We start from the raw sequence: 230,686 nt of genomic DNA, 5'->3' as shown, positions 1-230,686 counted from the left end.
AATCTTGCTGATAGCGGTGTATAAAAACAGTATAATATATAAAACTGTCACGGTTTCAATAATGGTGCTTCGTCTCATATTGATGAATTAATTTCATTTTCAAATTATGCGATAGTGGTTGGAGAAACAACAACGACTTTATTTTCATTTGAAGCCTCTTTAATTTTTGATTCTGTCTTCATGGCCATTTTCCACAACCAATCTATTAATAGGGCCACTGTGACGGTGGTAAGCAAAATTGGAAAGGATTGAAAGCGTAAGGCGGCTGATGACGCAAATATTGTAAACCCAGCATTTAGAAGCCAAACCATTGCTCCTAAAAATATTCCTTTACTTAAATCTGAATTGCTACGCCATCCCTTCAAGATCAGGTAAAAGATTAGACCAAATAACATTAATACGTTTACTATTCCCGAGAGTATTGGGTAATGGTCGAGGACTGTAACCCAGTTGTTTTTTGTTCGTGTGTGTACTTTGGTACTTTTATAATTAAACCACTCTTTTGCCTGGGTTGTGACATCCTCATTTCCAGAATTATATTGCTCTAAGAATTCAACTGGTGGAGCATAATATTTTCCGGCATTCGGTATTATAAAATGCTGTAGGAACTTGAAGGGATATTGCGTGATAATATATGAACCATAAGATCTATATAGAGGACCCATGCTTGCCCACTTTTTTAGCTCGGTAGCATTGCTATCATTTTTGAATAGGCCGTTGCGATATTCAAATAGCGGTAGTTTCAGTGACCACATATAAACTGTGCTGGCAACAAGTGCTTCTTGTGGATGCTTTGAAATATCACGTGTGCTGTCAAAATATTCGTTGATCATTTTATGCAGTTGGTGAAATTTTTTCGGCACTTGTTTGCGTTCAGCATTGTTCACGTACCTGTATGTATACATGGCGTTGTTGGCCATTTGCCATCCGCTGAAGGGTGAATACTGCCAATGTCCAGTTAGTTTATGGTACTCATACATGGTTAGAATTACAAATGATCCACACAATATTCCACACAAACCTAGAGCCATCATCTTCTTCTTAAGTTCCAGTTTTGAAATATAAAACGCGAATACTGCTATAATCGGATATATCAAGGCATTGTATCGTACTGTGAAGGCGATAAAAAGTATTAACGCATGCGTAACTATTATGGCGTTTGAGGGCCTGTGTATTGTCCACAACAATAACGAAACCCAGCTAAGACTGAGAGCTGTAAATATACAGTCGCTACTTACAAGGTTTGCCAGATGCAAATACAAGGGATTAACAACAATAAAGGACAACATTATGTATTGAGTTATCTTATATGGCTTATAGAAATAAAATAGTGTAAATAATAGTAGTAAGGATGCCCCTTGAATCATTAAATACTGAAGGACTGTCAATCCCATGTCGGACCTTGTAAATACGCTGATTAGTCGAAGGAACTTGGAATAGCCTATCATATAGGTGTTAATTGGGGAATTCCGATCTGCTGCATTTAAATATGCAAATGAATCACCATGTATGTAGCTAGCAAAAGGGTAGAAATACTTAAAAATTACGAATTGAATAGCAATTGCTGTTACTGCAATTATCAATAAGACTCTATTATGCCGATCAGCCCAAATAAATTCTCTAAAGGAAATTGTGGCTGACGAAATGCTGATTGATCTATTCATACAATGCGTTGAAATAGGTCTAGAAAATCTTTATTTTAATATCCATTCAACAGTTTCAGTACTGTCACTTATTATTGGCTGTTCGCACCTTGTCTGACTCAACACTTCTATTATGAAACAATGAATATTTCAAAATGCAGTAAATCGCTTTAAATCCATCTTTCCAACCAATTTTCTTTCCTTCTGCAAACGTTCTTCCGTAATAAGAAATACCAACTTCATAAATCCTTATCCCTGGCACCATTGCAATCTTTGCCGTAATCTCCGGTTCAAATCCAAACCGCTTCTCTGCAAGGTCGATCCGTTGAATTATGGAAGTCTTGAACATCTTATAACCCGTCTCCATATCCGTCAAATTTAAATTGGTGAACATGTTGCTCAGGAACGTTAAAAATTTGTTCCCGATCGAATGCCAGAAGAACAGGATGCGGTGAGGATTGCCACCCATAAAACGAGAGCCGTATACCACATCTGCCGAGCCAAGTACAATGGGTTTCAAGAGTGTGTTGTACTCACCCGGATCATATTCGAGATCGGCATCCTGTACCAACAAGTAATCGCCGGTTGCCTGGGCTATACCTGTATGGATCGCCGCACCCTTCCCCTGGTTTACCTCGTGTTTGATATATTTGAAATAGTTGATCGTAAGGTCTGGCGTATTGGAAATATAATTCTGTACTACCGCTTCTGTATTATCACTGGAACAGTCATTTACAATGATCACTTCCTTTTCTATATTCCGCAGCAACTTTACTTCATTGATGCGGTCAAGGATCTTCGCTATCGTCTTCTCTTCGTTATACGCTGGTATAATGATGGAAAGCCGGCTGATAATTACTGCTTGTTCACCATTTACTTTCGCTGTATCTGAAGAGCTGCTTTCTGCATTAGCCACTTCGGGTTGGTTAACTACAGTAGTTTGTGTAGTAACCTCGTTGTTTTGATTGATAATGCCTGCCATACGCTACGTTTTATCAGTTATGCATTGAGTATGTTCATATCGGCTTTGATAGCTCGCCGGTTCTGTCTTTCTAACCGTACGCCGATAAATGCCAGAAGAATAAATGCGCTGTTGAATACCAGGTGGCCTTCCCAGGAAAGCAAAGAGATGATGCCTCCGCAGCTGCAGGGCAGCTCTTTATTGAAGGTCATAATCGCAATAATGTATATCGTGAATGCGATCATCAGCGACAGGGAAGCATATAATCCCTTCAGCCGCCAGCGCGGTATTATTAATAATAAGGAAACTAGGAACTCGGTCAGAGGTAATGCCCAGGCAATAAAAGGGGCCATAGGTTTTAATATAGGTGAATCGGCTATTTGTTCTTTAAAAACTGAATACTCCATCAGTTTGCTGATGCCGGTGTATAAGAATAAAATAATAAACAGTACTGAAGTAATTTCAACGATCGTTGCTTTCGATAACCACGCAAAGGAGAATATTCTTCGATTTTGAATTGCAGGGCCTTCCATTGTTATTAGGTTGATAATGTTTAATGGTTATATGGTTGAACTACCCGGAAACAAAGCCGGCGATGGATGGGGCGACATCCTGCCATTATAGCTTGACAATTTGGAAAACAGCAACAATGGTCCCTCGTTAAAGTCAATAAATTGCCTCACCGGACTTTGAACCGGGTTATATGCCAGCACCTTTGTTCCGCTATTCGGCGGAATGGTGTAGGAATTGTTTCAATATCAAAAATGATTTACAGGTGAGGGGCGCCGTATTAGCTGCATCTGGAAAGACGCGGCGTACCGGCCGAAACCTTATCCAGTTAGGATAGAATTTTTAATGCTACCTTTCGGTAGGATTTATAATTATGGTTTACCATGGTGATTCTAATATTATGGTAATCACTAATGAGTCACAGCTAATAAAAATGGTTGCGAAACACTGTATTGCCTTCGTAGAAGCACTTTGAATTTTGGCCTTAACCGTCTTACTATTTTCTTCCGGTGGCAATAACCGGAGCCTCATTCATTCTGTATGCAAGTTAGGATGAAGATAACGGGAATGCAAATTTATTGTTTGTCAAATTGCTTAACATTTTTGTCCGATTAATAAGTTTCTTTGTCCGATAAGTTAACTTTTATTTTCCCGGGTTGATCTCCATCTACTATCCCCCATTTACCAGGCGAAACGCCCTTCACTCTTTTGAAAGCCTTATTGAAACTACTTTGGCTGCTGTATCCGCACAGTGCGGCTATTTCTTTTGTGCTCAATGTATCATCGGTAAGCAAAATACAGGAGATTGTTATCCGGATTATCTCACAGTATTCACTTATTGTTCTTCCGGTTTTGTACAGGAAAATCGCCTGCAATGTTGATTGATTAATCCCACTATAACGAGAAAGCTCGTCCGGACTTGTCCATTCAAGCGGGTGTTTATTTATATATTGAATGGCTTTGTCGAATGCTTTCAGCGTTTTGCGGCTAAAATGATTTTCATTAGTGGCACCGGGACTCTTCCATTCCGGCGGATGCTGATTGATATATTCGATGGCTTTTGCAAGTGCTCTCAGCTCTCTCTGGCTGTATTGACTTTGATTGAGCATGGTAGGTAAGGTTGTGTGTACAATAAGGTTTTATAAAATTCTCAAGCAAAATACATTCGCAGAATTTATTTTCTTTCCTTCTTCCGGTAGCAATCGAATCAGAGTACCAATCCTTCGTTTATTAATTTATCATTCGATTCACCCACTAGAAAGTATACCCGATCATTCCCATTTAATGAAATGTAGGCTGCATCCTTCTATTACCTGTTGCGCGGAAAGTTAATTGCCAGTGGTGTTTTGAGAAGCATTGAGCTACAAATGGCCTTTGTTTGATCTTATTATTTCTTCCGGTGGCAATCAATCCGGAGCATTATTTCTATGTGTAAGTTACATTTACAGATTTACATTTTTGCCCCACTATATTACATTTTTGCAAAAAGCAGTTACATTTTTGCAAGGAGTTTACTGCTTCGTTAAAAATTCTTTTACTTGCCATTCAGTAGGAGTGACATTAAACTCACTTTTAAAAGCTCGGCAATAAGCTGTTTGACTGCTATAAAAGCATTTGGATGCTATTTTATCTTTTTCCATTCCCTCACGGAGAAATGTCTTGGAAGCTTCCAATCGTTTCTTTACCTGGTATTCTTTAACACCCGTTCCATATACTTCTTTAAATACCTTTTCGACCGAATTACGATGTGCTTTACTTACATGCCTGATCAAATCGGCTGTGGTTTTGAATTGAAATGGATCGTCGTCAATGTGTTTTTTAATTGATTCTACTGATAACAATACATTCACTGAACAGCGTTTGAATTCATTATTAAGCATGGGATAAGATTTTACTTATTAAATCAATTTTACAATACAAATAGTAATTCTGATAAATTAAGTAAGGTTTATCGTTACTGGTAGGGCTTGGATATTTAACGGTTAAATAGTAATCAACGGGACAGAACTGTGAGGTGTTCTTGTTTGCCTTTGAATTGGGAGGTAACTATATCACATTGAATTTGGTTGTGCTGACTGATCTGCTTCAAATCATTTAACTAATCCTTTTTGAATTTCTTTAATTTTTTGAGCTAATTCATTAACTACTACCTTTCCTGCTCCTTTTAATATTCTAATGTTATCCCAATTAGATGCTCGATTTATTAATGATCCAATGGTGTGTATATTATTATTCTTAAGCACTTTTTCTGCACGGGGTGATAAATTTAACTCTTGAATGCTCTTATGAGATATCTCATAATAATCGATCTCTTGCATCTTGATATATTCAGAAAGCCAATTCGCAATTAACTTACATTTTGGAAGATCTAATGACTTAAGTGCATCTAAGATGTATTGCAATTCATATTTATCGTATTGGATAACTTGCATAAAGTAAAAGCATTTCTATTGAGTTAATTAGTTATGTTGAGTTTTCATATTGGTCATTTAAATAAGTAATAATTCTTGATTTCAGGAAAGTTCGCTTCATTCATTCTGTAAGCAAGTTACAATCATAAAATATTCAATTCAGCACAAAAGATATTCATTTGCGCACTATTTTATTAAAATACACGGTTTATGTTAACCGTTAGATAGTGCCCATAAGGTTGGGTTATGCAATTCCATTTTGCTTCTGCCATTCTTTAGGAGTTATTTTCCAAATCTTCATAAACCTTCTTGAAAAATTGCTGGGAGTCCCTGACAGATATACATTAAAGTTACATTACTGCTTAAAACTGGCAAAGAACTATCGATTCATGTTTTGCCCAAAGTTGGTCATTGGTCATACTTTGCACGCTTTTTTCGCCCTTTTGGCAAAAAGTGAGATATCTCTATTTTTTTAATCAAACAATACAAAACAAATGAACATCAAAAACAGAATCTGGAGAGCAACTGCCGGTTAACTATGACCTAAAGCATTATGACTGCACTGCCGTGGAAGGCATACCTGTCAATCGCCTTGAACAGCTTAAAGAATTAACCCGGGCTTGATCAGAACTTTAGCCTGGTTATCAAGGGACCTAATGGAATCGGAAAAACAATGCTCACAGCAGGATTATGTTATTACGCTATTAAAACAGGATATAGGGCCTATTTTGGATTCTTCCAATTTAATATTATTTCTATGCCTGTTTGACATTGCTACAAAGGTCGCAGTAATTACTTTTTTTCTTTGATTTCATTCAAGATTATTCACTTGGTCCGGGTAGACGCTATAAGATCCTTTAGGTCACAGTCTAAAAGCAGAGATACTTGATAGAGTGTTTCCAAGGCAGGCTGCTGATAATTTTGCGACCACCTGGAAACTGTATTTTCATTATAGCCTAATTGATCGGCAAGCCATCTGTTAGTGCGCTTCTTTTCTGCCAATACAATTTTTAGTCTATTTAATTCCACTTTTTCCATTCTTACCTTCTACTTAAAGGCTCAAATATATATACTTCCTGTTCGAAAATGAGGTAAGTGATTAATAAAGAATGAGTTATACTTTTTAAGTATATTTATCTACTTTTAAAGTATAATTTGTACATTAGAGGTATAAACTATGACTAAAAAAATGTATTTCGACGATAGTTAAATAAGGATTTAATAGTTTTGCGAACACATAAAAGGATTTAAGCGTTCGCTTTATTTCTGGTCCTGAATTCTTCGACCATAGGCACTTTGTGTCTGTGTTATTCAATGATCCCAGAGTAATAAAGAGAAACGCTCACGTTACGGCGTGGGCGTCTTTATTGGGATCAGGTGTCGAAGCCTTCAGACCATAAGGACTAACCCGCGCCATTTTTTTTTAGGGATAGTCTCATAGAACTTCATTTTTCCCACCTCAAATCATGTTTTATGAGCTCAAAAGATTTCCCCACCTATCACAAGCAGCCATTTCTATTGTCAATCGGTGAAATTGAGAATCCTTTTGCTGTACTTCAGGATTTTTTTAAACAGTACCATTTGACAGACATTCGAACCGACTTACTGAATATGTATCGAGACGCTATGAATTACAAAGCAACAGATGCTTATAATCACTTGGGAACATATGAATTTGTATCCAAATTAATTGAGGCGTGTTCGGTGATCTTGAATAATCATAAAAAAGAGCAAAACGCACAGCCTGTTGAATCACCCGTGTTGGATGATGAAGAAATTGATGAAGAACCAGAGGAAGATGTTTTGTTAGGTAAGCCTGCTTCAATATATGAAAGTGCGCATAGTGATTCTATGTATGTCATATCTAAAATCTTCAAAAATAACACGGCGCAATCACTTATAGAAAAACTTAACAATTGGAAGTTTGTTAGTTTATCTGCAGAATTCAGTGTATATAATAATAGTGATCATCGTTGCCAATTCATGCAGTTTTATGAAGACCTAATTTTATTCATTGAAATAATGGCAGTAATATTCATTTATAATCTTACAGACGATAATGTTAAGAATAAATTTAAAATTAGAAACAAAACCACCTTACTAACTAAAGAACAGATTGGCCATCCTAAAAATGTAGTTACTGAATTTTTTGGATCTTACCCTATGAAGTATATTAAAAGGGAGCTGGAAGATATGCTAGATGCCGGGATTGCCTTCGTTCACCCGTGGCCAGATAATTTTAAAGAGGTTCAAGTCCTAAACATTTATAGGACTACTTTGTGTCTCATCGAATGTGCCGACTGCTTGCTTAAAAAATATGATAATACATTATGGTATGATTCCAAAATGACCGAACCAATATCATGATGGACTATCAAATCGGACACAGACTTAAGGCATTCAGACAAAGATCAAATATTAAAATGCCTGCCATTGCTGCCGCTACCGGACTTGCAAAGGAAACTTTATACAAATGGGAGAAGGGCACCAGGCCCAGCAACCTCAATGATTATTTTAAACTGAAGGCGTACCTCGATAAAATGGAACATCAACTGGAGATTAACCGGTTGGATATGGAAGACCAAAAGCCTGCTACCATGCGTCTTCCTTTCAGCCGCGATAAACTGGCTGTTCCACAAACCGATGGTAAGGCGGCAGCCGGAACAGTAACCGTGCATAATAATGAACCTGAGCTTATTGTAGACCGTATAACAGCTCCATTCCTGGGAGCGGTTGAAGGTGTGGTTGAAGTAACCGGTGAAAGCATGGAGCCGACATTTCGAAACGGATGCCGAATTGCAGTTTCTCGTTTGTACGATAATAGAATTATCGAGCCTGGAAAATATTATTACATTATCGATTATAATTATCATGGCCTTGTACGGAGGGTATATGTAGGCGAAGATGAAAACAGTATAAAGCTGATTTCGGATAATGCTGATCAAATTAGGTATCCACCCATTGAAAGAAACTGGCAGCAGATAGCGGGCATATTTAAGGTAATTGCTTCAATAACGAAGCATCAATGAAAAGTGTGGCCGTGTTTTAATCAACGCAGCTTTTTTGAACTTAGCTCACCAGTTTCCACTGGTGGTATTTATTCAACCACTCAAAACAATTATTATGGACGATAATAAAAATGCCCAAAAAATTTTAAATAGAGAAATATTAAACCTCATAGTGCAGTATTTGAATGAAAAAAGTATAGGACTGGAATTTGAGGAAGAAATCGCAACTGAAGTCTATTATTTATTTGGAGAAGATGCATTTAAAGATTGTATTGAGTATTATCCGTTTGCTTGTTCATCAGCATTAAGAGCTTTCGCTTTGACAGATGTCGCCAAAAAATTAGAACAAGAAATTGGCCATACTCATTACTTCTACTTATGCAAAATGCTGGATAGAATGGTAAAATTTTGTTGGGGTATAAGAGGGAATGAAATGTATTTGGCACAATTGGATCGATTAAAGTGGCACACTGGCAAGACCTATGATTTAGAATTTATGAGTTGGGTTAAACATAAGTATGAGTGCCTATTGAAAAATGTTGTAATCGGTAATTACAACTACAGAGTTTTTGGTAATCAGGAATACACAACAATTGGCAACAAGAGTACATAACTTTTGGTAACAAGGGTGCAAAGAAATTGGCAACAAAGAGTGCAGAGCTTTTCCCTTTGCGGGGCATGCCCCGCAAAGGGAAAAAGTCACTTTTGCCGCCTAAATTTTTGCGGCGATGTCAATGACCCCTTATTTATCGAAGCTTATGATCTATCACCAGGTACATCAACTATCCAGAGATGGCTTTTCCATCAGCTATATCAGTAAGTTTCTTGGCCTAAACTGGCGGACCGTTAAAAGGTTATTATCCATCGAAGATGACCGCGACTATGAGCAATACCTCCAAACCTGCTCAACTAAAAATAAAGTGCTCGAGCCCTACGAGAGCTTCATAAAATCCAAGCTGGAACTATATCGAGACACTTCCTCGGCTCAGATGCACGATTGGCTCAAAGAACATTTTACCAGCTTCCCTTGCGTATCTCCCAAAACAGTATTCAATTTTGTTGCCTGGGTGCGACAGCAGTATCATCTGCCAAAGACAGATGAAGTCCGCATTTACGGAATGGTAGAAGAAACGCCTTACGGCCTTCAGGGGCAGGTAGATTTTGGAGTTTACAATATGCGTAACAGCCAGGGCAAAAGGATCAGGGTCTATTTTTTCATGATGGTGCTCTCCCGGTCTCGCTACAAATATGTTCTTTTCTCTACCGAGCCATTTACGTCCCAAACGGCGATAGATGCCCACGAAAAAGCCTTTGCCTTTTTGGAAGGGATACCAGATACGTTGGTATACGATCAGGACAGGGTATTTATGGTCGATGAAAACAATGGCGATCTGATTTTAACTGATGCTTTCAAAAGCTATCAACACCAACGCGGCTTCCGGCTTCACTTTTGTCGTAAATCAGATCCGCAAAGCAAAGGCAAAGTCGAAAACGTGGTCAAGTATGTTAAACAGAACTTTTTGTATAACAGAACCTATATCGATATCGATTTGCTGAACTCCGAAGCGTTGGCATGGCTGGCAAGGACCGCCAATGAGCTTCCTCACAGTTTTACCAGAAAACGTCCTGTAGCGGAATGGGAAATAGAAAAACCATTCCTGCGTCCTGTTAGCCTAGCGGTCACCTGCCGGCCCAACGCTGTTGAATATACCGTCCGTAAGGACAACAGCTTCTCTTACAAAGGGAATTTTTACTCGCTGCCAGGGGGAACCTATAAGGGCCGGGGAAGCAAGGTATTGCTCGAAAGACAAGGCTCCTGTATTGTGTTGTATGATCTGGGGCACCGGGAGCTTTGCCGGCACCTAATTAGTGCCGGCAGAGGAGAAAAGATTATCAATAATGACCACAGAAGGGAAAAGAGCCAGGCTATCATAGAATTGGAGGATAGGTTCTATTCTATGCTTGCCGATCCTCAAAAAGGACGCAAACTGGTATCAGCCATCCGGCAGGATAAACCACGCTACGTCCGCGACCAGTTGATGATACTGGTGCAGGTAGCCAGCACCACAACACCACAGATAGTTGACGAAGCGCTGGCCTACTGTCAGCAGCATGGTATCAACGGAGCCGGTGACTTTAAAGCCATTGTGAACCACTACCTCTACGAACAAACGGACGATCCCCAGCAGGGTACCAGCTTACAACTAACACTAAATCCCTTAAACAATCAACCGCCAGACCAGGCGCTGATACAGCCGGCAACCAGCTCTATCAACGACTATGACATGTTTTAATCTTTTTTAATAAACAATCAACAAATGGAACAAAAGCAATTAATCAGGCAGTATTGCCAACAGTTTAACATGAGTGGCATAAACAAGGTCATTGATGAACTTATTACCGAAGCAGAAGCTAAAGCACAGGGGTATATGGATTATACCCTTAGCTTCCTGCGCGCGGAGGCAGATTACCGGCAGCAAAAAGACATTAAAAAGCGAATGAAGCTGGCTTGCTTACCGAAACACTGTGACCTCAGCACGTACGATCACAGCGTCAATAACGGGTTCACGATCGCTAAACTACACCAGTTGCAGGAACTGCACTGGATGGACCAGATTTTTAACATTATCTGTATGGGGCCATCGGGTACCGGAAAAACGTTCCTCTCGGGAGGACTTTGTTTTGAAGCTATCAAAAAGGGCTATAAGGCTTACTTCAGAACTATGGACGGCCTGATCAGTACCCTGAAGATGAAAGAGATCACCCGGACTGCTAAAGCTGAATACAAACGGTTACTACAGGCACACCTGATCGTAATCGATGACATCATGCTGTTCCCTGTGGAAAAAAAGGAAGCAGTGAGCCTGTTTAATTTTATCAATCAGATTTATGAAAGAACATCCTTTATCATCACCACCAATAAGAAACCAGCGGAGTGGGTGCAAATGCTCGGAGATGAAGTACTGGCAACGGCATTACTAGACCGCTTACTGTTCCAATGTGAAGTGATTAACCTGTCCGGCAAGAGCTACCGGCTGGAAAACAGGAAAACAATTTTTGAAGACTAAATCAATGCTCTTATTTTTGACACCGCTCTGCACTCTTGTTGCCAATTTTTGTGTACTGGTTGTTGCCAAAAGTTCTGCACTTCTTATTGCCAAAAACTCTGCATTGTTGCTTACCGACTACAAATGTCAGAGAAGATGCCCTCCATAAATCAAAAAGCGTCTAACTGTCTACTCAATATTCTACACCTATTATCTTTTCCTTTTATGAAACTCAGCCCAAAAGCATTAAATGCAATAAATAATCCGATTACACGCCGCCGATTAATGGATGTTCTTGGTTGTACAGAGTTTACAATAGCTAGATATATCCAAAAAAACAGTGATAATCTTACTAAAGCAGCAGCTTTACGGATAATTCGTGAAGTAACAGGGTTACCGGATGAAGAAATTCTTGAATGTAGCGATTGTAAATTCTCGTGATGTTGACCCAGGGTTACTGGATGTTGACCCACCCCTGTGGGTCAGTAAGAGTAAGAGCTTGATGTAGGTTTGATAAAAATACAACGTCTTATTGATTCGTCTTCGACTTTTTCCTTCTTAAGGACTCACCTTTAAGATCTAAACGCATTGCATTTGCTGTCATTCTGTCCATTATTGCATCGGCAAGAGTTGGGTCATTTATATATTCATACCATTTAGCAACAGGTAGCTGAGAGGTTACTATTATGCTTTTCCTTCCATAACGGTCTTCCAGTAGTTGTAATAAAGTAAGTCTTATTTCCTGAGTCATTGGCGCCAGTCCAAAATCATCCAGGATAATAAGTGTTTGGCGTTCCAGGTGATTAAGGAACTTGATGTATGAACCATCCAGTTTGGATAGGGTTATTTTTTCAATAAGCCTATTGAGGTTGAGGTAAATGGTTTTATATCCCTGCAGGCAGGCCTGGTGGCCGAGAGCGCAGGCCAGGAAACTTTTGCCGCAGCCTGTAGCACCTGTGATCAGGATGTTTTCTCCTTGATTAAGGTAACGACCTTCTGCCAGTAAAGATAGTTGTGCTTTGGTCAGGTTGCGTGCTGCACTGCATTCTATCTGGTCCAGGGTAGCTGGCAATCTCAGTTTCGCCAGTTTCAGGTAATAGGCGGTTTTCTCGTTGGCCCTGTTGAGCATCTCTGCCTGTAGTAAGCTGCCTATCAGTTCGTGACTGTCGAGTTGCTTATCAAGGGGCAATTCCAATTGAGCATGATAAGACTGATGCATACCCAGCAACCTAAGTTGCTTCATTTGTTCAAGTGTTTGTGTGGTGTTCATTTTACTTATTGATTTATTGTTAGTAATAATTTATTGATAGTGATCTTTACCCCTGATATTATCATGTGAGGGTGTGGACGGCGCATCTGGGAAGGATAGCTGTTTATCGAGTCCACGCTCCAGGATATTCTTAATCATGGTATAATTGACCCGAGTGCCCTGTAAAGCACGGGTACAGGCTGCTTCAAGTCGGGCCGCACTATATTTCTTTTGTAGCATCAGCATACCGAAGCAGGCTTTATAATTCTGCTCCACATAAATGCTGTTTTCGAGCATCAGCGTAGCTGCCCGCAGGGTAGCTGTGCCGATCCGAGCTGCCTGTTCAAGCAGGTCTTCCCGGTTAAAGCCTTTGATCTGCTGCATACGTTGATGATGAGGGGGCATATGTTCCCCCAAGGTAGTGTACGCCTTTTGATGTGCATTGCGGATATGCAAGGCTATCCGGTCATGATCCAGGTAAACTTCCACTACGCGGCTGTTATAGCACACTTTTACTTTTTTGCCTACATATTGGTAAGGGACACTGTAATAGCGGTGATCTTCGGAGAGTTGCACATGGTAGTTGCGTTGAACTGTAAGCTGTACTACTTTCTTGGGTGTAAACGGTTCGCAAGGCAGTTCTTTAAGTAACGCTTGTTCTTGTTGCTCAAAAAAATACCGCCGACTATACGGCGTATTTTTATAAGGTTTATTGTTAAGAAGGATTAATTGCTCCTGTATAGACGCGTTGAGTTGTTTAAGGCTGGAAAAATGATGATTGCGTAATGGGGCGTATACGTGAGTGTAGACAATGCGAACAGCACGTTCTACCATGGCTTTATCCCGGCGGCTGTAAGGCCGGGTAGCGCTGAAGGTGGTTGTGTAGTGTTCGCTCAACTGCTGGCATAGTTCTGTAAATACTGGTTCGTAGCGGTCTGGCCGGACTACCGCCGTTTTGAGGTTATCACATAAGATGGTGGCAGGTATGCCCCCATAATATGTCAGCATAGCGTTAATGCAGATGGTAAAATCCTCGCTACGTTGGGAGTGAACAGCATAACAAAAAATCAGCCCGCTAAAAGGGAGTATAGCAATAAACACCTGACATTCGATACATTCTCCGGTATGGACATCTACATAGTGTAATGGCTTACCAGCAAAGTCAATCATGATCATATCTGCCGCCTGATAATCCAGGTGCATGGATAAATCCCGGTTATTGAGATATTCTTTTAAATGATAACAGTACCGGCTATAACTGTATCCATCAGGATAATTATTGATGTACTCCTGCCAAAGTAATTGCCGGGTTACACCAGTTTTAGATAACTCGGTACCAGCCGTCTTAAAGTGAATGGTAAGTTGCTTAAGTCGCTCTGCATCACGCTGAAGCATATCGTTGCAGTAAGCTTTATCGACCAACTCTCTGTCTGAAAGCTCTTTCTCGCGGCCAAGCAACGAGAGATATTTACGTACGCTATTGCGGCTGATTCCTAATCGGCGGGCCATCTCCCGGATGCCGATCCCGTCTTTTTGAAGCTGAAGAAGCTGTTTCAATTGTTCCATTGCTATAGGTTTTTGTGCCATGCTCCTGTCGTCGTTTTTAGGAGCAAAAAACATCAAACCTTCGAACTCTTACTGATCTCAGCGGTGGGTCAACATGCAGGAATGTCAGCGTTCTTAAAAAATAAGACGGCCTGTCCTGAGGTGGGTCAACATGCAAGAATTATTACTTATTATGACAAAACCGTTCCTTTAAGGGAGTGGGTCAGCATGCAGGAATGGTGGGTCAACATAAAAAATATCGGTGGGTCAACATGCGCAGGAATCTACAGCGATAATTAAATTTTGTGATACACCTTGGCCAAATAATTCAATCTGAGGTAGAAAGTCAGCGCCTCACTCATAAAGAATTTGGTGCTCTGATAAATAAACACGAGAAAACGGTACCAGACATATATGTGAGGGCAAGTGTTTCAACAGAATTACTCGTTTCAATTTCTATTGCCCTTAAAAGGGACTTTGTATCCCTTTTATATAATGAAGGTCCAATGAATGATTTGCGAAATGATGAAGTTGCAAGATTGAATCTATCTATAAGAGATAAGGTAGAAGAAATAAATCTACTGAAAAAAGAATTGGAGTTAATGAGAGATTTAAATGAGGCTCAAAAAACGACCATTTCATTTGCAAAAGACAATGCAGTGCAAATGAAGATCCTACTGAAGCGGTATGATTTAAACATTAAAAGCGAAGAATAGCAGTATCTTTTAGTAAGTAGTCCGTTCCCCATAATCATAAACCGCCACATTAAATATGTGGCGGTTTTATAATCAAGTTTTATGGAAATTATTATTCTTATCCTTCATATCCCGGTAATAGGATATGCTTTCTATTTAGCATTTAGAACAGATAAAGGTAAATTCGATTAACATGCCTTTGCAAATGAATTAGTTGCTGTTTTTACCTTGTCTTTGATCACAGACGCCTGTTCCAGAAAGATTATGGGCTTCCACCCGCGAAGTCCCGTGATTTTAGGACGAGACAGGATATAAAACCCCATATGAGACAAAATCAAATCATTTCAACAGCTTATCCGCAATAATTATCCTGTTTTCTAATTAATCCGCAATTATTCCCCAATTAATAATTTACGGTAAATTATACTGCTCTCAATCCTTTTGGCGACTTGGAATAAAACGACAACATATTCAATAACTCTGTTTCCTTGACGCAAAGCATTGAAGATAATTCTTCAACAGTGTAATTAAAATGCTGAAGATGTAATTTCAATAATTGATCTATTATCATTGGACGCTCATACACCACATCCATTTCTGGTTCCTTCTTTTTAAATCCAGCGCTGCTCAATTGTACATTCAATGACGTGTATCTCGACTTATCTATAACTCCTAAATCATACGCCTTTCTAACCAGTGAAGCCATTGACACTTTCCAATGACGTTTTAAATCAGCCAAAGCCAAAAAAGAAATGTCGGATAATTGATATCTGATTTCATCAGATGGCATTAAAAATTCAGAAGCGAAAGCATTCGCTTCGTTTTCAGCTTCATCAACCGTGGGAATATAAGATGATTGATGCATGACCAAATGCCCAAGTTCATGAGCCAATGTAAAGCGTTGTCTGTCTCCGCTTACGTTTTTATTTATATAAATGACTGGCAGGTTGTTTTCATCAGGAATCATTTCGCCATCCAGCTTTTCATCATTTACTTCAATCTCTAAAACAATGATACCATTGCGCTCTAATAATGAAACTATGTTTGAAATCGGCCCACGCGGTATATTCCATTTTTGCCTTACAATTCTTGCAATTGTCTCAGGCTCATGCTCCTCTGGGCTTACCTGAATTAGATTATTAGGAATGTTAGCTGACGCTAACAATTTCTTTATGAAATGTTTCCTTATATAAAGGTTGTACTCTATACAGTCAATCTTAGTTTTAGTAAGAGCTTTCCGCTTCCTATAATGAGTAACTAAAGGAGATAGAACTTTTATTTCTTCTTCGAAAAAAGTTATAGGATAATCCAACGCCTCGCAAAGCTTTGTCATATATTCTTCTTTGGGACGTAAAAGACCCTTCTCCAACTTGGATAATGTCCCCTGTTCTATCCCCATTTTTTCGGCCAATTCTGCCTGGCTATAACCTCTTGCTATTCTTGCTACTTCAATTGTTTTATGATTAACCGGTTTTCTTTCTGTTTCCACTTTCTTTTCCATGTTTAGGAGTTACAATTTGAATAATCTCATCTTCCGGCACAGGAAAAAACACTGCCTGGCTTTTTTGTGCCGCTAAATCAGTCAATGGTATTCTCCAGAGATTGCCTACTCCATCGGGACAAACAAAATGAACGTCGCTTATTTCATTGTACAGCTGGTCAACTCTCCAACCTGCATCCACAGGTAAAGCCTTTTGACCATTAAATGTTATTGTTCTATTCCTAAATTCCTTTGCTTGTTTAGTTCTGACATTCTGCGATCGGTACTTTTTATCTAATTTTTTAAACCTAACTCTTAACTTGTCTCCAATTGCTACAACAAGCATTCTTTGCTTCTCGATCAACCTTAAGTTTGGATTTTCAATTACGATCTTCTTTAGCCTGTCTATTACATATGACCTAACAAGATTTGATTTTACAGTCTTGTTGTGGATGTGCCCACGAGGCGAATCATTTATTTTATAATCCTGAAAACCGCCTGTGATTGCCTCATAGAATGATTGAGCAAACGGAATTAAGAGCTCTCTGGCCTCCTCTTTTGAAATTGTGTAACTGTCACGCATGGATTAGTAATTTGATGTAGGACGAAATTAATAATTCTATTTAAAATATTCCAAATTATATTCCAATATTGCTTTAAGCCATAATTGGCTCAGATAATCAATGTTTTATCAATGGCAATATTTTCATCTACTTTGCATCCGCCTGTAATGAAGGAGGTTGGGTCAATTGCAGCTCAAACCTCATATCCTTTCGTTTGGTGCTGATTGAACGTTTTTCGACACTTAAGAGTAGTAAAATCCAGTTAAGGAGGAAAAATTATGATTTCCTAAACTCTTAAAGAAGCGGTTCTGTATATTGTGACACCTTAGCAAACACTTTTATGGCAGTCACACGAACTATTTGGAAAAATTGGTTTACCGAAAACAATATACCTTCCTGGCCTTGTCCGTCTTGTAATAAGGGAACCTTAATTGGAGATAAGAAAGACATTAAATCTTATGAAGCGATCTCCTCTCAAAAGTTGCATCGAGAAGAAGATTGGGACCCTGAACAGATTTGGGGACAATTTACAGGAAATCTAAAGTGCGATGTTTGCGAGGAAACTGTTGTAATTGCAGGAAAAATGGCCGTAGAAGCAGAACATGTATATGATGAACAATATGAAGGTTATAATTTTGAATATATAGAAATTCTTCAACCTAACATTTTCGTTCCTACTTTAAACATCTTTGAACTTCACAAGGATGTTCCAGAAGAAGTTTGTAATGCGATTAAAGAATCTTTTAAACTATTTTGGATTGACTCGTCATCATGTGCAAATAAAATCAGGACGGTAGTAGAATTGATAATGGATGAGCAAAAGGTTCCAAAGACTTATAAAGATCGAGGGAAGCGCAAAGGGTACAGTTTGCATAAAAGGATTGAATTGTTCAAAGCTGCAAAGTCTGAAGAAGCTGATTTACTAATGGCAATAAAATGGATCGGTAATAGCGGTAGCCATGTTAACGATGAATTGAAAAAGGATGACACCCTAGACGCATATGAGATATTGGATCTTGTAACGACAAGACTTTATGAGAAAGATAGCCACAGGATAAAAGCTTTAAGTAAAACCATTAACAAACGGAAAAAACCTATTAGGACAAAACGTGCAGGAAAGAAGTAAAACAGTTATTATTGCCGTTTAATACGCTGGCGTAATTAATACTCTAATTGTTCGATAAAAGCCGTTATTGCCTTTAAATCATTTAAAAATTGGTTCGCCAATTGTCCAGTGCTCCCGACAAAAATAAACAAGGCAGCAGAAATGCTGCCTTGTTTGTTTTTATCACTATGTGAATGCAGTCAGGCTGGATTGGCTCAAACACTAAAGAAACTTTTGTAAAGCGAGGGAAAAGCCAATTTCCCTTCCGTATATGTGTTATGTGAGATCTCAACAACAGCTTTCTTGCCTTTTTTATTAAATGAATGTTCTAGCCGCGAAATTTGTCACATGTTTAAATCGTTGAATCTCCATCACGTCATTTAGATACGAGTTCGACAATTGTCCAGTCACCCGGACCCAAACTGGATAACTCTAACTTATTGGTTTGTCCAGTCTATTTATAGAGGTATGTCAGCTTGATCCCCCTTTGTCCTATTACTATGGTATTAATTGTTGATGTCATCGGGTGATAGTGCATCAAAATCACACCATTTTATTTTCTCTGATAATGCCCTGAAAGCTATATTCGGGGTTTCTCCTTGTATAGTTTGGCAATGGCGCATCTCCCGGTAAACGTATATTTTGATTCGTTTGGAAAAATACATTATGGTAAAAAGTATGATTTTAATTGCGGGCGCCTGCAAGATTCTATTGAAGATCCGCTTCAAAAAGAATGAAAGGCTACATTCTTTTGATCGCACTCAGCAACTGCTCTTTATAACTAAGGCCAATGGGTAGACTGATCGCCGCTAATTCTACCATGTTGCCTTTAATGGCTTTGATAGCAGGAAGATACACTATATACGACCGGTGGATCCGCATGAATAGTTGCGCCGGTAACATTTCTTCAAACAATTTCATCGTGTATCCGGCAATGATGGTTTGCTGTACCAGGTGTATTCGAACATAGTTCTGCAGTCCTTCTACATACAGGATCTCGTTAAACGATAACTTCAGCAGTTTTTGATCCTGTTTGATAAAGATATGATCGTCAGCAGAGGCAACTGCTTTTTGCTCGCTCAACCTGCTTCTGATCTTTTCAACGGCCTGCAACAGCCTTGGAAGGGCAATGGGCTTCAGCAGGTAATCAACGACATTTAATTCATACCCCTCCAAAGCATATTTATCATAAGCGGTAGTAAATACCACAAGCGGTGGATTTTTAAGCGAACGCAGGAAATCTGTGCCTGTTAACATGGGCATTTTGATATCCAGGAAGAGTGCATCGATTGATGCTGTTTGTAAAACCTCGTAAGCTTCTACCGCATTTCTGCATACTTTAACCACCGTGCAGCCAGGTATAGCGTCCAGGTACGTATTCAATAATTTTCTTGCCTGGGGTTCATCATCAACAATAATACAATTCATTTTTTAGCGGGATAGATTGTTAGGTTCACGGTATAATTGTCGCCTTTGTCGGTACAGGTAAAATTATGGCGGCCGGGGAAATAGTACTCCAGCCGTTTTTTAACATTCGCCAGACCTATTCCTCCTGATGCACTTCTCTGTGTGGTACAGGTATTAAATATTTCCAACTGCAGTTGGTCGTTAACGGTCCGGAGGCAGATGCGAACGTAAGATCTTTCCAGCGTATAACTGTATTTAAAAGCATTTTCAACCAGGGGCATGAATAACAAGGCAGGCAGCTGGTAAGATAAGTTAGTTTCCGCTATATCCAATTCAATCTGTGAATATTCGTCATGCCGCACACTTTCCACCGCAATATAATTGCGCAGTAATTTGATCTCCTGCGAAAGGGTAACATATTCATCCCTGTATTCATACAGCGACAATCGAAGCAGATTCGCCAGTCCGGTCAGTAAACCCACCGATCTTTCTTTCTCCCCATGTATAATGAACGATTGCAGGTTGTTGAGCGTATTGAACAGGAGATGCGGATTGATCTGTGCTTTCAGGAAATTCAGCTCAAGTTGGGTTTTTTCTTTTTCAAGCTGGTTTTGCCGTGCGTTCTTTTTATAAGCATAACGAAGGAATTTCAGGGTTAACGGAATGTATATGATACTTATAAGCCCTGTAATACTGCTGATAAAGCCTTCCAAAAGCTTGAAGGGGCGCACATGGTTCCTGTACACAAATGTCCAGAAATCCTGCCCTTCCACCCATACATTGGGCCCGCTTACATTACGCACAATGTGATATGAGCGGAGATAGACAGCCGCTATATAATAGATTATAAACAGACATACTACTGTTACCCATTTCCTTTTTTGAAATAATGGCACAATACAATATACCAATGGATAGAACAAATAAAGCGTAAGAAGAATGCCTGAAAAAGCGACTGCAAAGGGGTCCCTGACAGTAATATGCACAATTACACTTTCCCTTAGTCCAAAGAACAATAGCACCAGCCAGAAACCGGTATGCAGTGCGATGCGGTACCATTTATTTATAAACGAAAGCTCCCAGGTGCTAATAAGCCATTGGGTAAAACGGCGCCCGATACCTTGTTTTTTTGCGGCGATAGCATTCATAAGCAATTAGCCCTGTAAAGTTCTTCTTTTTTCAGTAAACTATTTTTTTCAGGGACGAACTCCATTAAAACGATGACGAATCTGTTATTCCGGGTGACCATTATCAAATACCGGATGGCTTTAGTATTCCGGGTTGCCTGATCAGGCAGTTCAACACAACGAATAGTTAATTCGTCAATACTTTTTTTCTCCGTCCGGTACCCATGATTATTTTGAGCTAAAATTACTACTTGTGACAAAACAATTGCATGTTGCTATAAGCGCACTTTTACTGCTGCCTGCCGCAAGCGCATTTGCCCAGCCAGTGACTGTACAACCGCAATATCCCTGTGCCGGAGACAGCCTGCTGATCACGTACCGGCCCGATCATCCTCAAGCCACATTAAGTGGGTCTGTACCCTTGTATGCAAAGATCTCCATTTTCACGCGGCATGGAGGGTTTCAATGGTATACCCGCAGCCTGTCGGGTGATTCTGTATTGCATGCGTCGCTGCTGGTGCCTGCCGATGCAGCTTCGCTTAGTATCCGGTTTTATTCGCTCAACAAAGATGATGAAAAGGCGATGCAGCAGATGCATGTGTATGAATCCGACAGGAAAACACCGGTGGCAGGCGCTTTTTTTGAAAGCTTTTTAACAGGAAAACTGAGTGCCGCATTTGAGAAGGAGATTGGCTATCATCCCGATAATTACCTGGCTTATGGCAAATATTTTAATGTGTTGTCCTTGAAGAAGTCACCCGAGGAATGCCAGTCCGTCATCGATAGATTACTCCCCCGTTTGGTAGCAGCCCGTAAACGTCAGCGATTGCCGGAGGCGGGACTGCTGGCTGCCATCTGTATCGGCTATGCAAAGACGAATAAATTGAACGAGGCACGTACCTGTCTCTTTGAAATGTTTCATCGTTATCCTGCAGCCGAGGAAACGGATTTTGCATTCACCATCTACGACTATGAGTATTATAAAGCATCCGGCAAGCCGATACAGGATACTGTTAAGCGGCAATTGGCCGCGATCTATAAAAAATGGCCCGGTTCGGCGTTGGCTTCAGATCTGGTTGTAAACTGGTACCTGTATGATGACCGCACAATGACCGTAGGCGATTTTGAGCAGACGTTATTACCGCTTTACCGGCAGGGAAAGATGTCTTACCTCGGCCTGAGCATACTGCCCGGCATTTACATTGATCGCCGCGAGCACCTGGATTCGGCTGAAGCGATGCTCTTGCGGGCCCTTCGTCAATGGCAGGACGGCAGCATCAATCATGAGTACCGGCTATCTAACCATAACAGATACATGAGTTCATTATTACAAATGCTGTCGCAGTTATACCTGTTGCAGCAAAACTACCAGCAAGCGATCGTGTATGCTTCGGCTGGCTTGTATCACATCAAAGGAACTAACCATGAAGATAATTTCACACCGGAGCTGTTGCAGGTACGGGCCAGGGCCTACCGGGCGGTGGGCAACTGGAATTGTGCACTGGATGACTATACAGCGCTGTATAGATCGGGAAAAGCCGAATGGCTGGATAGCATGCGGGTTATATTTCCCTATTGCAGTACCCCGCATAAAAACTGGGATGAATTTACAAATAAAGTCAGGAGCAGGCCCAACCCGGTTGACCAACTTGTGGCACCCGATTTGAGCGGCTCCGATCTGGCCGGCAATAAGGTGCAGCTGTCAAGCCTGAAGGGAAAAGTGGTAGTACTGAACTTTTGGGGAACAGGCTGCGGCCCCTGTATTAGAGAAATGCCTCAACTCAACAAGCTGGTAGAAAAGTTCAGATCAAATGACAAGGTCGTTTTTCTGGCCATCACATCAGATAAAACAGAAAAGCTGCGTTCCTTTTTCAGGAACAGGCAATTCAACTATACGGTTGTGAACAATGTGGCAGGTGTTATTGAACGGTATAATATTGACGCTTTACCGGTACATATCGTAATTGATAAGAACGGCCGCATCATTAACAGATCCGTTGGCGCCAGCGAAGACATCGTGCCTTACCTCGAGCGGCAAATTGAGATAGGTCTGCAATAAAAGCTTGTGTTTGCCTAACGCAGGCTTTTATGAACGATCCTGACCTTACTGCCATCTGCTTTTTCGGAATTGTAAATGCTGACGTTTCCATCATTAAAAATGGCGGTTATAATATTAGCATTTTGAGGAATGAGTTGCATAGATTTGGTACGATTCGGCAAATTTTGAACAGTAAATTTGGGTACGGTTTATTTATTTTGACGTGGTAAGCGTCTGGTTATTACAATAAAGTAATGTTATGCGATTGTTCTTATCATTGATAATCTTCCTGTTTATCTTTAGCGGTAATGCGCAGCAGCTGGTATTGCCTGGTGATCATCCTGATCCTTCAGTGGTCAGGATCGGCGATGCCTACTGGGCGGTAGGTACAACCTCCAACTGGTTTCCCGCTTTCCCTTTATACCGCTCGGCCGACCTGGTGAACTGGAAACCGGCTGGTCATGTGTTTACAACCGTGCCCGCCTGGGCCGACTATTACATGTGGGCGCCCGAGATCACTTACGATAATGGCAAGGTGTATTTGTATTATACCGCCCACAAAAAAGATGGGAACCTCTGTATTGCAGCAGCGGTTGCAGACAAACCCGAAGGGCCTTATCGGGACCTTGGACCGCTTATGTGCCAGGAAGTGGGTTCCATAGACGCTTTTCCCATGCGGGATGAAGATGGAAAGCTGTATGTGATCTGGAAGGAAGATGGTAACAGTGTAGGCAAACCCACCCCTATCTGGGCCGCAGAAATAAAGGAAGACAGAACAGCTTTGGTAGGGGAAAAAAAGGAACTGTTCCGTGCAGATGTGGCATGGGAAAAAGGCCTGGTGGAAGGTGTTTCTATAATAAAAAAGAACGATTACTATTATGCGTTTTATGCGGCAGCTGCCTGCTGCGGTAAAACCTGCACTTATGGAACCGGCATTGCAAGAGCTAAGAACCTGCTTGGTCCCTGGGAAAAATATCCGGGCAACCCGGTGTTGGCAGACGATACTGATTGGAAATGTCCGGGCCATGGAACACCAGTTGAAAAGGATGGTAAGTATTATTTTCTTTACCATGCTTATAGCACAAATACGGGAGCATACGGCGGAAGGCAGGGTTTGCTGAATGAGTTTCAATTTACCCCCGATGGATGGCTGCGGTTTTTAAATGGTACTAATTATGGCAAGACGACGAAGCCGGAAAAAATTGTTGATGACTTTTCAGACCAGCAACTTTCCGGTAACTGGCATTGGAGCATCTTTCAAAAGGTGCAATACCAAATTGAAAAGAATACTCTTAAACTGGCTGCACTTTCTTCAAATTCCGGCGCTTACATTGGCCAGTCTGTTTTAGCCGCCAATTATTCAGCAGAAGTTACCGTGCAAAAAAGATCTACATCACAGGCAGGACTTGCTTTGATAGGGGATGATAAGAATATTTTATATGCAGTGATCGACAGCAATAGCATTCGTTTGGTAGAAGTGAAGAAAGATGAAGCGCACATTATTGTTGAACACCGAATTAAGAAAGCCTCAAATGTAAAATTAAGGGTACAGGTAAAGAATAATACGCAGGCCACCTTTACGTACAGGGCAGGTGGTAGAAAGTTTAATGTGCTTAACAGGAAAGCTGCCGACATCTCGTATCTGCCCCCGTGGGACAGGGCCGTACGGGTAGGCCTGGTGTCAAAAGGATCGGTTGAACAAGCAGCGTTCTTCAAAGACTTTATGATGGTGAATCAATAAAGCGACAAACAAAACCTTATATAGAAACGCGAATCCACGCAATACAACGGTTTACATGGAATGCAGCTGCGCCGTATCGCCGGGGTTTTACATTTTTTCATGACAATGATTAGGCACTTGCCAAAACGGTTGACGAAAGTCAACGCTTTTGTATCCGGTTCCATTGTAAATTTGGGTAACAGAAACATATCGAAAATGCCACACATCCGCCATGAATTGATTATAGGAGCACCAGTGGAAAAAGTTTATAATGCCATTGCAGGTCAGGAAGGATTATCGGCCTGGTGGACACCCGACGCACAGGCAAAGCCCGAACCTGAAAGCGTGGCGCGGTTCCCGTTTGGACCGGAATATTTTAAGGAAATGGAGATCATGGAACTGAAACCCAACGAAGCGGTTAAATGGGTTTGCATTGCAGGGGCAAACGAATGGTTAGATACTACCATCAGCTTTAAACTACTACCGGGAGATAAAGATGCCCTGCTGAATGCCCATCCGGAATTAGCAGATCAGCTACAACAACTTACAAATACTGACAATATAACCCTGCTGATCTTCCAGCACGATAACTGGCAGGAATACACGCCCATGTTTTCGGAATGCAATTACACGTGGGGCAGGTTTCTGCGAAGCCTGAAACGCTTCTGCGAAACAGGCAAGGGCCGGCCTTGGCCTAATCAACATCGGGTAGAGTAATTATAAGCGTAACCGCTGTTTCAGCCAAGCGTGGCCGCTGGTCACATTATAATTTGGCCAGCCTCTTATAAGTACCTATGATGGTTCCACTGGCAAGGATGTGCGCCTCCATGGCCTCCTGCAATTTTTCTTTGGGTCCTCCCGGTATCAGGTCAAGATGATGGTCCAGGGCGAATACATGAAAATAATATCGATGCGTGCCGGTTGGCGGACAGGGGGGATGGTAGCCGGTTTTACCGGCAGAGTTATTACCGGAAATACCGGGGTTGGAATTTTCAGGGATGATGTTGGTAGGTTTTATATTCCATACAACCCAATGATCGTATATTCCGTTTGGTGCATCCGGGTCTTCAACAATGATGGCAAGTGTTTGCGTACCCTCAGGTATGTTTTTGATCTCCAACGGAGGGTTTATTCCATCGCCATTGCAGGTATATTTCGACGGAATATTTTCCTCGTTACCGAATGCAGGGCTTGAAATGGTAAGCTGCGCAATTGCCGTTGTTTTCATGATCCTTTAATTTAATATGGTATCAAAACCTCAATTCGCCTGCCATCTGAAAGATTGCATTTAACGCTCATTTAGTCAGTTTCGTTCCACACTTCTATGGCAAAATTTCATCAAATGGCTTCTGTTAATAAAACAAAAGGCTTCCGCCGTTCTGCGGAAGCCCCTTGCCTTCAGGTCGGTTCGATGCTAATTATTCATCAAAGGTCACTTTACCTGTTTCTACATCGTACATAGCACCAATGATCTTTATTTTACCTTCTTTCTCCAGTTCAGCCACTACAGGGCTTTCTTTTCTTATTCTTTCTATCGTGAGTTTTACGTTCAGGCTGGTTACATTTTTTACGAATTCAGGGTTGCTGCCTGTGCGGTTCTCTTTGATAGTGGTTTCCTGCTCAATAGCGGGTTGAATTTTACTTAACAATGTGGTCAGGTTGCCCAGCTCAACATGGTTACAGGCTCCCACGATAGCGCCGCATTTCGTATGGCCAAGCACCACAATGATCTTCGAGCCTGCCACTTTGGTGGCGAATTCCATACTGCCCAGGATATCTTCATTTAATATATTACCGGCTATGCGGATACTGAAAATGTCGCCCAGGCCCTGGTCGAAAATAAGCTCGGCGGAGGTGCGGCTGTCTATGCAGCTTAAGATCGTAGCAAACGGGAATTGTCCGGTAGACGTTTCATTTACCTGTTGCAGCAGGTTCCTGTTGGCTTTTAAATTATGGATAAATCTTTCGTTGCCCTCCTTTAATATGGTCAAAGCTTTTTCGGGTGTTAAACTCATTTGAGTTTCTTTGGTTTGTGTGCGCATGCTTCTTTAGGTTTTAAAATAACAAATGGGACTTGTCTGTTCCAATAGGTTACATTCGGGGCGCAAAATATAATTACTTTATCGAATAATAGTAATACTATTGTTAAATATAGGATTAATTTTATCGCTTGAAATATTAAATATCTTTACGGCAAATTGTAATGAATGGACTTCCTGGTAAATTTTAAGGTGAACGGGAAAATCTATTTAAAGGACCCGGAAAGCAGCGCGATCGGAAAAGAGATCGTAAAAAAGTCGATTGACCTGATCTACAAATTAGGATTTGAGCAGTTCACTATTAAAAAACTGGCCACAGAAATAAACACCACGGAAGCTACCATTTACAGGTATTTTGAAAGCAAGCACCGCATCCTGCTCTATATTCTCAACTGGTACTGGAGTTATATGGAGTTCCTGCTGCTGTTCAAGCTGCAAAATGTTAAACAGCCCAAAGATAAATTAAAGATCATAGTCGACCTGCTGACCAATGAATTGCCGGCAAGTTCCGGATTATATGATTATGACAAAAGCGCGTTAAACCAGGTGGTAATTGCGGAAAGCAGCAAGGTCTATTTGATCAAGGAGGTGGCTGAGATCAACAGAGATGAGGCTTTTAAACCGTATAAGGATCTGTGCGGCAAGATCTCCGAGGTTATAAAAGAATACAATCCGCATTACAAATATCCCAAATCATTAAGCACTACTTTAATTGAAGCGTCGCACCAGCAGCAGTTCTTCAGCATCAATTTGCCGCGGTTAACGGATAATAAGAGTAAAAATAATGCGGAGTTTACCAGCCAGTTTATCCTTGATATGCTCTTCAGGGTGTTGGGCTAGGGGTGTCGGTAACCATCACGCAGGGCATGATGAACATGTACACCCGGGAAAATGACCCTGACCGAATGGACACATTGATAAGATAGCTGATGCTTAAGACAGTACGCAAACGTTAGCGTAATCGTTTTATATGTACAAGCCGGCTGTAGTTATATTTGTTGGCTACACAAGCTATTATGAAAAGAAATGTTTACCGGCTTTTTGCCTGGATGGTCCTGATCAGTATGGTCTCATTCAAACCGCTCACCTCTATATACAAGGATGGCTGGATTGACCTGAATAAAAATGGTAAAAAAGACATTTATGAAGATCCCACCAGATCAGTTGACGCCCGCACCGCTGACCTGTTGTCGCAAATGACGCTCGAAGAAAAGACCTGCCAGATGGCTACCTTATATGGCTGGCGGCGGGTATTGAAAGATTCGTTGCCTACTGAGGCCTGGAAAAAGGCGATCTGGAAAGATGGTATTGCCAACATCGATGAACACCTGAATGGTTTTACCGGTTTTGACAAGCCGGCCTTAACAACCGACCTGGTAGCAGATATCGAAAAACATGTCTGGGGAATGAACGAAACCCAGCGTTTCTTTATAGAACAGACCCGCCTCGGCATCCCGGTTGATTTTACCGATGAAGGTATCCGCGGTATAGAAGCCTATGAAGCTACCGGTTTTCCCACAGCGCTCAATATGGGCATGACCTGGAATAAAGAGCTGGTGTACCAGGAAGGGCTTATCACCGGACGCGAAGCCCGCGCTTTGGGGTATACCAATGTATATGCACCTATTCTCGATGTAGCCCGCGACCAGCGCTGGGGACGGCTGGAAGAAACCTTTGGTGAAGATCCGTATCTGGTGGCCAGCATGGGCGTTGCTATGGCGAAAGGCATTCAGCATAACGGGCAGGCCGCAGCCACCGCGAAACATTTTGCCGTGTACAGTGCCAACAAAGGCGCACGTGAAGGCCAGGCCCGCACAGACCCGCAGGTGGCGCCCCGCGAGGTAGAGAACATCCTGTTGTATCCATTCAAAAAGGTGATCAAAGAAGCCGGCATCATGGGCGTTATGAGCTCTTACAATGATTATGATGGCATTCCTGTTTCCGGCAGCAATTACTGGCTGATCCAGCGGCTGCGCATTGAAATGGGTTTTACCGGTTACGTGGTTAGCGACAGCGATGCGCTGGAATACCTGAGCTCCAAACACCAGGTAGCTGCTAATTTAAAAGAAGCCGTTTACCAGGCATTTATGGCGGGTATGAACGTGCGCACTACTTTCCGTCCGCCCGATAGCATCATCATTTACCTGCGCGAGCTTGTAAAAGAGAAACGTATTCCCATGGATACCATCAACCGCCGGGTGGCGGATGTGCTGCGGGTGAAATTCCGCCTGGGATTGTTCGATCATCCCTATGTTCAGGACGCGGCTGAAAGCAGGAAGATCGTGAATAACGAAGCCAGTCAGCAGGTAGCATTACAGGCATCGCGCGAAAGCATCGTGCTGCTGAAGAATAAAAACAACATCCTGCCTTTGTCCAGGGATCTAGCGAAAATAGCCGTGATAGGTCCCAATGCTGCCAATGCCGCGTATGCGCATACGCATTATGGTCCGCTGGAATCAAAAAGTGTAAACGTGCTGCAGGGGTTGCAGGCAAAACTGGGCGCTGATAAGGTATTATATGCTAAAGGAGTGGAGCTGGTTGACAGACACTGGCCTGAAAGCGAGATCCTGCCCGAACCAATGGATGCCGATGAACAGGCCCGGCTTGATTCTGCAGTGCAGCTTGCCAGGCAGGCGGAATTGGCGGTTGTCGTTTTAGGCGGCAATACCAGAACGGCCGGAGAAAATAAAAGCCGCACGAGTCTTGACCTGCCGGGTCATCAGCTGGAGCTGATCAAAGCCATAAAAGCAACCGGGAAACCGGTAGTGGTGGTACTGATCGGTTCACAACCCATGACGATTAACTGGATCGATAAAAATATTGATGGTATTATCTATGCCGGTTACCCGGGCGTGAAAGGGGGAATTGCCGTGGCCGATGTGTTGTTTGGCGATTACAATCCCGGAGGCAAGCTCACGCTCACCTTTCCGAAGTCGGTAGGGCAGTTGCCATTGAATTTTCCTTCCAAACCCAATGCGCAAAGCGATGATGGCGAGGGCGCAAAGGTCAAAGGGTTGTTGTATCCTTTTGGCCATGGCTTAAGTTATACCAGCTTTGGCTATAACCACCTGAAGATCGATGCCGGCAAAACCGCCAAAGACGCTATTGCCGTAAAGGTCGACGTTACCAATACCGGTAAGGTGGCAGGCGATGAAGTGGTGCAACTGTACATCCGCGATGTATTGAGCTCGGTGACTACCTATGAGAAACTGTTGAAAGGGTTTGAGCGCGTGCATTTAAAGGCTGGTGAAACGAAAACAGTTTCTTTTACCATTCCGCGCGATGAGTTGAAACTGTATAACCGCGATATGAAATTTGTGCTGGAGCCGGGTGAGTTCAGTGTAATGATCGGCGCATCGTCTGAGGACATCAGGCAAAGAGCAAGCTTTTTTATAAAATAGTTTTAACCTGAAATTTTAGTGTCTGATAAAAGGCCGTTCCGCCTGGCGGAATGGCTTTTTTTATGGAATCCAGATCCTTGTGGGCCGCTTTCTTTCATTTTACGATCTTTTTCTTTTTAGGTCTAAACGGTAAAAGGCAGAAAATAACCGTTTCTATAGTTTATTATGAAAATCAAGTAGATATGTTTTAGTTTTGGAATAATGGATGCCGCTGATGTACCCGGTTTCATCTTTCTTTTCTTTTGTTTATTTTTGGTTCTTTTCGATCGTTTACTTATTTTTGGTCAACGCCCGGGGTTTGCATGGTAGTTCGAAAATATTTTCTTTTCGTTCTGCCGTTCGTCATAGATTCGCAAAGGCGCGGGTCGAAAACGATAAAATGCGCGCCTCAAAACAAACTGTATGCTACCCAATCAAAGGAGAGAAAAAATACTGGAATTGCTCCGTGAAGATGGTTCGGCAAAAGTGGGTGACCTGGCGAGGATCTTTAAAGTGACGGAAGTGACCATCCGGCAGGACCTTGAAAAGCTGGAAAAAGAGGAAATGGTGATCCGCGAACACGGCGGCGCTTATTTGAAAAATATTGAAGACCAGGTGAAAGGCTTTTATGTGGCCCACCAGGAAGACAATACGCTGAAGAAAGAGAAGATCGCCGCCAAATGCCTTGAGTTCATTGAAAGCGGCGATACCATCATTCTCGATTCGGGTTCTACCGTAACCGAGATCGCCAAAAAGTTAAAAGGGTTCAGGAACCTGACCGTGATCACCAACGCGCTCAACATTGCCATGATGCTGGGTACCGAACCGGGCATTGAAGTAGTAATGACCGGCGGCGAATTTAAACCGCCTACCTTATCACTGACCGGTCAAAAAGCGGCTGATTTCTTTAAAGGCATCAACGTATCAAAACTGTTCCTGGCTACCGCAGGGATCTCCTTAAAATCAGGATTGACCTATCCCAGCCTGAGCGATATCGTTGTAAAGAAAGCCATGATAGAAGCGGCAGAAACGACTTACCTGGTGGCCGATTCCTCCAAAATAGGAAAGAACGCTTTTGCCAGTCTGGGCGCATTGTCATTGATCAATTATATTATTACCGACGACGGAATAACCGATAAAGACAAGAAATTATTTGAAGAACAGGAAGTTGAATTGATCATTGCTACATAAATAAGTGAGGCGCACCTTGGAGTTGTGCCACAGTTTGAACAAATCACAAAACGGAAACAAGTATATAAGATGAATCGTCCATGGCAAAATTTTCATTATAAAAATTAACAATGAAAATTTTGCAATGGAAAGATCCATCTGGCAAAAAGAAAAATTTTAATTACCAGATGAAAAATGCAAAAACAACGCTCGGTGTGATTATCGGGAACAGAGATTTCTTCCCCGATAAATTAGTGGCCGAAGCACGCACCGAAATTGTTGCGCTATTTGAGAAGCTGAACATTACGCCCATCTTGCTCACCGATGCCGATACCAAACTCGGCGGCGTTGAAACGTTTAAAGAAGCGCAGCGTTGTGCCGATCTGTTTAAGAAACATGCAGACGCCATACAGGGTATCCTGGTCGTATTGCCCAACTTCGGTGATGAAAAAGGCGTTGCTGAAACCATCAAGCTCGCTAACCTCAATGTGCCGGTATTGGTGCAGGGTTATCCCGATGATCTGAATAAAATGGATGTCGTGAACAGAAGGGACGCCTGGTGCGGAAAGATCTCTGTTTGCAACAACCTGTATCAATATGGTATCAAATATTCCCTTACTACAAAACATGTGGTAAGTCCGAACGATGAATCCTTCATCACCGACCTCAAAAACTTTATCGCCGTTTGCCGCGTGGTAAAAGGTATGCGTAACGTGCGCATTGGTGCAGTGGGTGCAAGACCCGGCGCTTTCAATACCGTTCGTTACAGTGAAAAGATCCTGCAACGCAATGGCATTTCTGTAACTACGGTCGACCTGTCGGAGATCCTCGGCAATGCCAGCAAACTGACCGCCGACCATGCCCGCGTAAAAGAGAAGCTGGAAGGTATTAAAGCATATACTTCAACCGGCAAAACGCCTAATGAAAAGCTGATCCAGATCGCAAAGCTCGATGTGGTGCTGGCCGATTTCATGGCCGAAAATGCACTCGATGCCACTGCCATTCAATGTTGGACCTCGCTGCAACAGAACTATGGCTGCAACGTGTGCACCAACATGAGTATGATGAGTGAGAACATGCTGCCCAGCGCCTGCGAGGTAGATGTAACCGGAACGCTGAGCATGTATGCCATGCAACTGGCATCCGGCACGCCCAGCGCCCTGGTTGACTGGAATAACAACTATGCCAATGATGATACCAAATGCGTATTGTTCCATTGTGGTAACTGGGCCAAATCCTTTTTACCCGACATCCAGATCAGCACGGCACCGATCCTGGGAACAACCGTAGGCGTTGAAAATACCTACGGTGCATTGGAAGGCCGTACGCCTGCTTCTCCGCTTACCTATGGCCGCATAAGCACCGACGATAGCCTCGGCATCATCAAAGCGTATGTAGGCGAAGGCGAGCTTACCAACGATGCCCTGAATACGTTCGGTAACAGGGCCGTTGCTCAGATCAACAACCTGCAGGGCCTGATGCAGTACGTTTGCCGCAATGGCTTCGAGCACCATGTGGTGATGAATGCCAGCAAAACGGCAGGCATTCTTACTGAAGCGTTTGATAATTACCTGGGTTGGAAAGTTTATCAGCACGCCTAACGCTTAATGCCAATTAAAAGAATCTATGATGAAAAGGAGTGATTTGGAAATAAAGTCGGTCGAATACAGGAAGAAGATCCTGAAGTACATATTGGGTGCGAATGCCGGGCATACCGGTGGCAGCTTATCCTGTATCGATATCCTGAACGTATTGTACAACCACGTTTTGAACGTGTCGCCACAGAATTTCACCTCACCCACCAGGGACAGGTATATTCAAAGTAAGGGCCATTGTGTGGAAGCCCTGTTCGTTGTACTGGCCGATAAAGGATTTTTTCCGGAAGAACACCTGGAAACGCTTTGTAAGTATAAGTCGCATTATATTGGACACCCCACCCGAAAAGTAAAAGGTGTTGAGCAGAACACCGGCGCTTTAGGTCACGGACTACCCATTGCCGTTGGTAATGCCATTGCCGCGAAACTTGATAAAAAGGATTACAAGGTGTACACGCTGATGGGCGACGGTGAATTGCCCGAAGGCTCCAACTGGGAGGCCGCATTAACAGCAGCGCATTACAAGCTCGATAACCTCTGTGCTATCGTAGATAAAAATACATTGCAGATCACGGCGCCTACGGCAGAAGTGTGTAATACAGATCCGCTCGACGAAAAGTGGAAAGCTTTTGGCTGGGCCGTAAAAGAAGTGGATGGCCACGATATAGAAGCGCTTAAAGCGGCATTCGACAGCCTGCCTTTTGAACCTGGCAAACCCAGCGTGATCATCGCCCACACGGTAAAAGGAAAAGGCGTGAGCTTTATGGAGAACAATCTCAAGTGGCACCATGGCGTGCCAAGTAAGGAAGAATATGCATTGGCGATAAGTGAACTGGATAACAGTATGCAAAAAGCAGCCGTGTAAAAGAAGTAGGAAGTAAGGAATAAAAAGTAGGAAGATCCCGGTAACTTTTACTGTGCTGCCTGAAAGCTGTATTTTCCCGGCAACCGGAACCGGTGACCGGTAACAGCTTCCCAATAAAACAAAAGCTCGTCTTAAAGGGCCGTGTAACCTGTAACATGTAACCTGTAATTAGAAAGAATGGCGCATATAGAAAATACAGATCCGAACGGATTTAAACCCAACCAGGAGATCTTTTCAGAAGTGCTGCAGCAACTGGCGGCCAATGATCGCGACATTATTGCAGTGACCAGCGATTCGCGGGGCTCTGGTAAGCTCGTTCCCTTTGGTAAGAAATTTCCTGAGCAGATCGTAGAAGTAGGCATTGCCGAACAAAACCTCGTAGGGGTTGCTGCGGGACTGGCTGCTGCCGGCAAAAAAGTGTTTGCCGTATCACCGGCCTGTTTTTTAACAGCACGGGCGCTGGAACAGATCAAGAACGATGTGGCGTATAGCGACAATCCCGTCACCGTTGTGGGCATTAGTGCCGGTGTAAGTTATGGCGCGTTGGGTTCTACCCACCACAGCCTGCACGACTTTGCAGCACTCAGGGCCATTAATAATATTACTGTAGTTGTTCCGGCCGATAATTTTGAAACAGCCCAGGCTACGGCATTGGCAGCAAAAACCAACAGTCCGGTGTACCTGCGGTTTGGCAAAAAGGTGATGAACAACCTGAAGGAAGTAAACGACGATGCGTTTGTATTTGGTAAAGGCCGCGTGATCACCGAAGGTACCGACGCTGCATTGATCGCCTGTGGCGAAACTGTGTACCCCGCCTTGCAGGCTGCTCAATTGCTGGCGCAAGAGGGCATTCATGTAACCGTGGTGAGTATGCATACCATCAAACCATTGGATACCGGCCTGCTGGCAAAACTGGCTGCTACCTGCAAAGCCATTGTGACCGTGGAAGAGCACAGTGTATATGGTGGATTGGGCGAAGCCTGCGCCGCTTACCTCATGCAGCATGGTTTGCATAAGCCGTTCCGTATTGTAGGTATTCCGGATGAATACACCGTCACCGGTTCACAACAGGATATCTTTAATCACTATCATATTACCAAAGATGGAATTGCTGAAGTGGTGAAGAGCTTGTTATAATGAAAAGGTGTGCACACTTTGAAAGTGTGCACACCGAAAAAACTTTACGCCGATGAAACGAGTCTTGCCATTATATGTAAAAATAGTATTGCTTGGCCTGCTGGTAGTGTTTACCCAGTGTAAGCAAAAAAAGACTGCATCAGGAAAAAAGAAGATGGCTGTTGTTGTATCAACACTTAACAATCCCTGGTTTGTTTTCCTGGCCGAAACCGCCGCTGCCCGGGCTACAGCACTGGGCTACGATGCCAAGATCTTCGATTCACAAAATAACACCGCTACAGAAGGGGACCATTTCGAGAACATCATTGTGGCCGGTTTTGATGCGATCCTCTTCAACTCTACCGACGCCAATGGCTCTGTGGCCAATGTGCTGAAGGCAAAAGCCGCGGGCATCCCGGTATTTTGTATGGACCGTGAGATCAATGCCACCAATGCCGCTACCTCCCAAATATTATCCGACAGTTATTCCGGCGCAGTGGCCATCGGCATGAGCTTTACGCAACAGCTGAACAAGAAAGGCAATTATGTTGAATTGCTGGGGCTGGTAGGAGATAACAATACCTGGGCCCGCTCAAAAGGTTTTCACAGTGTTACCGATAATTACCCCGGGCTGAAGATGGTTGCCCGGCAAAGCGCCGACTTCGACCGCAATAAAGCCATGGAAGTAATGGAAAGCATTCTGCAGGCACATCCTGATATAGACGCCGTTTTTTGCGGCAATGACGGTATGGCCATGGGCGCTTACCAGGCACTGGTCGCCGCCGGAAAAGCTTCGAAAGTAAAAGTGTATGGTTTTGACGGCGCCGAAGATGTGATCACCGCCATAAAAGAGAACAAGGTGGCCGGCACCGGTATGCAGTTCCCCAAAGTAATGGCAGAAACGGCGGCGAAATTTGCTGATGAATACATCAAAGGCAGAAGGAATTTCCCGCAGAAGATCCCGGTTGCCGTGGAACTGGTAACACCCAAGAACATTAACGAATACATCGCCTACGGAAAAAAATAATGCATGACCAGGAAAATAGTCAAATATCTATTGCTGGTGCTGGTTATAGGATTGCTTGCCTATAATTCAGTCTACATAAAAAAACTGAGTGAAGTACAAACAAAAGAACAAACCGCTTTTGATGCGGCTTCCTTTGCGGAAAAACTCTGGGTTACGAAACTGCCGGCAACCCTCGATAGCGCTGTCACGCTCGATGTATTACGATCAACCATAAAAACAAACCCCGGCTATGCCTTCGATACCTGGTTCAATTCCATGAGCATTGGTAATGTTCGGTATGGACTGGTGAAACTCACCGGCAAGGTGCTGGCCGTAAATGAAGACGATATTACCGTGCTGGCAGGCAGCGCAGCTGATCCACTCACTGTAAAGATCACAACTGAATACGTGTATGGCAACGCCATCCGCGATGCATCGCGCCTGCTGGATATCAGGGATTTTGTAAACACCACCGACCTGAACAATGTATCGGAGGAATTAAATAAGCTGGTTCGCAAACGCGTGTTGCCCGCTTTTAAAGAGCAGGTCAGGAAATCAGACAGCATTACCTGTACCGGCGCCATTGAGCTTAACAGGGCGCATATCGAGCGCAGCCGGATGAATGGCCTCAGCGATCTGGAAATTATACCTGTTCAATGTAAAATCATTCAACAATAAATGTTGATCGCCCGTAACATAACGAAAAAGTTTGCCGGGGTGGTTGCCCTGAATAATGTCAACCTGGAACTGCATCCTGGTAAGGTGAATGCTATCATCGGGGAGAACGGCGCCGGTAAATCAACACTCATGAAAGTGTTGTCAGGCGTACATGTGGATTACGAAGGGGACATTATCTTCAACAACGAGGTGCTGCAGCTTACGGGAACAAAAGATGCGGAGGCCAAAGGCATAGTGATCATTCACCAGGAGCTGAACCTGGTGCCTGGCTTAAGTATTACTGAGAATATTTTCCTGGGCAGGGAAAAATGCAATGCCATTGGCATACTGGATAAAAAAGAAATGACGCGGCAAACCCAAAAGCTGCTCGCCAAAGTAAAGCTCGACGCAGATCCTGCTGCGCTGGTGGGTTCTTTAAAAGTAGGACAACAACAGCTGGTTGAAATTGCCAAGGCGTTATATACGAATGCCAGTGTCATCATCATGGATGAACCTACATCAGCCATCAGCGATAAAGAAGTAGATAACCTGTTTGTGATCATCGATGAGCTCAGGAGTGAAGGCAAAACGATCGTTTACATTTCCCATAAGCTGAAAGAGCTGTTCACCATTGCCGACCGCTTTGTCGTTATGCGCGATGGATGCACGGTGGAGAGTGGTGTTATGGCGGAAATGACGCAGGATGCATTGATCCGGAAAATGACCGGCCGTGCCGTGAACGGACCAGCCGGAAATACCAAGCAAACGTTCACCGAACCGGTTCTGCGCGTGCAAAACATCAATTTGAAAAGCACGTCGCGGCATGGCGCCAACGTGCTCACCGATATTTCATTCACGCTGCACAAAGGCGAGATCGTAGGTTTATACGGACTGATGGGCGCCGGCAGAACAGAATTGATGGAAACCCTTTTCGGGCTCCATCCGAAAAGAGCCACGGGTAATATATTTGTGCATGAACAACAGGTGCACATACAAACGCCCATTCAGGCTATCAAACACGGCATTGCACTGGTGCCGGAAGACCGCAAAGCGCATGGGCTCATCCTCGATCAAAAAATAAAGACCAATATCAGCATTACGGTGTTGAACCAGTTGGAAAAATGGGGCATCGTACTGCATAATAAAAAAGAGACCCGGCTTTCAAAAGATTATATCCAACGGCTGGGCATTAAAACTTATTCAGAAAACAACATTGCCGGTAACCTGAGCGGTGGCAATCAGCAAAAGATCGTGCTGGCCAAATGGCTTGCCACCAATCCGCGCATCCTGCTGCTCGATGAACCAACGCGGGGGATCGATATCAATGCACGTTTCGAGATCTACAACCTCATGAAGAAGCTGGCGGAAGCCGGTATGGCCATTCTGCTGGTATCCTCCGAATTGCCGGAGATCCTTACGGCATCTGACCGGGTGCTTGTGATGGCAGAGGGACGGTTGACTGCGGATATGCCGGTGACGGAAGCTACCGAGAGCAATGTGCTTAAATATGCCATACAACATAATATTACTGCCTGATGATTGCGATTCAAAAAAATAATACAATAAACCTTGCCCGGCTGCAATCCCTGATCGCGCTGGTTACTCTGTGTGCCATCATTGCCATTTTGAGCGACAAATTCCTAACCATGGACAATGGCTGGAATGTATTGCGGCAGATCGCAGTGAACGTATGCATATCCGTGGGTATGACGCTTATCGTGCTTACCGCAGGCATCGATCTGTCTGTAGGATCGGTGCTCGCCCTGTGTGGCGCCATCACCGCCGGTTTATTAAAGAATGGGATCAAAATGCCTTCCGCCGATCTGTTCATTGGCTTTACGATACTGGGCGCTTTGCTGGCTGGCATCATTGCAGGTGCGCTGCTTGGCTGGTTTAACGGATTTGTAATAACGAAATTCAAAGTACCTCCTTTTGTAGCCACGCTGGCCATGCTTACCATTGCCCGCGGGCTCACCATGTTGTGGACACAAGGCCATCCGATCAGCAATCTGGGGCCGGCGTTTTCGGTGATCGGTACCGGTTGGTTCCTGGGTATTCCCGTACCTGTGTGGATTGCCGGTATGGTCGTGCTGATCGCATCCTTTATTACCCGGCAAACGAGGCTGGGCCGGTACATTTATGCCATTGGCGGCAATGAAAATGCGGCCATTTTATCAGGCATCAGCATTAATAAAGTAAAACTCATTGTATATAGTATAGCCGGTGCGCTGGCGGCAGTAGGGGGTATTATGGTTACATCCCGGCTCGATTCTGCACAACCCAATGCCGGTACCGGTTATGAGCTGGATGCCATTGCTGCGGTGGTGATCGGTGGTACTTCTTTATCGGGCGGTAAAGGCAGTATCGGTGGAACGGTAATGGGCGCTGTGATCATCGGCGTGTTGAACAACGGCCTGGTCCTGTTGAACGTTTCTCCCTTCTGGCAACAGGTAGTAAAAGGAGCGGTGATCCTGATAGCCGTGATCATTGATAAAGGTGGGAAAAAGAAATAGCCATTTAATTGCTGATTTTGAGATGTAGAGATTTTTAGATTTACTTAAGAGCCTTATTACAAATCTCAAAATCCCAAAATCGAGAAATTTTTTATACGGAGTCAGCATGAACAATAAGCAACAATATGTATTAGCAATAGACCAGGGAACCAGCAGTACCAAAACCATTATCTTCAACGAATATGGGAAAGTGGTGGCGCGCGGGCATGAGCCGTTGCAAACCAATTATGGGGCGGATGGATTTGTTGAGCAGGACCCGGAAGGAATTGTGCAGAACGTGCTTACGTCCGTACGGCATTGTCTGGAAGAATTCAAACGGCAGGATAGAGATGTACGCGCCATAAAAGCAATTGGAATCTCGAACCAGCGCGAAACATTCGTGGTATGGGATAAAAGCGGCCGGCCATTATACAATGCCGTCGTGTGGCAATGCAAACGCTCGGTGAACATTTGCGAACGCCTGGCAGCCGATCCCATTGCCGATGCTATCAAAACAAAGACGGGCCTGCTGGTGGATCCTTATTTCTCCGGTACCAAACTGGTTTGGTTGTACGAAAACGTACCCGCTGTGCGTCAGGCCATCGATAATGGCGAGGCTTATTTTGGCACCATCGACAGCTGGCTGCTGTATAAATTCACGAAAGGAAAAAGCTATTATACTGATTATACCAATGCTTCCCGCACCTTGTTCTTCAATATAACTACCCTCAACTGGGATGCAGAACTCTTGCAATCGTTTAACCTGCGATCGCTGAACCTGCCCCGTTGTGTCCCTTCTTCTTATCATTTTGGTGAAACCGACCTGCTGGGTTTGTTTGAAACGCCCATTCCTGTCACCGGTTTGATCGGCGATTCGCATGCGGCGGCTTTTGGCCAGAACTGTTTTGCGCCTGGCTCGGCCAAAGCAACCCTGGGAACCGGATGCTCGGTAATGATGAACATTGGCGGCCAGCCAATCTTGTCATCGACCGGCATGGTGACCACTATTTGCTGGAGCACGGAACAACAGGTGTGTTATGCACTGGAAGGCGTGATCGTTACCTGTGGCGCTACAATTGAATGGCTGAAACAGGAATGGCAGTTGTTCCATGACAGCCGGGAAACGGAAGCCATGGCCACCGCAGTGGAAGATAACCAGGGCGTATACCTGATCCCTGCTTTTAGCGGGCTCGGCGCTCCTTACTGGGAAATGAACAGGAAAGCCAGTATTCATGGGTTAACCTTCGCTACCAGCAAAAATCATTTGGTACGCGCAGCCCTGGAATCGATTCCCTACCAGATTAAAGATGTAATAGGCGCAATGGAAGCCGATGCCGGCCTGTTGTTAGATCAGCTGATGGTCGATGGCGGCATTACCGGTAATCGCTTTGTGGTGCAATTCCTGGCCAATCAGTTGAACCGCAAAGTAGCCATCAGTGGTTTCCCGGAGGTGTCTGCATTAGGCGCGGCCTATATGGCCGGATTGAAAGCAGGCGTATATACCGGGCTGGATCAACTGCAGGAGCTGAAACTCGTGAAAGATAACTTGTCTCCCAGGGATGTAGATACACATAAACAATGGTATCTTGGATGGAAGAAGGCCATCGGTTCATAGTTAATAGTTTAAAGTTCAAAGTTTATAGTTGTTCAGTTATTGAGTTATTCAGTTGTTCAACCTCGCGACTACTTACAACCTCAAGGACTTATGAACTTATGAACTGAATAACTCAATAACTCATTAACTTTGGACTTTAAAACTTGCTTACCTGGCAAAATAATTTCTCAATTGCCCGCTATGCTCGCCATAATTCCACCGGATCTGATCAGCCTTTCCATCTCCATTAATATCAGCAAAATAGAAGCAGGTGTTCTCGCTTTGTGAGGTGCCTCTTAAGGTATGGATGGGGCCGCTAAAAGCACCGGCGTCAGAATAATACACTTTCAAATAACCAACATAGTTGTCGGGGTTCCAGTATACTTTATCGGCCCGGCCGTCACCGTTCATGTCGGCAAAATAAAAGCGTGTATTGCTCAACCCACTGGTGGCAGCATTGCTGAAGGAAGCGTTCTCGGTAAATGTGCCATCGCCATCAGATAAATAGACCATGGTTTTGCCGGCGTTAAGATCAGGATGCCATAATATTTTATCGGCTTTCCCATCGCCATTCACATCGGCATACCAGAACTGCGTACCGGCAGTAGTGCTGGCGCCTTCACTTCCGTTGACTACAGTGCCGCTGAAGCTGCCGCCTGAAGTAGCCAGGTACACGCGGGTACGGCCGTTGTCGAAAGTAGCATTCCAGTAAATTTTATCTGCCCTGCCATCGCCATTCACATCGGCAAAATTATAAATGGTGGTAGTGCCTGCGCTAGTGCCTTCCGGATTGTCAATAGCAGTAGTGCTGAAATTACCGCCTGATGTAGCCAGGTATACCAATGTATGTCCCGCATTCAGCGAAGGGTTCCAGCGGATCTGATCGGCTTTGCCATCTCCATTGATATCGGCATAATGATAGCGCGTTGTTGAGGACGTAGAAGCCCCTGCCGCATGGGTAACAGCTGTTGCTGCAAAAGTACCATTGCCATTCGACAGGAATACCCGGGGTTTACCGCTGTCGAACGTATAGTTCCAGTAAATTTTATCGGCATCACCATCACCGTCTACATCGGCAAAATAGTATTTGGTAGCAGCGCTGGCGCTGATGCCATTGACGTCGTTGTGTCCGCTGCCGAAGATATAAGGAACAAAAGATGCCATGATAGGATAATGGTCGGAAGGCCACAGCGTTTGTCCGTTTACGGTAAAGCTTTTAGTGATCACGCTTGAAGTAGTGAAGGCGAGGTTGCGGGTGCTCAGGATATAATCGATCTTGGAATCGCCCACTGCATCCCAGCCATGGAAAGTAGGAGCGCCATCGGCTTCAAACAACGCATCCACCATATTGTAACCGCTGGCGTCCTTAATGATCGACATTTCCGCAGTACCTGGCCGTGCATTGAAATCGCCGAGGCAGATGACCGGCAGGTTGGCGGTATTGTTTTGCCGGATACTTAATAGTACCGTATCGGCATTGAGCTGGCGGTCGGCAGAGCCAGCGGTAGTCCAGTGACTGTTCACTACGAAGTAGCTGTTGGCAGTGTTGAGCTTGTCCTGCAGCACCACCCATTTGCCGGTGCGGATATCGGACGTTATCATAGTGAACCAGCCTGCAGCCGTACGGGTAAAGCGCGCGTTCTTGTAATAGATCGTTTTTGGGGAACCGTTAGAGGTGCCGCTTTTGTAATAGCCATAGCCGGCTGCTGCGAGCTGGGTATTGAACCATTCTTCGATCTCGGTAACCGCAATTTCCTGCAGACCTACAATATCCACATTGTTCTCGAGGATGATCTGCAGGCAATAATCCTTCCGCACATCCTGCGAAAAGGGGTCGCCAGCAGCGTCGTTCCTGACGTTAAACGACATTACTTTAATAGGGTTCATGTCTGAAATATAGCTTTCGGTACTGGCGGTTCTTGCGGTTGGTTGGCCGTCGGCATCTTCTTTTGTTGCATCCCGGAACTGTTTTGTACAGGCGGCCAGGCATAAGGCCAGCGCCAGGAACCAGGTGGTTGTTATGTAGGCTGCATTTTTCCAGGGCATGCGGGGATTGCACGCCTGCTGGCGGATAGAATTTCCTTTTTTCATGTTGACAAAGTTTTAGTTGGTACTTTTTTGTGTTGTTAGATCAGTTTGGTGAAATAGATAAACCATTATTGTTTCACAATAATTAAACTGTAAGGGGATGAATTAAAAGGGCGGTTCGAACCGATGTGTTGCCGGCTATTTACAAATAGGCCTGTTCATTGATTTCTTTGCCAAAGTAACTGCTATTTAAGTTTAATAAACTTAAAAGCTTTATATATTTAAGATAAATAAAGTTCTGGAAACAATGAATTAAACATTATTTAATTTTTAGCGCCTGGTGGTAGCCAGCGTTTTTTTCGTTGGAAGGCGCAAGGCTTAAGGCACAAGGCTAAAGGCTCAAGGCTTAAAGCAAAAGGCGCAAGGCGGAAGGCGCATGGCAAAAAGGCAACGAGGCAAAAGGCTGTAGCCAGTAAAAACGGTGTCACGGTTGTCGCATGTGCAAAACCGTGGCACCGTTGTAAACGTAGTTACGAGTTTATCAATTTAGCTCCTGAAGGAACAGTTAAAGACCTGAAAGATCTTGCTTCTATTAAAGGATCGACGGCGCTTCGCCCCCTTCAGAGGGTTGGGGGGTATTTGGTAGCGGGGTAGTTGCCTGCGGGTACCAACTCAACGCCCCCGTTGGGCATTTGTCAACCTGCGCTTTAATCGTCTCCGTATCGGCGCCGCTCATGGTTACCCACGGTTTTGTTTTTAAGTTGAACACTTTCGGTAATTGCGTAACGCAGCGGCCGGAATGTTTGCACAGTTCAGGCTTCCACACCACGGTTATATCATCATTGCTATACTTCAGTTTTTTGTCAACATCTTCTTCGTGATAAACATAACTTCTTACTTTGATATTGCCTTCAAGTAATTTGGAGACGGGACATTGTTGTGCAATTTCCAGCAGCCTGTCCTTTTGTTCCGGTGTTACCCCGGCAGGGAATGAAATATCGCGATCTATATAGGTAGTCAGGTTTTCACTGTCTTTTGTCTGGAACAAATTGGCGTTCACTTTTATCTCGGGAATATTCCAGCCTTTCCGGTCGATATACATACGCAGGGTGATAAGCGTGCAGGAAGCCAGCGAGGATAATAATAAAGTAAAAGGATCGGGACCGGCGTCTTTTCCACCATGTTTCACCGGTTCATCTGCTATGAATTGTCCGTTTCGCCATTCAATAACACAGGTATACTTTTCCATACCTATAGTGCCATGAACCGGGTTTTGTAATTTATATTCCATTTGGTTGTTTTTGCGTGTTGTGGAAACAAATGTAATCAATAGGCAGTTCACAATAAACAATTGGCAAATTGCTCCCGAAATGGCAGTCCATCTTCCCCGGTGTCAAGCAATTCAGTAGGCAAGCTATTTATCGGTAGTTGTGAATTTCGAGCCCTGCAACCTGGAACCCGGTAACACCTTAAAAATCCTTCCCATCCACATTATATAAATTGTAGTCCGTCATAGGCGCATCGGTAAAACCAAGCTGGCGGCCGATGGTTATTATCTGTCCGCGGTGATAAGTACTGTGATTGGCAACATGCATGATGTATTCGAAGTTCGGGAAATCGCTCTGGAACCAGGGGCTCACGATCAGGGTGCGGTCCTCGATCATTTCGTCTGTCATGCTATTGGTATAAGCGGCCAGCTCGCCAGCTGTTTTCAACAAAGCAGCAAATAGTTCCTGCACGGTTCCGGTAAATTCATCAAAAGTTTGGGGCGGATCTTTTCTGATAATAGTCAGCCAGTAGCGTTCGGTTTGCCAGATATGTTGCAATGTAAGGCGGATGCTCGGAAAGCTGGAAGCCACTTCCTGCTCCAGCGTTGCTGCTGGTTTGGTCTTTAACCAGCTAACCAGTGTGCTGTTTGCCCAATAATTGTAATTCGCATAGTTTTTCATTAAGTAACCAATAGCGGTTGCTGTTGCTGCTGCAGTGATGTTGTTAGTAGCCATGATCGTTGTTTTTAATTGTTATTACAAAGAAAAGCATGGCCAGTGACAACAGTATGTCAGCAGGAGATCGGCAAACCGCAAACGGCAAAACCGCCCCTTTTATATTCAAAATATCCTTATTATCTTGGGGCCTTATACATTAATCTGATATCGATGAAATCCATCGCATTGGCGTTTATTGCCTTAGCTGTGTTTTCCGGGAAAAGCTTTTGTCAGTCTGCCCAGGCGCAGCAATTTGGAGAAGACATTAAATCATGGCTCAGCCAGGGCGAACACAAGGTAGACGTTATGAGTATTAAAAATAGCGTAACGGCCCGACAGACAGAGCTCTCCAACAAAGTAAGGAAGGCCATGCAGGAAAACGCAGCCTGGATCCGCGACTCACTGGCACATGTTACCGACTCTACCGTCATTTACGCAAAATTTGGCTTAACAAAGGAAGAATTTAATGAATACCTGCTCGGCGGGGAAACCAAACCTGCGCATGAGCTGGTAAAAACAGGCGATGAAACGCTGGTCATCAAACGGAAAAGAAATTCCCTCACCTTCAAAGGCACCGGCCGGTTAAGTGCACTCGATTCGCTCACTTATAACCTGGTCCTGAATGAGCCACTCTATAATGGAAAGGAACTCGATTTCAGTAATGAATCCGGCGCAGCGGACAGCAACAATCCATTTAAAACACCCTGGAAAGGTTATCATTACACGTATGAGGACTATGGCGACATCCTGAATGATGATGCCAAAAACCTGACAGCAACCACGATCAGTTTTGATATCGGCCGGCTGGAGACCGGTAAAACAATTATTATGTTCATGCTCATGAAATTCGTCAATGGAAAAATGATCCAGAATGCCATTGCCATCGGCATGTTTGAGTAACTATTAACCATAACATAACGATCGTTAATAATATCGGTCTTTCTGCAAACTTCACGCTATTTTAGATCAACTGATGGAAAATAACATGAGGTTTGAGTATTTTATTACCCAATCTTGATGATTTTGGTCAGTAAACTGCATGAATTTTTGCTAAATGCATATTAGCAATAATGTTGATAACTTCTTTTTATCCACCGGTAATGCCCGCCAAATGCAGTCCTGTACTGCATAGATCATCATCTGAATGAATCGATACCATTTTTTGAGGCATGTGGAATTGATCCCAAGTGAGTCCACATTTTTATTTAAGGCCTTGTATTTGCATAAGGCAATGGGGTTCCAAACAAATGATAATGTCCCATTTACAATTAATAGCCATGCAAGGAGGATTGAGTACTAAACTCTATTAGACGTGGGTGCGATGCATGGGTTGCTTCAGAGCGTATTCAGGCTATTTCCGATTTAATAAAACAACGATTGCTACTAACAGCACAAGCAGGATCTGTTTGTTAGTGCAACTTTTTGCTGAAACAAAATAAAACGTATGCAACGATCAACTTATGTGGTAATTATGGCTGGCGGTATTGGTTCAAGATTTTGGCCGGTAAGCAGAACGGATTATCCCAAACAATTCCTTGATATATTGGGTACTGGAGAAACACTGATCCAGCAAACTTTCAAGCGCTTCGACAAATTAGCGCCCATTGAAAATATTTATGTAGTTACTTCTACAGATTATGCAGGCATAGTAGAAAAGCAACTGCCTTTGTTGCCAAAGGAAAATATCTTAACCGAACCCGACAGAAAGAATACAGGTCCCTGCATCGCTTATGCATCCTTCAAGATCCTGCAAAAGGATTTCAATGCATCGATCATAGTAGCGCCTGCCGATCATCTCATTCTCGATCAACAGGAGTTTGAGAACGTGTGTACCAGGGCCCTGCAATTTGTAGAAAAGCATGATGCATTGCTTACATTAGGCATCAAGCCTACTTATCCCAATACGGGGTATGGATATATACAATTCGACAAAAGCGCAATTAACGACGGCGTTCATAAAGTGATCACTTTCACCGAGAAGCCAAATGCAGAGCGTGCTGCCCAGTTTCTAAGCAGTGGGGAATACCTGTGGAACTCGGGAATTTTTGTGTGGAAGGCCAGATCGATCATAAGTTCAATTGAAAAATATCTTACCGATCTGTATCAATTGTTTAAAGAGAAAGAAACTTGGCTTGGAACAAGTTTTGAGAGATTAATGATCGCCGATATATATGCGGTGTGTGAAAATGTATCAATTGATGTGGGGGTAATGGAAAAAGCCACGAATGTTTTTATAATACCTGCTACATTCCGGTGGAGCGATCTTGGAACATGGAACAGCGCCTGGGAGAATATGGGAAAAGATGTGCGCGATAATGCAGTGGCCGGTAACAGTGTAATGGTTATTGACACAACACAATGCGTGGTACATGCTTCAGATGAAAAGCTGGTCGTATTGCAGGGGCTTCAGAATTACATAGTCGTGGATACTTCAGACGTACTGTTGATCTGTCAGAAAGAAAAAGAACAGGATATAAAGAATTATGTAAGTGAAGTGAAAAAAACAAAGGGCGAGCGGTATTTATATTCTGTTAATAACAAATTAAAAACAAGTCCTGTAGGTGTTGAACGTGTTTATTAAATAGCCTTTGCTTGTAAGCTGAAAATCATTTCAAAATGGACAATAATTTAAAACTGGCACATAAAATGTATAAAGTGAGCCCGATAAATGTGCAAGCTTTTTGATATAGGACCCCCGAAATCCTGAACGATCTATTGCTTGCTTATCAAAAACACCTCTTTCCCTGGTTTGTACCTGATTTGACAGGATATGATTATCCGTAGTGTAGCGTAATTAAAAAATAGCTTATCAAGCAAATTTAAAATTCAATTATGGGTTATAGGATAAACATGGCATTGCCACGTATATGGCAGGCCCTGAAAACTTATTGTGTTTTACTGATTTTGTTAGCTGGTGTATCCTGTGTTAATACGAAGAAGGCAGTTTATTTTTCAGACCAGAAGAATGGATCTTTTGCAGCGCCGGTCGTTCCGAAACTGGTGATACAGCCTAACGACCTCCTGAGTATTTCAGTGAGCAGTTTGAATCCCGAAGCTTCGGCTGTTTTCAATCAGGCAAATAACAACAATGCGCCCGGCGGTGCAGGCACATCAACCACAACTACAACCGCAGCCACCGGTTTTCTCGTGGATGGCAATGGCAATATTCAATTTCCCTTTTTAGGCCAGGTAAAAGCGGCCGGATTGACCAAGGAAGAACTAAAAGATCATCTGACCAAGACATTGCTCGATAAAAAACTGTTGGTAGACCCGATTATAACAGTTCGCTTCCTGAATTTTAAAGTAACTGTATTAGGCGAGGTGGCGCACCCCACGGTAGTGACGGTGCCCAGCGAAAGGATCTCTTTACTTGAGGCCATTGGACTCGCAGGAGACCTTACCATTTACGCCAAACGCGATAATGTGCTGGTGATCCGCGATGAGGATGGCCAGAAGGTTACGCACCGGTTAAATCTGAATTCCACAGAGTTGTTCAAATCCCCATACTTCTATTTAAAATCAAATGATGTAGTGTATGTGGAGCCAAATAAATCGAAGGTAGCCAGTACAGGGCGTGCGCAGCTTTGGTTACCGATTGTTTTCAGCGCTTTATCACTGGGTGTAATTGTAGTCGATCGTTTAACTAGATAAAATATATTTTATGCAGGTAACACACAAAAACGGACTGGAAATGGAGAGTAAGGAAACCAGTTTTAGCCAACTATGGAACCGGTATGCTTCAAATTGGCCGTGGTTTGTATTGCTGTTGTTGCTCGCAATAGGAGCGGCATGCGTGTACATGCGATATGCCATTCCAAAGTACGAATCCACAGCGCGGTTATTAATTAAAGATGAGAAAAAAGGAGTGGAGGACTCCAAAGGACTGGAATCCCTGAACCTGATATCGACGAAAAAGATCTTGGAAAATGAAATGGAAGTATTGCAATCCCGTACACTGGTAAAGGAAGTCGTAAATAACCTGAAGTTATACGCTCCCGTATATGAAGAACGGAAGATCAATACATGGTTGGAGCACAATAAATGGTTATCCGCTAACGCCGTTTCCAACTGGTTTAGCAAAAAAGGTTTTACGCCCGGCGGACTGCCAGCTTATACCACTTCACCGGTTGTTGTGAAAGTGCAAAGTCCCGACAGCTTGCGCGAAGTAAAAAAAGTACCTTTTACCTATGCCAGGTATGAAAAGAAAGTGATCATTGGCATAGATAGTTTTCCCATTAACGAATGGGTAGCTACCCCCTACGGTACCCTGCAATTTGTACCGAACGACCGGTTGAAAGATACCGCTTATGTGCCCGGCGGACAGTTCTATTTTTCCCTGATGGAACCCAAAAAAGCCATTGCAGACATTCAGAACCGCCTGGTCATTGCATCGGCCAGTAAATTGTCTTCAATCCTGAATCTTTCCATTCGCGATGAAGTGCCTGAAAGGGGCGAAGATATCCTGAATGAATTGTTATCCGCTTACAATATCGCGATGCTGAAAGACAAGAATACCCTGGCCGCCAATACGCTGCGGTTTGTGGAAGACAGGTTGAACCACGTATCGCGCGATCTGAGCAACATAGAGAACAGGATCGAAAGATATAAATCAGAACAGGAAGCGGTTAATGTGAGTGAGCAGGGTAAATTGTTCCTGGAAAATGTAAGCGCCAATGACCAGAAGCTGAGCGAAATTGATATGAAGATCGCTGTGCTGAACCAGGTAGAGAATTACGTAAAGCAAAAAGACAATAAGAGCAGCATTGCTCCTTCTACCTTAGGCGTTACTGATCCCGTATTATCGAACCTGCTCGATAAATTATATGAGCTGGAGCTGGAGTACGAGAAGAAGAAAGCCACAACGGCCGAGAACAACCCATTGCTGGCGTCTGTGGCCGATCAGATAAACCGGATAAAACCGGGTATCCTGGAGAATATCCAGAACCAGCGGCAGAGCCTGGAAGCCAGTAAATCGAACCTGGCCAGCACCAACAGCTCTTATACCTCCGTATTACAAACGATTCCCAAAAAAGAGCGTGACCTGATAGAGATAAGCCGTCAGCAAAGCACCATGCAAAGCATTTATGAGTTTTTGCTGCAAAAGAAGGAAGAGACCGCACTTTCCTATGCAGCCAATGTGTCTGACAGCCGCGTGGTTGATAAAGCATCCTCTACCGTAGCACCCGTAACGCCAAAAACGCCGATTGTATTCGCCATTGCTGTTATTACAGCCCTGGCTGCAGGCATCGTTTGGATAACACTGAAAGAACTGTTCAATAAGAGAATAATGTATCGCCACGATATCGAGCGGCTGACCGCACATCCTGTGATCGCAGAAATTTCCCAGGACAAAACAAAGAACCCGATCGTGATCGGTGGTGCCAACAGCCGCACGTTTGTGGCAGAGCAGTTCCGCAAACTGCGGGTGGCCTTGAATTACCTGGGCATCAATACCACGCATAAAAAAGTGCTGGTTACCTCTGGGATCTCCGGGGAAGGTAAGAGCTTTATCGCTACCAACCTGGCATTGAGTATGGCCATGACCGGTAAAAAAGTTGTGTTGCTCGAAATGGACCTGCACAGCCCGGCCATCAGCGAATACCTGAATCTGCGGTCAGATGTTGGTATCTCCAGTTACTTGTTAGGTACCCGTGAGCCGGAAGAGATCATTAAACGCAGTGAGGTAAACGATAATTTATTCTTTGTACCGGCAGGGCCATTGTCGGGCAATCCAACAGAACTCTTAACCAGCAACCGCCTGCCCGAACTGCTGAATTACCTAGATGGCATCTTTGATTATATCGTCATCGATACAGCACCGGTTGGTCCGGTAACAGATGGTTACATCATATCGCCATTATGCGATGCCACCTTATATGTTATCAGGCACCGGCATACGCCAAAAGTGCTGGTAGAGCAGCTTGATAAGAACAGCAAGGTGAATATCCTGAAGAATATGGGCATTGTATTCAATGGTATTCGTCCGCGTGGATTTGGTAAACATCATTACGGGTATGGATACGGTTATGGCGATGGTTATGCCTATAAAGAGAACAGAAAGAAAAAGACATCATTCAAACCGGTTTAGATAGGATAGGGTCTTCCGCCCAACGGCGGAGGACCACTCTGAAACCGCACGTAATATCGAGGTGCGTTGCCCGCTGACAGCGGGCGGCCACCTTCCCTAAAAACCCAAAGTACATATTGAAAATGAATTGCCAGTTACAGGGTCTGTAACTGAGTTGGGCGGAGCCTGTTTAATTCAAACTTAAAAGAAGCATATGGATACGAATAAGAAATGGTATGCCGTGTATACGCGGCCGCGCTGGGAAAAGAAGGTAGCCGATCTGCTGACAAGAAAGCACATTGAGAACTATTGTCCTTTGAATAAAGTGGTTCGTCAATGGGCCGATAGAAAGAAACTTGTATTAGAGCCTTTATTTACATCCTATGTTTTTGTGCATGCGACCCCGCAGGAGCACCTGGCCATCAGGCAAACCGATGGTATTTTGAATTTTGTTTACTGGCTGGGTCAGCCTGCCGTTATTCGCGATGAAGAGATCGAGGCGGTGAAACAATTTCTGGATGAATATCAAAATGTTTCGCTGGAAAAGATAAATGTAAACATGAAAGACCGGGTTAGAATATCGAGCGGTCCGTTGATAGCACAGGAGGGAGATGTGATAGAAGTGAGAAGTAAAACGGTGAAAGTACAGCTTCCGTCCCTGGGTTACGCAATGATAGCCGAAGTAGAAAAGACCAACGTAGAGGTAATCCCTATCGCTTCTTACACCAATAACTATTTTTATAATGCACTTTTCAGATAAGATCTATGTAGCTGGCCACCGGGGGATGGTTGGCAGTGCCATCATCAGAAAATTGACTGCAGCCGGTTATACGAACCTGGTCACCCGCAGCTCCCGGGAGCTGGATCTGCGCGATCAGCAAGCCGTGGCCGATTTCTTTGAAACGGAACAACCGGATTATGTATTCCTGGCAGCCGCTAAAGTAGGCGGCATTGTAGCCAATAATACCTGGCGCGCCGATTTTCTGTACGACAACCTGATGATCGAAGCCAACATCATTCACCAGGCTTATGTAGCCAATGTGAAGAAGCTGCTGTTCCTCGGTTCCTCCTGCATCTATCCTAAAATGGCGCCGCAGCCATTGAAAGAAGAATATTTATTGTCGGGGTATCTCGAGCAGACCAATGAACCGTATGCGATCGCAAAGATTGCCGGGATCAAATTGTGCGAAGCGTACCGCGACCAGCATGGCTGCAATTTTATTTCGGCCATGCCTACCAACCTGTATGGCTACAATGACAACTATGATCTGCAAAGCAGTCACGTGCTGCCCGCATTGATCAGAAAATTTCATGAAGCCAAAGAACGGAATGAACCTCAGGTAGTGATCTGGGGCACCGGATCGCCTTTACGTGAGTTTATGCATGCCGACGATCTGGCCGATGCCTCTATATTCCTGATGAAAAATTATAATGATAAAGCGACGATAAATGTGGGTGTGGGCGAAGATATCAGCATTATACAGCTCGCTGAAATGATCAGAGAAATGGTGGGTTTTGAAGGCCGCATTGTGCTGGATGCAACCCGGCCCGACGGTACACCCCGCAAGATCCTTGATGTAAGCAAACTGCATAGGCTCGGATGGCGGCATAAGATCTCGTTACGCGAAGGCTTGCGCCAGGTATATGCAGATTTTGTAGAAAAGCGGGCTAATGAAATGCAGGAGTCCATTCACCATTGACCATTCACCATTGACCATTCACCATTCACCATTGACCATTCACCATTCACCAAAAAACAAAACATGAAAACAGCACTTATAACCGGTGTTAACGGCCAGGACGGCGCCTACCTTGCAGAGCTCTTATTAGAGAAAGGATATATGGTACATGGTATTAAAAGGCGTTCATCGTTGATCAATACCCATCGTATCGATCACCTGTACCAGGATCCGCATGAAAAAGACGTACGCTTTCGCCTGCATTATGGCGATATGACCGACAGCACCAATCTTATTCGGATCATCCAGGAAACACAGCCTGATGAAATATATAATCTGGCGGCTATGAGCCACGTAAAAGTGAGCTTTGATACGCCTGAATATACGGCCAACGCCGATGGCATTGGCACCCTGCGCCTGCTCGAAGCGATCAGGATCCTGGGGCTTGAGAAAAAGACCCGCATTTACCAGGCTTCCACTTCTGAATTGTATGGACTGGTGCAGGAAGTACCGCAAAAAGAAACAACGCCCTTCTATCCGCGCAGTCCATACGCCGTAGCGAAATTATACGCTTACTGGATCACGGTCAACTACCGCGAAGCGTATGGCATGTACGCCTGCAACGGCATTCTGTTCAACCATGAAAGTCCCCTGCGTGGTGAAACTTTTGTGACCCGTAAAATAACCCGCGCCGTGGCTGCCATTGCCCTGGGCCTTCAGGATTGTTTATACCTGGGTAACCTCAATGCACAGCGCGACTGGGGCCATGCCAGGGATTATGTAGAAGCAATGTGGCGGATCCTGCAACAGGAAACACCTGAAGATTTTGTTATTGCCACCGGCATTACAACCGAAGTACGTGAGTTTGTAAGAATGGCCTTTGCCGAGCTGGGCGTCGTGATCGAATTCCGCGGCGAAGGCGTAAATGAGCGTGGTTATGTTTCTGCCTGCAACAATCCCGCTTATCAACTGGAGCTGGGCAGGCAGGTAGTGTCTGTTGACCCTGAATATTTCCGGCCTACGGAAGTGGAGTTATTGATTGGCGATGCAACGAAAGCAAAAACAAAACTGGCATGGGAGCCGAAATACGATCTGCCTATGCTGGTGAAGGAAATGGTAGAAAGCGATGTAAAAGAATTTGAAAAGGCCGGTAAAGTGCAATTTGAACATTTGATCAGCTGATAGGGAGAACCGTGTCACGGTTTTATTCCGTGGCACGCTTTCCCGGTTCAAAATAAAATATATGAAATCACTGATGGTGGTTTTAACCGCCGCAGCTCTTGTAATATTCATTGTATTATTACTATCAAGCAGGCATCCCCGGCGTACATACCTGTTATTCATGTTGTACGCCATGCCTGTGATAGATCTGAAGGTTACGCCCTGGCAGTTTGGTAGCTTAAGTTTGTTCGACGCATGCTCCTATGCCATGCTTTTCTTACGGTATAAAGACTTCCTCAGCGTGTATAAACCCAACCGTTATTATTTTGGTGGGTTTTGTACGTTGATCTTCCTGTTATTACTGGGCAGCCTCACCTCATCGTTCATCACCAATTCGCTGTTGACCATTCTATCGGTCTTTCCGGTGTTCATTTATGCCAGGCTGTTGATGGTGGAATGTATGCAGAACAATAACTTCTTACCTAAAATGGTGAAGGGGCTGCAGCTGGCGTGTTTGATCTCTATGGCCTTCCTGGCTGTACAGCTGGTGGTAGGGCTTGAATTCCGGTTTTATCCGGAGTTGAATCAGAATACGCTTGACAGCAACGGTATCCGGTACCCCAGTTATTTCCACGATTCACAGAAGTATGCACAGTTCCTGGCCATGCTGAGCTTTTTGTTCCTGATCAACTATAAGAACATTCAGCGGCCAAACCTCAGGAACCTGGTACTGTTTTTGTCAGTGGCGGTAGCCATGTTCTTAACCGGTGGCCGGTCGGCCTTCCTGGGATTGAGCGCCGGTGTTTTCTTCCTGTTGTTATTTGCCGGCGCGCAATATAAAAAATACATTATCGCAGGCTGTCTGGCCGGCGGTTTGGTGATCGCGTTCTTTTCACAATCGCTGATCATGTTTAACCGCAAAGACGATTTCAATAATTCCTTTGATTTCAGGGCGGCCATCTGGCAGGAGGCCTACGACATTTATAAAGCCCATCCGTTCTTAGGCATAGGCATTGGCAATTACAAGGATTATGTATCCAAATTTTCGCAGGACCAATACCTGATCCTTGAAGATGAGATCGTATTCCTGGACCAGCCCGAGAATGGGTATTTGAAAATACTGACCGAGTTTGGCGCCCCCGGTTTCATCGTGGTGTTTGCCCTGATCCTTGGCGCTGTTGTGGGCGCTGTGCGCGCCTGGATAAAAAAACAGGCCAACGGACTTGTGCTATTGTTTATAGCACCCATCATCAGCTGGCTGGTGTCCTTTGTATCGCTGTATTCCATTACCGATAGAAGGAACCTGATCGTGCTGGTATGCTTTTGTTCACTCCTGATCTATTTATCGAATCGCTCAAAAATTGTTGATGAAGAACCTGTTTCAGCATACGGTGAACCTGTTTAAGTCGCGGTTAATAAAAAACAGTTTCTGGGGCATTGCAGCCAATGGTCTGCAAAGTGTTCTGGTAAGTTTGTTTTTTGTGATCGTAGCACGTAAATACGCCACCAGTGAATTTGCTTTTTTCTTAATTGCCAATACCATTTATCAGTTCCTGGCTGCTTTTTCAACCCTGGGGCTGGGCCAATGGTTCACGCGTGAACTTGTTGATGCCACAGACAAACAGGAACTGGTGAGCCGCTTCATTAAGATACAATTGTACAGTGGCCTTTTCTTTTATGTGTGCAGCATAGGCGTTGCTTTTCTCCTGTACCAGGATGCCACTTTGCAATACCTGATCATATTGCTGGGCGTTAATATCATTTTCGACAATATCATTTATGCCATCAAGGCGTTGAATGTAGCAGAGTTCAATCAGAACAAGACATTCATCATATTGATCATCGATTCCATACTGAAATTTGCAATCGGTTGCCTGCTATTCCTTTTTCCTTTTTCGATCATGACCATGGCCATACTGCTGATCGCGGTACGGTTTGTCACGCTGAACTTTTTCCTGGCCTTTGGTTCCTCCCGCACAATGAGCATGCGAACTTTATGGAACTATCCGCTGGCCTGGAGTGAAGTGAAAAAGATCGTCTTTGCCAACTGGCCGTTTATCATCATCGGCAGTGTTTCCATTGCTTACTGGCGCATTTCAAACATCATCATTTCAAAAACACTGCCTTTAACCGATGTGGCGCATTTCGAGATCTCCTTCCGCGTGTTCGCCATTGCACAGATCCTGCCACTGATCGTTTCCATGTCGGTTTTCCCGGCGCTGGTGCAACAGTTCAAAACGGGCAGTATACAGGATTTCCGGAACTACTTCAGTAAAGTGTTCAATTACTATTTACTGTTTGGTTTATTTACCTACACCTTTATTTACTCTTTTGCCGACACCCTGATCCCCTGGGCGTTCGGAAGCACCTATATCGAAACAGGTACTTACACCAAACAGATGTTCCTGACGATCCTGATCTTCCCCACAGCCCTGTTGCAGGCTAATGTACTCGTGGCAATGAATATGGAACGGGCCGATATGTGGTTCAACGTAGCCAGTTTGATCCTGAACGTGGTCTTCTGTTTCGTTGGATTCTTGTTCGCGAAAGATCTTACGACCGTTAACCTGGCCATATTTTTCTCTTTCCTTGTATTTCATATTTGCCAGGATGTGCTGTTGATCCGGAAGGGAATGGCGTCTGTGGGGCATGTGATAAAGTTCTATGTACTGACCGCTTTTCTGGCCGGAACCTATGTTCTGTTATCATACAAATTCCCTCCTGTAGCCCTGTTTACAGGCTACTGGTTATTGCTGGCATTGGCATTTATAAAACTGCCCATGGCTAATTTCCAGTTATCTGCCAATCGCAAACCCGAAAATAGTTTACCATGACAGTCGTGTATTACATGCAGGTTGCCTTTTTGGATATTTCTATTGAATTGATCAATGTATTGAAGAAGCATGTGCAGTTACATGTGTTGATTGAATTGACCCCTCATGGCAAGAATATGACCATCCTGGAGATCGATCGTTTTCCCGAAGGAAAAGCGCTGGTGAAACCGGAGGAGATCCTGACCAAACAAAGCTATGAGAACCTGAAATCTTATTTCAACGGAACCGAAAGTGTACATTTTGTGATCCATCCGCACCGCACCGGTTTTTCGTATAGCACTTTGCAGATCTCATTCGACGTATGGAAATTCATCAGGCGGTTTAAACCTGATATTATTCATTTTGAGACCGTCAGTTTACGGGCGATCGGCATGTTGCTCTTCCTGAAGGCGTTTAAGAATGTATGTATCACGATACATGATCCGGTGCCACATACCGGCGAAAACAGCTGGAAGATCAGTTTGCCCCGCACTTTCTTCTTCAATATGCCGGTAAAAAAGAAATACCTGTTTTACTCGCGTTTTGCCAGGAAGCAGTTTGAAGATCATTATAAGAAACACAATAAGCAAACGGCCTTATTGCAAATGAGCCCCTATTCGTATTTGAAGAAGGTGGTGAAAACAGCAGAGGCCGAGAAGAAACATATTCTATTCTTTGGCCGGTTATCGCCTTACAAAGGGATCGATGATCTGTTACAGGCCATGCCGGAAGTGTTCAGGGAATTCCCCAATGAAAGATTGATCATTGCCGGCAAACGATATCCGGGCTTTGATATTAACGAGCGTATCATACAGGCGTATAAGAACAATATAACGCTGATGGAAAAACATATTCCCAATGATGAGCTGGCTACATTGATACAGGAGGCAAAGTTTATTGTATGTCCGTATAAAGACGCCACGCAAAGCGGGGTATTAATGACGGCCTTTGGACTGAACACGCCGGTAATTGCCACCAGTGTAGGCTCTTTTCCTGAGTTTATCAGCCATAACGTTAACGGACTGCTGGTTCCACCCAATGATCCGGTAAATCTGGCCGAAGGCATGCGATTTGCATTGCGCAATGAGCATTACAAAACGTTGGCGCAAAACATCAATAGCAACAAGGTTGAGGAGATGTGGGACAGGAATACGGAGATCTTGTTGCATGCGTATGCTTCTTAAACGTTGAACGCTTGCCCGTCCATAGCTTCAGCGAAGGCGGGCTAAACGCAAAACGCTAAACGCGATCACCCTTCACCATAACCATCATAAAATGAATTTCTTTTCATTTATCCTTCAGGACTGGAACGCCAATCACGACAGTGCAAAAGGGCGTGTGATCATGCTGTTGTTCAGGATCGCCAATTTCTGCACTACGCGTAAAATGTATTATTACCTCGGCTTTCCCTACCGCATCTTTTACAAGATCCTGGTAGAATGGATATTCTGCATCGAGATTCCCTGGAATGCCCGCATCGGCAAGGGCCTGCGCATCTATCACGGCCAGGGCCTGGTGCTGAACAGCCAGGTAGTGATTGGCAATAACTGCACCCTTCGCCATTGCACTACTATCGGTAATAAACAACGGCCGAACGGCGTACTCACGGGCTCACCGGTCATCGGTGATTATGTGGAAGTAGGAAGTAATACCTGTATCATCGGCGATATCACCATTGGCGATCACGTTACTATTGGTTGTGGTTCCGTGGTCACCAAGAGCATGCCTGCCAATGCAGTGGTGGTGGGCAACCCCGCTGCACCGATAAAACCCCGCCTCCAGGCGGTGGAAGTGGCATAAAGAGGTACGAAGTACGAAGTAGGAGGTTTTGAGTGCTTCCCAATCTCAGGTATGCAAAACTTTGCCTTTACCCGTAAGCAACAATATATCTAATGAAGAAAGTCTTATTAAGTGCATATGCCTGCTCACCCATCAGAGGAAGTGAGCCAGGTAACGGATGGAGCTGGGCGCTTAACCTGGCCCTGCAGGGATATGAAGTGTGGTGCCTCACCAATGTAGAAGACAAAGAGGCAACGGAAAAAGAGCTTGAGCGGTTAGCGATACCTAATCTGCACATTGTTTGTGTTGAACTGGCCTTCAACCTCGACAAAATGTTGTTGAACACTTCTTCGAAGACCATTTACCTGCATTATTACTTATGGCGTAAGAAAGCAGCCCGTGTTGCTATGCAAATGCATAAGGAAAAACGTTTCGACGTAGCCCATCACGTTACCTTTGGCAGCTTTCAGCAGGGGACATTCTTATGGAAGTTAAAAGACACCAGGATCATTTTCGGTCCGGTAGGGGGCGGGCAGGAAGCATTGCCTGCTTTTAAAGAATATTTTGGACCGGCCTGGAAAATTGAACGGATCCGAAGTTTGATCTCGAACCTGAGCATCAGGTTCAGCGCTAACCTGAAGAATACGGTTTCCCGTTCAGATCATATCCTGGTAACCAACCAGGACACTGCCGATATTGTACAAAGGCTCCGCAGAGCGCCCCGCAACAATATACACCTGGTGCTCGACAATGCGATACCATTATCCATGCAGAACCTGCAGTACATTGAACGTAAGCCCGGCAAAACGTTAAACCTGTTATGGGTAGGCCGCATGTTGCCACGCAAGGGGTTGAACCTCATTCTGCATGCATTATCATTAGTACCCAAAGAAGTTGATTACACCTTCACGATAGTTGGCGGCGGCGAATTATATCCTCATTTACAGGGCTGGATAGATCAATATGGCCTTGACCCCAAGCGCCTGCGCATCCTGGGACAAATTCCCTTTAATGAAGTGGTGCATCACTATGAACAGGCTGATGTGTTTATTTTCTGCTCACTGCGTGATTCCTGTCCGGCCCAGTTGAACGAGGCCATGGCCTTTGGCCTGCCGGTGATCACGCTGGATATTCACGGTTCTGCCCTTGCCGTAAGCAATGAATGCGGCATTAAGATAAAACCCACAACGAAAGAAAAGACAGCGCAGGATATTGCGCGGGCAGTGACCACGATGTATAAAGATCCTGAATTAAGAAAACAATATTCCCGGAATGCATACAACTATGCCAAGGGAAATACCTGGGAACGGAAAGTGAATTTAATAACCTCTCAATTCTACAATTAATGGCGCATCGGATTTTGGTGGGCGTGCCACCCAAACACCATGTTCTTTTATCGCGTGACGAGATCGACGGGTTTACCGATCTGGGGTACACCTGTAAACCGGTTTCGTATGGCCGAAATGATTCATCTGCCGGCAAGCTGAATAAATTATGGGGCGTTGTGGCAAAGGCATTTAATATCGTAAAAGAGCTGTATGCCTTTGCGCCGGATATTTTGTACCTGAATTCGCGGTTTGAACCGGTAGGAACTACCAGGGATTTCATTACCGTATTGATCATTAAATTATTTTACTTCCGTAGGGTAAAAATTGTGATCAAGACCCATGGATCAGATATATCGATCCTCGAAAGCCGGTCCTTCTTTTACCGTAACGTAGTGATCCCCTTCTTGAGAAAGCATGTAGATGCCTGGTTCTTTTTGTCGAGCGAAGAGAAAGAGCTGGTGCGCCAGTATGATCCCGGGCTGGCACGAAAAATATTTATCACTGCTAATATCGTTGACCCCGGCCGTTCTGTGGCTTCCGTTGAGTTCCGGGAAAAATATGCGCTCGATGAGAACAAGTTCAAAATATTGTTCGTGGGCCGCATCGTAAAAGAGAAAGGCGTATTCAGTTTGTTGCGAAGCATACCGATGCTTTCCTGCAGGGAAGACTGCCAGGTGGTGTTTGTAGGTGATGGTCCGGATATGGAAAAATTAAGGAAAGAGGCAGAAGCATTAAAGGTCATGAAGTATGTTCGGTTTGCGGGATTTATTCCCGATCACGAATGCGATCATTTTTATGCCAATGCCGACATTCTGGCATTCCCCACTTTTTTCAACGAAGGCTTTCCGATGGCGCTGTTCAAATCGGTAGCCGCGGGTTTACCGGTGATCACTACCCGCATCAGGGCCGCCAAGGATCATTTAACATCGCCCGACAATGCCTTATGGGTAGAAGGCGAGTCACCGGAAAGTGTTGCCTCAGCCATAGAGACATTATACAATGATCATACATTAAGAAAGACCATGTCGGCTAATAACCGGCAGATAGCCATGAAATTCACCCGCCGGCAGGTATGTGCCGGCATGCATGAGGTCATGATGGCCATTTAATTATTCCTGGCCAACCGCCGTCAACTGCTTACATACTATAACCCCTGAAAATAATCAATATGTTCATCCTAAATGCAATCAGGCAAATAAGAGATCTTTTGCTGGTCAAAGTTCTGTACAGACGTTACAGCATAGCGGAAGGATTTCATGCCGGTTTACGTGTACGCATTTGGGGCAGAGACAAAGTAGTGATAGGGCGTAATTTTTATATTGGCAGGGATTCCTTTATAGAAGCGGATGTGGTCATTGGTGATAATGTGATGTTTGGTAACCGTGTAGCCATTGTAGGGCGGTACGATCATCACTACCAGCTGCCCGGAGTGCCTATCCGGTTGGCGCCGCAGATCCGTGATCCTAAATACAACTGGAAGGGTGTGGGGTTGATCACCATTATTGAAGACGATGTGTGGATCGGTTATGGATCAACTGTCATGGGTGGCATTACAATTGGTGAGGGAAGTATTATTGGCGCAGGATCACTGGTAACAAAAGATGTAGAACCTTATTCCATTTATGCAGGCGTGCCTGCCCGCAAAATAAGAGGCCGCTTCGATAATGACGTAGACCTGCAAACGCACCTAAAACTGGTTAAGTCCAAATATTACGGCAAACTCTAAAATTCATTCCCTAAAATACTTCAGGTATGGAACGGAAAAGTATTATCAACTTCGGTATTACAACAGGCAATTATTCATCTTTCGTCAATAACATTCTTACGATGGCGCACCAGAAGGAATCGGCTAATGTATGTGTTGCCAACGTACATATGTTCATTGAAGCATACAAGGATCAGTCGTTTAACAATATCATTAACAATGCCACCATGGTAACGCCGGATGGCAAACCGTTGACCTGGGTACTGCAGTATGTGTATGGTATTAAACAGGACAGAGTAGCCGGTATGGACCTGTTACCCGACCTGTTGCAGCAAATGATGCTGAGGCGGCTGCCGGCTTTCTTCTATGGCGGTACGCCGGCTTTACTGGAAAAAACCGAGAATTACCTGAAGTATGCATTTCCCGATCTACCCATTGCAGGTATGTACAGTCCGCCGTTCAGGCCGGCCACCAAAGAAGAAGAAGAACAGCTGGTTGAAAAGATCAATAACTCAGGAGCAGCGGTAGTGCTGGTGATACTTGGTTGTCCCAAACAGGAGAAATGGATGGCTTCCATGAAGGGAAGGATCAAAGCGGTAATGATCGGAGTAGGCGGGGCGCTGCCCGTTATGGTGGGTATGCAGAAACGAGCCCCGGCCTGGCTGCAGCACATGGGGCTGGAGTGGCTGTACCGCCTGATGCAGGAGCCACGGCGTTTGTTCCGCAGGTATGTTATCACCAATTCATTGTTTATTTACCTGTTCTTCAAGAAGATCTTCATGGTGAAGAAGGTGGGTAAGTTGACGAGCTAATCAGTTGACTAGCTGATAAAGTTGATATAGGTAACAAGTTATTAATTGAATGAGTTAATGTGAGCGAGCAGGAGCGGTCCGTTTGATTGACCATTGACCATTCACCATTGACCATTGACCATTGCCCATTGACCATTCACCATTGACTACAAAATGAGAGTGTATGAATAGCAGATTTTTGCGCCATTTGCAGCTGACTTTGCTGGCTATGGACCTGATGGCAATTAACCTGGTGTTCTTTACAGCCCGGTTCTTTTTTCAACGGGAAATGCTGATAGAAGCCTACATTGAATACACTTACTTCGGTATTTATTTGACAGTTGCCTGGCTGGTAGTTGCTTTCTCAGGCAATGTGTACCATGAGCGGAATATTTTTTCATTTGAATTGTTTGCAGGGCGCTCAACGCGTGCATTCCTGTATTTTCTGCTCATGATTTGCGGCTTTCTGTTCTTCTCCCATTTCTTTATTATCTCGCGTTTATTTATTGCCACCATCATTTGTGGCATTCCGTTACTGCTGGCCTGTAACCGGTTTTTATACCTGGCCGTATATCATTATTTTAAAAAGAAAGATTTCTTTTCGCATAAAGTAGTTGTGCTGGGATATAACGATCTGTCGCGCAAGCTGGTCGATTACCTCGAAGAAGACGGCGTAAATAAAGAGGTGATCGGTTATTGCGAAGAAGTCGAAAATATTCATGAGCTGTCACGGTATCCTATCCTGGGCAATATCAACGGTGCACTGGATGTTTGTAAACGCTATGGGGCTACAGAGATCTACTCTACCATAGTGCCCGAACAGAACCCGGGTATTTACCGGCTGATCCAGAAAGCTGATCAGAATTGCATTCGGTTCAGGATAGTGCCTGATATCGGCGCGCTCGTGAAACGCCAGGTGTTTATCGATTACCTGAACGAGATACCTGTGCTTTCGCTGCGTAAAGAACCGCTGGATGACCTCGGCAACAAGATCAAGAAACGCCTGTTCGATATTATAGTGAGCTCGCTGGTGACGGTGTTCATTCTTTCCTGGCTGATCCCGTTGATCGGACTGCTCATCAAGCTGGAATCAAAAGGTCCCATCTTTTTCCGGCAGCAACGCAGCGGGCAGGATAATAAAAGCTTCTGGTGCCTGAAGTTCAGAAGCATGAAGGTGAACGATAATGCAAACACCTTACAGGCTACCCGCAATGACGCCCGTATCACAAAACTGGGACAGTTCCTCCGGCGCACCAGTCTCGATGAGTTTCCGCAATTCCTGAATGTACTGATGGGCGATATGAGTATCGTGGGACCGCGTCCGCATATGCTGAAACATACCGATGATTATTCAAAGATCATCGATGAATATATGATCCGCCAGTTTTTAAAACCTGGCATTACCGGTTGGGCGCAGGTGAATGGGTTCAGGGGTGAAACAAAAACCCTCGACCAGATGAAGAAGCGTGTTGAATATGACCTGTGGTATATGGAGAACTGGAATATGTGGCTGGACATTAAAATTATTTTCCTGACGGTATTTAACACATTAAAAGGCGAAGAAAATGCATTCTAAGACAAACGTGACCAAAGTGAGTAAGTACAGAGTGGAAGGGGTTGGTAAAATAGTATTGTTTGTCGCCCTGCTGCTTGTTACCGGTATATTTTGTGGATGGCCAAATTTTCACCCGGCAAGTTTTTTCAGCAACGGTTATCACTGGTGGCTTGATATGATCTTTCATGGCGGTTATTATTTCGTGATCACCATCTTCCTTTATATATTGTTCTGCAAAGGCCGCTATAAAGGTGTTTTCTGGATTGCCGTTTTATTATCATCGTACCTTTTTGAAATCCTTCAATCCTTTGTACCCGGCAGATCTGTTTCCGTGCTTGACATGACCAGTAATTTCCTGGGCATATCCCTGGCTACATTGATCTGCGCCCTGGTTTACAGATAATTTGTTTTTGTTGACGATACCCGTATTTCATTTCTACGATTGCTGCCGAACCAAAACTGACTTTTTCCTTTCCTAACCGACCACCTACACAGTTTTTGTTTCATTAATTCCCTGATAATTTCATGTAACCTGATTAATGGACAAGTACTTTAATGAAAAAAACAATTATCTGAATGATGAAACCACGGATCCTGTTCATAGTGCAGCTTCCGCCGCCCATTCACGGAGTAACTGTTATGAACCAGTATACGGTTGATAACCCGGGTTGGAAAGCAAAGTATGACGTAAAGACCTTACCACTACATTTTGGCCAGACACTGGATGACATTGGAAAAATTACACCGTCGAAGATGGTTCATCTGGTGGGTTTTATTTTCAGGTTATGCCGTACTCTCATCACTTTTAAGCCATCCATGGTATATTTTACGATCGTACCAACCGGAAAGATATTTTACCGGGATGCGCTGTTCACTGCCCTGATCAAATTGTTTTGCCGCCGCATCATTTTTCATTTGCACAAGAAAGGTATTGAGGAAATGGCAGCCGGCTCAAGGTACAAGCGATGGTTATTGCGCAAAACCTTTAAGGGCATAAGAGTGATCTGCCTGTCTGAAAAGCTCACAGCGGATATCCGTACGATATACGAGCCGAAGCCATTTGTTCTTCCCAATGGCATTGAGATCATGAATAAACGCATTGTTGAGCACAACGATGCCGCGCCCAGGATCCTGTATCTCTCCAATCTGGTAATAGGCAAAGGAATAGAGGTTTTTTTACAAAGCCTCGTAGAACTGCATAAGCAGGGTTGCCACTTTCACGCAAGGGTAGTTGGGGCGCCGGTTGATTATAGTATCGAGCAGGCCAAAGCATTTTGTGCCGCAGGCGGCATTGCGCATCTCGTTGATGTGGTAGGTCCGCGATTTGGCGCCGATAAATTCGCAGAACTCGAAATGGCCGACATTTTTGTGCTGCCTTCCTTTTCAGAATGCGTTCCATTATCCATACTGGAAGCCATGCAGTTCGGGGTACCGGTAGTGGCTACCTGTGTAGGCGGTATCCCCGATATTCTGCAGGATGGCGTAAACGGCCTGCTGGTTCCGCCAGGCAGTGTAAAGGACCTCACTGCCCGCCTGAAACAGTTATTGTCAGATAAAAGAACCCGGTTACAAATGGGGTATAGCGCCCGGGAACGGTTTATGCAGAAATATACCCTGTCGAAGTTCTATGATGGGTTGACCGGTATCTTTGAACAGGTATTATATGATAAGAAAGGGAAATAAGAAAGCTATGCTTCATCGGTGAGATTCATTATTTTAGTGTCGGGGAATAAAATACCTGACATTACCATGAAGCTATACAAAACAGGCAAAGGAATATTGTTACAGTTCAAAGAAGAGTATTACGTGTTACAGCACGATTGGGATCAACTGATCAACCGGGATAACCTGTACGCTTTTTTGCTGGAAGAATATTTGAATGGAAAAAAAATTACCACTGAGCAGGCCGAAGAATGGCACCGTGAATATTTACTGCCGCCTATTGGTTCGCAGGAAGTGTGGGCTGCAGGTGTTACTTATCTGCGAAGCCGGGACGCCCGCATGGAAGAGTCGAAAGACACAGGCGGCGCCGACTGTTATTCGCGGGTGTATGAAGCAGAGCGTCCCGAATTATTTTTTAAGGCATTGCCCCACCGCGTATCGGGCCACCAGCAAACCGTTTACATTCGAAAAGACTCCAGTTGGAATGTGCCCGAGCCGGAACTGGCATTGTACATTAACGCCGCCGGTGTTATTCAGGGATATACCATTGGGAACGATATGAGCTCGAGAAGTATCGAGGGTGAAAATCCGCTGTATCTTCCGCAGGCTAAAGTATACGAAAAAAGCGCCGGGCTGGGACCTTGCCTGTTTGTTCCTGAACGGCCCATCGATGCCGAGACCGGTATATACATGACCATCCATCGCAATGAAGCAAAAATGTATGAGGGCAGTACGACCATCAGCCGCATGAAGCGCAAACTGCCGGAGCTGGTATCTTACCTCTATCGCGAATGTGATTTTGCCACTGGTTGTTTCCTGATGACCGGTACCTGCCTGGTGCCCCCGGCAGATTTTACTTTACAACCGCGCGACCGCGTTACGATCAGCATTGATGGCATTGGTACGCTCGTGAATTTTATAGATGTGAAGGGAGGCTATTAACGCAAACAGAAATACCAGATCCACGCCATATATACGGGTTGAAAGAATAACCGGGATATATTGTAAAAATCAGGTTTTACGGTGGATACATATATATTGGCAGGGAATACGGCTACCAGTAATAACAGCAACCCGTAAGCTGCCAGGGTACGTGTACTGTTGAAAAGCAGAAGAATGCCTAACACGATCTCCGCAGCGCCGCTGATATAGTTCATGGCGTTGCGGTACGGCCATTGCGGCGGTATCATGGCTACCAGCTTCTCGGGTTTTACAAAATGACTGATGCCTACCAGCACAAACATAGCCGTAAGGGCAAACGCGCCTTTGTCGCTTAATGTGGGTAACCAGGCGCCACCAGAAATCAGGCTGATCAGAAAAGCGATGCCAAAAAAAGCTATAAGTCCGGTCATGAATGCCATACAACAAAAGTTTATGCATACAAAATTGGCAACAGCTGTTGACAATACCATTAACCAGCGGCAACAAGCATCGCTGTTTAATTAACCTGGGTTAACGTTTTTGCGCCAGTTTATTTCGTATGCGGCTGAGGCTGGGTGCCCGAATGCCCAGGTAAGAAGCAATATAATGTTGCGGCAGGCGTTCGAGGATGTGGGGCTGGGTCTCCAACAATTCAAGATATCTTTCTTCGGCCGTTTTCAATAACAGTGATTTGTACGAGTTCATGGCCACCAGGTACACATATTCTGCAATGAGGCGGCCGAAACGTTCGTACTGCGCGCCCATCTTATACAATTGCTGCATGTTGTTATAGGATAAACAAAACACCTCACTATCTTCCAGCGCTTCTACAGTATTGGCGGCCGGTTTTTGGGTAAGAAAACTTTCATAATCGCCGATCCACTGACCTTCAAACATAAAATGACCGGTCTGTTCCCGCTCCCGGTAAGTAAAATACAATCTGAACGCTCCTTTGTACACCACAGCCATATCGCGGGCCACCTGGCCTTCTTTTACAAACAGATCATGTTTGGCAAGGGTGCGGTGTTCGAGTTTGCTCATAAAAAATGCCATTCCCTCCTCGGTGATCGAGGGCATGATTTTTAACAGTGATTGTTTAATGATGGAAAACATGTTGCAATTTACCAAGTTTCATGCGACCAGGACCTGTAAGGTCAGCCACGGGGAGCGCTTGCCGGTTCAAAGGAGTAGCCTGGATGAACAAAATAGCGAGGATTAAACGTTGAGGCTTTGCCATCTGCCGTTTCCCGTTCCCGTTTCCCGTCTGCCGTTTCCCAAATCCTCCTTATCTTGGTGAATGCAAAAATTCATCACCGCCTTCCTGCTGATCCTGAGCGGTACAACGATTGCCCAAACGAAAGTACGCATCACAACAGCCGGCAAAGGCTGGGCCGCCAATTCGGTCAATGCCGTTATTTTCCGCCATAATTCCCTCACCAGTTTTAACAATACCCAATACATAGCCTATTACGATTCCGCCCGGCGGCTGGTGATCGGAAAACGTTTGATCGGTTCTAACCGATGGACCCTGCAAACCACACCCTATACCGGCAATGCCACCGATGCGCACAATACCATCAGCATTATTACTGACGGCGAGGGTTATTTGCATATCTCGTGGGATCACCATAACAATGAATTGCGGTATGCGCGCAGCATAAGCCCCGGGTCTTTGGAACTGACCGGTAAGCTGCCGATGACCGGCAGCCGGGAGAATAAAGTCACGTATCCGGAGTTTTACCGCCTGCCCAATGGCAACCTGTTGTTCCTGTACCGCGATGGCGGCAGCGGCAATGGCAACCTGATGCTGAACCATTATGACATCAAAACGAAACAATGGAGCCAACTGCAGAACGGCTGGATCAATGGCGAAGGCCAGCGCAGCCCCTACTGGCAGATGGCAATCGATAAAGCAGGCACAATTCATATCTCATGGGTATGGCGCGAAAGTCCTGATGTAGCATCCAATCACGACCTGATGTATGCCCGTTCAAAAGATGGAGGCCGCACCTGGGAGAAAAGTACCGGAGCGCAATATACCTTGCCCATTACAGCAGCTACGGCAGAATATGCCTGGCGGATCCCGCAGAACAGCGAACTGATCAATTCCACTTCTATGAGCACCGACGATGCCGGTAATCCATATATCGCAACTTACTGGCGGGATCCGGCCAGTACCGTTCCGCAGTACCGGCTGGTGTATCATGACGGACAGCAATGGCGCACCCGGCAAATATCGCAACGTACCACGCCTTTTTCATTATCGGGCGGCGGCACCAAACGTATTCCTATATCGCGCCCCCAGATACTTATAGCAAATAAAAAGGGCAGGGTGTTGGGCGTGCTGGTATACCGGGATATCGAGCGCAACGAAAAAGCGAGTGTGGCCTATTGTAATGATCTCAGGCAGGGAAAATGGCAGGTGAAAGACCTCAGTGCAGCAACGGTTGGATTATGGGAGCCCAGTTATGATAAAGAGATCTGGCGGAAACATAACGTATTGCATTTATTCCTGGAACGCGTGGAGCAGGGCGATGGAGAAACCACCAGGGCCATCCCGCCCCAGCCGGTGCAGGTACTGGAATGGAAGATCAATTAGCTAATTAGCTAATTTGATAATGTGATAATCCCGCAGAGCGGGACAAGTTGTGATAATTTGATAATGTGATAATCCATTAACAGTACCGTTGCTTCAGGGTATCTATGTAGTTTTCGCGGGAAGGATACCGCCAGCGCAATGTAGCCGCCAGCAGCTTCGTTTTTAAAATATGATCAACTGCATTACCACCTTATTTAAAAACCACGCCTGGGAATTTCATTGCTGGTCAACAGCCATAGCCGGCAATAAAAACGTTGAGGAGGTTAAAAGCCAGTTGCCTGATTATGTGAACGTAGACTGGCAAAACCCCGTACAGTTTGGAACAGGGATCTTATACCCGGTGACCTGGATAAAAGGCCACAAGATGAAGCGCAAGCAGTATGTAGGTTTTGTAGACGGCGTATTTTGTGGCTGCACATTACTGTGCTGATGCCTTAACTGCCGAACGCCCATACGCTTACACCTGCAGCAATAAATGCTAAAACTTTTATGTAACTTAACATAGCTATAGATAATCAAAGCTCCCCAATGAAACCGGGGAGCTTTTTCATTTAGAACCATTTCTATGGCAGGCCTGTTAACAACCACAGTAACAGATAAACATCATTAAAAATTATTGTAACATGATAGTACTGGAGGCGGATGCACAAAAGACGATTGTTGAAGATGCCGTCAATGCCTATCCTGATGAATGTTGCGGATTTTTATATGGGCATGAAGACAGCAATGGCCGGCGGATCATTACCCTGGCGCACAAAGTAAAAAATGTAAAGGAAGGGGACAAAAGCCGGCGTTTCGAGATCTCACCGCATGATTATCTTGAAGCAGAAAAATATGCCGAGGAACAACAACTTGAATTGCTGGGCGTGTATCATTCCCATCCTAATTATCCGGCTATACCCTCGGAATTTGACCGCGCTGCTGCACAACCTTTCTTTTCATACCTCATCATTTCAGTGAATGAAAAAGAACCGGGGCCTATCCGATCCTGGCGCCTGAACGACGACTGGCACTTCGAGGAAGAGAATAATCACCTGATCGCTTACTGATAAATTCACAGGTTGATAAAGTTTAACAGGTTGATAGCGTTGACAGGTTGATAGTGTTCTCAGGTTGATAGAGTTGAGAGGTTGATTTTGATTGGAATTGACGACATTCGCAGAGGGGCAACAGAGGCCATTGAGCACTACAATAAGCCGGGTGAACCGGCAACTGGTAACCGGCAACCGGCAACCGGTAACTAGTAACCGGCAACCGGAACCCTGCAACTTTAACAGAACAAACATGAGTACGCAAATAAGTTTTTCCAAAGAAGAGCTCGCCCGGTATAACCGGCACATCATAATACCCGAATTCGGACTGGCCGCTCAGCAAAAATTGAAAGCAGCCAAAGTGCTGGTGGTTGGTTCCGGCGGATTGGGCAGTCCGGTCCTGTTGTACCTGGCTGCTGCCGGTATTGGCACCATTGGCATTGTTGACTTTGATGTAGTAGACGATAGCAACCTGCAACGCCAGGTATTGTTTGGTGTAAGTGATATTGGCAAACCGAAAGTGGAGGCCGCGAAAGCCCGCCTGCAGGCCCTGAACCCGCACATCAACTTCATCCTGCACAACACCCAGCTTACTTCTCAAAACGCACTCGACGTTATAAAAGATTATGATGTAGTGGCCGATGGTACCGATAATTTTCCTACCCGGTACCTCGTAAATGATGCCTGCGTATTGCTGGGCAAAACAAATGTCTACGCATCTATTTTCCAATTCGAAGGCCAGGTAAGCGTATTCAATTACCGGTACCCGAACGGTGATTTCGGACCTAATTACCGCGACCTGTATCCCACCCCGCCGCCGCCGGGATTAGTGCCCAGTTGTGCCGAAGGAGGCGTATTAGGCGTACTGCCGGGCATCATTGGCAGTTTGCAGGCGCTCGAAGTGATCAAAGTGATCACCGGAGTAGGAGAGCCCCTGGCAGGCCGCTTTTATATCTTCGATGCATCGGGCTTCGAAAGCCGCACGTTTACAATTTCCCGCCGCGATGATAATCCATTGAATGGAAAAAATCCCACGATTACCCAGCTGATCGATTATGAACAGTTCTGCGGTGTTAAAGCAGTTGAAAAACCGGTGAAAGAGATCACGCCCCGCGAGCTGACCGAATTGCAGGAGAAAGGAGTTACCTACCAGCTGATCGATGTACGCGAGCCGTACGAGTACGAGATTGTGAACATCGGCGCCGAACTCATCCCGCTGGCCACTGTGGCGGAACAGGCTGAGAGGATCAACAAGAACATTCCCGTTATCGTGCATTGTAAAATGGGCGGCCGCAGCGCCAAAGCCATCCGCGAGCTGGAAGACAAATTCGGGTTCAACAATCTTTTCAATCTAAAAGGCGGCATTCTGGCTTACATCGATGACGTGCAGCCGTCCCTGACAAAATATTGAAACTGCCGGGCGTTAATCACCCCCTTTCCGGCACAAACGAGTTGCTAAAATTTATAAATGCACCACTAATAGTTTTAAATGACCCGATAAAAACTATTAACAACCCATTTCCAGCTATAAACCATACGCTAAAAACTTTCAGAGCACCTTTTCCAGCTACAAACCATACGCTAAAAACTTTCAGAGCACCTTTTCCAGCTATAAACCATCTGCTAAAAACTATTAACGACCCGTTTCAAACTCTTAATCATACGCCACCGGCTTTTGGAGGGCCATTTCCAGCTCTAAACCATTATGCCAAAAACTCCAGGAGCACCCTTTCCAGCTATGGATGAGGCGGTAAAAATTCTTTTTGCCCCATTTCCGGCTGGCAACCATAAGCTGCCGACTCGCACCCGGTTCTTGCTTCGGCTTTAGGGGGCCGGGGGAATTACCTTTCCTTTCATTCTGTTCAAAAACTTCTTCCTGATAACAATCTCCGTAGCGGGAATATTTTCCATTTTACTTTCCAGCCAGCTGATGATGTCGAGGTAGGCAAAAGCGCGCGTTTCAAAGCGGTTGGCCTGTAACTGTTTCAGCTGTTCCAGCAGTTTGGCAAATTCGGGCTTCAATTGCCGGGGCGACAAATGGAAGGTTCTGCGCAAAAAGCGAAAGATCTCTTCTTCCACCACGCTTAGGTTACCCATTTTGGCCATAAAGCGATATACCGATTTGAACAGATATTCCAGCAACTGGGAATTCCCCAGTTCATAATGAGCTATCAGGTGCAGCAGCCGGCTGTAACATTGCAGGTCATTCCGCAGGTCAACCTTCCAGTTGATGATCTTGTTGAGGTAGTCGATCGCCTTCTCGTAATGGCCGCTGCCGAAATACAGGGAAGCAATTTTATAATAGAACACCAGGATGCGGTGCCGGTCGAGGTAGATCTCGTATTCCTTGAGCTTCTCTTCAATATAAGGCACCAGTTTCAGCCCCTCGGTGAAAGTGCCCTCCATAAAATGCTGGTTGATCTTACTCAGCTGCAGGTACACAAAGGTTTGAATGCGGTTGTTATGGTTGTTCACCACCAGCTCACTGTTCGAGAAGGCTTCAAATTTGTGAAGCGACTCTTTCAGCTTTGTATAATTGTGCAGGTCGAAGTGGGCGCCCATGAGGTTATGCATGCCTTTGATGTAATGGGCCGTCTCCACCTCAATCATAAAGGGTTCTTTTTCAAATAATTCGACCCATTTTTGGGTATACCGGTAATACATCAGGAAGTCCTGGCGAATGAAGGCATACCAGCAGTGGCATTGGTACCGGTACAGGCGCTCGTAAAAGCCCTTGGCTTCATCCGCACCGGGGGGGTAATGCTGGTTGAAGAACTGCTGCACCTCCTTTTCATCGTTCTCATCGCGGGCATGGCCGTGTTTAATATACCAGCTGTAGAGCAGGAGCGACAGGTTGCTCAGTTTGCTTACCATCACCAGGCGGCGGTTGGTTTCATCCACATCGCAGGTAAGCTGCTCGGCGCGGTCGGTCATACTGCGTGTAATATGCAGGGCCTCAATCTTTTTCTCAAAGAACAGCACCTGCAATAAATAAGTGATCTGGTTATTGGTGCGGGCCAGCTCCTTCATGCGGTCGAGCATTTTGAGGCTTTGCAGGTACAGGCCCTTGTTGTACAGGATCCGCGCATGGTCCATCATCTCATGTAATTGAATATCAATGTTGTTCTCGTTCTTAATGAGGCGTAAACTGCTGAGGATCTGTTTATATAAATGGGCTTTGATGTTCGAAAGCTGCTGCTTTTTCAGGTCTTTGTACCTGCTTAATAGCAGATTCTCGTCGTAAGAATCCATCTTATCGAGAGCGTCAAATAGCTGCACGATCTTCAGGTTTTCACTGGAAGAATTGCGTTGAACGTACAGTTTAAAATTGCGTTTTTCTGACTTTTCCAGGGACTTGACCAACTGGAACAAGGCATCTGTAGAACGGTTGGGCATCGTAATCGAAAATCATTAAAGTCCTTGACCAACAAGGGTTTTAGCCGGGTTGGTACATGTTAAGTAATGTAAATTAGGTACAAATTTGGTTTTTGCGCTTAAATAATCAGGAATAATTTCGGATCAGCAGGTTGTTTTTCTCTTTATAGCAAGCAACACAAAATCGAACAGCCTGCTTTTTTTAAATAAAATCCTACTTTATAGAGATACCTATGCCAAAGAACAAAGTCTATATTTTCGACACAACATTGCGCGACGGCGAACAAGTGCCAGGCTGTAAATTAAACACTAAAGAGAAGATAGAGATTGCTTTGGCCCTGGAAGAGCTGGGTGTAGACATTATTGAAGCTGGTTTTCCCATTTCCTCACCCGGTGATTTTAAAAGCGTGAGTGAAATAGGAGCAGTGATCAAAAATGCAGTGATCTGCGGTTTAAGCCGGGCTGTGCAGAAAGATATTGAGGTGGCTGCCGAAGCACTGAAAACTGCCAAAAGATCCCGTATCCACACCGGTATCGGAACTTCCGATTACCACATTAAATCGAAGTTCAATTCAACCCGGGAAGAAATTATTCAACGGGCTACCCAGGCGGTTAAATGGGCGAGGAACTTCACCGATGATGTTGAGTTTTATGCCGAAGATGCCGGCCGTACAGACAACGATTATCTGGCCCGTGTAGTGGAGGCAGTGATCGCTGCCGGCGCTACCACGGTGAATATACCTGATACGACAGGTTATTGCCTGCCGCATCAATATGGCGAAAAGATCGCTTACCTCGTCAACAACGTACCCAATATCGACAAAGCAGTGATCAGCTGCCATTGTCATAACGACCTGGGCCTGGCAACTGCCAACTCAATTGCCGGTGCCATGAACGGCGCCCGCCAGATCGAATGTACAATTAACGGATTGGGTGAAAGAGCGGGTAATACTTCGCTCGAAGAAGTGGTGATGGTCATTCAGCAGCACCATACGCTCGGTTTTTATACCGACATCAAAACAAAACAACTGAACCCGTTGAGCAGACTGGTTTCCGATACCATGCGGATGCCGGTGCAACCAAATAAAGCTATCGTAGGCGCCAATGCCTTCTCGCATTCATCCGGTATTCACCAGGATGGATTCCTGAAAGATGCACAAACCTACGAGATCATTAACCCCGAACAGGTTGGGGCTGATGGAAGTAAAATTGTACTAACAGCGCGCAGCGGCCGTAGCGCTTTAGCCCATCGCTTTCAGAAACTCGGTTTCCAGTTCAACCGTAACGACATCGACGTGTTGTACGAACAGTTCCTGAAAGTAGCTGATAGAAAGAAAGAAGTTGAGGATGAAGATCTGAAGGTTCTGGCTAATCAGTATCAGGCCGCCACAGTGTAGTGAGCAGTATTTTCTCATAATCATGTAGTTTTTGTTACGCGTGGTGCGTCTGCACCACGCTTTTTTCCCCTTAGCCCCTGACGGGGGAAAAAGAAAAGAGAAAAGAACGAAGGAGAAAAGAAAGCATGAAAAAGTATAACAAGACCGATATAAACGGTAAGTTTCAAAGCTTTCCGCCAGCTGGCGGACCAGGGGGAAATATCTTCACGCATAATCAACAATTACCAATAAACGCTATTTTATCGCGCCTGCAGGTGCAACCATTGATTGAAAAAGGCAGCCAGCACCATGAACTACATGCGCCGGTTATTATTTTTCAACAAAACGGTTTGCGCTATTGCAGCAATAGTATATGCATGATGAGCGGGACTGGATAGTCTGTGTTTTGAAACTACATTTATGGAAAAGAATATTGTTGTTATAGAAGGTGATGGCATTGGGCCTGAAGTAACCCGGCAGGCAGTTAAAGTATTGAATGCCGTTGCAGACCAGTTCGGGCATGAATTTAACTATCGCTATTGCCTGATGGGTGCCGATGCCATTGATAAAACCGGCAGCCCTTTGCCCGACGAAACGATTGAAGCCTGCCTTAACAGCGATGCAATATTATTTGGCGCTATCGGCCATCCCAAATACGATAACGATCCTTCCGCCAAAGTACGCCCCGAGCAGGGCCTGCTCAAACTGCGGAAAAGCTTACAATTGTTTGCCAACATTCGTCCTGTGATCACGTACCCCTCTTTGCAACATTTATCTCCTTTGAAAGCGCAGCAGCTGGAAGGAGTTGATTTCATAATTTTCAGGGAACTTACCGGAGGTATTTATTTCGGGAAGAAAGAATTGAGTGAAGACGGAACCCGTGCTGCTGACGACTGCGTATATACGCGTGAAGAAATAGAACGCATCGCTCACCTGGCATTTGACTATGCCCGGAAGCGCCGGAAGAAACTGACATTGGTTGATAAGGCCAATGTACTGGAAACATCACGCCTGTGGCGTAAGGTCGTACAGGAAATAGCTTCACAATATGCCGACGTGAAAGTCGATTTCCTGTTCGTAGATAATGCCGCTATGCAGATCATCCTGAATCCCAAACAATTTGATGTGATCCTCACAGAGAATATGTTCGGCGATATCATCAGCGATGAAGCCAGTGTGATCAGCGGATCGCTGGGACTGCTGCCATCGGCATCTGTCGGGGCCGGAGTAGCGCTGTTTGAACCTATCCATGGTTCATATCCACAGGCAGCCGGTAAAGACATCGCCAACCCGCTGGGATGTATTCTATCAGCAGCCATGTTACTCGACCATTTCGGACTGGCCAAAGAAGCGGAAGCGGTGCGGCTGGGTGTTGAGTGGACGCTGGTAAATGGTTTTGTAACTAAAGATATTGATCCGATCAATTTTTATTTCACGTCAACCATCGGTGAGCTGGTAAGCGACTATGTAGCGAACCGCATACCGGGCGGCGTGAATAAGGCGAACATAGAATTGAGAAAAAGCACGATCATTTAGATTTTTGATTTGGGGATTTGTGATTTTGAGATTTACAATTACACGATTTTGGGATTTTGAGATTTGGGGATTTTGAGATTTTTTGAAATACAGGATTTCGGGATTTATTGGGTTGTTGCCTATAGAGAAATCTCGAAATCCCGCAATCAGAAATCAGAAATCAGAAATAAGGAGCCGATTTAGGGATTTTGAGTTTTATTCGGTTGTTGCTGATAAAGAGATCTCGAAATCCCGCAATCCCGAAATCAGAAATCAGAAATATGGAGCCGATTTAGGGATTTTGAGATTTTTTGAAATACAGGATTTCGGGATTTATTGGGTTGTTGCCTATAGAGAAATCTCGAAATCCCGCAATCAGAAATCAGAATCAGAAATATGGAGCCGATTTAGGGATTTTGAGTTTTATTCGGTTGTTGCTGATAAAGAGATCTCGAAATCCCGCAATCCCAAAATCAGAAATTTTTTTAAGAAAGCTCTTTAATATTGAACCGGCGGGTGTATATTTGTGACAACACGAAGTCCTCTTATGCCAAAAAGCAGCTTTAATAACATCATCTCTGTGGTTTCTGCAATAATTATTATTGTGGTGGTGGTGATTATTCCTGCAACGCATGGAGGTGGTGCTTAACGTATAATAATAATCAGCATAAAGACCCGCCTCCAACGAGGCGGGTCTTTTTTTTCTGTGCCCGCCGTAGCCTTGGCGTAGGCGGGTTCGGGCTAGAACCGAAGTAACATTCAAACAACCTTGTTCTAAAAATATAAAATGGCTTACTATCATAACAATACGATCATTTACCTCAACGGCGCTTTTGTAAAAGCCGCCGAAGCTACTACTGACTATTACAGTCAGTCGCTGCATTACGGCTATGCCGTATTTGAAGGCATCAGATCGTACAGAACAGCCACTGGCGAAACAAAGATCTTCAAGGCCACCGAACACTACGACCGGCTCCGTAACTCAGCCCGGGCATTGAACATGCCTTATAGCTGGGATACTGACGAACTGATTAAAGCCACTTACGAAGTGCTCCAGCGTAATAACCTGCAGAACGCTTATATCAGACCGGTAGTATACGCCCCTGCCAATATGAGCTTCAATCCAAATAACGAATCATACATCCTCATAGCTGCCTGGGAAATGGGTTTGTTCCTGGGAGAGAAATTACTGCGCGTAATGACCTCTTCCTTTCAACGCCCCAATCCCAAAGGGTTTCGTATTGAAGCCAAGGCCAGCGGCCATTATGTGAACTCCATTCTGGCCAGCCAGGAAGCCAAGGCAAAAGGTTTTGATGAAGCGCTGCTTACCGATATGAACGGTTATGTGGCAGAAGGCCCCGGCGCCAATGTATTTTTTGAAAAGAACGGCAAACTGGTTACACCACCTGCCGGCAACATTTTGCCAGGCATTACCCGCGCAACGGTAATAGAGATTTGTGAAGTCCTGAACATCCCGGTTGAACAGCGTTTGTTCACCACCGATGAATTGAAACAGGCCGATGCCGCTTTCTTTTGTGGCACCGCTGCAGAGGTGATCGGCTGGCAATCTTTCGATGAAGTAACATTCCCGGCAAAGTGGGAAAATACAATTGGCCGCAAGATACAGCAGGCGTACAAGGACCGGGTTACGGAGGCTATTAAAGGAGAATTGGTTGATTAAAGTAGAACGTTTATAGTTTAGAGTTTGTAGTTTGTAGTTTGTTGTTTGTGGTTGGCCCTTCGACATTCGCGAGGTATAAAAATAAACAGGGAGTTGGAAACTGGGGTTAACAACAAACCACAAACCCATAAACCAAACCGAATAATAGGTTGTAGAAAATATAAAAGCTGAACGCATAAAGTAAAGAAATGGCTGAATTAAACAAATATTCAAAGACACTTACGCAGGATGAAACCCAGCCTGCCGCACAGGCCATGTTGTATGGCATTGGCTTAACTGAAGAAGATCTGAAAAAAGCACAGGTAGGCATTGCCAGTATGGGTTATGATGGCAACACCTGTAACATGCACCTGAACGACCTGGCCAAAATTGTTAAGGACGGTGTTTGGAGTAACGACCTGGTAGGTTTGATCTTTAATACCATTGGTGTAAGCGACGGTATGTCGAACGGAACAGATGGTATGCGCTATTCACTCGTGAGCCGCGACATCATCGCAGATTCTATTGAAGCGGTTTGCGGCGCTCAGTATTACGATTCATTGATCGCTATTCCCGGTTGCGATAAGAACATGCCGGGCTCTGTAATGGCTATGGGCCGGTTGAACCGCCCATCCATCATGGTATACGGTGGAACCATTGCACCCGGTCATTATAAAGGGCAGGACCTCAATATCGTTTCTTCCTTTGAAGCGTTGGGACAAAAAATTGCCGGCCAGTTAAGTGATGCCGATTTTAAAGGCATTGTAATGAATAGCTGTCCGGGCGCCGGCGCCTGCGGTGGTATGTATACCGCCAATACCATGGCCTCGGCCATTGAAGCATTGGGAATGAGCCTTCCTTATTCCTCTTCGAACCCGGCCCTGAGTGAAGAAAAGAAGAAAGAATGCTTGGAGGCAGGCAAAGCGATCCGCCTGTTGATGGAAAAAGATATCAAGCCTCGTGATATCATGACCCGCAAAGCCTTCGAGAACGCCATCACCACCATCATGATCCTGGGAGGAAGCACCAACGCAGTACTTCACCTGATCGCCATCGCTAAGAGCGTGGACGTTCCCCTCACACAGGACGATTTCCAGCAGATAAGCAATAAGGTCCCCATGCTGGCCGATTTCAAACCCAGCGGAAAATACCTGATGCAGGACCTGCACGAACATGGTGGATTACCCTCAGTAATGAAATACCTGTTACAAAAAGGACTGCTGCATGGCGATTGCCTCACCGTAACAGGAAAAACACTGGCCGAAAACCTGGCCAACGTTCCCGACCTCGATTTCAACAAACAAAAAATTATTCTTCCCCTCGAAACACCGATCAAAGCTACCGGTCACTTACAGATCCTGTATGGTAACCTGGCTGAGAAAGGCAGTGTGGCCAAGATCACCGGTAAAGAAGGTGAACGCTTTGAAGGCCCTGCCCGTGTATTCGACGGTGAATTTGAACTGATAGCCGGCATCCAGAGCAAAAGAGTACAACCCGGTGATGTAGTGGTGATCCGCTACGTAGGCCCCAAAGGCGCACCCGGTATGCCTGAAATGCTGAAACCCACTTCTGCACTTATTGGTGCCGGTTTGGGCAAGAGCGTAGCCCTCATTACCGACGGCCGGTTCAGCGGCGGCACCCATGGATTTGTGGTAGGCCACGTTACACCGGAAGCGTTTGATGGCGGTGGCATTGCGCTGGTAAAAGACGGTGACATCATCGAACTGGATGCGGTTAAGAATACGATCAATTTGAAGGTGAGTCCCGATGAGCTGGCGAAACGTAAAGCGGCCTGGAAACAACCGGCCCTGAAAGTAAAAAGAGGAATATTATATAAATACGCGAAGCAGGTAAAAGATGCTAGCGAAGGATGTGTAACTGACGAGATGTAAGCCCCCTAAATCCCCCTGAAGGGGGACTTATTTAAAACCTAATCACAAAAAAATTATTTTATGAGTCATACAACGGCAATAAAATCGAAGAGTGTAGACGAAAAGACTATTTCCAACACTACCTCCCCAACCGGGGGAGGCCAGCAGGGGGCCAGGGGTCGGGGGGAGGCCATCAGCGGCTCGGTCGCAGTGTTGGAAGCATTCCTGGCAGAAGGTGTCAGTACCATCTTTGGGTATCCGGGGGGCGCTATCATGCCTATCTATGATGCGCTGTATGATTACCAGGAAAAGCTACGTCATATACTTGTGCGTCATGAACAGGGCGGCATACACGCTGCCCAGGGGTATGCGCGTACATCAGGCGATGTCGGTGTCGTGTTTGCAACCAGTGGTCCCGGCGCCACCAACCTCGTAACAGGTTTGGCAGATGCCATGATCGATAGTACGCCGCTGGTGTGTGTAACCGGCCAGGTGTTTGCTCACCTGCTGGGTACAGATGCTTTCCAGGAAACAGATGTGATCAATATAACTACACCGGTTACCAAATGGAATTACCAGGTAACAGATGCTACCGAAATACCGGCTGTGATGGCAAAAGCTTTTTACATTGCCCGCAGCGGCCGTCCTGGTCCTGTGTTGATCGATATTACCAAAAATGCCCAGCTGCAGAAGTTCGATTACGAAGGATATACCAAATGTGATCATGTACGCAGCTACCGGCCTGCCCCAATCGTACGCAAAGAGTACATTGCCGAAGCAGCCAGGCTGATCAATGAAGCAGAAAAGCCATTCGTGATCTTCGGCCAGGGCGTCATTCTCGGAAAAGCAGAGAAAGAATTTAAGAATTTCATAGAAAAAGCAGGCATTCCTGCTGCATGGACCATCATGGGATTGAGTGCATTGCCTTCAGATCATCCGCTGAACGTGGGTATGCTGGGCATGCATGGAAACTATGGCCCGAATGTACTTACCAATGAATGTGATGTGTTGATCGCTGTGGGTATGCGTTTCGATGACCGCGTTACCGGCCGTTTGGATAAATACGCCAAACAGGCAAAAGTGATCCATCTCGATATAGATCCGGCAGAAGTTGACAAGAACGTAAAAACAACCGTACCGGTTTGGGGCGACTGTAAAGAAACCCTGCCGCTGCTAACGGCGCTGGTAGAACAAAAAGTATATCCCAGCTGGCTGCAGAAGTTCAAGGATATGATGAAGCAGGAAGAAGACGCCTGTATCACCCCTGAGCTGAACCCCACTACCGAGCAAATGACCATGGGCGAAGTGATAAAAGTGCTGAATGAATTGACCGGCGGCGATGCCGTGATCGTAACAGACGTAGGCCAGCACCAGATGGTAGCCTGCCGTTATGCGAAGTTCACCCAGTCAAAAAGCAATGTTACTTCAGGTGGATTGGGCACAATGGGCTTTGCCTTACCGGCAGCCATAGGCGCTAAAGTAGGCGCTCCCAACAGGCCGGTAGTCGCTATCATTGGCGACGGTGGTTTTCAAATGACCATTCAGGAACTGGGAACCATAATGCAATCGGAGATCGATGTAAAGATCCTGATCCTGAATAACCAGTTCCTGGGCATGGTACGCCAGTGGCAGCAGCTTTTCCACGACAAGCGCTATTCGTTCGTGGATATTGCCAGTCCCGATTTTGTACAGGTAGCCAAAGGTTATAACATTCCAGGCAATAGCATTTCAAAGCGGGAAGAGCTGAAGAAAGCATTGACCGAAATGTTAAACGCAAAAGGCGCTTACCTGCTGGAAGTAATGGTTGGAAAAGAGAACAACGTTTTCCCGATGGTACCGCAGGGTTGCAGTGTAGCAGAAATACGTTTAAAATAATAAAAGGTAACAGCGAATGGCTTTCACAGAAAATAACACCTGGAATACTTCTCTGTACGACAAAAAACATGATTTTGTTTTTAAGTACGGTGAATACCTGGTGCAGCTGCTTACCCCCCAGGAAGGCGAGCGCATTTTGGATGTGGGCTGTGGTACCGGTTATTTGACCAATTTGATAGCGGCTTCGGGCGCTATGGTCACCGGTATGGATAATTCGATAGATATGATCGCGAAAGCGAGGAACGAATATCCGCACCTGCCTTTCAGGCTGGCCTCAGTAACCGATTTCCAATTCGAAGAGCTGTTCGATGCATTGTTCTCCAATGCCGTACTGCACTGGGTAACCGAAAAAGAACAGGCCATTCAATGCATGTACAATAACCTGAAGCCAGGCGGCCGGCTGGTGTTGGAAATGGGTGGAAAGGGAAATGTGGAACTGATCATCAATGCATTGAAGAAAGCCCTGATAAATCATGGGTACAGGCAGAATGCGGCCCGCGAAATATGGTATTTCCCTTCCGTGAGCGAATACACCGGCTTGCTGGAAAAACAGGGATTCAGGGTTACCTATGCGGCCCATTATAATCGCGAAACAGAGTTGAAAGATACCCAGCAGGGGATCAAGGACTGGGTGGATATGTTCGGCAGTGCTTTCCTGGAAGGTGTTGAAGCAGCGGCGAAAGATAATATTCTCGAAGAAGTACAGGAAACATTGCGGCAAACCCAGTTCAGGAACCGTAAATGGTATGCAGATTATAAAAGGTTACGCGTAGTGGCCATCAAAGAAAACTAAAATTGTTATTCATCTAAAACCCACCGGGTTCAATTATGAAACAGGAATTCACCGTTACGGTATATACAGAAAATCAGATCGGGTTGCTGAACCGGATCGCGATCATGTTCTCACGCCGTAAGATCAATATTGAAAGTTTGAATACTTCTCCTTCCGAGATCGAAGGCATTCACCGGTTCACCATTGTAATCAATGAGCTGGAGGAAGTGGTGAAAAAGCTGGCGCGCCAGATAGAAAAACAGGTGGAAGTACTGAAAGCCTATTACAATACAAACGACGAGATCGTTTGGCAGGAACTGGCTTTGTACAAAGTGCCTACCGATGAAATTGCAGAGAAAGTAAAAGTGGAACGCCTGTTGCGCGAGTACGGCGCCCGTGCCGTAGTGATCAGAAAAGATTATACGGTGTTTGAAACGACCGGTCAGCGGGAAGAGATCAACAAGCTGATTGCTGTTCTGGAGCCATACGGATTGATCGAATTCGTACGCAGTGCCCGGGTTGCTATCATCAAAGCCAGCAGTGGTTTTCATAATAAGCTGAAAGAATTCGAAAAACGCGAGCCCAGTGAGGAAGTGATAGAAAATGAATATTTAGGTAAAGGCGACGAAGTGTTTACCATGTAAACGCTCAATGCAAAAGGCAAAAACTGAAAGCAAAAGACAGTTGGCAGCGTAAGCAGGCCCGAAGATGGGCAGGCAGCGCTCAGCCTAAAGCGTTAAGCATAAAGAAACAAAAAACCAATAACAATAAACATTCTCAACAATGGCAAAATTAAATTTCGGCGGGGTGGAAGAAAATGTAGTAACTCGTGAAGAGTTCCCACTTGCCAAAGCGCAACAGGTATTGAAAAATGAAACAGTAGCTGTTATCGGTTACGGTGTTCAGGGACCTGGCCAGGCGCTGAACCAGAAAGACAACGGTATCAATGTTATAGTTGGTCAACGGAAAAATTCAAAGACCTGGGATAAAGCGGTGAAAGATGGATTTGTACCCGGCGAAACATTGTTCGAAATTGAAGAAGCATTACAACGCGGTACCATCATTTGCTACCTGTTGAGCGATGCTGCACAAATTCAATTGTGGCCTACAGTTAAAAAACACCTGACTCCCGGTAAAGCATTATATTTCTCTCACGGCTTTGGTATCACCTTCAATGAGCAAACCGGTATCGTTCCTCCCAAGGATGTAGACGTATTCCTGGTTGCCCCTAAAGGTTCCGGTACTTCTCTGCGCCGGATGTTCCTGCAAGGCCGTGGTTTGAACAGCAGCTATGCTATTTACCAGGATGCTACCGGTAAAGCAAAAGAAAGAGTAGTTGCTTTGGGTATTGCAGTAGGCAGCGGTTACCTGTTCGAAACTGATTTTAAGAAAGAAGTATACAGCGATCTGACCGGCGAAAGAGGTACCCTCATGGGTGCTATTCAGGGTATCTTCGCTGCTCAATACCAGGTATTGCGCAGTAAAGGTCACACCCCTTCTGAAGCTTTCAACGAAACAGTAGAAGAGCTTACCCAGTCGCTGATGCCACTGGTTGCGGAAAACGGTATGGATTGGATGTATGCCAACTGTAGCACAACTGCACAACGCGGTGCATTGGATTGGTGGAAGAAATTCCGCGATGCAACATTACCTGTATTTAACGAACTGTATGAAAGCGTTGCTACCGGTAAAGAATCCCAACGTTCTATCGACAGCAACAGCCAGGCTGACTACCGTGAGAAACTGGAAGCTGAGCTGAAAGAACTGCGTGAAAGCGAAATGTGGCAAGCCGGTAAAGTAGTACGCAGCCTTCGTCCTGAGAATCAAAAACCAGCCGAAGTAGTAGCTTAAATCAATAGGCAAAAAGGTTTGCCACACTTCCCGGCGATGTTTTGGTAAGTATGGCACACCTCAATTGCCAGTAAAAAAATTAGCCACCGGTTCACAGTAAAGCATTAAGCGTTTGAGTTCAGGCGTTCACCGTTTGGTGCCTGCCTGCCGGCAGGCAGGTTCAGCGTTTAGCGTTTTTTGATAACTAAAACAACGGTGGCTAATTTTTTTTTAACCTCAAACAAAATATGAGCACATTCACACATACCAAAGGTCATGAGCTGGAGTTTCACAAGGCAGCTTTGCGGTTAAAAAAAGTGGTGAACAAAACACCACTGATGTACAACCACAACCTGTCGAAGAAATATCAGTGCAGTGTGTATTTGAAGCGGGAAGACCTGCAGGTGGTACGGTCGTACAAACTGCGGGGCGCGTATAACATGATGAGCAGTTTACCGGCCGGGCAATTGCAGCAGGGCGTGGTATGTGCCAGTGCAGGTAACCATGCACAGGGTTTTGCCTACAGCTGTAAAAAGCTCAATGTAAAAGGCGTGGTGTTCATGCCCATCATTACACCACGGCAAAAGGTGAATCAAACCAGCATGTTTGGCGAGGATAATATCGAGATCAGGCTGGTAGGCGATACTTTTGATGACTGTGCCGTAGCTGCTAAACAGTATACAGAAGAGAATGGTATGACATTCATTCCACCGTTTGATGATTACCGGATTATAGAAGGGCAGGGCACGGTAGCAGTAGAAATTCTTGAAGAACAAACCGATATTGATTATCTGTTTGTGCCTGTTGGCGGCGGCGGATTAAGCGCCGGCATAGGAGCGTATTTAAAAACATATTCGCCCAAAACAAAGATCATTGGACTGGAGCCGGAAGGCGCTCCCAGTATGTTTGAGGCATTGAAAGCAGGTAAGCCGGTAACACTTGGCGACATCGATCGCTTTGTTGATGGCGCTGCGGTGAAGAGAGTAGGGGATATTACATTTCCTATTTGTAAGGAGGTGTTGGATGATATGCACCTGGTTCCGGAAGGGAAAGCATGTTCTACTATTTTAAAGTTGTACAATGAAGATGCGATCGTGGTAGAGCCAGCGGGTGCATTATCAATTGCAGCGTTGGATGATTATGCCGCAGCGATAAAAGGAAAGACCGTTGTTTGCATTATCAGCGGCAGCAACAATGATATCGATCGCATGCAGGAGATCAAGGAAAGAAGCCTGCAGTATGAAGGATTGAAACATTATTTCCTGGTACGGTTTGCGCAACGGCCAGGCGCATTGAAAGAATTTGTGAACCATGTATTGGGACCGAATGATGACATTACGCGGTTCGAATATATGCAGAAGCACAACAAAGAAACCGGTCCGGCTTTGGTTGGCATCGAGTTAAAGAAAAAAGAAGATTACGATATACTGTTGCAGAATATGCAACGTTATAACATAGACTATACAGCGTTGAATAAGAACGATACGCTGTTTGGGTATTTGGTATAAACACATCTGTTTCTGTTTTTAAGTGGTGGCCATCCTGATGAAACGGGATGGCTTTTTTGTGCACGGAGGAAAGGCTCAAAGCTAAAGGCTCAAAGCTGAAGGCTAAATGCAAATGCGAAATGCTGGCGCTGAACCTGCCTGCCGGCAGGCAGGCGCAGAACGTTGAACGCTTGCCGTCCGTAGCTTCAGCGAAGGGGGGCTGAACTCGATTGCCGATTGACGATTGTTGATTGTCGATTGCCGATTGTCGATTGCCTTTAATTATCACATTAGCTAATTATCAGATCATCACATTAATAAAAAAGCCTCCCAATACATGGGAGGCTTCGTAAATAAATCCGACGGACGGTTTTCGATTCAAGGATACTGGATTACGGAAGAGTTGCTACTGTTGCATGATATGGTCTTTTCATCGATATTGGATACCGTCAATGTTTGCCAGGGAACGGATCAAACATTTATGGATCTATCTGGACAAATAATAAAATTGATTGTCCTCATAGATATCGGATCGGTTTTTCCCGGATATTGGAACTAACAGGTTAAAACAGTGCACAGGCCTTGCGATATCGGATTTTGTACATGCATTGGCTTTTCCCCGGATATTGAAATTGATCGTGTTTAACAATGTACACGGGACGTGGATATTGGATCGTTGCATGTAACGGCTTTTCCCGGATACCTGTCTGCCGGCAGGCAGGTTGAGATACAGGGATTGGTCTTTCTTGGATTTTAAAATCTAACAGGCATATACAGTGCACCTGGGCTGATATTGGATTATACGAACTGGTTTTCCATGGATAATGGAATGCCGACCCCGGCTGCCCGGGATTCTGATAACAATATTTTTAGCTGATAAAATTTAATGGCTGAGCATTGTTAGGAGCGCGCGTAACCGATCTATGGACATGAAAAACTAAATACGAAAAAAGAAATGAACTGTCTATGGCTGCTATGACAATGGTTAGAATATTTCGAAGAGTATTTGTTGTATTGCTAGCTAGAAATATTGGATTTTGCGCTGCAAAGTTACGCCGTTACAGCGCAGCCAACAAATGTCTTTCGTAAAACTTATTAACATTTATAACCCTCAATAACAAACGAATAACGAACGTTATTTAGAACATTGATGAGCGTTAGTGGCTGTATGATAATCATTTAGCAAGTGTATTGGCATACAGCGCAACCAGCTATTCCCACTAACTGCGTTTAGCATACAGGTTTAGTAACCGCTCTGTAGCCGGCCAAATAAACAGGTCTGCCGCTCGTTTAGGAAATGTTAAAATCGATGGGAGCGTTCCCAATCCATCAGCCGCAATAGAAATTGTCTAAAACACCTTTTTGGAGTGTATTCAGCATCTTAAGTCAAGCGCCTGCCTGCTGCGCCTTCACGAAGCTTAGGCGAAGCCAGGCCGGCACACGTTGAGCATTTTATCTTTGGAGTGTTTGGCTGTTTTGCGATTGGCCTTGCGCCTTCAGCCTTGCGCCTTCAGCCTTCAGCCTTGCGCCTTCTTTGAGCCTTCAGCCCTTTGGCTGTTTGCGCGTTGAGCGTTTTATCTTTGGAGTGTTTGGCTGTTTTGCGATTGGCCTTGCGCCTTCAGCCTTCAGCTTTGAGCCTTCAGCCTTCAGCGGCTATTCCGCCGCGTAAACAATACTAATAGTTGTTTGTCATACATTTTAAAAGTTCTTTGCACGGAACGGAGCGATTGACATTGCACAGATCATAAAAAGCGGGTAAATAGTTATCGCTATTTTGTCAAAAAAATTGCATGAAACACTGGTAAATACACGTTTTTTTTCGTAATTTCAATCGCTTGCTTGCTATGTAATTAAACGATTTTAAGAGAAACTGTCTTTTTATTGAATATTTTTCAAAAAACTATGCATTTCCATGGCAAGTAACCAGGGTTTATACCATCCTTCCTTTGAGCGTGATGCCTGCGGCATTGGATTCGTAGCCAACATTAAGGGGCATAAGAGCCACCAAAACATCAGCGATGCGTTGACCATATTGGAAAATATGGAACATCGCGGCGCCTGCGGTTGTGAAAATAATACGGGCGACGGCGCCGGTATTATGATCCAAACTCCCCACGAGTTTTTCTTCGACGAGTGCATCAAGCTCGGCGTTCACCTGCCGGCTTTCGGCCGCTACGGCGTAGGGGTAATTTTCTTCCCCCGCGAGATCCGTTTGCGTGAAGAGTGCCGCGATATCTTCAATCGCGCCGCTGAAAAATTAGGACTGGAAATTCTCGTTTACCGAAAGGTGCCTGTGAATCCGGATGGCATCGGCCCCTCAGCCTTGAGTGTTGAGCCTGAAATGGAACAGGTTTTTATTGCCTGCCCCGACCACATCAATAACCCCGATGACTTTGAACGCAAATTATTTGTGTTGCGTAACTACGCCAGCCATACTATCAATAACACCGTAAAGAAAGACGCGATCGGTTTTTACATTGCATCGCTTTCTTACAAAACAGTTGTTTATAAAGGGCAGTTGACCAGTAACCAGGTTCGTAATTACTTCAACGACCTTACCAACAAAAGGATGGTCTCTGCATTCGGCTTGGTGCACTCCCGCTTCGCCACCAACACGTTCCCCAGTTGGAAGCTGGCGCAACCATTCCGCTTCATCGCCCACAATGGTGAGATCAATACCCTGCAGGGTAACCTCAACTGGTTAAAGACCAGCGAGCATGGTTTTACCTCACCTTACTTCACCAACCAGGAAATGGAAATGCTGCTGCCGATCGTAACGGCCAACCAGAGCGACTCTGCCTGTTTGGATAACATGATCGAGCTGCTGGCATTGACCGGCCGTTCACTGCCCCACGTAATGATGATGCTGATCCCCGAAGCATGGGATGGTAACGAGCACATGGATCCGCTGAAGAAAGCGTTCTACGAATACCACGCTTCTATCATGGAACCCTGGGATGGCCCGGCTTCTATCTCTTTCACCGATGGAAAAATAATCGGCGCTACCCTCGACAGGAACGGTCTGCGTCCGTCAAGATACTGTGTTACCAATGACGATCGCGTGATCATGGCCTCCGAGACCGGCGCTTTACCGGTTGATCCTGCCATCATCATTGAGAAAGGCCGTCTGCAGCCCGGTAAAATGTTCGTGGTTGATATGGAACAGGGCCGCATCATCAGTGATGAGGAACTGAAGAACGATATCTGCTCACGCAAACCTTATGGCGACTGGCTGAATCAATACAAGATCCGGTTGGAAGAACTGGATGAGCCGCGTGTGGCGTTCACTCATCTCTCAGATTCTTCGATTCTGAAATACCAGAAAGCTTTCGGTTATTCCACTGAAGATATCGATGACATTATATCGCCCATGGCCCTTGATGGCAAAGAGCCCATCGGTTCAATGGGTACCGATACGCCGCTGGCTGTATTGAGCGATCAGCCGCAGCACATCTCTTCTTACTTTAAACAATTATTCGCACAGGTTACCAACCCGCCCATCGATCCCATTCGCGAACGTATGGTGATGAGTTTGGCAACCTTTGTTGGAAATAACGACAACTTATTACTTGAAGATCCCAAACATTGCCATACCGTGGCATTGAAACACCCGATACTCACCAGCACCGAACTCGAAAAGCTGCGCAGTATCGATACCGGTATCTTCCAGGCAAAAACACTGCAAACCTATTTCAGGGCCGATGGTAAACCCGGTTCATTGAAAAAAGGGCTCGACAGGCTTTGCCGTTATGCGGAGGACGCCGTACACGACGGGTTTGAAGTGCTGATCCTCTGCGACCGCGCAGTAGATTCTGATCACGCTGCCATTCCTTCTTTGCTGGCCACTGCTGCCGTGCATCACTATCTTATCCGCAAAGGCTTGCGTGGTAAAGTAGGTATCGTGGTAGAAGCCGGCGACGTTTGGGAAGTACATCACTTTGCCTGTTTGTTAGGCTTTGGCGCCACTGCCATCAACCCATACCTGGCACTGGCTACCATCCGCAACATGAAAGTGAACAACAGTCTGCAAACAGAACTTACCTGGGATCAACTGCGTAAGAACTATATCAAAGCAGTTTGCGACGGTTTGCTGAAAGTGTTCTCTAAAATGGGTATCTCTACCCTGCAATCATACCAGGGCGCCCAGATCTTCGAAATACTTGGTCTGAATAAAGACCTCGTTGATAAATGTTTCACCGGCGCCGTTAGCCGTATAGAAGGTATCGGCCTGGATGAACTGGCTAAAGAAGCGCTGGCCAAACATTGGTTTGCCTTCAGCCGCAAGGATATTCCTGTTGAGCGTTTACCGGTTGGTGGTGTTTACCAATGGAAACGGAAAGGGGAGTATCACCTGTTCAATCCAACAACCATTCATCTGTTGCAGTATGCAACCCGGATGAATGATTACAATACGTACAAGAAATACGCTAAAGCTGTAAACGAGCAGGCTGAAAAAGCCGCCACGCTGCGTGGTATGTTCCAGTTCAAGGTGAACAGGCCTGCCATCTCGATCGACGAGGTTGAGTCAGCCGAAAGCATTTTGAAACGCTTTGCTACCGGAGCCATGAGCTTTGGTTCTATTTCATGGGAAGCACATACTACACTGGCTATTGCCATGAACCGCATAGGCGCAAAGAGCAATACCGGTGAAGGCGGTGAAGATGAAATTCGTTACACGCCATTGCCTAACGGCGACAGTATGCGCAGCGCCATTAAACAGGTGGCCAGCGCCCGCTTTGGGGTAACCAGCTACTATTTGACGGAAGCCGATGAGCTGCAGATCAAAATGGCACAGGGTGCAAAACCCGGTGAAGGTGGTCAGTTACCTGGCCATAAGGTAGATGATTGGATCGGTAAAACCCGTCACTCCACGCCAGGTGTAGGTCTGATCTCTCCGCCACCACACCACGATATTTATTCTATCGAAGACCTCGCGCAGCTGATCTTCGACCTGAAGAACTCGAACCGCGCAGCCCGCATCAACGTGAAGCTGGTGTCTAAAGCCGGTGTGGGTACGATCGCAGCCGGTGTGGCCAAAGCCAAAGCCGATGTGATCCTGATCTCAGGTCATGATGGTGGTACAGGTGCTTCGCCCATCAGTTCAATTAAACACGCCGGTTTGCCATGGGAGTTAGGTTTGGCCGAATCTCATCAAACCCTGGTGAAAAATAAATTACGCAGCCGCGTGGTCGTACAGGCCGACGGTCAAATGAAAACAGGCCGTGATATTGCCATCGCTACCCTGTTAGGTGCCGAAGAGTGGGGTGTTGCTACTGCAGCGCTCGTTGTGGAAGGTTGTATCATGATGCGTAAATGTCATTTGAATACCTGCCCTGTTGGGGTCGCTACCCAGGATCCTGAACTGCGCAAACGCTTCTCAGGTAATGCCGATCACGTTGTGAACTTCTTCCGGTTCCTGGTTCAGGACCTCCGTGAGATCATGGCTGAGCTGGGCTTCCGCACCATTAATGAAATGGTTGGACAAGCCGATTGCCTGACCGTGCGGGAAGGCATTACACACTGGAAGACGAGCAAGCTCGATCTGTCGCCTATCTTATATAAAGAACCTGCTGGTGCCTACACCGGTTTATACAAACAGGAAGAGCAGGATCATGGCATTGCAGACGTGCTTGACTGGAAACTGCTGGCCGCTGCAAAACCGGCGCTGGAAAAACAGGAACGCATTTCTGCTTCCTTCCCGGTTAAGAATACTGACAGGACCATCGGTACGATCCTGTCGAACGAGATCTCGAAAAAATACAAAGCCGAGGGTTTACCCGATGATACCATTCACTTCAACTTCAATGGTACGGCCGGACAAAGCTTTGGCGCTTTCAATACGAAAGGGGTGACCCTTGAGCTGGAAGGTGATGCCAATGACTACTTTGGTAAAGGATTGAGCGGCGCCAAACTGATCGTTTATCCGCCAAAACAGTCAAGCTATGTGCCTGAAGAGAACATCATCATCGGGAACGTGGCCTTCTATGGCGCCACATCGGGTGAAGCATACATCAGGGGTAAAGCGGGTGAACGTTTCGGCGTTCGTAACTCAGGTGCCCACGTGGTTGTAGAAGGTGTGGGCGATCACGGTTGTGAATACATGACCGGTGGCCGCGTGGTGATACTGGGAGCTACAGGCCGCAACTTTGCCGCCGGTATGAGTGGTGGTATTGCTTATATCTATGATGTGAAAGGACAATTCAGTTCACTGTGCAATAAAGAAATGGTTGACCTGGATCCTTTGGATGCTGAGGATGCACAGGCGCTGAATGATATGATCACCCGCCATTACGCATATACCGGCAGTACCGTTGCCCGTTTTGTGTTGGATGATTTCGAGAACCAATTGAAGAACTTCATTAAAGTGTTCCCGAAAGATTACAAAAAAGCTTTGCAGGATAAAGCAAAAGTTAAACAAAGCGCCAAGAAAAAATAAAGACTCAGGCACAAGCAATGGGAATGCGCCACACTTACATCAGCGTCCCAGGAAGTGTGGCACACCTGAATAAACAGCTGATAGCGAAACAGGCCCTGAAGTGAGTGACACAAGTAAAGCTGATAGTAGCACAGCAGCTGGTAACAAACAACATTAACAAACACAAAACGATAAACTGTTAATAGAAAATGGGTAAGCCAACGGGTTTTTTAGAATTTACCAGGGAATTGCCCGGTAAAAAACCAGTAGAGGAAAGGTTGAAGAATTACAATGAGTTCATTGAGCGGTACAGCGATGAAAAGTTGAACCAGCAATCGGCTCGTTGTATGAATTGCGGCGTTCCTTTTTGTCATAGCGGATGCCCGCTGGGTAATATAATACCTGAGTTCAACGATGCGGTGTACCGCAAGAGCTGGCAGGAAGCGTATGAAATACTCGCTTCTACCAATAACTTTCCGGAATTCACCGGCCGTATTTGCCCTGCACCATGCGAAAGCGCCTGCGTACTGGGCATTAACCAACCGGCGATAACCATCGAGGAAATTGAAAAGCATATTATAGAAATAGCTTTTGAAAAAGGATTTGTGAAACCACGGAAACCACATGTGCGTACCGGTAAGAAAGTAGCGGTGGTTGGTTCTGGTCCGGCCGGTTTGGCTGCCGCTGCGCAGTTGAACTATGCAGGTCACTCCGTTACCGTGTTTGAGCGCGATGACAAGCCAGGTGGTCTGTTACGTTACGGTATACCCGATTTCAAGCTGGAAAAATGGGTGATAGACAGAAGGATCAAACTGATGGAAGAGGAAGGGGTTATTTTCCGCTGCCATGCCAATGTGGGTGAAAATGTGCGCATCAACGACCTGTTGCGCGAATACCACGCCATTGTACTGGCTGGTGGTTCAACTGTTCCGCGCGATCTGAAGATCCCTGGCCGCGAGTTGAAAGGGGTATATTTTGCAATGCAGTTCCTGAAACAGCAGAACAAGCGCAATGCCGGCATCGATCCGCTGGCCCATGCGAATATCGAAAGCAATATTTTCAGTGAGCACTTATTAGCCACCAATAAGAATGTAGTGGTAATTGGTGGTGGTGATACCGGCAGTGACTGCGTAGGTACCAGCAACCGGCATAAAGCCAAATCGGTAACACAGTTTGAGCTGTTGCCCAAACCGCCAGACGGCCGCAATGAGTTCATGCCCTGGCCAACTTTCCCCATGATCCTGAAAACATCCACTTCACACGAAGAGGGTGCTAACCGCCACTGGGCCATTGCCACCAAGGAATTTATCGGTGATAAAAAGGGCAACCTGAAAGCACTGAAAGTGGTCGATTTGGAATGGCAGGTGACCGAAGATGGCAGACCTTCGCAGTTTGTGGAAAAACCTGGTTCAGAACGCGAGATCCCCTGCGAGCTGGCATTACTGGCTATGGGTTTTGTACATCCGCAACAGGAGGGACTGTTGAATGAACTGGGCGTTGACCTGGATAGCCGGGGCAACGTTCGGGCAACTGAAAAAGAATACAAAACAAGCATTAATAAAGTGTTTGTTGCCGGTGATATGCGCCGGGGTCAAAGCCTGGTGGTTTGGGCCATCAGCGAAGGCCGCGAGTGCGCCCGCAAAGTGGATGAGTTTTTGAACGAAGGCGTATCTTATTTAGAGAGCAAGGATCAGAATATAGTATTAGCGATATAAGTTAAACTGAAGCTATTTAATGAGCCACTTCGCATTTGCGGAGTGGCTTTTTTGTTGAACATACAAACGCATGAGTATTTATTTAATATATATTATGGTCCGGTGGTTGGTTCAATTTTTATGATAATTGACCTGAATTGTTATGGTCTGGCTGTTAGTTGATGTAGAAATCGCCTCAAATTGGTTAAAAAAGTGCCCGCAATGAGCTGTGGCACGAAAATAACGTAAGAATGTTCTGAAAAAATGCAGTTTTAGCAATTCGATGCAAAACGAACCCGATTTTTTGAAGCTATCCAAAAAGGATGGCTTTTTTAATTTCAAAACAATGCTTTATTTAAAGATAGGGCCCACAAGCAGTTACAGCTGTTTACCAGGATAAATGAGATATATATAGTGATTTATAAAATCTAAGTTATTTATGATGTGTTATCTTAAAAAAATGATATTTTCGAGATGATATTATTAGATATTAATATTTAGTAATATAAAATTATATCTAAACTAAAACAACGGAAAAAATGAAACTGTCATTCAAATCGGTTATGCCGTTCCTGGTATTGGTAGTTCTGGCCCTGGCTGCCATGTTTGTTACACCTGAAGCGGATTATGTTCCAGGCGCCTCAGAAACCCAGTATAGCGCTGCTGACATAGCCTGGGTTCTTGTTTCAACGGCATTGGTCTTTTTAATGACACCTGGTCTGGCCTTCTTCTATGGCGGTATGGTGCATCGTAAAAACGTGATCTCGACAATGATCAAGAGTGTGGTTGCTGCCGGTGTGGTAGGCGTATTATGGGTTGTTGTTGGGTTTAGTATGAGTTTTGGTGAGTCTATCGGTGGTTTTATTGGTAATCCCGGCACCTTTCTTTTCTTTAAAGGGGTAAAATCAGGCGCCGCCTGGCCCGCCGCCACCACTATTCCGCTCGGATTGTTTGCCATCTTCCAGATGATGTTCGCTATCATTACGCCCGGCCTCGTGGTGGGTGCTGTAGCTGAACGTATCCGGTTCACTTCTTATATCTTATTCATCGTATTGTTCAGCCTGTTGGTATATGCTCCTGTAGCACACTGGTCCTGGCATCCGAACGGCTTCCTGGCTAAAATGGGCGTTTGGGACTTTGCCGGTGGTACTGTTGTGCACATTACAGCTGGTTGTGCTGCCCTTGCAGGCGCCCTGGTGCTGAAACGCAGAAAGGTGCATATTGCCCAAAAAGAAACACCTGCCGCCAACGTACCCTATGTATTGATCGGTACGGGTTTACTGTGGTTCGGCTGGTTTGGTTTTAACGCAGGTTCTGCAGTAGGTGCTACAGGCCTGGCTGTTAATGCCTTCGGAACTACCAACACCGCTGCTGCTGCCGCTGGTTTGGCCTGGATGTTCTTCGATGTGGTAAAAGGTAAAAAACCGTCGGTATTAGGTTTTTGTATCGGTGCGGTAGTTGGTCTGGTTGCCATTACACCTGCTGCCGGTTTCGTTGGAATTCCTCAAAGTATTATTATCGGTGTTGTTGGTGCTATCATTTCCAACATCGCTGTTAGTGTTAAACAAAGATCAACCCTCGACGATACGCTCGATGTATTCCCCTGTCACGGTTTAGGCGGTATTGTGGGTATGTTGCTGACCGGTGTATTTGCCAATGAACTGGCGCATGGTATCAAAGGCGGTCCGCAAGGTTTGTTCTACGGTAACCCTTCTTTCTTCTTTACCCAATTTAAAGCAATGGCTATCGTAGTGTTATACAGCTTCACTGTTTCTTTCCTCATATTCAAATTCATCAACTTCATTCTTCCACTGCGTGTAACTGAAGAAGAAGAAGAGCTTGGTCTGGATGAAACCCAACACAATGAAAAGTATTTACAAGGGACTTTGCTGGTAAATGGAGAGAATGGTAAACTGGTTGAAAAACCTGTAGAGTTCTAAAGAAAGTTAAGCTTTAATTAAAGGATCGGCACTTCTGACACAAGTCCGGTCCTTTAATAAAGGTTCTGCAGGATCGGCACTTCTGACACAAGCCCGGTCCCTTAAGGAAGTTCTGCAAGGCAATTGGCTGGTAAACGGTGATGATGCCAGGCTGGTTGAGAAACCAGTAAAGATCTAAAAAGAAAAAGGTACAGCTTTAATAAAAGATCGAAACTTCTGACACAAGCTCGATCCTTATCACCGTACCCTTTTCATTAACACTTAAAATCTAACTGCAATGTTAAGAAAAATTTCTTCATTGGCCATGTTTAGCGTGGCCCTGGGATCCTATGTACAGGCGCAAGATTCTACTAAAAAAAGTGCTCTGAATATTACTGGTTCTGTTGACGCATATTATCGCTACAATTTTCATAATGCCAAAGATTCAGGGTATCTGAACAATAACACCAGTTTTACTAACTCACACAACTCGTTCGAACTGGGGATGGCATCCGTAAAAGCCGAATATACCACTGGTAAAGTTACTGGTGTGGTTGATCTCGGTTTTGGCAGAAGGGCAGAGGAATTTTCCTATAATGAAAAAAGAGACGGTCTGGGCACCGCTATCAAGCAGGCCTATGTATCAGTAGCCGCTACTGACAAGCTGAAGTTTACCATGGGTAAATGGGCTACACATGTGGGTTACGAACTCGTAGACGCTTACCTGAACCGAAACTACAGTATGTCATACATGTTCTCGTTCGGTCCTTTCTTTCATACCGGTTTAAAAGCAGAATATACTGCCGGTAATTTCGGTTTCATGCTTGGTGTGGCCAATCCTACTGACAATGTAACGGCCAGTTTTGCCAAGAAAATGGTGCTGGGACAGGTGAGCGCCACCGGCAGCGATGGTAAAATAAAAGCTTACCTCAATTACGTAGGTGGTAAAGACATGGGTGATAACACTATTAACCAGGTTGATCTGACCGTTACCGGAACGGTGAGCGATAAATTCAGCCTTGGTTATAATGGCACGATGCAGGCAGTTAAAACCGTTGGCAAAAGCAGTGGTGATTCCTGGTGGGGATCGGCTGTGTACGTGAACGTTGATCCTTCAAAAGTATTCGGACTTACATTGCGTGGAGAATATTTCGATGATAAAAATGCAGTTTCGGGATTATCTGGTGTTACCGGTACAGGCACCAGCGTAATGGCTGCTACCTTATCAGGTAATATTCGCATCGATAACCTCACGATCATCCCTGAGTTCAGGCTGGATAATTCGAAAGAGGCCATTTTTGCAAAGAACCCGAATGAAGGTGTTAAAAGCACAGGTACTTTCCTGCTGGCCGCTACCTGGCATTTTTAAGTCCTGATTGCAGCATATATTCTTTTTACAACCCTACGGGGCCGTAACCAAACCAATTAGCCCTGCCCGCAGGCAGGTAATTCACCAGATCAGAAAAAGGGTATTTCCTTGACTGGAAATATCCTTTTTTAGTGCCCGTAAAGCCGGACAAATGCAGCAATACAGTTATATTATATATAATATTATATATTTATTAATTGCAATGATGCCAGCAAAAAATGGTACTTTTGACAATAGTTATCATTATTTTGCTCACTTGCGGCGCTATCTGATTCAATAATTGAATATTTTGATACATTGAATTATTTAAAATGTGAATCAGCGGTAGTATGGGGAAGTAGCCAGAAGATGTCAAAAACAGGAGGGGAATATAAAAAAGATCAGACGGTTAATACTTTGATATACCAATCACGATTGTTTGCCGAACGCCGTTTTCAAACGATGGTGTTTATATTCAAGCATGACCAAAACTAACTAAGCACTGTGCGGTAATATATGAAAATAGTATGTATGCTTTTTTTCATTACCGTTGTTTTAGTTATCAGAAAACGCATCCGTTTCGCCGGGTGCGTTTGTTTTTGGTGAATGGTCAATGGTCAATGGTCAATAGTCAATGGTGAATGGTGAATGGCTCGTGATTCGGCAGCTGCCGAATAAAAGGGAACCTTGAAATTAGGCTCCATTGACCATTCACCATTGACCACTCAGGCGTGTCGCTCTTGTCGAGAGGCTTAAAAGAAGTTGACCCACTCACCATTCACCATTGACTACTAGGCTGAATTTCTTCCAGCATTGATAATTCCAAACGAACTGCGGATTACCAGCTTCTCGAAAGTCTCTTTATGCTGTGGCGGTGCATTTTGTTCTTCCATCTGGCGGATACGCGCCATAGCGAATTGCTGAATGGTGGTAAGCGGTAATACGATGCGTTCGCGCATTTGTATTGACAGCTGATCAACGGGGTAATCGGCCATCAGTTCGCTTTTGCCGGAGATGAGAAAAATATATCGTTGTGTTAGTTCATATTCTTTGTAGATCATGTTCCAGATCTCGCCGTAGCGCGGATCCTGTGCCAGGTACTCCGTTAACGGGAAGAAACATTTCTTCATAGCCATTTCGCAGTTATCGATCAGCGTTTTGAAAAACAGCGAATGGCGGTACACCTTCTTTATTTCGTTCAGTTTGCCTTTTTTCTCCATGGCCTGCAACGCAGTACCCACGCCATAATAACCGGTAACGTTTTGCTTTAACTGGCTCCAGGCGCCTACAAATGGAATGGCGCGCAGGTCTTTCAACGACAGCTTCGATGAAGAACCTCGCTTGGCAGGCCGGCTGCCGATATTGGTTTGGCTGTAGAACTTCAATGGGCTCACATGCGCCAGGTAATTCAAAAAGTCGGGATTGTTCTTTAATTCATTATAGGCTTTCAGTCCTTCTGCGGCCAGTTCGCCAATTACTTCCTCTTCTTCTTTGGTAAGTGTTTTGTCCTTATCGGCAAACACATCATTCGATATACCGGCATTTAATAACTGCTCAATATTATACTGGGCAGAATCAATGGTGCCGAAGTTGGAGCTTACGGTTTGACCCTGGATGGTCAATTGAATTTCTTTATTGGAAATGTTCTTGCCCATGGACGCATAGAACTTATGGGTTTTGCCACCACCGCGGGCAGGAGGACCACCACGGCCATCGAAGAACACCACATCGATGCCGTATTTGGCAGAGATGCTGGTGAGCTTTTCCTTGGCTTTGTAAATGCTCCAGTTGGCCATCAGGTAACCACCGTCTTTGGTACCATCAGAAAAACCAAGCATGATCGTTTGACGGTCTTTGCGTTTTTGTAGGTGCTTGCGGTAAGTCTCATTCTCATACAATTCCTGCATGATGTCAGCTGCTTCCTGCAGGTCGTCGATGGTTTCGAACAGGGGCACTATGTCAATGGTCAACTCTTCATTTTTCCAGCCGCACAGTTTAAACAGTCCGTATACTTCCAGCAGGTTCAATGCACTGTTGCACTGGCTGATGATATAGCGGCTGCAGCCTTCAACGCCATTGTATTGTTGAATTTCCTTGATGGCTTTAATGGAAAGCAGGGTATCTTTTTCAAGACCCTCTTCAAATACATGTCCGCCAATATCGCCGCTGGCTTTGGAAAGCAGTTTTTTCTTTTCTTCGTCAGAGAGCCCGGCGTAGTTACGGGGAAGGATATCTGTTTTTTCCGCAATAGCTTCCAGTACTTTGTTGTGAACGCTGCTGTCCTGGCGAACATCGAGTGAAGCGAAGTGCAGTCCAAATACATGCACTTTATTAATCAGGCTGTCTACCAGGTGCTGGAACAGTCCATTGTGCTGGTAGATCAGTATTTCTCTTATTTTTTGTAAAGCATCCAGGATACCCTGTTTGCTTAAGAAGGTGCGCTGGCCGGGGATGAAGATGTTTTCGTATAACTGTTTTTCCAGGTCGGCCAGAATGGTGTCAATGCCTTTAAAAGTGAGCCTTCTTTTCAGGCGGCGCACTTCGAGGTAATAACATTTTATGATGCTGCCGCGCAGCGCATCGGCTACTTTAAGGGTAGTATCGGCTGTAACGTTCGGGTTGCCATCGCGGTCGCCACCAGGCCAGAAACCCATAGTGATCACCGGGTTGGTGTCGGGGATCATTTGCGGGAACTGGTTATTCAGGAAAGTGATGATGCGGCCTGCCGCATTGTAGAACACATTTTCCAGGTACCAGATAAGGCTGATGGCCTCATCGTATGGCGTAGGTTTTTGTTTCTTGAAGAAAGGTGTTTTACCCAGCTGTTGCAGGTACATATTGATCTGGTTGGCATTGTTTTCTGCCAGCGCCTTCGACAGGTCATTGATAATACCTAAAACCGGACCGGGGTAGAACTGTGTAGGGTGGGCGGTTAACACCAGCCGAATGGAGAAGTCTTCCAGCTTCCTGGCCAGTTCTTCCTGTTTGCCTTCCTGTATTACATCAGTGGCCAGGTATTTCAGCGTACCAATGCCATTGAGGTCGTTGATCTCTTTGAAAGAAGCATCTTCAAGGGCATCGAATAAAACTACCTGCCGCTCAACGTATTGAATAAAGCGGAACAACAGGTCGAGCTTATCCTGCTCATTGGTGTAGGATGTATGTTTCTCAAAAAATTCCTCAATGATCTGGGTTGGGCTCTGCTTCTTTTTGTACCCTTCTTCACAATTATTCAATAACAACGACAGAAGGATGCCGGTTTTTTCAATCCGGTGAAATGGGAGCGAGGTAAACAGGCTGTTGTAGAGCTGAAATTTTATGCCTACGTAGTTTTTAAATTGCTGCAGTCCTCTTGATGACTGGTGATCCATGTAATTTCGAGTTTATGGCATTAATGCAAAAATATAGCAAGCAGCAACAGAAATCGGGGAATGAAAGTACGTTGAAAAAATTAAATAGGAACACGTTACATTGATTTGTTTTTGATAATGCCACAAAACCCTTGAATTTACTGGGTTATACGAAGCGCTGTAGTCCGGGCGGGGCCAAAAAAAACTAAAAACTAACAAATGTTATAGACTTTTGGTCTTATCTTTGGTTATATCAAAATACAAAGTGGTACAATTTCAACATATTATTCTTTCATCCAGCACAGTAGCTTCCACAGCTACAACTACCACTATTACAACAACCCGTTAAGGGTTGTACATATCCATATTACCAACTGGGGTTTTACCTACCTTCATCCCGCGGAGCGGGAAATAAGATCGAGAAAGCATCGCGTTATTCAACTAATTTCAAATCAATTTAATTTCAGGTTATGCAGGTTTTAAAGTTCGGCGGTACTTCAGTAGCAAATGCCGAGAACATGAATAAGGTCAGCAGCATTGTTCAACAGGCTTTGGTACGTTTGCCACAAGGTAAAACGATTGTTGTAGTATCAGCGTTAGGTGGAGTGACGGATGTATTATTGCAAAGTGGTGGTATGGCTGCTGCAGGCGATGAAAGTTATAAAGAGCTGTTACAAAAAGTGGAACAACGCCACCTGGAAGCGGTAAAAGCGCTGATACCAGTAACCCAGCAAAGCAGTGTATTAAGCTGGGTAAAGCAACGCTGTAATGAAATTGAAGATATTTGTAATGGCGTGTTCTTACTGGGCGAATTAAGCGCCCGCACCAAAGACCGCATTGTAAGTTTTGGCGAATTGCTTTCCTCTAAAATAATTGCCGCCCGTTTAAATGCCCAGGGTGTTGAGAACAGCTGGGTCGACTCCCGCGAGATCATTCGCACCGATTCCAATTACGGAAGTGCGTCAGTAGACTTCTCCATTACCAATTCGCTTTGCAGTGATTTCTTTTCAGCCGCTGTTGCCCGTTTATTTATCGTACCAGGCTTCGTAGCTGCCGATGCCAAAGGCAATACTACTACTTTGGGCCGCGGCGGCAGCGATTATACGGCCGCCATTATTGCCGGTGCAGTGAATGCACAAACCCTCGAAATATGGACTGATGTGAGCGGTATGATGACTGCCGATCCACGGCTCGTGCCCAATGCCCGCATCTTACCCAATATATCTTACCAGGAAGCCATGGAGCTGTCGCATTTCGGCGCCAAAGTAATTTATCCGCCTACCATCCAGCCTGTAATGAGTAAAAACATTCCGGTATGGATCAAGAACACTTTTGCTCCGGAAGATCATGGCACACTGATAGAAAACGATGTACATAAGAACGGCAATAATATCCGCGGTATTTCCAGCATCAATAAAATTGCTTTGCTGAGCCTGGAAGGAAGCGGCATGGTAGGCATTCCAGGTTTCTCCCGCCGGTTATTTGAATCCCTGGCGAACGACTTCATCAATGTGATCCTCATTACGCAGGGATCGTCTGAGCATTCTATTTGTGTAGGTATCGACGAAGCCCTTGCTGATAAAGCAAAGCTGGCTGTAGACAAAACATTTGCTTATGAAATAGAAATGGGCCGCGTTGAACCTTTACGGGTTGAAAAAGGCCTGGCCATTGTTGCCCTGGTAGGGGATAACATGAAAAGCCACCCGGGTATCAGCGGAAAAATGTTTGGCGCCATTGGCCGCAACGGGGTGAATGTACGCGCTATTGCACAAGGTTCATCAGAAAGAAATATCTCAGCCGTGATCGCAGCTACTGACGTAAAAAAAGCCATCAACGTATTACACGAAGATTTTTTTGAAACTACCTATAAACAAATTAACCTGTTTGTGGCCGGTACGGGCAATGTGGGCGGTAAACTGCTGGCCCAGTTGAAACAGCAGCAGCAGTACTTGCAGCAAAATATGCGCTTGCAGGTGCGCATCGTAGGTATGGCCAACAGCAAGAAAATGGTATTCAGTGATGAAGGTATTGAACTGGATAACTGGCGCGAGCAGTTGCAGCATGGCGAAACCAGCGACCTGGGCAAATTTGTAGAAACAGTACGTTCGAAGAACCTGCGTAACTCGGTGTTTGTAGATGTTACTGCCAATGAAATGGTGGCGCAGGTATACGATCAGCTGCTGGCAAAAAGTATTTCGGTGGTCGCCTGTAATAAAGTAGCCTGCTCTTCGGCCTATGTGTATTATAAGAAGCTGAAGGACCTGGCCCGTGAATACAATGCTTTCTTTTTGTTTGAAACAAATGTGGGAGCAGGATTACCGGTGATAGGCACCCTGAATGATCTCATGCGCAGCGGCGATGTGGTTACCCGCATCGAAGCAGTGCTTAGCGGCACCCTGAACTTTGTGTTCAATAATTATGATGGCACCAGGAGTTTTGCCCAGGTGGTAAAACAGGCGCAGGATGAAGGCTACACCGAGCCGGATCCGCGTTTAGACCTGAGCGGAACCGATGTTATGCGAAAGATCATGATCCTGGCCAGGGAAGCCGGCGAGCACCTGGAAATGGAAGACATTACCAATAACAGCTTTATGCCCGCTTCGTGTATGGTTGGCAGTGTGGATGATTTTTATAAGGAAATGGAGAAGCAGGAAAAACATTTTAAGGAAATATACCAGCAGGCAGCTGCGGCAGGAAAGAAACTGAAGTTTGTTGCAAAATATGAGGGTGGTAAAGCCTCCGTTGGTTTGCAGCATGTAGATTCGCAGTCAGACTTCTACCACTTGTATGGCAAGGATAATGTGGTGTTGTTCTATACCAACCGTTATCCCGATCAGCCGTTGGTGGTAAAAGGAGCCGGTGCTGGCGCCGAAGTAACTGCATCGGGTGTGTTTGCCGATATTATTCGGGCAGCACACTAATGCCAATGTAATAATCAGACAGCCAAATGATTCAAACATGTCAAAAGATATTAAATGACAAATAAAATAGTCGAACCCGTAGGAAACAACTCCTCTTCGGCGGTCCGCGAGGTACAGGTCTTTGCACCGGCAACCGTGGCCAATCTGGTTTGTGGATTTGATGTGTTGGGAATGGCGTTGCAACAACCGCAGGATGTAATGACCGTACGGTTGCAGGAACAACCGGGTATTGTTATACAGCATGCAGACGGTTATGACTTACCGGTAGAACCGGAGAAGAACGTAGCCGGCGCTTCCTTACTGGCGCTAATGGAAGAATGGAAAGAGAAAGTTGGTTTTGAAGTGATCATTGATAAACGCATCAAACCCGGCAGTGGCCTGGGGTCCAGTGCCGCCAGTTCGGCCGGCGCGGTAGTTGCTGCCAATCATCTGCTGGGAAATCCTTTCAGCCGGGAAGATCTGGTACGATTTGCCATGAACGGGGAAAAAGTGGCATCGGGAGTAAAACATGCCGATAACATTGCACCCTGTATCTATGGCGGCATTACGCTTATCCGCTCTATTTTTCCTTTGGATATCGTACAGCTCACAGCGCCGCCCATGTATGTGACCGTGGTGCATCCGCAGATCGAAGTGCGTACGTCCGATGCCCGGCAGATATTGCGGAAAGAAGTACAGTTAAAAGCGGCGATCAAACAATGGGGCAATATTGCGGGGTTGGTAGCCGGATTTATGAAGAACGATTATGCCCTGATCGGCCGTTCACTGGAAGATGTGATCATTGAACCGGTACGCAGCATACTCATTCCCGGTTTTGATGATGTGAAAAAGCGCAGCAAAGAAGCCGGTGCTTTAGGCGGTGGAATTTCCGGTTCGGGTCCTTCTGTTTTTATGTTGAGCAAAGAGGAAGCTGTGGCAAAAGGTGTTGAAAATATTATGATCGATGTATATACCCGGCTGGGCATAGAATTTAAAACGTACGTGACCAATATTAATTATAACGGAGCGAAAGTAATTAGCTAATTAGCTAATGTGCTGATGTGATAATGGAAGGGCAACACCCAAAACCGGATATCAGCACAGTGATATCAGTTTGTATTTTCATTAGCATATTAGCAAATTATCACATTATCAAATTGACCAATGAGGTATTACAGTCTAAATAAACAATCTCCCGATGTAGATTTCAAGGAAGCGACCATCAAAGGACAGGCACCTGATAAGGGGTTGTATTTCCCTGAAAACATTCCGGTACATGAGTCGTCTTTTTTTGAGAAGATCTGGGAGTATAGCAATGAAGAGATCGCATTCCGGCTTATACAGCCATATGTTGGCGGCACCATACCCGATGGTGCATTACACGGCATCGTAAAAGAGACCATCAACTTTCCCATACCATTGGTGCCGGTAAATGACCGCATATTTTCCCTGGAGCTTTTTCATGGACCCACCCTGGCCTTTAAGGACGTGGGAGCCCGCTTTATGAGCCGGTGCCTGGGTTATTTTGCGCACGAGCGCAGTGAAAAAGTAGTGGTGCTGGTGGCTACTTCCGGCGATACCGGCGGCGCAGTTGCCCACGGGTTTTACGATGTGCCGGGTGTTGAAGTGGTGATCCTGTATCCTTCAGGTAAAGTGAGCTCAGTTCAGGAAAAACAGTTGACCACATTAGGTAAGAACATTCATGCGCTGGAAGTGACCGGTACTTTCGATGACTGCCAGCAAATGGTGAAACAGGCATTTGCCGACGAAGCGCTGAACAAAAAGATTTTCCTCACATCGGCCAATTCCATAAATGTAGCCCGTTGGTTGCCCCAGCAGTTCTATTATGTATTTGCCTGGAAGCAATGGGCCGATAAGGCAAATGCGCCGGTGATATCGGTGCCCAGCGGAAACTTTGGAAATATCTGTGCGGGCTTGTTGGCACATGTTGCTGGTTTGCCGGTTAAACATTTTATTGCTGCCTGCAATGCCAATGCGGTAGTGCCTTCCTTTCTGGCTAATGGCGAATATCAGCCGAAAAAAGCCATTGCTACCATTTCCAATGCCATGGATGTTGGCAACCCCAGCAATTTTGTACGGATCCTGGAGCTGTTCCATAACCAATTGGGTGATCTGCGTAAAGTATTGACCGGCTACAGCATTTCTGATGATGAAACGAGAAAGGTGATGAAAGAAGTGTATCAGCAATACAAGTACCTGCCGGATCCGCACGGCGCGGTTGGTTACCTGGCGCTGGAACGTTATTTACAACAGCATGCAGGTGCAAAAGGCATGTTCCTCGAAACAGCACATCCTGTAAAGTTTTATGATGTGGTAGAGCCTGTTATAGGCGAACAGGTGTCGGTACCTGCAGCCATCGAGGAGCAGCTTAAACTTACGAAGCAAAGTACATTGATAGCACCGGATTATAATGCATTGAAAGAAACGTTGCTGAAGAAATATTAGTTGTCATAGAAGTACGAAGCACGAAGTAGGAAGCTCGCGAATTTCATATCTCGTGCTTCTTTTTTTACTACACAAAGTAAATATACTGATGAAAACAAAAGAGGATGCCTCAATGAAAACATCCTCTTGGTTTTTACTTAATTAAATGATGCCGGCCAGTTCGAGGCTTTTCTTTTTCAGTTTACGCACTTCCACATCTTCGATAACGGCTTCAGGAGAAAGGATCAGTGAAGTTTTGTTCTCACGCCACCAGCTGTTTTGAGCCAGCTCATTAAAGTGAAGCACACCAACCAGGTATTTACGATCGCTTTCGGCATGCCACTCTTCGATCCATTCGAATTTCTCTTTTGGAATGTATTTCCAGTCGTCGAAGCTCACGTACACCCGCACATAAAAATCATTGGTGAGCTCGTTGGGAGTGTGGTGGTACAATTTCTTGTACTCATATTTATATTGGTAACGCAGGGCAGAAAGGTCGCTTAAAACGGCAGAAGCGGTAGGGAAGCTGCCGGCGCCTTTGCCATAAAAGAATTGTTTATCGGCGAAACCACTTTCAATCACAACACCATTGTATTCATTCTTTACAAAAGCCAGGTGATCATCGTGTTTAACGAACTGCGGCAGTACAAAAGCAGCTACTTTTCCATTCTCGAGTTTCTTTGCCTGGGCAACCAGTTTAATATCGTAATGCTTTTCAGTAGCAACCAGGGCGTCGTTTTGATGAATGTTTTGAATGCCGTTAAATACCACGGCATCTGGCGCCACTACAATACCATAAGCATGGGTGAGCAGGAAATTCCATTTATTGGCAGCATCAAAGCCTTCCACATCGAGTGTGGGGTCGCTTTCAGCAAAACCCAGCTGCTGCGCCAGTAACAGCGCCTGTTGAAAATCCAGCTTGTCTTCAAACATTTTGGTAAGAATGAAGTTGGTGGAGCCGTTAACAATGGCTTTGATGGAATGTAAAAGATCGTTGTCGTAGTATTCTTCCAGATTGCGGATAACCGGGATGGAGGCGCAGGCAGCAGACTCATACAGGAAGGAGCGCTCGGTGAGTTTTTGTAAACCCAGTAATTCGGGTAAATGCTCGGCAATCATTTTTTTGCTGGCGCTCACCACGTCTTTACCATTCTTTAATGCGGTAGAAACGATCTCGAAGGCAGGTTCTGATTCGTTGATCACTTCTACGATCACATTGATCTCAGGATCATTGAGCAACTCATCTTTATTGGTCGTAAACAATGCATCTGGCGCATTGCGTTTTTTCCCGGGGTTCTTTATACAGACCTTTTTTATAGTGGCTTTCAGTGAAGGCGTTTGTTGTAATACTTTGTACAAACCTTCACCTACTACACCAAAACCAAATAAACCGATTGTTAATGACTTGTGTGCGTCCATATGATAATTTGCTAATTTAATAATTCGATAATGTGATAATTGAAAGCTAAGTCTTACTGACATGCCTGGTGCTGTGTTTCGCATTTAGCGTTCAGCGTTCAGCGTTTCGCGTTGGGCGTTCAGCGTTCTTACATTTCTACCGACCATTCGTCTTCCACGATCTGCCAGTCGTTGAACTGTTCTTTACCACCACGGATCTTCCAGTCAGAATCGATGGTAAGTTTAGAACTGATGCCACCGCGCGGATTGCAGACCATGACCAACCGTAAACGGGCAGGTTCATATACAGCCACCAGGTCATCATAAATGATGTTGATCAGTCTTTCGTAGGAGACTACGATATTGCGCAGCTGGAAGACATAATGTTTCAATGATTTCAATTCTATTATTTTCTTACCGGGATAGAAAGTGCAGTAAATAACTGCAAAATCAGGTTGTTCCTTAACGCCCAGAAAAGTGAACTCAGGTATTTTGATCTTGATCTCATAGGCCTGGTCAGTGGGGTTAGGAATAGGTTTCAGGATACTGCGGTCAATATCCTTGTATGTTTTAACAGGTTCCCGGGTTATTTGTTCAGACATTGTTTATTGTTTAGAAATACTATAAATGGCTATACTTTCCCTTTTATTAACAGGGTACTGCCCTGTTGGCGGCTGTTGTAACAACCGCGTTGGTCTTTTCCAGCGCCTGTTGCAGGTCCTGCAATAAGTCGCCGGCATCTTCAAGGCCTATACTTAAGCGAATAAGGCTGTCTGTAACGCCGGCAGCGCGGCGTTTTTCGGCCGGAATGGTTTTATGCGTCATGCTGGCCGGGTGGCTTACCAGGCTTTTAATTCCGCCCAGGCTTTCGGCCAGCTTGAATAACCGGGTGCTGGTAACAAATGCGGTAGCTGCAGCAGCCGTATCTTCTTTCAACGTGAAAGAAACGATACCGCCAAAACCCCTGCTTTGTTTTTTGGCAATGGCATGATTGGGATGATCTTTCAATCCTGGATAATATACTTTATCAACGGCAGGGTGTTGCTGCAGGAACCCGGCTACTTCCTGGGCGCTGCGGCAATGTTGCTGAACGCGCAGGTGCAGGGTTTCGATACCCCGAATTACCAGCCAGCTATCGAAAGGGGCCAGAATGGCGCCGCAGGCATTTTGATAGAATTTAAGAGTATCGCCAAGGGCTTTATCTTTTGTTACTACCAAACCGGCGATGAGGTCGCTATGGCCGCCGAGGTATTTGGTGGCGGAATGCACTACAATATCAGCTCCCAGCGAAATAGGTTGTTGTAATGCCGGTGAAGCAAAAGTGTTATCCACGCAAAGTAAACACCCGTTGGCTTTGGCGATCTGTGCGATGGCCTCGATATCAGAGATCTTTAACGTTGGATTGGTAGGTGTTTCGAGCCAGATGAGTTTGGTGTTGGGGGTAACGGCGTTAAATACTTTTTCGGGATCGGATGTATCAACAAAATTAATGGTGACCCCGAATTGCTGATACACCTGGGTGAATAACCGGTAAGCACCACCGTAGATATCATCTACAGCTACAATTTCATCACCGGGCCGTAACAGCTTGGCGATGGCGTCAATAGCGGCGAGTCCGCTCGAAAAAGCAAGGCCAACCTGGCCGCCTTCCAGTTGAGCGATCAGTTTTTCGAGTGTTGCCCTGGTGGGATTGTTTGTTCTTGCGTAATCAAAACCTTTATTAACGCCAGGGGCTTCCTGAACGAAAGTAGAGGTTTGGTAAATAGGCACAGATACAGCGCCGGTCAGTGCATCTACAGGGATGCTGTGAATGAGTTGTGTTGTCGCTTGCATGATAAACATTTTTGCTCCCATCCCTTTAAACAGGGTAAGGGAATTAAAAAAAATTGATTAGACAGTGTACGTTGGCCAGTCTTATGGTATTGACTATGCGATGTACATGTTCGCGACAGCACTTATCAAGAGAGTTCTTACTGGAAGAGTGTTGTTTATTGCCGGCAGATCCTGGTGTGCTTGATCTGTCTTCTTTTTATCCGCTTTAGCCGGAGCCCCGGCGGATGCAATAAAAAAAGCTCTTCCGTAAGTCAGAAGAGCTTTCAATATGTTGCAGTTCAGTATTGTAGAAGCTTATATCTGACTTATCTGTCCCGCCTTCCGCGGGATGGAGTTGGCACCTTACAGCGGTTCTGTTAAAACCAGCGTGCAGGTTGTCAAGGCTTCATCGGGCCATTTCCCTCAGCCTTTCTTGATAAGCGATGTGTAAAGAACTGGTGCAAAGATAATGACGGGATTTAAATTGTCAAATTTCTTTTTAACCTGACTTCAGGTGCTTAGTACCAACAAAAAAAATCCTCCCGACAGGTCATGCGGGAGGATCTTTTTAATGTATCCATCTAAGAATTTGCAAGGGCTATAGGCGATGCAGTTGGGTAGAGTTCATTAGAAGCGGTAACCAACTGAAATACCAAAACCGGTATTTTTTATTTTGTCTTCAGGTTTTTCACCTTCGAATTTAGGATTCAGGTTGCTCATACCTAATTGAGCGTTCAGTTGGAATGACAACTTGCTGCTCAGTTCATAACCAACCAACAGGTTTCCACCGAAATCCAATCCTTTCATGAAGATCTTAGGATCGGTCATGCTTTGGTCTCCGGCTTTAACATCATTTTTGAACTTAACATCCATTTCGTCATCACCTTCTTTGTATTTACCGCCAATTCCAAAACCAACGTAGGGACCGAAACCTAATAACAGTTTACCATCACCTAATGTAGGTTTGTACAGGAAGTTAATAGGAACTTCAAGGTAAGAAAGGTTTACTTTGCCATCACCTTCGTCAGCTTTTGCACCTTTTGTGGTGAATAATAAGCCGGGTTGCAGATAAAAGTCAGTAGCAACAGGAACTTCAGCATTAACGCCAATGTTAAATCCTGGTTTGATTTTGCTATCCTGATCGTCACCGGTAATGTTAGTGAAGTTAACACCAGCGCGTACGCCAAAGGTTGTTTTAGCAGCGTCCTGGGCTTTAGAGGTCAAAGCAAGTGCGGTGGTTGCCAAAGCAAGCAACAAAACTTTTGATTTCATAACTAAATTGATAGGGTTTTTTAATTGTTAATTAGGAACATGGATTTTTAACGGGATACATTTCGCTTTAAGCTTGCAATTAAACGTAGTATTCATATTTAAATTGCGTAAGTGTTTACACCTAACTAAAATATTTCATATATAATACAATAAAAGCCGCCCCGCATTAACGGAACGGCTTTATTGTGTATTTTATACAATTGTTTGTCTTACTGCTCAGGAAACTTTCCGTTCCCTGAATTGCATCCACTAAAAGCGATAACCTAATGAAATGCCGAAGCCAGTGTTCTTGTACTTTGTTTCATCATTAGATACGCCTTCAATTTCAGGATTGATCTTTAACATTCCTAATTGCGCATTCAACTGAGCTGAGAATTTATTGCTAAATTCATAACCAACCAGAAAATTACCACCTGCATCTATACGTCTTGCATAAGGATCCTGAAGGTATTCTGCTGCGGAGACCTCATTCTTGAATTTGAAATCAGATTCTTCGCCATCTTCATCGGATGCTTTTCCGCCTACTGCAAAAGCTATGTAGGGTCCGATGCCCAATAACAGTTTACCGGTGCCTAAAGCAGGCTTGTACAGGAAGTTGATGGGCACTTCAATGTAGGAAAGGTTGACCTTGATATCATCATCATCCTTGCTCTTTGCTCCTTTGGTTGTGAACAGTACACCAGGTTGCAGATAGAACTCCGAAGCGATGGGTATTTCGGCATTGACACCTACATGAAAACCTGTTTTCAATTTGTTTTCTGTGTCATCGCCGTTAAACTCTTTTCCATTGATGTTCTGGAAGTTAACACCTGCCCGTAAGCCAAACGTAGTTGTTTCCTGCGCTTTGGCGCCAAAGGCAAATGCAGTAGTTGTGAGTGCGAGCAACAGGGCTTTTGTTTTCATAACTAATAGTGTTGAAGGTGAAAAATTGATTAATGGTGCTGTATATAAGAAAGCGTTTTTTACTGATTAGCTGCTTCCTTCTTGGCGTCTGCTTTCATTTTTTCGTTGGCAGTGATCAGGAAGTCTACCCGACGGTTTTGAGAACGGCCATCTTCGGTATCGTTGCTGGCAACCGGCGCAGTTTCACCAAAGCCTTTAATTCTGATACGGCTGTTGGCTACCCCTTTGCTGCGTAAAAAGTTGGCTACGGCTGAAGCTCTTCTTTCTGACAATTTCAGGTTATAATCGTCAGCGCCTTTGTTATCAGTGTGCCCCTGGATTTCGATATCGGTATCAGGATAAGCTTTTAACACTTCAACCAGTTTGTTGAGGTTCGTAGAAGCACCAGCAGAAAGGTCTGCGCGGTCAAAGCCGAATAAGATCTTATCGCTGAATTCAACAACGATACCTTCACCTACGCGCTCAACTTTAGCACCAGGTACTTTGTTTTCGATCTCTTTCGCTTGTTTATCCATTTTCTTACCAATTACAGCACCGGTAACACCACCCACAGTTGCACCGATGATGGCGCCTAAAGCTGTATTACCAGCTGCTTTGCCTATTACTGCACCAACGGCGCCACCGCCTGCTGTTCCGATAATAGCTCCTTTGGTCGTTTTGTTCATGCTTTTACAGCCGCCCAGAATAATGGCTACGGCGGCGATACTTGTCAGGGTTTTTTGGATTGATCTCATATTATATTGTTTTAGTAAAGACGACGTTATGAATAGTCCAACAGCTTTCAAATTATATACCACAATCCTAATTCAAAGCTATTGGGTTGATTATGAGGCGCAAATATCTTAAAGGATATTCAACATTCCTACTGTTTTTTTGTTCTTATCTTTGACAAATTATTTAGTAAAATCAGCGGGGTTGGTGTAATTTCCCACAAAAATAAAAAGGCGAACGTTTTTTATGGCAGATGTGAAAGCTAAAAAACCGGCTATACCAAAAAGCGAACAGGTTGCCGGTGCCGAATCTGATGAGGCTATTCATGTTTTTGGAGCGCGGGTTCACAATCTTAAGAATATCGATATCAGTATCCCTAAAAATAAACTGGTTGTAATAACGGGTATCAGTGGCAGTGGAAAATCGTCACTCGCTTTTGATACCATATATGCGGAGGGGCAACGCCGTTATATGGAAAGTTTCGGCGCATATGCCCGCCAGTTCATTGGTGATATGGAACGTCCTGATGTAGATAAGATCACTGGCCTGTCACCTGTGATTTCCATTGAGCAAAAGACCACTAACAAGAACCCCCGTTCAACTGTAGGAACCATTACAGAAGTGTATGATTTTCTGCGCTTATTGTTTGCCCGCGTTGGGGAGGCTTACAGTTACAATACGGGGAAAAAAATGGTCAAGTTCAGTGAAGAAGAGATCGTTGATAATATCTATAAAAAGTTCAAAGGAAAGAAAATAACATTGCTTGCTCCCCTGGTACGTGGGCGCAAAGGACATTATCGCGAACTGTTTGAAGATATTCGTAAAAAAGGTTATCTCAAAGTGCGCGTTGATGGTGAAGTAAAGGATCTTGTTCCTAAAATGCAGGTTGATCGTTACAAGATACATGACATTGAAGTGGTGATCGATCGCATGGCAGTTACAGATGACATGAAACTGCGCTTAAGCCAGAGCGTTCAGAAGACCTTGCAAATGGGGAAGGAGCTGATGTTCCTGTTAGTACATGATGCAGGCAATGGAAATGACAAGCAAAGCAAAACGAAAAACGGCAATTCCTCCTCCAATGGTGCCGGCCGGGGAGAGGTCCTGGTTCAATATTCGCGTCAGTTAATGTGTGAAGACACGGGGATCAGTTACGAAGAACCATCTCCCAACAGCTTTTCATTTAACAGTCCATACGGCGCCTGTCCGGTTTGTAAAGGCCTTGGTAATGTTTACCAGATCAGTATGGAGGCCGTTATTCCTGATCATTCATTAAGCATAAATGAAGGCGGCATTGCCCCACTGGGTGAAGAAAGAGATAACTACGTGTTCAGCCAGGTACAACGGCTCGCCAAGAAACACAGGTTCAGCCTCGATGTGCCTTTGAACGAAATGCCAAAGAAAGCCCTTAATCTGGTACTGTATGGTAATGAGGCCGGCGATCATGAAGAAGTGTTGGATTTTGATGCTATTAATCCGGAAGCGAATATATACACAGAAGAATTTGAAGGCGTCGTACCTCAGTTAAAGCGGTGGTTCGCTGCCAGTTCCAGTGATTCGATTCGTCAGTGGACAGAACAGTTCATGGAATTAAAGACCTGTACAGCCTGCGGTGGCGCCCGGTTGAAAAAGGAGAGTTTATGGTTTAAGGTTGACGAAAAAAATATTGCAGAGCTTAGTGAGCTCAATCTCGATAAACTGATGCAATGGTTCAAAGGCATCGAGAAAAGATTATCTACGAAGCAGAATACCATTGCAAAAGATGTGCTGAAGGAGATCAGGGAAAGGTTACAGTTCCTGCTCGACGTTGGTTTAAACTATCTCACACTTAACCGGTCTTCGCGCACACTCAGCGGTGGAGAATCCCAGCGCATCAGACTGGCTACACAGATCGGTTCCCAATTACAGGGCATCACTTATATTCTCGATGAACCCAGCATCGGTTTACATCAGCGCGACAACCACCGGTTAATTGAAGCATTAAAGAACCTGCGTAACATTGGTAACAGCGTGCTGGTGGTAGAACATGATAAAGATATTATGCTGGCGGCCGACCACCTGGTTGATATTGGGCCTAAAGCCGGCTTTCATGGCGGCAGGGTAGTAGCCCAGGGAGAGCCCGCAGCTTTATTGAAGCTGGATACCCTTACCTCTGCTTATCTGAATGGTATTCGCGAAATTGCGGTGCCTAAAGAAAGAAGAAAAGGCAGTGGAAAGGTGCTGGAGCTAATTGGCGCCAATGGCAATAACCTGCAAAAAGTAACTGCAAAGTTTCCCCTGGGTAAATTGATCGTGGCAACGGGGGTTAGCGGCAGTGGAAAATCAACGCTCATCATTGAGACCCTGTATCCCATTTTAAGCAAACATGCTTATAACTCGCGTATGACGCCACTTGAATATAAAAATATCAAGGGCCTCGAACATATTGATAAAGTAATTGAAATTGATCAGTCGCCTATCGGCCGTACACCCCGAAGCAATCCGGCCACCTATTGCGGCTTTTTTACCGACATAAGAACACTGTATGCATCCGTTCCTGAAGCCAAGATCAGGGGGTATAATGCAGGCCGGTTCTCCTTTAATGTTAAAAGCGGTCGTTGCGATGTGTGTGAAGGCGGTGGTATGCGGGTGATTGAAATGAACTTCCTGCCAGATGTATATGTACACTGCGAGAAATGCCAGGGCAAGCGATACAACCGCGAAACCCTCGAGATCAGGTATAAAGGAAAAAGCATCAGTGATGTGCTCGATATGACGGTTGATGATGCCGTTGAGTTCTTCCAGAATGTACCTTATTTGTACCGGAAGATAAAAGTGTTACAGGAAGTAGGACTGGGTTATATCACCCTTGGACAAAGCGCTGTTACGTTGAGCGGCGGCGAAGCCCAACGGGTGAAACTGGCTACCGAGCTGTCGAAAAAAGATACCGGTAAAACTTTTTACATCCTGGATGAGCCTACGACCGGGTTGCATTTTGAAGATATTCAGCATTTGCTCGATGTGCTTAACAAGCTGGTTGACCGCGGCAATACTGTTTTGGTGATCGAACACAATATGGACGTAATTAAAGTGGCCGATCATATCATTGACCTGGGACCTGAAGGCGGCGATGGGGGCGGACAGATCCTTTTTGAAGGAACGCCTGAAGATTTGCTGAAAGTAAAGGCCAGTCACACCGCGAAATTTTTAAAAGAAGAGTTGAAATAGTTAGTTAACAAAGGTGTGCCTCACTTTCTCTAATGTAGCGATCGAAATGTGGCACACCTAAATAATACTACCAATGGAAAGAGTAATAATCGATATGGATGAAGTGATTGCCGATCCTATGGGGGCAATGATCGAGTGGTACAAAAAAGAATATGGATTACCGGTTGATTTTAGTAAGATGAGTGGATCGTGGTTATTCGGTTTTCCCGAACAGCACCAGGCGCTTGTTCGTTCACGTTTATCCGAACCTGGTTTTTTTCGCGACCTGCCGGTCATGAAAGACAGTGTTGATGTGCTTAAGGAAATGAATAAACGATATGAGATCTTTATCGTATCCGCTGCCACGGAGTTTCCGAACTCATTAAAAGATAAGTTTGACTGGTTGATGGAGCATTTTCCGTTCTTCACCTGGAAACAACTCGTGTTATGCGGTGAAAAGCGCATGGTGTATGGTGATCACATGATCGATGATCATGTACGGCACCTGCAGCATTTCAACGGAAAAAAGCACCTTTTTACGGCTATTCATAACAAAGACGTGACCGGTTACGACCGCATCAACAACTGGGAAGAGGCTGCCGGTATCTTCTTAAAATAACCTGCAATGCGATATTAAATAAACCGGGTGGCTGAAAGGCCGCCCTTTTTTATGCAGAACGCAGAACGCTAAACGCAAAACGCTGAACCTGCCTGCCGGCAGGCGCTAAACGCTATAATGTTAATTGATAACACCAGGCGCGAAGCGCCTCTGCAGAACAAGCCTTAGGCGTTTAGCATTCGGCCTAAAATACAAGTAGCCGGCAATTATTCATCGCCGGCTACTGAGGATACTGGTATTAACCAGAAGAAGTTTGTGGTTCCAATAAGCAGGTGCAGGGAGTGATTAATAAAATCTTTGTGTTTCAGGGTACTTAAAAATAGGGAACGGATCAGGTTTTGACTCAACCGGATATATGGATTTTACTAATTTCCCTGCAGCTTATTGGATTATAAGTTGTGGTAACAAAGAGCTTTATGATTGCCTTAATGGCAACCGAAAATAATTTATCGTATGATCACCTGTCCATTTTCAATGCGCACATCATCAGAGAATACTTCGAACAGGTAATTGCCTTTTTCAATGTTGTCAATAACAGTCGTTTGCCTGCCTTTGATGTTAGCCTGCTTAACCAGGTTGCCGTTAACATCAAATAAAAAGAACTGGTATACTTTATCTTCTGATCCTCGCACACTAAAAAAAAGAACATCCTGCTCAGCGTTTGGATACAACTTTATTTTATGCTTTTTACTGGTAACCTGTTTTTGTACCAGTATGGTATCATTTGAATAAGTAGGTACTGATAACGGACAACCGATAGAAGGATGTATGCCTGTGCACAATAGAACTATTGTAAACAGCGCGGGGATAATACGGATACTAATATACCTTCCTACGGTTTCGCTTGTGTTCATGGGTTCGGGTTCGCTGCCTCATCAGAGGCGAAAAATTTTCAAAAGGGTACGGATCAACAACGATATCTTGAATACGGAAATTGTAACATTAGAATCTGACAGGGCAACGGGTAGAGCTATAGTTGCTGCTTCCCTGGCCTAATCTGAAACCTAATTTCAGGTTGAGCGAGAAATAGGCGTCATTGTTAGTTGACGTTCCTCTTTTCATACCTGCGGTATAAGGTGCTGCAATACTACCACTCTTGTTTGCCATTCTTGCAGCGAGTTGCGCCTGCGGCAGCGGCATACTTGCAAAAAAAGCAGAATTATCAATATAAGTAGTGCTTACGTCGTCTATATAGTCGGTATTGGTAGTTCTGTGTAATAGTTCGAGGCTGATATTTACTTTTTCACTGAGGAAATATTTAGCGCCTGCACCCAAAGAATAATTAAAGGCTGTTAATTTATATTCCTTGCGGCCAGGATATCCTGGTAAACCTTGTCCTTCAGTACGTAAAGGTTTCAGATCAACCCATTCTCCAGTCAGGGGATCGGTACCCTGCGGATTAAATTTGAAGAAACCGATACCACCCATTACATACGGTCTGATCCTTCCTATTACATCAGATGGGTCGCCTTCCAGGAAAACAGTGGGATAAACTTCTGCCAGCAACAATCCTTCCGTTATCCGCGTGCGAACGTCCGAATTACGGTTTTTGCGGGCTTCTTCCAGGCCACCTTTGCCTTTGATAAGGGCATCATCACCAGACAGTGTACCTCTGTTCACTGCTAACCGGAAACCCAGCCATTCATTGGGCTGATAGGTAAGATAAGCACCAAAAATGAGTTTGGTTGATGGGAAGTTGTTGTCTTTGATAAACTTGGTACCCTTTCCGGCATTACCTCCAAGGTCACTCAGAAGGTTGGTAGGTCCCAGGCTAATACCCGCTTCAAAAAAGGAGGAACTTTCGGTGTACTGGCCGTAGGAAGTAATGCAACTACCTGCACTAACCAGTAATAACATGCTACACCTCCATACAGAGTGTAAAAACTGTTTCATGAGAATATCAGATTTAGTTTTCAGACGGTCAGAGAAAATCTGGTGCTAAAATAACAAACACCAGTCACACATACTATAAACGCAGAATTGTCCTTTTTTTGTGTGCAGCTTTTAAAAAAATATGCAAATAAGTGTTTTGTTTTACTGTTTTCAACCGTTAATCGGTAGAAACATCTTAATGTGTTGAATACCATCTTCAAGATAGATGTCACTACACTGTTGAAACCCTAGTGAATTATAGAAATTACGGAGGTAGAATTGCGCACCGATGGTAATCGTAGTTTTCCCCCACAATGCGTAGGTTGTACGAATGGAATATTGCATTAGTAGTTTTCCTATACCCGCATGCCTAACTTTCGGCGAAGTAACAACACGGCCAATAGAAGGTTCATCATAGGATATACCGGCGGGGACTAACCGTGTATAACCTGCCAGCAGATCATTTTGCCAGCCCATGACATGATACGAAGCCTGGTCTTTATTATCTGCATCCTGAAACACACAATTTTGTTCAACAACAAATACTTCACTGCGCAACTGCAAAATAGCATACAATTCGTGCGGTGTTAGTTCATTGAACGGCTTGTGTATAAACGTTAGGTTGCTCAAGCGATAATAAATTGTTTGTATTTCCTGATAAAATGATATGCTATCAATAATGCGTTACTGGTAGTAAATGGTAACTGAAATTTGGTATCTCTTGCTAGTAGCCATATTTTTCCTTCCATAGGTTTTTAAGGTACCTTCTTAGTTCCTCTTCACGGGCATTTTGCCCCGGATCATAAAATTTCCGGCCGGTAAGCGGTGGTGGCAGATATTCCTGGCTGGAAAAATTGCCCTCGTAATCGTGGGAATATTTATAGCCTTTGCCGTAATCGAGTTTTTTCATCAGGTGGGTAGGGGCATTGCGAATGTGCAGTGGCACCGGCAGATCGCCATGTTCACGAACCGCTGCCAGCGCATCATTGATGGCCACATAAGAAGCATTGCTTTTAGGCGAAGTAGCCAGGTAAACGGCGCATTGCGATAAAATGATCCGGGCTTCAGGATATCCGATCTTGTTTACCGCTTCAAAGGTAGCATTGGCCAGCACCAGCGCGGTGGGATTGGCATTCCCAATGTCTTCACTGGCCAGTATAAGCATGCGGCGCGCGATGAATTTTACATCTTCGCCGCCTTCTATCATCCGCGCCAGCCAGTACACGGCACCGTTGGGATCACTGCCACGCATACTTTTAATGAAGGCTGAAATGATATCATAATGTTGTTCGCCGCTTTTGTCATACAGGGCAATCCGCTGCTGGGCAATATCCATAACGGCCTGGTCGGTGATAATGGCGGTCTCTCCCAGCGTATTTACCACCAGCTCAAGCAGGTTCAATAATTTACGTGCGTCACCACCGGAAATAGTGATCAGCGCAGCGGTTTCCTGCAGTTCAATATGTTTTTTCTGCAACAGCACATCTTTGGTAATGGCCTGCTGTAACAAAGTGATAAGGTTTTCTTCCTGCAGCGGCCTTAGCACATATACCTGGCAACGGCTAAGTAAGGCGCTGTTCACTTCAAAAGAAGGATTTTCGGTGGTAGCGCCAATGAGGGTAACAATGCCTTTTTCTACGGCGCCCAGCAGGGCGTCCTGTTGTCCTTTATTGAAACGGTGTATTTCGTCGATGAATAAGATCGCCCGCTCTTTTTCTTTAGCTTCTGTAATTACTTCGCGTACTTCTTTTACGCCGGAACTGATAGCGCTGAGCGTGTAAAAGGGAACCTGTAATGTATGGGCTATTATATTGGCAATAGTGGTTTTTCCCGTACCGGGCGGCCCCCACAGGATCATGGAGGGCACTTTCCCCTGCTCAATAGCTGTACGCAAAATGCTGCCTTTACCGGTAAGGTGCTCCTGACCTGCCAGTTCATCTAATGTATTCGGACGTAACCTTTCTGCAAGTGGTGTTGCTTCCATATTATGGGAAGAAAAATAGCTCCTCAAGGTAGTAAAATTTTGCCTCATGGGTATTCGATCAGGCACCTGTGGTATTACGGTTTCTGATCAAACTGTTCGTACCAGGTATTGACCGTGTTCTCATGAATGAGTCTCCGTAAGCGGAACATACCCGTAAGAAAAACAAAATGTATCAAAAAAATACCCCAAGGAAATAGCAGATGTATAGTAAAATTTAACCAGTTGATTTTGAACTCGCGGTAAATACCCGGATCAAACAGCACCTTCCACATTCCCCAGGTATTCACTACCTGGGCAAATAGAAAAGCGATGAGGATAAAATTCAGGATGTATAAAATGTTGAACGAACGTTTCTGCTTTTGAGACAGGGGAACATCGGGGTAATTATAATTCAGCATGGATAAGCCATGGTACACAAATACAAACACCAGCGCATAGGCGATAATATTGATCAGGCCTAAGAAAGCGCTCCCCCGGAACAACACTTCGCCAAATGACATCATGGCTTTGAATGCTACCAGGATCAACTGTACGATGCAAACCGATCTGAATATTTTCCAGGAGGTAGTGAACCCTTTCATCATGGTGTATTTACCCTTGCTAAATTAAAACATAAAGGCCGCTGGTCATTGCAGCCCATATAAAAAAAGCCCCATGTCGTTATTGGCGGCATGGGGAAATAGTTAGCAGTGTAAAGCCAGTGGCAACTTGCTACCTGCCACTGGCTTATTAGCTATCAATCTATTGCAAATTCAGTTTAATTTGTAATTCGTCGAATTGCTTTTGATCGATGGCGCTGGGAGCATCGAGCATAACGTCGCGGCCGCTGTTGTTTTTAGGGAAGGCAATAAAATCGCGGATGCTTTCGCTGCCACCCAGAATAGCGCACAGGCGGTCGAACCCATAAGCAATGCCACCATGCGGCGGAGCGCCGTATTCAAAAGCGCCCAGCAGGAAGCCGAATTTGTGCATGGCTTCTTCCTGGCTCATACCCAGGGCTGCAAACATTTTTTCCTGCAGGTCGCGCTGGAAGATCCGGATAGAACCCCCGCCTATTTCATTTCCGTTCAGCACCATATCGTACGCATTGGCTTTAATGTTAGCATACGGGTGTTTCAGGTACTCAGCCGCGTTGTCGATAACGGGGCTGTTTTTGATCATAATGTCAATATGATCGGGCTTTGGTGACGTGAACGGATGGTGGCGCGCTACCCAGCGGTTATCTTCTTCACTGTATTCGAACAGCGGGAAATCGAGCACCCAAAGTAATTTAAATTCGTCTTTTTTGCGCAGTCCCAGTCGTTCGCCCATTTCGAGGCGCAATTCGCTCATGGCTTTGCGGGTGCGTTCTTCAGCGCCTGCCAGTATCAGCACCAGGTCGCCGGCTTTGGCGCCTGCTGCATCGGCAATGGCTTTCAGTTTATCTTCTGTAAAGAATTTGTCTACGCTGCTTTTGTAGGTGCCATCGGCATTACACTTGATGAACACCAGCCCCTGCATGCCTATTTGCGGGCGTTTTACCCACTCCGTCAGTTCATCGGTTTGTTTGCGGGTATATTCGGCACAGCCGGGCACCGCAATGGCCACTACGGTTTCAGCGTCATTAAACACTTTAAATTCAGTGCCGGCGATCAGTTCACCGGTGGCAGGCAGTTTACCATCCTTGGTAAAAGCTGATTTTATGTTCAGCAGCTGCATGCCAAAACGAATGTCGGGTTTGTCGTTTCCGTACTGCCACATAGCGTCTTCCCAGGTCATGCGCTGTACCTTCTCGGTAATTTCCAGTCCCTTCACCGCCTTGAAAATATGTTTGATCATTCCTTCAAACATGTTCAGGATATCTTCCTGTTCAACAAAGCTCATTTCACAATCTATCTGGGTGAACTCGGGCTGGCGGTCGGCACGCAGGTCCTCATCGCGGAAACATTTTACTACCTGGTAATACCGGTCATAACCGCTCACCATCAACAACTGTTTAAAGGTTTGCGGCGATTGCGGTAAGGCGTAAAACTGCCCGGGATTCATCCGCGATGGCACCACGAAGTCGCGGGCCCCCTCCGGTGTTGATTTAATGAGGAAGGGGGTTTCTATATCCATAAAATGGTTATCGTGCAGGTAATTGCGGGCAGCCCTGTTAACGGCATAGCGCAATTCGAGGTTCTTCTTTACCAGGTTCCGGCGCAGATCGAGGTAGCGGAATTTCATGCGCAGGTCATCGCCGCCATCGGTATCATCCTGGATAGTAAAAGGTGGGGTTACGGATTTATTAAGAATTACAAATGAAGAGATTTTGATCTCAATGTCGCCGGTTGGCAGGTTGGGGTTTTTATTGCTCCGTTCGCTTACCACACCTGTGGCCTGCAGCACAAATTCACGGCCCAGCGGCTGCTGATCGAGTTGAGCATTCAGTTCTTCCCCTAATAATAACTGGGTAATGCCATAGCGGTCCCTAAGGTCAATAAAGGTGATACTACCAAACTTTCTGATGGTTTGCACCCAGCCGGCAAGCGTTACCTGTTGCCCGGTTTGTGCCATCCTTAATTCTCCACAGGTATGAGTTCTGTACATTCTTAATATTTTAAATCTTTAAAATCTCAAAATCCTATTCCGTTAATTACGGGAACAAACACCAAAAACAATAAGAAAGATCAAATTCCAGAAGCCGGTATTTGAGATCTGTTATTTGTTATTTGGAATTTGCGGCCAAAGGTAATTCAAAACGATATGCTTTCATTGGGTCAGGCAGCGCGAGCGATCATTTTCGGCGGGGCCGGGGTAGCGATTTTCATAAAAATATGCTGTTTTTTTGCAATTTAAGGGGGGAGCGCCTTTTTGGGTTGTCTAAAGAAGCAATTTCCGGTTGTTGCTTAATTTTTATTATTTTTCGCCCCGTATGCTATTGTTTTGCAACGCCAGAAAGGAATTACAGCGGGAAAATTGAACAGACCGGTAACAAAAACAACAGCTCAATTACCAATATCATATAATGGAATCCGGAATCATTTTTATACTCTTAATTGTGGTTATAGGCGGGTTTGCTTTTGCCCGGTATTTACGTATTCAGTATCTGGCGCAACGGGTAAAAGAGCAGTATGACAATAAACACAAAGCATACGACGCCATCCTTCAGCAATATATTCCCTATTATCGCAAACTGGATGCTTCATTGCGCGACCGCTTTCTGAAACGGACCCTCATTTTCAGGGCTACCAAACATTTTGAATTTGTAGAAATGGAAGAAGAGGAGCATATGTCGCTCCTCATCAGCGCCGCTGCCATACAGCTGACTTTTGGTTTGGAGCATTACCTGATGGACCATTTCAACAAGATCTACATCATGAAACGCGATTACCATTACGGTTTATTCAATATCCCTTTCCAGGGACATGTAAGCGAGGACGGGATCTATCTTTCGTGGAATAATTTTTTAAAGTCTTACGCCAATTACACCGATGGCGATAATGTGGGATTACATGAAATGGCGCATGCCCTGGCCTATGTAAATTTTCCGGAGCATGAACATGAGGGCGAAGATGAAGGATTTCAGTACCGGTGGTTTAAGACATTCACCGCAACCGGCAGAGAGGTCTTTGAGCGCATGCAGGCGGGAGAGAGGAATTTTCTGGGAAGTTATGCGGCCACGAACTACCAGGAATTCTGGGCGGTTTGTGTGGAGAACTTTTTTGAACGTCCTGAATCTTTTAAAATGCAACTGCCTGAATTATATGATGCTATATGTAAATTGCTAAATCAGGATATGTTAAAACCCGGCCTCTTGTTGCATCCTGTTTTTGAAGAACAATACTAGTTAATAAAGTTCTAATCACACTATACTAACAGATATCTTAAATTTGCAGTGGGGTACTTTCTTTTTTAGATTTTTCTTTATACTTTGTACCCTGATAGAACCCTCTAATGATCACCACCCTTTAATTTGCCATATCTCCCCAAGAATCCCTGAAAACCGTTAGTTGATCCATCTTCTCTATTTGAAAACCACGTCGTTGATCTGATCCCCGAGTCATTTACGAAAAATAGAGCATTATGGAGATTTTGATCATTTTTCTGGTGGTCTTCGGTATCATTCTGCTACAGGGTCCAGTGATAAAGTGTTACAATTACCTGTATGAAAAAAGGCAGTATAAACTATTTCTTACCCAGGAAACCTTTTATCACGCCATCGTTTCACAAAACCTGAAGTATTACAACCGGCTGAACACCGCCAACCAGCACAAATTCCTGTTCAGGACTTACCTGTTCAAAAAAGCCAAAAAATTCCATTACATAGAAGTGGAAGAATGCGCCGAAATGCCCATCTTAATCAGTGCAACGGCCGTGCAGCTGACTTTTGGATTAGATAAGTACCAGTTCAACTTTTTCCGGGATATCTACGTGCTGAAGCACGATTATCATTACGGTTTTTATTCCCGGCCTTTTGAAGGGCACGTAGATCACAGTGGCATTTATCTGTCATGGGATAAATTCATAAAGGGTTTGAAGGGACTTACTCCCAACTGCAATATGGGGTTGCACGAAATGGGGCATGCACTGGCATATGTAAACTTCATTTCCCAAACGGAGGAAGACAAGCATTTTAAAAAGGAATGGATGAATTTTTCAAAAGTGGCCCGTCCCATTTTTGAAAGCATGCGGCAGGGCGCCAAAAATTTGCTCGATGACTATGCCGGCACCAATTACCAGGAATTTTGGGCCGTAAGTGTGGAGGTCTTCTTCGAGAACCCGGTTCGTATGCGGCACGATATGCCCGAACTGTACAATGCCATGATCGCTCTATTGCGGCAGGACCCGATTGGAATGTTAAGTTTAAATAAACTGGCTGCCTAGCGCACTATTTTACTTTTAGCCTACCATTGAGGATTGTGTTTTCTATGTCGGATATGTCCGGATTTGTCGGGACGTGTTCGACATTTTTTTTTTTCAATTATTCCTGCCCGGTATTGTTATACTTCTTCTACCGGTATGGCCTTTGGGGCGGCAATGGCAGCAGCCGTTTCCTTTTTTCTTTTTAAAGGAGAATAGATGAGATAGTAATAAAACAGCACCACCAACCCAAGGCAAAAAGGAATGAGACAATAAGGCTTTACCTGCTCGTCTACTTCTAAAAACTCGGCGACCATCCATAAGGAGTTAGCGCTTATCCATAAGGTGATGGCGATGTTATGCGTTAGTTCGGCCATAATATGGCGGGTACGCCAGGCAATATAAATGGCAATAAGTAAGGTCGGAAAGATCATCGCAATACCCAGCGGTTTAAGGATCACACACCAGCAAATATCTTTTACCAGCCAGAACAGGATATGCAGATTTTCGAGTTTGCGATATTTGGCTGGTATAACATACAGATCTTTTGATTCCTGCCCCACAGTTGGTGATTTAGTTTTAAGTTAAATGAATGCCTGCTGCTCTTCGGTGCAGTGCCCGCCTGCGCCAAGACTTTAGCGAGGCAGTGCAAAAATATAATTATTTCGATAATACACGTTTGAATCGCTGAATATCGGCTTCAGGTTGCAGTGGCGACTGATGCTGAAGATGTTGCACCAGCTGTGGTGCAAAAAAAGGTGCCAGCGAGCAGCCCTTGGTGCCCATACCATTGAAAATGCCAATGGCCGGCTGCGTGGGGTGGAACCCGATGAATGGCCGCCGTTCGATGGTGGCCGGGCGTACCGCCGCCGTATGTTCAAGCACACGCACCGGCGCTTTAACCCACTGCTTTAGTATGGCCAGGGTCTTTTCCCGGAACTGTTCCGTAGGATGGTCACTGGTAAAATCCCATTCGTAGGAGGAACCGACCCAGAAAATATTATCCTGCCAGGGCACCCAGTTTATACCTTTTTTGAAGATATGGTCCGTGGGCATGTCCTTCGCTTCTACCAATAATACTTCGCCTTTATTGGGTGCAAAAGGCAGGTTGGCAAACCACGGATTGTTAAAGGAGGTGATGCCATCGCAAAAAATGATCCGTTGGGCAGTTATGCCTTTGTAGTGTACAGTATCGGCAAGTATCTGCAATTGACTGAGATCGAAATTTTCTTCCAGCAGGTTATTCCCGGTTTTCAGTAACTGGCGGTACGCCGGTAACAATTCATGCAGGTTCACCAGGTAACAGGGGCTAATGGTGCCGAAACCGAAATCGGCGTTGAAGTAATTGCTCCAGGCGGCGGGATCATTATTTATTGAGATATATTGGGTATCTTCTGCATACCGTTTTTCATAGGCCAGCTTCATTTGCGGAGTTGGAAAAAAATCAATGATGTCTTTTTGTTCGATGGCATTTACCTGTAACTGACTGCCGATTTCAGTGTATTGGTGCCAGGCGAAAGGCATCACTTCATCTATCATCCACGTTTTTACAATACGCCTTCCGGTAACGGGGTTAATGATGCCGGCTGCTACTTTTGAAGCCGTTCCCGGACGGTTATTGTCGATCACGAGGAACGAGTAACCCGCTTTCTGTAATTCCCAGCTCAGGAAAGTGCCGCAAATACCCTGTCCGATTATTATAAAATCAACATGCATGTCACAAATGTAAGGGAGAACTTCAAGAATAGCAGGGTTACAGGTTTCAGGTTACAGGCTACAGGGTTTACGGTATAGGTTTCAGTTTCATGGTAACTTACAAAAGCCGCAAGGCCGATGTAAAAGCCCTGCAATCTGTACCTTGTAACCTGTAACGCATTAATAAAAATTGGGCTACCCATTTCTGGATAGCCCATTTTTATGATGTAAACCGAAATCGTTACTCCACCTTCACGGTAACGCCTTCACTATGGCTGGTAAATTCAGGGGCATACATACATTGAATGGTAGTGATGCCATTGCTGAAGGTACCCGTATGGGTGACAAATAACGGATACTCGAATACGTACGTGCCTTTGGGCAGCTGGCCAAAGAAGAAGTTAGTGCTGGCGTCTTTGGTTGATTCATAGTAACCCAGTCGGCCCTGCCATTTATACTGGCTGATCACATTTACCGGTTCCAGGCAGGCAGCCCGCATATCTTTCATGTGCACATATTCCATCGTACGGTCAACGCGCAGCTCGATACGCACTTTTACTTTGTCGCCCGGTTTCATTACATCACCTTCGTTCACCGGTTGTAATACGGGACCACGCTCCGTATTCTTTTCTACAAACAACTTTTTCGTTAGTTGTAATGGCGTTGCAGCAGGCGTGATCTTGTTGAGATCTTCAAAATACTGCCAGTATACGGCGCCCCACGCGGCTGCGGCTTTGTTATCATTGTTCATTGAAGAAACAGTGACTTTAATATTCCCCATCTCCGGTTTTACCTGTTTTTCATCAAGCACTTTTTTGAAATAACCGGTGCCGGCTTCCTGTTGCTGGTCCTGGCTGCGTACGGCCGTATTTCCAAGTTCTATGGTAACATCCGGCGTGTTGCTCAGTAGATCGGCGCCCTGCAACAGCAAGGCATAACAGGCATCGGCAGTGGCTTTTGTAGTTCTCCAGTCCCGCGTTTGCTTTTGTTTCAGCAGCCATAATTTCATTTCGTTTACAGCGGCGATATCCTGTGTTACTTCTGTAAATGTTTCAATCATTAATGCCTGGCTTTCGACCGGTGATTGATACCAGTAGTAACCACCGGAAAAATCTTTCCAGTACAGGCCCATCTCTTCACTGGTAAGGGCGTTCTCTTTTAACGATCTTACAATGTTGCGGGCTGTTTGTACATCACCGGTGCGGAACAGCGAAAGCGCGATCATCCCCTGCATGTATTTGCTTTGTTTAACCCAGGCTTTCTGTGACTGTGAGCGATAATAGTTATACGCTTTGAACACATTGCCCGGCACCCCATTTTCGGGGAAGAAGCTGCGCATGTATAAATATTGAATGTGCAGTGGACTGATATAGTCAGCTTCAGGCAGTTTTTTGCTATGCTTCAGCATATTCTCATAATCTTCCTGCAGTCGTGCATCCAGGTAAGGGATGGCCTTTTTAATGATGTCATTCAGGATATCATTCGAAGGTAAAGCCTTCAGCTTTTTCAGGTGGCCGATGCCGGTAAGTATATATTGGGTCATATAACGATCGTCGGGGCCGCCTTTGAACCATACAAAACCACCATTGGAGCTTTGCAGTTCCTGCAGTTTGGTTATGTTCTTTGTAAGTTCACCGCTCATGCGCACCAGATCGAACAGTAAGGCTATATTCTTCTTCTGTTGCGCTTCATTCTTTGCCTGCAGCACCCACGGCGTTTCCTGCAACAGCACTGATTTCAGTTCTTCGTTCTTTTGCAGATTGCTCAGCAACGCAGAAGAGTCGGCTGTTTTCCACCGTTCGAATATTTGTTTGATCTTCGGCGAAGCATTGGCTATGGTGCTGGCCAGTGCATTGGCATAGTAACGATTGAACACCTGTTCCGAGCAATCATAGGGATATTCCATCAAATAAGGCAGTGCCTGTACTGCATACCAGGCGGGATTGGTGGTGAATTCAACCGTTAATGCATGGTGGTTTAGCGTTTCGCTGCTGCTGCTTTTGGCGAGTTTTTCAAAGCTGAAGTTTTTGGTTCCATTGCCTCTGACAGGCAGCGGTAAACTTTCTGTAACCAACATGCGATTGCTTACCACCGGCAGGATGGCTTCTTCACCATCGCTGATATTACCAGCCTGCGCAACCAGGCGGTAGGTGACCGGTTTATTATATTGGTATGGGATCTCGATGCTGAAGCTGACGGGTACACTTTGTTTGGCCGGAACGGTAAAGAACTGGCTGGGGATCACATTGCGGAACCAGCCATCTACAGCCTGGTTCGTAGCGGCATCGATCAGTTGCAGCTGCACCTGACCCGTAATTTCCTTGTCGGTCAGGTTGGCGATCTTGCCACTGAAGTTCATCCGATCGCCTTCCCGTAAAAACCGGGGCGCATTAGGTTGCACCATCAGGTCTTTCTGGGTAACAATGGTTTTCTCATCGTAACCAAACGACAGGTCTTTGGAATGCACCAGGCTCATCCATTTCCATTGGGTAACAGCTTCGGGCATCGTGAATGCGAATTCAATATTTCCATCGGCATCGGTATGCAGGTCGGGCAGGAAGAAAGCGGTTTCGTTGAAATTCTTACGTACCTGCACAGCTGCCTGGGGTGCAGCTGGCGTTTCCTGTACGTCAGGCATTTCCTCTTCTTTTTCATTTGAATCTGCCGCTACTGATTTTCGTTTTTGTGTTCCGTAACCTACCACTACAACCTCTGATAGATCAGCATTGGCTGCCTGCGGTACTGCAGCAGGTGCTGCGGCTTCTATGCCTGGCACGCGGCGTCTTAATATTGTGAAATGTCCACCTCCCGGGGCAATATTCAATTGATCGTACTCCTTATAAATGGGTTTATATTCCTGGATGATATTATACTTCTCCAGTGACTGTACAGCAGTAAAGCCATTGCCGCCGGCCCATTTTTGCCGGGGGTAATAAAGGTCCCACAGGAATGGTTTGTTCCATTTTTGCGGTTTAAACTGATCCAGGGAGGCGTCGTACAGGGCGGTAAGCATTTCTGCCGCCACTTTATCGCCTTTATGGCCGCTGATCCTTACCTTCCACTTTTCTTCACTGCCAGGCAGGGTTTTGTCGCGGAATGTTTCATAGGCAATGGTGAGCTCTTTATTGGTGTAAGGAACCACGAATGTCTGTTCGTCGGTATACACCCGGTTATGTTTTACGAATGCTATTTGTATACCGAAACCGCCGCGGTCTTTTTCTGTAACAGGAATTTCAAATGAGCGGCTGTTCCTGTTCAACGTGAAAAAGCTTCTCTCGGTCGTGGTATCCTTTCTATTCAACTCATGAACCACAAAAGCATCTTCTACAGTAGTGCTTACCTGGTAAACGGCTTTTTCACCGGGTTCAACCGTAGTTTTACCGCTTTCTATACCGCCCATTGCCAATGGGCTTACTAAACCCTGGTTGTACAGTTGTACGTATTTTACGTCTTTTACTTCTTCGCCATATTTATCTTTTGTAATCGCTTCTATGACATACCAGCCGGGTGTTAAAGGTGAGTGATCAATGGTAAAGGGCTTGTTGCCGGAGGTGGTATCCGTTCTTTCAGCCACTTTTTGCGCTTTCGTCCATTTCGCGGGCGCATCTTCGTCTTTGTATGCATCATACGGGAATGCCGCATAGAATTCCTGCTGCGATAGAACGAAGGTGTCTGGTTGTGGCCAGTAGCGCGGTCTGAACAGGCGTTCGGGTGTTTGCAATTTATGAACAGTAAGCGTAACGGTTGATCGTTCAAACACCTCGTTCAGGTTAGTGCTCTGGAGCATAATATGTTTGAGACTATCTGTATGCAGTTTCTCGGGCACCATCAGCTTAAGCTGCAAGGCCTGGTAGGCTACAGCCACCTGGGTATTGCCGCTTCTTGTTTCACCGGCTATATCGGTAACATCGGCGGAAACTTCGTAATAGAAAGTGGGCTGACCTTTTTTCGCGATGGTGTTGTCGGGTAATGCTTTAAAGCTGATCCTGAATTCACCTTTTGCATCGGTAGTCAGTTCGCCATGGGCGATTTCCGTTTCTTCACGGCCATACGGTGGCCAGATCATCTTGCGGTAACCGCCTCCATAAAACCATAAAGGCATTATGGTTTTACGCACAACGCGGTACTTTACCCTGGCGCCATCGATGGTATTACCGGCATATGCTTTGGCAATACCGTTTACCGTAATGTTCTCATTTAACCGGTAAGTGCCGGTAGGTTTATTGATCTCTACAAGGAATTTTGGCCGTTTGTATTCTTCTACTGAAAAGCGAATGTCGCTGCCATTTTCATCAGCGATCCTGAATTCTCCATTCAACAAATTGGTGGGCAGAGTGAACTTTCCTGAATAGGCGCCATACTCGTTGGTAGTGATTTCCATGTCATCTACCATTTCCCCATTGGCATCGAGTAGTTCCACACTTGTTTCATAGTTAGGCAAAATGGTGGTTTCACGGGTTTTGGTATTTCTGTTCACAACTATGCCTTTAAAGTATACAGTTTGTCCAGGGCGGTAAATTGACCGGTCAGTGAACAGGAAAGTCGTTTTTGTGTCCTTGTTGGATGATTGATTTGCAGCGCCTGAATACACATAATTGTATTGATAATCGTCCAGCATCAAATGATCATTGCCGCTGGTTATCTCCAGTTTGAAATTGTTTTCATTATTATTCTTAGGCGGGTTGATCTTTACATAACCGTTTCCATTGGCAACCGTGCTTTGCCCTTTTGTATCGGTATACCTGCGTTTGTTGTAATCGTACGACCGGTACCATACCTGTACATTGGCATTTGCCAGGGGTTTGCCGGTCTCGCGATGTACAATGAAATATTCACTGTCTTTATTGATGTAAGCAATGTTGGATACGTAAAAAAATTGTACAGCCAGCTGGTTATCGCTCAGCGAAAATTGATCGTTACCGCTGGCCACCAACGCATATTCGCCAATCGGTAAGGCCTCTATTTTTATTTCGGTTGAATGCTTTTGATAGTCTTTGGCAGCTGGTAACGGCTGGTTAATTGATTTGAGCACCGGTAACGCAACAAGGTTTTGCCAATAGCTGTCTTCCCAGTTGCTGGTTCCGAGCGATTCCCGGGTTTTAGCATCCATCTTAACAATGCGAAGATGCAGCCGGGTAAAATTGCGGTAAGAGATCAAAGTGCGGAAGGCCTGGCCCGGCACATTTACTTTCTCTGATTGCAGGTTCATTTCACTGCGCGTGATCTCCTTCATCAGGTTGGCGCAGTTCAATTTTCCTTCGCTGCTGTCTTTCTGCACTAATACTTTATCGATAATGTTCACTGCTTTCTGGTATTCATCGCGATAGGTTTCACCTTTTAACGGGTCGTATAAACGCGCGCGTTCAGCGTGCCACTGAGCTAGTAAATACCAGGCCTGCGTAGCGGCTGGTATCAAACCGTAATTATTACCAATTTGTTCCAGGGCCTTTGTATACAACACCTCTTTATTTTCCATCGTGGCATGGTTGTACACATACTGTAACCTGTCGAGATCTGCATCCAGCAGGGCATCGGGTTTGGCATCGCCGGCATGGAACTGCAACAGGCGTTGATACAATTGCAGGGCTTTAAACTGTAAGGAAAGGCTGTCGCCGGTAATGAACCTGTGCTGCATGAATGTCCTGGCTGTTGCAAAAGCAGCGGTATCATCTATCTCAAATGCATTTTCTGGTTGGGTGATGGTGCGTTCACTGTTCTTACAATAATCCAGCGCCCGGTGCGCCAACAAATCGAACAGGGTAGGGCGTAAATGACGCACATTGCCTTTTATAATGACCGGATCAAATGGTTCAAGCTTTGTTTGCTGTAACTGCTTCTCATTGCTGATGGAAGCCAGGTACAGTTCACCGATCTTTTTATGAAAATCATCTGCGCCCCAGGTGGCCAGATCGTCTTTTTTGAAGTTAACGGTTTTCGTACGGTTGTATATCTGGTAGCGGTGTAACTGAAACCAGTTCCAGTATTTTTGTGCTGTTACACTTTGCAATACCGCACGTACCTGGTCCTTCGATGCGGCGATCTCTGTTTCGAGCTGTTGTATATTTTTCTTAAAAGCATCTTCTTCTCTCACCTGTTGTAATTCTGACCGGTATAACAGGGCCTTTATCACCTGCGCATCATTGCCTTCCTGTTTAGCCAGCGAATAAATCTGATTCACTTCGGCAAGGGCCGATTGGGTGAGCCCGCTTTTTTGAATAAGGCTGTCGATCTTTTTCCATTCTCTTTCGTAGGTTTTCATTCTTTGTTGCGCATTGGTGACCAGTACAAGCAGGGCTGCACAGATCAATAATAAACTTCTCTTAAAAATCATTTAGGCCAGTTTTTTATACAAGTTATTGAATACCGGGGTCAGAAGTCAGAAGTCTGAGGTCAGAAGTCTGAAGTCAGAAGTCTGACGTCTGAGGTCTGAAGTCTGAGGTCTGAAATCTGATGCGGAATCTCCGGCTTCGAACCCCCCGCTTCCGGTCTCTGACGTCCGGCTTCTGTAAAACGATGCAAGTTGCGAATAAAATACATACTGCTATTTGTTAAAGTCTCTTAACGGGGCGCCGGTTGGTTTTTCTTCGTTATTGCATGGGGGTTACTCCGTTACACCCGTTATATATAGTAATATTAAATATAAGTCATTGATCCATATGATTGTGCAACGTAAACACCGCAAATTTCGTTCTACAAATCTGAAGCCCTTTAAACACCCAGTATGAGAAAGACCTGTTTCCAATTCCTGCTTACACTGCTGGCCTTCTCGGCAATGGCACGGGATGGCGCCAATGACGGCATGATCAGCATTACCAATCTAAGCCCCACAGATGTGCTTGTTGAAGTTGATGGCCGGCGATACCCTGTAAATAACACGACGCTGGTACTGCGTAATATTACGTCCGGTTACCACCAGTTAAAAGTGTATGCGAGAAAACCAAAAACACTTCCTGGTCCGCGCACCATGATTTACAACAAGAACGTATATGTGAAGCCGAAATATTACGTTGATATTATCATTAACCGGTTCAGCAGGGCATTGATCGATGAGCAGTTGATCACAGATAACCGGTATGATGTGGATGACCGCAATGATGAAAACAACGCTGCTGTAAATGACCATCCCCGTAATGACTATCCCGCACCAAATACCGCGCCGCGCCTGATAGACGATGCTACCTTCACTGCATTTGTTGAAACTATTAAACATGAAAGTTTCGACGATTCGCGTATGGCCATTGCCAAATCAGGTGTCGATCAGCATTATTTTACGTCGGCACAGGCAAAACAGATCATATCCCTGTTCTCTTTCGAGAGTAGCAAACTTCAGATCGCTAAATATATGTATGGCAAAATAACCGACACTAAAAATTACTTCATTGTGTATAGTGCTTTTACATTCAGTAAAAGCAAAGAAGAGTTGGGGGAGTATATACGGAACTACAAATAACGAGTTGTGCCACGTTTTACCTGCGCTTATAAAGCAAATGTGGCACACCTTCATGAAAATAAAAAACCTTGCAAATCTAACCGGCTATGCCAGCACGGCAGTTCTGCAAGGTTCTTTTATTTAATAGCGAATACGCTTATTTCTTAATGATCTTGGCCATGGTTACGCCAATATCTGCAGGGCTTGATACTACGGTGATGCCGCATTCCTGCATGATCTTCATTTTGGCAGCTGCTGTATCTTCTGCACCACCAACGATAGCACCCGCGTGACCCATACGACGTCCGGGAGGAGCTGTTTGGCCGGCAATGAAACCAACTACAGGTTTTTTACCGTTTTCTTTATACCAGCGGGCTGCTTCCGCTTCCATACCGCCACCGATCTCACCGATCATTACCACGCCTTCCGTTTCAGGATCGTTCATGAACATTTCCAGTGCTTCGCGGGTAGTGGTGCCAATGATGGGGTCGCCACCGATACCTACAGCTGTAGAAACACCCAACCCGGCTTTAGCCACCTGGTCAGAAGCTTCATAGGTAAGTGTACCTGATTTAGATACAATACCAATTTTACCTTTTTTGAACACGAAGCCGGGCATGATACCCACTTTGCATTCACCGGCAGTGATAACACCAGGACAGTTAGGCCCAATGAGGCGGGTTTTAGTGCCCTGCAGGTATAATTTGGCTTTCACCATATCCTGCACGGGAATACCTTCCGTTATACATACTACCAGTTCAATGCCGGCATTCGCAGCCTCCATAATAGCGTCGGATGCAAAAGCCGGTGGTACAAATATGATAGACACATTGGCCCCGGTTTCCTTAACTGCTTCCGCTACGGTATTAAATACCGGCCTGTCCAAATGCAATGTGCCTCCTTTGTTTGGTGTAACGCCACCTACTACATTGGTACCATATTCTATCATTTGTGTAGCATGAAAGGTTCCTTCTGTACCGGTAAAGCCCTGCACCAGGATCTTTGATTGTTTGTTTACTAAAATACTCATCAGCGGAAATTTTGTTCCCCGACATTTATCGGGTGTGCAAAAATAGGGGATAATGGTCAATGTGCCAATGTGATAATGTGCTGATGTGCTAATGGGGCAATTAAAGTTACGGTAACGTTGCCGGAAGGCGGGTGACTAGTGTTGAATGGCTAAGGGAAGCTCTTGTGCGTAGCAATCGTGAATGGTGCTGTTACCTCTTACCAGATCCCAGACGAAAAATTCGGAGATCCCGTCTACATGAAGAAGGATGGAAATTCAAGTCCCGGTAACTGGCAACCGGTAACTGGTACCCCTGTAACCTGGAACCCGAAACATCCCCTATGGCGGTATTATTCTTTCGTTAATTTGTCCATATCCCGGTCGTTAGAAATCTTGCCCGTTTGTTCCAGCATCCGCATATCCTTGGCGTCTTTTAAGAATTCAGAGGCAAAAATGAATTCGTTCAGGCGTTCATTCTTGTTAAAAATGATCTCCTTATTACTGCCTTCCCATTCTTTTTTACCCTGGTACATGAAAATGATGTGGTCACCAATCTCCATCACCGAGTTCATATCATGGGTGTTCACCACCGTGGTAATGTTATATTCTGTAGTGATCTCTTTCACCAGCTTATCAATAACCAGCGAAGTCTGCGGGTCGAGGCCTGAGTTAGGCTCATCCACAAAAAGATACTTAGGATTTAATACAATGGCGCGGGCAATACCCACCCTTTTTTTCATCCCGCCGCTCAGTTCGGCCGGGTACTTTTTATTCACGTCCTTCAGATTAACCCGTTCCAGCACTTCATTCACCCTTTTTAATTTCTGACCATAAGTGTCCTGGGTGAACATGTTCAACGGGAACATAATGTTTTGTTCAACCGTTAAGCTGTCGAATAATGCGGAACCCTGGAACAGCATGCCGATCTGCTGGCGGATCTCTTTCTTTTCTTCTGCACCCAGCTTATTGAAATCTTTATCATCGTAGCAGATCTCGCCCTGGTCGGGGATCAGCAAGCCTACCATGCATTTCATAAAAACCGTTTTGCCGCTACCGCTGGCGCCGATAATGAGATTACATTTACCTGGCTGCATAGTAACAGTTACACCGTTCAATACGGTTTTCTCACCAAATCCTTTTCTTATATTTTTTACTTCGATCATGGCTTATGAATTCATGCTACGGATCCGTTTTCATGGGCGATTGCCGGGCCCGGGAGTAATAACAGCTATAACTTATTAAAGTTGTTTTAGTTCTACTTATTGACCGTTTTGCCGGTGTTTTCGCTGCCGGTTCATTGCCGGTTAGCCATTATTGCAACAATAATGCGGCCAGCACATAGTCGGCAAACAGGATGCTCACACAGCTTACCACCACTGATTTGGTGCTCGACCGGCCTATCTCCAGGGCGCCGCCCTGCACGTGATAACCGTAATAAGCTGGTATACTTGAAATTAAGAATGAAAAAGTATATGCTTTTACCAGGGCGAAAAATACGTTGTACTGTTGAAAATTCGACAGCAAACCTGTTTCATACTGGTTTGCCGAGAGGATGCCCGCCGAAGTAGCAGCTAATTGTCCGCCCACGATGCCCAACGCCGCCGAAATAACAACCAGCAGCGGGATCATGATAAGCGATGCCAGAATCTTGGGTAATACCAGGTAAGCTTTGGTGTTGATGCCCATGATTTCAAGGGCATCTATTTGTTCGCTTACCCGCATGTTACCCAGTTCACTGGCAATTTTGCTGCCTACCACACCGGCGAGTACGATGCATACCAGCGTAGGGGCAAATTCCAGAATAACCGTATCCCGCACAATTTGGGCAACGGTGCTCATGGGAATGACCGGGCTAACGAGCTGATAGGCTGTTTGCAGGGCAGAAACCGCACCCATAAAGAAGGAAATGATGACTACTATGCCTAAGGAGCCGATACCGATCTCGTTGCATTGGTGCATCAGCTCTTTCCAATACATTTTCCAGTTTTCCGGTTTCGAAAACATTCCTTTAATCATCAACAGGTAACGGCCAAACTCTTTAAATAAAGTCATGATTGATAAGCAATAGTGTAAAAGTACGGCTAAACCTTTAAAACGCAAAGTAGCGGTTACCGGTTACCAGTTACCTGTTACCTGTTGCTTGTTGCCGTTACCAGTCGCCGGTTTTTCCCGGACTAAATAAAGCGTTACAGGTTACAAGTTGCAGGTTGCACGGGAATCCGGAGTCAATGTACCCTGTACCCTGTAACTTGAAACCTGTACCCTGTAACTTGAAACCTGTAACCTCAAACCTGAAACTATATTTCCTGGTGACCGGCCAACCGGCAACTGGTAACTATTTCTTCTTCCACCAGGGCTTTTTCGCAGCTTCCTGGTTTACATTATTACATTTTAACTGAGCGTCAATAACGGCGATCAGCGCCATATTGTAAATGCTGCGCACCGAACTGCCCAATTGCAATACGTGCACCGGTTTTTTCAATCCTAACAAGATTGGACCAATTGCATCGGCGCCGCCAATTTCCTTCATCAGGTTATAGGCAATATTACCTGCAGCCAGGTTCGGGAAAATGAGCGTGTTCACTTCCTGACCCACCAGCTCGCTGAACGGATAGTTATCGCGCAGGATCTCCTGGTTAAAGGCGATATTCGGTTGCATTTCGCCATCGATTATGATCGTTGGGTCTTTTTGTTTAACGATGTCTTTTGCCTGGGCAACCAGCCGGGCTTCGGGTGAATCGCTGCTGCCGAAATTCGAATAACTCAGCATGGCAATGCGAGGCACCAGGTTGAAGCTGCGCACTTCTTTGGCAGCCAGTAATGTGATATCGGCCAGCTCTTCGGCGGTGGGATTGAAGTTCACGGTGGTATCGGCCAGGAACAGAGGCCCCTTTTTGGTCAGCAGCATGTACATCCCGGCGATCTTCTTCACGCCGTCTTCCATCCCAATTACCTGCAGGGCGGGGCGGATGGCTTCGGCATAGTTGCGGGTTAAACCAGAGATCAAAGCATCGGCATCTCCCATTTCTACCATCATACAACCAAAATGGTTCCGGTCTTTCATCATTTTACATGCCTCATACTTGTTCACGCCTTTACGCTGGCGTTTTTTGAAGAAGATCTCTCCGTATTGTGCGCGCTTCTCTTCATACTCATCATTGCGCGGGTCAATGATGGGCATATCGTCGATATCGATATTATTATCAGCAGCGATCTGCCTGATCGTTTTCTCATCACCTAACAAAATGGGATAAGCGATCCTTTCTTCCGAAGCGATCTGTGCTGTTTTTAATATTTTAATGTTGTCGGCTTCAGCAAATACCAGGCGTTTGGGATTACGGCGCGCTTTGGCTCCTAAAACGCGCATCAGTTGGTTGTCGAGGCCAAGGCGTTTATCCAGTTCAATGGAATAGGTTTCCCAATCGGTGATCTCGGTTTGCGCCACACCGCTTTCGATGGCTGCTTTGGCAACGGCCGGAGCAACGGTGCTCAATAACCGGGGATCGAGTGGTTTGGGAATGATATAAGCTGGTCCGAACGACAGGTTCTTTTCGTTGTAGGCAATGTTCACGATATCGGGCACGGGACTTTTAGCCAGTTCGGCCAGGGCTTTAACGGCAGCCAGCTTCATGGCTTCATTGATCTGCGTAGCGCGAACATCCAGGGCGCCGCGGAAAATGAAGGGGAAACCCAATACATTGTTCACCTGATTAGGATAGTCGCTGCGGCCTGTACCCATAATAATGTCTTTGCGGGCGGCCAGGGCATTTTCGTAAGTGATCTCAGGATCGGGATTGGCCATGGCCAGTACAATAGGGTTTTTGGCCATGCTTTTTACCATTTCCTGGGATAAAACATTTCCTTTACTGAGACCGATAAATACATCGGCGCCTTCGAGCGATTGCTCAAGCGTAACGTTCCTGCCTTTTGAAATGAATTCTTTTTTCAGTTCGTCAAGATCGGTACGACTTTCGTGGATCAGGCCTTTACTGTCGAATACAAGGATGTTTTCGCGTACAGCGCCGAGTGCCTCGTACAATTTAATACAGGCAATAGCGGCGGCGCCGGCGCCATTTACGACAAACTTTGCTTTCTCGATCTTTTTCTTTTGTAATTCCAGGGCGTTCAGCAGGGCGGCTGCGCTGATGATGGCAGTACCGTGCTGATCGTCGTGCATCACCGGAATTTTCATTTGCTTTTTCAGCTCCTGTTCTATGTAGAAGCATTCAGGCGCTTTGATATCTTCGAGGTTAATGCCACCGAAAGTAGGTTCCAGGGCTTTAACGATCTGAACGAATTTCTCGGGGTCTTTTTCATTGATCTCGATATCGAATACATCGATGTCGGCAAATATTTTGAACAGTACGCCTTTCCCCTCCATAACGGGTTTGCCGGCTTCCGGGCCAATGTCGCCCAAACCCAATACGGCAGTACCGTTACTGATCACAGCAACGAGGTTCCCTTTGGCGGTATATTTATAAACAGCTTCCGGATTGGTGTGAATTTCTTTACAGGGTTCTGCCACTCCAGGTGAGTAAGCAAGGGAAAGATCGCGTTGGGTTTTTGCTTCCTTTGTTGGGATCACTTCAATTTTGCCAGGACGGCCCTTGGCATGGTACTCTAATGCGGATTCCTTGCGCAGTTCTTTTTTCATCTGATATTTATATTTCTTTTGGCCAGATGGAACCTGCCTGCCGCCAGGCAGGCTGACCATAGCAGAATTTTCATTTCATTACAATTCAAAATGAAAATTGCACTATTGACGTTTCATCGGTTATTTTTTAATAATGCCACCAGGTACATCGGTACATTGGGGACTTGGTTTGTTTACCATGCTTCACATTTTCAATCAATTAGTTATGAAGAAAAATCGGATGCATGGACGGTTAATTCACAGAACCAGTTAAAACCTGATTAGAACATTTGGCGCGCAATTTACGGGAAAAGCGTTTACATGGTAAAGGGGAGAAGTGTATATGTTAGATAATTGTTATGTAAAAAGCTGGAACTGAGTTATTTTTTTCAATATCGGGATCTAGCTGCGCTGATCATTTCCGCTCATTAAACACAAGCTTTCTATTTTTCATAGCTGTCTGCCAGCCGGCGGGAAAAATAGCCACGTTATTTTTTGTCATTAGTTCCATCTTCTTCTGAACAGCCGATTGCAGCGATAAGGGTAAATTATAAAATGCCTGGTCTACCTGCGTTTCCCTTTCAAAGTCAAGCACCCCGTTCTGATGCCTGATAGCAACTTTCTGTCCTTTGTAATAGATCAGGATCTTAATGCGGCCATTGCTGGTGCCATCATAGCCTGAAGTGCCATAAATGAGGAAGGGGTCAATCAAACTGTCTTCGTTATAGTCCCTGAATTCCATGTATTTTGTCCAGAACCAGATAGAGTTCTCTTCCTGTTCCGATTTGATAATATTGTCATTCATCTCCCAGGCCTTACTCAGATTCCCATCTTTTTGTACCAGGTTTACCGCCTTTATTGTCTGATGCAGGGTGTCATTATCTTTTATTACATCTGAGCTTTCTGTTAGTATACAATAATGTGTGCCGGATTTGTCGACATAACGGTAGACCCTATAGACAGGCAAATTGATCTTCATTTCTTTTTTTATACTGTCAGTAAGCAGGGTGGCCAGTTCTTTTGGTGAAACGATATCACTGGTAATAGCGGAAGTTTGAGCAAAGGCGTTATTAATAAATATTATAAGAAAGCCAAAAACTAAATGTTGTTTCACTCGAATGTTTGTTTTATTAATGCTGCTACAAAATAAATATTCTATAGAATTAATCCAATATGTTTAGAAACTTAAATAAATAATCGGCTGAATGGCAGCACTTAGGTGTGTAAGACTTGATTAACGCTGTGTTCGGCTGACCCTGATCGCCTTCCGCTCATCACATTTATTTACCAAACGTATGGCTAAATCCAAAAAAAGCGCTTATGTTTGCGTGTACTATTAAACTAGTACACTAAAACGCTAATCATGATACAGATCCAAAACCTGCATTTTGGGTATCGTCGAAAAAAGATCTTTACCGGCCTCAACCTTACATTGGAAGCCGGCCATATTTACGGATTGCTTGGTAAGAATGGTACCGGCAAATCGACCCTGCTGAAAAATATGGCCGGCCTATTGTTCCCGCAACAGGGCTCTGTAAATGTGCTCGGTTTTACACCTGGCAAACGGCAGCCCGCTTTTCTGCAAGACATCTTTCTGGTTCCGGAAGAGTTTTTTTTACCCGATGTACCTATTGAGTACCTGGTGAAATACCATGCCCCTTTTTATCCCAAATTCAGTGCAGACCAGTTTAACCGGTATATCACGGAATTCGATATTCCCCGCTCAAATACCCTGCAAAAAATGAGTTATGGCCAGAAGAAGAAAGTGCTGATCAGTCTTGGACTGGCCTGCAATACATCGGTGTTGCTCATGGATGAGCCTACCAACGGGTTAGACATCATGAGCAAAAGCCAGTTTCGCAAAGTGATTGCCGGTTGCCTCGATGAAAGCAAATGTATTGTCATCAGCACCCACCAGGTAAAAGACCTGGAAAGCCTTATCGACCGCGTTACCATCATTGATGAAGGCCGCATCTTGTTCGATCAAACCGTCGACGCCATCACCCGTAAACTGTCGTTTCATATTTCTTTTGACAGCGACGAAATTAAACAGGCATTGTTCCGCGAACCTTCCTTACGCGGCAGCGCTGTCATTACCCGCAACATGCAGGGTGATGAAAGCAAACTTGATCTTGAATTACTGTACAAAGCCATTGTGCTGAATGGCAATGCTATTGAATCTGTCTTTAACGCTTAAACTAATGCTATGAATGATGTTTTTAATCTAAACCGTTGGTTGCTGTATATCGGCAAACACTGGAATGAAAATAAAAGAAAGTACGGATTGTCTTTGTCTGCTATCGGTGGCTTACTGGTATTGTGGTTTTCATTTCTGATGCTTACTAACAAAAGGCATCCGCTGAATGAAGAAATTCAGGCAATCACCTATTATGTTGGCCTGTACCTGACCGGTACCTTATATGCCAGCCTTATATTCAGTGAACTGGGCGAGGGACCAAAGGCAATTCACTATTTAATGATGCCGGCCTCTATACTCGAAAAATTATTGAGTGCCATCCTTTACGGTGTTGTACTGTTTTTCGTTTGTTATACCATCGTATTTTATGCGGTTGATTTTATTATGATAAAAGTGGCAAATGGTTTTATTAGCGGCGAGATGGAACGGCAGCATCTTCCTTTCAGGCCAATGGAACTTGTGAATGTATTTGTTGGACGCAATGGTAATCCGGTGATTTTTTACATGCTGCTAATGTACTTTGCGGCACAATCTGTATTTCTGCTTGGCTCCGTCTATTTTGTAAAATTTCATTTTATTAAAACGCTGGTGGCCGGTTTGATCGTGTTCCTGATACTGGTATTTTTCGTACATAAAGTATTGGATTCATTCATGCCAAATGGCGGTTTTTTTGAACCCTTTACAGTTTACCGCGCGTACGATCCGGTACATGGCGAGGTGATGGTTCAACTGCCCGAATGGCTCAGTTCAATAATGCTTTTTCTCATGAAATATTCGCTGGCGCCCTGTCTTTGGGTGGTGGCTTATTTCCGGTTGAAAGAAAAAGAAGTTTAACGCCTAAATCAAAAATGATATGCAATTCCGTGAATCGCAAGCTATATACTTACAAATTGCAGACTATGTGTGCGAAAAGATCCTGCTAAAAGAGTGGAAGGTGGAAGAGCGTATTCCATCCGTACGGGAACTGGCAGTGCAGCTGGAGGTAAATCCGAATACCGTTATGCGCACTTATGAGTTCCTTCAACAACAGGAGATCATTTACAACCAGCGGGGCATAGGCTTTTTCGTATCGACCACGGCTTTAAAGAATGCCCTGGCTTATCGTAAGAATGATTTTGTTGAAAAGGACCTGCCCCAGGTTTTCCGCACCATGTACCTGCTGGGCATGGATCCCGAAGAACTCAAACCGCGGTTTGAGAAATACAAGAAGCAGCACTTTGCATAAACAAACGCAGGCGCAAGCGCCTGATGCAAATCGCCAATTAAAAATGTAAAAAGTAGAGTAATCATGAAAACAAGCAATAAAATATTATTAGGTATTTTTCTTGCCATCATACTATTCACCACGCTGATACAGGTGATGGTATTTGCCAAATACAAGCGCGGCGAATATGTAAAATTCAACCGGGAAGCGTTCACAGAAATGACCGTTGTTGAGATACCCGATATCCGGTTTGTTTCTCTAAAAGGGTTGGGCAGTTGTGCAGTAATGCCTGGCGAAAAGTTTAAACTGGAGATGCAGAAAGAAAAAACTGCCCGCATAAGTTACCGGGTAGTGAATGACACATTGATCGTTATTGGTGATCCTGCATATATGAGTGATCAGTTGGAGCAAGGGACCCGTAATCGTACGCCGGTAAATATATACCTCCCAACTATTGTACCCATCAAAGGAGCGTATTGTGATATCAGGCTCGGCGGGAGTTTTGATTCAGCCAGCGCACCCTCTTACAATGTACAGCTGGGTAAATCAGCGTATCTATTTACCAATAGCCGGGGAACTAATAATGCTACTGTCTATATAAATGAGCTTACATGCAGTGGTGAGCAGGCAAGTATTGACCTCGATAATAATTTTACAGTGAACAATCTCCATATGCAATTGATGAGATCAAATTTTGATGATAGAGGTGCCACTGTTAAAAAAATAACCATAGAGGCGGATGAACGCTCAAATATCCGCTTATCAGGCAGGAATATTAAAGCCGTAAAGTAACCCGTTATGCAATCGTGTTGATAATTGCATTCCGGGATATGGCAACACGCAGGGAGAAGGGCTGAAGTTGATCGGGCAGACAGGTGGCGTTTCACCATTGTAATATCAGGCTATAACTATTAAAGCCTTAAAGCAAAACATATATGCAACTCCTATTACTGGCACTTTCTATTATCTTGCTGACCATCATTGCCGGCCACAAGCGCGTTGTACCAGAAGCCGGTAATACGAAGGTGCTTATAAAGAGGTACAAACAAACAGAAAAGAAAACAACGCTAACTTTACCGGGTGACCGGCTTTCTGTTTATTCTTCGCGGTTTGATTGGTTTATTAATTAGTAGAATGAAAAGAGTATAGCCATGAAAAATATACCGGCAGTATTGCATCGAACGCTGCCGGTATATTTTTTTGTTTAATTTAAACGCTTTCTTAAAACTCCGTTGCACCGCCCAGCCAGGCCATCATACCCATGCCGGTTTCAATGGCATTCTCATCAATGTTAAAGGTAGGGGTATGCACGCCGGAAGTAATACCTTTGGCTACATTCATTACACCCAGCCGGTAAAAACATCCGGGAATATGGCGGGTATAATATCCAAAATCTTCAGCACCCATACGCACTTCTGTAGTTTCCACATTTTCTTTGCCCATAAATTGTTCTGCGAGGGAGCGGGCAATACTGTTCAGCTTTTCATTGTTGTAAACAGCGGGGTAACCTACATCGATGTGCAGATCGATCTCTGCGCCCATGCTGTGCACCAGTTCAGTTGCCTGTTTACGGATAAGATCATGCGCTTTGAAACGCCATTCTTCATCCAGTGCGCGGAAAGTACCCATCAGCTTCACTTCGCTGGGGATCACGTTGGTGGTATGTCCGCCCTGAATGGAGCAGATGGATAGTACCGAAGGAGACAGCGGGTTTCTGTTGCGGCTGATGATCTGTTGCAAGCTAACGATGAGATGAGAAGCAATTAAAATAGTGTCAGCGGTCAAATGCGGAGCAGCCGCATGTCCGCCTTTGCCTTTAATGGTAATATAAATTTCATCGGCGCTGGCCATTACCTGTCCGCCCCGAAAACTCAGTTTACCGATCTCCAGTTGTGGGTGAACATGCAGGCCGTATATTGCTTGTGGTGCAGGATTTTCGAGTACGCCTTCTTTTATGAGAATGCTGGCGCCGCCTGGGTTTCTTTCTTCGCCGGGTTGAAAGATCAGCTTTACGGTTCCTTCCCACTCGTCTTTAAGCTCCTGTAATATTTTGGCTGCACCCAAGAGGCAGGTGGTATGCACGTCGTGGCCACAGGCATGCATTACGCCTTCGTTCTTTGATTTATAGGGAACTTCGTTTTGTTCGGTAATGGGAAGCGCATCCATATCGGCCCGCAGGGCGATCACTTTCTTGCCGGGATTTTTCCCTTTTATGAGACCCACCACCCCGGTTTGTGCCATAACTGTATAGGGGATGCCAAATTCAGACAGTTTATTTTGAACGAAGCGCGATGTTTCAAATTCCTGATAACTCAGTTCAGGGTGTGCATGTAAATGATGGCGAATATCTATAAACTCAGTGGAATATGTTTTTGCCAGGCTTTGGATCTTCTTTTGTAAACTGCTCATAGCCACAAAGATAGTTGGAAAGGACTAAGTTTGAAAACATCTCTTTCAGCTTCGTTCTCTGGGAAAAACGGGGTTTCTGCTATTGTGAACGATGGCGGTTATTACTATCGTTTGTGAAGGTTCGTCTATGTTACAACGTCCCCGATTTGTCAGGGTTCACCTCAATAATATCTCGGATGATATATACGCCACTGGGAAAAAAGCGCTGAATGGCCGACATGTAGGGCTCTGCTTCGTTGCGGGTTTTGAAATCGCCTACTTTCACTTTCATATAAGGCGACTTCCATTCAAGATATGCTCTTAACTCAGGAAACTCCTGGTATATTTTGGCTTTTGCATTATTGGCTTTATTGCGGTCATTCGTATTCAGTACCAGTATTCTAAAGCCCTGCACCCGGCTGCGCGCATCGCGGGTAGTAAATTCATTGATCTCGATCTGCTTTTTCACCAACATATCGATCCGCGGATCTTTATGCACAACAACTGAATTGCTGTCTGTTTCGGTTTGGGCAAACAAGGTATGGGACAGGATTAACAAAACACAGCTGATAATGTATTTCATGCTAATATTATATTTATAAAAGCTGCATAAAATTGAGCTGGTACTTATTGATATCAATGGTTTTATGCAGCCCCTACCAATTATTATACAAAATCTTCGCCAAAGATAGTTCAAGAGGTTTCAGGTTGCAAGTTTCAGGTTCCAGGGATTTCAACTATTGTTGTTTTCCCTGCAACTTCCAACATGTAACCTGTAACAGCCTTCTAATACCCGGGGGTACCATTTGTTCCAGCGCTTGTTACTATAGCAACCCCGGAACTGGTTCCGAGCCGGTTTGCACCGGTTTTTATGTATTGAACTGCCTGCTCATAGCTGCGAATACCGCCCGAGGCTTTGATCTGTATAGTAGACGGCAGGTGGGCCCGCATCAGTTGCACCGCTTCAATGGTGGCTCCTTTTTCGGCATAACCGGTAGAGGTCTTTAAAAAATCCACCCCCGTTTTTGCATATATGTCGCAACATTTAATGATCTCCTCATCAGTGAGAATGCCGCTTTCAATGATCACTTTTACCAGCCGGTCGTGGGCGTGCGCTACTTCAACGATCGATTCCATTTCAAGCTCCAGGTACTGCCAGGCCTTGTTTTTCAGGGCAACCAGGTTGATCACTACATCCAGTTCATCGGCGCCGTCCTGGATAGCCTGTTGCGCCTCAGCCTGCTTGGCGCGCGCTACTGAGTAGCCAAAGGGAAAACCAATGACTGTTGCCGTTTTAACCGTACTGTTGGCCAATATCGCCTTTGCGTTCTTTACGAGCGGCGGAGGAATACATACTGCGCAGAAATTGTACTGAAGCGCTTCTTCACATAGTTTTTTTAGATCATGTATCGTGGTTGCGGGTTTTAGCAGGGTGTGATCGATATATTGCGCAATGTTCATGGAGCGTATTAACCGGTTAAGAAGTTTTTAACCCGACTAAATTAGTTCATTTAATTAAATTCGGCCTTTGTACCTGAATTATAACAAAACCAAAAGCACATGAGAAAGTACTGTTTCTTTCCCCCGGGAAAGCGTTATTTCCTGTTGGGCCTGATGTACATAACATACCTGGCTGCCAAAGCACAGGTCACCTTTCCTGTTAATGGCATCGCCAATCCCCAGGCAAAATGTTTTGCGTTCACCAATGCCACCATTGTAAAGGATGTGCAAACCACGCTCAACAATGCTACGCTCGTCATTCGTGAGGGTAAAATTGTGTCGGTTGGTGCGTCGGCAGCTATACCTAAAGATGCCGTGGTGATCGATTGCAGCGGAAAATTCATTTACCCGTCATTCATCGATATTTATGGCGATTATGGCGTTCCGGTTCCGCAAAGGCAGGGACCTCCTTTCGATTTCCGCGCGCCGGCACAGCTAACTTCCAACACCAAAGGCGTTTTTGGCTGGAACCAGGCTATTAAAAGTGAAATAGATGCCGCCAAATTGTTCAATACCGATGATGCAAAAGCAAAACCCCTGCGCGATCTTGGTTTTGGCGCCGTTCTTACCCACCAGAAAGATGGTATTGCCCGTGGCACGGGTGCACTGGTTAGCCTCGCCACCGAGAAAGAGAACCTGGTAATGCTGAAAGAAAGGGCATCTGCACATTATTCCCTTTCTAAAGGCACTTCAACCCAGAGCTATCCTTCTTCCATGATGGGAGCTATTGCTTTATTACGCCAAACTTACCTCGATGCACAGTGGTATAAAAGCAATCCTGCTGCAGAAGGCGTTAACCTGTCGCTGAAAGCCTGGAACGATAATCAGTCGTTGCCACAGATCTTCGATGCGGGTGACAAATGGAATGACCTGCGGGCCGATCGTATCGGTGATGAATTCGGCGTTCAGTATATCATTAAAGGCGGCGGTAACGAATACCAACGGATCCAGGATATTGCAGCGACAAAAGCGACGTATATTTTATCATTGAACTTTCCGCAGGCTATGGATGTGGAAGATCCCAACGACGCCCGGTTCGTTTCCCTCAGTGATATGAAGCACTGGGAGCTGGCGCCTGCCAATCCGGCTGCTTTCGAAAAAGCCAATATCCCTTTCTGTTTAACCGCTTCAGAACTAAAAGATCCAAAACAGTTCCTGGCCAACCTGCGCAAAGCCATTGAATATGGTTTAAGCGAAACGAAAGCGCTCGAAGCGCTTACCAAAACGCCTGCCATCGCCCTCGGGGTTTATGATAAAGTGGGCAGCCTCGATGCGGGGAAAGTAGCCAACTTTATCATCACTACAGGTGAAGTATTTAAAGAAAAGACCGTGATCCTGCAAAACTGGATACAGGGCGATAAATACAATATCAAAGAGGAGAACTGGTCGCCCATCGCCGGAACCTATGCCATTCAGGTGAAATCGCCCGCTGGCGCCAGCAACTATACACTCGACGTAAAAAGCACCTCCGATGCCAGTATCATTGCGAAAGATACGATCAAGGCGAAGTTCAGTTACGACGGCAAACTGGTGACCATCAGCTTTCCAACGGAGAAAAAACCGCGTGCCGCTTCCATTCGGTTAGGTGGCAGCGTAACGGGTGATGTATGGAATGGCAATGGCATGGATGCCGATGGAAATCCTCTTTTATGGACGGCCAGTCTTTCCAAAGCAGGTGCACCTGCCCCTGATACCAGTAAGAAAAAAATGCAGAGCCCGTTGGGAAAAATTGTGTACCCGTTTAATGGGTATGGCTGGGACTCGCTGCCAAAACCCGAAACCATTTTGATAAAGAATGGTACTGTTTGGACCAATGAAAAAGAGGGCAACCTCGAAAATACCGACGTTTTGATCAGGAATGGCAAGATCGCGCAGATCGGTAAAAACCTGTCTGATGCCAATGCCAAAGTCATTGACGCTACCGGCAGGTATGTTACACCCGGTATTATTGATGAGCACTCCCATATTGCCGCTGCTTCCATCAACGAAGGAGCGCAGTCTGTAACTTCCGAAGTACGCATAGCAGATAACCTGAATCCTGAAGACATTAATATCTACCGCCAGTTGAGTGGCGGCGTTACTTCTTCCCACATTCTGCACGGTTCGGCCAATACCATTGGCGGACAAACCCAGCTGATCAAATTGCGCTGGGGAGCGAATGACGAAGACCTCAAGTTCAAAGGCGCCGATCCATTCATAAAATTTGCCCTGGGTGAGAATGTAAAACGCACGACCTCCCAAAGCAACAATCGCTTTCCCGATACGCGGATGGGCGTTGAGGAAGTGTTGATGGATGCTTTTACCCGGGCCTGCGAATATGAAAAGGGCTGTAAGGAAGCCCCAACCGCTGCAGCACCCGCTTCAAAAAAGAAAACAGCGGTTAACGCTGCAGCCGCACCGGTACGCCGCGACCTGGAGCTGGAAGCCCTGGTTGAGATCATGAATAAAAAGCGCTTCATCACCTGCCACTCCTATGTACAAAGTGAGATCACCGCTACCATGCGTGTAGCTGAGAAATTTAATTTCCGCGTAAACACATTCACGCATATTCTGGAAGGTTATAAGGTTGCCGATAAAATGAAGGCGCATGGCGCCAACGCTTCTACTTTCAGCGACTGGTGGGCTTATAAGACCGAAGTACAGGATGCTATTCCTTACAATGCTGCCCTTATGCAACGGGTTGGACTGAATGTATGCATTAACTCAGACGATGCTGAAATGGCGCGCCGCCTGAACCAGGAAGCTGCCAAGTGTGTGAAATATGGTGGCATGCCGGAAGACGAAGCATTCAAAACGGTAACCTTGAATCCGGCCAAAGCCCTGCATGTGGATGATAAAGTAGGCAGCCTGAAGCCAGGTAAAGATGCCGATGTGGTGGTATGGAGTGATCATCCGCTAAGCATTTATGCGAAGGCTGAGAAAACGATCGTGGATGGCATTGTTTATTTCGACCGGGCGCGTGACCTGGAATTGCGTAAAAAGATCGCGGCAGAAAGGAACCGGCTGGTGCAAAAAATGTTAGGGGAGAAGAAGAGCGGCAGCCCTGTAGCGCCTGCAACACCGAGCTGGCAGGTAGTGCTGAGCTGTGGCGATCACGACCACCATGATGGTTTGATCACCGTTGATGTAAATGAAAATGATGCTAATGCATACTAACCGTCAATCGGCAATGGGCTCGTTCTTTTTTATAATGAACGATTGCCCGGTGCCGCATTAAAATTTAAAAAAGAGTTTACAATGAAGAAGCTAATCATATACATACACTTTCTCGCGGCTGCTGTTGCTTTGCAGGCGCAGGAAGATGTATATCCGGCAAAACCGTATGCCGGTAAATTATACATTACTAACGGTACGATACACGTAGGAAATGGCCAGGTCATTGAAAATGGCACCATCGAGGTGAATAATGGAAAGATCGTTCAGGTAGGCGCCAATATCACTGTTGCAGCCGATGCCAAAGTGGTTGATGTGAAGGGTAAACAGGTATATCCCGGTTTAATATTGCCGGTTACGGATCTTGGGTTAAAGGAGATAGCCAATGGCGTAAGAGGGTCGAACGATTTTTCTGAACTGGGTGAATACAATAACAGTATCCGCTCTATTGTAGCATACAATACCGATTCAAAGATCATCAACACGCTGAAGGCAAATGGAATTTTACTGGCGGGTGTTACGCCCCAGGGTGGCACCATCAGCGGTTCATCTTCCGTAGTACAACTGGATGCATGGAACTGGGAAGATGCAGCCTACAAAACAGACAATGCCATTCACCTGAACATGCCCACATTTATCAGCCGGCCCAGCCGCTTTGCTGTTTTTGCAGGTATTCCGCAGCCGCCGACTGATCCGGCTAAGGAGGCGCTGAAAAAAGTAGATGAGATCAAAACCATATTCCGTCAGGCCAAAGTTTACCTGCAGGAAACCACGCACAAGGAAACCAACCTGAAGCTTGAGGCGCTGAAAGGCCTTTTCAATAAAACCCAGAAATTGTTTGTGCATGCTAACCAGGTTAAGCAAATGCTCATCGCGATAGATTTTGTAAAGGAGTTCGGGTTTGACGTGGTGATCGTTGGCGGCAGTGAAAGCTTCCAGATCGCCGACCTGCTGAAGCAATACAATATTGCCGTGATCCTGGAAGACGAGCATGCGCTGCCCACTTCAGAAGATGATGATATAGACCAACCATTTAAAACGCCTGCCCAATTGCAAAAGGCAGGGGTATTGTTTGCGCTGAATGACGAACATGCTGAAAGCCGTTATCGTAACCTGCCTTTTAATGCGGGCACAGCAGCGTCTTATGGATTGACCAAAGAACAGGCATTACAGGCCATTACCCTGAACGCAGCCAGGATCCTGGGCATTGATGATAAAACAGGGTCGCTGGAAGCGGGTAAAGATGCCAACATTATAATAAGTGAAGGCGATATCCTGGACATGCGTACCAGCATCATTGTACATGCTTTTATCCAGGGCCGCCAGGTAAGCCTTGAGAACAAACAAAAGCAATTGTACGACCGCTATAAATACAAGTATGAGTTGAAATAAGAATTACGATGTACTAATCGCACTAAGGTGTGCCACGTTCCTGAGCGCAATCAAAGGAAATCGTGGCACACCTTTGTTGTTTAACGCCGGGTTGATATAGATCAAAAAGTATCATTCACAACATGATATATATTAGTAAATCTTCCTTGTGGGGTCGTATTGCAGTAAATTAAGTGCTTCACCAATGCTGTACTTGTAACCAAAATGACTCGCATATGAAAAAAATTCTTGAAATAGCCGGCACTCTTATATGCACGACCGTAATATTCGTTTTCTGTAACCAACCCAACGCTGCCGAGCCTGGCCATAAAGACGCATCAACAAACAAAGAAGCCATGTCGCCCGATAGTATGGTAAAGCGGGGCCAATACCTGGTGACTATTATGGGCTGTAACGATTGTCATACCCCTAAAAAAATGGGGCCGCAGGGACCTGAATTTGATACCGACAGAATGTTGTCGGGCCATCCGGCTGATATGCCTGTAGCGAAATATGATGCCGGTACTGCCAGGAACTGGATTTTATTCAACCAGATGCTCACCAATTATGTAGGGCCCTGGGGCATTTCTTACTCTGCGAATCTTACGCCGGATTCAACCGGTATCGGTAGCTGGACCGAACAGCAATTCTTCAAAGCGATCCGGGAAGGGAAATATAAAGGGCTCGATAACAGCCGCCCACTGTTGCCGCCGATGCCCTGGCAGGAATTCAGACATGCAAGTGATGAAGACCTGAAAGCTATTTTTGCATACCTGAAATCGATCAAGCCGATCAAGAATGTAGTGCCTCCTGCCAAACTCAATAATATGCAGCAGCAACAATAAAGGCGCAACGAGGCACAAAGGCATAAAGGCACAAAGGCTACAGTTAATGCGATAGACCAGGGAGAATTAGCACCTTGGGTCATTTGCCGTTTTGCGTTTCACGATATTCCTGTATCTTCCGCATAAAGAACACTATCCTTTATGCGCACAGGATTTTTTATTCGCAATTGCCTGTTATATGCTATTGTTACAATATTGGCTGCCTGCCAAACAGCCCGTAAGGGTCAGGCTGTAAAAAATGGCTGGGTATCTTTATTCAACGGCCGCGACATAAACGACTGGATCGTAAAGATAAACCACCATGAGGTAGGCGAGAATTTCGGAAATACCTTCCGGGTAGAAGACAGCATGATCAAGGTCCGGTACGATCAGTATGGCGCTTATAACGATCAATTCGGGCATCTGTATTATAAAACGCCTTTTTCGTATTACCATCTGGTAGTGGAATACCGCTTTGCCGATGAATGGAAAAAGGACGCTCCCTCGTACACGCTGCTTAACAGTGGTATCATGTTCCATTCGCAGGATCCGCGTACCATGCCCAAAGAACAGAACTGGCCGATCTCCATCGAATTTCAGTTGCTGGCCGGCCTGGGCGATGGCAAGCCCCGTACTACCGGCAACATGTGCTCGCCGGGCACTCACATTGTTTATAATGGCAAGCTCGACACCCGCCATTGCATAAATTCCAGTTCCAAAACATACGATAAAGATGAATGGGTACGTGCAGAACTCATTGTGCTGGGCGATTCACTGATAACCCATATTGTAAACGGTGATACGGTAATGCAATATTCAAAACCACAGATCGGCGGCGAAGTGGTTCAGAACTTTGATCCAAAGATGAAGCAGGATGGTAAGATATTATCATCAGGATTCATTGCCCTGCAAAGTGAGGGACAGCCTATCGATTTCAGGAAAGTAGACATTCGCAACCTGGAGGCGGACATTAAAAGCAAGAAATAGTAAGTTAGTTAGCTATTCAATAGCCTGAAAGGACGTAACCGGGGTAACCACCGCGGTACATGTTTTTTATACTTGAGATAATCGCTGCCAAAGCGCTGCATCATGCTGCGTTCTTCCACAAAAATGAAATAAAGCGTATTGATGATAAAGAAGGCTACCGCCCAGGCCAGGATATGGCTGGAATACAACATGAGCCCTTCCCCGGTTATCATAAAGAATACCCCGGAGATCATGGGATTGCGGCAATACCGATAAGGTCCTTCCACGATTAATTTTTTGGTAGGTTCCCACGGAGCCAGTGTGCCCTGCCCCAATGTTTTAAAAAGAAAAACAGTGTATACAAACAGGGCAGAACCCACAACCGCTATCAGCCAGCCGGTGAGTTTGAGGGTCAGGGAATGTGGTATCAGCACATCTTTGCTGTCGTATAATAAGTAAGGAACAATAAATGTGACCGTAAAAGGCATTATGATGATATCACGTAAATGTTTTGCAATTGACGGCGACTCCATATAAACGTTCATTTAGGCTTTATAAAAAATGCTACCCGGTAAAATTCATACCTTTTTCAGGGCGAACAGGCAAGTACAAATCGCGGTAATAGGATGTTCCGGAGTCTTCAATGGTACGTCATCGATGCCAGGGTTTTAACTTTGGCATGCATTTAAAAAACTAAAATACACCGTTTTGCCAGAAAACGGCGGTCTTTGCTGCAAAAATTACCAGTAAGTGGTAGCAGTGGTCATGATTTTTAAGGTACAGTCTGTAAGTGAGCGTTATCCATATAAAAAAAGCACCTGTTTTTCAACAGATGCTCTTATATAAATTTTGCCTTTTATATACGCTGCTACACCACATCCCGTCCATGGCAATTCTTGAATTTCTTGCCACTGCCGCAAGGACAAGGATCGTTACGGCCAACTTTAGGCCCTACACGAACCGGTTCCTGTCTTACAGGTTCTTCATATTGGTCGCGTTCATTGGCTGCATAATCATCACCCCGGGCATCTATCTCCTCTTTATTGGCGCGCATGCGGCTCATATCGGTCTTTTGCTCATGCCCTTCGCGGATCTGCGCCTGCTGTTGAGGGCCAGGGCCCTGTTGTTCTACCGGTATGCCTGCATGACATAAGAAACTGATGATATCTTTGTTTACATCACTGTCCATTTGTTTGAACTGGTCATAGGCAGAGATCTTATAGATCACCAGCGGATCTTTTTGTTCGAGATAAGCTGTTTGCACGCTTTGTTTCAGATCGTCCATTGCACGTAAATGCTCCTTCCATGCTTCGTCTATAACAGCCAGGGTTATCTGTCTTTCCAGTGCGCTGATCAGTTCCCGACCATCGGTCTCAAGGGTCTTGTTCAGGTTGGCCAGCACCTGTAATCCTTTCTTATTATCGGTGAACGGTACTACCACATTTTCGATATGGCTGCCCTGGGTAGCACGAATGTTCTGGAACACCGGTACTGCCTGCCGTTGCAATTCTGCTGTTTTATGCTGGTAACGGGCGATGGCTTCCTGGTATAACTTTTCTGCCAGATCACTGGCTTTGCCTTTCTCAAATTCTTCCTGCGCAATAGCGCTGTCGATACCGAAGTTTACAATGGCTGCAAGCTTGAAGCCTTCGTAGTCGTTTTGTTCCTGGAATGAATTTACCAGGCCTTCCGCAACGATATAGAAAGCGTTATCGAGGTCAAGCGCCAAACGATCGCCAAACAGGGCGTGATTACGTTTTTTGTATACCACGTTACGTTGTTTGTTCATTACGTCGTCATATTCAAGCAAACGCTTACGAATGCCAAAGTTGTTTTCTTCTACCTTCTTTTGAGCGCGTTCGATACTCTTGGTGATCATGCTGTGCTGGATCACTTCGCCTTCTTTATAACCGAAACGGTCCATAATGCTGGCAATACGTTCGCTGCCGAACAGGCGCATCAGATCATCTTCAAGCGATACATAGAACTGTGATGTACCGGGGTCACCCTGACGACCGGCGCGGCCGCGTAACTGGCGGTCAACACGGCGGCTTTCATGGCGTTCGGTACCAATGATGGCCAAACCCCCTGCTTCTTTTACGCCGGGGCCCAGTTTGATGTCGGTACCACGACCGGCCATGTTGGTGGCGATGGTAACGGCGCCTGCCAGACCCGCTTCTGCTACCACCTGTGCTTCACGGGCGTGCTGTTTGGCGTTTAATACGTTGTGCGGGATCTTTTTGCCAGTCAGCATCTTGCTCAGCAATTCACTCACCTCTACCGACGTGGTACCTACGAGTACCGGCCGGCCTGCATTGCGCAGGTTTTCTATTTCGTCAATAACTGCTTTATATTTTTCACGCTTGGTTTTGTATACGAGGTCTTCGTGGTCTTTACGAATGGCAGGCACATTTGTTGGAATGGTCACTACATCCAGCTTGTATATATCCCAAAACTCCGCCGCTTCGGTTACCGCAGTACCCGTCATACCGGCGAGCTTATGATACATGCGGAAGTAGTTCTGCAAAGTGATCGTAGCGTAGGTTTGGGTAGCTGCTTCGATCTTTACCATTTCCTTGGCTTCAATGGCCTGGTGCAAACCATCGCTGTAGCGGCGGCCATCGAGAATACGGCCGGTTTGTTCATCCACGATCTTTACCTGGCCGTCCATTACTACGTATTCCACGTCCTTATCGAACAGCGTATAGGCCTTCAACAATTGTTGTACGGTGTGAATACGGTCGGCTTTAATAGTGTATTCGTTCAGGACCGCTTCTTTGCGTTGTAATTTCTCTTCCGCACTGATCTCTGATCTGTCAATTTCTGCCAGGTGAATACCAATATCGGGCAGTACGAAAAAGTCGGGATCTTCGCCTGCTCTGGTAATGGCCTGAATACCTTTATCGGTCAGGTCGACGGAGTTATTTTTTTCATCAATATGGAAGAACAGCTCTTCATCTACAACCGGCATTTGCTTTTGCTGATCGGCCAGGTAATAGTTCTCAGCTTTCTGGAGTTTAACTTTTATGCCAGGCTCGCTCAGGAATTTGATGAGGGCGCTGTGTTTGGGTAAACCGCGATACGCGCGCATCAGGGAAAGGCCGCCTGATTTTGGATCATCATCGCCTGTTTCAAATTTTTTCTTTGCTTCGATCAGGTTCTTGTTCACCACCTGTTTTTGCATTTCAACCAGGTTGCGCACCCGATCGCGCAAGATGTGGTATTGCTGGTCATCGCCACGCGGTACGGGACCGGAAATGATCAAAGGCGTACGAGCGTCATCGACCAACACGCTATCCACCTCATCCACCATGGCAAAGTGGTGTTTGCGTTGTACCATTTCTTCGGGCGTGTGCACCATATTATCGCGCAGGTAATCGAAACCGAATTCGTTGTTGGTGCCGTAGGTGATATCGGCCAGGTAAGCCTTTCTTCTTTCTGCACTGTTTGGCTGGTGTTTGTCGATGCAATCAACCGTAAGACCCAGCCATTCGAAAATGGTTCCATTCCACTCAGAGTCACGTTTGGCCAGGTAATCGTTCACCGTTACGATGTGAACACCTTCACCGGCCAGGGCATTCAGATAAGCAGGCAGGGTAGAAACAAGCGTTTTACCTTCACCGGTTGCCATTTCCGAGATCTTACCCTGGTGTAACACGCTACCGCCGATCAGCTGTACATCGTAGTGAACCATGTTCCAGGTGATGAGGTTGCCGCCGGCATTCCAGCTGTTCTTGAATATGGATTGGTTACCCTGGATAGTAATGTAGTCTTTTTTAACACTCAGCTCCCGGTCGAGGTCGGTAGCAGTGGCTACCATTTCGCTATTTTCCTTGAAACGGCGGGCGGTTTCTTTCACTACTGCAAATGCTTCGGGGTGGATCTCTTTCAGGATCTCTTCAATTTGCTTGTCGCGCTCTTTCAGGAGGGCGTCTACCTGCTGGTAGATAGCATCTTTACCTACGATATCGCTGAAAGGCAAGGCTTCTGCCTGTTTATTCAGGTCGGCGATCTCTTCGTCTGTCTTCTGCAGGTGCGCTTTTATCCGGTTTTTGAACTCCTGGGTTTTATTACGCAATTGATCGTTAGTCAGTGACTGGTAAGCAGTAAAATTCTTATTGATCTGGTCTACAACCGGCAGGATCGACTTAATGTCCTTCTCCGACTTGCTTCCCCCGAACATTTTTGAAAGAAAACCTAACATGATATAGCGGTTAATTATTTTAAAATTTCAAAGTTACATCCGGTCAAAAAGGATGCTACACTTTGGTATAGAGCCAATTTGACAGGGACGTCAAAGGTAAGAAAAAGCGGGCAGTCCTGTTGCCTGTTTGTAGTATTCCTATTACCGCTTTGTGGTATTATCCACCGGCCAAAAGGTTCCTGAAGGTCTTAGAAATCACCTGAATAGCCTTCTGTCTCTATTACCTGCCCGAAAAGGTCCCCTTTTAGTAATACAAACCACTCACATTTCCACCAAAGTGGTATTGTGAATATTGCTAATTCAAGCCAGTTTTGGAGTATTCATTCCTTATCAAACCATTAATTTTTTAATTTATGAAAAAGACGCTGACTTTCGCATGCAGCTCACTTGTTGCAGTCTTACTCATTTTTTCTGCCTGTAAAAAGGGCGACGAGGGACCTGCAGGTCCCGCCGGACCGGCCGGCCCACAAGGTCCAGCCGGCGCCCAGGGGCCACAAGGCATAGCAGGCAATGCCAATGTGACCCAGTATACATACGGCGCACATAATTTTGCCACTTCAGCCATCGCTGCTCTGACGGTAACCACTACAGCTGATACCATGAACCGTAGTGCCTGGTTTGTATACCTGGTGAGATCAAGTGGTAATATATATCCGATCCCTGGATTCGGCCTCAATGGCACCAGCGATTACCGGGTATACTGGTCTCATTTCAGCAATAAAGCGAATTTTACCATCTCAAAGGTTTCAGGAGCAGGCGAAGAATACACCAATATCAGGATCATTCGTATTTACGCCAATACCGCTACTGCTGGTGGACGCATCGGTTTGCCTGCCATAGATTTCACAGATTATTATGCAGTATGTAAGTATTATAACCTTCCGTATTAAAGCGGGCAGCTGATCGTGTGCTTTAATTCGCTTAAACGAGTTGATACATCTTCCCAGGCAGTGCCAGTATAATGTTCTGCAATTCCAGGTTGAGGATGGCGGCTGCCATGGAGCTGGTGCTGAGCCCGCAGCGGAGGTTCAATTCGTCAATATGCACGGGTTGCTTTTCGTGGAGGATATCTACAATAGTTTTTTCGACCTCATTTAAGTCAACAAAAAGTTCTTTTTGGGGTCGAATCTTTTTAGCCGCTGGCAAATTCCAACCCATGACCGCTGCCAATTCCTGTGTTTCTGTGACTAAAATCGCTTTATTGCTTTTAATAAGGGCATTGCAGCCTGCACTTTTGGCATCGGTTGTCTTGCCCGGGAAGGCAAAAACATCGCGGTTATACCCATTCGCCAATTCAGCCGTGATCATACTGCCGCCTTTTATGCCGGTTTCAATGACCACTACGGCATCGCACATGCCGGCTACGATCCGGTTGCGGATGGGGAAATGGTGTTTCTCCGCTGTAACATCACTGTAATATTCAGTGAGCAATCCGCCGCCCTGTTTTATCATGTCTTTTGCCAGTGCAGCGTGTTCTGACGGGTACAGGGAATTGAGCCCATGGGCCAGTACACCTATGGTAGGCAGGTCGTTTTTCAGCGCTGCTTTATGCGCCAGGGCATCGATGCCGAAAGCGAGCCCGCTTACCACCAGCACGTTGTACTCGGCCAGTTCGGCTATAAGCTTTTCAGTAAGTTGTTTGCCGTAGCTGGTGTGATGCCTTGTTCCGATAACCGCTATTACGCGGGCTGCGTTAAGATCGGTTTCTCCCCGGAAGAAAAGCAGGGTAGGGGAATCGTAACAATGTAAAAGCCGCTGCGGATAATCGGGTTGGTTTACAAACAGTGGTTTTATGTGATGTTTTTCTATGAAGGCGATCTCTTTTTCGGCCTGGCTGAACTGTTTAAACGATTTAATGCACCGCGCACGAACAGATCCGATGCCTTCTGTTTTTTCCAGTTCAGCAATGCGTGCCTTAAAGATGGCTTCCGCCGTATGGAATTGTTGAATTAACAGTTTGGCATGTACGCAACCTATTTGGGGTACCTGGGTTAATGCCAGCTGGTATAGCAGATCGTTAGTTATCGTCATGGTTAATGGTGCCATTGAAACTTTAACTAAGATACGTGCTTTATGTTACAAGGAATACAGATACACACAGGCAGAGCCCTGAAACCTGCAACTTGTAACCTGGAACTGATTCCCAGGGATAGTTATGCCTTATTGTGAGTACTATTATTGACTCACCACCTGCAACTCCGTTCTTCTATTCTGCGCTCTTCCCTGCTCAGTATCGTTATCGGCAACTGGTTTGGTAGCGCCGTATCCTTTGAAGGTAAGGCGGGCGGCTTCAATACCTTTGCTCATGAGGTATTTTACCACGGCCTGTGCCCGGTTGTTCGAGAGGGTCATATTGTCGGTTGCTTTACCTATGTTATCGGTATGTCCGCTGATCTGGATCTTCAGCGTCGGGTTCTCTTTCAGCAACTGGAAAATGTTATCAAGCTCGATGGTTGATTCCGGCCTCAGATCGAACTTGCCCAGGTCAAAGAAGATATTTTTCAGCACAACGCTCGCATTGGCTTCAATCGGTTGTAAGGGAATATCGATGTTATAAGTAGAATCAGCACCTTTCTGGCTCAATGGAAAATTTTCCGAAAAGAACAGATAGCCCCGGCGTTTTACATTGAACGCATAGTCTTTGCCAACGGGTAAGGTGATGAGGTAATTGCCGGTGGCGTCCGTCTGTACCCGGCTCATTACATCGCGGGTGCTCAGGTCGGTTAGTTCAACTCCGGATGGCAATCCTTTCAACGTTTTTTTATCGTACACCTTTCCTTTTACCCACAGGGTGCGGGCCGGTCTTACATCTTCGCGTAATTCAAATGAATACAGATCAAGGCCGCCCCTGCTATCGCTGCGGTCGCTGGTATAATAAGCGGTTTTGCCATCGGCGGCAATCACCAGGCTGCCTTCATTTTCAATGGTATTGATGGGGTAGCCAAGATTAAGGGGCTTTGACCAGCCTTTCGCTTGTTTTTTAGCCATGAACAGGTCGGTGCCGCCATAACCCAGATGGCCGCTTGAGGTAAAGTACAGGGTTTGATTATCGGCATGAATAAAAGGCGCATTCTCATCACCGATAGAATTTATTTCGGGGCCCAGGTTTTCGGGATCGCTCCAACGGCCATTAGGTAACAGGTGACACACGTACAGGTCCTGACCGCCATATCCGCCGAGGCGGCCGCTGGCAAAATACAGATCGCGCTTATCGGGCGACAGGCTGGGCGCGGATTCCCACGATTCGGTATTTATCCGGTTGCCCATATTCTCCGGTTTACTCCAGCCATCGGGCGTGCGGTAGGAAATATACAGGTCGCAGCTGCCTAACCCATAAGGGAAATTGCAGCCGGTAAAGATCAGCCACTGACCATCCTGCGAAATGTTCTGCGCACCTTCGTTGAGGTTTGAATTGATGTCGCCAGGCAGCGGTTGGGCTTTTGTCCAGTGACCATTTTCAAATTTCGATTCATAGAATTCTTCATTGCCATTTACCCGCCGGGTAAAAATAAATTCTTTATCATCGATGGTAAGCGTTGGAAAATATTCAAGATGCACGCTGTTGATGCTGTCGCCCATATTCTGCGGTTCGAACTTGTAATTACCATTCGGGTGCTGCTTGCTGTATTCAATGGCAAACTCATAGGTCTTGCGGCGGTAATTAGCTGCCTTCAGGCTTTGTTCATTCAGGTTAGGCAGGGTAAGGAACTCGTTCACCGCCTGTAAGGCTTTTACAAATTCGCCTGTACCGGCCAGGTTGATGGAGTAGGGCAGGTTATAATCTTTGAACCAACTGCTATCTATGGCTTTGGCTTTTTCATAGTTCTCGATGGCGCTCTTGTAATTCTTCTGTTCAAAATACAATCCGGCGATGGAAAGAAAAGCTTCGAGGTAGCGGGGCTCTATTTTAATGGCATCCTGCAATGTCTTTATGCTTTCATTGTAATTGCCATTCATGGCTATGCCATATGCTTTTTCAAACAGCGCTTTTGCTTTCTTACTTACTTTATCAGGATCATATTGTGCCCGGGCTGAGCAAAACACGCCGATCATGAGGGATATTGTAATTAATTGCTTAATCATCAGATAAAGATAAAAAATGTGTGCACTTCCCGGAAAAACGGGTTTCTACACCTGTAAGATGCTAATAGCGGCCCAAAAGTTTGTAAGAAAGTGTTATAAATGAACGTTACGGCACATGAATGTATTTGTGCAGCTGCAGGGAGAATTCCCAACGCGGATTGTCTTTAATATATTCGATGATCAGTGGCGTTACAATGGCTGATTTACTCCATTCCGGTTGCAGGAAGAGTTTGCAGGTGGGCGAAACCTGTGCTGCATATTTTTCGGCCCAATCAAAATCGCTTTTATTGTAAATTACCACTTTCAGTTCATTGGCCAGTGGCAGTACTTCCGGTAAAGGCGCTTTGAATTTTTTGGGCGACAGGCAGATCCAGTCCCAGGAACCGCTTACCGGCCAGGCGCCGGAAGTTTCGATATTGGTTTGAAAACCCGCTTCATGCAAAGCTGTAGTAAGGGCATCGAGATTATGCATCAATGGTTCGCCTCCCGTGATCACGGCCAAACGGCCGGGAAATGCGCTGGCAGCGGTTACCATTTCATCGATGGTTAGCAGCGGATGTTTGGACGCATCCCAGCTTTCTTTTACATCGCACCACACACAACCTACATCGCAGCCACCGAGGCGGATGAAATATGCGGCTTTTCCCTGGTGGTAACCTTCCCCCTGGAGCGTATAAAACGACTCCATTACAGGATATTGGATCGTATCTGTAGAAGCTTTAGTCATTAACATCAATATTCTTGATAATAACAGTGTATGGGCGAATATGTTGCCTTCAATGTGATAATTTGCTAATGTGATAATTGGCTAATTAGCTAATGGAGCATTTTTTGGGCAGGCAGATCGTTGTCATGCATGCCGAAGAAGACCATTAGCACATCAGCAAATTATTACATCAGCACATTGGTTTTAGTGTTTAAGCAAACACGCATTGTACGTGTTCTTCATCAATGCGGCAATGGTCATGGGGCCTACGCCACCCGGCACCGGCGTGATCCACGAGCATTTCGGGGCAACGGTATCAAACTCTACATCTCCTTTTAATGAATATCCTCTTTTTTTCGTAGCATCTGGAACGCGGGTGATACCTACATCGATCACAATGGCGCCGTCTTTAACCATATCGGCCTTCACAAACTCAGGCCGGCCTAAGGCGGCTACAATAATATCTGCCTGCAGGCAAATTTCTCTTAGGTTCTTTGTATGGGAATGGCAAATAGTGACGGTGCAATTGCCGGGGTTGCTGTTAGCGCTCAGCAAAATGCTCATGGGGCGGCCCACAATATTGCTGCGGCCGATCACTACCGCATGCATGCCCTTGGTGTTGATCTTGTAATGTTCCAGCATAAGCATAATGCCATGCGGTGTAGCAGGTATAAAGGTGGGAAGGGATTGCACCATTCTTCCTACGCTTACGGGATGAAAACCGTCAACATCTTTTGAAGGATGAATGGCGTTGATCACTTTTTCATCAGAAATATGTTTGGGCAAAGGCAACTGTACCAGGATACCATCCACATCAGGATCTATATTCAACTCTTCGATAGTTTCCAGCAGTTTGAACTCGCTGATGGTGTCCTCGAGGCGAATCAGGGTAGAATGAAAACCGATCTCTTCGCAGGTTCTCACTTTTGAACCTACATAGGTTTCACTGGCGCCATTGTTACCTACCAGCACAGCGGCCAGGTGAGGCACTTTTTTACCTTCGGCTACCAGTTGAGCCACCTTTATTTTCAATTCATCCTTTGTTGCCTGTGATACAAGCTGACCATCTAAAATTTTCATGGCGCAAAGGTAAGTGCTGCGGTTGGTTGCCCTAAAGGAGAATAAAAAATTTTTTATATTAGGTTTTTTGAATATGTTTAATGGCTTTTTAGAAAGTCTGCTAACGTGAAAAGACTGCTGTTGCCATTTTACTTTATCCCCTGTCTGGCCGTTGGTCAGTCAGTACGTTATTCGCCGGGTACACTCTACACCGGGCTGGGGGCTTATAGTCAACAATTTACCCAATCGTTTTCCTTCCTGGCCAACCAGGCTGCACTGGGTGATATTTCCAGATGGAGTGCAGGCGTATATGCCGAACAAAAATATGGGTTGAAGGAACTTTCGCTGTACATGGCCACAGTAGCTATACCGGTAAACCGGGGCGGCATCGGCATGGCCATGCAATATGCTGGTTTCAGCGATTTTAATGAAAGCCAGTTAGCGCTGGCCTATGGCAAGGACCTTGGCCGGGTAAGCCTCGGCATTCAGTGCAATTATAACATGATGCAGGTAGCAGGCTACGGCAATGATGCCGCCATTGGGTTTGAGGTGGCCAGTCAGTGGCAGGTGAGTTCATCACTGGTTACCGGTTTTCATCTTGTGAATCCGGTGGGTGGTCATTTTCGCAATCATTGGCGTGAAAAGCTCGCGGCTGTCGTCCAGTTCGGCGCTGGCTATGAGGTGTCGAAGCAACTCTTCATCAGTACCGAGATCACCAAAGAGGAAGACCGGCCGGTAAGTGTGCAGGCTGGCCTGCAATACGTCGTTGTGCCCGACCGGTTATTTATACGCACCGGTATAACCACAGCTACTACTTCGCCATATGCAGGCCTCGGCTGGCAATGGAAAAATTGCCGGGCCGATGTATGTGTCCGGTATCATCCTCAATTGGGGCTCACACCCGGATTGCTACTCTTATTTTATGGGAAACAAAAAGCAGCACAGTGAAATGGCGGCTGGTGATATGGTTCTTGCTCGCTTGGATGACAGCCTCACCGCAGGAACGACAGCAAACACCGGTAAATGAACAACAGCTTGAACTGCAGGCTGAGCGCGAAGAAGGCCTTGCAGAAGATGATGCCCAATGGCAGCAGTTGGAATATTTGACAAAACATCCGCTGAACTTAAATGATGCTACAGAGTATGAGTTGAAAGGGTTACGACTTTTAACCGATCTGCAGATCAGTAATTTCTTGTTGTATCGCAGGTTACTGGGGCCCTTATTACAGGTACATGAACTGCAGGCCATCCCTGCCTGGGATGTGGCTGCCATAAAACAGTTAATGCCCTATGTTATCGTAAGTAATGAAAAACAGATGGTGGCCCGGCTGGGCGAACGGTTACGGCATGGCGAACAAACGGCGCTGTTACGGTGCTCCCGAACAATAAGCAGTTCTGCCGAACATAATAAAACTACTGAAAGTTACCTGGGAAGCAGAACCGCTGTATTATTCCGCTATAAGTACAATTATAAAAACCTGTTACAATACGGCATAACTGGCGATAAAGATGCCGGTGAACATTTTCTCAAAGGGGCGCAGCAAAAGGGCTTTGATTTTTATTCTTTTCATTGCTTCGTCCGCAAGCTGGGCATCGTTCAATCCCTGGCGATTGGTGACTTCACGGTTGGTTTTGGTCAGGGCTTGATACAATGGCAGGGAATGGCTTTCAAAAAAAGTGCTGCTGTTTTAAATATAAAAAGGCAGGGGCCGGCGCTGCAGCCTTACAATTCAGCCGGTGAGTATAATTTTCACCGGGGCATTGGTTTAACCCTGCAGCAAAAAAATGTCAGGTGTACGTTCTTTGGCTCATCGCGACATTTAGATGCCAACATCATGGAGGATAGCGCATCTCATGCACAAGCATACATCTCTTCCATCTTAACCTCCGGCTACCACAGGACACCGGAAGAATTGAACGACCGGCATACGGTGCACTGTATAACGGCCGGCGGATCTTTACAGGTCGCTAACAACAGATCTCATATTGGCGTGCAGGCCGTGCTGTACAGTTTATCGAAACCGCTGCAACCCTCCGGTGAAATATATGACCGGTATGCCATCAATGGGCGCAACTGGAGCAATTATAGTTTCGATTACAGTTATACTTTCCGGAATGTGCATGTATATGGTGAAGTAGCTTTGGACAGGCAGCGGAACACGGCCATGATCCATGGGCTGCTGGCCAGTCTCGATCCGAAAGTAGATATGGCTCTTGTTTATCGCAATATTAGTCCGCAATACCAATCCCTGTTCAGCAATGCATTTACAGAAAACAGTTTGCCGGCAAATGAAAATGGTTTGTACGCAGGCTTATCGGTAAGGCCGTTGGCCGGCTGGAAACTGGATGTATATACTGATATTTTCAAATTCCCCTGGTTAAAGTACCAGGTGCATGCCCCTTCCGGCGGACATGAATACCTGGTTCAGGCAACTTACACGCCTGATAAGCATGTTGAGATCTATTCCCGGTTCAGGCATGAAACAAAATGGAAGAACAATGCCGATTCCGTTATTGCCATTCAGCCGCTAGCACAAGTAACCCGTTTAAACTGGCGCACACATATCAATTACCGGTTGAACCGGAGCATTGAATTGAGAAGCCGGGTTGAAAGTGTTTGGTATGTTAGTAACGGGTATGAAATGGAAACCGGCTTTTTATTTTATACGGATGTGCATGTTAAGCCGGCATTCAAACCTTTTTTCTTTAATGCCCGGTTGCAGTATGTTGAAACGGATGGTTATAACAGCCGGATCTATGCCTGGGAGAATACCGTTCTGTATAACTTTTCAATACCGCCATTATTCAATAAAGCGTTTCGCGGTATTGTAAACCTTAATTACCGGTTAATGGCGCGTCGGGCGAAACAACATTCGAGAAAGTTCAATTGCCTGCTCTCTTTATCCTGCGCACAATCAGTTTATCCCTCGAAAGAGGCAGTTGAGGCAACGAAGAATGCTGTTGAGGCGTACAATAGAGCAGATTTTAAGCTGCAGGTTATCTTGGGTATGCGATGAACAATGTTGCAAGCGTTTTTGTTCATTAAAATTTCTTAAGCGATTAAAATCTGATTAAAGGAGCTGTTCGGTTATGCATCATAGCCGAAATAAAATTTATATAAATTTACCGTTTGTGTAATAATATTGTGTTTAAGTTGTCGTGTTTTCAGGCAACTTGATAACATATTTACCTTTTTTAAGCCGATGGAGAAGAACGGAATGCTATGTGTGGGAGAGTTTTAAAACCTGTGGTGTCGTGTTTTGCAGCATGGTGGTTATGAAAATGAAGTTTTCATGAGGTCGTGAATTTTGTGTGTAATATGCTTGCAGCATTTATAAAATTCGTTTTGTCTACCGGTTAGCAAAAAATGTATTTATTTGCACACGATTTTAAGATCGACGAAAATCGTTTGGTTTTCGGGATTTAAATCAATTATTTAATAATTCACAAGTCTCATGAGAAAAATTCTATCACTGCTGATAGCAGCATTGCTATCGGTTATGGCGTTTGCCCAAAATCGCCAGATCTCGGGTCGCATTACAGACGAAAAAGGAGACCCAATTCCCTTCGCCACTATTAAAATCAAAAAAACAAGTACGGGTACCGCTGCCGATGAAGCCGGTAATTTCCGATTAAGTGTTCCGCCAAACGCAACGCTCGTGATCAGCGCATCGGGTGCTGAAACCCGTGAAGTGAGCACTGCCGGCGGCGGTGATGTGCTTAATGTTACTTTGTCAAGGATCTCCAATGAGTTGTCAACAGTAGTGGTTACCACTTCTTTAGGTATTAAGCGGCAAGCCAAGGAATTGGGCTATGCGGCTACTTCTGTTACCAACAAGGTACTTACGCAGGGTAAGGCGGTTAACGTTCAACAAGCCCTGAATGGCAAAGTATCTGGTGTTTCTGTTACTACCACCAATAGTGGCGTATTTGAAAGCGCCAAGATCAACATTCGTGGTATCCGTTCATTAACAGGTAATAACCAGCCCATGCTGGTAGTTGATGGTGCGCCAACACCATTAGGATTTCTTTCTTCAATTCCGCCAGATGATATTCAGGAACTTACCGTTCTGAAAAGTGCTGCTTCTGCCGCTATTTATGGCCCTGATGCGGTGAACGGTGTAATTGTAATAACTACAAAAAAAGGTACTTCCAAAAAATTAAGTGTCTCTGTGAGCTCTGCACTGCAGGCAGCCCGCGTGGCCTATTTCCCTAAAATCCAAAGGGAATTCGGTGCAGGCGCCGGTGAAGTAACTGATGTTTATGGCAATTATGGCTATGTGCCTTATGAGAACCAGCAGTATGGTCCGCGCTTTGATGGTTCCATGCAGGATATTGGTGTACAGCTGGAAGACGGTACAATCCAAAGAGGCCCTTATAATGATGGTCGTTATAAGGATAAAATCAAATTCTGGAATACGGGTTTAACCTGGCAGAATTCCATTTCGGTATCAGGCGAAGATTTTTACGTAAGTGTGCAGGATGCAAAAGTAAAAGGTTTGATGCCTGAAGATGAGAACAGGAGAACAAGTTTTCGTTTTAACGGTGCCAAAAGCCGTGGCAATTTTTCTGTGAACTACGGGTTGAACTATGTGCTGCAGAATTATGATGTAGTGAATGAAAACGCAATGGCCGGTCTTTTCCCGGCCTACAACGGCAGTATTATGTTCCTGGTAATGCAAACACCCAGTAACGTACCGTTACTCGATTATAAAGACTGGAAGAATAGCAAATTTGCCCAGTATTCGAATTATTATAACGAGTTTGCCGTTAATCCGTACTGGATCATTGGAAACCTTCGCCAGAAGGGCCGTACAGATGATCTGATCGGCAATGTGGACGTTCACTACAAGTTTACAAAATGGTTAAATGCTTCTGCAAGATTGAGCACCAACGTGGGCTTCAATAGCTATAAAAATACCACCGCGCCGGTTGTGGTAACACCATGGGCAGCAGAACATCGCAATGCCACCCAGTATACCAACCGGCCAGGCAATGTATTTGATGCACAGGGCTTTTCTTCCCGCATTAACCTTGATTATTATTTGCATGGTGATTACAATATCAACAAAGATTTTGCAGTGCGATATATTGCCGGTAGCACGGTTCGTCAAAACCGATTCAAGGATGTAGCAGTAGGCGGTAATAACCTGGCGGTTCCTTATTTATACAATGTGGGACAACGGAGCGGCGATGCTAATGTACCCTTGTATACAGGAAGCTCCCAAACTACGAACGGCGGCAATAACTATGAAATTGAATCAAGATTATTATCGGCTTATGGAAGTGTTGGCTTCAGCTACAAAGGCTGGGCGAATGTAGAATTTACAGGCAGAAATGACTGGGATAGCCGCCTTGGGAAAGAGAACCGTTCTCTGTTCTATCCCGGCGCCAATGCATCGGTGATCCTGTCAGATGCGATCCCCGCATTGCAAACCAGCGTTATATCCTATGCCAAAGTAAGAGGCGCTGTTTCAAAATCAGGTAACGTAAACCTCGGTGCGTATGCGCTGCAAGCGACATATTCACAAGCGGGTGGTTTTCCTTATGGGAGCATTCCGGGTTTTACTGCTAATGGAACCATTCCTGCCGATAACTTAAAACCGGAATTTGTTGAAACCGTGGAAGCAGGGGTGGAGTTAGGTTTCCTGAATAACCGCATTAACGTAGAAGCTACCTATTTCAATCAGAATAATACTGATCAGATCCTGGCACTGTCCCAGTCTATTACGACCGGTTTCACGGTTGGATTGGCCAATGCTGCCGATTTCAAGAACAAGGGTGTTGAAATGGACCTGAACCTGACCCCTTTGATTAATGTGGGCAAAGGCAGGATTGATTTCAGGATCAATGCTACTTACAACGACAATAAAGTGACCCGTACGCTGGATAATGTGCCTGTTGTTATCGGTGGAAACTCAGGATTTATTCAAAACTCAGTAAGCTCGCCAACCGCAAACAATATTGCCATTGTTGGAAAACCTGCGTTTGCATTCCAGCTTACAGATTATGAAAGGGATCCTGAGACCGGAAAAGTGATTGTTGATGCGATAACCGGTAATCCTACAATCGCTACTGAACTGGCTGTCAGAGGACGTTCATTGCCTTTGTGGGTGGTAGGTTTAACACCGTCTTATTCAATTGGCGGTTTCACCGCCAGCATGACCTGGGATTATAAAACGGGTCACAGCTTCTATGCCGGTATAGGATCTGATATGGATTTTGCCGGCATTTCAGAACGCAGTGCTGCCTATGGACGTGAGCGTTTTGTGTTCCCGAACTCTGTTTACAAAGACGCTTCAGGAAAATTGGTTGAAAACACAAATATCCAGGTGCAGGACGGTAACTATGGATTCTGGACCGGCGCTGCCACCAACAGCCAGATCGCTACCAACTATTTTGCAAGCGCTGCTGCCTGGCGTTTGAGAGAAGTGAATATCTCTTACAACCTGCCATTAAAATGGATCGGTGGCGGAAAATACATTCAACGTTTAACTGTAAGTGCTATTGGAAGGAACCTGTTTTTGATCGTGCCAAAATCGAACCAATGGGGTGATCCTGAGTTTAACTATTCTTCTACCAACAATACGTTTGGTATAAGTAGTTCATACCAGTCGCCCGCTTCCAGATTATTTGGTGGTTCAATAACCGTTCAGTTCTAATTAAACTTTTAAAGAATTAATCAATGAAAAAATTTAAAATAAACAGACGAATTTGTGGTGCGGTGCTGGCAGTGATCGTTGCCTGTACAGGATGTAAAAAAGGCTGGCTCGATGTAAATGAAGATCCCAACCGGGCCACCGATGCTAATATAACAGCCGAACTTATTTTTCCGCAGGCAGCTCATTCAGTAGGTGCCCGGCTGGCAAGCGGCAACCTGCAGTTCATCCAGAACTGGATGGGTTATATGTCGGCCTCCGGTGATTTTGCCATCCAGCAGGATGAAACGACATATAATATCGATTTTACTTTCGGCGACGTGTTGTGGCAGAACAATTATAATGTTCTCTTTGATCTTTACCTGGTAAAGCAAAAAGCCCTGGCAGCTGAAAACCAGGTACTGGCAGGCGCTGCCATGATCTTGTCGGCCCGCCTTTGGCAGGACATGGTAGATATTTACGGAAATATTCCTTATTCACAGGCATTTCAAAGTAATAGCTACCGCCAGCCAGCATACGATAGGGCGCAGGATATATATGCAGACTTGCAAAAAAGCCTCGATACCGCTATTACTTACATGAAGGCTGCCACCGTGGGCTCCTTTAATGCTATTGATATTGTAAACAAAGGTGACAAAACGTTATGGACAAAATTTGCCAATACGCTCAAATTGCGGTTGCTCATTCGTCAGTCAGAGATGGCAGGTTTCAATCCTGGCAGCGAGATTGCTAAAATACAGGCCAATGGGGGTGTGTTGGAAGCCGGACAAAGCATAGATGCTAACCCTGGTTATGTAAATGAGAATAATAAACAGTCACCATTTTATGCCAATTATGGTTTAACCCCTGCCGGTGCTCAGGCAAGCACCAGCACAAGGGCCAATCGTTATTTCGTAAACTTATTGAACACGCATGGTGATCCAAGGATCGAACGGTTCTATAATCCGCCAGCAGCCGGCGGACCGATTACAGGTACAACTTATGGCCTTGCAGCGGGAAATCCCGACGGTAATCATAGTTCCACTATGGGACCTGGTATAGCGGGTAGTGCAACACAGAATCAATGGATCTTTCCTTCATTTGAAAGTATGTTCTTAAAAGCTGAGGCCATTGTCAGGGGGTGGTTGCCCGGTAATGCACAAACTGCCTATGAAGCTGCCGTAGTTGAATCATTTGTATGGTTAGGAGTAGAGAACGCCGTACCAGAAGCGCAGGCATATTTGGCAGATGCTGATATTGCCAATTGGGCAAATGCAGGCTCAACTGTTTTGCAGCAGGCAAGGTTTATCGCTTTTCAGAAGTATATAGCCTTATGTGCCATTGATCCTGTTGAGGCATGGAGTGACCTGAGAAGATTGAATATGATACCTGATAAAGGATATATTTCAGTTAATACAACCAGAACAAGTATTCCGGTCAGGTTATTATATCCACAGAGTGAATATACCACCAATGGTGACAATGTACGGGCTCAGGGTGAGAACATTAACCAGTTTGATTCCAAAATCTTCTGGCAACCATAAACCAACTACTTAAATAAATGAATATGAAACTATATCATATAAAATTATCATTATCGTTGGCCATAGCGTCATTCGTAATGGCAGGTTGTTTAAAAGACCAACCTTATGAGGATCAGGAAATACAGTCTAACCGCCCCGAAGGAACGCCAAGGGTTATAGAAATGAAAATTACAGCTACGAACACCCGTAAATTTGTGAGCCTGGCTTATGATAACAGCGACAATGATACGACTGTAAACCTGGTACCTATCAACCTGGCAACTGCCGATGTAGCTCCGGAAGATATCAATGTTACGCTGGAATTAAAACCTGATCTGGTTCAGGCATACAACGATTCTAACCATACTGCATATAGTATACCTTCCGCTTCATTGGTTTCCATCGTCAATCCGGTTGTTACTATTCCGAAAGGATCGCGTACCGGTTATATGCAGGTAAAGTTTAAACCCTCTGCCCTTATAGGCCGTGAGTATGCTTATGGATTGGCGATCACCAGCATTGATAAACCGGGCTACAATATCAGTGGCAACCTGGGTTCAGGCGTAGTAGCCATTCTCATTAAAAACAAATATGACGGAAGATATGAAGTAGATGGCACGCTTATAGATGCCATAAATCCGGCGTTGAGTTCAGGCCCTGATGGTCCGTATCCTTTCGAGGTTGAATTAAGAACGACTGGCGCCAATTCCGTTGCTATGTGGGTAAGTGGAATAGATTATGGCCATTTAATAGGTGGTAACAGTTACTATGGTTCGTTTTCACCTAATTTCATAATTGATCCGGCAACCAATAAAATAGTCAGCGTTACGAATTACCATGGTCAGCCCTCAGGAAATAACCGCAGTGCAGAAATCGTTGCAACCGGCGCAAATGTCATTAATGCCGACAAAAGTATCGATGTCAAATATGTTATGAAGCAGGCGGGTGCTACTCGTACAACTTTTGATGAACATTTTACTTATATTGGACCGAGGTAATAATATCTTTGAATATAGCTCAAAGGGCCGTCTCCATTAATGGGGGCGGCTTTTTGTTGCTGCAGTTCTCAACTTGCCAGAAAATATTGCTCCGTTTTACTTAATAACTTAGAGAAATTAGTTAAGTTACTAATGTATTCATTAAAGTCAAAGGCACCAATAATGCCGTAGCCGCCGATGCCGACGGCAAATTCTCCATCAACGCTCCCCAGAACGCCACCCTTGTCATTTCTGCCGTGGGTTTTGAACAAACAGAATCAAAAGCAGGTAATGCAGGTGTCCTTTCGGTATCATTGGCTCCACTCGATGCCATGAGCGAAGTGGTTGTAACTGCATTGGGTATTAAAAGAGCAAAGAATACCCTGCCGTATGCTGCACAAACTGTGCAGGGCGAAGATGTGAGCCGTTTGCGATCGGGTAATGCATTCAGCGCGCTTTCAGGTAAAGTATCGGGTTTGCAGATCAACCAGGGTAATGGGTTGGGAGGTTCTACCAACATCGTTATCCGCGGGATGAAGTCAATTACAGGCAACAACCAGGCGTTGTTTGTAGTAGATGGCGTACCGGTTGATAATTCCATCAATAACAGGACCAACCAACAAACCGGTCGCGGTGGTTACGACTACGGAAATGCGGCTGCAGATATCAACCCTGATGATATCGAGAACATAAATGTCTTGAAAGGTGCTGCAGCTACAGCGCTATATGGTTCAAGAGCTGCCAATGGGGTCATCATGATCACCACCAAAAAAGCAAAAAAAGGATTGGGTATTGTCGTGAACTCAGGTTTAACGATAAATTCGATCGATAAAAAAACCTTTCCCGAATATCAGAAAGAATATGGAGCCGGTTATTCGGACCCTTACCATGTAGACGGTTTCTATAGTTACGATGTAGATGGCGATGGGGTTAAAGATCTGGTAGTACCCACCTCGCAGGATGCATCGTACGGTGCCAAGTTCAATCCGAACTTAATGGTTTATCATTGGGATGCTTTTGACCCTGCTTCGCCTTATTACAAAAAGCCAAAACCGTGGGTAGCTGCCGCAAATGATCCGTCCACCTTCTACATAACTTCATTATCGAACAACCAAAACGTCCTGTTCGATGGCGCTACCGATAAAGGAACTTATAAACTGGGCTACACACGAAATGAGGATCGGGGCGTATTGCCAAATAGCCGTCTTATAAAAAATATGATCAACTTCGGCGCTACTTATAACATCACATCGCGACTCACTGCGAGCGCTTCGGTAAACTATTCGCATATTGATGGCAGGGGCCGGTATGGTACCGGATACAGCGGTCGCAACGTAAATCAGAACTTTCGCCAATGGTACCAAACCAATGTGGATATCAAAGAACAAAAGGACGCTTATTTTAGAAATTACAAAAACGTTACCTGGAACTGGAGTGATCCTTCAAAACCGTCGGGACTGGTTCCCATTTACACAGATAATTACTACTGGACCGTTTATGAAAACTACCAGAACGATAACCGATCGCGTGTATTCGGTTATGCATCACTGGATTTTAAAGCAACCGATTGGTTGAGTTTCCTGGGCCGGATATCAATTGATAATTACACGGAGCTCCAGGAAGAAAGAGTTGCCGTAGGAAGCCAGGGTGCAGCTTCGTATACCCGTTTCGACCGCACCTTCACCGAAAAGAACTATGACCTGATGGCCAATATCGATAAAGATCTGACCAAGGATCTTAATTTCAAAGGCCTGTTAGGTATTAACCTGCGCCGTACAACCGAACGTTCCTCATTGGCTACTACATCGGGTGGTTTGGTTGTTCCTGGTTTATACAGCATTTCCAACTCAAAAGGAACTATTCCTGCGCCCATTGAAACCAATCAACCTATTGCTGTAGATGGTTATTTTGGCGGTATCACCCTGAGCTACCAGGATTACTTATCACTGGACGCTACTTTCCGCCGCGACAGGTCTTCAACCCTTCCCGTTAGTGAAAACGCCTATAACTATTATGCGATTTCCGGAAGCTGGTTGTTCTCTCATCATTTACCCACTGTGCCGTGGTTATCTTCCGGCAAGATCAGGTTGAACTATGCAACAGTCGGTAACAGTGCTCCATGGGGAAGTATTTACGATGTATACGATAAGCCCGATCCGTTCGGCAGCAGTATATTATTTTCTTTGCCCGACAGAAAGAACAATAGTGAATTAAGGCCGGAAGAAACCAAGAGCCGCGAAATTGGTTTGGAAATGGCATTCCTGAAGAACCGCTTGGGCTTCGATGTTACCTACTACGTAACCAATACGATCGATCAGATCATTCCGGTTTCTGTTTCGGCTGCTACGGGATATACCGCAAAATGGGTGAATGCAGGTGATGTTCAAAATAAAGGTATAGAGTTGTCGGTGTATGCTACGCCTGTAAGAACTCCGAATTTTTCATGGACGGTAAATGTAAACTGGACACGTAACAGAAACAAAGTACTCAAGTTATATAATGACAGTAGAAACCTGCCATTGGGCGCATTCCAGAGCGGTGTTAGTATAAATGCCACCCTGGGACAACCTTATGGAACCATCCAGGGCAGAACTTTTGTAATGAAAGATGGACAACGGGTGGTTGACACAACAGGGTATTATATGGTTACCAGCACAACCACGAACGTAATAGGAAACATCAACCCCGACTGGATCGGTGGCGTGTATAACACGTTTAGATATAAAAACCTCTCACTGGGCTTTTTGGTTGATGTACGTAAGGGCGGTAATGTATGGTCGCTCGATCAGTTCTATGCACAAGGCACCGGTTTATACAAAGAATCTGCCGGGTTAAACGACCTCGGAAATCCGGTACGCAACAGCCTGCAGGATGGCGGTGGTGTAATATTTGAAGGAGTAACGGAAGACGGCAAACCGAATACCAAACGGGTAGTAGTAGACGCCAATTCAACCCAACTGCCGCAGGCCGCTTATTCATACGACGCCAGCTTTGTAAAATTAAGAGAAGCAAACATTACCTATTCTTTGCCCGCAACCATTTTTTCAAAGATCAAAGCCATTAAAGGCATTGACGTGTCGGTATTCGGAAGGAACTTATGGATCATCCATAAAAATCTGCCTTACTCCGATCCTGAGGAAAATCTTTCCGCTGGAAATATGCCCCAGGGAATGCAAAGTGGTGCGTATCCTACCACACGGTCAATTGGTATGAATCTTAGGTTGAAATTCTAAAAAAGAAAATCATGAGAAAAATCCTTTATATAGCCATGCCGGTCTTGTTCCTGGCGGCATGTACAAAAGACATTTCCCGGTTTAATAAAGAAACTAAAAAGCCTTCGGCTGTTCCAGGCGCTGCCTTGTTTTCAAATGCATTAAAAGGTCTTTCAGATGGCCTGGCCAATGCCAGCGTAAACGTAAATGTGTTCAGGTTTACGGTAAAACACTGGGCTATGGCGGTATATCAGGACGAGGCACAATACGATTTCAACACCAGGGGAATTCCCCAGGCCTGGTGGACAAGAATGTACCGTGATGTTTTGAACGATCTGAAAGAATCTGCCCGCGTTATCTCAAATGATGCCAATCTTGATGCAGCTGTGAAACAGAATCAACTGGCCATTATTGATATCATGCAGGTATATACGTTCAATATTCTGGTAAACACGTTCGGCAATGTTCCGTATAAAGAAGCGTTGGACCCGAACAACCTGTTTCCGGTATATGATGATGCCAAAACCATTTATACCGATCTGTTGAAAAGACTGGCTGAAGATATTGGCAAATTGAATACAGCCAGTGCCAGTTTTGCAGCGTCTGAAGATGTACTTTATGCAGGTAATGTAGCCCAATGGATAAGATTTGCCAGTTACCTGCAAATGAAAATGGGTATGATGATGGCAGATGTGGATAATGCAGTTGCCAAAGCTGCTGTTGAAGCTGCGGATGCAAAAGCGATTTCGGCTGCCTCACAAAACGCATTGTTTAAATATTTACCCACCAGTCCAAACACGAATCCCTTATATACCGATATCGTTATAGGCGGCCGGGCCGATTATGTGGCAGCCGAAGATCTTATGAATCCATTGATCAATTTGAATGATCCCCGCAAGTCGTTGTACTTCGGCACTAACAATGCAGGAAATTATGCCGGTGGTGTAGTGGGAAGAGTGAATACCTACTCAGACTTTTCCAAACCAAGTGCAAAGATCTCTGAACCAAATGCAGCATTGGTGTTGGGCGATTATGCAGAGACGGAGTTTTTGCGGGCAGAAGCCAAAGAGCGCGGTTATACGGTCGCAGGTACTGCGGAAGAACATTACAACAACGCCATAAAGGCTTCCATTTTGTATTGGGGTGGAACAGAGGCCGAGGCAAATGCGTACCTGGCCCAACCTGCGGTGGCCTATGCTACCGCTGCAGGCGGCTGGAAGCAAAAGATCGGTTTTCAAAAATGGATCGCCCTGTATAACCGGCCATTTGATGGCTGGACGGAACTGCGCAGGTTGGATTATCCCCAGCTTACGCCGGCTGTAAATGCAAAATCAGGGTTCCCCAACCGCTTCCCGTATCCGGGCAATGAGCAGCAGTTGAATGGAACCAATTACACGGCTGCAGCAGCCATAATGGGTAGCGATAAGGTTGAATTTAAATTGTTCTGGGATAAATATTAAGATACCTGTGTTAGCAAAGGGAGGTTTCCATGCAAATCGGGAAACCTCCCTTTTTGCGTTTTTAGCGTTTATTGCCTGAAAAATAAAATTCAGTACAAACCATTACGCCCGGTTTCTTACTTTTGGGTCTTAAATGTTGTAATGATGGAAGAACAAAATCAGCAGCCGAACCAGCTAAATATTGAAATCTCAGAAGAAGTAGCAGAAGGGGAATATGCCAATCTTGCCATCATTACCCACTCCCATGCAGAATTTGTAATAGATTTTGTGAACGTAATGCCCGGCACCCCAAAAAGCAAGGTAAAATCGCGCATTATTTTAACGCCGCAGCATGCCAAACGCTTTATGAAGGCATTAACTGAGAATATCCAGCGTTTTGAAGCCGCAAATGGTAAGATCCAGGACCTGGAAGAAGTGCAGATCCCAATGAATTTCGGCGGCCCTACGGCACAAGCTTAAACAGGTTTGTTGTTTATAGTTTGTTGTTTGCGGTTGTTAACAACAAACCACAAACCATAAACCACAAACTACAATATTCCCGCATCGGCAAAGCTGAAATAGCCGTTATCACTAACTATAATGTGGTCGAACAGCGAGATATCGAACAGTTTGGCCGCGTCCTTTAATTTTCTGGTAAGCTCCTTGTCGGCCCGGCTGGGTTGTAAATTGCCTGAAGGGTGGTTATGGCAAAGAATGAGGCTTACGGCTTCTTCGAGCAACGCTTTCTTCAAAATTACCCGGGGATCGGCTATCGTTCCGGTTATACCGCCTTTACTAATGATCTCGAAATGATTGATGCGGTTCGCCTGGTTCAGATAGGCCACCGCAAATACCTCGTGCGGCAGGTCGCGAAGGAGGGCCTGCAGGTAGCTGGCTATGTCGCGGCTGTTCTTCACATAAGGCTTTTCCATGGAAAGGGCAGCCTGGCGGCGGCGGCCGAGTTCCAGGGCTGCCATGATGGTTATGGCCTTCACTTTTCCGATCCCTTTGATACGCAGCATCTCCTGTATGGTAACTTTACCTAGTTCATTTAGGTTGTTCTTGCCCAGTCGAAGGACCTCTTTTGCCAGTTCAACGGCATTTTTTTCCCGATGACCGTTTCCGATCAGGATCGACAGTAGTTCCGAGTCGCTTAAAGTAGATGGATTTTTCCCAAGTAGCTTTTCCCGGGGACGGTCGTCTTTAGCCCATTTTTTTATTGAAAATTTAGTTTCTTGCATAGTTCAAATATTTCTAGTACTTTTCGGACAAATACTATAACCACAAAATGTACGTTATGTACTAGCATGTGCGTTATTTCATGTATAAATCCAAATCTTATTTAAAAATACTTAATCTATATCCCCATGAATAGAAAGACTACTCTAGCCGCTATTGGAGGTTACCAACCCTTCCTTTTTTGCATCGGAATGTACTTTGTTGCCCTTTTCTTTTCCATATTTATATGTTCTGCTGTTTTTTATGCATTTTATCCCAAAAAGATAGCGAAAGACGCTTCGGGACATAAAACGGCTGCTGCAACACATGGCGGATCAAGAATGCTGCTGACAGTGACCAAGTAACACCTGTTTTGGGGATCCACCGATTAATCAATAACCATTGAAATACTATTTTTTTCTGCAGAACGGTGAAATAAATTTTTTGTACATAGGTTATCGGTCAAATCCCATGCTTCGCGTTATCTTCGCCGCACATTTTACTGCGGTATGCAAATGTCAGTCAAGATCTTTTCAGGCACGGGGTCACAATACCTGGCCGAAAAAATAGCTCAAAAATTCGGAGCTACCCTTGGAAAAATAACCATCTCGAAGTTCAGCGATGGCGAAATTCAGCCTGTATTTCAGGAAAGTATCCGGGGCGATATGGTTTTCCTGGTGCAAAGCACATTTGCACCGGCTGAAAACATTTTAGAGTTATTATTAATGATCGATGCCGCCCGGCGCGCTTCGGCCTATAAAGTGGTGGCTGTTATACCATATTATGGCTACGCGCGGCAGGACAGGAAGGACAAGCCCCGCGTGGCTATAGGTTCTAAGCTGGTTGCCAATATGTTAGTGGCCGCCGGCGCCGATCGCGTGATCACCATGGACCTGCATGCTCCGCAGATCCAGGGCTATTTCGATATCCCCGTAGACCATCTCGACAGTTCCGCTATTTTTATTCCTTACATCCAGCAACTTCAGCTGGAAAACCTTACCTTTGCGGCCCCTGACGTGGGAAGTGCCAATCGCATCCGTGAAATTGCCTCTTATTTCAATGCAGAAATGGTAATATGCGATAAGCACCGTAAACGCGCTAATGAAATTGCCAGTATGGTGGTCATTGGTGATGTTACCGACAGGGACGTCGTCCTGATCGATGATATTTGCGATACAGGCGGCACACTGGCTAAAGCAGCCGGTTTGTTGAAAGAAAAAGGGGCCCGCAGCGTTCGGGCTTTGTGCACACACCCTGTTTTAAGCGGAAACGCCTACTCAAATATTGAGAACAGTGTACTGGAAGAACTGGTAGTGTGTGATACAATTCCTTTGAAACAGAAAATATCAAAAGTGAAGATCCTGAGCGTGGCAGAGCTGTTTGCAGTAGCCATCCGCAATGCATACGAGAACAGAAGTATCACAGGCTTATTTATACATAGCCAAAGAAGGAACAGGTAAGGCGACGATATTGGCATTTGAAGAAACGGATTTTAGAATGGCCAATAGTTATCAGGATCGGAGAGTGAGCTATGCACGATTACCGATTCACGATTGACAGAATTTATAAATTAAAATAAACAATGAAAACAATTACAATCGAAGGACAACTGAGGACCGAAACCGGGAAAAAAGCCACCCGCCAACTTCGCTCTCAGGGACTGGTGCCTGGTGTAATTTACGGCGGTACACAGGAAATTGCTTTCGCAGCACCTGTGCTGGCTTTTAAATCCATCGTATATACTCCTGATTTCCAGTTAGCTGACATCCAGGTAGACGGAAAAAGCTACAAATGTATTTTGAAAGACCTGCAGTTCGACAAGGTAACAGATGAGCTGTCACACGTTGACTTCCTGGAACTGGTTCAGGACAAAGCAGTAATTGCTACTATCCCTATTAAGTTCACCGGAGCTTCACAAGGGGTAAAAGATGGTGGCCGTCTTATTACTAAAGTAAAATCTTTAAAAGTAAAGACACTTCCCCAACACCTGAAAGAGAATATCGAGGTTGATATCACTAACCTGCAACTGAATGGCAACATTCGTGTAGAAGATGTGAAGGAAGCTAATTACGAGATCCTGAACTCACCGCGTATCCCCATTGCATCAGTTGTAATGACGCGTCAGTTGAAACAGGAAGAAGCTGCTGCTGCACCTGCTGCCGGAGCCAAAGCGCCCGCCGCTGCTCCTGCAAAAGCACCTGCTGCCAAAAAGTAACATAAGATAATTGCATATTAAGCCCGGTAACTCCGGGCTTTTAAGTCACATAAAGCGGTCAAGTGAGTCACATGAGGAACTGAGAAAAAGGTATCATTGACTGATTTGACCCTTTTTACTGATCGTACTACCTTTGAACAGACTCATTTGACCAATTTGATCCATTTGCCGGTTGACTGATTAGACCTTTTTGATCCATAGCCAGTTTCGATCATTTTGGGCCTTTTCTGCATGTAGCTTACCCACCACCCAGTATCATTATTGCCATTTTTATGAAATTCCTGTTGATTGGTTTAGGTAATATTGGAGATGAATATGCATACACACGTCATAACATCGGATTTGATGTAGTAGATGCTTTCGTGCAAAAACATGGCGGCTTTTTTGGAGTGGGCAGGCTGGCACAGGTTTGTGATATAAAGTGGAAAGGCAAAAAATTGACAATTATCAAGCCTACGACGTATATGAACCTTAGTGGGAAAGCTGTAAAGTATTGGATGGAAAAAGAATCGGTCGCTTTGGAACAATTATTGGTAATAGTAGACGATATTGCATTACCGCTTTCCCGGATACGGCTGAGACCTTCGGGTAGCTGTGCCGGTCATAACGGATTGCGGAGCATAGAGGAAACCCTTCTTACCGATAAATATCCCCGATTACGACTTGGTATCGGTAACAATTTCCCCAAAGGAGGGCAGGCGGATTTTGTGCTAAGCCGCTGGACGCCCGAGGAAGCGCCCTTAGTAAAACGAAAGGTTGAAAAATGTGTGGAAGTGATAGAAAATTTTATCACCATTGGCATCGAACGAACTATGAATGAAGCGAATAAATTGGAGTTTACACTATGATTTGTTAATTTGAATCTTTATTTTCGCAATGCCAATATTGAGGTGAGTAATAATTTGATATTCAATATCTCTATGTCCACGTACCCCGGCTTTTCCAGGCGCATGAAACTTGAAAACAATTATCTCAATTAAACCCTTTGTTGAGTATGAAAATTTTCTGTGTAGGCCGTAATTATGTGGCTCACGCAAAAGAATTGGGTAACGAGGTTCCTGAAGAACCTATCGTTTTTATGAAACCTAAAAGTGCTTTACTGCAGGCTCATACCCCTTTTTATTACCCTGAGTTCACTAACGAATTGCATTATGAGTGTGAACTGGTATTGCGTATATCCAAGAATGGAAAGTACATTCAGGATAGATTTGCCAGTAAGTATTATGACGCCGTAACAGTTGGTATCGACTTCACCGCACGAGATATTCAGACGGAGCTGAAAGAAAAGGGATTGCCCTGGGAAAAAGCGAAAGCCTGGGATAATTCTGCAGTGATCGGAAAGTGGATCCCGCTTACGAATATCAAGAACAAAAAAGACATCAACTTCTGTCTGTATAAAAATAAAGAGCTGGTGCAGCAGGGTAATTCAGGTTTAATGATCAATAACTTTGATAAAGTAGTTGCTTATATCTCCAACTATTTTTCAGTGAATATTGGCGACCTCGTATTTACCGGTACACCAGCCGGTGTTGGCGAATGTGTAGTTGGTGACGAGCTGGAAGCCTTTATCGAAGACGACAGCTTATTAAGTTTAGAGATCAAATAACAAATAGATCATCATTACAAGGAAATAGCCTTTCCCGATTCTTCGGGAAGGGCTTTTTGTTTTTAGGCGGACTGAGGTCTGAAGTCAGAAGTCTGAGGTCAGAAGTCTGAGGTCAGAAGTCTGAGGTCTGAGGTATGAGTAATTTCCGACTTCGGACTTCCGACTTCAGGTTTCCGATTTCCGGCTTCGGGTTTCAGATTTCAAACTAACATTTGTTATTATTACTTTTGTTAGTTAACTATGATGCATACCGATACATTATTAGAAGCCTACCGGCTCATGTGCACGGCCAAAGCCATGGCCGAAACCTATGAAGCGAATCGTACCGCCTGCAAATATGTGCATTCCACATCCCGGGGACATGAAGCCATACAGCTGGCAACAGCGTTCCAATTGCTTCCCTGTGACTATATAAGCCCCTATTACCGCGATGAAAGCATTTTGCTTGGCCTTGGCTTTTCGCCCTACCAACTGATGCTGCAACTGCTGGCCAAACGCGATGATATTTTTACCGGCGGCCGCGAATATTATGGCCATCCTAACTACCGCGGTAATGATAAACCCACCATAATCCATCAAAGCAGCGCCACCGGCATGCAGGTGATACCCACTACCGGTGTTGCTCAGGGCCTTCAATATCTTGAACAAATTAATTCCGATAAACTCATAAAAGGTCCCAATGGCGAATTACCGGTAGTCATCTGCTCACTGGGTGATGCCAGTGTAACAGAAGGTGAGGTGAGCGAGGCATTTCAGTTTGCCGTATTGAAAAAACTTCCGGTGATCTATCTCGTGCAGGACAACGGCTGGGGCATTAGTGCCAGCGCCGATGAAGTGCGGGTAATGGATGCATATGATTATGCAGCCGGTTTTCCAGGCCTCGATCGGGTAAGGATCGACGGCAGCAATTTCGAAGAAAGTTTCGATGCCATGCATCGCGTAGTGCAATATGTACGGCAGCATAGAACGCCTTACCTGGTGCAGGCAAAAGTGCCTTTGCTGGGCCATCACACCAGTGGCGTGCGCAAAGAGTTCTACCGGTCGCAGCAGGATCTGGAAAAACATGCGCTGAGCGATCCGGGACCCAGGCTGCGAAAGCAGTTATTACATGTTGGGATAGAGGAACATGAGCTCCTGCATATAGAAAAGAAAGCCTGGGAGGATGTGACGGCGCAGTTTCAGCAGGCCTTAACAGCGCCGGAACCTGACCCCGCTACAGTAGCCGAGTATGTTTTTGTGCCCACACCTGTAACGGAAGAAAAAGGGCAGCGCCAGCCTGCAGGTAATGAAAAGATCATCATGGTTGATGCGGCGCTCTTTGCCATTAGAGAAATAATGGAAGATCATCCCGAGGCCATGTTGTACGGACAGGATGTTGGCCGCCGGCTGGGCGGCGTTTTTCGCGAAGCGGCTACCCTGGCCGAAAAATTCAGTGATGTGCGTGTTTTCAATACCGCCATCCAGGAAGCCTATATCATTGGTTCAACCGTTGGAATGAGTGCGGTAGGAGTGAAGCCGATCGTCGAAGTACAATTTGCCGATTATATCTATCCCGGCTTTAATCAGCTCGTGACAGAGATCTCAAAATCATGTTATCTCACTTGCGGCAAGTTCCCTGTTCAAACAGTAATACGCGTGCCTGTCGGCGCTTATGGCGGTGGCGGTCCTTATCATAGTGGTAGTGTTGAAACAACGTTATTATCCATCAAAGGGATCAAAGTTGTATACCCTTCCAATGCAGCCGACATGAAAGGGTTAATGAAAGCAGCGTTCCTCGACCCTAATCCGGTCGTAATGCTGGAACATAAAGGATTATACTGGAGTAAAGTGCCCGGAACAGAAGACGCAAAAACAATTGAACCATCCCGAGATTATATTCTACCATTAGGCAAAGCCAACCTGGTTGTACAGGCCGATATACAAAACATTACAAACGGTGAATCATGTTGTATCATCACTTATGGTATGGGTGTTTACTGGGCGCGCACCGCAGCCAGGCAATTCCCCGGCATGATTGATATCATTGATTTGCGTACGTTATACCCATTAGATGAAGCCCTGATCTTTGAGACCGTGAAGAAACATGGGAAATGTTTAGTACTAACGGAAGAGCAGCAGCACAATTCATTTGCAGAAGCACTGGCCGGAAGAATTTCATCTGCATGTTTTCAATGGCTCGATGCACCCGTTGCTGTATTAGGTGCATTAAATGTGCCTGCAGTGCCGATGAATATGTATTTGGAACAGGCTATGTTACCCAATGGTGAAAAAGTGGCAGCAGTAATTAAACGCTTGTTAGTTTCCTGATAAAGATCAACTAGATACACTTCTAGATAATTTCATTTTATCAATTTATTCTACAAGATAAGTAGGTTGAATCGTACATCCTATCCTTCTGCCGTTTATAATATTTTAACACGCGGCGTATAATAAAATTTGTCTTATTTACGTAGAGTTACGTACTTCAAACTACCTAAGCAGCCATGAAAAACAGATACCTGAAGGGGGCCCATCTTTCTGAGCGGAAAGTTCGGGAACTTATTAAATTATTCTCGGAAGATCTGACAGCCACACAGATCGCCAACATCACAGGAATTAGTCGAATTACGGTCAATGCGTACTTCAAACTAATTCGTACACACATTGCGAAATTTTGCGAAGAAAGGAACCCATTTCATTTTACGAATGGAACGGTTTCTTATCATGCATCGGAAAATGGTACTGTTGCCAGTAATGGAACAGTTTCAAAGAAATCGTTTTACGGCATTTTCAGGAACGATGAAACCATTTACACCGATAAGATCGCAAACATTGATTCGGAATGGATGTACGATTGGTTGAAAGGAAAAACGGAGGGCGAACGCGATATCATCGAAAAGTATCGCCTTCACCTGTTCAATGGCATTGCCGATTTCAACAGCATCCGGTTATACCGCATCAATGAATCGGTACCCGGTGTAACACGTGGTAAATCGCATATCGACGAGATTGATTTGTTCTGGGGCATGCTGAAATCGCGGTTAATTAAATTCCGCGGATTAAACAGCGGTACCCTTTATCTTCACGTCAAGGAAACAGAGTTCAGGTACAATTACAGGGAAAATGACCTGTTTGAATTGTTGATGGAAATTTTGCACAAGCGACCTTTGCATTATTCCAAAGAAGCCATAAAATAGTTGTTTTTGACCTTACTGGTCAAAAATGTAAAGGAACTCCGGGGATTTCATTCTATAGCCTATCGCAACTCATCCCTGGATCAATATAAAACCAGTTGCGGTAATAGAATTTTTCTCATGTGACTCGCAGGTGGTTTCTACCACCTGCTTTTTATTTTAAGACACAACCTGCGCCTTCAGCCTTCGGCCCTTAGCTTTTCGCTTTTAGACTTCAGCCCTTAGCCTTGCGCCTTCAGCCTTCAGCCCTTAGCCTTCAGCCCTTAGCCTTGAACCTTGTACCTTTGCCGTATGGCACACGACCATTCACACCCTCACACGCATGCCGTTTCGTTCAATGAAGCGAGCCTGAAAGCGTTTCAGCTGGGCATCGCATTGAATGTGCTGTTTGTATTGGTAGAAGTGGTGGCCGGTTTGGCGTACAGATCTATCTCACTCCTGAGCGATGCCGGGCATAACCTGGCCGATGTGGCCAGCCTGCTCCTTTCTTATTTTGCCTTCAAACTTGCCCGCCGGCAGGCAACCATCCGGTATACCTATGGATTCAAAAAGACGACTGTTTTAGCCGCTTTCCTCAATGCATTATTGCTGCTGCTGGCCATCGGCATGCTTGGCTATGAATCGGTACTTCGGTTACAGGCGCCACCGGTTGTACAGGGCGCCGGAATCGCCTGGGTGGCAGCCGTAGGTATTGCCGTGAACAGCCTTTCGGCTTTTCTTTTCTTCAGAAATAAGGAAGCCGATCTCAATATAAAAGGCGCCTACCTGCATCTGGTGGCCGATGCGCTGGTATCGGTTGGTGTTGTGGTGGGAGGTATTGTAATTTCTTTTACCAACTGGTATTGGCTCGATCCGGTGATCGGTCTCGCGATCATGTTCATAGTGCTCATTGGCACCTGGTCGCTGCTCACGGCCAGTTTCAAAATGTCAGTTGATGGGGTGCCTGCAGGCATCGAGCTCAACGAAATAACCAGGGTTATTTTATCGGTTAAACATATCCTCAATGTGCATCATATTCACATCTGGCCATTGAGCACAACGGAAAATGCATTGACTGCGCATGTGATCATCGACGACTGTTTACCCTTTAACGAGAAATTAAAAGTGATACAGGAGCTTAAACATGAGCTGATGCACCATAACATTCATCACAGCACTATTGAGCTGGAATCGGAGACCATTCACTGCCCCGATGAGAATGAAAGACTGGAGAAGCATTCACATTGATACGGTCCATTCTATTTATCAGGATCGCTCACATATTTATAGATCATTTCCGACACTTCAGCCATCGCCTTTTTGGCTTTGTCTTCATCCGGCAGATTCTTTGATAATAATACCAGCACATATTTTTTACCGTTGGGCAGAAATACAATGCCCGAATCGTGTTGCACGTGGGAGATGTTACCCGTCTTGTGCGCTACCTTCACATCCTTGGGTAAGCGGGCGGGGATGATCTCGTTGAATTGTTGTTCTAACAATATTTTGATCATGGCATCGCAAGAAGCGCTGTCCACAATTTCGCCCCGGGCCATTTTTTCAAAAATGACCAGCAGGTCATGAGAGGTGGTAACGTTATTGAATCCTTTGGCGTATGCTTTGGAATCTTCCACACCTCGCAGGACCTGTATTTTGTTAGCACCCAACTGCCGCATAGTTTGCATTACATTGCGTGCATTGACCAGTTCTATCACCATATTGGTAGCCAGGTTACTGCTCATAATGATCATCTCATACACCAGGTTGTACAAAGTTCTTTTTTCACCCAAATGACGGTACAGCTCTTTCTCACTGTCATCTTCAGGCTTCAGGCTGAAAGCACTGCTGTCGACAATGCTCCGGAATTCATTTTTCAACACAAAGGAATCGTTCAGCGAGAAAACGCCTGCAGCTGCCTGTTTGTATACTTCTATCATAACAGGCGTTTTCATGGTGCTTGCTGCATGAAAATACGTTTGCTCATTAATGAGTATGGTTTCTCCTGTTGACAGGTCTTTGAAAGCAACCGAGAAATCACCGGGTTGCCCGGCGAGCGTAGACGAGATCTGATCTTTAAGTTTGTCAAGTGTCATACGATTTGAACAGGCACATAAAAGGAACAGGTTACAAAGCAAGATGCTTAATTTCGGATGAATCTTCATAACGACAGTTATAATTCGAAGATAACAGAAAATACATTCGGTGGTGAACCGCTGTTAAAAAGAGAGGCTCTTTTGCAAAAAATGTGTACCTTGAACGGTAGAAAAATTTTCATAATTTGAAAATTATGCCAATGCTTCAAAATCAACTGCTATTTCTGGTAGATGACGACATAGATGATCAGGAGATCTTCAAATCGGCTTTGGCTAAAGTTGATGGAGATCTTGAATTATTAACGGCTGCCAATGGTTCCGAAGCATTGGATGTATTGTCTGCAGCCAATACATTGCCTGATTATATTTTTGTTGACCTCAATATGCCCCGCATGGGCGGATTACAGTTCCTGAAAGAAATAAAGCAAACCGACAGTCTGAAGAACATTCCGGTGATCATTTATACTACCAGTTCAAACCCCCATGATGTTGCCAGAACGAAAGAATTGGGCGCAGTTTCCTTTGTTACCAAACCAGCCAGGTTTTCTGAATTGTGCAGCTATTTGCAAACGTTGATCAAATCGCAGCCAGTGTAAGGAATGCAACAGGCTTTATACGACAGCTTATAATTGTTCAATTACCATTTTAAATACGGTGCTTAGTTTTTGGTCGGCTTTTGCAGCCACCGAAATGATCTCTTCAATTTTTACCGGTTGCAGGTTATCCGGGTCACATTCATCTGTTATTACACTCACCGCGGCACATTGCAGACCGATCTGGTTAGCTACAATAACCTCCGGCACCGTGCTCATACCTACCATATCAGCGCCGATCACCCTGAGAAAGCGGTATTCCGCTCTTGTTTCCAGATTGGGCCCCGGCACGGCTACATAAATGCCCTGCTTAAGCGGAACCGATAATTCCAATGCCGTTTTAATAAAGAGCTTATTCAGGCGGATATCATAAGGTTCGCTCATGTTGGGAAACCGGGGCCCTAAAGCAGCATCATGCACCCCGCGTAAAGGATTTTCCGGTTGCAGGTTGATGTGGTCGGTAAGTAACACCAGGTCGCCCTTTTTATATTCGGGGTTCATGCCGCCGGCCGCATTACTTAACAACAGGCTGGTAACGCCCAATTTTTTAAATACCCGTACGGGGAAAGTGATCTGTTGCATACTGTACCCTTCATAATAATGAAAACGCCCCTGCATGATCAGTATCTTTTTGTCATTTATTTTGGCGAGGGAGAGCTTTCCTTTATGCGATTCAACAGTAGAAACAGGAAAATGCGGGATGTCGTTATAGGGGATCTGCCGGAGCACTTCCACCCGGTCGATGAAGGTTCCAAGCCCTGTTCCCAGAACAATGGCAGTTGAAGCACCGGTAAATCCTTTCTCCTCTAAAAAACCAGCCGTTTCTGCTATTTTTTCAATGATTTGGTTCATCCCATGATTTTTTTTCAAAATAAAGTATTCCGGTGGTTATTTTACAGCATTTGGATATTTTTATTGGCCGGGTGCAGGGCAAGCCCTGCGCTGTTCGGAAGATATTTGTATTCTTTTATTACATTATGATTGATTTAGTAAAATCCACTAAATTAGTGGGGTAATACTTCACAAAAGCCAAGTAATGCCAATGCAGATAAGCAAACCATTTAGTACGATTGCCCTGGTAAGTATTTTCCTCTTTTGTCAACCTGGTAAAAGTTCCGGGCAGCGATCAGATCCTGTTCGGCCGAACATTATTTTTATTCTTGCCGATGATCTTGGCTACGGCGACCTCGGCTGTTATGGACAGAAACTGATCCAGACGCCCAATCTAGATGCCATGGCAAAGCAGGGAATGCGGTTTACGCAATTTTATGCAGGCACTTCGGTTTGTGCGCCTTCCCGCTCCTCATTACTAACCGGCCAGCATACAGGTCATACACCCATTCGCGGTAATAAAGGAGTAGAACCTGAAGGTCAATGGCCCATTCCCGATTCTGCAGTAACCATTGCCGAAGTAATGAAAAAAGCGGGCTATACCACCGGCGATTTCGGTAAATGGGGGCTGGGACCGGTAGCATCATCCGGTGATCCCGTTAAGCAGGGTTTCGATTATTTCTTCGGGTATAATTGCCAGTCAAAAGCGCATAATTATTATCCCGATCATTTGTGGGAAAACGATAAACGCATCGACTTCCCCCAAAACACCACTGACCGCTTTACGGATTATTCAGCAGCCTTGATCCAGCAAAAAGCGCTCGATTTTATCGACCAGCAAAAAAACAAACCATTCTTTTTATATCTCTCTTATACCTTGCCGCATGCAGCATTGCAGGTACCCAACGACAGTTTGTTTGAAAAATATAAAAAGCTGTTCAATGAAGAGCCGGTTGATGTGAAAGCCTGGACGGGTAAAGGCTATGCCCCACAGGCATATCCGAGGGCGGCATACGCTGCCATGGTAAGCCGGCTGGATGCGTACGTGGGCGAAGTGCTTCAGAAATTGCGCGCGCTCGGCATCGATAAAAATACCCTGGTGCTCTTTTCAAGCGACAATGGACCGCATAAGGAAGGCGGCAATGATCCTGCGTATTTCAACAGCAGTGGTTCATTACGTGGTATAAAAAGAGATCTGTATGAAGGCGGCATTCGCGAGCCGATGATTGCCTGGTGGCCAGGCAAAGTAAAGGCAGGCACCATCTCCGATTTTACCGGCGCCTTCTGGGATTTTCTTCCCACGTTTGCCGAACTGGCAAAGCAACCAAAACCTGAAAATATTGACGGCATTTCAATAGTACCGGTTTTACTGGGGCAGAAAAATGCACCAACACATCCATGGCTATATTGGGAGTTTCATGAGCAGGGTGGTAAGCAGGCGGTACGTATGGGTAAATGGAAAGGCGTTAAATTAAATGCGGCCAGTCAGCCCGATGGCCCTATAGAACTGTATGACCTGCAAAAAGATCTTGCTGAAAAGAATAATATTGCAGACAAACATCCTGATGTCGTGCAGGCCATACGAAAAGTTATGCAGCAGCAACATACGGAAAGCGCCGATTTCCCATTATTTACAAATGCAGCAAAAGAAAATGAGGTTACCGATAAATAGGAGGGGGCTTACCGGATTTTTTGCAGGGGCCATGGTCATAACCACTATTGCCTGTAAGCAAACTAACGGTACACCCGCTGTGCAAAAAGAAAGTGCAGCCACAGATGATACAGTGATGTCTTGCACTGCTAATATTCCGTCGCGTTTTGCAACGGCGAAGGCAGCTGCGGATACGATCGTTACAAGTGCCAATGCTTCCTATGATGGCATGGTTAAAATTCCGGGTGGTGATTTTTTAATGGGCGCTGCCGATAAAGAAGGCAGGCCGGATGAATATCCGCAACATGCCGTTCATGTTGATGGCTTTTATATGGATGCTACTGAAGTGACCAATGCCATGTTTGCGGAATTTGTAAAGCAAACCGGTTATATTACTACAGCAGAACGTGCGCCTGACTGGAACGAATTAAAAAAGCAGTTACCGCCGGGCACACCCAAACCTGCCGATAGTTTACTGGTAGCAGCCTCTTTGGTGTTTACACCTTCGGCTGCACCTGTACCGCTGCAGGATGTTAGCCGGTGGTGGCAATGGGTGAAAGGAGCCAACTGGAAACATCCCCAGGGACCCGGCAGCAGCATTAAGGGTAAAGAGCATTTTCCGGTGGTGCACGTTTCGTGGGAGGATGCCATGGCTTATGCCAAATGGGCCGGCAAGCGATTGCCTACCGAAGCGGAGTGGGAATGGGCAGCCAGGGCAGGGTTATCCAATCAGCCATTTACCTGGGGCGATGAACCGGTAGAAAAAGGCAAACCGAAAGCCAATATCTGGCAGGGACATTTTCCCGACCGTAATACCTTGGCCGACGGGTTTGCCCGGATCGCACCGGTAAGATCATTTACTGCAAATGCCTATGGTTTATACGATATGGCTGGCAATGTATGGGAATGGTGTTCCGATTGGTACCAATCGGATTATTATAGCCGCGCAGGGTCAAAAAAATTGATCAATCCTGCCGGACCTGCAACCAGTAACGACCCGGATGAGCCCACTGTTCCCAAGAGGGTAGTGCGCGGTGGTTCTTTTTTGTGCCATGCATCCTATTGCGCCAGCTACCGGGTGTCGGCCCGCATGAAAACTTCTCCTGATACAGGCCTCGAGCATACAGGGTTCCGCTGTGTTAAAAACTAAGCCTTTTTGCAACCTGCTGTATTTAAATCAGCTGTCAGCCGCTGCCAGGATTTTAGAAAAAAATATATGATCCGGCGTTCGTTTAAATTTTGCAAAATCGTTTTAGATGTGTAACATTGTTACAAATTTACTGCTAGAGACACTCTATGGGTACAATTAAATTAACTGTATACATGAGAAGGATTTTTTGCCTGACGATTGCCATAATTTCTATGAACTCCTATGCCCAGGTAAGCAAAACTGCCGTTGAACCGGTAGATTATGTAAACCCATTAATGGGTACCGATTCAAAACCCGGCCTTTCCAACGGCAATACCTATCCAGCCATCGCCTTACCGTGGGGAATGAATTTTTGGGTGCCGCAAACCAATACCATGGGCAATGGATGGACCTACCAATACGCTGCTGATAAGATCCGCGGATTTAAACAAACCCATCAGCCCTCACCCTGGATAAACGATTACGGACAGTTCAGTATAATGCCTGTTACCCGGAAAATGCATTTTGACCAGGACAAACGTGCCAGCTGGTTCTCGCATAAGACCGAAAAATCCACACCCTATTATTATAGCGTTTACCTTGCCGATCCGGATGTTACCGCCGAAATTACGCCCACTGAACGCGCAGCCCAGTTACGTTTCACATTTCCAGAATGCGACAGCTCCTTTATCGTGGTAGATGCTTTTGACAAAGGCTCTTACATAAAGATCATTCCTGCTGAAAAAAAGATCATTGGCTATACAACGGCCAACAGTGGCGGCGTACCCGCAAATTTCAAAAATTATTTTGTCTTGTATTTTGATAAAGCGTTCACCATTGCGCATACCTGGCACGATAAAACGCTTGCAAAAGATACACTGGAGCTGCAGGCGAATCATACCGGGGCCATCATTGGATTTAAAACGGCAAAAGGAGAAAAAGTGCACGTGAAAACCGCTTCTTCTTTTATCAGCTTCGAACAGGCCGAATTGAATGCACAGCGGGAGCTGGGAAATGATTCGTTCGATAACACCTGCAAAAAAGGACGCCAGAGCTGGAACCGGGAACTGAGCCGCCTGGTGGCAGAAGGCGGTACCCCCGAACAAATGCAAACGTTTTATTCCTGTTTGTACCGGGTGCTGTTATTCCCGCGTAAATTCTACGAGTATAACAAAGCGAACGAAATAGTACATTATAGTCCGTACAATGGACAGGTATTACCCGGTTATATGTTTACCGATAATGGTTTCTGGGACACTTTCAGGGCCGTATTTCCTTTCTTTACATTGATGTACCCAACCCTGAACAGTCAGATCATGCAGGGACTGGTAAATACATATAAAGAAAGCGGATGGCTGCCTGAATGGGCCAGTCCGGGCCATCGCGATTGCATGATAGGCTCTAACTCCGCTTCGCTTATAGCAGATTCTTATATCAAAGGAATACGGGGATATGATGTCAATACCCTGTACGAAGCGCTTTTAAAGAATTCGGAGAACGAAGGGCCGCTTACATCCGTTGGCAGAAAAGGTGTTCAGTATTATAACGAGCTGGGTTATGTTCCATACGATGTTAAGATCAATGAGAATGCGGCCCGCACGCTGGAATATGCCTATGATGATTTCACGATCTCGCAGCTGGCAAAAGCATTGAACCGCCCGAAAGAAGAAGTTGAACGTTTTGCCCGCAGGAGCATGAATTATCGCAACCTGTTCGACAGCTCAACCCTGCTGATGCGTGGGAAGAATAAGGACGGCCGTTTTCAATCGCCCTTCAATCCATTTAAATGGGGGGATGCTTTTACCGAAGGCAACAGCTGGCATTATACCTGGAGTGTGTTTCATGATGTGCAGGGTTTGGCGAAGCTCATGGGCGGTCGGAAAATGTTTACCAAAATGCTGGATTCGGTATTTGCGCTGCCGCCTGTATTCGATGAAAGTTATTATGGCGGTGTTATTCATGAGATCCGCGAAATGCAGATAATGAACATGGGACAGTATGCCCATGGCAATCAGCCGATCCAGCACATGATCTATTTATACAATTATGCAGGCGAACCCTGGAAAACACAATACTGGATCCGGCAGGTAATGGATAAACTGTACCATCCTTCGCCAGACGGCTACTGTGGTGATGAAGATAACGGACAAACGTCGGCGTGGTATGTATTTTCAGCAATGGGTTTTTATCCGGTTTGCCCGGGTACAACGCAATATGTGTTTGGAACTCCTTTGTTCCCGAAATTGACCCTCACATTTGAAAACGGAAAGAAACTGGTGATCCAGGCGCCGGCAACTGATAAGAACTCGTTTTATATACACAATATTTCACTGAACGGAACGGCACATCCGAAGAACTGGATCGATCACAGCCAATTGCAAAAAGGCGGCACATTACTGTATGACGTAAAGAAAGTACCATCTTACAACAGAGGAACAACACCAGCTGCATTTCCATTTTCAGTATCTCCTGTATTGAACCGGTAATACATTAAGCGTATGAAGAAAGTATCGATAAAAGATATTGCTCAAATGGCGGGCGTAGCCTCGTCGACCGTATCATTTGTTTTGAACGGAAAAGCCCGCAAAATGCGCATCAGTGAAACGGTTGAGAAACGCGTGTTGGAGGTGGCCCGTACTGCAGGCTATTACCCCAACCAGCTGGCCATCAGTTTGCGAACCGGTAAATCAAAGACCCTGGGCCTGATCGTAGAGAATATCGGGAACATTTTTTTTGCTACCCTGGCAAAAACAATAGAGGAGGAAGCCGAGCAATATGGTTACCGCGTTGTGTATTGCAGTACCGAGAACAATGCCTCGAAAGGAAAGGAATTGATCAATATGCTTTCGCAACGGCAGGTTGACGGATATCTCATTACGCCTGCTCCGCATATGGAAGAGGATATCCAGCAACTGGTGCAGCTGCAGCGGCCTGTGGTACTGATTGACCGCTATTTGCCGGCCGTAGAAGCATCCCATGTCCTGGTGAATAATGCGGAAGCGGTAGGACAGGGCATGGCCCATTTGTTTTCTCAGGGCTATCGGGAGATAGGATTCGTTACAGTGGACCTCGACGTTATTCAAATAGAGCAGCGGCTCGATGGTTATATTGCCGCCCTTTCCAAAGAAGGTATCCGCCTAAATAAAGATATCATCCTGAAGATCCCTTATACACATCACCGGGAAGACGCCATTGAGCTTATTGCAGGTTTGTTAAAAAATAACCCACAACTGGATGCGCTGTTTTTTGCCACCAATTACCTGGGCATATTAGGACTGGAAAGCATTAACCGGTTAAAGATGTCGATCCCGGAGGATATAGCGGTTATAAGTTTTGATGACCACGATATTTTCCGCTTGTATCCGCCAGGAATAACGAGTATTCAGCAGCCTGTTGAAGCCATTGCCAAAAAAGCCGTTGCGCTGTTGATGGACCAATGTGAGAATACAGATATCCGGTTCGATAAAACGGAAGTAGAGCTTACCGCCAAATTGATCGTGAGAGGGTCTACTTAACCGTTGTTAATGATATACCGGTAATATGATTGTAAATGTGGCGCCCTTGCCAGGTTCGCTTTGGGCTGTAATAATTCCATTGTGGTGATCTACGATCTTTTTACATAATGCTAACCCTATTCCCGTACCACTATACGATTTCAGGTTATTCAGTCTTTGAAAAATAATAAAGATCTGCTCTGCATATTGTTGTTCAAACCCGATACCATTGTCTGAAAAAACCAGTTGAATATATTCGTTATCCAAATGCAACGCAGGGTATTGCCGTACTTCTTTCGGCGTAAGCTGTTTGGCGGTAATATTTACTACAGGTTGTTTCTCTGCAAATTTCAATGAATTGCTTATCAGGTTTGCCATGAGCTGGTGTAACTGTAACGGAATGCCTTTAATGGTTGGCAGATCGGTGTAGTTAATTACAGCCTGTTTTTGTTCAATGAGCAATTCAAAATCAGACAATACATCTTTAAGGATCTTATTCAGATCACTATTGATAAATTGTTCACCGTTTTTTGTAAGCCGTGAATAGTTCAGTACATCATTGATGAGGCGCGACATCCGGTGAGCTGATGAGTATATTTTGTTAAAGTACTTTTCCGTCATGGCGCTGTCATGCAGATGCTCTTTCACGATATCGGCAAAAGTCTGGATCTTCCTCAAAGGTTCCTGCAGGTCATGACTGGCGATATAAGCGAACTGCTCGAGTTCATGATTCGATTTTTCCAGCGCTGAATTGGATGTAAGCAGTTCACTCGTCCTTGCCAGTACCATTTTTTCCAGTTCTTCCTTGGCTTTCTTCTGATCGGAAATATCCAGCACCGTACCAAGCATTCGTACCGGGTTGTGCTTTTTATCATACATCGTTGTTCCATTCACGCGGATCCATCGCTCCTGGTTGTTATCTGGTCGTATGATCCTGGCTTCATAAGAAATGTTCCCGGTTTCCAAGGCATTTTGAAATGCCTGTTCCACCATGGCCTGATCTGCCGGGTGAACTATATTCATAAATCCGGCTTTGCTCCATTGTTCCTCTTTCGGGTAGCCAAGGATTTTGCGGTGTTGTGTTGATGTGGTTGTCAGGCCGGTTGACAGGTCAAGGTCCCACATCCCCAATTCAGCACTTTCAACTGCGAGCCGCAGGCGTTCTTCACTTTCCCTGATGCGTTCTTCGTTTTCCCTGATCTGCAGTTCGGCTTTTTTTTGATCAGATATATCCCGCGCGATCTTTGAAGCGCCAATGATGACGCCTTTGCTGTTCTTGATCGGTGAAATGCTTAATGAAATATCTATGAGTTTTCCGTCTTTGCTGATGCGTTTTGTTTCAAAGTGATCGATCCGTTCTCCTTTTTTTAGACGCTCCAAAATGGCAGCTTCTTCATCCAGTCGGTCGGGCGGAACGATCTTCGTAATATGGGAGCCGATCATCTCTTCAGCCGTATATTGAAAGATCCGTTCTGCGCTGTTGTTCCAGCTGGTAACTATGCCATCGAGTGTTTTACTTATGATGGCATCATCTGAAGATTGAATGATGGCGGCAAAATGGCCATTTCTTTCTTCAGTGATCTTCCAGTCGGTAATATCAACCAGCATATTTACAGCGCCTATCAATTTCCCTGCATGGTTGAAAAAGGGTTTTGGATACGGCATTATGTTTCGTTTTTGACCGTCAGGGCGTTCAACAATGATCTCTATATCATTGATCTCCCTGGCCTCTTTTAATGCGATGGCCATTGGGCATTCGTCCAGTGACATGGGCGTGCCGTCTGTAGTATAAATTTTGAACGAGCCGCACCAGCTGTCTTTACCGATCTCAGGTTCCCGTCCCCAAAGTTCAACTGCAGCTTTATTGTAACTGAGAATATAACCGTTGGCATCGCAGGTATATATGGCTGCGGGTAATCCCTGAATGAGTTGTTGATATTTGGTGGCTGTTTCTTTGAGGTCGTCGGTTGTAATACTGGCGCCAACAGTTACGAAACCATTCACTCCATCATCACTGTTATGCTCGTTGAAAGCACGGTTTTCGGGGATACGCTGGGGGGTAGGTGAGGTATCGGTCCCGTTTTTATTCCTGCTTTCAAACTGAGGCATTCCTTTTGATTTCATATTGCTCGTGTACTTGTATTATATGATTTTAAAAAGTTATGCCAACCTCAACATACTTTGGCGAGGGTGTTGTAATTGATTGTTATTTAATTAGTTAAATGAGTTCCCCAAATTTCTACAACGTACGGGTAAAATGGGGCGAAAACGGATGGCCACCCTGATAATAATCAGCCATGACATACGTCACAGGCTGTTAACTTTGTATAGAACAACTATTTTGATCAACTGATTAAAAAACTTTAAAAATTCTATGTATGAGTAACGGAAGTAAATTAGCCGCATTTATTGTTGGCGCCGCTGCAGGTGCTGTTCTGGGAATTTTGTTTGCTCCCGACAAAGGATCTGAAACCCGCAGAAAAGTGAATGAGGAAGGCAGAAAGTTGTCAGATGCATTAAAAGAAAAATTCAATAAAATGAAAGACAAAGTGAATGCTGTGAAAGACGATATGGAGCAGCCGCAGGGTTTTGCATAAACAAGAATCACCACTTATAATACGGCCAATATGAATGATACATTTGACAAAATAGAAGGGTTATCTGATCATGTGAAGGAATACATCAATACCCGGGTTGAAATAACCAAGCTACGCATTGCTGAGAAAACATCACTGGTAATTGGTAACTTCATTGCTGTGGGTATAATAGCATTGTTGTTTTTATTTGTGCTGGTATTTGGAAGTATCGCAGGGGCATGGGCCCTCAGTGAATGGATAGGGCAGCCTTATTCAGGCTTTTTGATTGTAGCCGGTATCTATTTGTTATTAGGTATTATTGTTTGGGTAGCAAGAGGGCGTTTAATACGTTTTCCGGTTATGAATGCAATCATAAGAATGTTGCATAAGAAGGATGATGATGAAGATCACCGGTAAGCTCCGATTTTCCTTGTAATTATATCTGAACTTCTTCCTTTTAGATCGCTAACAGTTGTTGAGCGATGCTGCCGTTCGTATGCAATGGCAGCAGCTTCCTTTATTTTCTTCTCTGACTTATTTGAAGTTTTTAGCCGCTGGTTGAAGGGATGAGCGGCTATATATGAAAGTGAAACGGTCAATAACAGCTGCTATAAATATTGTTTGATGATTTTTTTTGAAACAAATTTTTTCTTTTTATTTTTAACCGGATTCCCTGGTTAGACAATTTCCAAAAGCAGCAGCAATCAATACGCCGGCCTCATTGTATTCATAAATATGTAATGAATGGTTGGCCGTTTCTCTGGCTATTGTGACTCCCCAACTATTACAGTTTTTGCAAAAATTAACATTAACGCAGGCAGATGATCAATAATACGCATGTTTATATACATGGGTTATTTATATGATCGTTATTTACAGGATGCTGAGCACAAACGGCTTTCGCAAGGCGAAAGTTCCATTAACCATTAAACACCTAAGTATGAAACAGATCAGGATCATTTTAAATGCCATAGCCATCACGGTTGCTATTGGCGGTGCTTTCGCTACTCATTATTATATGCACGATAACCGGCCTCAATTTATTCGCGGCTCAAACACCTTTGAACCTGCCGGTGACTATGGTATAGACTATCATTGCATTGACTCTACTGAGGTATGTACGTATTATCAACCCGATTCTGTAGCCCGTCCTGAAGAATTTGTTCCTTACCGTAACGGAAGGTATGTTCCTGCCGGAAAATGATGCGGCGGCCGCGTTATAAACGAAACCATATAGTAAATGGTAATTGTAAACTCGTATAATTACAATCGACTTATCTGGTAGATTAGTGGAATACTAAGGGCCGGCGTTTTAATACGGTTTTGACGTTTTAACATTCGTGGGGTCTTTTTAAAAGAACCTATAATAAAATTTTTATTAAATCGGCGTTCCCATTTCAAATGGCCGGTTTTTTGTAGAAGTGATGATGCCAAACGGAAAATGTTAATCGCTAAATTGCGTTAGCTGAAGTCGCCGGGATTAGAATAAAGGAATATATTATAGGCAATGATCAATGTCAATCGAACAATAAAAAAGTATAATAAATATACTTCGCTAAACCAACTGTGCAATCGTGCAATAGGATGCCATGCCATTGGTTTTAAATAGAAATGTTTTTGGTATAATTTGTACCGTAAACTTTTAGTGAATTAAATAAACTAAAAATAACTGATATAAATTTTTGAACATAGTCTATTAGTATATAACTTTAATTCTACCATCGCCCTCAATTCTACCAAAGCTACCTTATCCCCCTGAACGCCTTATTCTAATCTACCATCTAACGTATCGCAGGATCTGTGAATTTGGATGCTTCCATTCGTCAATAACTGTTGCCCCCTTATAACCCTTTCATATTATGAAAAGAAAGATTATTATTGAAATAATATCTTCCTTATTGATATTGCTTTTTTTGTATGCAAGTGTAAGTAAATGGCTTGATTTTAAATTGTTCATTGGCGAAATGAATAACCAGCCATTCCCCAACTGGATGACTCCATTTTTAGTATGGAGCATTCCCTTCATTGAAGTAATTATCGCTTTAGGATTAATATTTGAGCGAACCAGGGTGCCTGCATTATATGCGTCTTTCGTTTTAATGTCGGCGTTTACGGTATATACGGTTGCAATTTTGTTTCATGCTTTCAGGTATATCCCCTGTTCCTGCGGAGGAGTGATCAGATCGCTTACCTGGCCTCAACACCTTTTCTTTAATCTGTTTTTTGTGGGAATTTCTCTATGGGGTATCATCCTGAAAAAGCGGGAGCCGGTAGAGGCTATACAAACGTAATTGGCACAGTTAAATACAATAACTTTTTCCTGTTGTTGGCTGCGTCCACTTATTCCGGAGTAAGTGTGCCTGAAATAACAGGTAAGGAGATGCCGAAAACCTGAATAAAAGAGTAGGCAAAGAAAAATTAACCATTAGTAAAAGAACAAGTATGAACAAAATCAAGATGGCATTTATTGCTATCGCAATATTAGCTGCCGTTGGCGGTGCATTTGCGACAAGACCCTGTTTCGAATGCTCGTATTCACAACAATACATCTGGACCGGTTCCGGTTATTCGCCGGTTGGTGAATGGGGAGTTGATTTTGACTGCTGGATTACCGCAGGAACCTGCACATATTACAAGCCAGAACCTGCGTTGCAGCCCAATGTGTATGCACCTTGCCACCAGGGCGCTTATACACCGCTACAGTAATTTATAAGAGCTCTGGTTTAATTGAATTTGGCACAAAGTATTTTTGTCTTTGACAGTTGCCAATCAGTTATATGTAAAAAACATTTCCTATTGAGCCGGCCATTTATTCAAATGGCTGGCTTTTTAGTTAGGAGTTATCTTTCGTTTGGTTCATAGTTACCCATTTCCTGGGCGTCTGCTGGAATAGGTAAAGCATATAACCGGCTGCTTACGGGTAGTATATATTCCTGGCCATTTATCACTCTTTTCGGAGTGATACCTGCAAAGTCGAGGTTCAATCGGCGGATATCTGTCCAGCGTACACCCCGGCAGGGCATTTCTTTTCTTCTCTCGAGAAGTATAATATCCAGGGCTTCCCCCGGGCTGGACGCTGAATAGGGAACAAAAGTGCCGGTTTTCCATCTTTTTTGCAGCAAGGCATTCAAATCTTCCATGGCGGCTGTCACATTGCCTGCTCTTGCCCGGCATTCGGCTCGTACCAGGTACATTTCATCGGTGGCCAAACCGGTAAAGGGTACAATGGATCCACTATAATGGCCCTTGAAATTGATCCTGCCGGCATTATTGCTGAAAAACATGGAACGCCTCAGGTCGTTTGCTGAATAGGAGCCATACAGGATTGAATCCACTATGCAATCTCTGGTGAGTGGGCTGCTTTTTAGCACATTGGTTTCAATAAACCTGCTTTGGTACATGGTTTCATCATTAGGACGTTCAAAAAATCTGAGCGAAACAGCGTCTCTGGAATTATAATCGATAAGCTTGCTGTAAAGCCGCAAACTGCTATCAGCATATATACCTGCCTTATCATATTGACGCATGCTCACATACACCCGGGCAAGTTGGGCCAGGGCAGCCGGTTTATTGGGCCGGTTACGGTTCTTGGTTATTTCACTAAGCAACAGCGTTTGGGCCTCCAGCAGGTCTTTCTGTATTTGTGCATAGGTTTCTTCGACAGATGACCGTTTTAATGATTCATCAACATTAGGCGTTAGTTTCAATGGAATACCCTTGTCTAAACTGGCTGATTCCTGGTTATAGGGTAGGGCAAATACCTGGGCCAGGTTATAAAAAGCATAAGCCCTGATAAAAAGCGCGGCCCCTTTCAGGTTATTCCACTGTTGTATATTATCTGGTGTTACGGAAATTTTCTTCAGCGCATCCAGCACCACATTGGCATACAGTACCTGTTCATAAGGTGCATTCCAGTCAGATACCCGGCCTTCCCCCTGGTATATATCAGGTGCCCAGATATATGCATTGCGTTCTTTAGTGGGAAGCAATTCCCAGAAAGAAGAAACAAGAAAAAAATTATCAGCCGACAATTCACCTAAAGCAGGGGTAATACTTAATCGTGCTTCATTATCTAAAAGCGCCTGGCAATCTTCAAGGCTGGTGGGTACAAAAAGATCAGAATCGGGTTTTTCCTCCAGAAATTCTTTTTTGTTGCAGCCAGTCAACCACAAACAAACTAGCAACAATCTCAGGTAATGGATCTTTACTTTCATCGGAAAAGGAATTTCCTGGTTAAAAATCAATTTTTAAACCCGCTGCAATGGTTCTGGGATTGGGGAATGCGCTTGAAATATAATCCGGATCAATCCCTTTGTCATTGGCTTTCCATAGAATGCCCAGGTTATTGGTATATACATATATCCTGAACTGGTTAATGGGCAACCCCTTCACATCATTTTTATTAAGCTGGTAGCTTACCTGTATATCCTGTAATCTTATATGGTCCCCTTTTTCAATCAACACATCTGAATAGGTGTAGAAGCGGCTTCTGTCTGCACTGGTTACACTACTGGCAATATACTGCATTGAAGGAACCGAGGTGAATGCCTCGTCTCCCGGTTGCAGCCAACGTTTTTCATAATCCGAATGCCCTGGCGTGGCGCCCGAAAACAGATTATTATAATTGATAGAATTTCGCCTGAAATAATAGCCCATTTTCCAACTAATGGTAAAAGATAATTCCAGTTGTTTAAAAGTGAAATTATTGCGCAGGCTGCCGAAATAAGTGGGGTTGGCCGGGCCTCTGTAAATAAGGTCGTCCAGATTGTTCGAATTAAAAATAGCACTATAATCCTTACTTATTCGCTTGTCGTAAAGGCCTTGAGGATCACCGTTTGTACTGTCCAGGCCCATCCATTTTAAACTGAAAATGGAATATAATGGCTTGCCTTCGATGGGGCTGATGTATTGGGGATCGCAATAATACCAGATAGCGCTTTGCTTGACTTTATAACTGGTTACCTTGTCGGTTGCATAACTGAACAGCAGGGTACTTACCCATTTGAACCGCCTGGTGTTCAGGTTTTTTGACCGCAATACGATATCTGCTCCCTGCCCTTTCATATCGGCAGTATTCCCCCTGAACTGGATGACACCGGTGGTAGGGTCTAGTGGACTGTAACCGATCAGGTCTGTTCCTTTCTTAAAATAATATTCCAGGCTTCCCTCCAAAATGCTGTTCCTGGTGGCAAAATCAACCCCGAAATTAACCATGTGATTTTTCTCCCAACGTAAAGAAGGATTAGGCGGGTTGGCAATCGAGGCCGGCAATGCACTATAGTTATTGGGGTTATCATAACGGGCAGTTGTAAAGGCCGACACTGTTTTGTCTACATTGCCTTTGTAACCGTTGGTCACCCTTAATTTCAGGAATGGCAACCATCCCATACGGTAAAAATTTTCCTGGCTAAGTTCCCAACTGGCGCCCACCGACCAAAGCGGTATGCCCTTTTGATTAGCACTCACGCCAAATAGATTGGATTCATCTTTACGGGCGCTGGCCGACAGGATATACCGCCTTTGATAAATATACTTTGCATTCAGATAATAAGAAATGTACCGGTCTGCCATGTTTCTCTTGTCGTTCAGAAACGGGATCTTTTGGTAAATGAATGGTGCATGGTACAACGGATACTCCCTCTCGTAATCTATCAAATTGTTGTTCGGCTGGTTCTGTTTATAACCGTACAATCGAAGCGTTTCAACAAAGGACCGGTAACTCCTCACTTCTGTACCGGCCAATGCGGTTACCTGATGATGTTTACTATGGTTACGATTGTACCAGCTTTGGTTGAAATTAAGTTGGGTCCTGATATTGTGCGCATTATACCGGATGGACGCCTGATCCAATATACCACCCAGTGGAACAGGCCTGATTGGCAGCCCTAAAGAATCAACTGCTGTAAACTGGTTGATCAGGTTGCGGGTAAAATACGTTTGCTGGCTCTTGTAATCTTCCTGTTCAATAAATCCTTTGTTGTATTGATACAGCACCGTGGCATCGAGCCATTTAAACAGGGTGTATTTGGCATCTGCATTGATCCGGTAATCGGTCGTTTTTGTAGAATTGTCACTGAACTTCAACTCGTCATAAGGTTTGAAATTCCAATCCAGCAGGATTCCCTTACCTGCCGAGTCTTTATAAGTCTGCCTTACATCTGAATTCACAGTTAATGCATACCCGTTATCATCAACCAGGTCGAGGTAGGGATTGTTGAGACTGGCCAGGCTGGTAATTGTATTATTATTCCGCATCTTCGTCTCGGTGTAAATGATGCCAGTATTGAACTCAAGTTTCTTTTTTAACCAGGAGAACGAGTTATTGGCCGTTAAATTAATACGATCGTACTCGTTTCTGACCAGGTTTTCGAGGTTCTTATCATAGCCCAGCGAAAAATAATAGTGGTTATTGGTGCTGCCACCGCTGGCGTTTACGGCATATTGTTGGTTAACACCGGCCCGGTAAAAATATTTCTCCAGGTCTTTCCGTTTATCCTGGCCTCTTAACTCATTCAACCGGGCGGCTGCTGTCGCCGGTGAGATCAGTTTGTCTCTTTCCTGGATCAGGGTTTCTACCACGGGTGACAGCGCCTTGCGGCTTCCATCAGACTCTGAGAGATAATAAAACCTGTTATTAAAGAGGAACTGCTCTACATCAATATAATCGGAAGCATTCAAAATGGGCTGATAGTACAAATCTGGCTTTTCACTTACTGTAACATTGCTGTTAAAGGACAGCTTCAGTGATTGGTTATACTTTCCCTTTTTGGTTGTTATAATAATTACGCCGTTTCCCGAATAGGCGCCCCAGATGGAAGCTGCATCCGCATCTTTCAATACGGTAATGCTTTCTACGTCATTGGGGTTAATGTTGTTGATATCGCCGTTATACGGGAAATTATCGACTACGATCAATGGGTTGGGATTGGCAAAAATGGTGCTTCTGCCACGGATGGAAAGGTTCGATTGATTAGTGTTGGTATTTACGTTCTTATTAAATATCAATCCACTGGTAATGCCTTCCAACCGGTCAATAACATTGGTAGAAACCCGGCGGTTCAGTAATTCATTATCGATCTTCACAAAAGAGCCGGGCGATTTATCTTTTGAGATTTTTTGGTAACCGGTAGAAACCACCTGCACTTTGTTCAGTTCGCTGATATGTTGCCTTAAGCGTACATTCAAATTCGGTTCGTCGCCCTGCCGCCAGCTTACTACTTCGGGTTCATAGTTTACGCTGGTTACAACAATGGCGAGATCTATTTCATTAATGCCATTCAACCGGAATTCTCCGTTCTCGTTGGTGCTCGTTTGCTGTTGGCTGCCCTTAATGGTAACGGTTGCCCCGGGAATGGGTTCGCCCTGTTCATTAATGATCTTGCCTTTGATGTTTGTCAAATTGGAACCGATCAATGTTTGTCTTCCCCTGGGAATAACTGTTATTATCTTATCGATAATCGTGTAGGTACAGGACTGATACCGGAAATAGTCATCAAGTAATTGCTGAACAGTTCCATTGGTGATATTGATGTTTACAGGCTTAAGTTGAGATGATATTGAGTTTGAGTTGAAGATGGTGTAACCTGCCTGTTTTTCCAGTACTTTTCGGAGCTCGTTGATAGTTACGTTCTTTTTGGAGAATGTGATTGTCTGTGCAAGTGCCGATACACTTAGCAATATACAAGCAATGATTACAAAAGCAGTCATGTATTTCATAATCAGAACCTCCTCCAGATGCGAATCCTAAGTATCACTACACTCACCGGCAACCTTTATTTTGTGTAAAAATAAAAATAGTCAACTGTAATCTCGCAATAGCGAAAAAAAGTTGACTATTTTCAGCTTTTTACAATATTAAGGGTATTCATGTGTAAACCGGTAAATAAAATTACACTTTCATATTGTAGAAAGAACAGATATTTAAAAAAAATTAAGCCACCTCACTGCGAACCATGAGCGTGAGAAGCTCATGGTCGCAGGGTAGCTTTAAGCGCTCAACGCTGCCCATATCTTTCCATGGAAGAACAGCGTTAGATGTGGTTTAATGATTAACGGAGAACAATGTCATTTACGCTAAAGGTAGGGGTTAGGTTTACTAAGCAATTGATAACTATGACTTTACTATGATTGTCCTTTCTTTTTCGTTTAGCCTTGCCTTTATATTATTGATTTTAAGCAGTTCTATAACGCTTTCAATATTGGCTGTACGCGGAAGGTTACCACTAAACGAACCTTCGGGCGCTTTTCCGCCTTCATATTTAATGGTAACGTCATACCAGCGGGCAATTTGGCGCATGGTATAGGCAACATCAGGGCCAGCAACAGGAAGAAATCCGTTCGTCCATGCTACCACGTTTTCTGCATCGATCTTTTGGATGGATATATTCCCTTCTTTCAGTTTTGCCTGTTCGCCGGGGCGAATGGTCTTGTAATTATTTCCTGATGTAACTTTTACTTTACCTTCTATCAATGTTGTTTTAATGGCGCTTTCATCGGTGTAGGCCATTACGTTAAAATGCGTTCCCAGCACTTCCACTTCATTTTTATTTCCCGCTGGGGTATTTATTTTAACGATAAAGGGCGTTTTAGCGATTTTTCCATTTTGTTCACCCTTTTCCTGTGATGTGGCTGGTTGCTGCTGCGGATTAACTTCAAAATAAGCCTCGCCGGTGAGTTCGACAATTCGCTCGTTCCCGGCGAAGGCTATAGGAAAACGCAATGATGAAGCCGCATTCAGCCACACTTTACTTCCGTCAGGTAAAGTGATCTTATATTCGCCCCCTCTTGGGGTGGTAACTGTGTTGTACAGATCCTGTTTAGGGATTAAGTCGTCCGAACCAGGCTTCATTTTATATATTAACCGTCCATCAGTCTTGGTTAGCTGCATGTGACCTTGATCAGCCAGATTGCCATCTGCTTCATTGTTCAGGGCAATCTCAGAACCGTCTCCCAGCGTCAGTATGGCTTTATTGCCACCGGGCATGATCTGGCTTTTATTGTCACTTTGCTTAGTCTCGGTTTTGGCTGTTTGTTCAGGTGTTGACTTGTCTAAAAAGTACCAGGTACCACCTGAGATCAGCAGGATAATTACTGCCGCTGCCGCGATCTTTCCAAAAGGTATTCTGAATGATTTCTTTTCCGGATAAAGATCAACCAGTTTGGCTCCTTCAGATTTCTGTTCGTCAATTTTCTGCAGCGTCTTTTTCCAGATAGCCTCACTGTCAGTGCCTGCATAGATCTTCAGTTTTTCCCGCAGCACATTTTTATCTGTGATCTGCCGAAAAAAAGAATCATTATGCGCAGCTTCTGCGAGCCACTCATTTAGTTCCCTCTCTTCCTCCGGACTTATACTCTCCTCCAGGAACTTCTCGATCAGACTTGTGATTCTACTTACCTTCTCCTGCATAATAATGGTATTTAAATCTTTGAAAGTGGCTTGACTCACCAGGAATGCGCCTACCTCTCTGAGCCTTTAAAACCTTACATACTATAAAAACAACCGTTGGTTGTTTTTGACAAAAAAAATTAAAAAAATAAATAAAGGTGATGTTACCAGGTGCATATCGTAAAAATCCCCTTTTCTATCGGGCGCTCTTTTTTAAACTTGCAGGCAATGGATGCGCTGAGGCAAAAACTGATAAATACAGCCACCAGCAGTTTCTTTTTCAGTAACTGGATGGCCCTGCTTTTCTGGTTCAATACATTCCGCGCACTGATATGCAGTTTTTCCGCCACCTCGTCGGTGCTGGCATCTTCAAAATAGATCATTTTAAAGATGATCTTGCATTTATGGGGCAGGGTCTCTATGAGCGGGTAGATCCTTTTGAGTAATTCGCCTTCTATCATATCGGTAATCACATCCTGGTCGTCCTTATCTCTTTGCAGATACGACAATTCGTTTTGGGACGCAGTTTTTCTTTGTATATGCCGCAGGTAATTGAGGCTGGCGTTGCGGGTGGTCACAAATAAAAACGCTTTTATGTGTTCTTCGGTCTGAAAAACATCATGCCGTTGCCATAGTTTTGTAAAAGCTTCAGATACAATGTCCTCAGCCTGCTCTTTATCCTTTACCAATTGCACGGCACAGGTAAAAAGCAGTTTGTTGTAGTTCTCGAAAATCACGCGAAAGGCACTACTATTCCCTTGATTAAACGCTGTGAGCCAATCTTCCTTTTCCAAAAATTTCTTCTTCATCGGGTTTCAATTTATGATCATCTGTTATCGGGAACCAACTACTGGCAATACATCTTTATAAAACCCGGCTTACTGTAATACCGAACTCTATAAAGATAAGGTTAGTGACTATCAATAAATTGCTAATGGTACAGGAATAACTTTCCAGTTTCAAATCACGGAGGTTGCTATAATCAGTGCGGTGCGGAACCTGAAATCATCGCATTATCTGCGCTTTTTGGCACAGCTAACAGCGGGATGCAAGTTTACAAAAATATATTAAAAAATGGCTTAAGTGTTTTCTCTAATTGAGATAAGTAATTCACCGGGGTTCACCAGCGAACAGTATCGTGCTTTTCCATTGTCACCAGATAGTAAAAAATTCAGCGTTCAATAAATGGAAAGATAACGGCTGATCGATCTTTCAAAAATGGCCCGCGCGCCTTCTGTGATATTCATCCATTCAAAAGCGCCGTACATGGCGTCGAAGGGCAGTGGATGCACCCGTTCGTAAATAAGTTCTATGTCTTTTTTGGGAAGCGGAATATGATTTGGGTAACTATACATAAAGGCCATATGGCGCCGGCTGGGCGCTATGTAAATGCTGTCGCCGGTTAGTAAACAGCCCGACCGGCCATGATCAGGCAAATGGAGGATGGTGCTGCCGGCAAAATGACCGCCTGTGTGCACGATACTAATGTTATCCCAAAGCGTTTTGGTACTGCCCGACCACAGTTCGATATATCCTCCGGGATCTTTGATCCATTCTTTATCATTGGCATGCAAATAAATAGGACAGTCAAAGGCAGTGGCCCAATCCTGCATCAGACTGTAATAGTGCGGGTGTGAAATGGCAATGGCGCTGATACCGCCCAGCGACCGGACGAAAGCAATGGTTTGATCGTCGATGAAAGGCAGGCAATCCCACAGCACATTGCCGGCAGGTGAAAGTACCAGGTGTGCTTTTTGGCCGATGGCAAAGGCCGGGGTTATTCGGAGATCGTATATCGTTGACTGTAAGCGGCAAAAACGAATGCTGCTCCTGGCAGCCAGTTCATTATAGCTCGTCCACGTTTGTCCCGTAAAACCCAGGTATTGCCGGTCATCGGCGCAGATATCGCAAATAGCAGGAATGATAGAAGTTCCATATCGCACACCGCAGGTGTTGCAAATATTCTTTGCCGAAGGCGAAAGTATCATAGAAAAGTATTTGCGTAGAGTTGCTGCAATAGAATGTCAGGCCTTTTGCCCGGCAGGCGCCAACTGCCGGTGTGTTATATCAGGGCATCTGGTAATACAAAGTTAATACCAGAAATTATTTATCAGGCCATACATACAATGTAGTAGTGTTCAGTATATAACATTTTTATAAGAGTATGAATACGTTTTGCGGGGCGGCCGATGTCGTTTTTTGCGTATATTTACAGTTCACCAAAGAAAAGGAGGTATTCATGAAATCTACAGATCATTCATGGACACTTTCGGTTGGTATCGCCTAGCCGGGGTATGTTCCATCAAAATATCTGTCCCGACAAAAAGTGCCGGGAGAGCCCTTCGAACCATCGAAGGGCTTTTTTATTTTACCGGTTTAACCCAATAACTTACATCTTGCTACCTTAGCGTATGCTTACAGTTAGCGAATTATACATTTACCCTATAAAATCATTGGGTGGTATTGCCGTGAACACAGCCACACTTACCGATCGCGGATTTCAATACGATAGAAGATGGATGCTGGTTGATGAAAATGACCGGTTCCTGTCGCAACGCGAAATAAGTGCAATGGCTTTATTGAAGGTACAGCTTACCGATGGGGGCCTGCTGGTACAAAATACCGGTGTTCCCGGGGCGGAATTGCTGATCCCATTTGAACCCGCCAGTTTAGAAACGTTTATGGTTACCGTGTGGAGCAATCATTGCCGGGCTCAAAAGGTGAGTGACCGGGCCAACGCCTGGTTCAGTGAACAGTTAGGGCTGCCCTGCAAACTGGTGTATATGCCCGACACAACCCGCCGCTATGTTGACGGCCGTTATGCGCACAATAAGGAAATCACCAGTTTTTCCGACGGCTATCCTTTACTGCTGATCAGCCAGGCCTCGCTCGACGACCTGAACAGCCGGTTGGAAATACCTGTGCCCATGAACCGCTTCCGGCCAAACATTGTCTTTAAGGGAGGAGCGGCCTTCCTGGAGGATTCGATGAAACAGTTCCAGATCAATGGGGTCTCTTTTTTCGGGGTGAAGCCCTGTTCCCGCTGCGTAATTACGACAATTGACCAGCAAACCGCCGAAAAAGCCAAAGAGCCCCTTAGAACACTCAGCACCTACCGCACAAAGAATAAAAAGATCCTGTTCGGACAGAACTTATTGTTCCACGGAACCGGCAGTATAAGCATTGGCGATACGATTATCATTAACGAACATGCGCAGGTTGAGTTATTACCCGACTAAAGCTTGCCCCATTATCAGTTTTTATTTCTACGACTGAGGAAATTAGTCAACACAAGATGTGAATATAAGCAGATCACCCCGCTGGAAGCAGGTGGTCTGTTTTTTTTACTATGTAAGTCCCTCATAACTTACTAAATGCACTGCTCATGAAAATCAAAGGAAATACCCAACCAGTTCAACTGACGGCAGCGGAAGAATCTTCCTCGTTAAGGTTAGTTTACAAGAAAGAAGAAGTTATCAATGAAGAGAAAAAAACTGTATCCAAAACAAAGGCTCCCAATAAACTATATGTAAAAGAGCCACTCCCGCTTTTTAATGATTACAAGTTCAAGGCAAAGGATCACGATCCTTTATAATCTCCTTTTTCTTTAACGCTTTACTGCTTTTTATAACCTGTTGAACACACCTGGATGCCCCCTGGATCGTATCTGGTTCGGGTCAGCTTCGCCCATGTTTAATGTGTTTAATGTACGTATCTCCAGGATGTGCCGTACATGTCCCGTACCTTTAAAGGAACGGCTTATATACGAGACATCTACGAGACATCTACGGAATATATACGAAATATCAGCGAAGCTGGTACGACGCAATTGCGATCCTGGGGTTACTCCAGGGCCAATAAAAGGTAGTAAAAAGGTTATGTTCAGTGGTCTGTTGGAGTTATAAAAGAAGAGCATAACCGCGTAATAATTACACATAAATAACTTATCGGATCGGGCACGCACTTTTGCTGTTTATGCGTGGTTTGCACGCATGGCCAGCTTCCTGGTCGTATGTGCTTTGATCCCATACAAAGCCGAGTTCTGAACTGCCGGTAGTATACGAATACCGGTTTTGGCCGATCGGCGCATCGTGGGCGGCGCCTGCCCGCACTTTATAGCCATCGCCGCTGCGACCAGCCAGGTTAATGGAAAGTGTCACGGTAAAGACATCGTAATTCCGGAAATTAATACCACCGCGGTACCATAAGCCCAGGCTGATGTCATATTCATTTTGGGTAATTTCTGTTCCTACCTGCAATGAGTGTTGTTTGGCCTGTGTGTATACAATACCGGCCAGGCTATACGACCATGTTTGTTCGGGATTGGTATACGTGTACATGGCATTGCCCGTCCAGCGAACGGGCAGCTGGCTGCGAAATGAATCGGCCGAATTGGTGAGCGACTCATCGGGCCGGTTAATGTGATGTGCGCTGCCTCCCAGTAACAACCGGTTATTGTCATTCCAGTTATAGTTAAAGAACAATCCGGCAGCAAAATCAGGATACCATTTACCGCTGTTAATGGCTTTGTCGGCAGCGGACACACTGCCGGGAATTATTCCATCAGCATCGAGCTGATCGGCAAAGACCAGTTTGCTGTAATCGATGCGGCGTTGTACAAAACCAAATTGCAAACCGCCGCTGGCAAACCAGCGCGGCACATCGCCATTTTCGGCTGGCGACAAAGTGCCGGAACAAATGGTATAGGCATATGACCCATAAATGCCGGTTTTTTTTAAATACCCTTCACTGGAGTGTGTGCCCAGCAGGCCAAAACCGCCATGCAGGGAGGGCATGTATTTATCTACGGAGACAGCACTGTAGGAGATCTGCGAAGGTAGACTCCACCATTGGCGGCGATAGATGGCGCTGAACCGCAGATCGTAATCACCTGCGCCCGTGGCTGCAGGGTTCAGGTATACCGGCGACAAAAACGGCTGGGAAAATACCGGGTCCTGGGCCTGTAGGGAACAGGTTGGTGACAGGGTCATGATGCACGCCAGTAAATATACTTTCATTCTTAAGATATTGTTTTGTTGTGAACGGCAGAACCAATGTGCTGATGTGCTAATTGGCTAATATGCTAATGAAATTCAAAACCAATGTGCCGATCCTATAATTGGCTGAATAACTTAATAACTGAACAACTCAGTAACTCTTCAACTCGTTAACTGGTCAACTGGTCAACTGATCAACTATTTCACAACCGTAATAAACCCTGCCTTAACGGGTTTATCACTATTAGGGAACAGCATACCTTTCCATTCTGTTCCGTTTATATACCTGGCTTCTATCTGCCAGCCATAGGTGTCCTGCTGTACAGCCTGGCCATTGTATCTTCCATCCCAGGGGTCGTTGGGCGATCCATTGCCATCGAGCCGGGTTGTTTCAAATATTTTCTGCCCCCAGGTATTGAAAATGCGCAAGCGGTATTGCGATAGCCCTTTTCCCATGGGCAGGAACTGCCGTAACGCGTTGTTGCTGCATCCGGGGCAAATGGCGTTTGGCACATACAGGTAACCGGGTACATGCAGGATGCGTACGTGCACAGTATCGTACCCGCTGCAGCCGGTTCCATGATCATGCACATATAACTGTATTTTATAAGCGCCGGTGTCGGCATATTCGTAGGTTATTTTCTGCCCCGACAATTGCTGCCGCGTTTTATCGCCCATATCCCAGGTGTACACTTTATTGGCATTGGTAGCCACTGTATCCCAAAAGGTGAATGTATAATCGGGTTGCAGCAATATATTGGCTGGTGACAATGCAATGGCAGGCCGCGGTAAAGGCTGCATGTGCAGCTCGCCCGCCGAAGTTGTGTCGCCGCAGCCGGCGGCGTTTTCTGCCAGTACCTGAATGGAGTAAACAGTTGGCGTACCAGCTTGTACCGGCGCCTTGAAACGATAAGCAAACGGATTGGCCATACCCTGCAGGTCGTTATTGACAAACCATTTCAGGTGCACGTCATCGGTGCCCGTATAACTCACATGGGCGTTGAACGACAGGGTTGTGTCGTGGCTGCAGGTACTGTTGCTGGCCGGTGTGCCAAGCACTACAGGTGTATTATGCACTTCAAAAGAAAAGGTTGTACTGTCGGCACATTCGTTTGTTGTATGTACGATCAGTTTTACCTGGTATTTACCGGGCTTGTTATACACGTGAGCTGCAGAACTACCGGTGGCGTTGAAGGTATAGGGCGCCTGGGCGCTGTCGTAAAATATCCATGCTGTTTTGAAGGCATTGGCAGCGCCGGTGGCAGTCGTTTGTAACGTATAAGGCACACACGTTTTGCCGGGGCGTACTGTTAGCCGGGCTTTTATTTTATCTGTGATCACCACCAGGTGCGAGGCGGTATCTGTACAAACCATCCCGGCATTGTTTATTTTTTTAGCCACCTGCTGAATGGTGTAACTGCCTGCTGAAGCGTAGGCATGGGAACCGTTGGTTGTAGAGGAGGTTTGTCCATCTCCCCAGAACCATTCATAGGCTGTTGCTTCCTGGGCTGTATTGGCCGTAAACACATTGTTACCGGTGCAAACAAGCGCATCGTTCAGGTTAAAGCCGGCAACAGGGGGCGCATGAACGGTTACCTTTCGATAGATCGTGGTATCGGAACAGTCATTTTGCAGTCTCACAGTTACCGTAAATGTGCCCGGGCGCTGATAGGTATAGCTTACGATATTCTGTGCATTGGGAGTGGTGATCCTGGCAGCATTGTCGCCAAAATCCCAGGTAAGCGTTGATGCGCCAACGCTGCTGTTATTGAATGTGACAGGATGCGGGGCGCAGCCTTCCAACTGGTTGCCGTTTATGGTTATGTGTGCATCTATGGAATTCGGCATTACCAGCACACTGATGCGTTGGGTATCGCGCCGGCATTGGTTTTCGGCGATCAACCGGATCTCATACGTGCTGATAGCGCCTGTATGATATACATGTACAAATGGATTGTTCGTGGTAGTGGTATCTTTAAGACCATCGCCAAAGTCCCAGTAATAAGCAACATTGTTTCCCGCCGATTTATTGGTAATGGTGACATCAAAAGGCGAACAGCCTTTGGTGGTGTCAACCGTAAACCGTGCTTTGGCGTTGGCATACACCAATACGCTATCGCGATGGTATGAAGTATCACAGCCATTATAGGCTTTCAGCGTTATGTAATAAGTTGTATCCCTGAAATCGGCACCGGGATGGTAGGTAATAGCGGCGGGCGACACCTGGTTGCTGGAAATACCATTGCCAAAATCCCAAAAGAACTGGATGCCACTTAACAGGCCTGAGGTATTGGTAAAACTAACGGTCAAGGGACCGCAGCCTTTTGACTGGTCTTTTGTAAAACCGGCCGTTACACCCGGAACCGTGTTGAATGTCATTTCCATACTGTCTGCCTTACAACCATGTCTACTGCTGGTAACCAGTTTTATGATCGCCGTTTCAGCCTGGCCGTTGATTGGGTAGCTGGGAAAAGCGCTATTGGTACCGGAGCTGATGGGCGTACCATTGGCATACCAGGTATACAAGCCATTGCCCTGCGGAAAAGGCGTGGTTTGAATTACCGTATCGAGGTTCACGGGAGCACATTGGGTGATGCCCGTTGCGGTGAACTGTGCTTTGGCATCGGGGTTTACGGTCACCTGTACACTGGTAGTATCTGCACATCCATTGGCCAGAGTGCCAGCAACATAGTAAGTAGTGGTAGTGGTGGGCGCCGCCATAACGGTATCAGGAGCTATATGGTTTAACGATGTGCCGGGCCACCAGGTGTAAGAGCCGGCGCCACCCGCTTCAAGCCGGGTACTGGTGTTGATACAAATGGTGGTAGCGGGTGTGTTGAGCGTAACTACCGGCCGGCGTTTAACCCTGATATAAATAGAATCTTCCGTAGCGCAATTGGCGCCAATAGAAGCTGTTAGTTGATAACCATAAGTGGTATCGTTGGCAGATCCGGTATAATCGAGCTGTAGAACCGGGTTGGCAATAGCCGGGTTGCTGAGGCCTGTTGCGGGCGACCATTGGTAGCTAACCCCGTTCACTGCGGGTGCGCCAAGAGTAATAACGGCTCTGCCGCAAATGGCAGTATCCGGGCCTGCATTGGCAACGGGTTTGGGTGTTACGGTAACGGTTGTATTCAAAACGACACTGGTATTACAGGAGCTGTCAATGACCTTGAGTTGAACCGCATGGGTGCCGGTGCCGGCGTAATGAATGGTGCCAGGGTGCTGCAGGTTGGAAGTGGCTGGTGTTCCATTGGTAAAATTCCATTGGTAGCCAAGGGGGCCCGGGGAATAGCATGTGTTTGACGTAGCCGAAGGAGTGAGGCCATTGGTAATACACACTGCAGGGATCGGATCGATGGCAGCCTTGGGTAAACTGCTTACATAAAATGTATCCTGTTTAAAGGATTCAGCACAGGCGGTTCGTGCAGCCGCCGCAGTTACCGTAAGGCGAATAATATATCTGCCCGGTGCATTGAACCGGATTTCTGGTGAAGTGGTTTCTTCTGTGGCGCCATTCAGGAACTGCCAGGCAGGCGACTGGCTCGAGCCACAGTTCAGGGGATCATCATAAGTTACTTCCCATTTATACTCATCACCCTGGCAGCCATTGACAGGTGATGTATTGGTGAACAGGGCGCTCCCCGGGCCACAGCTCATTTTACGGCTCATAGAGAACTGCGCATCTGGCGGATTGCGCACACAGATCACTTTCAAGGTGCTGTCGAGCCCACATTTATCATTGAAAACATACAGCTTGACCGTATAAGTACCGGTGGCGTTGAAGGTAACGTTCAATGCATTTGAACCGCTGTTCCATAATAAGCCATTTAAAGAACTGCCGTTCAAAGATCCCAGGTTGCCGGAATTGATCGTGTAACCAGACGCGGGAGAAATGGTCCAAACCTGCTTGCCTGAATTGGTACAGGTAGAACCGGTGCCGCCCGTGGGCGTGATCACCGATCCATAAGTGGAATTGCTGACGATGGAAACAGCTGCCTGGGTACAAACCGTTTCGGAGGGTGATACTGCGATCTGTGCCCGCGGTTTACCCGACACATAAATAGGCACTACCGACGGGCTTGTTGTACCACACGGATTCTCGATAGTTAAGTAAGCGCCAAATGCGTTGTTGAAGGTATTGTTACCGCTGCTGCTGGAGAAAGAACAGGAACCGTGCGCAAAGAAATGCGCTGCCACGGCAGGCGGCGGATGTACAAACACCTGTGGAGCGGAACCATCATTGATGAGGAAGGTGTATTGCGTTCCTGGCGGATTTGCCGCAATGTTATTGATGGCAAAGCGCAGCGAGTCGGATGCACAGATATCGGTATTGCCCAGGCTCGACAATCCTCCTGCGGGCGTTGAGCCAAGAAATACAATATATTTTCTTATGCCGATACAGCCATCGGCTCCGGTAACCCGAACGGTCATGCTGCTGCTGCCTAAAGGAAAAATATGCTTTATAACAGTGCCGGCAGGCCAGCTGTTGAAAGATGTATCCGGCGTACCATCGCCCCAGGAAATGGAGTAGCTGGTATTAATGGGCATGGTGGTTGACTGGTTAATAAAGCTAAACGTATACGAGGGAATATTTGAGCAGCGCCTGAAAGTGGATACGCCGTTAAAAGTGCCAAAGTTTATGTTGGCATCGGCATTGCCTATTGAAGCGTCGGGAACATTCCGGATGGTCACCTGTTGGGTGGTTGAATCTTTACAACCAAACAGGTTGGTAACAACCTGTTTTACGGAATACGTGGTAGTGCCCGGCATTCCTACTGCCTGCAGAAATTGATGGGTAGGGTTGGGTAAGGTACTGGTAGTACCATCGCCAAAGGTCCAGAAGTATGACAAACCCGTACCTGTGGCATGACCGGTGAACTGAATATCTATATTCCCACACACGTTGTTGGGAGAGAAGCTGAAACCCGCAGCCGGCTTTTCGTTGGAAACATATACTACGATCAATATGGAGTCGGCCATATTGCCGGCAGTAACGATCTGTTTGGTCGCATAATAACCGGTAGCAGGATAATACACGTTAAAGGGACCAATCCCCGAAGCGCCCGGGATATGCCCCCCGGTAAAAGTCCAGCCGATGATAAAAGAGCCCTGGGCAGCGCTCAGGTACTGTATCGAATTGCCTTCGCATATTCGTACCGTGTCGCCATGATCTACCATTTTACCATTGGCCCTGATGCCGGCTGTCACCTGCGTGAATGCAGGAGAAGCAAGAAGAAAAGAGAAGAACAACAATACAAAAGAGGCAGACAGCTTTCTGGTCTGGCGCATACATTCTGGTTAGGGGTTGACAGGATCAGGAACGGCTCTGTGGCTCTTTCATGAAAGGATATAATGGATCTGTACCTTCAGCCTGGACATTTGCCTGGCTGCCATTTTTCGTCGGGAACCATCTTGGGCATTGGAAAATAAAATGCCTGTAAAAAGCGGGACTTCCGTGTCGCTTTTTTCGCATTCAGCACTGCCAATCGGTTTCTTAATTTTTGTGGAAGAAGAGGTTCTAAAGAGGGCGCTAAGATAAGGTAAAGTTAACGAGTTGACAAGTTCATGGGTTGATAGCGTTGACAGGGCTGGTAAGTTCACACTTCACATTCCTGCGACCTGCATGACCGGTTTAGATAATGAAACGTTAATGAAATCTTAAACAGTCTCTGGTGAATAAACAGCTGCAACGGCCGTTAAAAGGGGAATGTCTTGAACTTTCAAATTAAACGCATGAACCCCCCATTACTAATTGCTTCCGGCATAGGGTTATGCCTTTGCCTGTATAGTTGCGAACCGGATTATCCGGATTCCACAGGGGACAAGCAGGCTTATGTACCTGTGTATATGTCCGCAACCGAAAAAAATAACATTTCCCTCTCCAGTGCACGAACAACCGAAAGATCCGGGAAGATATATGCCTTTGCAAACTATATTTTTCAGAACGACCAGAATAAAGGCATTCATATCATCGATAATAGCGACCGGATGCATCCTAAAAAGATCGGTTTTTTGAATATTCCCTACAATACCGAGTTTGCTGTAAAGGGCAATTATATCTATGCCAACAATGTAAACGACCTCGTGGTAATCGATATCAGGGATATTAACAATCCCACGGTGGTAAATAGAGTGGAAGGAGCTTTTCCTTATGTGAATCAGCAATATCCCCAGCAAACGGGTTATTTCGAATGTCCCGATACGACCAAAGGCATTGTGGTAGCCTGGGAATTACAGACCGGTAAAACTGTCAACTGCAGACGCTAAAAACATTTCGCATGAAGCATTTATTATCCTGTATACTGCTGGCAGTAGTACTGGTAGCAGTTGTTCAATGTCATAAAGCTACAGATTCAGGCAAACTCACCGGCAGTGGCGGCTCAACAGCCCGCTTTACCATAAGTGGTAATTACCTGTATACCGTAGATAAATCGAACCTGAAAGTATTTAATATCGCCGATGCAGCCAATCCGGTTTTGAAAAATACAGTACCGGTGGGTTTTGAGATTGAGACCATTTATCCGTTTAAAGACAAGCTGTTTATTGGCTCAACCAGTGTAGTGCATATTTTTTCGGTTGATGATCCTGAAAATCCGCAGAAACTGAGCATGGCCATTTCGCCGGAGGTACTACGCCGTTGCGATCCTGTGGTTGCCAGGGATACAGTTGCGTATGCAACATTGCGCACGAACCAGCTGTGCGGCGGTACCCAAAGTATTCTGGCTGCCTATGATATAAAAGATATTACGAAACCGGTTCAGAAAGCAACCTTCCCGGTGAGTGAACCTTACGGGTTAGGCTATGCTGATACTGCTTTGTATGTATGCAACCGCGATGGCCTGTATGTTTTTAACATCAGCAGTGCATTCAATCCGCAGCTCATTAAGAAGATCCCTGATGACTGGTACCTGGATGTGATCCCCTATAATAATACCCTCATCTGCCAGGTGCAGGATGGCATGAACCTGTTTGATATTTCCAGCCGCATGGCCCCAGCCCTCATTACAAAAATTAAATAATGATTCGTGTTTACGTGTTGTGCCTGTGGCTGCTGGCGGCAGAAACGGGCAGCGCTCAAAGGATCAAATACCAGGGGTTGAAAGCCGATACCGGAACCGTTTACCTGCGCCATAATCCCTTGGGCTGGATGGATTTTTTAGACGGAAATGTTACCGTGGGAGGAGAGTACAGGTTCAACAGGACCTGGTCGGCCACCCTGGATGCAGGCGCTATCTGGTATTCAACCTATCTTCCAAAGACGAGGCAGGCCACCGGCCTGCTATTGCGTCCGGGGGCAAGGTTATACCCCGGCAAATACAAAGACTATTTTATTGACCTGCAATTGCATTATAAACAGGTAATGTATCATGTGAAAGACTGGATCGAACGCGATGTAGTGCAGGATGTGGCCTCGTATGAGGAACTGGCCAGATTCCGCTTTAAGAAACGGGTAATGGGTGTACATATAATGGGAGGATTAAAGCAGTACTTTACCAACAACCGCCGTTTTTTCATGGAAATATATCTTGGGCTGGGCGTTCATTTCAAGAAGGAAGGTTTATACAACGAACCGCCTGACAGCCGGTTTGAGCATGGCTTCCGGATGCTGGCCCAAAATGACAGGGTGAGCGAAAACAATACTACTAATGTTCCGGGGAAGCGTGTACTGCCGGCCGTGCCCGGCGGCTTACGGATCATTTACCGGTTACGCTGAACGCTTGCCCGTCCGTAGCTTTAGCGAAGGCGGGTTAAACGCTCAACGATAAACGCTTAACGGTTAACGCAGATCGCTTGCGTGGCCTTGCGCCTTCAGCCTTCAGCCTTCCGCCTTCAGCCTTGCGCCTTTAGCCTTAAGCCTTTAGCCTTTAGCTTTGCGCCTTCAGCCTTCCGCCTTTAGCCTTCAGCCTTGCGCCTTTAGCCTTGTGCCTTCAGCCTTCGGCCTTCAGCCTTTAGCCTTGCGCCTTCAGCGCCTATACTTCTTTGCGTAAGACCTCCAACGGTGGTTTGTTCAATAAACTGCGGCTATTGAGCAGGCCGATGATGACCGTTAAGAGCGAAATGGCCGTAAACAAAATTAAGATCGGAAGCGCATGTGGGGTAAAGGGCGCTTTGAAACTATATTTTGCCAATGCCCAGCTGGCTGCCATCGATAACAGAATGCCGGTGGCAGCTGCCAGCGCACCTAAAAAGAAATATTCAAGGGCAGTGATAAATAAGATTTGTTTCCGGCTGGCGCCCAGTGTTCGCAACAGGATACTTTCCTGGATGCGTTGAAATTTACTGATGAGCACCGAAGCAATGAGTACGATCAAACCGGTAATAATGCTGAACCCAGCCATAAAGCGGATCACGAAACCGATCTTATCCAGCACTTCATCCAACACGGTAAGGATCAGGTTGAGGTCGATGACCGAAACGTTGGGATACTTTTTCACAATGGCCTGCTGGAACCGGGCAGATACTTCCGGCGTTGGCACCCGCGTAACCAATACGTGGAACTGGGGTGCTTCTTCGAGCACGCCGGTGGGAAATACCACCCTGAAATTGGTTTGCACCCGTTGCCAGTCAACCTGCCTGAAGCTGCCCACTACCGTTGGGATCAACGTACCCTGCACGTTGAAGATAATATGATCACCCAGGTTTACGTGAATACGTTTGGCGTACCGGTCTTCCATGGAAATGTAGATCACATCATCAGCAGATTTAACCGGACCATATAATTTTCCCGCGGTCAGTTTTTCGGAGCTCGTCAGGGTATCGCGGTAGGTTACGCGGAATTCCCATTCATAGGCTTCCGTACGATAGCCTGAGCTGGTATCCTGTTTAACCTGGGCGGCGGTCTGGTGGTTGATCTCTTCTACCCGCATGGTAACAATGGGAACCTGCTGCATAACGGGCAGTTTATATTGTGTGGCCAGTTTGGCCACACTGTCTTTCTGGTTGTTCTGGATGTCGAAAAGGACCATATTGGGCTGGCTGCCGCTACCCGATAACGTTACCCGGCTGATGAGTATATCCTGAATAAAGTACAGGGTGCCGATAAAGGCTGCCCCCAAACCGATGGTTACAATGAGGATAAGCGTTTGATTGTTGGGGCGGTACAAATTGGCAAAGCCCTGCCGCCACAGGTAATTCCAGGAGGTAGGGAAGAACCGTCGCACCAGCCAGCGCAATGTCAATGCTACAAGGGATAACAACAGGAAGGCAACCAAAATGCTGCCGGTAAAAATGATCGACTGCCGCCAGCTGTGGATCTGCCACCAGGTAAAACCGGCCACAAAGAAGAGTATGGCTGCATACACCAGCCACTTGAGCGGGTCACGGAACCTGATATGTTCAACCGAGAGGCGCAGGGTGTACAGCGGAGAAATATTTCGCACATTCACCAGGGGCAGCAAGGCAAACAATAAAGAGATCACCACGCCTGAGATAAGACCCTGTCCGATGGCCTTCCACGAAATGCTGGTCGTTACCTGCACTGGTAAAAAATCTTTTAATACGGCGGGTAATTGATGCTGAATGACGATGCCCAGCAATGCGCCCAGCATAGAACCTATTAAACCTATGGTAACGATCTGAATTAAATAGATCAGGAATGCCTGCGATGAATTCACGCCCAGGCAGCGAAGGATAGCGATGGACGCGATCTTTTCGCGCATATAAATATGGATGGCGCTTGCTACGCCAATACAACCCAGTAACAGTGCTATAAAGCTGATGAGGGTAAGGAACTGGTTGAAATCCTCAAACGCCCGGCCGGTATTTCTTTTTCTTTCTTCAACCGTATCGTAATCAAGTCCTTCTTTTTCCAAACGCGATTCAATAGCCGAAAGCACAGATCCAATGACAGCAGGATCGGCATATTTATAGTAATAGGTCGTTGCAATACGGCTGCCTTTCTGAATGAGACCGGTAGAGTCGAGGTATTTGAGGGGAATATAAACGGGCGGCGCTACGGTGGTGGAAATGCCGGTTCGGCCCGGTGCTTTGGTGATAACCCCTGCAATGGCGAAGGTAACATCGCCAATTTGTATCGAGTCGCCCACCTGCGCATTGTACTGCAGCATTAAGGTTTTATCAACCAGGGCCTCGCGGGTATTGCGAAATGATCGCGCGGCCCGTACCGGCGTGGTTTCAATAGAACCATAGTAGGGGTAATCGCCTTCGAGCGCCCGTACCTGTACCAGCCTCGTGCCGTCGGATTTGGTAAAATAGATCATGGAGGCGAAGGTGCGTTCAACCGAACGCTGATCGCCGAGTGAATCGAGCAGGGGCCTGATGCGGGAGCTGACCCTTTTGTTACTTTCAATAACAAGGTCGGCGCCTACAAGTGTTTTTGCCTGCGAGTCAATGTCGCTGCGCACATTATCGCCCAGCGAGAAAATGGCTACCAGGGCGGCAATACCCAGTACGATGGATGAAATAAATAAGAACAAACGCGACCGGTTACGCCGGCTATCACGCCAGGCCATTTTCAATAACCAGCCAAAGCGAAGTTTTCTTTTGTATTTGAATCTCATTAAATCCATCCTGCCTTATTTAAATCACAAACCACAGGAACCAGGTACCAAATAAATTCCAAAAACCAATAAGACCAATAATCTGAGTTGGGCATTTATTTGAGAATTGCGATTTACCATTGTGATTTGTTCATTGAGTTTTGAGATTTATCTGGGTCTTGTGATTTGTAATTTCGGATTTTTAGTTCAGTTCATCAGCTACGAGATGCCCGCCTTTGATCTTTATAATACGTTTGGTTTGTGAAGCCAGTTCCAGGTTATGGGTCACGATGATCAATGTTGTGCCGGCCTCCTGGTTCAGGTCGAACAGGAGTTTGATCACTTTGTCACTGGTTTCCACATCGAGGTTACCGGTTGGTTCGTCGGCAAATAAGATGCGGGGTTTATTAGCAAAAGCCCGGGCCAGTGACACCCGTTGCTGTTCGCCGCCCGACAGCTGGGCAGGGTAGTGATGGATACGGTTTTGCAGGCCAACTTTTTCCAGCAATCCGATTGACCGGGCGCGCACATGTTTTTCACCCCGCAATTCCAACGGCACCATCACATTTTCGAGCGCAGTGAGCGTAGGCAGTAACTGGAAGTTCTGAAAAATAAAACCTACATAGCGGTTGCGCACTTGTGCCCGTTCATCTTCACTCAATTGATCGAGCCGGATATTGTTAAGTTCTACCGAACCCATACTGGCCCGGTCGAGCCCGGCGCAGAGTCCCAGCAGCGTAGTTTTACCACTGCCTGATGGGCCGACAATAGAAACGGTTGAACCGGCTTCCACCGCGAAATTCACATCATTGAGCACCGTCAGGGTTTGCCCCGCGCCCTGGTATGTTTTGCTAACGTTCTTTACGTTGAGAATTGTTTCCATATATGCTAAAAAGCTAGTGGCTGGTGGTAAATGGCTAGTGGTTTTACGTGTCACTCGCTATTACCTGACTGCCTGTTTAATTGAAAAGTTGTGGTTAGCAGTAGATTTCCGCCCCCTTGTATTTCCCCGTTCCGATGCTCGCGGCCGGCATCTCGACAAGCGAAGCTTTGTCGGCGACTCGCCACTTACTACTCGCAAGGATTAAACTTTTAATTACAGTTGTGTAGTAATAAAGTTGCTTAAATTAATGTTATTTTGAGAGTAAACTATTCGAAAGATCGTATAGACGGAACAGCGGAAAAAACAGGAATAGTTCTCTTCTTTACCTTGAAAACGGGGATTGAAGACCAGGAAATGTTGAAAAATCCGGCAGGTGATTTGAATGAAATAAAAGGGCAAATTCTAAAGGAGGTACCGATGAAACAGTTTAGCAGTATTTATTATATGGGCGGAAAACTATTTGCAGCCGGTTTACTGGCGTTGATATTGCTGGCCGGCTGCGCGAATAACGAGGAAAAAACGAGCGAAGCTGCCAAACAAAAGCGGGAACAGGTGACAGGAACAGCTGACAATGTAAAAACAAAGACCATAGTATTCTATGGTAACAGTTTAACTGCAGGGTATGGCGTGGACGCTTCATCGGAAGCATTCCCCGCATTGGTGCAGGAAAAAATAGATAGTCTGCAATTGCCTTATAAGGTAGTGAATGCGGGAGTAAGCGGCGAAACCACTGCAGGTGGTAGAAGCCGGATCGACTGGATACTCCGGCAGCCGGTAGATGTATTTGTATTGGAACTGGGCGGAAATGATGGTCTGCGGGGTATTCCTATCGCAGAAACTTCCCGTAACCTGCAAGCTATTATTGACCGGGTAAGAGAAAAATACCCCAACGCAAAAATAATTCTGGCGGGTATGCAGGTTCCACCCAACATGGGCCGGCAGTATGCAACCGCTTTCCGCGGAACGTTTGAACAATTGGCAAGCAAAAACAATCTATATCTTATCCCATTTCTTCTCGAGCATGTAGGCGGCGTTGCATCGCTGAACCAGGCCGATGGCATCCATCCTAACCGGGAGGGGCATAAAATAGTGGCCGAGAATGTGTGGAAGGTTATCCGCGAGCTATTGTAGAAAAAGTTGGCAGGCGCATTGAAAAATTGAATATTAACAATGGATGGTTGCCGCCAATGTAGCTAGAACAGAAGGTCTGCATCATGATTTAAATCATGCTGTTTTCATGGTTAGGTACGAGGCATTTGCACGGGTTTATTTTACCTCGTTCTTCTAAACCCAAACACAATGAAACTACATGTACACGTATCCATCACAGATACCTTGTTCTCAATAATATTTTAATGGCCTGTTCGCTGCAGGGCAGTTGAAGCAGTTGAACAAGTCTTACGATGGCGACCAGTTCGCTCCGATTACCAACCTCCCTGAACTAAAAGCTGTGTTCCTGCATCATAATGGATTGCTTACCTGGAAAGTAGAACATGAGATGGATGGCTACAGCCCTGTTTTATTTTTGAAGGAAGAGGCCTGGAAACTGGTAACTGGTAGCCGCGTTTTCCCTACCTTTGCGGCGCAATTCCCCGACCGGCATCAGCGCTACCCGCTGAAAAGACTTTTAACAAAAGCGAACCCAGCCGGCTAATAAAGTTGTATGTCTTTGAAAGTCAGTGACTACAATTTTATAAATAAAATTTATCCCCCCATAATAGAAATGATGCAGAGCTGTTTATACTTTTTAGTATAGATTGTCGTACCTTTGTGCTCCAAATTCGAAAACAGGTCAATTCAAAAGTATTTTGATATGAACAATGAGCTTAGTGCAATTGAAAAAACGGTTCTCAGTGATTACAAATATGGTTTCGTAACAGAAATTGAAGCGGATGAAGCGCCTCCGGGGCTAAATGAAGACACCATCCGTTTTATTTCGGCCAAAAAAAATGAACCGGAGTGGATGTTGGAATGGCGGCTAAAAGCTTATAACCACTGGCTTAAAATGCAGGAACCTTCCTGGGCTAATATTAAGTATGATGCCATTAATTATCAGGATATTAAATATTATTCTGCTCCCAAACAGAAAAAGAAGGTAAACAGCCTCGATGAAATCGATCCCGAGCTGCGCAAAACATTTGAAAAGCTGGGTATTTCGCTCGATGAGCAAAAACGCCTTTCCGGCGTAGCCATAGATGCGGTTATTGACAGCGTTTCCATTGGCACCACTTTCAAGGAGCAGCTGGCTGAGCTGGGCATCATCTTTTGTTCTATCAGCGAAGCCATACAGGAACATCCTGAGCTGGTTAAAAAATATATAGGTTCAGTAGTACCTATTACCGATAACTATTTCTCGGCCCTGAATTCAGCTGTTTTCAGCGATGGGTCTTTCTGCTATATTCCGAAAGGCGTTCGTTGTCCGATGGAATTATCTACCTATTTCCGTATCAATGCGGAAGGTACCGGGCAGTTTGAGCGTACATTGCTGATTGCCGATGAAGGCAGCTATGTGAGCTACCTGGAAGGTTGTACAGCGCCTATTCGCGATGAGAACCAGCTGCATGCTGCCGTGGTTGAGCTGATCGCCATGGAAAATGCCGAGATCAAATATTCAACGGTTCAAAACTGGTATCCCGGCGATAAGGACGGTGTTGGCGGTATTTACAACTTTGTAACCAAACGCGGTATTTGCCAGGGAGCTCATTCCAAAATATCCTGGACGCAGGTAGAAACCGGTTCGTCCATTACCTGGAAATATCCCAGTGTGATCCTGAAAGGTGATCATTCAGTTGGTGAGTTTTATTCTGTAGCAGTAACCAATAACCACCAGCAGGCCGATACCGGAACTAAAATGATGCACCTGGGTAAAAATACCCGCAGCCGTATTGTGTCGAAAGGTATTTCTGCCGGCGTAAGTAACAACAGTTACCGCGGACTGGTGCATGTTGGTAAAAATGCAGCCAATGCCCGTAACTTCTCCCAATGCGACTCTTTATTATTAGGCGACAAATGCGGCGCTCATACCTTCCCTTATATTGAAGTAAAGAACAATACAGCCGTAGTTGAGCACGAAGCTACTACCTCCAAAATTGGTGAAGACCAGATCTTCTACTGCAACCAGCGCGGTATTGATACCGAAACGGCCGTTGCCCTGATCATTAATGGTTTTGCCAAGGAAGTTATGAACCAGTTGCCGATGGAGTTTGCGGTTGAAGCACAGAAGCTGCTTGCGATCAGCCTTGAAGGAAGCGTAGGTTAATATGCTAATGTGATAATTAGCAAATCCCGCAGAGCGGGACAAGTTATGCTAATGAAATAAAAAAATGACGATTCACGATTAAATTATATCATTTATTATGTTATCAATTAAGAACCTGCATGCAAGTATTGACGAGAAGAAAATTTTGAAAGGTATTAACCTCGAAATTAAACCAGGTGAAGTGCATGCCATTATGGGACCTAACGGATCTGGTAAAAGCACCCTGGCATCGGTACTGGCTGGCCGGGAAGATTATGAAGTAACAGATGGTACGGTTGAGTTTGCCGGAAAGGATCTGCTGGATCTGTCTCCGGAAGAAAGAGCTGGTGAAGGTTTATTCCTCGCATTTCAATACCCTGTTGAAATACCAGGTTTAAGCACTACCAACTTTATAAAAACTGCGGTAAATGAAGTACGTAAGTACCGTGGGGAAGAGCCTTTGGATGCAGTAGCATTCCTGAAACTCATGAAAGAGAAAATGGCGATGGTGAACATCGATCAGTCACTGCTGAGCCGTTCACTGAACGAAGGCTTTTCTGGCGGTGAAAAGAAAAGGAATGAAGTATTCCAGATGGCCATGCTGCAACCCAAACTGGCTATTCTCGATGAAACTGATTCCGGTTTGGATATCGATGCCATTCGTATCGTAGCCAATGGCGTGAATAAATTACGTAGCAAGGATAACGCCGTACTGGTAGTTACCCACTATCAACGCCTGCTGGATTATATCGTACCTGATTTTGTGCATGTGCTGTACAACGGACGAATTGTAAAATCTGGTCCAAAAGAACTGGCGCTTGAGCTGGAAGAAAAGGGCTATGATTTTATCAAGAATGAGTTTAAAGTTGAAGCATAATTGAATAAATGATCGGTTGCCGGTTACCGGTTACCAGGCCACCAATGCAGGTGTTTGATCAATAGTTAGCAATCTGTAAGCTCAAGACCCGGAAACCGGAAACTGGTAACTGGTGACCTAAACCAGTAGTTTGGAATCTGAAACGTAATAAACAAAGATGAATAATCTAGAATATATTAAAGAGCGGTACAATCAGCTACCTTCTGTAAACGACCTGAATGGTTTGGGCGTTATTCGTCAAAAAGCATTTGAGGCATTGAATAAAATGGGTATTCCTACCACCCGTCACGAGGAGTGGAAATATACCCGTATAGGCAGCTTCTTCAATAAAGAATATCAATACCAGGCGAATCAATCAGCTGTAAGCGCCAACGAACTGTCTGCAGTTCGCCTGCCCGGTTACGAACAGGCTAACGAAATGGTGTATATCAATGGCCGCTACTCACCTGAGTTATCGGTGATCCGTTCAAAAGGGTTGACGATACAGCCTTTGGAGGAAGCAGCTAAAAACGAGTACAAGGACATCGTTTCAAAACACCTGGGCCATAGCAGCAATTACCTGAAAGATGGTATCATGGCGTTGAGCACTGCTTTTGTGCAGGATGGTGTGTTTGTACATGTAAAGAAGGGGCAGATCATTGAGCATCCCATTTACATTTATAATATTACCGATGCGCGTCAGGCAAACGTACTGGCCCAGCCCCGTACGCTGGTATATGTAGGAGAGAATGCGCAGGTGAAGTTCGTTGAAACGTTCAGCACCCTGGGCACGCAGGAAAGCTTTACCAACCGCGTGATCGAGATCGTGGTTGAGAAAGACGCCATCACAGAATATTACAAGATCCAAACCGATGCTTCACATGCCAGCCAGGTAGCTACTACCCATATACAACAAATTGGTAAGAGCTATACGCATACAGTTACGGTATCATTGAATGCCGGGCTGGTTCGTAATAACTTGAACATTGTGCTGGACGAGCAGTATTGCGAAGCGCATTTATACGGTATTTATTTACAACAGGGCCAAAGCCATATAGATAACCATACGGTGGTTGATCATGCCAAGCCGCATTGCGAAAGCAATGAGTTGTATAAGGGCATGTTGGATGACCAAAGTACTGGTGTGTTCAACGGAAAGATATTTGTGCGGCAGGATGCCCAGAAGACCAATGCCTACCAGAGCAATAAGAACATCTTACTGAACGAAGGAGCAAGTGTAAACACCAAACCGCAGCTGGAGATCTTTGCAGATGATGTAAAGTGTTCGCACGGTTGTACTATTGGCCGCCTCGATGAAGAAAGTTTATTCTATCTGCGCTCGAGAGGTATTTCGGAAAACACTGCCCGCTCTTTATTGTTACACGGGTTTGCAGTGGATATTCTGGAGCAAATTAAGCTGGCTCCCATTCGGGAGTATGTTGACAAACTGATTTCAGAACGTTTGGAATTTGATTTAGCATGATACAGAGCGACACCATAACAAAGGAACTGGATGTATATGCCATCCGGCAACAGTTCCCGGCACTGAACCGGCAGGTGAAAGGTCAGCCACTGGTATATTTTGATAATGCCGCGACTACACAGAAGCCGCAGGTGGTGATTGATGCACTGGTTGATTATTATACGAATTATAACGCGAACGTGCACCGGGGTATTCATACCCTGGCCGAAGAAGCAACCGCTGCTTTTGAAGCCAGCCGTGATGCCGCCCGGCAGTTCATCAATGCAGGTTCAAGGGAAGAGATCATTTTTACCCGTGGTACTACCGAAGGCATTAACCTGGTAGCTTATACCTGGGGCCGTAAAAATATAAAGGCAGGGGACGAGATCATTATCACCGAAATGGAGCACCACTCTAACATTGTTCCCTGGCAGCTGTTATGCGAAGAAAAAGGCGCCACCTTAAAAATGATCCCGCAACAGGATGGTGTGTTGTTGCTGGATGAATATAAAAAGCTGCTGAGTTCAAGAACAAAACTGGTGTCCGTAGTGCATGTATCCAATGCATTGGGAACCGTGAACCCGGTAGAAGAAATTATCAAACTGGCACACCAGGCCGGTGCATTGGTAATGGTAGATGGCGCCCAGTCGTCTGTTCACCTCGACATTGACGTGCAGGCGATGGATTGCGATTTCTTTGCCTTCTCATCCCATAAGGTGTATGGACCAACCGGTATTGGCGTATTATATGGCAAAAAGCAGTTGCTCGAAGCTATGCCGCCTTTTCAGGGTGGGGGTGAAATGATCAAGGAAGTGACATTGGAAAAAACTACCTATGCCGACCTACCTTATAAGTTTGAAGCCGGCACGCCAAACATCGGCGATGCGGTTGTATTGAAAACGGCGTTGGAATTTGTGAGTAAGATCGGTAAAGAGAAGATCCGAAATCACGAGACGGAATTACTGGCTTATGCTACGGAGCAGCTGGTTCAGTTACCTGGTGTTCGCGTCATTGGAAGTGCTGCCCATAAAGTGAGCGTGGCTTCTTTCGTGATTGATAAAGTGCATCCGCAGGATATTGGCATTTTGCTCGATAACCGCGGTATTGCTGTAAGAACCGGTCACCACTGCGCACAACCATTGATGCATTGCTTTGGGATACCGGGCACCATCAGGGCTTCCCTGGCTATGTATAATACCAAAGAAGAAGTTGACAAACTGATCGTTGGATTGGAGAAGGCTTTAAAAATGTTATTATAAAAAAATGAGCGACCAAAAGACCATACAGGAAATTGAGAACGAAATAGTGGAAGAGTTTTCATTGTTCGATTCATGGGATGATAAATACGAATATATCATCGACCTGGGAAAGAAGCTGCCTGTACTGGAAGACAAGCATAAACTGGATGAGAACAAGGTACGGGGATGCCAGAGCACCGTATGGCTGGTAGCTGATTCTGTTGATGGTAAAGTAATCTTTAAAGCCGATAGTGATGCCGTGATCGTGAAGGGTTTGATCAGTATGCTGATCAGGGTATTGTCGGGCCATACGCCGGATGAGATCATTCAGGCCAACCTGGGATTTATTCAGAAAATTGGCATGACGACCCACCTGGCGCAAACCCGCTCAAACGGGTTGCTGGCCATGGTTAAACAGATGAAAAATTTTGCGCTGGCTTATAAAATAAAAAACACGATGTCGCATGGAGAACGAAGCGCTGAAACAAAAAGTAATTGAGGTATTGCAAACCATTTTTGATCCCGAATTACCTGTGAGTATTTGGGAACTGGGTTTGATCTATGAAATAAATATACTGCCGATCAACAATGTTCAGATCGTAATGACCTTAACGGCGCCCGGCTGCCCAGCAGCCCAATCGCTACCGGTTGAAGTTGATCAGAAAGTGCGTGCGATAGAAGGCGTGAATGACGTACATGTTGCCGTAACCTGGACCCCGGCCTGGGATAAGAGCATGATGTCGGAAGCAGCACAATTAGAATTGGGATTTTTATAAATGATCATCCCTTTAAACAAGAACTCGTAATTACATGAAAATAACTGCACAGGAAGAATACGGTTTGCGTATATTAATACGTCTTGCAGCCTGCAAGGATACGAATGGCATGAGCATTCCGCAGTTAAGTGAAGCGGAGGGGCTCACAGGCACCTATGTTGCCAAGCTGACGCGTATTTTACGAATGAAGGGTTTTATAAACAGCACACCCGGATACAAAGGCGGTTATGTGCTGGCCAAACCTGCCAGGGAAATTGTGATCAATGATGCGTTGAAGGCGTTGGGTGGTCCTATGTTCAATAGCACATTTTGTGGTTCACATACCGGTACCATGAAGTTATGTACCAATTCGGTAGATTGTTCGGCCCGTTCATTGTGGCAGATGATCCAGTACACGTTGGATCAGTTACTTGACAAAGTGACCCTGCATGACCTGGTGAACTCCGAGAAAGAATCTACCAAGATATTATACCAGATGCTGCAGCCCGATCCGGCCCTGAAGCGCAGTATCATGAGCATTATCGCTCCTGAAGAATAAATGACTGCATATAAACTGAGACTGTAAAATAAACTGTGTCAAAGGTTAAAAAATCAAGACCTTTAATACAGTTTTTTTATGGACAAAAAAGAAAAATTCGACTATG

General features: G+C 45.3%; 181 protein-coding genes and 1 riboswitch (1 of these 182 cut by a window edge). Of the genes, 116 read left to right on the top strand and 65 right to left on the bottom strand.

Translation table 11 applies throughout. The features are described from left to right. The 8 genes from JUB15_RS23080 to JUB15_RS23045 all read right to left on the bottom strand — a co-directional run. Positions 1–78, bottom strand: partial view of a MauE/DoxX family redox-associated membrane protein gene (locus tag JUB15_RS23080; RefSeq protein ID WP_207515012.1) — the 5' end (the start) only. It extends 369 nt beyond the left edge of the window; the window shows 78 of its 447 coding nt (coding positions 1–78); its start codon is at positions 76–78; its stop codon lies beyond the left edge, outside the window. Positions 79–104: 26 nt separating this feature from the next. Then, on the bottom strand, positions 105–887 hold the full coding sequence (locus JUB15_RS23075; RefSeq protein ID WP_207515011.1) for a hypothetical protein: 783 nt from the start codon (positions 885–887) through the stop codon (positions 105–107). 841 nt (positions 888–1,728) lie between these two features. Further along, positions 1,729–2,625 (bottom strand): glycosyltransferase family 2 protein, encoded by an 897-nt coding sequence (locus tag JUB15_RS23070; RefSeq protein ID WP_207515010.1) that lies wholly within the window; start codon positions 2,623–2,625, stop codon positions 1,729–1,731. A gap of 17 nt (positions 2,626–2,642) precedes the next feature. Further along, positions 2,643–3,137 carry a MauE/DoxX family redox-associated membrane protein gene (locus tag JUB15_RS23065; RefSeq protein ID WP_207515009.1) on the bottom strand — a complete coding sequence of 165 codons (495 nt, stop codon included), beginning with the start codon at positions 3,135–3,137 and terminating at the stop codon, positions 2,643–2,645. Positions 3,138–3,725: 588 nt separating this feature from the next. Further along, positions 3,726–4,223 carry a helix-turn-helix domain-containing protein gene (locus JUB15_RS23060; protein ID WP_207515008.1) on the bottom strand — a complete coding sequence of 166 codons (498 nt, stop codon included), beginning with the start codon at positions 4,221–4,223 and terminating at the stop codon, positions 3,726–3,728. Positions 4,224–4,625: 402 nt separating this feature from the next. After that, a complete protein-coding gene (locus tag JUB15_RS23055; RefSeq protein ID WP_207515007.1) occupies positions 4,626–4,994 on the bottom strand; it encodes a helix-turn-helix domain-containing protein in 369 nt (122 codons plus the stop codon). A 210-nt stretch (positions 4,995–5,204) separates the two neighbouring features. Then, positions 5,205–5,546, bottom strand: coding sequence for a DNA-directed RNA polymerase subunit alpha C-terminal domain-containing protein (locus tag JUB15_RS23050; protein WP_207515006.1), 342 nt, complete (start codon positions 5,544–5,546; stop codon positions 5,205–5,207). A gap of 804 nt (positions 5,547–6,350) precedes the next feature. Next, positions 6,351–6,563 (bottom strand): helix-turn-helix domain-containing protein, encoded by a 213-nt coding sequence (locus JUB15_RS23045; RefSeq protein WP_207515005.1) that lies wholly within the window; start codon positions 6,561–6,563, stop codon positions 6,351–6,353. Between the two features lie 435 nt (positions 6,564–6,998). Here JUB15_RS23045 and JUB15_RS23040 point away from each other — a divergent pair, with 435 nt between their 5' ends. The 6 genes from JUB15_RS23040 to JUB15_RS23015 all read left to right on the top strand — a co-directional run bounded on the left by JUB15_RS23040 (position 6,999) and on the right by JUB15_RS23015 (position 12,021). Further along, positions 6,999–7,892: a hypothetical protein gene (locus JUB15_RS23040; RefSeq protein ID WP_207515004.1), complete on the top strand. Its 894-nt coding sequence runs from the start codon at positions 6,999–7,001 to the stop codon at positions 7,890–7,892. After that, complete coding sequence (locus JUB15_RS23035) at positions 7,889–8,554, top strand: LexA family transcriptional regulator (protein ID WP_207515003.1); 666 nt, start codon at positions 7,889–7,891, stop codon at positions 8,552–8,554. Before JUB15_RS23040 ends, JUB15_RS23035 begins: the two co-directional genes overlap by 4 nt. Before the next feature lie 94 nt (positions 8,555–8,648). Beyond that, complete coding sequence (locus tag JUB15_RS23030) at positions 8,649–9,146, top strand: hypothetical protein (RefSeq protein ID WP_207515002.1); 498 nt, start codon at positions 8,649–8,651, stop codon at positions 9,144–9,146. Positions 9,147–9,267: 121 nt separating this feature from the next. Continuing rightward, entirely contained in the window at positions 9,268–10,827 is a 1,560-nt protein-coding gene (istA, locus tag JUB15_RS23025) for an IS21 family transposase (protein WP_207515001.1), read from the top strand. Positions 10,828–10,851: 24 nt separating this feature from the next. Then, complete coding sequence (gene istB, locus JUB15_RS23020) at positions 10,852–11,601, top strand: IS21-like element helper ATPase IstB (RefSeq protein WP_255539668.1); 750 nt, start codon at positions 10,852–10,854, stop codon at positions 11,599–11,601. Positions 11,602–11,805: 204 nt separating this feature from the next. Beyond that, positions 11,806–12,021 (top strand): hypothetical protein, encoded by a 216-nt coding sequence (locus JUB15_RS23015; RefSeq protein ID WP_207514999.1) that lies wholly within the window; start codon positions 11,806–11,808, stop codon positions 12,019–12,021. 88 nt (positions 12,022–12,109) lie between these two features. On the opposite strand, the gene istB (JUB15_RS23010) is transcribed toward JUB15_RS23015, so the two are convergent. Both istB (JUB15_RS23010) and istA (JUB15_RS23005) read right to left on the bottom strand, forming a co-directional pair. Beyond that, complete coding sequence (gene istB / locus JUB15_RS23010; RefSeq protein ID WP_242696484.1) at positions 12,110–12,823, bottom strand: IS21-like element helper ATPase IstB; 714 nt, start codon at positions 12,821–12,823, stop codon at positions 12,110–12,112. 57 nt (positions 12,824–12,880) lie between these two features. Then, positions 12,881–14,395 (bottom strand): IS21 family transposase, encoded by a 1,515-nt coding sequence (istA, locus tag JUB15_RS23005; RefSeq protein ID WP_207514997.1) that lies wholly within the window; start codon positions 14,393–14,395, stop codon positions 12,881–12,883. Positions 14,396–14,679: 284 nt separating this feature from the next. On the opposite strand from istA (JUB15_RS23005), the gene JUB15_RS23000 reads away from it, so the two are divergent. Further along, positions 14,680–15,090, top strand: a complete 411-nt coding sequence (locus tag JUB15_RS23000) for a hypothetical protein (RefSeq protein WP_207514996.1) — start codon at positions 14,680–14,682, stop codon at positions 15,088–15,090. A gap of 400 nt (positions 15,091–15,490) precedes the next feature. Here the strand turns inward: JUB15_RS23000 and JUB15_RS22995 are convergent, their stop codons facing one another. Together JUB15_RS22995 and JUB15_RS22990 are read right to left on the bottom strand one after the other, a co-directional pair. Next, positions 15,491–16,570, bottom strand: a complete 1,080-nt coding sequence (locus tag JUB15_RS22995; RefSeq protein WP_207514995.1) for a helix-turn-helix domain-containing protein — start codon at positions 16,568–16,570, stop codon at positions 15,491–15,493. Beyond that, positions 16,533–17,132: a hypothetical protein gene (locus tag JUB15_RS22990; protein WP_207514994.1), complete on the bottom strand. Its 600-nt coding sequence runs from the start codon at positions 17,130–17,132 to the stop codon at positions 16,533–16,535. Before JUB15_RS22990 ends, JUB15_RS22995 begins: the two co-directional genes overlap by 38 nt. Before the next feature lie 320 nt (positions 17,133–17,452). On the opposite strand from JUB15_RS22990, the gene JUB15_RS22985 reads away from it, so the two are divergent. Continuing rightward, positions 17,453–18,238 (top strand): DUF4145 domain-containing protein, encoded by a 786-nt coding sequence (locus tag JUB15_RS22985; protein ID WP_207514993.1) that lies wholly within the window; start codon positions 17,453–17,455, stop codon positions 18,236–18,238. Positions 18,239–18,958: 720 nt separating this feature from the next. On the opposite strand, the gene JUB15_RS22980 is transcribed toward JUB15_RS22985, so the two are convergent. Both JUB15_RS22980 and JUB15_RS22975 read right to left on the bottom strand, forming a co-directional pair. Beyond that, positions 18,959–19,645 (bottom strand): LytR/AlgR family response regulator transcription factor, encoded by a 687-nt coding sequence (locus tag JUB15_RS22980; RefSeq protein ID WP_207514992.1) that lies wholly within the window; start codon positions 19,643–19,645, stop codon positions 18,959–18,961. Beyond that, complete coding sequence (locus JUB15_RS22975) at positions 19,642–20,772, bottom strand: sensor histidine kinase (RefSeq protein ID WP_207514991.1); 1,131 nt, start codon at positions 20,770–20,772, stop codon at positions 19,642–19,644. The genes JUB15_RS22980 and JUB15_RS22975 overlap by 4 nt, the downstream gene beginning before the upstream one ends. Before the next feature lie 232 nt (positions 20,773–21,004). Here JUB15_RS22975 and JUB15_RS28825 point away from each other — a divergent pair, with 232 nt between their 5' ends. From JUB15_RS28825 to JUB15_RS22960, 3 genes are all read left to right on the top strand, one after another. Beyond that, complete coding sequence (locus tag JUB15_RS28825) at positions 21,005–22,810, top strand: TlpA family protein disulfide reductase (protein ID WP_207514990.1); 1,806 nt, start codon at positions 21,005–21,007, stop codon at positions 22,808–22,810. A 238-nt stretch (positions 22,811–23,048) separates the two neighbouring features. Continuing rightward, positions 23,049–24,530 (top strand): glycoside hydrolase family 43 protein, encoded by a 1,482-nt coding sequence (locus JUB15_RS22965; RefSeq protein WP_207514989.1) that lies wholly within the window; start codon positions 23,049–23,051, stop codon positions 24,528–24,530. Between the two features lie 195 nt (positions 24,531–24,725). Further along, positions 24,726–25,226 (top strand): SRPBCC family protein, encoded by a 501-nt coding sequence (locus JUB15_RS22960; protein ID WP_207514988.1) that lies wholly within the window; start codon positions 24,726–24,728, stop codon positions 25,224–25,226. 46 nt (positions 25,227–25,272) lie between these two features. Here the strand turns inward: JUB15_RS22960 and JUB15_RS22955 are convergent, their stop codons facing one another. Beyond that, a complete protein-coding gene (locus JUB15_RS22955) occupies positions 25,273–25,737 on the bottom strand; it encodes a YbhB/YbcL family Raf kinase inhibitor-like protein (protein WP_207514987.1) in 465 nt (154 codons plus the stop codon). 190 nt (positions 25,738–25,927) lie between these two features. After that, the gene (locus JUB15_RS22950) at positions 25,928–26,551 is read right to left on the bottom strand and encodes a carbonic anhydrase family protein (RefSeq protein ID WP_207514986.1); all 624 of its coding nucleotides are present in this window, start codon (positions 26,549–26,551) and stop codon (positions 25,928–25,930) included. Positions 26,552–26,716: 165 nt separating this feature from the next. Between JUB15_RS22950 and JUB15_RS22945 the strand changes: the two genes are divergently transcribed. From JUB15_RS22945 to JUB15_RS22895, 11 genes are all read left to right on the top strand, one after another. Next, positions 26,717–27,388, top strand: coding sequence for a TetR/AcrR family transcriptional regulator (locus tag JUB15_RS22945; RefSeq protein ID WP_207514985.1), 672 nt, complete (start codon positions 26,717–26,719; stop codon positions 27,386–27,388). 176 nt (positions 27,389–27,564) lie between these two features. After that, entirely contained in the window at positions 27,565–29,949 is a 2,385-nt protein-coding gene (locus tag JUB15_RS22940) for a glycoside hydrolase family 3 N-terminal domain-containing protein (RefSeq protein WP_207514984.1), read from the top strand. A gap of 402 nt (positions 29,950–30,351) precedes the next feature. Further along, entirely contained in the window at positions 30,352–31,119 is a 768-nt protein-coding gene (locus tag JUB15_RS22935) for a DeoR/GlpR family DNA-binding transcription regulator (protein ID WP_207514983.1), read from the top strand. A gap of 110 nt (positions 31,120–31,229) precedes the next feature. Next, entirely contained in the window at positions 31,230–32,699 is a 1,470-nt protein-coding gene (locus JUB15_RS22930; RefSeq protein ID WP_242696483.1) for an L-fucose/L-arabinose isomerase family protein, read from the top strand. A gap of 28 nt (positions 32,700–32,727) precedes the next feature. Beyond that, positions 32,728–33,558, top strand: a complete 831-nt coding sequence (locus JUB15_RS22925; RefSeq protein WP_207514982.1) for a transketolase — start codon at positions 32,728–32,730, stop codon at positions 33,556–33,558. Positions 33,559–33,735: 177 nt separating this feature from the next. Beyond that, positions 33,736–34,695, top strand: a complete 960-nt coding sequence (locus JUB15_RS22920) for a transketolase family protein (protein WP_207514981.1) — start codon at positions 33,736–33,738, stop codon at positions 34,693–34,695. 52 nt (positions 34,696–34,747) lie between these two features. Continuing rightward, positions 34,748–35,701, top strand: a complete 954-nt coding sequence (locus JUB15_RS22915) for a D-ribose ABC transporter substrate-binding protein (RefSeq protein WP_207514980.1) — start codon at positions 34,748–34,750, stop codon at positions 35,699–35,701. 3 nt (positions 35,702–35,704) lie between these two features. Then, on the top strand, positions 35,705–36,358 hold the full coding sequence (locus JUB15_RS22910; protein WP_207514979.1) for a DUF2291 domain-containing protein: 654 nt from the start codon (positions 35,705–35,707) through the stop codon (positions 36,356–36,358). Then, positions 36,359–37,873 carry a sugar ABC transporter ATP-binding protein gene (locus tag JUB15_RS22905; protein WP_207514978.1) on the top strand — a complete coding sequence of 505 codons (1,515 nt, stop codon included), beginning with the start codon at positions 36,359–36,361 and terminating at the stop codon, positions 37,871–37,873. Further along, on the top strand, positions 37,873–38,850 hold the full coding sequence (locus JUB15_RS22900) for an ABC transporter permease (RefSeq protein ID WP_207514977.1): 978 nt from the start codon (positions 37,873–37,875) through the stop codon (positions 38,848–38,850). Before JUB15_RS22905 ends, JUB15_RS22900 begins: the two co-directional genes overlap by 1 nt. 106 nt (positions 38,851–38,956) lie before the next feature. Next, the gene (locus tag JUB15_RS22895) at positions 38,957–40,444 is read left to right on the top strand and encodes an FGGY family carbohydrate kinase (protein ID WP_207514976.1); all 1,488 of its coding nucleotides are present in this window, start codon (positions 38,957–38,959) and stop codon (positions 40,442–40,444) included. 147 nt (positions 40,445–40,591) lie between these two features. Here JUB15_RS22895 and JUB15_RS22890 read toward each other — a convergent pair whose 3' ends face one another. From JUB15_RS22890 to JUB15_RS22880, 3 genes are all read right to left on the bottom strand, one after another. Further along, on the bottom strand, positions 40,592–42,514 hold the full coding sequence (locus JUB15_RS22890; protein WP_242696482.1) for an FG-GAP-like repeat-containing protein: 1,923 nt from the start codon (positions 42,512–42,514) through the stop codon (positions 40,592–40,594). 529 nt (positions 42,515–43,043) lie between these two features. Beyond that, the gene (locus JUB15_RS22885; RefSeq protein ID WP_207514975.1) at positions 43,044–43,742 is read right to left on the bottom strand and encodes a (4Fe-4S)-binding protein; all 699 of its coding nucleotides are present in this window, start codon (positions 43,740–43,742) and stop codon (positions 43,044–43,046) included. A gap of 178 nt (positions 43,743–43,920) precedes the next feature. Beyond that, positions 43,921–44,454 carry a DinB family protein gene (locus tag JUB15_RS22880; RefSeq protein WP_207514974.1) on the bottom strand — a complete coding sequence of 178 codons (534 nt, stop codon included), beginning with the start codon at positions 44,452–44,454 and terminating at the stop codon, positions 43,921–43,923. A gap of 153 nt (positions 44,455–44,607) precedes the next feature. On the opposite strand from JUB15_RS22880, the gene JUB15_RS22875 reads away from it, so the two are divergent. From JUB15_RS22875 to JUB15_RS22785, 19 genes are all read left to right on the top strand, one after another. After that, the gene (locus JUB15_RS22875; RefSeq protein WP_207514973.1) at positions 44,608–45,336 is read left to right on the top strand and encodes a hypothetical protein; all 729 of its coding nucleotides are present in this window, start codon (positions 44,608–44,610) and stop codon (positions 45,334–45,336) included. A 544-nt stretch (positions 45,337–45,880) separates the two neighbouring features. After that, positions 45,881–47,017, top strand: a complete 1,137-nt coding sequence (locus tag JUB15_RS22870; protein ID WP_207514972.1) for a mannose-1-phosphate guanylyltransferase — start codon at positions 45,881–45,883, stop codon at positions 47,015–47,017. Between the two features lie 251 nt (positions 47,018–47,268). Then, the gene (locus JUB15_RS22865) at positions 47,269–48,087 is read left to right on the top strand and encodes a polysaccharide biosynthesis/export family protein (RefSeq protein WP_207514971.1); all 819 of its coding nucleotides are present in this window, start codon (positions 47,269–47,271) and stop codon (positions 48,085–48,087) included. A gap of 10 nt (positions 48,088–48,097) precedes the next feature. Next, positions 48,098–50,524 carry a GumC family protein gene (locus JUB15_RS22860; protein ID WP_207514970.1) on the top strand — a complete coding sequence of 809 codons (2,427 nt, stop codon included), beginning with the start codon at positions 48,098–48,100 and terminating at the stop codon, positions 50,522–50,524. A 193-nt stretch (positions 50,525–50,717) separates the two neighbouring features. Continuing rightward, positions 50,718–51,263: a UpxY family transcription antiterminator gene (locus tag JUB15_RS22855; RefSeq protein ID WP_207514969.1), complete on the top strand. Its 546-nt coding sequence runs from the start codon at positions 50,718–50,720 to the stop codon at positions 51,261–51,263. Beyond that, positions 51,247–52,203 carry a GDP-L-fucose synthase gene (gene fcl / locus JUB15_RS22850; RefSeq protein WP_207514968.1) on the top strand — a complete coding sequence of 319 codons (957 nt, stop codon included), beginning with the start codon at positions 51,247–51,249 and terminating at the stop codon, positions 52,201–52,203. Before JUB15_RS22855 ends, fcl begins: the two co-directional genes overlap by 17 nt. A 63-nt stretch (positions 52,204–52,266) precedes the next feature. Next, a complete protein-coding gene (gene gmd, locus JUB15_RS22845) occupies positions 52,267–53,364 on the top strand; it encodes a GDP-mannose 4,6-dehydratase (RefSeq protein ID WP_207514967.1) in 1,098 nt (365 codons plus the stop codon). 61 nt (positions 53,365–53,425) lie between these two features. Next, entirely contained in the window at positions 53,426–54,748 is a 1,323-nt protein-coding gene (locus JUB15_RS22840; RefSeq protein WP_207514966.1) for an O-antigen ligase family protein, read from the top strand. Beyond that, positions 54,711–56,177 (top strand): lipopolysaccharide biosynthesis protein, encoded by a 1,467-nt coding sequence (locus tag JUB15_RS22835; RefSeq protein ID WP_207514965.1) that lies wholly within the window; start codon positions 54,711–54,713, stop codon positions 56,175–56,177. Before JUB15_RS22840 ends, JUB15_RS22835 begins: the two co-directional genes overlap by 38 nt. Next, positions 56,174–57,340 (top strand): glycosyltransferase family 4 protein, encoded by a 1,167-nt coding sequence (locus JUB15_RS22830; RefSeq protein ID WP_207514964.1) that lies wholly within the window; start codon positions 56,174–56,176, stop codon positions 57,338–57,340. The genes JUB15_RS22835 and JUB15_RS22830 overlap by 4 nt, the downstream gene beginning before the upstream one ends. A gap of 91 nt (positions 57,341–57,431) precedes the next feature. Continuing rightward, positions 57,432–57,956 (top strand): serine acetyltransferase, encoded by a 525-nt coding sequence (locus JUB15_RS22825; RefSeq protein WP_207514963.1) that lies wholly within the window; start codon positions 57,432–57,434, stop codon positions 57,954–57,956. 92 nt (positions 57,957–58,048) lie between these two features. Then, the gene (locus JUB15_RS22820; protein WP_207514962.1) at positions 58,049–59,281 is read left to right on the top strand and encodes a glycosyltransferase family 4 protein; all 1,233 of its coding nucleotides are present in this window, start codon (positions 58,049–58,051) and stop codon (positions 59,279–59,281) included. Beyond that, positions 59,281–60,372 carry a glycosyltransferase family 4 protein gene (locus JUB15_RS22815; RefSeq protein ID WP_207514961.1) on the top strand — a complete coding sequence of 364 codons (1,092 nt, stop codon included), beginning with the start codon at positions 59,281–59,283 and terminating at the stop codon, positions 60,370–60,372. The genes JUB15_RS22820 and JUB15_RS22815 overlap by 1 nt, the downstream gene beginning before the upstream one ends. 59 nt (positions 60,373–60,431) lie before the next feature. Next, positions 60,432–60,989, top strand: coding sequence for an acyltransferase (locus tag JUB15_RS22810; RefSeq protein WP_207514960.1), 558 nt, complete (start codon positions 60,432–60,434; stop codon positions 60,987–60,989). 26 nt (positions 60,990–61,015) lie between these two features. Then, a complete protein-coding gene (locus tag JUB15_RS22805) occupies positions 61,016–61,780 on the top strand; it encodes a WecB/TagA/CpsF family glycosyltransferase (protein WP_207514959.1) in 765 nt (254 codons plus the stop codon). Positions 61,781–61,943: 163 nt separating this feature from the next. Next, complete coding sequence (locus tag JUB15_RS22800) at positions 61,944–63,335, top strand: undecaprenyl-phosphate glucose phosphotransferase (protein WP_207514958.1); 1,392 nt, start codon at positions 61,944–61,946, stop codon at positions 63,333–63,335. After that, a complete protein-coding gene (locus JUB15_RS22795) occupies positions 63,325–63,717 on the top strand; it encodes a VanZ family protein (protein ID WP_207514957.1) in 393 nt (130 codons plus the stop codon). Before JUB15_RS22800 ends, JUB15_RS22795 begins: the two co-directional genes overlap by 11 nt. Before the next feature lie 173 nt (positions 63,718–63,890). Continuing rightward, positions 63,891–64,997 (top strand): glycosyltransferase family 4 protein, encoded by a 1,107-nt coding sequence (locus JUB15_RS22790; RefSeq protein WP_207514956.1) that lies wholly within the window; start codon positions 63,891–63,893, stop codon positions 64,995–64,997. A gap of 66 nt (positions 64,998–65,063) precedes the next feature. After that, positions 65,064–65,918, top strand: coding sequence for a fumarylacetoacetate hydrolase family protein (locus JUB15_RS22785; RefSeq protein WP_207514955.1), 855 nt, complete (start codon positions 65,064–65,066; stop codon positions 65,916–65,918). Here JUB15_RS22785 and JUB15_RS22780 read toward each other — a convergent pair. Both JUB15_RS22780 and JUB15_RS22775 read right to left on the bottom strand, forming a co-directional pair. Next, positions 65,915–66,337 (bottom strand): DoxX family protein, encoded by a 423-nt coding sequence (locus tag JUB15_RS22780; protein ID WP_207514954.1) that lies wholly within the window; start codon positions 66,335–66,337, stop codon positions 65,915–65,917. The genes JUB15_RS22785 and JUB15_RS22780 overlap by 4 nt on opposite strands. A 91-nt stretch (positions 66,338–66,428) precedes the next feature. Beyond that, complete coding sequence (locus JUB15_RS22775; RefSeq protein ID WP_207514953.1) at positions 66,429–67,010, bottom strand: Crp/Fnr family transcriptional regulator; 582 nt, start codon at positions 67,008–67,010, stop codon at positions 66,429–66,431. Between the two features lie 184 nt (positions 67,011–67,194). Here JUB15_RS22775 and JUB15_RS22770 point away from each other — a divergent pair, with 184 nt between their 5' ends. The 4 genes from JUB15_RS22770 to moeB all read left to right on the top strand — a co-directional run bounded on the left by JUB15_RS22770 (position 67,195) and on the right by moeB (position 70,938). Further along, positions 67,195–68,496 (top strand): BNR repeat-containing protein, encoded by a 1,302-nt coding sequence (locus tag JUB15_RS22770; protein WP_207514952.1) that lies wholly within the window; start codon positions 67,195–67,197, stop codon positions 68,494–68,496. Positions 68,497–68,665: 169 nt separating this feature from the next. Next, complete coding sequence (locus JUB15_RS22765) at positions 68,666–68,926, top strand: hypothetical protein (protein WP_207514951.1); 261 nt, start codon at positions 68,666–68,668, stop codon at positions 68,924–68,926. A 193-nt stretch (positions 68,927–69,119) separates the two neighbouring features. Beyond that, on the top strand, positions 69,120–69,545 hold the full coding sequence (locus JUB15_RS22760; RefSeq protein WP_207514950.1) for a M67 family metallopeptidase: 426 nt from the start codon (positions 69,120–69,122) through the stop codon (positions 69,543–69,545). A gap of 130 nt (positions 69,546–69,675) precedes the next feature. After that, a complete protein-coding gene (gene moeB, locus JUB15_RS22755; RefSeq protein ID WP_242696481.1) occupies positions 69,676–70,938 on the top strand; it encodes a molybdopterin-synthase adenylyltransferase MoeB in 1,263 nt (420 codons plus the stop codon). A 413-nt stretch (positions 70,939–71,351) separates the two neighbouring features. On the opposite strand, the gene JUB15_RS22750 is transcribed toward moeB, so the two are convergent. Continuing rightward, positions 71,352–72,923, bottom strand: a complete 1,572-nt coding sequence (locus tag JUB15_RS22750; RefSeq protein ID WP_207514949.1) for a hypothetical protein — start codon at positions 72,921–72,923, stop codon at positions 71,352–71,354. Between the two features lie 212 nt (positions 72,924–73,135). Here JUB15_RS22750 and JUB15_RS22745 point away from each other — a divergent pair, with 212 nt between their 5' ends. From JUB15_RS22745 to JUB15_RS22680, 14 genes are all read left to right on the top strand, one after another. Further along, positions 73,136–74,299 carry a 2-isopropylmalate synthase gene (locus tag JUB15_RS22745; RefSeq protein ID WP_207514948.1) on the top strand — a complete coding sequence of 388 codons (1,164 nt, stop codon included), beginning with the start codon at positions 73,136–73,138 and terminating at the stop codon, positions 74,297–74,299. Positions 74,300–74,424: 125 nt separating this feature from the next. Further along, positions 74,425–74,676 (top strand): hypothetical protein, encoded by a 252-nt coding sequence (locus JUB15_RS22740; protein ID WP_207514947.1) that lies wholly within the window; start codon positions 74,425–74,427, stop codon positions 74,674–74,676. A gap of 22 nt (positions 74,677–74,698) precedes the next feature. Continuing rightward, positions 74,699–75,814, top strand: coding sequence for a 3-isopropylmalate dehydrogenase (gene leuB, locus JUB15_RS22735; protein ID WP_207514946.1), 1,116 nt, complete (start codon positions 74,699–74,701; stop codon positions 75,812–75,814). 766 nt (positions 75,815–76,580) lie between these two features. Then, a complete protein-coding gene (locus JUB15_RS22730; protein ID WP_207514945.1) occupies positions 76,581–77,474 on the top strand; it encodes a branched-chain amino acid transaminase in 894 nt (297 codons plus the stop codon). Positions 77,475–77,662: 188 nt separating this feature from the next. Further along, positions 77,663–79,345 carry a dihydroxy-acid dehydratase gene (gene ilvD / locus JUB15_RS22725; RefSeq protein WP_207514944.1) on the top strand — a complete coding sequence of 561 codons (1,683 nt, stop codon included), beginning with the start codon at positions 77,663–77,665 and terminating at the stop codon, positions 79,343–79,345. Positions 79,346–79,405: 60 nt separating this feature from the next. After that, a complete protein-coding gene (gene ilvB / locus JUB15_RS22720; RefSeq protein ID WP_242696480.1) occupies positions 79,406–81,199 on the top strand; it encodes a biosynthetic-type acetolactate synthase large subunit in 1,794 nt (597 codons plus the stop codon). 16 nt (positions 81,200–81,215) lie between these two features. Further along, complete coding sequence (locus tag JUB15_RS22715; RefSeq protein ID WP_207514943.1) at positions 81,216–81,992, top strand: class I SAM-dependent methyltransferase; 777 nt, start codon at positions 81,216–81,218, stop codon at positions 81,990–81,992. Positions 81,993–82,027: 35 nt separating this feature from the next. After that, entirely contained in the window at positions 82,028–82,615 is a 588-nt protein-coding gene (gene ilvN, locus JUB15_RS22710) for an acetolactate synthase small subunit (RefSeq protein WP_207514942.1), read from the top strand. 139 nt (positions 82,616–82,754) lie between these two features. Continuing rightward, on the top strand, positions 82,755–83,822 hold the full coding sequence (gene ilvC, locus JUB15_RS22705; RefSeq protein WP_207514941.1) for a ketol-acid reductoisomerase: 1,068 nt from the start codon (positions 82,755–82,757) through the stop codon (positions 83,820–83,822). Positions 83,823–84,049: 227 nt separating this feature from the next. Beyond that, a complete protein-coding gene (ilvA, locus tag JUB15_RS22700) occupies positions 84,050–85,309 on the top strand; it encodes a threonine ammonia-lyase (RefSeq protein ID WP_242696479.1) in 1,260 nt (419 codons plus the stop codon). 1,891 nt (positions 85,310–87,200) lie between these two features. Next, positions 87,201–91,724, top strand: coding sequence for a glutamate synthase large subunit (gltB, locus tag JUB15_RS22695; protein ID WP_207514940.1), 4,524 nt, complete (start codon positions 87,201–87,203; stop codon positions 91,722–91,724). Positions 91,725–91,912: 188 nt separating this feature from the next. After that, the gene (locus JUB15_RS22690; protein ID WP_207514939.1) at positions 91,913–93,418 is read left to right on the top strand and encodes a glutamate synthase subunit beta; all 1,506 of its coding nucleotides are present in this window, start codon (positions 91,913–91,915) and stop codon (positions 93,416–93,418) included. Between the two features lie 518 nt (positions 93,419–93,936). Beyond that, the gene (locus JUB15_RS22685; RefSeq protein ID WP_207514938.1) at positions 93,937–95,337 is read left to right on the top strand and encodes an ammonium transporter; all 1,401 of its coding nucleotides are present in this window, start codon (positions 93,937–93,939) and stop codon (positions 95,335–95,337) included. 277 nt (positions 95,338–95,614) lie between these two features. Next, on the top strand, positions 95,615–96,685 hold the full coding sequence (locus tag JUB15_RS22680; RefSeq protein ID WP_207514937.1) for a porin: 1,071 nt from the start codon (positions 95,615–95,617) through the stop codon (positions 96,683–96,685). A 770-nt stretch (positions 96,686–97,455) separates the two neighbouring features. On the opposite strand, the gene JUB15_RS22675 is transcribed toward JUB15_RS22680, so the two are convergent. Further along, positions 97,456–100,035, bottom strand: a complete 2,580-nt coding sequence (locus JUB15_RS22675; protein WP_207514936.1) for a phosphoenolpyruvate carboxylase — start codon at positions 100,033–100,035, stop codon at positions 97,456–97,458. Between the two features lie 449 nt (positions 100,036–100,484). On the opposite strand from JUB15_RS22675, the gene thrA reads away from it, so the two are divergent. From thrA to thrC, 3 genes are all read left to right on the top strand, one after another. Continuing rightward, positions 100,485–102,935, top strand: coding sequence for a bifunctional aspartate kinase/homoserine dehydrogenase I (gene thrA, locus JUB15_RS22670; protein WP_207514935.1), 2,451 nt, complete (start codon positions 100,485–100,487; stop codon positions 102,933–102,935). A 54-nt stretch (positions 102,936–102,989) separates the two neighbouring features. Continuing rightward, on the top strand, positions 102,990–103,958 hold the full coding sequence (locus JUB15_RS22665) for a homoserine kinase (RefSeq protein ID WP_207514934.1): 969 nt from the start codon (positions 102,990–102,992) through the stop codon (positions 103,956–103,958). 120 nt (positions 103,959–104,078) lie between these two features. Beyond that, on the top strand, positions 104,079–105,380 hold the full coding sequence (gene thrC / locus JUB15_RS22660; protein WP_207514933.1) for a threonine synthase: 1,302 nt from the start codon (positions 104,079–104,081) through the stop codon (positions 105,378–105,380). Between the two features lie 141 nt (positions 105,381–105,521). Here thrC and JUB15_RS22655 read toward each other — a convergent pair whose 3' ends face one another. The 6 genes from JUB15_RS22655 to JUB15_RS22630 all read right to left on the bottom strand — a co-directional run bounded on the left by JUB15_RS22655 (position 105,522) and on the right by JUB15_RS22630 (position 111,478). After that, on the bottom strand, positions 105,522–106,778 hold the full coding sequence (locus JUB15_RS22655; RefSeq protein WP_207514932.1) for a homoserine dehydrogenase: 1,257 nt from the start codon (positions 106,776–106,778) through the stop codon (positions 105,522–105,524). A gap of 128 nt (positions 106,779–106,906) precedes the next feature. After that, complete coding sequence (queF, locus tag JUB15_RS22650; protein ID WP_207514931.1) at positions 106,907–107,359, bottom strand: preQ(1) synthase; 453 nt, start codon at positions 107,357–107,359, stop codon at positions 106,907–106,909. Between the two features lie 46 nt (positions 107,360–107,405). After that, a complete protein-coding gene (locus tag JUB15_RS22645) occupies positions 107,406–108,590 on the bottom strand; it encodes a trans-sulfuration enzyme family protein (protein ID WP_207514930.1) in 1,185 nt (394 codons plus the stop codon). Positions 108,591–108,892: 302 nt separating this feature from the next. Next, positions 108,893–109,012: riboswitch (SAM riboswitch) on the bottom strand. A gap of 184 nt (positions 109,013–109,196) precedes the next feature. Beyond that, positions 109,197–109,841, bottom strand: coding sequence for a porin family protein (locus JUB15_RS22640; protein ID WP_207514929.1), 645 nt, complete (start codon positions 109,839–109,841; stop codon positions 109,197–109,199). A 249-nt stretch (positions 109,842–110,090) separates the two neighbouring features. Next, positions 110,091–110,744 (bottom strand): porin family protein, encoded by a 654-nt coding sequence (locus JUB15_RS22635; protein ID WP_207514928.1) that lies wholly within the window; start codon positions 110,742–110,744, stop codon positions 110,091–110,093. Between the two features lie 59 nt (positions 110,745–110,803). Next, positions 110,804–111,478, bottom strand: a complete 675-nt coding sequence (locus JUB15_RS22630) for a YiaD family glycine zipper/OmpA-like lipoprotein (RefSeq protein ID WP_207514927.1) — start codon at positions 111,476–111,478, stop codon at positions 110,804–110,806. Positions 111,479–111,701: 223 nt separating this feature from the next. Between JUB15_RS22630 and uvrA the strand changes: the two genes are divergently transcribed. Beyond that, on the top strand, positions 111,702–114,662 hold the full coding sequence (gene uvrA / locus JUB15_RS22625) for an excinuclease ABC subunit UvrA (RefSeq protein WP_242696478.1): 2,961 nt from the start codon (positions 111,702–111,704) through the stop codon (positions 114,660–114,662). 73 nt (positions 114,663–114,735) lie between these two features. Further along, positions 114,736–115,260: a 5' nucleotidase, NT5C type gene (locus JUB15_RS22620; RefSeq protein WP_207514926.1), complete on the top strand. Its 525-nt coding sequence runs from the start codon at positions 114,736–114,738 to the stop codon at positions 115,258–115,260. Positions 115,261–115,706: 446 nt separating this feature from the next. Here the strand turns inward: JUB15_RS22620 and JUB15_RS22615 are convergent, their stop codons facing one another. The 6 genes from JUB15_RS22615 to aspS form a co-directional block, all read right to left on the bottom strand. Further along, positions 115,707–116,114, bottom strand: coding sequence for a T9SS type A sorting domain-containing protein (locus JUB15_RS22615; RefSeq protein WP_207514925.1), 408 nt, complete (start codon positions 116,112–116,114; stop codon positions 115,707–115,709). An 88-nt stretch (positions 116,115–116,202) separates the two neighbouring features. Then, positions 116,203–117,153 carry an outer membrane beta-barrel protein gene (locus tag JUB15_RS22610; protein ID WP_207514924.1) on the bottom strand — a complete coding sequence of 317 codons (951 nt, stop codon included), beginning with the start codon at positions 117,151–117,153 and terminating at the stop codon, positions 116,203–116,205. 150 nt (positions 117,154–117,303) lie between these two features. Further along, a complete protein-coding gene (locus tag JUB15_RS22605) occupies positions 117,304–117,708 on the bottom strand; it encodes a GNAT family N-acetyltransferase (protein ID WP_242696477.1) in 405 nt (134 codons plus the stop codon). A 148-nt stretch (positions 117,709–117,856) separates the two neighbouring features. Then, positions 117,857–119,116 (bottom strand): replication-associated recombination protein A, encoded by a 1,260-nt coding sequence (locus JUB15_RS22600; RefSeq protein ID WP_207515056.1) that lies wholly within the window; start codon positions 119,114–119,116, stop codon positions 117,857–117,859. 74 nt (positions 119,117–119,190) lie between these two features. Continuing rightward, positions 119,191–119,697: a hypothetical protein gene (locus JUB15_RS22595; protein ID WP_207514922.1), complete on the bottom strand. Its 507-nt coding sequence runs from the start codon at positions 119,695–119,697 to the stop codon at positions 119,191–119,193. Between the two features lie 160 nt (positions 119,698–119,857). Beyond that, positions 119,858–121,684, bottom strand: a complete 1,827-nt coding sequence (aspS, locus tag JUB15_RS22590) for an aspartate--tRNA ligase (protein WP_207514921.1) — start codon at positions 121,682–121,684, stop codon at positions 119,858–119,860. A gap of 418 nt (positions 121,685–122,102) precedes the next feature. Here aspS and JUB15_RS22585 point away from each other — a divergent pair, with 418 nt between their 5' ends. Together JUB15_RS22585 and JUB15_RS22580 are read left to right on the top strand one after the other, a co-directional pair. After that, the gene (locus JUB15_RS22585; protein ID WP_207514920.1) at positions 122,103–122,924 is read left to right on the top strand and encodes a zinc-dependent peptidase; all 822 of its coding nucleotides are present in this window, start codon (positions 122,103–122,105) and stop codon (positions 122,922–122,924) included. 236 nt (positions 122,925–123,160) lie between these two features. After that, positions 123,161–123,961 carry a zinc-dependent peptidase gene (locus tag JUB15_RS22580; protein WP_207514919.1) on the top strand — a complete coding sequence of 267 codons (801 nt, stop codon included), beginning with the start codon at positions 123,161–123,163 and terminating at the stop codon, positions 123,959–123,961. Between the two features lie 116 nt (positions 123,962–124,077). Here the strand turns inward: JUB15_RS22580 and JUB15_RS22575 are convergent, their stop codons facing one another. From JUB15_RS22575 to JUB15_RS22565, 3 genes are all read right to left on the bottom strand, one after another. Further along, the gene (locus JUB15_RS22575) at positions 124,078–124,500 is read right to left on the bottom strand and encodes a hypothetical protein (protein WP_207514918.1); all 423 of its coding nucleotides are present in this window, start codon (positions 124,498–124,500) and stop codon (positions 124,078–124,080) included. A 97-nt stretch (positions 124,501–124,597) separates the two neighbouring features. Beyond that, positions 124,598–125,653 carry an NAD(P)/FAD-dependent oxidoreductase gene (locus JUB15_RS22570; RefSeq protein ID WP_207514917.1) on the bottom strand — a complete coding sequence of 352 codons (1,056 nt, stop codon included), beginning with the start codon at positions 125,651–125,653 and terminating at the stop codon, positions 124,598–124,600. A 220-nt stretch (positions 125,654–125,873) separates the two neighbouring features. Further along, on the bottom strand, positions 125,874–131,963 hold the full coding sequence (locus tag JUB15_RS22565; protein WP_207514916.1) for an alpha-2-macroglobulin family protein: 6,090 nt from the start codon (positions 131,961–131,963) through the stop codon (positions 125,874–125,876). A gap of 390 nt (positions 131,964–132,353) precedes the next feature. Between JUB15_RS22565 and JUB15_RS22560 the strand changes: the two genes are divergently transcribed. Then, entirely contained in the window at positions 132,354–133,082 is a 729-nt protein-coding gene (locus JUB15_RS22560; RefSeq protein WP_207514915.1) for a proline and serine-rich protein 1 family protein, read from the top strand. 136 nt (positions 133,083–133,218) lie between these two features. On the opposite strand, the gene sucD is transcribed toward JUB15_RS22560, so the two are convergent. The 5 genes from sucD to JUB15_RS22535 all read right to left on the bottom strand — a co-directional run bounded on the left by sucD (position 133,219) and on the right by JUB15_RS22535 (position 139,817). Continuing rightward, positions 133,219–134,091 (bottom strand): succinate--CoA ligase subunit alpha, encoded by an 873-nt coding sequence (gene sucD, locus JUB15_RS22555; RefSeq protein WP_205512254.1) that lies wholly within the window; start codon positions 134,089–134,091, stop codon positions 133,219–133,221. A gap of 329 nt (positions 134,092–134,420) precedes the next feature. Then, positions 134,421–135,233: an ABC transporter ATP-binding protein gene (locus JUB15_RS22550; protein WP_207514914.1), complete on the bottom strand. Its 813-nt coding sequence runs from the start codon at positions 135,231–135,233 to the stop codon at positions 134,421–134,423. A 148-nt stretch (positions 135,234–135,381) separates the two neighbouring features. Continuing rightward, a complete protein-coding gene (locus JUB15_RS22545) occupies positions 135,382–136,122 on the bottom strand; it encodes an MlaE family ABC transporter permease (RefSeq protein ID WP_207514913.1) in 741 nt (246 codons plus the stop codon). A 283-nt stretch (positions 136,123–136,405) separates the two neighbouring features. Further along, positions 136,406–138,724 (bottom strand): NADP-dependent malic enzyme, encoded by a 2,319-nt coding sequence (locus tag JUB15_RS22540; RefSeq protein ID WP_207514912.1) that lies wholly within the window; start codon positions 138,722–138,724, stop codon positions 136,406–136,408. Between the two features lie 394 nt (positions 138,725–139,118). Beyond that, complete coding sequence (locus tag JUB15_RS22535; RefSeq protein ID WP_207514911.1) at positions 139,119–139,817, bottom strand: M949_RS01915 family surface polysaccharide biosynthesis protein; 699 nt, start codon at positions 139,815–139,817, stop codon at positions 139,119–139,121. A 249-nt stretch (positions 139,818–140,066) separates the two neighbouring features. On the opposite strand from JUB15_RS22535, the gene JUB15_RS22530 reads away from it, so the two are divergent. From JUB15_RS22530 to JUB15_RS22510, 5 genes are all read left to right on the top strand, one after another. Beyond that, positions 140,067–140,900 (top strand): ABC transporter ATP-binding protein, encoded by an 834-nt coding sequence (locus tag JUB15_RS22530; RefSeq protein WP_207514910.1) that lies wholly within the window; start codon positions 140,067–140,069, stop codon positions 140,898–140,900. Positions 140,901–140,909: 9 nt separating this feature from the next. Beyond that, positions 140,910–141,734: a hypothetical protein gene (locus JUB15_RS22525; protein WP_207514909.1), complete on the top strand. Its 825-nt coding sequence runs from the start codon at positions 140,910–140,912 to the stop codon at positions 141,732–141,734. 19 nt (positions 141,735–141,753) lie between these two features. Beyond that, positions 141,754–142,125, top strand: a complete 372-nt coding sequence (locus JUB15_RS22520) for a GntR family transcriptional regulator (RefSeq protein WP_207514908.1) — start codon at positions 141,754–141,756, stop codon at positions 142,123–142,125. Between the two features lie 63 nt (positions 142,126–142,188). Then, positions 142,189–142,896: a hypothetical protein gene (locus JUB15_RS22515; RefSeq protein ID WP_207514907.1), complete on the top strand. Its 708-nt coding sequence runs from the start codon at positions 142,189–142,191 to the stop codon at positions 142,894–142,896. 143 nt (positions 142,897–143,039) lie between these two features. Next, positions 143,040–143,234 (top strand): hypothetical protein, encoded by a 195-nt coding sequence (locus JUB15_RS22510; RefSeq protein WP_207514906.1) that lies wholly within the window; start codon positions 143,040–143,042, stop codon positions 143,232–143,234. A 91-nt stretch (positions 143,235–143,325) separates the two neighbouring features. On the opposite strand, the gene JUB15_RS22505 is transcribed toward JUB15_RS22510, so the two are convergent. The 3 genes from JUB15_RS22505 to deoC form a co-directional block, all read right to left on the bottom strand. Further along, a complete protein-coding gene (locus JUB15_RS22505) occupies positions 143,326–144,513 on the bottom strand; it encodes a M20 metallopeptidase family protein (RefSeq protein ID WP_207514905.1) in 1,188 nt (395 codons plus the stop codon). Positions 144,514–144,643: 130 nt separating this feature from the next. Next, on the bottom strand, positions 144,644–145,075 hold the full coding sequence (locus JUB15_RS22500) for an SPOR domain-containing protein (RefSeq protein ID WP_207514904.1): 432 nt from the start codon (positions 145,073–145,075) through the stop codon (positions 144,644–144,646). 203 nt (positions 145,076–145,278) lie between these two features. Next, positions 145,279–145,953, bottom strand: coding sequence for a deoxyribose-phosphate aldolase (gene deoC / locus JUB15_RS22495; protein WP_207514903.1), 675 nt, complete (start codon positions 145,951–145,953; stop codon positions 145,279–145,281). Between the two features lie 99 nt (positions 145,954–146,052). Between deoC and JUB15_RS22490 the strand changes: the two genes are divergently transcribed. The 4 genes from JUB15_RS22490 (at position 146,053) to JUB15_RS22475 (ending at position 152,327) form a co-directional block, all read left to right on the top strand. Beyond that, a complete protein-coding gene (locus JUB15_RS22490) occupies positions 146,053–149,148 on the top strand; it encodes an amidohydrolase family protein (RefSeq protein WP_207514902.1) in 3,096 nt (1,031 codons plus the stop codon). 81 nt (positions 149,149–149,229) lie between these two features. Further along, on the top strand, positions 149,230–150,537 hold the full coding sequence (locus JUB15_RS22485; RefSeq protein ID WP_207514901.1) for an amidohydrolase family protein: 1,308 nt from the start codon (positions 149,230–149,232) through the stop codon (positions 150,535–150,537). Between the two features lie 215 nt (positions 150,538–150,752). Next, positions 150,753–151,361, top strand: a complete 609-nt coding sequence (locus JUB15_RS22480) for a c-type cytochrome (protein WP_207514900.1) — start codon at positions 150,753–150,755, stop codon at positions 151,359–151,361. A 141-nt stretch (positions 151,362–151,502) separates the two neighbouring features. Further along, positions 151,503–152,327, top strand: a complete 825-nt coding sequence (locus tag JUB15_RS22475) for a 3-keto-disaccharide hydrolase (RefSeq protein WP_207514899.1) — start codon at positions 151,503–151,505, stop codon at positions 152,325–152,327. Between the two features lie 8 nt (positions 152,328–152,335). Here JUB15_RS22475 and JUB15_RS22470 read toward each other — a convergent pair whose 3' ends face one another. Both JUB15_RS22470 and secA read right to left on the bottom strand, forming a co-directional pair. Further along, complete coding sequence (locus JUB15_RS22470) at positions 152,336–152,839, bottom strand: methyltransferase family protein (RefSeq protein ID WP_207514898.1); 504 nt, start codon at positions 152,837–152,839, stop codon at positions 152,336–152,338. Between the two features lie 335 nt (positions 152,840–153,174). Continuing rightward, entirely contained in the window at positions 153,175–156,510 is a 3,336-nt protein-coding gene (gene secA, locus JUB15_RS22465; RefSeq protein WP_207514897.1) for a preprotein translocase subunit SecA, read from the bottom strand. 353 nt (positions 156,511–156,863) lie between these two features. On the opposite strand from secA, the gene JUB15_RS22460 reads away from it, so the two are divergent. Continuing rightward, on the top strand, positions 156,864–157,400 hold the full coding sequence (locus JUB15_RS22460; protein ID WP_207514896.1) for a hypothetical protein: 537 nt from the start codon (positions 156,864–156,866) through the stop codon (positions 157,398–157,400). A 31-nt stretch (positions 157,401–157,431) separates the two neighbouring features. On the opposite strand, the gene dprA is transcribed toward JUB15_RS22460, so the two are convergent. From dprA to folD, 4 genes are all read right to left on the bottom strand, one after another. Beyond that, entirely contained in the window at positions 157,432–158,556 is a 1,125-nt protein-coding gene (gene dprA / locus JUB15_RS22455; RefSeq protein WP_242696475.1) for a DNA-processing protein DprA, read from the bottom strand. 129 nt (positions 158,557–158,685) lie between these two features. Continuing rightward, positions 158,686–160,593, bottom strand: coding sequence for an OmpA family protein (locus tag JUB15_RS22450; RefSeq protein WP_207514895.1), 1,908 nt, complete (start codon positions 160,591–160,593; stop codon positions 158,686–158,688). A 106-nt stretch (positions 160,594–160,699) separates the two neighbouring features. Beyond that, entirely contained in the window at positions 160,700–161,320 is a 621-nt protein-coding gene (locus JUB15_RS22445; RefSeq protein ID WP_242696474.1) for a 7-carboxy-7-deazaguanine synthase QueE, read from the bottom strand. A gap of 183 nt (positions 161,321–161,503) precedes the next feature. Continuing rightward, positions 161,504–162,379 (bottom strand): bifunctional methylenetetrahydrofolate dehydrogenase/methenyltetrahydrofolate cyclohydrolase FolD, encoded by an 876-nt coding sequence (gene folD / locus JUB15_RS22440; protein WP_207514894.1) that lies wholly within the window; start codon positions 162,377–162,379, stop codon positions 161,504–161,506. Positions 162,380–162,484: 105 nt separating this feature from the next. Here folD and JUB15_RS22435 point away from each other — a divergent pair, with 105 nt between their 5' ends. From JUB15_RS22435 to JUB15_RS22400, 8 genes are all read left to right on the top strand, one after another. After that, positions 162,485–163,306, top strand: a complete 822-nt coding sequence (locus JUB15_RS22435; RefSeq protein WP_207514893.1) for a hypothetical protein — start codon at positions 162,485–162,487, stop codon at positions 163,304–163,306. 11 nt (positions 163,307–163,317) lie between these two features. Continuing rightward, the gene (locus JUB15_RS22430; RefSeq protein ID WP_207514892.1) at positions 163,318–165,375 is read left to right on the top strand and encodes a ComEA family DNA-binding protein; all 2,058 of its coding nucleotides are present in this window, start codon (positions 163,318–163,320) and stop codon (positions 165,373–165,375) included. Between the two features lie 438 nt (positions 165,376–165,813). Next, a complete protein-coding gene (locus JUB15_RS22425; protein WP_207514891.1) occupies positions 165,814–169,020 on the top strand; it encodes a SusC/RagA family TonB-linked outer membrane protein in 3,207 nt (1,068 codons plus the stop codon). A 23-nt stretch (positions 169,021–169,043) separates the two neighbouring features. Continuing rightward, positions 169,044–170,540, top strand: a complete 1,497-nt coding sequence (locus JUB15_RS22420; protein WP_207514890.1) for a SusD/RagB family nutrient-binding outer membrane lipoprotein — start codon at positions 169,044–169,046, stop codon at positions 170,538–170,540. Between the two features lie 23 nt (positions 170,541–170,563). Next, positions 170,564–171,517 (top strand): DUF1735 domain-containing protein, encoded by a 954-nt coding sequence (locus JUB15_RS22415; RefSeq protein WP_207514889.1) that lies wholly within the window; start codon positions 170,564–170,566, stop codon positions 171,515–171,517. Between the two features lie 140 nt (positions 171,518–171,657). Then, positions 171,658–174,729 carry a SusC/RagA family TonB-linked outer membrane protein gene (locus JUB15_RS22410; RefSeq protein WP_207515053.1) on the top strand — a complete coding sequence of 1,024 codons (3,072 nt, stop codon included), beginning with the start codon at positions 171,658–171,660 and terminating at the stop codon, positions 174,727–174,729. An 11-nt stretch (positions 174,730–174,740) separates the two neighbouring features. Then, positions 174,741–176,168, top strand: coding sequence for a SusD/RagB family nutrient-binding outer membrane lipoprotein (locus tag JUB15_RS22405; RefSeq protein WP_207514888.1), 1,428 nt, complete (start codon positions 174,741–174,743; stop codon positions 176,166–176,168). A 141-nt stretch (positions 176,169–176,309) separates the two neighbouring features. Further along, entirely contained in the window at positions 176,310–176,627 is a 318-nt protein-coding gene (locus JUB15_RS22400; RefSeq protein ID WP_255539667.1) for a DUF3467 domain-containing protein, read from the top strand. Positions 176,628–176,695: 68 nt separating this feature from the next. Here the strand turns inward: JUB15_RS22400 and radC are convergent, their stop codons facing one another. Beyond that, positions 176,696–177,388: a RadC family protein gene (gene radC, locus JUB15_RS22395; RefSeq protein WP_207514887.1), complete on the bottom strand. Its 693-nt coding sequence runs from the start codon at positions 177,386–177,388 to the stop codon at positions 176,696–176,698. Positions 177,389–177,874: 486 nt separating this feature from the next. Here radC and JUB15_RS22390 point away from each other — a divergent pair, with 486 nt between their 5' ends. From JUB15_RS22390 to JUB15_RS22360, 7 genes are all read left to right on the top strand, one after another. Then, complete coding sequence (locus JUB15_RS22390) at positions 177,875–178,825, top strand: ribose-phosphate pyrophosphokinase (RefSeq protein ID WP_242696473.1); 951 nt, start codon at positions 177,875–177,877, stop codon at positions 178,823–178,825. A 122-nt stretch (positions 178,826–178,947) separates the two neighbouring features. After that, on the top strand, positions 178,948–179,580 hold the full coding sequence (locus tag JUB15_RS22385) for a 50S ribosomal protein L25 (protein ID WP_207514886.1): 633 nt from the start codon (positions 178,948–178,950) through the stop codon (positions 179,578–179,580). 272 nt (positions 179,581–179,852) lie between these two features. Next, positions 179,853–180,428, top strand: coding sequence for an aminoacyl-tRNA hydrolase (gene pth, locus JUB15_RS22380; RefSeq protein ID WP_207514885.1), 576 nt, complete (start codon positions 179,853–179,855; stop codon positions 180,426–180,428). Between the two features lie 146 nt (positions 180,429–180,574). After that, complete coding sequence (locus JUB15_RS22375) at positions 180,575–181,186, top strand: fumarylacetoacetate hydrolase family protein (RefSeq protein WP_205512319.1); 612 nt, start codon at positions 180,575–180,577, stop codon at positions 181,184–181,186. A gap of 240 nt (positions 181,187–181,426) precedes the next feature. After that, positions 181,427–183,493: an alpha-ketoacid dehydrogenase subunit alpha/beta gene (locus JUB15_RS22370; protein WP_207514884.1), complete on the top strand. Its 2,067-nt coding sequence runs from the start codon at positions 181,427–181,429 to the stop codon at positions 183,491–183,493. Positions 183,494–183,669: 176 nt separating this feature from the next. After that, the gene (locus JUB15_RS22365) at positions 183,670–184,362 is read left to right on the top strand and encodes a hypothetical protein (protein WP_207514883.1); all 693 of its coding nucleotides are present in this window, start codon (positions 183,670–183,672) and stop codon (positions 184,360–184,362) included. Between the two features lie 288 nt (positions 184,363–184,650). Next, positions 184,651–185,586, top strand: a complete 936-nt coding sequence (locus JUB15_RS22360; RefSeq protein ID WP_207514882.1) for a cation diffusion facilitator family transporter — start codon at positions 184,651–184,653, stop codon at positions 185,584–185,586. 11 nt (positions 185,587–185,597) lie between these two features. Here JUB15_RS22360 and JUB15_RS22355 read toward each other — a convergent pair whose 3' ends face one another. After that, positions 185,598–186,431, bottom strand: a complete 834-nt coding sequence (locus tag JUB15_RS22355) for a serine hydrolase (protein ID WP_242696472.1) — start codon at positions 186,429–186,431, stop codon at positions 185,598–185,600. Positions 186,432–186,631: 200 nt separating this feature from the next. On the opposite strand from JUB15_RS22355, the gene JUB15_RS22350 reads away from it, so the two are divergent. Beyond that, positions 186,632–187,027, top strand: a complete 396-nt coding sequence (locus tag JUB15_RS22350) for a response regulator (RefSeq protein WP_207514880.1) — start codon at positions 186,632–186,634, stop codon at positions 187,025–187,027. A gap of 27 nt (positions 187,028–187,054) precedes the next feature. On the opposite strand, the gene JUB15_RS22345 is transcribed toward JUB15_RS22350, so the two are convergent. After that, on the bottom strand, positions 187,055–187,876 hold the full coding sequence (locus JUB15_RS22345) for a purine-nucleoside phosphorylase (protein ID WP_207514879.1): 822 nt from the start codon (positions 187,874–187,876) through the stop codon (positions 187,055–187,057). A 184-nt stretch (positions 187,877–188,060) separates the two neighbouring features. On the opposite strand from JUB15_RS22345, the gene JUB15_RS22340 reads away from it, so the two are divergent. From JUB15_RS22340 to JUB15_RS22325, 4 genes are all read left to right on the top strand, one after another. Continuing rightward, a complete protein-coding gene (locus tag JUB15_RS22340; protein WP_207514878.1) occupies positions 188,061–189,527 on the top strand; it encodes an arylsulfatase in 1,467 nt (488 codons plus the stop codon). After that, positions 189,508–190,656 carry a formylglycine-generating enzyme family protein gene (locus tag JUB15_RS22335; protein ID WP_242696471.1) on the top strand — a complete coding sequence of 383 codons (1,149 nt, stop codon included), beginning with the start codon at positions 189,508–189,510 and terminating at the stop codon, positions 190,654–190,656. The genes JUB15_RS22340 and JUB15_RS22335 overlap by 20 nt, the downstream gene beginning before the upstream one ends. A gap of 173 nt (positions 190,657–190,829) precedes the next feature. Beyond that, on the top strand, positions 190,830–193,121 hold the full coding sequence (locus JUB15_RS22330) for a GH92 family glycosyl hydrolase (RefSeq protein ID WP_207514877.1): 2,292 nt from the start codon (positions 190,830–190,832) through the stop codon (positions 193,119–193,121). 12 nt (positions 193,122–193,133) lie between these two features. Beyond that, positions 193,134–194,150, top strand: a complete 1,017-nt coding sequence (locus JUB15_RS22325) for a LacI family DNA-binding transcriptional regulator (protein ID WP_207514876.1) — start codon at positions 193,134–193,136, stop codon at positions 194,148–194,150. A 6-nt stretch (positions 194,151–194,156) separates the two neighbouring features. Here JUB15_RS22325 and JUB15_RS22320 read toward each other — a convergent pair whose 3' ends face one another. Beyond that, positions 194,157–196,253, bottom strand: coding sequence for a PAS domain S-box protein (locus JUB15_RS22320; protein WP_207514875.1), 2,097 nt, complete (start codon positions 196,251–196,253; stop codon positions 194,157–194,159). Between the two features lie 254 nt (positions 196,254–196,507). Between JUB15_RS22320 and JUB15_RS22315 the strand changes: the two genes are divergently transcribed. The 5 genes from JUB15_RS22315 (at position 196,508) to JUB15_RS22295 (ending at position 199,411) form a co-directional block, all read left to right on the top strand. Continuing rightward, positions 196,508–196,726, top strand: a complete 219-nt coding sequence (locus JUB15_RS22315) for a YtxH domain-containing protein (protein ID WP_207514874.1) — start codon at positions 196,508–196,510, stop codon at positions 196,724–196,726. 30 nt (positions 196,727–196,756) lie between these two features. Continuing rightward, positions 196,757–197,122 (top strand): phage holin family protein, encoded by a 366-nt coding sequence (locus JUB15_RS22310; RefSeq protein WP_207514873.1) that lies wholly within the window; start codon positions 196,757–196,759, stop codon positions 197,120–197,122. A gap of 523 nt (positions 197,123–197,645) precedes the next feature. Further along, entirely contained in the window at positions 197,646–197,909 is a 264-nt protein-coding gene (locus tag JUB15_RS22305) for a DUF6520 family protein (protein WP_207514872.1), read from the top strand. Between the two features lie 655 nt (positions 197,910–198,564). Beyond that, entirely contained in the window at positions 198,565–198,996 is a 432-nt protein-coding gene (locus tag JUB15_RS22300; RefSeq protein ID WP_207514871.1) for a MauE/DoxX family redox-associated membrane protein, read from the top strand. Positions 198,997–199,147: 151 nt separating this feature from the next. Next, positions 199,148–199,411: a DUF6520 family protein gene (locus tag JUB15_RS22295; protein ID WP_207514870.1), complete on the top strand. Its 264-nt coding sequence runs from the start codon at positions 199,148–199,150 to the stop codon at positions 199,409–199,411. Positions 199,412–199,545: 134 nt separating this feature from the next. On the opposite strand, the gene JUB15_RS22290 is transcribed toward JUB15_RS22295, so the two are convergent. From JUB15_RS22290 to JUB15_RS22270, 5 genes are all read right to left on the bottom strand, one after another. Then, positions 199,546–200,919, bottom strand: coding sequence for a RagB/SusD family nutrient uptake outer membrane protein (locus JUB15_RS22290; protein ID WP_207514869.1), 1,374 nt, complete (start codon positions 200,917–200,919; stop codon positions 199,546–199,548). A gap of 19 nt (positions 200,920–200,938) precedes the next feature. Next, complete coding sequence (locus JUB15_RS22285; RefSeq protein WP_207514868.1) at positions 200,939–204,412, bottom strand: SusC/RagA family TonB-linked outer membrane protein; 3,474 nt, start codon at positions 204,410–204,412, stop codon at positions 200,939–200,941. Between the two features lie 403 nt (positions 204,413–204,815). Further along, positions 204,816–206,111, bottom strand: coding sequence for a FecR domain-containing protein (locus JUB15_RS22280; RefSeq protein WP_207514867.1), 1,296 nt, complete (start codon positions 206,109–206,111; stop codon positions 204,816–204,818). 143 nt (positions 206,112–206,254) lie between these two features. Further along, positions 206,255–206,899, bottom strand: a complete 645-nt coding sequence (locus JUB15_RS22275) for an RNA polymerase sigma-70 factor (protein ID WP_207514866.1) — start codon at positions 206,897–206,899, stop codon at positions 206,255–206,257. A 369-nt stretch (positions 206,900–207,268) separates the two neighbouring features. After that, positions 207,269–208,078 (bottom strand): MBL fold metallo-hydrolase, encoded by an 810-nt coding sequence (locus JUB15_RS22270; RefSeq protein WP_207514865.1) that lies wholly within the window; start codon positions 208,076–208,078, stop codon positions 207,269–207,271. A 423-nt stretch (positions 208,079–208,501) separates the two neighbouring features. Here JUB15_RS22270 and JUB15_RS22265 point away from each other — a divergent pair, with 423 nt between their 5' ends. Continuing rightward, positions 208,502–209,329, top strand: a complete 828-nt coding sequence (locus tag JUB15_RS22265) for an MOSC domain-containing protein (protein ID WP_207514864.1) — start codon at positions 208,502–208,504, stop codon at positions 209,327–209,329. A gap of 146 nt (positions 209,330–209,475) precedes the next feature. Then, positions 209,476–209,685 carry a hypothetical protein gene (locus JUB15_RS22260; protein WP_207514863.1) on the top strand — a complete coding sequence of 70 codons (210 nt, stop codon included), beginning with the start codon at positions 209,476–209,478 and terminating at the stop codon, positions 209,683–209,685. A gap of 349 nt (positions 209,686–210,034) precedes the next feature. On the opposite strand, the gene JUB15_RS22255 is transcribed toward JUB15_RS22260, so the two are convergent. Together JUB15_RS22255 and JUB15_RS22250 are read right to left on the bottom strand one after the other, a co-directional pair. Continuing rightward, positions 210,035–211,108: a PorP/SprF family type IX secretion system membrane protein gene (locus JUB15_RS22255; RefSeq protein ID WP_207514862.1), complete on the bottom strand. Its 1,074-nt coding sequence runs from the start codon at positions 211,106–211,108 to the stop codon at positions 210,035–210,037. Between the two features lie 177 nt (positions 211,109–211,285). Continuing rightward, positions 211,286–216,379, bottom strand: coding sequence for a PKD domain-containing protein (locus JUB15_RS22250; RefSeq protein ID WP_207514861.1), 5,094 nt, complete (start codon positions 216,377–216,379; stop codon positions 211,286–211,288). A 558-nt stretch (positions 216,380–216,937) separates the two neighbouring features. On the opposite strand from JUB15_RS22250, the gene JUB15_RS22245 reads away from it, so the two are divergent. Genes JUB15_RS22245 through JUB15_RS22235 form a run of 3 tightly spaced genes read left to right on the top strand, consistent with a single transcriptional unit; the run spans position 216,938 to position 218,804 of the window. After that, positions 216,938–217,357 carry an LVIVD repeat-containing protein gene (locus JUB15_RS22245; RefSeq protein WP_207514860.1) on the top strand — a complete coding sequence of 140 codons (420 nt, stop codon included), beginning with the start codon at positions 216,938–216,940 and terminating at the stop codon, positions 217,355–217,357. An 11-nt stretch (positions 217,358–217,368) separates the two neighbouring features. Further along, positions 217,369–218,109, top strand: a complete 741-nt coding sequence (locus tag JUB15_RS22240) for an LVIVD repeat-containing protein (protein ID WP_207514859.1) — start codon at positions 217,369–217,371, stop codon at positions 218,107–218,109. Further along, the gene (locus JUB15_RS22235) at positions 218,109–218,804 is read left to right on the top strand and encodes a hypothetical protein (protein WP_207514858.1); all 696 of its coding nucleotides are present in this window, start codon (positions 218,109–218,111) and stop codon (positions 218,802–218,804) included. The genes JUB15_RS22240 and JUB15_RS22235 overlap by 1 nt, the downstream gene beginning before the upstream one ends. Before the next feature lie 256 nt (positions 218,805–219,060). On the opposite strand, the gene JUB15_RS22230 is transcribed toward JUB15_RS22235, so the two are convergent. Both JUB15_RS22230 and JUB15_RS22225 read right to left on the bottom strand, forming a co-directional pair. After that, the gene (locus JUB15_RS22230) at positions 219,061–221,619 is read right to left on the bottom strand and encodes an ABC transporter permease (RefSeq protein WP_207514857.1); all 2,559 of its coding nucleotides are present in this window, start codon (positions 221,617–221,619) and stop codon (positions 219,061–219,063) included. Positions 221,620–221,791: 172 nt separating this feature from the next. Beyond that, entirely contained in the window at positions 221,792–222,472 is a 681-nt protein-coding gene (locus JUB15_RS22225; RefSeq protein ID WP_207514856.1) for an ABC transporter ATP-binding protein, read from the bottom strand. A gap of 255 nt (positions 222,473–222,727) precedes the next feature. Here JUB15_RS22225 and JUB15_RS22220 point away from each other — a divergent pair, with 255 nt between their 5' ends. The 9 genes from JUB15_RS22220 to JUB15_RS22180 all read left to right on the top strand — a co-directional run bounded on the left by JUB15_RS22220 (position 222,728) and on the right by JUB15_RS22180 (position 230,580). Further along, complete coding sequence (locus tag JUB15_RS22220; protein ID WP_242696470.1) at positions 222,728–223,603, top strand: arylesterase; 876 nt, start codon at positions 222,728–222,730, stop codon at positions 223,601–223,603. Between the two features lie 256 nt (positions 223,604–223,859). Further along, on the top strand, positions 223,860–224,126 hold the full coding sequence (locus JUB15_RS22215; RefSeq protein ID WP_207514855.1) for a hypothetical protein: 267 nt from the start codon (positions 223,860–223,862) through the stop codon (positions 224,124–224,126). A gap of 159 nt (positions 224,127–224,285) precedes the next feature. Further along, positions 224,286–225,731 (top strand): Fe-S cluster assembly protein SufB, encoded by a 1,446-nt coding sequence (sufB, locus tag JUB15_RS22210; RefSeq protein WP_205512365.1) that lies wholly within the window; start codon positions 224,286–224,288, stop codon positions 225,729–225,731. 97 nt (positions 225,732–225,828) lie between these two features. Beyond that, positions 225,829–226,587: a Fe-S cluster assembly ATPase SufC gene (sufC, locus tag JUB15_RS22205; protein WP_207514854.1), complete on the top strand. Its 759-nt coding sequence runs from the start codon at positions 225,829–225,831 to the stop codon at positions 226,585–226,587. Between the two features lie 157 nt (positions 226,588–226,744). Next, the gene (gene sufD / locus JUB15_RS22200; protein WP_207514853.1) at positions 226,745–228,049 is read left to right on the top strand and encodes a Fe-S cluster assembly protein SufD; all 1,305 of its coding nucleotides are present in this window, start codon (positions 226,745–226,747) and stop codon (positions 228,047–228,049) included. Next, positions 228,046–229,287, top strand: a complete 1,242-nt coding sequence (locus tag JUB15_RS22195; RefSeq protein WP_207514852.1) for a cysteine desulfurase — start codon at positions 228,046–228,048, stop codon at positions 229,285–229,287. Before sufD ends, JUB15_RS22195 begins: the two co-directional genes overlap by 4 nt. A gap of 4 nt (positions 229,288–229,291) precedes the next feature. Then, a complete protein-coding gene (locus JUB15_RS22190; RefSeq protein ID WP_207514851.1) occupies positions 229,292–229,765 on the top strand; it encodes a SufE family protein in 474 nt (157 codons plus the stop codon). After that, positions 229,731–230,042, top strand: coding sequence for an iron-sulfur cluster assembly protein (locus JUB15_RS22185; protein ID WP_207514850.1), 312 nt, complete (start codon positions 229,731–229,733; stop codon positions 230,040–230,042). The genes JUB15_RS22190 and JUB15_RS22185 overlap by 35 nt, the downstream gene beginning before the upstream one ends. Positions 230,043–230,076: 34 nt before the next feature. Then, positions 230,077–230,580, top strand: coding sequence for an RrF2 family transcriptional regulator (locus JUB15_RS22180; protein WP_207514849.1), 504 nt, complete (start codon positions 230,077–230,079; stop codon positions 230,578–230,580). The last annotated feature ends 106 nt before the right edge of the window (positions 230,581–230,686 follow it).

Source organism: Longitalea luteola, assembly GCF_017356035.1.
Lineage (GTDB): Bacteria > Bacteroidota > Bacteroidia > Chitinophagales > Chitinophagaceae > Niastella > Niastella luteola.
The sequence above is the reverse complement of the archived record's forward strand: the minus strand, read 5'-3'. Positions and strand labels throughout refer to the sequence as shown.

Coding starts and splice junctions, on each gene's coding strand:
- JUB15_RS22565 (WP_207514916.1), bottom strand. CDS start 131,963: ATGATTTTTAAGAGAAGTTTATTATTGATCTGTGCAGCCCTGCTTGTA.
- JUB15_RS22595 (WP_207514922.1), bottom strand. CDS start 119,697: ATGAAAGGGTTCACTACCTCCTGGAAAATATTCAGATCGGTTTGCATC.
- JUB15_RS23065 (WP_207515009.1), bottom strand. CDS start 3,137: ATGGAAGGCCCTGCAATTCAAAATCGAAGAATATTCTCCTTTGCGTGG.
- JUB15_RS22550 (WP_207514914.1), bottom strand. CDS start 135,233: ATGATCGAAGTAAAAAATATAAGAAAAGGATTTGGTGAGAAAACCGTA.
- JUB15_RS23015 (WP_207514999.1), top strand. CDS start 11,806: ATGAAACTCAGCCCAAAAGCATTAAATGCAATAAATAATCCGATTACA.
- JUB15_RS22245 (WP_207514860.1), top strand. CDS start 216,938: ATGTCCGCAACCGAAAAAAATAACATTTCCCTCTCCAGTGCACGAACA.
- leuB (WP_207514946.1), top strand. CDS start 74,699: ATGGAAAAGAATATTGTTGTTATAGAAGGTGATGGCATTGGGCCTGAA.
- JUB15_RS22610 (WP_207514924.1), bottom strand. CDS start 117,153: ATGAAACAGTTTTTACACTCTGTATGGAGGTGTAGCATGTTATTACTG.
- JUB15_RS22520 (WP_207514908.1), top strand. CDS start 141,754: ATGCAATTCCGTGAATCGCAAGCTATATACTTACAAATTGCAGACTAT.
- JUB15_RS22635 (WP_207514928.1), bottom strand. CDS start 110,744: ATGAAAACAAAAGCCCTGTTGCTCGCACTCACAACTACTGCATTTGCC.
- JUB15_RS22330 (WP_207514877.1), top strand. CDS start 190,830: ATGAGAAGGATTTTTTGCCTGACGATTGCCATAATTTCTATGAACTCC.
- JUB15_RS22715 (WP_207514943.1), top strand. CDS start 81,216: ATGGCTTTCACAGAAAATAACACCTGGAATACTTCTCTGTACGACAAA.
- JUB15_RS22275 (WP_207514866.1), bottom strand. CDS start 206,899: ATGAAGAAGAAATTTTTGGAAAAGGAAGATTGGCTCACAGCGTTTAAT.
- JUB15_RS22740 (WP_207514947.1), top strand. CDS start 74,425: ATGAAAAAGTATAACAAGACCGATATAAACGGTAAGTTTCAAAGCTTT.
- JUB15_RS22470 (WP_207514898.1), bottom strand. CDS start 152,839: ATGGAGTCGCCGTCAATTGCAAAACATTTACGTGATATCATCATAATG.
- secA (WP_207514897.1), bottom strand. CDS start 156,510: ATGTTAGGTTTTCTTTCAAAAATGTTCGGGGGAAGCAAGTCGGAGAAG.
- JUB15_RS22630 (WP_207514927.1), bottom strand. CDS start 111,478: ATGAGATCAATCCAAAAAACCCTGACAAGTATCGCCGCCGTAGCCATT.
- JUB15_RS22940 (WP_207514984.1), top strand. CDS start 27,565: ATGAAAAGAAATGTTTACCGGCTTTTTGCCTGGATGGTCCTGATCAGT.
- JUB15_RS22915 (WP_207514980.1), top strand. CDS start 34,748: ATGAAACGAGTCTTGCCATTATATGTAAAAATAGTATTGCTTGGCCTG.
- JUB15_RS22300 (WP_207514871.1), top strand. CDS start 198,565: ATGAAAAGAAAGATTATTATTGAAATAATATCTTCCTTATTGATATTG.
- JUB15_RS22955 (WP_207514987.1), bottom strand. CDS start 25,737: ATGAAAACAACGGCAATTGCGCAGCTTACCATTTCAAGCCCTGCATTC.
- JUB15_RS22390 (WP_242696473.1), top strand. CDS start 177,875: ATGCAAATGTCAGTCAAGATCTTTTCAGGCACGGGGTCACAATACCTG.
- JUB15_RS23045 (WP_207515005.1), bottom strand. CDS start 6,563: ATGGAAAAAGTGGAATTAAATAGACTAAAAATTGTATTGGCAGAAAAG.
- JUB15_RS22690 (WP_207514939.1), top strand. CDS start 91,913: ATGGGTAAGCCAACGGGTTTTTTAGAATTTACCAGGGAATTGCCCGGT.
- JUB15_RS22415 (WP_207514889.1), top strand. CDS start 170,564: ATGAAACTATATCATATAAAATTATCATTATCGTTGGCCATAGCGTCA.
- JUB15_RS22505 (WP_207514905.1), bottom strand. CDS start 144,513: ATGAGCAGTTTACAAAAGAAGATCCAAAGCCTGGCAAAAACATATTCC.
- JUB15_RS23055 (WP_207515007.1), bottom strand. CDS start 4,994: ATGCTTAATAATGAATTCAAACGCTGTTCAGTGAATGTATTGTTATCA.
- JUB15_RS22880 (WP_207514974.1), bottom strand. CDS start 44,454: ATGGCTACTAACAACATCACTGCAGCAGCAACAGCAACCGCTATTGGT.
- JUB15_RS22360 (WP_207514882.1), top strand. CDS start 184,651: ATGGCACACGACCATTCACACCCTCACACGCATGCCGTTTCGTTCAAT.
- JUB15_RS22885 (WP_207514975.1), bottom strand. CDS start 43,742: ATGGAATATAAATTACAAAACCCGGTTCATGGCACTATAGGTATGGAA.
- JUB15_RS22525 (WP_207514909.1), top strand. CDS start 140,910: ATGAATGATGTTTTTAATCTAAACCGTTGGTTGCTGTATATCGGCAAA.
- JUB15_RS22445 (WP_242696474.1), bottom strand. CDS start 161,320: ATGACTAAAGCTTCTACAGATACGATCCAATATCCTGTAATGGAGTCG.
- JUB15_RS22640 (WP_207514929.1), bottom strand. CDS start 109,841: ATGAAATCAAAAGTTTTGTTGCTTGCTTTGGCAACCACCGCACTTGCT.
- JUB15_RS22450 (WP_207514895.1), bottom strand. CDS start 160,593: ATGATTAAGCAATTAATTACAATATCCCTCATGATCGGCGTGTTTTGC.
- ilvA (WP_242696479.1), top strand. CDS start 84,050: ATGAGCACATTCACACATACCAAAGGTCATGAGCTGGAGTTTCACAAG.
- JUB15_RS22335 (WP_242696471.1), top strand. CDS start 189,508: ATGAGGTTACCGATAAATAGGAGGGGGCTTACCGGATTTTTTGCAGGG.
- JUB15_RS22950 (WP_207514986.1), bottom strand. CDS start 26,551: ATGCGCACACAAACCAAAGAAACTCAAATGAGTTTAACACCCGAAAAA.
- JUB15_RS22365 (WP_207514883.1), top strand. CDS start 183,670: ATGAAAAACAGATACCTGAAGGGGGCCCATCTTTCTGAGCGGAAAGTT.
- JUB15_RS22480 (WP_207514900.1), top strand. CDS start 150,753: ATGAAAAAAATTCTTGAAATAGCCGGCACTCTTATATGCACGACCGTA.
- JUB15_RS22570 (WP_207514917.1), bottom strand. CDS start 125,653: ATGCATGTTGATTTTATAATAATCGGACAGGGTATTTGCGGCACTTTC.
- ilvN (WP_207514942.1), top strand. CDS start 82,028: ATGAAACAGGAATTCACCGTTACGGTATATACAGAAAATCAGATCGGG.
- JUB15_RS22340 (WP_207514878.1), top strand. CDS start 188,061: ATGCCAATGCAGATAAGCAAACCATTTAGTACGATTGCCCTGGTAAGT.
- folD (WP_207514894.1), bottom strand. CDS start 162,379: ATGAAAATTTTAGATGGTCAGCTTGTATCACAGGCAACAAAGGATGAA.
- JUB15_RS22540 (WP_207514912.1), bottom strand. CDS start 138,724: ATGAAAAAAGAACTGCGCAAGGAATCCGCATTAGAGTACCATGCCAAG.
- istA (WP_207514997.1), bottom strand. CDS start 14,395: ATGGAACAATTGAAACAGCTTCTTCAGCTTCAAAAAGACGGGATCGGC.
- radC (WP_207514887.1), bottom strand. CDS start 177,388: ATGCAAGAAACTAAATTTTCAATAAAAAAATGGGCTAAAGACGACCGT.
- dprA (WP_242696475.1), bottom strand. CDS start 158,556: ATGGCACCATTAACCATGACGATAACTAACGATCTGCTATACCAGCTG.
- JUB15_RS22225 (WP_207514856.1), bottom strand. CDS start 222,472: ATGGAAACAATTCTCAACGTAAAGAACGTTAGCAAAACATACCAGGGC.
- JUB15_RS22750 (WP_207514949.1), bottom strand. CDS start 72,923: ATGCCCAACCGTTCTACAGATGCCTTGTTCCAGTTGGTCAAGTCCCTG.
- JUB15_RS22475 (WP_207514899.1), top strand. CDS start 151,503: ATGCGCACAGGATTTTTTATTCGCAATTGCCTGTTATATGCTATTGTT.
- JUB15_RS22655 (WP_207514932.1), bottom strand. CDS start 106,778: ATGGACGCACACAAGTCATTAACAATCGGTTTATTTGGTTTTGGTGTA.
- JUB15_RS22270 (WP_207514865.1), bottom strand. CDS start 208,078: ATGATACTTTCGCCTTCGGCAAAGAATATTTGCAACACCTGCGGTGTG.
- JUB15_RS22195 (WP_207514852.1), top strand. CDS start 228,046: ATGATACAGAGCGACACCATAACAAAGGAACTGGATGTATATGCCATC.
- JUB15_RS22420 (WP_207514890.1), top strand. CDS start 169,044: ATGAAAAAATTTAAAATAAACAGACGAATTTGTGGTGCGGTGCTGGCA.
- JUB15_RS22320 (WP_207514875.1), bottom strand. CDS start 196,253: ATGAAATCAAAAGGAATGCCTCAGTTTGAAAGCAGGAATAAAAACGGG.
- JUB15_RS22980 (WP_207514992.1), bottom strand. CDS start 19,645: ATGAATTGTATTATTGTTGATGATGAACCCCAGGCAAGAAAATTATTG.
- JUB15_RS22325 (WP_207514876.1), top strand. CDS start 193,134: ATGAAGAAAGTATCGATAAAAGATATTGCTCAAATGGCGGGCGTAGCC.
- ilvD (WP_207514944.1), top strand. CDS start 77,663: ATGGCTGAATTAAACAAATATTCAAAGACACTTACGCAGGATGAAACC.
- JUB15_RS22310 (WP_207514873.1), top strand. CDS start 196,757: ATGAATGATACATTTGACAAAATAGAAGGGTTATCTGATCATGTGAAG.
- JUB15_RS22825 (WP_207514963.1), top strand. CDS start 57,432: ATGAATTTCTTTTCATTTATCCTTCAGGACTGGAACGCCAATCACGAC.
- JUB15_RS22815 (WP_207514961.1), top strand. CDS start 59,281: ATGGCGCATCGGATTTTGGTGGGCGTGCCACCCAAACACCATGTTCTT.
- JUB15_RS22345 (WP_207514879.1), bottom strand. CDS start 187,876: ATGAACCAAATCATTGAAAAAATAGCAGAAACGGCTGGTTTTTTAGAG.
- JUB15_RS22355 (WP_242696472.1), bottom strand. CDS start 186,431: ATGACACTTGACAAACTTAAAGATCAGATCTCGTCTACGCTCGCCGGG.
- JUB15_RS22785 (WP_207514955.1), top strand. CDS start 65,064: ATGAAGCTATACAAAACAGGCAAAGGAATATTGTTACAGTTCAAAGAA.
- JUB15_RS22405 (WP_207514888.1), top strand. CDS start 174,741: ATGAGAAAAATCCTTTATATAGCCATGCCGGTCTTGTTCCTGGCGGCA.
- JUB15_RS22905 (WP_207514978.1), top strand. CDS start 36,359: ATGTTGATCGCCCGTAACATAACGAAAAAGTTTGCCGGGGTGGTTGCC.
- ilvB (WP_242696480.1), top strand. CDS start 79,406: ATGAGTCATACAACGGCAATAAAATCGAAGAGTGTAGACGAAAAGACT.
- JUB15_RS22680 (WP_207514937.1), top strand. CDS start 95,615: ATGTTAAGAAAAATTTCTTCATTGGCCATGTTTAGCGTGGCCCTGGGA.
- JUB15_RS22425 (WP_207514891.1), top strand. CDS start 165,814: ATGAGAAAAATTCTATCACTGCTGATAGCAGCATTGCTATCGGTTATG.
- JUB15_RS22730 (WP_207514945.1), top strand. CDS start 76,581: ATGGCTTACTATCATAACAATACGATCATTTACCTCAACGGCGCTTTT.
- JUB15_RS22945 (WP_207514985.1), top strand. CDS start 26,717: ATGGACTTCCTGGTAAATTTTAAGGTGAACGGGAAAATCTATTTAAAG.
- JUB15_RS22965 (WP_207514989.1), top strand. CDS start 23,049: ATGCGATTGTTCTTATCATTGATAATCTTCCTGTTTATCTTTAGCGGT.
- JUB15_RS22745 (WP_207514948.1), top strand. CDS start 73,136: ATGCCAAAGAACAAAGTCTATATTTTCGACACAACATTGCGCGACGGC.
- JUB15_RS22235 (WP_207514858.1), top strand. CDS start 218,109: ATGATTCGTGTTTACGTGTTGTGCCTGTGGCTGCTGGCGGCAGAAACG.
- JUB15_RS22190 (WP_207514851.1), top strand. CDS start 229,292: ATGAGCGACCAAAAGACCATACAGGAAATTGAGAACGAAATAGTGGAA.
- JUB15_RS22585 (WP_207514920.1), top strand. CDS start 122,103: ATGGAATCCGGAATCATTTTTATACTCTTAATTGTGGTTATAGGCGGG.
- JUB15_RS22890 (WP_242696482.1), bottom strand. CDS start 42,514: ATGAAAAAAGGAAATTCTATCCGCCAGCAGGCGTGCAATCCCCGCATG.
- istB (WP_255539668.1), top strand. CDS start 10,852: ATGGAACAAAAGCAATTAATCAGGCAGTATTGCCAACAGTTTAACATG.
- JUB15_RS22290 (WP_207514869.1), bottom strand. CDS start 200,919: ATGAAAGTAAAGATCCATTACCTGAGATTGTTGCTAGTTTGTTTGTGG.
- JUB15_RS22810 (WP_207514960.1), top strand. CDS start 60,432: ATGTTCATCCTAAATGCAATCAGGCAAATAAGAGATCTTTTGCTGGTC.
- pth (WP_207514885.1), top strand. CDS start 179,853: ATGAAATTCCTGTTGATTGGTTTAGGTAATATTGGAGATGAATATGCA.
- JUB15_RS22515 (WP_207514907.1), top strand. CDS start 142,189: ATGAAAACAAGCAATAAAATATTATTAGGTATTTTTCTTGCCATCATA.
- JUB15_RS22860 (WP_207514970.1), top strand. CDS start 48,098: ATGCAGGTAACACACAAAAACGGACTGGAAATGGAGAGTAAGGAAACC.
- JUB15_RS22250 (WP_207514861.1), bottom strand. CDS start 216,379: ATGCGCCAGACCAGAAAGCTGTCTGCCTCTTTTGTATTGTTGTTCTTC.
- deoC (WP_207514903.1), bottom strand. CDS start 145,953: ATGAACATTGCGCAATATATCGATCACACCCTGCTAAAACCCGCAACC.
- JUB15_RS22870 (WP_207514972.1), top strand. CDS start 45,881: ATGCAACGATCAACTTATGTGGTAATTATGGCTGGCGGTATTGGTTCA.
- JUB15_RS22265 (WP_207514864.1), top strand. CDS start 208,502: ATGCTTACAGTTAGCGAATTATACATTTACCCTATAAAATCATTGGGT.
- JUB15_RS22560 (WP_207514915.1), top strand. CDS start 132,354: ATGAGAAAGACCTGTTTCCAATTCCTGCTTACACTGCTGGCCTTCTCG.
- JUB15_RS22760 (WP_207514950.1), top strand. CDS start 69,120: ATGATAGTACTGGAGGCGGATGCACAAAAGACGATTGTTGAAGATGCC.
- JUB15_RS22545 (WP_207514913.1), bottom strand. CDS start 136,122: ATGACTTTATTTAAAGAGTTTGGCCGTTACCTGTTGATGATTAAAGGA.
- JUB15_RS23060 (WP_207515008.1), bottom strand. CDS start 4,223: ATGCTCAATCAAAGTCAATACAGCCAGAGAGAGCTGAGAGCACTTGCA.
- JUB15_RS22685 (WP_207514938.1), top strand. CDS start 93,937: ATGAAACTGTCATTCAAATCGGTTATGCCGTTCCTGGTATTGGTAGTT.
- JUB15_RS22765 (WP_207514951.1), top strand. CDS start 68,666: ATGATCAACTGCATTACCACCTTATTTAAAAACCACGCCTGGGAATTT.
- JUB15_RS22260 (WP_207514863.1), top strand. CDS start 209,476: ATGAAAATCAAAGGAAATACCCAACCAGTTCAACTGACGGCAGCGGAA.
- JUB15_RS22490 (WP_207514902.1), top strand. CDS start 146,053: ATGAGAAAGTACTGTTTCTTTCCCCCGGGAAAGCGTTATTTCCTGTTG.
- JUB15_RS22780 (WP_207514954.1), bottom strand. CDS start 66,337: ATGGCATTCATGACCGGACTTATAGCTTTTTTTGGCATCGCTTTTCTG.
- JUB15_RS22800 (WP_207514958.1), top strand. CDS start 61,944: ATGAATAGCAGATTTTTGCGCCATTTGCAGCTGACTTTGCTGGCTATG.
- sucD (WP_205512254.1), bottom strand. CDS start 134,091: ATGAGTATTTTAGTAAACAAACAATCAAAGATCCTGGTGCAGGGCTTT.
- JUB15_RS22500 (WP_207514904.1), bottom strand. CDS start 145,075: ATGAAATACATTATCAGCTGTGTTTTGTTAATCCTGTCCCATACCTTG.
- gmd (WP_207514967.1), top strand. CDS start 52,267: ATGAAAACAGCACTTATAACCGGTGTTAACGGCCAGGACGGCGCCTAC.
- JUB15_RS22895 (WP_207514976.1), top strand. CDS start 38,957: ATGAACAATAAGCAACAATATGTATTAGCAATAGACCAGGGAACCAGC.
- sufD (WP_207514853.1), top strand. CDS start 226,745: ATGAATAATCTAGAATATATTAAAGAGCGGTACAATCAGCTACCTTCT.
- istB (WP_242696484.1), bottom strand. CDS start 12,823: ATGAAGCAACTTAGGTTGCTGGGTATGCATCAGTCTTATCATGCTCAA.
- JUB15_RS22985 (WP_207514993.1), top strand. CDS start 17,453: ATGGCAGTCACACGAACTATTTGGAAAAATTGGTTTACCGAAAACAAT.
- JUB15_RS23070 (WP_207515010.1), bottom strand. CDS start 2,625: ATGGCAGGCATTATCAATCAAAACAACGAGGTTACTACACAAACTACT.
- JUB15_RS22240 (WP_207514859.1), top strand. CDS start 217,369: ATGAAGCATTTATTATCCTGTATACTGCTGGCAGTAGTACTGGTAGCA.
- istA (WP_207515001.1), top strand. CDS start 9,268: ATGACCCCTTATTTATCGAAGCTTATGATCTATCACCAGGTACATCAA.
- queF (WP_207514931.1), bottom strand. CDS start 107,359: ATGTCTGAACAAATAACCCGGGAACCTGTTAAAACATACAAGGATATT.
- JUB15_RS22840 (WP_207514966.1), top strand. CDS start 53,426: ATGAAATCACTGATGGTGGTTTTAACCGCCGCAGCTCTTGTAATATTC.
- thrC (WP_207514933.1), top strand. CDS start 104,079: ATGAGGTATTACAGTCTAAATAAACAATCTCCCGATGTAGATTTCAAG.
- JUB15_RS22295 (WP_207514870.1), top strand. CDS start 199,148: ATGAACAAAATCAAGATGGCATTTATTGCTATCGCAATATTAGCTGCC.
- sufB (WP_205512365.1), top strand. CDS start 224,286: ATGAACAATGAGCTTAGTGCAATTGAAAAAACGGTTCTCAGTGATTAC.
- JUB15_RS22375 (WP_205512319.1), top strand. CDS start 180,575: ATGAAAATTTTCTGTGTAGGCCGTAATTATGTGGCTCACGCAAAAGAA.
- JUB15_RS23035 (WP_207515003.1), top strand. CDS start 7,889: ATGATGGACTATCAAATCGGACACAGACTTAAGGCATTCAGACAAAGA.
- JUB15_RS22385 (WP_207514886.1), top strand. CDS start 178,948: ATGAAAACAATTACAATCGAAGGACAACTGAGGACCGAAACCGGGAAA.
- JUB15_RS22620 (WP_207514926.1), top strand. CDS start 114,736: ATGGAAAGAGTAATAATCGATATGGATGAAGTGATTGCCGATCCTATG.
- fcl (WP_207514968.1), top strand. CDS start 51,247: ATGCACTTTTCAGATAAGATCTATGTAGCTGGCCACCGGGGGATGGTT.
- JUB15_RS22900 (WP_207514977.1), top strand. CDS start 37,873: ATGATTGCGATTCAAAAAAATAATACAATAAACCTTGCCCGGCTGCAA.
- JUB15_RS22990 (WP_207514994.1), bottom strand. CDS start 17,132: ATGCGTGACAGTTACACAATTTCAAAAGAGGAGGCCAGAGAGCTCTTA.
- thrA (WP_207514935.1), top strand. CDS start 100,485: ATGCAGGTTTTAAAGTTCGGCGGTACTTCAGTAGCAAATGCCGAGAAC.
- JUB15_RS22975 (WP_207514991.1), bottom strand. CDS start 20,772: ATGAATGCTATCGCCGCAAAAAAACAAGGTATCGGGCGCCGTTTTACC.
- gltB (WP_207514940.1), top strand. CDS start 87,201: ATGGCAAGTAACCAGGGTTTATACCATCCTTCCTTTGAGCGTGATGCC.
- JUB15_RS22485 (WP_207514901.1), top strand. CDS start 149,230: ATGAAGAAGCTAATCATATACATACACTTTCTCGCGGCTGCTGTTGCT.
- JUB15_RS22645 (WP_207514930.1), bottom strand. CDS start 108,590: ATGCAAGCGACAACACAACTCATTCACAGCATCCCTGTAGATGCACTG.
- JUB15_RS22615 (WP_207514925.1), bottom strand. CDS start 116,114: ATGAACACAAGCGAAACCGTAGGAAGGTATATTAGTATCCGTATTATC.
- JUB15_RS22805 (WP_207514959.1), top strand. CDS start 61,016: ATGGAACGGAAAAGTATTATCAACTTCGGTATTACAACAGGCAATTAT.
- JUB15_RS22305 (WP_207514872.1), top strand. CDS start 197,646: ATGAAACAGATCAGGATCATTTTAAATGCCATAGCCATCACGGTTGCT.
- JUB15_RS22925 (WP_207514982.1), top strand. CDS start 32,728: ATGAAAAGGAGTGATTTGGAAATAAAGTCGGTCGAATACAGGAAGAAG.
- JUB15_RS22995 (WP_207514995.1), bottom strand. CDS start 16,570: ATGGAAAAGAAAGTGGAAACAGAAAGAAAACCGGTTAATCATAAAACA.
- JUB15_RS22795 (WP_207514957.1), top strand. CDS start 63,325: ATGCATTCTAAGACAAACGTGACCAAAGTGAGTAAGTACAGAGTGGAA.
- JUB15_RS22855 (WP_207514969.1), top strand. CDS start 50,718: ATGGATACGAATAAGAAATGGTATGCCGTGTATACGCGGCCGCGCTGG.
- JUB15_RS22790 (WP_207514956.1), top strand. CDS start 63,891: ATGATGAAACCACGGATCCTGTTCATAGTGCAGCTTCCGCCGCCCATT.
- JUB15_RS22775 (WP_207514953.1), bottom strand. CDS start 67,010: ATGTTTTCCATCATTAAACAATCACTGTTAAAAATCATGCCCTCGATC.
- JUB15_RS22910 (WP_207514979.1), top strand. CDS start 35,705: ATGACCAGGAAAATAGTCAAATATCTATTGCTGGTGCTGGTTATAGGA.
- JUB15_RS23050 (WP_207515006.1), bottom strand. CDS start 5,546: ATGCAAGTTATCCAATACGATAAATATGAATTGCAATACATCTTAGAT.
- aspS (WP_207514921.1), bottom strand. CDS start 121,684: ATGTACAGAACTCATACCTGTGGAGAATTAAGGATGGCACAAACCGGG.
- JUB15_RS22285 (WP_207514868.1), bottom strand. CDS start 204,412: ATGACTGCTTTTGTAATCATTGCTTGTATATTGCTAAGTGTATCGGCA.
- JUB15_RS22820 (WP_207514962.1), top strand. CDS start 58,049: ATGAAGAAAGTCTTATTAAGTGCATATGCCTGCTCACCCATCAGAGGA.
- JUB15_RS22280 (WP_207514867.1), bottom strand. CDS start 206,111: ATGCAGGAGAAGGTAAGTAGAATCACAAGTCTGATCGAGAAGTTCCTG.
- JUB15_RS22350 (WP_207514880.1), top strand. CDS start 186,632: ATGCTTCAAAATCAACTGCTATTTCTGGTAGATGACGACATAGATGAT.
- uvrA (WP_242696478.1), top strand. CDS start 111,702: ATGGCAGATGTGAAAGCTAAAAAACCGGCTATACCAAAAAGCGAACAG.
- JUB15_RS22920 (WP_207514981.1), top strand. CDS start 33,736: ATGGCGCATATAGAAAATACAGATCCGAACGGATTTAAACCCAACCAG.
- JUB15_RS22665 (WP_207514934.1), top strand. CDS start 102,990: ATGACAAATAAAATAGTCGAACCCGTAGGAAACAACTCCTCTTCGGCG.
- JUB15_RS22770 (WP_207514952.1), top strand. CDS start 67,195: ATGCAAAAATTCATCACCGCCTTCCTGCTGATCCTGAGCGGTACAACG.
- JUB15_RS22315 (WP_207514874.1), top strand. CDS start 196,508: ATGAGTAACGGAAGTAAATTAGCCGCATTTATTGTTGGCGCCGCTGCA.
- JUB15_RS22930 (WP_242696483.1), top strand. CDS start 31,230: ATGAAAATTTTGCAATGGAAAGATCCATCTGGCAAAAAGAAAAATTTT.
- sufC (WP_207514854.1), top strand. CDS start 225,829: ATGTTATCAATTAAGAACCTGCATGCAAGTATTGACGAGAAGAAAATT.
- JUB15_RS23030 (WP_207515002.1), top strand. CDS start 8,649: ATGGACGATAATAAAAATGCCCAAAAAATTTTAAATAGAGAAATATTA.
- JUB15_RS22830 (WP_207514964.1), top strand. CDS start 56,174: ATGACAGTCGTGTATTACATGCAGGTTGCCTTTTTGGATATTTCTATT.
- JUB15_RS22935 (WP_207514983.1), top strand. CDS start 30,352: ATGCTACCCAATCAAAGGAGAGAAAAAATACTGGAATTGCTCCGTGAA.
- JUB15_RS22865 (WP_207514971.1), top strand. CDS start 47,269: ATGGGTTATAGGATAAACATGGCATTGCCACGTATATGGCAGGCCCTG.
- JUB15_RS22255 (WP_207514862.1), bottom strand. CDS start 211,108: ATGAAAGTATATTTACTGGCGTGCATCATGACCCTGTCACCAACCTGT.
- JUB15_RS22960 (WP_207514988.1), top strand. CDS start 24,726: ATGCCACACATCCGCCATGAATTGATTATAGGAGCACCAGTGGAAAAA.
- JUB15_RS22370 (WP_207514884.1), top strand. CDS start 181,427: ATGATGCATACCGATACATTATTAGAAGCCTACCGGCTCATGTGCACG.
- JUB15_RS22530 (WP_207514910.1), top strand. CDS start 140,067: ATGATACAGATCCAAAACCTGCATTTTGGGTATCGTCGAAAAAAGATC.
- JUB15_RS22400 (WP_255539667.1), top strand. CDS start 176,310: ATGATGGAAGAACAAAATCAGCAGCCGAACCAGCTAAATATTGAAATC.
- ilvC (WP_207514941.1), top strand. CDS start 82,755: ATGGCAAAATTAAATTTCGGCGGGGTGGAAGAAAATGTAGTAACTCGT.
- JUB15_RS23040 (WP_207515004.1), top strand. CDS start 6,999: ATGAGCTCAAAAGATTTCCCCACCTATCACAAGCAGCCATTTCTATTG.
- JUB15_RS22230 (WP_207514857.1), bottom strand. CDS start 221,619: ATGGATTTAATGAGATTCAAATACAAAAGAAAACTTCGCTTTGGCTGG.
- JUB15_RS22180 (WP_207514849.1), top strand. CDS start 230,077: ATGAAAATAACTGCACAGGAAGAATACGGTTTGCGTATATTAATACGT.
- JUB15_RS22185 (WP_207514850.1), top strand. CDS start 229,731: ATGGAGAACGAAGCGCTGAAACAAAAAGTAATTGAGGTATTGCAAACC.
- JUB15_RS22875 (WP_207514973.1), top strand. CDS start 44,608: ATGAAATCCATCGCATTGGCGTTTATTGCCTTAGCTGTGTTTTCCGGG.
- JUB15_RS22510 (WP_207514906.1), top strand. CDS start 143,040: ATGCAACTCCTATTACTGGCACTTTCTATTATCTTGCTGACCATCATT.
- JUB15_RS22460 (WP_207514896.1), top strand. CDS start 156,864: ATGAAAAAGACGCTGACTTTCGCATGCAGCTCACTTGTTGCAGTCTTA.
- JUB15_RS22835 (WP_207514965.1), top strand. CDS start 54,711: ATGAAGAACCTGTTTCAGCATACGGTGAACCTGTTTAAGTCGCGGTTA.
- JUB15_RS22675 (WP_207514936.1), bottom strand. CDS start 100,035: ATGGATCACCAGTCATCAAGAGGACTGCAGCAATTTAAAAACTACGTA.
- JUB15_RS22580 (WP_207514919.1), top strand. CDS start 123,161: ATGGAGATTTTGATCATTTTTCTGGTGGTCTTCGGTATCATTCTGCTA.
- JUB15_RS22600 (WP_207515056.1), bottom strand. CDS start 119,116: ATGGAAGCAACACCACTTGCAGAAAGGTTACGTCCGAATACATTAGAT.